This window comes from Enterococcus sp. 12C11_DIV0727 (genome assembly GCF_002148425.2).
Lineage (GTDB): Bacteria > Bacillota > Bacilli > Lactobacillales > Enterococcaceae > Enterococcus_L > Enterococcus_L lemimoniae.
On sequence record NZ_CP147248.1, the window covers coordinates 1,393,254 to 1,623,939 of the forward strand.

The 230,686-nt window shown below is 35.7% G+C and carries 223 protein-coding genes, 3 tRNA genes, 3 rRNA genes, 4 pseudogenes, 1 riboswitch and 1 other annotated feature (2 of these 235 only partly in view); of the genes and pseudogenes, 43 read left to right on the top strand and 190 right to left on the bottom strand.

Annotated features, from left to right (window positions below; all coding sequences use genetic code 11):
• The 3 genes from nrdD to A5866_RS06680 all read left to right on the top strand — a co-directional run.
• Positions 1-1,063: the 3' portion of an anaerobic ribonucleoside-triphosphate reductase gene (gene nrdD, locus A5866_RS06670; protein ID WP_086444017.1), read on the top strand. It extends 1,130 nt beyond the left edge of the window; 1,063 of the gene's 2,193 nt are visible here — the last part of the coding sequence; its start codon lies beyond the left edge, outside the window; the stop codon is at positions 1,061-1,063.
• Between the two features lie 220 nt (positions 1,064-1,283).
• Complete coding sequence (nrdG, locus tag A5866_RS06675) at positions 1,284-1,886, top strand: anaerobic ribonucleoside-triphosphate reductase activating protein (protein WP_086278745.1); 603 nt, start codon at positions 1,284-1,286, stop codon at positions 1,884-1,886.
• Between the two features lie 149 nt (positions 1,887-2,035).
• Positions 2,036-2,821 (top strand): SDR family oxidoreductase, encoded by a 786-nt coding sequence (locus A5866_RS06680; RefSeq protein ID WP_086444016.1) that lies wholly within the window; start codon positions 2,036-2,038, stop codon positions 2,819-2,821.
• Positions 2,822-2,918: 97 nt separating this feature from the next.
• Here the strand turns inward: A5866_RS06680 and A5866_RS06685 are convergent, their stop codons facing one another.
• The 11 genes from A5866_RS06685 to tmk all read right to left on the bottom strand — a co-directional run bounded on the left by A5866_RS06685 (position 2,919) and on the right by tmk (position 12,669).
• Positions 2,919-4,337, bottom strand: a complete 1,419-nt coding sequence (locus tag A5866_RS06685; RefSeq protein ID WP_086444015.1) for a cryptochrome/photolyase family protein — start codon at positions 4,335-4,337, stop codon at positions 2,919-2,921.
• An 83-nt stretch (positions 4,338-4,420) separates the two neighbouring features.
• Positions 4,421-5,566, bottom strand: a complete 1,146-nt coding sequence (gene dinB / locus A5866_RS06690; protein WP_086278742.1) for a DNA polymerase IV — start codon at positions 5,564-5,566, stop codon at positions 4,421-4,423.
• Between the two features lie 45 nt (positions 5,567-5,611).
• On the bottom strand, positions 5,612-6,589 hold the full coding sequence (locus A5866_RS06695; RefSeq protein WP_086444014.1) for an HD domain-containing protein: 978 nt from the start codon (positions 6,587-6,589) through the stop codon (positions 5,612-5,614).
• 128 nt (positions 6,590-6,717) lie between these two features.
• Positions 6,718-7,059 (bottom strand): P-II family nitrogen regulator, encoded by a 342-nt coding sequence (locus A5866_RS06700; RefSeq protein ID WP_086278740.1) that lies wholly within the window; start codon positions 7,057-7,059, stop codon positions 6,718-6,720.
• Between the two features lie 11 nt (positions 7,060-7,070).
• Positions 7,071-8,288, bottom strand: coding sequence for an ammonium transporter (locus A5866_RS06705; RefSeq protein ID WP_086444013.1), 1,218 nt, complete (start codon positions 8,286-8,288; stop codon positions 7,071-7,073).
• 296 nt (positions 8,289-8,584) lie between these two features.
• Positions 8,585-9,451, bottom strand: coding sequence for a 16S rRNA (cytidine(1402)-2'-O)-methyltransferase (rsmI, locus tag A5866_RS06710; protein WP_086444012.1), 867 nt, complete (start codon positions 9,449-9,451; stop codon positions 8,585-8,587).
• Positions 9,452-9,534: 83 nt separating this feature from the next.
• Complete coding sequence (locus A5866_RS06715; RefSeq protein WP_010773302.1) at positions 9,535-9,882, bottom strand: DNA replication initiation control protein YabA; 348 nt, start codon at positions 9,880-9,882, stop codon at positions 9,535-9,537.
• Positions 9,875-10,714, bottom strand: a complete 840-nt coding sequence (locus tag A5866_RS06720) for a PSP1 domain-containing protein (RefSeq protein WP_086278737.1) — start codon at positions 10,712-10,714, stop codon at positions 9,875-9,877. The genes A5866_RS06715 and A5866_RS06720 overlap by 8 nt, the downstream gene beginning before the upstream one ends.
• 14 nt (positions 10,715-10,728) lie before the next feature.
• On the bottom strand, positions 10,729-11,679 hold the full coding sequence (holB, locus tag A5866_RS06725; protein WP_086444011.1) for a DNA polymerase III subunit delta': 951 nt from the start codon (positions 11,677-11,679) through the stop codon (positions 10,729-10,731).
• A 1-nt stretch (position 11,680) separates the two neighbouring features.
• Positions 11,681-12,010 carry a cyclic-di-AMP receptor gene (locus A5866_RS06730; protein ID WP_010760520.1) on the bottom strand — a complete coding sequence of 110 codons (330 nt, stop codon included), beginning with the start codon at positions 12,008-12,010 and terminating at the stop codon, positions 11,681-11,683.
• 14 nt (positions 12,011-12,024) lie between these two features.
• Positions 12,025-12,669, bottom strand: a complete 645-nt coding sequence (tmk, locus tag A5866_RS06735) for a dTMP kinase (RefSeq protein ID WP_086278734.1) — start codon at positions 12,667-12,669, stop codon at positions 12,025-12,027.
• Between the two features lie 509 nt (positions 12,670-13,178).
• Here tmk and A5866_RS06740 point away from each other — a divergent pair.
• Entirely contained in the window at positions 13,179-13,292 is a 114-nt protein-coding gene (locus A5866_RS06740; protein WP_254907528.1) for a hypothetical protein, read from the top strand.
• Positions 13,293-13,377: 85 nt separating this feature from the next.
• Here the strand turns inward: A5866_RS06740 and recR are convergent, their stop codons facing one another.
• The 5 genes and pseudogenes from recR to A5866_RS06765 form a co-directional block, all read right to left on the bottom strand.
• Positions 13,378-13,974 carry a recombination mediator RecR gene (gene recR, locus A5866_RS06745; RefSeq protein ID WP_086278733.1) on the bottom strand — a complete coding sequence of 199 codons (597 nt, stop codon included), beginning with the start codon at positions 13,972-13,974 and terminating at the stop codon, positions 13,378-13,380.
• Between the two features lie 88 nt (positions 13,975-14,062).
• Positions 14,063-15,403, bottom strand: a complete 1,341-nt coding sequence (locus tag A5866_RS06750; protein WP_140335118.1) for a tyrosine-type recombinase/integrase — start codon at positions 15,401-15,403, stop codon at positions 14,063-14,065.
• Between the two features lie 160 nt (positions 15,404-15,563).
• Positions 15,564-16,088: an EF0163 family protein gene (locus A5866_RS06755; RefSeq protein ID WP_086444009.1), complete on the bottom strand. Its 525-nt coding sequence runs from the start codon at positions 16,086-16,088 to the stop codon at positions 15,564-15,566.
• Between the two features lie 12 nt (positions 16,089-16,100).
• Positions 16,101-16,310 carry a hypothetical protein gene (locus A5866_RS06760; RefSeq protein ID WP_086444008.1) on the bottom strand — a complete coding sequence of 70 codons (210 nt, stop codon included), beginning with the start codon at positions 16,308-16,310 and terminating at the stop codon, positions 16,101-16,103.
• 9 nt (positions 16,311-16,319) lie between these two features.
• Positions 16,320-16,904 (bottom strand): annotated as a pseudogene (locus A5866_RS06765) (CHAP domain-containing protein); the annotation flags it as partial.
• Between the two features lie 858 nt (positions 16,905-17,762).
• Here A5866_RS06765 and A5866_RS06770 point away from each other — a divergent pair.
• Positions 17,763-18,080, top strand: a complete 318-nt coding sequence (locus tag A5866_RS06770; protein ID WP_086444007.1) for a helix-turn-helix domain-containing protein — start codon at positions 17,763-17,765, stop codon at positions 18,078-18,080.
• A gap of 31 nt (positions 18,081-18,111) precedes the next feature.
• Positions 18,112-18,675: a hypothetical protein gene (locus A5866_RS06775; protein WP_339099773.1), complete on the top strand. Its 564-nt coding sequence runs from the start codon at positions 18,112-18,114 to the stop codon at positions 18,673-18,675.
• Positions 18,676-18,735: 60 nt separating this feature from the next.
• On the opposite strand, the gene A5866_RS06780 is transcribed toward A5866_RS06775, so the two are convergent.
• The 21 genes from A5866_RS06780 to A5866_RS06880 form a co-directional block, all read right to left on the bottom strand.
• Positions 18,736-19,149 (bottom strand): hypothetical protein, encoded by a 414-nt coding sequence (locus tag A5866_RS06780; RefSeq protein WP_086444005.1) that lies wholly within the window; start codon positions 19,147-19,149, stop codon positions 18,736-18,738.
• On the bottom strand, positions 19,119-20,291 hold the full coding sequence (locus A5866_RS06785; RefSeq protein WP_086444004.1) for a C47 family peptidase: 1,173 nt from the start codon (positions 20,289-20,291) through the stop codon (positions 19,119-19,121). Before A5866_RS06785 ends, A5866_RS06780 begins: the two co-directional genes overlap by 31 nt.
• 201 nt (positions 20,292-20,492) lie before the next feature.
• Positions 20,493-21,362 carry a hypothetical protein gene (locus A5866_RS06790; RefSeq protein WP_339099756.1) on the bottom strand — a complete coding sequence of 290 codons (870 nt, stop codon included), beginning with the start codon at positions 21,360-21,362 and terminating at the stop codon, positions 20,493-20,495.
• A gap of 322 nt (positions 21,363-21,684) precedes the next feature.
• Entirely contained in the window at positions 21,685-23,367 is a 1,683-nt protein-coding gene (locus A5866_RS06795; RefSeq protein ID WP_086444002.1) for a DUF4365 domain-containing protein, read from the bottom strand.
• Between the two features lie 465 nt (positions 23,368-23,832).
• The gene (locus tag A5866_RS06800) at positions 23,833-24,558 is read right to left on the bottom strand and encodes a hypothetical protein (protein WP_339099757.1); all 726 of its coding nucleotides are present in this window, start codon (positions 24,556-24,558) and stop codon (positions 23,833-23,835) included.
• Positions 24,559-24,794: 236 nt separating this feature from the next.
• A complete protein-coding gene (locus tag A5866_RS06805) occupies positions 24,795-25,094 on the bottom strand; it encodes a DUF4176 domain-containing protein (protein ID WP_086444003.1) in 300 nt (99 codons plus the stop codon).
• Positions 25,091-25,747: a DUF443 family protein gene (locus tag A5866_RS06810; protein WP_339099758.1), complete on the bottom strand. Its 657-nt coding sequence runs from the start codon at positions 25,745-25,747 to the stop codon at positions 25,091-25,093. Before A5866_RS06810 ends, A5866_RS06805 begins: the two co-directional genes overlap by 4 nt.
• A 6-nt stretch (positions 25,748-25,753) precedes the next feature.
• Complete coding sequence (locus A5866_RS06815; RefSeq protein ID WP_086444001.1) at positions 25,754-27,154, bottom strand: T7SS effector LXG polymorphic toxin; 1,401 nt, start codon at positions 27,152-27,154, stop codon at positions 25,754-25,756.
• A complete protein-coding gene (locus A5866_RS06820) occupies positions 27,154-27,498 on the bottom strand; it encodes a DUF3958 family protein (protein ID WP_086444000.1) in 345 nt (114 codons plus the stop codon). Before A5866_RS06820 ends, A5866_RS06815 begins: the two co-directional genes overlap by 1 nt.
• A gap of 11 nt (positions 27,499-27,509) precedes the next feature.
• Positions 27,510-27,794, bottom strand: coding sequence for a TIGR04197 family type VII secretion effector (locus A5866_RS06825; protein ID WP_176332535.1), 285 nt, complete (start codon positions 27,792-27,794; stop codon positions 27,510-27,512).
• 67 nt (positions 27,795-27,861) lie between these two features.
• Complete coding sequence (locus A5866_RS06830) at positions 27,862-28,164, bottom strand: WXG100 family type VII secretion target (protein WP_086443998.1); 303 nt, start codon at positions 28,162-28,164, stop codon at positions 27,862-27,864.
• A gap of 414 nt (positions 28,165-28,578) precedes the next feature.
• On the bottom strand, positions 28,579-30,495 hold the full coding sequence (locus A5866_RS06835) for a hypothetical protein (RefSeq protein ID WP_339099759.1): 1,917 nt from the start codon (positions 30,493-30,495) through the stop codon (positions 28,579-28,581).
• A gap of 539 nt (positions 30,496-31,034) precedes the next feature.
• Positions 31,035-31,658: a DNA-processing protein DprA gene (locus A5866_RS06840; RefSeq protein ID WP_086443997.1), complete on the bottom strand. Its 624-nt coding sequence runs from the start codon at positions 31,656-31,658 to the stop codon at positions 31,035-31,037.
• A gap of 12 nt (positions 31,659-31,670) precedes the next feature.
• Complete coding sequence (locus A5866_RS06845; protein WP_086443996.1) at positions 31,671-31,967, bottom strand: hypothetical protein; 297 nt, start codon at positions 31,965-31,967, stop codon at positions 31,671-31,673.
• Positions 31,968-31,983: 16 nt separating this feature from the next.
• A complete protein-coding gene (locus A5866_RS06850) occupies positions 31,984-32,247 on the bottom strand; it encodes an HAD family hydrolase (protein WP_086443995.1) in 264 nt (87 codons plus the stop codon).
• Between the two features lie 38 nt (positions 32,248-32,285).
• Complete coding sequence (locus tag A5866_RS06855; protein WP_086443994.1) at positions 32,286-32,813, bottom strand: hypothetical protein; 528 nt, start codon at positions 32,811-32,813, stop codon at positions 32,286-32,288.
• A gap of 177 nt (positions 32,814-32,990) precedes the next feature.
• A complete protein-coding gene (locus tag A5866_RS06860) occupies positions 32,991-33,209 on the bottom strand; it encodes a hypothetical protein (RefSeq protein ID WP_086443993.1) in 219 nt (72 codons plus the stop codon).
• A gap of 244 nt (positions 33,210-33,453) precedes the next feature.
• Entirely contained in the window at positions 33,454-33,768 is a 315-nt protein-coding gene (locus A5866_RS06865) for a YbaB/EbfC family nucleoid-associated protein (RefSeq protein WP_010760514.1), read from the bottom strand.
• 15 nt (positions 33,769-33,783) lie between these two features.
• Entirely contained in the window at positions 33,784-35,538 is a 1,755-nt protein-coding gene (gene dnaX, locus A5866_RS06870) for a DNA polymerase III subunit gamma/tau (RefSeq protein ID WP_086443992.1), read from the bottom strand.
• 135 nt (positions 35,539-35,673) lie between these two features.
• Positions 35,674-35,952 carry a YiaA/YiaB family inner membrane protein gene (locus A5866_RS06875; protein ID WP_086443991.1) on the bottom strand — a complete coding sequence of 93 codons (279 nt, stop codon included), beginning with the start codon at positions 35,950-35,952 and terminating at the stop codon, positions 35,674-35,676.
• Between the two features lie 121 nt (positions 35,953-36,073).
• A complete protein-coding gene (locus tag A5866_RS06880) occupies positions 36,074-37,567 on the bottom strand; it encodes a helix-turn-helix domain-containing protein (RefSeq protein ID WP_086278720.1) in 1,494 nt (497 codons plus the stop codon).
• Between the two features lie 240 nt (positions 37,568-37,807).
• Here A5866_RS06880 and A5866_RS06885 point away from each other — a divergent pair, with 240 nt between their 5' ends.
• Entirely contained in the window at positions 37,808-38,836 is a 1,029-nt protein-coding gene (locus A5866_RS06885) for an immunoglobulin-like domain-containing protein (protein ID WP_086443990.1), read from the top strand.
• Positions 38,837-38,847: 11 nt separating this feature from the next.
• On the opposite strand, the gene A5866_RS06890 is transcribed toward A5866_RS06885, so the two are convergent.
• From A5866_RS06890 to A5866_RS06905, 4 genes are all read right to left on the bottom strand, one after another.
• The gene (locus A5866_RS06890; protein ID WP_086278718.1) at positions 38,848-39,834 is read right to left on the bottom strand and encodes a LacI family DNA-binding transcriptional regulator; all 987 of its coding nucleotides are present in this window, start codon (positions 39,832-39,834) and stop codon (positions 38,848-38,850) included.
• An 18-nt stretch (positions 39,835-39,852) separates the two neighbouring features.
• The gene (gene galT, locus A5866_RS06895) at positions 39,853-41,334 is read right to left on the bottom strand and encodes a UDP-glucose--hexose-1-phosphate uridylyltransferase (protein ID WP_086443989.1); all 1,482 of its coding nucleotides are present in this window, start codon (positions 41,332-41,334) and stop codon (positions 39,853-39,855) included.
• A 687-nt stretch (positions 41,335-42,021) separates the two neighbouring features.
• Positions 42,022-43,008 (bottom strand): UDP-glucose 4-epimerase GalE, encoded by a 987-nt coding sequence (galE, locus tag A5866_RS06900; RefSeq protein WP_086443988.1) that lies wholly within the window; start codon positions 43,006-43,008, stop codon positions 42,022-42,024.
• A 59-nt stretch (positions 43,009-43,067) separates the two neighbouring features.
• Positions 43,068-44,228: a galactokinase gene (locus A5866_RS06905; RefSeq protein ID WP_254907526.1), complete on the bottom strand. Its 1,161-nt coding sequence runs from the start codon at positions 44,226-44,228 to the stop codon at positions 43,068-43,070.
• 202 nt (positions 44,229-44,430) lie between these two features.
• Here A5866_RS06905 and A5866_RS06910 point away from each other — a divergent pair, with 202 nt between their 5' ends.
• Positions 44,431-44,598 (top strand): DUF3042 family protein, encoded by a 168-nt coding sequence (locus A5866_RS06910; protein ID WP_010760505.1) that lies wholly within the window; start codon positions 44,431-44,433, stop codon positions 44,596-44,598.
• A gap of 323 nt (positions 44,599-44,921) precedes the next feature.
• On the opposite strand, the gene A5866_RS06915 is transcribed toward A5866_RS06910, so the two are convergent.
• The 15 genes and pseudogenes from A5866_RS06915 to A5866_RS06985 all read right to left on the bottom strand — a co-directional run bounded on the left by A5866_RS06915 (position 44,922) and on the right by A5866_RS06985 (position 60,671).
• Positions 44,922-46,775, bottom strand: coding sequence for an FAD/NAD(P)-binding protein (locus tag A5866_RS06915; protein WP_086443986.1), 1,854 nt, complete (start codon positions 46,773-46,775; stop codon positions 44,922-44,924).
• Between the two features lie 40 nt (positions 46,776-46,815).
• A complete protein-coding gene (locus A5866_RS06920) occupies positions 46,816-47,172 on the bottom strand; it encodes a DUF488 domain-containing protein (RefSeq protein ID WP_086443985.1) in 357 nt (118 codons plus the stop codon).
• A gap of 135 nt (positions 47,173-47,307) precedes the next feature.
• Positions 47,308-47,706, bottom strand: coding sequence for a rhodanese-like domain-containing protein (locus tag A5866_RS06925; protein ID WP_086443984.1), 399 nt, complete (start codon positions 47,704-47,706; stop codon positions 47,308-47,310).
• 15 nt (positions 47,707-47,721) lie between these two features.
• Positions 47,722-48,693 carry an ROK family glucokinase gene (locus A5866_RS06930; protein WP_086443983.1) on the bottom strand — a complete coding sequence of 324 codons (972 nt, stop codon included), beginning with the start codon at positions 48,691-48,693 and terminating at the stop codon, positions 47,722-47,724.
• Positions 48,694-48,912 carry a YqgQ family protein gene (locus tag A5866_RS06935; RefSeq protein ID WP_010760500.1) on the bottom strand — a complete coding sequence of 73 codons (219 nt, stop codon included), beginning with the start codon at positions 48,910-48,912 and terminating at the stop codon, positions 48,694-48,696.
• A 15-nt stretch (positions 48,913-48,927) separates the two neighbouring features.
• Positions 48,928-49,638 carry a rhomboid family intramembrane serine protease gene (locus A5866_RS06940; protein WP_086443982.1) on the bottom strand — a complete coding sequence of 237 codons (711 nt, stop codon included), beginning with the start codon at positions 49,636-49,638 and terminating at the stop codon, positions 48,928-48,930.
• Positions 49,639-49,647: 9 nt separating this feature from the next.
• On the bottom strand, positions 49,648-50,187 hold the full coding sequence (locus A5866_RS06945) for a 5-formyltetrahydrofolate cyclo-ligase (RefSeq protein ID WP_086443981.1): 540 nt from the start codon (positions 50,185-50,187) through the stop codon (positions 49,648-49,650).
• A gap of 109 nt (positions 50,188-50,296) precedes the next feature.
• Positions 50,297-51,229, bottom strand: coding sequence for an alpha/beta fold hydrolase (locus tag A5866_RS06950; RefSeq protein ID WP_086443980.1), 933 nt, complete (start codon positions 51,227-51,229; stop codon positions 50,297-50,299).
• Positions 51,230-51,395: 166 nt separating this feature from the next.
• Positions 51,396-51,987: pseudogene (locus tag A5866_RS06955) on the bottom strand (Na/Pi cotransporter family protein); the annotation flags it as partial.
• Positions 51,988-52,407: 420 nt separating this feature from the next.
• Positions 52,408-53,127 (bottom strand): MIP/aquaporin family protein, encoded by a 720-nt coding sequence (locus A5866_RS06960; protein WP_086443979.1) that lies wholly within the window; start codon positions 53,125-53,127, stop codon positions 52,408-52,410.
• A 1-nt stretch (position 53,128) separates the two neighbouring features.
• Positions 53,129-54,964 (bottom strand): type 1 glycerol-3-phosphate oxidase, encoded by a 1,836-nt coding sequence (glpO, locus tag A5866_RS06965; RefSeq protein WP_086443978.1) that lies wholly within the window; start codon positions 54,962-54,964, stop codon positions 53,129-53,131.
• Positions 54,965-54,981: 17 nt separating this feature from the next.
• Positions 54,982-56,490, bottom strand: coding sequence for a glycerol kinase GlpK (gene glpK / locus A5866_RS06970; protein ID WP_086443977.1), 1,509 nt, complete (start codon positions 56,488-56,490; stop codon positions 54,982-54,984).
• Positions 56,491-56,814: 324 nt separating this feature from the next.
• Positions 56,815-58,287 (bottom strand): helix-turn-helix domain-containing protein, encoded by a 1,473-nt coding sequence (locus tag A5866_RS06975; RefSeq protein ID WP_086443976.1) that lies wholly within the window; start codon positions 58,285-58,287, stop codon positions 56,815-56,817.
• Positions 58,277-59,611: an FAD-dependent oxidoreductase gene (locus A5866_RS06980; RefSeq protein WP_086443975.1), complete on the bottom strand. Its 1,335-nt coding sequence runs from the start codon at positions 59,609-59,611 to the stop codon at positions 58,277-58,279. The genes A5866_RS06975 and A5866_RS06980 overlap by 11 nt, the downstream gene beginning before the upstream one ends.
• 145 nt (positions 59,612-59,756) lie before the next feature.
• Positions 59,757-60,671: an LCP family protein gene (locus tag A5866_RS06985; RefSeq protein ID WP_086443974.1), complete on the bottom strand. Its 915-nt coding sequence runs from the start codon at positions 60,669-60,671 to the stop codon at positions 59,757-59,759.
• Between the two features lie 131 nt (positions 60,672-60,802).
• A riboswitch (M-box (ykoK) riboswitch) is annotated at positions 60,803-60,971 on the bottom strand.
• A 243-nt stretch (positions 60,972-61,214) separates the two neighbouring features.
• Between A5866_RS06985 and A5866_RS06990 the strand changes: the two genes are divergently transcribed.
• On the top strand, positions 61,215-61,712 hold the full coding sequence (locus A5866_RS06990) for a hypothetical protein (RefSeq protein WP_086443973.1): 498 nt from the start codon (positions 61,215-61,217) through the stop codon (positions 61,710-61,712).
• Positions 61,713-61,789: 77 nt separating this feature from the next.
• Here the strand turns inward: A5866_RS06990 and A5866_RS06995 are convergent, their stop codons facing one another.
• Positions 61,790-62,185 (bottom strand): DUF4809 family protein, encoded by a 396-nt coding sequence (locus A5866_RS06995; RefSeq protein WP_086278700.1) that lies wholly within the window; start codon positions 62,183-62,185, stop codon positions 61,790-61,792.
• Positions 62,186-62,419: 234 nt separating this feature from the next.
• Between A5866_RS06995 and A5866_RS07000 the strand changes: the two genes are divergently transcribed.
• The 3 genes from A5866_RS07000 to A5866_RS07010 all read left to right on the top strand — a co-directional run bounded on the left by A5866_RS07000 (position 62,420) and on the right by A5866_RS07010 (position 63,955).
• Positions 62,420-62,596, top strand: a complete 177-nt coding sequence (locus A5866_RS07000) for a hypothetical protein (protein ID WP_176271405.1) — start codon at positions 62,420-62,422, stop codon at positions 62,594-62,596.
• 17 nt (positions 62,597-62,613) lie between these two features.
• A complete protein-coding gene (locus A5866_RS07005) occupies positions 62,614-63,018 on the top strand; it encodes a hypothetical protein (protein ID WP_086278699.1) in 405 nt (134 codons plus the stop codon).
• Between the two features lie 397 nt (positions 63,019-63,415).
• On the top strand, positions 63,416-63,955 hold the full coding sequence (locus A5866_RS07010; RefSeq protein ID WP_086278698.1) for a DUF924 family protein: 540 nt from the start codon (positions 63,416-63,418) through the stop codon (positions 63,953-63,955).
• Positions 63,956-64,338: 383 nt separating this feature from the next.
• Here the strand turns inward: A5866_RS07010 and A5866_RS07015 are convergent, their stop codons facing one another.
• The 15 genes from A5866_RS07015 to A5866_RS07085 form a co-directional block, all read right to left on the bottom strand.
• Entirely contained in the window at positions 64,339-65,166 is an 828-nt protein-coding gene (locus A5866_RS07015; protein ID WP_086278697.1) for a carbohydrate ABC transporter permease, read from the bottom strand.
• 15 nt (positions 65,167-65,181) lie between these two features.
• A complete protein-coding gene (locus A5866_RS07020) occupies positions 65,182-66,081 on the bottom strand; it encodes a carbohydrate ABC transporter permease (protein ID WP_086443972.1) in 900 nt (299 codons plus the stop codon).
• 35 nt (positions 66,082-66,116) lie between these two features.
• A complete protein-coding gene (locus A5866_RS07025; RefSeq protein WP_217871535.1) occupies positions 66,117-67,379 on the bottom strand; it encodes an ABC transporter substrate-binding protein in 1,263 nt (420 codons plus the stop codon).
• 24 nt (positions 67,380-67,403) lie between these two features.
• The gene (locus A5866_RS07030) at positions 67,404-68,714 is read right to left on the bottom strand and encodes an alpha-glucosidase/alpha-galactosidase (RefSeq protein WP_086443970.1); all 1,311 of its coding nucleotides are present in this window, start codon (positions 68,712-68,714) and stop codon (positions 67,404-67,406) included.
• 242 nt (positions 68,715-68,956) lie between these two features.
• Entirely contained in the window at positions 68,957-69,799 is an 843-nt protein-coding gene (locus A5866_RS07035) for an AraC family transcriptional regulator (RefSeq protein WP_176332533.1), read from the bottom strand.
• A gap of 205 nt (positions 69,800-70,004) precedes the next feature.
• Positions 70,005-70,790 carry an alpha/beta fold hydrolase gene (locus tag A5866_RS07040; RefSeq protein WP_086443968.1) on the bottom strand — a complete coding sequence of 262 codons (786 nt, stop codon included), beginning with the start codon at positions 70,788-70,790 and terminating at the stop codon, positions 70,005-70,007.
• A 24-nt stretch (positions 70,791-70,814) separates the two neighbouring features.
• Complete coding sequence (locus A5866_RS07045) at positions 70,815-72,077, bottom strand: HdeD family acid-resistance protein (protein ID WP_086443967.1); 1,263 nt, start codon at positions 72,075-72,077, stop codon at positions 70,815-70,817.
• A 151-nt stretch (positions 72,078-72,228) separates the two neighbouring features.
• On the bottom strand, positions 72,229-73,152 hold the full coding sequence (locus tag A5866_RS07050; protein ID WP_086443966.1) for a hypothetical protein: 924 nt from the start codon (positions 73,150-73,152) through the stop codon (positions 72,229-72,231).
• A gap of 266 nt (positions 73,153-73,418) precedes the next feature.
• Positions 73,419-73,568: a 50S ribosomal protein L33 gene (gene rpmG / locus A5866_RS07055; protein WP_002296119.1), complete on the bottom strand. Its 150-nt coding sequence runs from the start codon at positions 73,566-73,568 to the stop codon at positions 73,419-73,421.
• 127 nt (positions 73,569-73,695) lie between these two features.
• Positions 73,696-75,813 (bottom strand): peptidoglycan D,D-transpeptidase FtsI family protein, encoded by a 2,118-nt coding sequence (locus A5866_RS07060; protein ID WP_086443965.1) that lies wholly within the window; start codon positions 75,811-75,813, stop codon positions 73,696-73,698.
• 150 nt (positions 75,814-75,963) lie between these two features.
• Complete coding sequence (gene thrS, locus A5866_RS07065) at positions 75,964-77,904, bottom strand: threonine--tRNA ligase (RefSeq protein WP_086278688.1); 1,941 nt, start codon at positions 77,902-77,904, stop codon at positions 75,964-75,966.
• A 574-nt stretch (positions 77,905-78,478) separates the two neighbouring features.
• Positions 78,479-78,658, bottom strand: coding sequence for a 2-hydroxymuconate tautomerase (locus tag A5866_RS07070; RefSeq protein WP_086278687.1), 180 nt, complete (start codon positions 78,656-78,658; stop codon positions 78,479-78,481).
• 67 nt (positions 78,659-78,725) lie between these two features.
• Positions 78,726-78,992 (bottom strand): hypothetical protein, encoded by a 267-nt coding sequence (locus A5866_RS07075; RefSeq protein ID WP_086443964.1) that lies wholly within the window; start codon positions 78,990-78,992, stop codon positions 78,726-78,728.
• Between the two features lie 406 nt (positions 78,993-79,398).
• On the bottom strand, positions 79,399-80,871 hold the full coding sequence (locus A5866_RS07080; protein ID WP_086443963.1) for a L,D-transpeptidase family protein: 1,473 nt from the start codon (positions 80,869-80,871) through the stop codon (positions 79,399-79,401).
• A gap of 434 nt (positions 80,872-81,305) precedes the next feature.
• On the bottom strand, positions 81,306-82,157 hold the full coding sequence (locus A5866_RS07085; RefSeq protein ID WP_086443962.1) for an aminoglycoside 6-adenylyltransferase: 852 nt from the start codon (positions 82,155-82,157) through the stop codon (positions 81,306-81,308).
• 156 nt (positions 82,158-82,313) lie between these two features.
• On the opposite strand from A5866_RS07085, the gene A5866_RS07090 reads away from it, so the two are divergent.
• Positions 82,314-82,895: a YdcF family protein gene (locus A5866_RS07090; protein ID WP_086443961.1), complete on the top strand. Its 582-nt coding sequence runs from the start codon at positions 82,314-82,316 to the stop codon at positions 82,893-82,895.
• A gap of 368 nt (positions 82,896-83,263) precedes the next feature.
• Here A5866_RS07090 and A5866_RS07095 read toward each other — a convergent pair whose 3' ends face one another.
• The 21 genes and pseudogenes from A5866_RS07095 to A5866_RS07195 form a co-directional block, all read right to left on the bottom strand.
• Entirely contained in the window at positions 83,264-84,070 is an 807-nt protein-coding gene (locus A5866_RS07095; RefSeq protein ID WP_254907524.1) for a DUF916 and DUF3324 domain-containing protein, read from the bottom strand.
• Positions 84,071-84,287: 217 nt separating this feature from the next.
• Positions 84,288-85,025 (bottom strand): annotated as a pseudogene (locus tag A5866_RS07100) (WxL domain-containing protein).
• Between the two features lie 65 nt (positions 85,026-85,090).
• Positions 85,091-85,612: a hypothetical protein gene (locus A5866_RS07105; RefSeq protein WP_254907523.1), complete on the bottom strand. Its 522-nt coding sequence runs from the start codon at positions 85,610-85,612 to the stop codon at positions 85,091-85,093.
• A gap of 81 nt (positions 85,613-85,693) precedes the next feature.
• Positions 85,694-85,837, bottom strand: coding sequence for a hypothetical protein (locus A5866_RS07110; protein WP_254907522.1), 144 nt, complete (start codon positions 85,835-85,837; stop codon positions 85,694-85,696).
• Between the two features lie 41 nt (positions 85,838-85,878).
• Positions 85,879-86,097: a hypothetical protein gene (locus A5866_RS07115; RefSeq protein ID WP_254907521.1), complete on the bottom strand. Its 219-nt coding sequence runs from the start codon at positions 86,095-86,097 to the stop codon at positions 85,879-85,881.
• Positions 86,098-86,149: 52 nt separating this feature from the next.
• Positions 86,150-86,701, bottom strand: coding sequence for a hypothetical protein (locus tag A5866_RS07120; RefSeq protein ID WP_254907520.1), 552 nt, complete (start codon positions 86,699-86,701; stop codon positions 86,150-86,152).
• Positions 86,698-87,300, bottom strand: a complete 603-nt coding sequence (locus A5866_RS07125) for a hypothetical protein (RefSeq protein WP_254907519.1) — start codon at positions 87,298-87,300, stop codon at positions 86,698-86,700. Before A5866_RS07125 ends, A5866_RS07120 begins: the two co-directional genes overlap by 4 nt.
• A 597-nt stretch (positions 87,301-87,897) precedes the next feature.
• A complete protein-coding gene (locus A5866_RS07130; protein ID WP_217871533.1) occupies positions 87,898-89,373 on the bottom strand; it encodes a glycoside hydrolase family 32 protein in 1,476 nt (491 codons plus the stop codon).
• Between the two features lie 10 nt (positions 89,374-89,383).
• Entirely contained in the window at positions 89,384-90,232 is an 849-nt protein-coding gene (locus A5866_RS07135) for a carbohydrate ABC transporter permease (RefSeq protein WP_086443959.1), read from the bottom strand.
• The gene (locus A5866_RS07140) at positions 90,229-91,113 is read right to left on the bottom strand and encodes a carbohydrate ABC transporter permease (RefSeq protein ID WP_086443958.1); all 885 of its coding nucleotides are present in this window, start codon (positions 91,111-91,113) and stop codon (positions 90,229-90,231) included. Before A5866_RS07140 ends, A5866_RS07135 begins: the two co-directional genes overlap by 4 nt.
• Positions 91,114-91,128: 15 nt before the next feature.
• The gene (locus A5866_RS07145; RefSeq protein ID WP_086443957.1) at positions 91,129-92,448 is read right to left on the bottom strand and encodes an ABC transporter substrate-binding protein; all 1,320 of its coding nucleotides are present in this window, start codon (positions 92,446-92,448) and stop codon (positions 91,129-91,131) included.
• Positions 92,449-92,670: 222 nt separating this feature from the next.
• Complete coding sequence (locus tag A5866_RS07150; protein ID WP_086278677.1) at positions 92,671-93,648, bottom strand: LacI family DNA-binding transcriptional regulator; 978 nt, start codon at positions 93,646-93,648, stop codon at positions 92,671-92,673.
• A gap of 168 nt (positions 93,649-93,816) precedes the next feature.
• Entirely contained in the window at positions 93,817-94,533 is a 717-nt protein-coding gene (locus A5866_RS07155; RefSeq protein WP_086278676.1) for a YebC/PmpR family DNA-binding transcriptional regulator, read from the bottom strand.
• Between the two features lie 95 nt (positions 94,534-94,628).
• Positions 94,629-95,798: a nucleotidyltransferase gene (locus A5866_RS07160; RefSeq protein WP_086443956.1), complete on the bottom strand. Its 1,170-nt coding sequence runs from the start codon at positions 95,796-95,798 to the stop codon at positions 94,629-94,631.
• Between the two features lie 126 nt (positions 95,799-95,924).
• Positions 95,925-96,662 (bottom strand): class I SAM-dependent DNA methyltransferase, encoded by a 738-nt coding sequence (locus tag A5866_RS07165; protein WP_086443955.1) that lies wholly within the window; start codon positions 96,660-96,662, stop codon positions 95,925-95,927.
• Between the two features lies 1 nt (position 96,663).
• On the bottom strand, positions 96,664-97,002 hold the full coding sequence (rsfS, locus tag A5866_RS07170; RefSeq protein WP_034701966.1) for a ribosome silencing factor: 339 nt from the start codon (positions 97,000-97,002) through the stop codon (positions 96,664-96,666).
• A 416-nt stretch (positions 97,003-97,418) separates the two neighbouring features.
• Positions 97,419-98,021, bottom strand: a complete 603-nt coding sequence (gene yqeK, locus A5866_RS07175) for a bis(5'-nucleosyl)-tetraphosphatase (symmetrical) YqeK (RefSeq protein ID WP_086443954.1) — start codon at positions 98,019-98,021, stop codon at positions 97,419-97,421.
• A complete protein-coding gene (locus tag A5866_RS07180) occupies positions 98,011-98,655 on the bottom strand; it encodes a nicotinate-nucleotide adenylyltransferase (RefSeq protein ID WP_086278672.1) in 645 nt (214 codons plus the stop codon). The genes yqeK and A5866_RS07180 overlap by 11 nt, the downstream gene beginning before the upstream one ends.
• Before the next feature lie 18 nt (positions 98,656-98,673).
• Positions 98,674-98,985, bottom strand: a complete 312-nt coding sequence (yhbY, locus tag A5866_RS07185; protein ID WP_086278671.1) for a ribosome assembly RNA-binding protein YhbY — start codon at positions 98,983-98,985, stop codon at positions 98,674-98,676.
• 31 nt (positions 98,986-99,016) lie between these two features.
• Entirely contained in the window at positions 99,017-100,132 is a 1,116-nt protein-coding gene (yqeH, locus tag A5866_RS07190) for a ribosome biogenesis GTPase YqeH (protein WP_086443953.1), read from the bottom strand.
• Positions 100,129-100,656 (bottom strand): YqeG family HAD IIIA-type phosphatase, encoded by a 528-nt coding sequence (locus A5866_RS07195; protein WP_086278669.1) that lies wholly within the window; start codon positions 100,654-100,656, stop codon positions 100,129-100,131. Before A5866_RS07195 ends, yqeH begins: the two co-directional genes overlap by 4 nt.
• A 225-nt stretch (positions 100,657-100,881) precedes the next feature.
• Between A5866_RS07195 and A5866_RS07200 the strand changes: the two genes are divergently transcribed.
• Positions 100,882-101,274 carry a VOC family protein gene (locus A5866_RS07200; protein WP_176332532.1) on the top strand — a complete coding sequence of 131 codons (393 nt, stop codon included), beginning with the start codon at positions 100,882-100,884 and terminating at the stop codon, positions 101,272-101,274.
• A 476-nt stretch (positions 101,275-101,750) separates the two neighbouring features.
• On the opposite strand, the gene A5866_RS07205 is transcribed toward A5866_RS07200, so the two are convergent.
• The 24 genes from A5866_RS07205 to A5866_RS07320 all read right to left on the bottom strand — a co-directional run bounded on the left by A5866_RS07205 (position 101,751) and on the right by A5866_RS07320 (position 123,319).
• Positions 101,751-102,536: an acetyl-CoA carboxylase carboxyl transferase subunit alpha gene (locus A5866_RS07205; protein ID WP_086278667.1), complete on the bottom strand. Its 786-nt coding sequence runs from the start codon at positions 102,534-102,536 to the stop codon at positions 101,751-101,753.
• 2 nt (positions 102,537-102,538) lie between these two features.
• Positions 102,539-103,405 (bottom strand): acetyl-CoA carboxylase, carboxyltransferase subunit beta, encoded by an 867-nt coding sequence (gene accD / locus A5866_RS07210; RefSeq protein ID WP_086443951.1) that lies wholly within the window; start codon positions 103,403-103,405, stop codon positions 102,539-102,541.
• Between the two features lie 14 nt (positions 103,406-103,419).
• On the bottom strand, positions 103,420-104,790 hold the full coding sequence (locus A5866_RS07215) for an acetyl-CoA carboxylase biotin carboxylase subunit (RefSeq protein WP_086443950.1): 1,371 nt from the start codon (positions 104,788-104,790) through the stop codon (positions 103,420-103,422).
• Between the two features lie 7 nt (positions 104,791-104,797).
• Positions 104,798-105,217: a 3-hydroxyacyl-ACP dehydratase FabZ gene (fabZ, locus tag A5866_RS07220; protein WP_176271463.1), complete on the bottom strand. Its 420-nt coding sequence runs from the start codon at positions 105,215-105,217 to the stop codon at positions 104,798-104,800.
• Between the two features lie 9 nt (positions 105,218-105,226).
• Positions 105,227-105,721 carry an acetyl-CoA carboxylase biotin carboxyl carrier protein gene (accB, locus tag A5866_RS07225; protein ID WP_086443949.1) on the bottom strand — a complete coding sequence of 165 codons (495 nt, stop codon included), beginning with the start codon at positions 105,719-105,721 and terminating at the stop codon, positions 105,227-105,229.
• Between the two features lies 1 nt (position 105,722).
• The gene (fabF, locus tag A5866_RS07230) at positions 105,723-106,958 is read right to left on the bottom strand and encodes a beta-ketoacyl-ACP synthase II (RefSeq protein ID WP_086443948.1); all 1,236 of its coding nucleotides are present in this window, start codon (positions 106,956-106,958) and stop codon (positions 105,723-105,725) included.
• Between the two features lie 26 nt (positions 106,959-106,984).
• On the bottom strand, positions 106,985-107,722 hold the full coding sequence (fabG, locus tag A5866_RS07235) for a 3-oxoacyl-[acyl-carrier-protein] reductase (RefSeq protein ID WP_086443947.1): 738 nt from the start codon (positions 107,720-107,722) through the stop codon (positions 106,985-106,987).
• Between the two features lie 3 nt (positions 107,723-107,725).
• Positions 107,726-108,655 (bottom strand): ACP S-malonyltransferase, encoded by a 930-nt coding sequence (gene fabD / locus A5866_RS07240; RefSeq protein ID WP_086443946.1) that lies wholly within the window; start codon positions 108,653-108,655, stop codon positions 107,726-107,728.
• 259 nt (positions 108,656-108,914) lie between these two features.
• Complete coding sequence (fabK, locus tag A5866_RS07245) at positions 108,915-109,871, bottom strand: enoyl-[acyl-carrier-protein] reductase FabK (RefSeq protein ID WP_086278659.1); 957 nt, start codon at positions 109,869-109,871, stop codon at positions 108,915-108,917.
• Positions 109,872-110,055: 184 nt separating this feature from the next.
• Positions 110,056-110,280 carry an acyl carrier protein gene (locus tag A5866_RS07250; RefSeq protein WP_010760445.1) on the bottom strand — a complete coding sequence of 75 codons (225 nt, stop codon included), beginning with the start codon at positions 110,278-110,280 and terminating at the stop codon, positions 110,056-110,058.
• Between the two features lie 50 nt (positions 110,281-110,330).
• Positions 110,331-111,290 (bottom strand): beta-ketoacyl-ACP synthase III, encoded by a 960-nt coding sequence (locus A5866_RS07255; RefSeq protein WP_086278658.1) that lies wholly within the window; start codon positions 111,288-111,290, stop codon positions 110,331-110,333.
• A gap of 15 nt (positions 111,291-111,305) precedes the next feature.
• Positions 111,306-111,746, bottom strand: coding sequence for a MarR family winged helix-turn-helix transcriptional regulator (locus A5866_RS07260; protein WP_086278657.1), 441 nt, complete (start codon positions 111,744-111,746; stop codon positions 111,306-111,308).
• 465 nt (positions 111,747-112,211) lie between these two features.
• A complete protein-coding gene (locus A5866_RS07265) occupies positions 112,212-112,442 on the bottom strand; it encodes a YkuJ family protein (RefSeq protein WP_010773374.1) in 231 nt (76 codons plus the stop codon).
• A gap of 100 nt (positions 112,443-112,542) precedes the next feature.
• Entirely contained in the window at positions 112,543-113,433 is an 891-nt protein-coding gene (locus A5866_RS07270; protein WP_086443945.1) for an NAD(P)-dependent oxidoreductase, read from the bottom strand.
• 79 nt (positions 113,434-113,512) lie between these two features.
• On the bottom strand, positions 113,513-114,736 hold the full coding sequence (locus A5866_RS07275; RefSeq protein WP_086278652.1) for a glycosyltransferase family 4 protein: 1,224 nt from the start codon (positions 114,734-114,736) through the stop codon (positions 113,513-113,515).
• Positions 114,737-114,757: 21 nt separating this feature from the next.
• The gene (locus A5866_RS07280) at positions 114,758-115,804 is read right to left on the bottom strand and encodes a glycosyltransferase (RefSeq protein ID WP_086278651.1); all 1,047 of its coding nucleotides are present in this window, start codon (positions 115,802-115,804) and stop codon (positions 114,758-114,760) included.
• A 288-nt stretch (positions 115,805-116,092) separates the two neighbouring features.
• Positions 116,093-116,166: transfer RNA gene (locus A5866_RS07285), tRNA-Asn, on the bottom strand.
• 10 nt (positions 116,167-116,176) lie between these two features.
• Positions 116,177-116,292: ribosomal RNA gene (rrf, locus tag A5866_RS07290) — 5S ribosomal RNA — on the bottom strand.
• A gap of 96 nt (positions 116,293-116,388) precedes the next feature.
• A 23S ribosomal RNA gene (locus A5866_RS07295) occupies positions 116,389-119,300 on the bottom strand.
• Between the two features lie 189 nt (positions 119,301-119,489).
• Positions 119,490-119,562: transfer RNA gene (locus tag A5866_RS07300), tRNA-Ala, on the bottom strand.
• 83 nt (positions 119,563-119,645) lie between these two features.
• A 16S ribosomal RNA gene (locus A5866_RS07305) occupies positions 119,646-121,206 on the bottom strand.
• The 16S, 23S and 5S rRNA genes sit together here with 2 tRNA genes alongside, the layout of an rRNA operon.
• 664 nt (positions 121,207-121,870) lie before the next feature.
• Positions 121,871-122,389, bottom strand: a complete 519-nt coding sequence (locus A5866_RS07310) for a GNAT family N-acetyltransferase (RefSeq protein WP_086278656.1) — start codon at positions 122,387-122,389, stop codon at positions 121,871-121,873.
• A 125-nt stretch (positions 122,390-122,514) separates the two neighbouring features.
• Entirely contained in the window at positions 122,515-122,886 is a 372-nt protein-coding gene (locus A5866_RS07315) for a hypothetical protein (RefSeq protein WP_176271402.1), read from the bottom strand.
• Between the two features lie 64 nt (positions 122,887-122,950).
• Positions 122,951-123,319: a CvfD/Ygs/GSP13 family RNA-binding post-transcriptional regulator gene (locus tag A5866_RS07320; protein WP_086278654.1), complete on the bottom strand. Its 369-nt coding sequence runs from the start codon at positions 123,317-123,319 to the stop codon at positions 122,951-122,953.
• A 196-nt stretch (positions 123,320-123,515) separates the two neighbouring features.
• Between A5866_RS07320 and A5866_RS07325 the strand changes: the two genes are divergently transcribed.
• Positions 123,516-124,682 carry a MalY/PatB family protein gene (locus A5866_RS07325; protein WP_086443943.1) on the top strand — a complete coding sequence of 389 codons (1,167 nt, stop codon included), beginning with the start codon at positions 123,516-123,518 and terminating at the stop codon, positions 124,680-124,682.
• 67 nt (positions 124,683-124,749) lie between these two features.
• On the opposite strand, the gene A5866_RS07330 is transcribed toward A5866_RS07325, so the two are convergent.
• Positions 124,750-125,337 carry a peptidylprolyl isomerase gene (locus A5866_RS07330; RefSeq protein ID WP_086443942.1) on the bottom strand — a complete coding sequence of 196 codons (588 nt, stop codon included), beginning with the start codon at positions 125,335-125,337 and terminating at the stop codon, positions 124,750-124,752.
• A 226-nt stretch (positions 125,338-125,563) separates the two neighbouring features.
• On the opposite strand from A5866_RS07330, the gene A5866_RS07335 reads away from it, so the two are divergent.
• The gene (locus tag A5866_RS07335; RefSeq protein ID WP_086443941.1) at positions 125,564-126,577 is read left to right on the top strand and encodes an NAD(P)/FAD-dependent oxidoreductase; all 1,014 of its coding nucleotides are present in this window, start codon (positions 125,564-125,566) and stop codon (positions 126,575-126,577) included.
• A 42-nt stretch (positions 126,578-126,619) separates the two neighbouring features.
• Here A5866_RS07335 and A5866_RS07340 read toward each other — a convergent pair whose 3' ends face one another.
• Entirely contained in the window at positions 126,620-126,862 is a 243-nt protein-coding gene (locus A5866_RS07340; protein ID WP_086278647.1) for a DUF1450 domain-containing protein, read from the bottom strand.
• An 85-nt stretch (positions 126,863-126,947) separates the two neighbouring features.
• Here A5866_RS07340 and A5866_RS07345 point away from each other — a divergent pair, with 85 nt between their 5' ends.
• Positions 126,948-127,454 carry a phosphatidylglycerophosphatase A family protein gene (locus tag A5866_RS07345; protein WP_086443940.1) on the top strand — a complete coding sequence of 169 codons (507 nt, stop codon included), beginning with the start codon at positions 126,948-126,950 and terminating at the stop codon, positions 127,452-127,454.
• Positions 127,455-127,896: 442 nt separating this feature from the next.
• Here the strand turns inward: A5866_RS07345 and A5866_RS07350 are convergent, their stop codons facing one another.
• The 5 genes from A5866_RS07350 to A5866_RS07370 form a co-directional block, all read right to left on the bottom strand.
• Positions 127,897-128,775 carry a hypothetical protein gene (locus A5866_RS07350; RefSeq protein ID WP_086278645.1) on the bottom strand — a complete coding sequence of 293 codons (879 nt, stop codon included), beginning with the start codon at positions 128,773-128,775 and terminating at the stop codon, positions 127,897-127,899.
• Positions 128,776-128,952: 177 nt separating this feature from the next.
• Positions 128,953-129,025: transfer RNA gene (locus A5866_RS07355), tRNA-Lys, on the bottom strand.
• A gap of 111 nt (positions 129,026-129,136) precedes the next feature.
• Positions 129,137-129,268 carry a FeoB-associated Cys-rich membrane protein gene (locus A5866_RS07360; protein WP_086278644.1) on the bottom strand — a complete coding sequence of 44 codons (132 nt, stop codon included), beginning with the start codon at positions 129,266-129,268 and terminating at the stop codon, positions 129,137-129,139.
• A 4-nt stretch (positions 129,269-129,272) separates the two neighbouring features.
• The gene (gene feoB, locus A5866_RS07365) at positions 129,273-131,426 is read right to left on the bottom strand and encodes a ferrous iron transport protein B (protein WP_086278643.1); all 2,154 of its coding nucleotides are present in this window, start codon (positions 131,424-131,426) and stop codon (positions 129,273-129,275) included.
• A gap of 1 nt (position 131,427) precedes the next feature.
• Positions 131,428-131,898 (bottom strand): FeoA family protein, encoded by a 471-nt coding sequence (locus tag A5866_RS07370; protein WP_086278642.1) that lies wholly within the window; start codon positions 131,896-131,898, stop codon positions 131,428-131,430.
• A 493-nt stretch (positions 131,899-132,391) separates the two neighbouring features.
• Here A5866_RS07370 and nrdH point away from each other — a divergent pair, with 493 nt between their 5' ends.
• From nrdH to nrdF, 4 genes are all read left to right on the top strand, one after another.
• Positions 132,392-132,616 carry a glutaredoxin-like protein NrdH gene (gene nrdH / locus A5866_RS07375; protein ID WP_010760423.1) on the top strand — a complete coding sequence of 75 codons (225 nt, stop codon included), beginning with the start codon at positions 132,392-132,394 and terminating at the stop codon, positions 132,614-132,616.
• A gap of 1 nt (position 132,617) precedes the next feature.
• On the top strand, positions 132,618-132,995 hold the full coding sequence (nrdI, locus tag A5866_RS07380; protein WP_086278641.1) for a class Ib ribonucleoside-diphosphate reductase assembly flavoprotein NrdI: 378 nt from the start codon (positions 132,618-132,620) through the stop codon (positions 132,993-132,995).
• Positions 132,976-135,135: a class 1b ribonucleoside-diphosphate reductase subunit alpha gene (nrdE, locus tag A5866_RS07385; RefSeq protein WP_086445501.1), complete on the top strand. Its 2,160-nt coding sequence runs from the start codon at positions 132,976-132,978 to the stop codon at positions 135,133-135,135. Before nrdI ends, nrdE begins: the two co-directional genes overlap by 20 nt.
• 104 nt (positions 135,136-135,239) lie before the next feature.
• Complete coding sequence (nrdF, locus tag A5866_RS07390) at positions 135,240-136,202, top strand: class 1b ribonucleoside-diphosphate reductase subunit beta (RefSeq protein WP_086278640.1); 963 nt, start codon at positions 135,240-135,242, stop codon at positions 136,200-136,202.
• An 86-nt stretch (positions 136,203-136,288) separates the two neighbouring features.
• Here nrdF and A5866_RS07395 read toward each other — a convergent pair whose 3' ends face one another.
• Positions 136,289-137,407, bottom strand: a complete 1,119-nt coding sequence (locus A5866_RS07395) for an AI-2E family transporter (protein WP_086443939.1) — start codon at positions 137,405-137,407, stop codon at positions 136,289-136,291.
• A gap of 179 nt (positions 137,408-137,586) precedes the next feature.
• Between A5866_RS07395 and A5866_RS07400 the strand changes: the two genes are divergently transcribed.
• Positions 137,587-138,408 (top strand): DUF92 domain-containing protein, encoded by an 822-nt coding sequence (locus A5866_RS07400; RefSeq protein ID WP_086443938.1) that lies wholly within the window; start codon positions 137,587-137,589, stop codon positions 138,406-138,408.
• 73 nt (positions 138,409-138,481) lie between these two features.
• Here A5866_RS07400 and A5866_RS07405 read toward each other — a convergent pair whose 3' ends face one another.
• From A5866_RS07405 to A5866_RS07485, 17 genes are all read right to left on the bottom strand, one after another.
• A complete protein-coding gene (locus tag A5866_RS07405) occupies positions 138,482-139,189 on the bottom strand; it encodes an MgtC/SapB family protein (RefSeq protein WP_086443937.1) in 708 nt (235 codons plus the stop codon).
• Between the two features lie 132 nt (positions 139,190-139,321).
• On the bottom strand, positions 139,322-140,023 hold the full coding sequence (nagB, locus tag A5866_RS07410; RefSeq protein ID WP_086443936.1) for a glucosamine-6-phosphate deaminase: 702 nt from the start codon (positions 140,021-140,023) through the stop codon (positions 139,322-139,324).
• A gap of 130 nt (positions 140,024-140,153) precedes the next feature.
• Positions 140,154-141,284 carry an LCP family protein gene (locus tag A5866_RS07415; RefSeq protein WP_086278635.1) on the bottom strand — a complete coding sequence of 377 codons (1,131 nt, stop codon included), beginning with the start codon at positions 141,282-141,284 and terminating at the stop codon, positions 140,154-140,156.
• Positions 141,285-141,471: 187 nt separating this feature from the next.
• Positions 141,472-142,890, bottom strand: a complete 1,419-nt coding sequence (locus A5866_RS07420; protein ID WP_339099760.1) for a hypothetical protein — start codon at positions 142,888-142,890, stop codon at positions 141,472-141,474.
• Between the two features lie 4 nt (positions 142,891-142,894).
• Complete coding sequence (locus A5866_RS07425) at positions 142,895-144,331, bottom strand: O-antigen polysaccharide polymerase Wzy family protein (protein WP_339099761.1); 1,437 nt, start codon at positions 144,329-144,331, stop codon at positions 142,895-142,897.
• On the bottom strand, positions 144,328-145,596 hold the full coding sequence (locus A5866_RS07430; RefSeq protein ID WP_339099762.1) for a glycosyltransferase: 1,269 nt from the start codon (positions 145,594-145,596) through the stop codon (positions 144,328-144,330). The genes A5866_RS07425 and A5866_RS07430 overlap by 4 nt, the downstream gene beginning before the upstream one ends.
• Entirely contained in the window at positions 145,593-146,192 is a 600-nt protein-coding gene (locus A5866_RS07435) for a sugar transferase (RefSeq protein WP_339099763.1), read from the bottom strand. The genes A5866_RS07430 and A5866_RS07435 overlap by 4 nt, the downstream gene beginning before the upstream one ends.
• Complete coding sequence (locus A5866_RS07440) at positions 146,173-147,069, bottom strand: SDR family oxidoreductase (RefSeq protein ID WP_339099764.1); 897 nt, start codon at positions 147,067-147,069, stop codon at positions 146,173-146,175. The genes A5866_RS07435 and A5866_RS07440 overlap by 20 nt, the downstream gene beginning before the upstream one ends.
• A gap of 23 nt (positions 147,070-147,092) precedes the next feature.
• A complete protein-coding gene (locus A5866_RS07445; RefSeq protein ID WP_339099765.1) occupies positions 147,093-148,202 on the bottom strand; it encodes an ATP-grasp domain-containing protein in 1,110 nt (369 codons plus the stop codon).
• Positions 148,203-148,206: 4 nt separating this feature from the next.
• Entirely contained in the window at positions 148,207-149,412 is a 1,206-nt protein-coding gene (locus tag A5866_RS07450; protein WP_339099766.1) for a DegT/DnrJ/EryC1/StrS family aminotransferase, read from the bottom strand.
• Positions 149,413-149,423: 11 nt separating this feature from the next.
• On the bottom strand, positions 149,424-151,232 hold the full coding sequence (locus A5866_RS07455; RefSeq protein ID WP_086443934.1) for a polysaccharide biosynthesis protein: 1,809 nt from the start codon (positions 151,230-151,232) through the stop codon (positions 149,424-149,426).
• An 18-nt stretch (positions 151,233-151,250) separates the two neighbouring features.
• Positions 151,251-152,015, bottom strand: a complete 765-nt coding sequence (locus A5866_RS07460) for a tyrosine-protein phosphatase (protein WP_086443933.1) — start codon at positions 152,013-152,015, stop codon at positions 151,251-151,253.
• A 26-nt stretch (positions 152,016-152,041) separates the two neighbouring features.
• Complete coding sequence (locus A5866_RS07465; protein WP_086278623.1) at positions 152,042-152,743, bottom strand: CpsD/CapB family tyrosine-protein kinase; 702 nt, start codon at positions 152,741-152,743, stop codon at positions 152,042-152,044.
• A gap of 11 nt (positions 152,744-152,754) precedes the next feature.
• A complete protein-coding gene (locus A5866_RS07470) occupies positions 152,755-153,591 on the bottom strand; it encodes a YveK family protein (protein ID WP_086443932.1) in 837 nt (278 codons plus the stop codon).
• 122 nt (positions 153,592-153,713) lie between these two features.
• Positions 153,714-154,565 (bottom strand): hypothetical protein, encoded by an 852-nt coding sequence (locus A5866_RS07475; RefSeq protein WP_086443931.1) that lies wholly within the window; start codon positions 154,563-154,565, stop codon positions 153,714-153,716.
• Between the two features lie 80 nt (positions 154,566-154,645).
• Positions 154,646-155,620, bottom strand: coding sequence for a diaminopimelate epimerase (gene dapF, locus A5866_RS07480; protein WP_086443930.1), 975 nt, complete (start codon positions 155,618-155,620; stop codon positions 154,646-154,648).
• Between the two features lie 133 nt (positions 155,621-155,753).
• A complete protein-coding gene (locus A5866_RS07485; RefSeq protein WP_086278619.1) occupies positions 155,754-156,362 on the bottom strand; it encodes a superoxide dismutase in 609 nt (202 codons plus the stop codon).
• A gap of 166 nt (positions 156,363-156,528) precedes the next feature.
• On the opposite strand from A5866_RS07485, the gene A5866_RS07490 reads away from it, so the two are divergent.
• The 3 genes from A5866_RS07490 (at position 156,529) to A5866_RS07500 (ending at position 159,638) form a co-directional block, all read left to right on the top strand.
• Entirely contained in the window at positions 156,529-157,341 is an 813-nt protein-coding gene (locus A5866_RS07490; RefSeq protein WP_086278618.1) for a DUF1189 domain-containing protein, read from the top strand.
• 146 nt (positions 157,342-157,487) lie between these two features.
• Positions 157,488-158,579 carry a flavodoxin-dependent (E)-4-hydroxy-3-methylbut-2-enyl-diphosphate synthase gene (gene ispG / locus A5866_RS07495; protein WP_086443929.1) on the top strand — a complete coding sequence of 364 codons (1,092 nt, stop codon included), beginning with the start codon at positions 157,488-157,490 and terminating at the stop codon, positions 158,577-158,579.
• 96 nt (positions 158,580-158,675) lie between these two features.
• A complete protein-coding gene (locus A5866_RS07500) occupies positions 158,676-159,638 on the top strand; it encodes a phosphoglycerate dehydrogenase (protein WP_086443928.1) in 963 nt (320 codons plus the stop codon).
• A 514-nt stretch (positions 159,639-160,152) separates the two neighbouring features.
• Here A5866_RS07500 and A5866_RS07505 read toward each other — a convergent pair.
• On the bottom strand, positions 160,153-161,091 hold the full coding sequence (locus A5866_RS07505) for a glycosyltransferase family 2 protein (RefSeq protein ID WP_086443927.1): 939 nt from the start codon (positions 161,089-161,091) through the stop codon (positions 160,153-160,155).
• Positions 161,092-161,485: 394 nt separating this feature from the next.
• Between A5866_RS07505 and A5866_RS07510 the strand changes: the two genes are divergently transcribed.
• Positions 161,486-161,821, top strand: coding sequence for a hypothetical protein (locus A5866_RS07510; RefSeq protein ID WP_254907518.1), 336 nt, complete (start codon positions 161,486-161,488; stop codon positions 161,819-161,821).
• A gap of 12 nt (positions 161,822-161,833) precedes the next feature.
• On the top strand, positions 161,834-162,973 hold the full coding sequence (locus tag A5866_RS07515) for a helix-turn-helix domain-containing protein (protein ID WP_254907633.1): 1,140 nt from the start codon (positions 161,834-161,836) through the stop codon (positions 162,971-162,973).
• A 181-nt stretch (positions 162,974-163,154) separates the two neighbouring features.
• On the opposite strand, the gene A5866_RS07520 is transcribed toward A5866_RS07515, so the two are convergent.
• From A5866_RS07520 to nox, 8 genes are all read right to left on the bottom strand, one after another.
• On the bottom strand, positions 163,155-163,466 hold the full coding sequence (locus A5866_RS07520) for a HesB/YadR/YfhF family protein (RefSeq protein WP_086278613.1): 312 nt from the start codon (positions 163,464-163,466) through the stop codon (positions 163,155-163,157).
• A 153-nt stretch (positions 163,467-163,619) separates the two neighbouring features.
• Positions 163,620-164,285, bottom strand: coding sequence for a potassium channel family protein (locus A5866_RS07525; RefSeq protein WP_086443926.1), 666 nt, complete (start codon positions 164,283-164,285; stop codon positions 163,620-163,622).
• 169 nt (positions 164,286-164,454) lie between these two features.
• Positions 164,455-165,087, bottom strand: a complete 633-nt coding sequence (locus A5866_RS07530) for a response regulator (protein ID WP_069639069.1) — start codon at positions 165,085-165,087, stop codon at positions 164,455-164,457.
• Positions 165,062-166,165, bottom strand: coding sequence for a sensor histidine kinase (locus A5866_RS07535; RefSeq protein WP_086443925.1), 1,104 nt, complete (start codon positions 166,163-166,165; stop codon positions 165,062-165,064). Before A5866_RS07535 ends, A5866_RS07530 begins: the two co-directional genes overlap by 26 nt.
• The gene (liaF, locus tag A5866_RS07540; RefSeq protein ID WP_086278611.1) at positions 166,162-166,893 is read right to left on the bottom strand and encodes a cell wall-active antibiotics response protein LiaF; all 732 of its coding nucleotides are present in this window, start codon (positions 166,891-166,893) and stop codon (positions 166,162-166,164) included. The genes A5866_RS07535 and liaF overlap by 4 nt, the downstream gene beginning before the upstream one ends.
• 200 nt (positions 166,894-167,093) lie before the next feature.
• Entirely contained in the window at positions 167,094-167,567 is a 474-nt protein-coding gene (gene greA / locus A5866_RS07545; RefSeq protein ID WP_086278610.1) for a transcription elongation factor GreA, read from the bottom strand.
• Positions 167,568-167,824: 257 nt separating this feature from the next.
• Positions 167,825-169,267 (bottom strand): endolytic transglycosylase MltG, encoded by a 1,443-nt coding sequence (gene mltG / locus A5866_RS07550; protein WP_086278609.1) that lies wholly within the window; start codon positions 169,265-169,267, stop codon positions 167,825-167,827.
• Between the two features lie 172 nt (positions 169,268-169,439).
• Positions 169,440-170,777 (bottom strand): H2O-forming NADH oxidase, encoded by a 1,338-nt coding sequence (gene nox / locus A5866_RS07555; protein ID WP_086278608.1) that lies wholly within the window; start codon positions 170,775-170,777, stop codon positions 169,440-169,442.
• A 251-nt stretch (positions 170,778-171,028) separates the two neighbouring features.
• On the opposite strand from nox, the gene A5866_RS07560 reads away from it, so the two are divergent.
• Positions 171,029-171,532, top strand: coding sequence for a cupin domain-containing protein (locus A5866_RS07560; RefSeq protein WP_086278607.1), 504 nt, complete (start codon positions 171,029-171,031; stop codon positions 171,530-171,532).
• Positions 171,533-171,576: 44 nt separating this feature from the next.
• Here A5866_RS07560 and A5866_RS07565 read toward each other — a convergent pair whose 3' ends face one another.
• Together A5866_RS07565 and A5866_RS07570 are read right to left on the bottom strand one after the other, a co-directional pair.
• Entirely contained in the window at positions 171,577-172,227 is a 651-nt protein-coding gene (locus tag A5866_RS07565; protein ID WP_086443924.1) for an HAD family hydrolase, read from the bottom strand.
• A 22-nt stretch (positions 172,228-172,249) separates the two neighbouring features.
• Positions 172,250-173,119 (bottom strand): SPFH domain-containing protein, encoded by an 870-nt coding sequence (locus tag A5866_RS07570; RefSeq protein WP_086443923.1) that lies wholly within the window; start codon positions 173,117-173,119, stop codon positions 172,250-172,252.
• Positions 173,120-173,286: 167 nt separating this feature from the next.
• On the opposite strand from A5866_RS07570, the gene A5866_RS07575 reads away from it, so the two are divergent.
• Both A5866_RS07575 and A5866_RS07580 read left to right on the top strand, forming a co-directional pair.
• Positions 173,287-174,258, top strand: a complete 972-nt coding sequence (locus A5866_RS07575) for a ring-cleaving dioxygenase (protein ID WP_086443922.1) — start codon at positions 173,287-173,289, stop codon at positions 174,256-174,258.
• Positions 174,259-174,282: 24 nt separating this feature from the next.
• Positions 174,283-174,903 carry a flavin reductase family protein gene (locus tag A5866_RS07580; RefSeq protein ID WP_086443921.1) on the top strand — a complete coding sequence of 207 codons (621 nt, stop codon included), beginning with the start codon at positions 174,283-174,285 and terminating at the stop codon, positions 174,901-174,903.
• Between the two features lie 47 nt (positions 174,904-174,950).
• Here A5866_RS07580 and A5866_RS07585 read toward each other — a convergent pair whose 3' ends face one another.
• The 4 genes from A5866_RS07585 to A5866_RS07600 form a co-directional block, all read right to left on the bottom strand.
• Positions 174,951-175,319 (bottom strand): iron-sulfur cluster biosynthesis family protein, encoded by a 369-nt coding sequence (locus tag A5866_RS07585; RefSeq protein ID WP_086443920.1) that lies wholly within the window; start codon positions 175,317-175,319, stop codon positions 174,951-174,953.
• Between the two features lie 260 nt (positions 175,320-175,579).
• A complete protein-coding gene (locus tag A5866_RS07590; protein WP_086443919.1) occupies positions 175,580-176,071 on the bottom strand; it encodes a gamma carbonic anhydrase family protein in 492 nt (163 codons plus the stop codon).
• A 122-nt stretch (positions 176,072-176,193) separates the two neighbouring features.
• A complete protein-coding gene (gene efrB, locus A5866_RS07595; protein ID WP_086443918.1) occupies positions 176,194-177,960 on the bottom strand; it encodes a multidrug efflux ABC transporter subunit EfrB in 1,767 nt (588 codons plus the stop codon).
• On the bottom strand, positions 177,957-179,687 hold the full coding sequence (locus tag A5866_RS07600; protein WP_086278599.1) for an ABC transporter ATP-binding protein: 1,731 nt from the start codon (positions 179,685-179,687) through the stop codon (positions 177,957-177,959). Before A5866_RS07600 ends, efrB begins: the two co-directional genes overlap by 4 nt.
• 194 nt (positions 179,688-179,881) lie before the next feature.
• Between A5866_RS07600 and A5866_RS07605 the strand changes: the two genes are divergently transcribed.
• From A5866_RS07605 to rnjA, 3 genes are all read left to right on the top strand, one after another.
• The gene (locus tag A5866_RS07605) at positions 179,882-180,271 is read left to right on the top strand and encodes a YbaN family protein (protein WP_086278598.1); all 390 of its coding nucleotides are present in this window, start codon (positions 179,882-179,884) and stop codon (positions 180,269-180,271) included.
• Between the two features lie 290 nt (positions 180,272-180,561).
• A complete protein-coding gene (locus A5866_RS07610; RefSeq protein WP_086278597.1) occupies positions 180,562-180,774 on the top strand; it encodes a DNA-directed RNA polymerase subunit epsilon in 213 nt (70 codons plus the stop codon).
• 1 nt (position 180,775) lies between these two features.
• Complete coding sequence (gene rnjA / locus A5866_RS07615) at positions 180,776-182,446, top strand: ribonuclease J1 (protein ID WP_086278596.1); 1,671 nt, start codon at positions 180,776-180,778, stop codon at positions 182,444-182,446.
• 60 nt (positions 182,447-182,506) lie between these two features.
• Here rnjA and A5866_RS07620 read toward each other — a convergent pair whose 3' ends face one another.
• The 5 genes from A5866_RS07620 to A5866_RS07640 all read right to left on the bottom strand — a co-directional run bounded on the left by A5866_RS07620 (position 182,507) and on the right by A5866_RS07640 (position 184,728).
• Positions 182,507-183,169, bottom strand: a complete 663-nt coding sequence (locus tag A5866_RS07620) for a glycosyltransferase (RefSeq protein ID WP_086443917.1) — start codon at positions 183,167-183,169, stop codon at positions 182,507-182,509.
• 21 nt (positions 183,170-183,190) lie between these two features.
• Complete coding sequence (locus A5866_RS07625) at positions 183,191-183,727, bottom strand: hypothetical protein (RefSeq protein WP_086443916.1); 537 nt, start codon at positions 183,725-183,727, stop codon at positions 183,191-183,193.
• Positions 183,724-183,969: a hypothetical protein gene (locus A5866_RS07630; RefSeq protein WP_086443915.1), complete on the bottom strand. Its 246-nt coding sequence runs from the start codon at positions 183,967-183,969 to the stop codon at positions 183,724-183,726. Before A5866_RS07630 ends, A5866_RS07625 begins: the two co-directional genes overlap by 4 nt.
• Positions 183,970-184,161 (bottom strand): MerR family DNA-binding transcriptional regulator, encoded by a 192-nt coding sequence (locus A5866_RS07635; RefSeq protein ID WP_086443914.1) that lies wholly within the window; start codon positions 184,159-184,161, stop codon positions 183,970-183,972.
• Positions 184,162-184,278: 117 nt separating this feature from the next.
• The gene (locus tag A5866_RS07640) at positions 184,279-184,728 is read right to left on the bottom strand and encodes a universal stress protein (RefSeq protein WP_086443913.1); all 450 of its coding nucleotides are present in this window, start codon (positions 184,726-184,728) and stop codon (positions 184,279-184,281) included.
• Positions 184,729-184,906: 178 nt separating this feature from the next.
• On the opposite strand from A5866_RS07640, the gene A5866_RS07645 reads away from it, so the two are divergent.
• Complete coding sequence (locus tag A5866_RS07645) at positions 184,907-185,056, top strand: hypothetical protein (RefSeq protein ID WP_010760373.1); 150 nt, start codon at positions 184,907-184,909, stop codon at positions 185,054-185,056.
• A 133-nt stretch (positions 185,057-185,189) separates the two neighbouring features.
• On the opposite strand, the gene A5866_RS07650 is transcribed toward A5866_RS07645, so the two are convergent.
• The 5 genes from A5866_RS07650 to A5866_RS07670 form a co-directional block, all read right to left on the bottom strand.
• On the bottom strand, positions 185,190-185,378 hold the full coding sequence (locus tag A5866_RS07650) for a hypothetical protein (protein WP_086278591.1): 189 nt from the start codon (positions 185,376-185,378) through the stop codon (positions 185,190-185,192).
• A gap of 157 nt (positions 185,379-185,535) precedes the next feature.
• Positions 185,536-185,736 carry a cold-shock protein gene (locus A5866_RS07655; RefSeq protein ID WP_010760372.1) on the bottom strand — a complete coding sequence of 67 codons (201 nt, stop codon included), beginning with the start codon at positions 185,734-185,736 and terminating at the stop codon, positions 185,536-185,538.
• 148 nt (positions 185,737-185,884) lie between these two features.
• Entirely contained in the window at positions 185,885-186,553 is a 669-nt protein-coding gene (gene radC, locus A5866_RS07660) for a RadC family protein (RefSeq protein WP_176271462.1), read from the bottom strand.
• Positions 186,554-186,640: 87 nt separating this feature from the next.
• Complete coding sequence (locus A5866_RS07665; protein ID WP_086443912.1) at positions 186,641-187,300, bottom strand: HAD family hydrolase; 660 nt, start codon at positions 187,298-187,300, stop codon at positions 186,641-186,643.
• Positions 187,301-187,802: 502 nt separating this feature from the next.
• The gene (locus A5866_RS07670) at positions 187,803-189,122 is read right to left on the bottom strand and encodes a bifunctional folylpolyglutamate synthase/dihydrofolate synthase (protein ID WP_086443911.1); all 1,320 of its coding nucleotides are present in this window, start codon (positions 189,120-189,122) and stop codon (positions 187,803-187,805) included.
• A gap of 385 nt (positions 189,123-189,507) precedes the next feature.
• On the opposite strand from A5866_RS07670, the gene A5866_RS07675 reads away from it, so the two are divergent.
• Positions 189,508-192,075, top strand: a complete 2,568-nt coding sequence (locus tag A5866_RS07675) for a YfhO family protein (RefSeq protein WP_086443910.1) — start codon at positions 189,508-189,510, stop codon at positions 192,073-192,075.
• A gap of 21 nt (positions 192,076-192,096) precedes the next feature.
• A complete protein-coding gene (locus A5866_RS07680; RefSeq protein ID WP_086443909.1) occupies positions 192,097-192,690 on the top strand; it encodes a TVP38/TMEM64 family protein in 594 nt (197 codons plus the stop codon).
• A 94-nt stretch (positions 192,691-192,784) separates the two neighbouring features.
• Here A5866_RS07680 and A5866_RS07685 read toward each other — a convergent pair whose 3' ends face one another.
• The 7 genes from A5866_RS07685 to A5866_RS07715 all read right to left on the bottom strand — a co-directional run bounded on the left by A5866_RS07685 (position 192,785) and on the right by A5866_RS07715 (position 202,442).
• Positions 192,785-195,430, bottom strand: a complete 2,646-nt coding sequence (locus A5866_RS07685; protein WP_086443908.1) for a valine--tRNA ligase — start codon at positions 195,428-195,430, stop codon at positions 192,785-192,787.
• Between the two features lie 151 nt (positions 195,431-195,581).
• Positions 195,582-195,802 (bottom strand) — a binding site (T-box leader).
• Between the two features lie 44 nt (positions 195,803-195,846).
• Positions 195,847-196,338 carry a thiol peroxidase gene (gene tpx / locus A5866_RS07690; protein WP_086278584.1) on the bottom strand — a complete coding sequence of 164 codons (492 nt, stop codon included), beginning with the start codon at positions 196,336-196,338 and terminating at the stop codon, positions 195,847-195,849.
• A 111-nt stretch (positions 196,339-196,449) separates the two neighbouring features.
• On the bottom strand, positions 196,450-197,103 hold the full coding sequence (locus tag A5866_RS07695; RefSeq protein ID WP_086278583.1) for a redox-sensing transcriptional repressor Rex: 654 nt from the start codon (positions 197,101-197,103) through the stop codon (positions 196,450-196,452).
• A 154-nt stretch (positions 197,104-197,257) separates the two neighbouring features.
• Positions 197,258-198,463 carry a tRNA uracil 4-sulfurtransferase ThiI gene (gene thiI / locus A5866_RS07700; protein WP_086443907.1) on the bottom strand — a complete coding sequence of 402 codons (1,206 nt, stop codon included), beginning with the start codon at positions 198,461-198,463 and terminating at the stop codon, positions 197,258-197,260.
• A gap of 105 nt (positions 198,464-198,568) precedes the next feature.
• Positions 198,569-199,717 carry a cysteine desulfurase family protein gene (locus A5866_RS07705; protein ID WP_086443906.1) on the bottom strand — a complete coding sequence of 383 codons (1,149 nt, stop codon included), beginning with the start codon at positions 199,715-199,717 and terminating at the stop codon, positions 198,569-198,571.
• A 108-nt stretch (positions 199,718-199,825) separates the two neighbouring features.
• Complete coding sequence (ezrA, locus tag A5866_RS07710; protein ID WP_086443905.1) at positions 199,826-201,547, bottom strand: septation ring formation regulator EzrA; 1,722 nt, start codon at positions 201,545-201,547, stop codon at positions 199,826-199,828.
• Positions 201,548-201,776: 229 nt separating this feature from the next.
• A complete protein-coding gene (locus A5866_RS07715) occupies positions 201,777-202,442 on the bottom strand; it encodes an HAD family hydrolase (RefSeq protein ID WP_086278579.1) in 666 nt (221 codons plus the stop codon).
• 195 nt (positions 202,443-202,637) lie between these two features.
• On the opposite strand from A5866_RS07715, the gene A5866_RS07720 reads away from it, so the two are divergent.
• The gene (locus A5866_RS07720) at positions 202,638-203,993 is read left to right on the top strand and encodes an aspartate kinase (RefSeq protein ID WP_086443904.1); all 1,356 of its coding nucleotides are present in this window, start codon (positions 202,638-202,640) and stop codon (positions 203,991-203,993) included.
• 72 nt (positions 203,994-204,065) lie between these two features.
• On the opposite strand, the pseudogene A5866_RS07725 reads toward A5866_RS07720, so the two are convergent.
• Positions 204,066-204,505: pseudogene (locus A5866_RS07725) on the bottom strand (GNAT family N-acetyltransferase).
• A gap of 302 nt (positions 204,506-204,807) precedes the next feature.
• Here A5866_RS07725 and A5866_RS07730 point away from each other — a divergent pair.
• Together A5866_RS07730 and A5866_RS07735 are read left to right on the top strand one after the other, a co-directional pair.
• Entirely contained in the window at positions 204,808-205,572 is a 765-nt protein-coding gene (locus tag A5866_RS07730) for an ABC transporter ATP-binding protein (RefSeq protein WP_086278578.1), read from the top strand.
• Positions 205,565-207,148: an ABC transporter gene (locus tag A5866_RS07735; protein WP_086278577.1), complete on the top strand. Its 1,584-nt coding sequence runs from the start codon at positions 205,565-205,567 to the stop codon at positions 207,146-207,148. Before A5866_RS07730 ends, A5866_RS07735 begins: the two co-directional genes overlap by 8 nt.
• Positions 207,149-207,348: 200 nt before the next feature.
• On the opposite strand, the gene A5866_RS07740 is transcribed toward A5866_RS07735, so the two are convergent.
• The 5 genes from A5866_RS07740 to A5866_RS07760 form a co-directional block, all read right to left on the bottom strand.
• Positions 207,349-207,870: an HAD family hydrolase gene (locus tag A5866_RS07740; protein WP_086278576.1), complete on the bottom strand. Its 522-nt coding sequence runs from the start codon at positions 207,868-207,870 to the stop codon at positions 207,349-207,351.
• Between the two features lie 40 nt (positions 207,871-207,910).
• On the bottom strand, positions 207,911-208,750 hold the full coding sequence (locus A5866_RS07745; RefSeq protein WP_086443903.1) for a Cof-type HAD-IIB family hydrolase: 840 nt from the start codon (positions 208,748-208,750) through the stop codon (positions 207,911-207,913).
• Positions 208,751-208,787: 37 nt separating this feature from the next.
• Positions 208,788-209,621, bottom strand: a complete 834-nt coding sequence (locus A5866_RS07750) for a DUF72 domain-containing protein (RefSeq protein WP_086443902.1) — start codon at positions 209,619-209,621, stop codon at positions 208,788-208,790.
• A 141-nt stretch (positions 209,622-209,762) separates the two neighbouring features.
• A complete protein-coding gene (locus A5866_RS07755) occupies positions 209,763-210,503 on the bottom strand; it encodes an acyl-ACP thioesterase domain-containing protein (RefSeq protein ID WP_086278573.1) in 741 nt (246 codons plus the stop codon).
• A 599-nt stretch (positions 210,504-211,102) separates the two neighbouring features.
• Positions 211,103-212,242: a PTS sugar transporter subunit IIC gene (locus tag A5866_RS07760; RefSeq protein WP_086443900.1), complete on the bottom strand. Its 1,140-nt coding sequence runs from the start codon at positions 212,240-212,242 to the stop codon at positions 211,103-211,105.
• Between the two features lie 435 nt (positions 212,243-212,677).
• On the opposite strand from A5866_RS07760, the gene A5866_RS07765 reads away from it, so the two are divergent.
• The 3 genes from A5866_RS07765 (at position 212,678) to A5866_RS07775 (ending at position 215,410) form a co-directional block, all read left to right on the top strand.
• On the top strand, positions 212,678-213,523 hold the full coding sequence (locus A5866_RS07765; RefSeq protein ID WP_086443899.1) for a helix-turn-helix domain-containing protein: 846 nt from the start codon (positions 212,678-212,680) through the stop codon (positions 213,521-213,523).
• Positions 213,524-213,745: 222 nt separating this feature from the next.
• Entirely contained in the window at positions 213,746-214,330 is a 585-nt protein-coding gene (locus A5866_RS07770) for a lytic polysaccharide monooxygenase (RefSeq protein ID WP_086443898.1), read from the top strand.
• 30 nt (positions 214,331-214,360) lie between these two features.
• Positions 214,361-215,410 carry a chitinase gene (locus A5866_RS07775; protein ID WP_086443897.1) on the top strand — a complete coding sequence of 350 codons (1,050 nt, stop codon included), beginning with the start codon at positions 214,361-214,363 and terminating at the stop codon, positions 215,408-215,410.
• Positions 215,411-215,525: 115 nt separating this feature from the next.
• On the opposite strand, the gene A5866_RS07780 is transcribed toward A5866_RS07775, so the two are convergent.
• The 5 genes from A5866_RS07780 to A5866_RS07800 form a co-directional block, all read right to left on the bottom strand.
• Entirely contained in the window at positions 215,526-216,149 is a 624-nt protein-coding gene (locus tag A5866_RS07780; RefSeq protein WP_086278567.1) for a recombinase family protein, read from the bottom strand.
• A gap of 45 nt (positions 216,150-216,194) precedes the next feature.
• The gene (locus A5866_RS07785) at positions 216,195-218,336 is read right to left on the bottom strand and encodes a peptidase domain-containing ABC transporter (RefSeq protein WP_086443896.1); all 2,142 of its coding nucleotides are present in this window, start codon (positions 218,334-218,336) and stop codon (positions 216,195-216,197) included.
• A 15-nt stretch (positions 218,337-218,351) separates the two neighbouring features.
• A complete protein-coding gene (lanM, locus tag A5866_RS07790; protein ID WP_086443895.1) occupies positions 218,352-221,462 on the bottom strand; it encodes a type 2 lanthipeptide synthetase LanM in 3,111 nt (1,036 codons plus the stop codon).
• 109 nt (positions 221,463-221,571) lie between these two features.
• Positions 221,572-221,757: a serine-rich class II lanthipeptide gene (locus tag A5866_RS07795; RefSeq protein WP_139843294.1), complete on the bottom strand. Its 186-nt coding sequence runs from the start codon at positions 221,755-221,757 to the stop codon at positions 221,572-221,574.
• A 123-nt stretch (positions 221,758-221,880) separates the two neighbouring features.
• A complete protein-coding gene (locus tag A5866_RS07800) occupies positions 221,881-224,352 on the bottom strand; it encodes a SpaA isopeptide-forming pilin-related protein (RefSeq protein ID WP_086443894.1) in 2,472 nt (823 codons plus the stop codon).
• A gap of 254 nt (positions 224,353-224,606) precedes the next feature.
• On the opposite strand from A5866_RS07800, the gene A5866_RS07805 reads away from it, so the two are divergent.
• Entirely contained in the window at positions 224,607-225,482 is an 876-nt protein-coding gene (locus A5866_RS07805) for a helix-turn-helix domain-containing protein (protein WP_086443893.1), read from the top strand.
• Positions 225,483-225,502: 20 nt separating this feature from the next.
• Here A5866_RS07805 and A5866_RS07810 read toward each other — a convergent pair whose 3' ends face one another.
• From A5866_RS07810 to A5866_RS07830, 5 genes are all read right to left on the bottom strand, one after another.
• Entirely contained in the window at positions 225,503-227,740 is a 2,238-nt protein-coding gene (locus A5866_RS07810; protein ID WP_086443892.1) for a vWA domain-containing protein, read from the bottom strand.
• A gap of 36 nt (positions 227,741-227,776) precedes the next feature.
• The gene (locus tag A5866_RS07815; RefSeq protein WP_086278561.1) at positions 227,777-228,436 is read right to left on the bottom strand and encodes a hypothetical protein; all 660 of its coding nucleotides are present in this window, start codon (positions 228,434-228,436) and stop codon (positions 227,777-227,779) included.
• A 107-nt stretch (positions 228,437-228,543) separates the two neighbouring features.
• The gene (locus A5866_RS07820; protein WP_086443891.1) at positions 228,544-229,212 is read right to left on the bottom strand and encodes a winged helix-turn-helix domain-containing protein; all 669 of its coding nucleotides are present in this window, start codon (positions 229,210-229,212) and stop codon (positions 228,544-228,546) included.
• Between the two features lie 45 nt (positions 229,213-229,257).
• On the bottom strand, positions 229,258-230,130 hold the full coding sequence (locus A5866_RS07825; RefSeq protein ID WP_086443890.1) for a BsaA family SipW-dependent biofilm matrix protein: 873 nt from the start codon (positions 230,128-230,130) through the stop codon (positions 229,258-229,260).
• Between the two features lie 42 nt (positions 230,131-230,172).
• Positions 230,173-230,686: the 3' portion of a hypothetical protein gene (locus A5866_RS07830; protein ID WP_086443889.1), read on the bottom strand. Its footprint extends 248 nt past the window's final position; the window shows 514 of its 762 coding nt (coding positions 249-762); the start codon falls outside the window, past its right edge; it ends in the stop codon at positions 230,173-230,175.

A 230,686-nucleotide genomic window follows, 5' to 3' on the forward strand; every position in this document is an offset into this window, starting at 1 on the left:
ATTAGAATGTGCTACAAAAAGAATGTATCCTGATATTTTAAATTATGATAAATTAATCGATTTGACAGGTAGTTTCAAAGTCCCGATGGGTTGTCGTTCTTTCTTGCAAGGATGGAAAGATGAAAATGGCGAAGAAATCAATGTCGGCCGTATGAATTTAGGGGTAGTCACTTTAAACCTACCTCGAATTGCAATGGAAGCACAGGGAAATGTTGATAGATTCTGGACACTTTTAGCTGAGCGTTTAAATACAATGAAAGATGCTTTAGTCTATCGTGTTGAACGTTGTAAAGAAGCCACACCAGCCAATGCACCGATTCTTTATATGTATGGTGCATTTGGTAAACGTTTGTCTCGAAAAGAATCTGTCAATGAATTATTTAAAAACAAACGGGCAACTGTTTCACTAGGCTATATTGGTTTATATGAAGTCGCTTCTGCTTTTTACGGCGGAGACTGGGAAACGAATCCTGAGGCGAAAGACTTTACACTTGCGATTTTAAAAGACTTGAAAGCTCATGCAGATGACTGGGGCAATGAATATGGTTATCATTTTAGTGTTTATTCAACACCAAGTGAAAGCTTAACTGACCGTTTCTGCCGCCTAGATACTGAAAAATTTGGAATTGTCGAAAATATCACAGATAAAGACTATTACACAAACAGTTTCCATTATGATGTACGTAAAAATCCAACACCATTTGAAAAACTAGATTTTGAAAAAGATTATCCACAATATTGCTCTGGCGGTTTCATCCACTATTGCGAATACCCAGTCTTACAACAAAATCCGAAAGCTTTGGAATCTGTTTGGGATTATGCCTATGATCGTGTTGGCTATCTAGGAACTAATACACCGATCGACCATTGTTATGAATGTAATTTCGAAGGAGATTTCCACCCAACAGAACGCGGATTCGAATGCCCACAATGCGGCAATCACGATCCAAAATCATGTGATGTTGTGAAACGTACCTGCGGATACCTAGGCAACCCCCAAGCCCGCCCAATGGTACATGGAAGACATAAAGAAATCTCTTCACGAGTGAAACATATGAAATAAAAAGCGGAACGAACTGGTTAGCTCTGACTGAAAAATAGGAAATATTGATTGTGACGCTTTTTGTCACTAGCAATATTTGTCTTTTTTCTGAAGAGTTGTTTCGTGCAGCTAGATTAAATAAAAAACAGAACAATCCGCTGATTCCAAACACAGAATAAAAAAAGCGATGTGTATTGCATTAAGTTGCAGACATCGTTTTTATTTGAAAGGATGACTAAAAATGAGAAATCCTAAACCACAAGAATGGCTAGCAGAAGAACTCAGCCAAAATTATATTGGTGATTATAAGGCATTTAATTTTGTAGATGGCGAAGGTGTACGAAATAGTCTTTATGTCAGTGGCTGTTTGTTTGCTTGTGAAGGTTGCTTCAATCAGGCAGTTCAAAATTTTCGCTATGGCAAACCATTTACAAAAGAATTAGAAGAGAAAATCATTGAAGATTTATCTCATGATTATGTACAAGGCCTGACCTTACTAGGCGGAGAACCTTTTTTAAATACAGAAGTTTGTTTGACTGTCGTTGATCGAGTGCATCAAGAATTTGGGACTAAAAAAGATATTTGGTCTTGGTCTGGTTATACATTTGAGGAACTATTGCTAGAGTCTGATGATAAACTGGAGCTATTGAGTAAAATCGATATTTTAGTAGATGGACGGTTTGAACTGTCCAAAAAGAACCTAAATCTCCAATTCAGAGGTAGTAGTAATCAACGGATTCTTGATGTCAAGAAATCTTTAGCTAGTGGTCAAGCCGTAATTTGGAACAAATGTCATGATGCACAACAAGCATATGAACAAATAAAAAAAGGACTTTTTATCTAGTATTTAACCCAACGTAGTAACAGAAACTTTCTGATTACTATGTTGGGTTTTGTTTCTATCTATTTGTTTAATCAAATCATTAGCTCATCTTTTAGTGGTATATTACAATAAAATAGAACTCATCAAAGTTGATTAGGAGGAAAAAGATTGTGACTACTAGTTCGTTTGCTACTAAAAAGGCGATTATCACAGGAGCTGCTTCAGGAATTGGCTATGCTACTGCAAAATTATTTATTGAGAAAGGCTTTGTTGTTGGCTTGATTGATGCTGATAAAAATCGCTTGGAATCTATTTCTAAAGAATTCAAACAGGATGGTTACGACTGTTATTACCGAAGTGTAGATGTAACTGATGAAATTAATTTGAAAAAGGCAATCGATGAATTAACGGAAAGTTTAGAAGGCTTGGACGTCTTTTTCAGTAATGCTGGAATCAATGGAACTTGGGCGCCGATTGAAACCTTAACGATCAGTGATTGGGATCAAACGATAAACACCAACTTGCGCAGTACATTTTTATGTACAAAATTTGCGATTCCCCATATGAAAGAAAACGGTGGATCGATCATTATAACAAGTTCTATTAACGGAACTCGAATTTTTAATAACTTCGGTGCTTCAGCCTACAGTTCTTCAAAGGCTGGGCAAGTGGCTTTTACAAAAATGGCTGCTTTAGAACTCGCTCGTTATAACATTCGTGTAAATGCTATCTGTCCTGGTGCTATCGATACGGCAATCAATGGAAAAACAAAATACTCAGCTGATCTGGATGAAGTTGAAATCAAGGTAGAATTTCCAGAAGGGAATCGTCCGTTGAAACATGAAACTGGAACCAGTGAGCAAGTTGCTCAATCTGTGCTATTTTTAGCCACCGATGCTTCAGCTAATATTTCAGGTACAGAGCTTTATGTTGATGGAGCAGAATCTTTGCTTTAAGTTAAACAAGAGAGGTTGCTTCTGCTCCCATCGTTTATTCGGATACAAAGAGCCCGAAACAAAACTATTTTAGTTTTGTCTCGGGCTCTTATTTGTTCTAATGAGCGCTTGTTTTGAAAAAGGTAAGAACCTCTTCACGAATCTTACGGTGATCAACAATCGGCTCGGGGTAATCTTTTCCAATAACTACACCACTCTTTTTTTGAAGCTCTTCTGACATCTTACTCGGCTCATGAATAAATTCATTTGATACACCTTTTAACTCGGGAATAAACTGGCGAATAAAATCACCGTATCGATCAAATTTTTCACTTTGTGTCGTAGGATTAAATATCCGAAAATAAGGAACGGCATCTGTTCCGGTAGAAGCTGCCCATTGCCAACCTCCTATATTACTCGCTGCATCATAGTCAATCAGTTTTTGTTGGAAATACTCTTCTCCCAATCTCCAGTCGATCAATAAATCTTTCGTTAGAAACGATGCCACAATCATTCGTAAACGGTTATGCATCCAGCCAGTCTGATTTAGCTGCCTCATTCCAGCATCTACAACTGGAAAACCTGTCTGTCCTTTTTTCCATCTTTCAAAAAAATTTTGATTATAGCTCCATTGCAGTTGTCGATATTGTTCCTTGATTTCTTGTGTTTTTTGTTTGGGATTCTCAGAGTAAATCATATTATAAAAGTCTCGCCAACAAAGTTCAGAAATAAAAGTTTGACGTCCATTGGAATCTGGTTCAGCATTAAGAGCATGCCAAACTTTGCGTATAGATAATTCACCTGTTCTTAGAAAACGTGATAACTTACTCGTTTGATCTGAATAAGGGTAGTCTCGACCATCTTGATATTCATGTAAGTGATTCTTTATAAACTCTTTTAAATAATTCTCCGCTACAACTTCCCCACATTGATATTCAAAAGGTAAATGAATGTCTTTAATGATTTGCTTAAACTTTTTTTCTCCCTCTATAAATAATGGATGTGAACTTTCTTTTAATAAATCTAACGGAGCCACGGTTCTTTGATATGAGCGTTTTGGCATTGTCAGCCATTTTTTAAAGTAAGGTGTGAAAATCTTGTAACTTTCTCCAGTTGGCTTTTTAATTTCCTGCACACCATGTAGATGACTGTCTTGGTAAGAATATACTTGAATCTGGTTATTCTCAAAAAATTCAATCATTTTCTGATCCCGTTCTTTTCCGAAACCACGTTCATCTGAATTAAAATAGATTTTACTCCAATCTGGATAGCCCTTTTTTAAATTGGTAAAATTTTCTTTTAGGTTTCCATATAAGAAATGGATTGAAACACCGTTCGCTTTCGCATGCTCATAAAAACTATTTAAGCTATAGAAAAAAGCAGCATGATTATAGCTATCTTCTATAAATTGCAGTGGATTCAATTGAAAAATACAAATAAGTTCATCTGCAGATTTACTATCTTCTACCATCTTACTAAACGCTGTATTATCCTCTAAACGAAGGTCTTTACGAAACCACATAATCGTTTTGCTCATTGCCTCTTTCCTTTCAGGTTTATGAATACTTAGATAGTAGCATAGATATTAAATTATCACTAAAATTAAGCTTTGATTTGCTGTTACTTCAACGCTTCATTTTCATCCGTTTTTGTTTTTTCCCATAGGGGCAATACCATATTTTCGTAAGCCATTGGATCGAGATTCGTCAAGGTTATCCCTAATAGCCGAATCCCTTGTTCAAGTCCCAGTACTTCTTCCCAAATCAGGTTGGCCTGGTAATACAATTCTTCTTTTTTCGAAATATATTCTGGTAAAGTCTGACGCTTTGTCACTGTCGTATAATCTGTATAACGAACTTTCAACACAACTGTTTTCCCATGCTTTTGGACTCGCTCTAACGATTCTTCCACTCGTTCTGCTAATTGTCTTAATTGAGCAGTTACTTGCGCTTCAGTCGTTAGTGGTGTGCCATATGTATGCTCTTTCCCTACTGATTTACGGTCTCTGGTGATATTTACAGGAGAATCGTGGATCCCGCGAACTTTTCGATAAAGAGAATAGCCCATTTTACCAAAATTACGGATCAGCATCATCTCATCTTGTTTGTACAGATCCTCTCCAGTATAAATACCTAAATCATGCATTTTAGGTACTGTTTTTTTCCCAACTCCATGAAATGCTTCGATTGGCAACGCCTTTAAAAAAGCTTCAGCCTCATCGGGCATGACAACCGTTAGCCCTTTAGGTTTTTGAAAATCCGAGGCTAACTTTGCCAAAAATTTATTATAACTGACACCAGCAGAACAAGTTAAATGTAACTCGTTCCAAATATCATATTGAATCAATTTAGCGATTTTAATCGCTGATTTACTGTTGATCTTATTTTCCGTAACATCTAGATAGGCCTCATCTATTGATACTGGCTCGATAATATCAGTATAACGGCGAAAAATCTCTCTAATTTGCTGAGAAATTTCAGAATACTTCTCATAGTTGCCTGGTTTAAAAATAGCATCTGGACATAATTCATAAGCTTTTTGAGCGCTCATGGCTGAATGGATACCGAATTTACGGGCTTCATAGTTTGCAGTAGTTACTACGCCTTTCCCTCCTGTATCACTAGGATGGCGTGCAATCACTAACGGATGCCCTACTAACTCTGGATGATCCCGTTCTTCAACAGAAGCAAAAAAAGCATCCATATCGATATGAATAATCTTACGGGAAATATCCTTCTTTAAAGGGAAACGCAGTTCGCTGATCATAATCGCCATCCTCCTTTAAAATAGGCTTACTATCACCTTTTATCTTTAACTAAGTTTAAGAAAAATTCCCTTTTCGCTATCTTCTAGCATCTTTTCAATTTTTGTTTGAGCAACCCGTGAGATACTGGACGTTGATACCACTTGGTTAGTTATTTTTACTAGAGGATCCACGAACCTTATCTTCTTCTTTTGATAAATATCATAGTTATCCTCACTAGAGCAAACACTGAATTTTAGTGAGTGATTCATTTTATCCAATAACTGTCGAATTTGAAGACTATTACTTGATTTTAACTTTTTAAGAAACGCCGCATCAGTCATCAGCAAATCATCCCATGTAATTTCTTTATTTTCCAGCCCAAGCTGAATTGCTTTTGCCATCCATTCATAACTGCATATATTACGAGGATCGTAAAAAAAGTCGATCACTACTTTTTGATACTGATCTATAAACCAAGTCGCCCAATCAACCGAATCCAAAACAATCTGACCTTCTATGATAGTTATCGATCCTAAAAATTCCTGAATTTCTTTAAGTGGTACAGAAAAGTAGCGGTGCACTTCTCGTAATGTGTAATCAATTCGGTCACAACATAGCAATGGCGCTTGTTGCTCCAATAATCCCCATTGATCATCATCAAATAAAATTTGTCGATGATCAAATCCATACTGATTTAGTAGCCCGGGAATCGTTGACCGTTCAATCAACGCTGTTTTGATTTGTTCATGGTAATTATCCGCTTTATTAGACAAAGCTAAATCGATCACATGAGAAAAAGCAGTATGTGACACATCATGTAGTAAACCAGCAATTTGCTCTGCTACAGTTCCGCCAAGTTTTCTAATCAACAACATAACACCGATAGAATGTTCGTACCTTGTTTCATTCCAAGCTGGATTGATTAAAAAAGCCGGACCTGCCATATGAACATCTTTTAAACGCTGAATCTCTTCTGACAAGATCAATGCAGCCAGAACGTCTTCTACTTCAAATGAACCATATAGAATATCCTCAACAATCATTTATTTCTCCTTTAAAATTCTTCTGTCTTGTACAAACATTATATACGAACGTTTGTTCATTTACAACTGATTTTATTTAAAAAAAGGAAGTCAAGCTGTTTTAAGCTCAACTCCTTTATAGACAGTATCTATATTGCTTTTACTCCCCTTTCCCCCGTTCTAATTCGGATCGCCTCTTCTACGTTATAAACAAAGATTTTGCCGTCGCCGACCTCGCCTGTTTGACAAATAGCCAAAATCAAAGAAATAATTTTTTCTACATTTTCATCTAAAACAACGAAACTAACTTTAACTTTAGGTAATAGTGTCGTAATGATTTCTTGCCCCCGCACGTATTCTTTCAAGCCTTTTTGGTTACCAAAACCTAGTACTTGACTGACCGTCATCCCTAACGCTTCAAAACGATCGTCCACCATTACTTTTAGCTCTTCTAATTTTTCCTGTTGTATGATTGCTTCTACTTTTTTCATCTATTTTCCTCCTAAGAATCCAATCCCATAAATGTTGGATAAGCTGTTTCATCATGTTCAATGCGATCCAACCCTAATGCTTCTTCTTTTGCAGAAACTCGAATCGGCATAAACAATTGAATTCCTTTGATGATCAAAAAGCTGGCAACTCCAGCAAATACGATGGTAAAAGCAATACTGGCTACTTGTGCCACAAACAATTCAGTACCTCCATAAAGTAAACCAGTTTTCTCACCTACCGCTGGATCAGCAAAAATCCCAGTCATAATTCCTCCAAAAATCCCACCAACACCATGACAACCAAAAGCATCTAGCGCATCATCATAACCAAATTTATGTTTAACAAACGAAATAAAATAATAACAAAATGGGCTAACTAAAGCACCCAGAACAAATGAACTCCACAGAGAAACGAATCCTGCCCCTGGAGTAATAGCTACTAAACCTACCACAGCTCCCGTACAGGCACCTACGACTGTCGGCTTACCGATCGCTAACTTTTCGATCAACATCCAAGAAAGCATCCCACTAGCTGCTGCTGTATTAGTCGTCAGCATAGCATGGATTGCCAAACCATCCGCTGCTAGTGCGGATCCCGCATTAAATCCAAACCAGCCAAACCAGAGCAAGCCCGCACCTAAAACAACAAAAGGAATATTATGTGGGCGATACTCCGTTTGACGATATTCTCGACGTTGTCCTAAAACGATTGCCAATACAAGACCTGAAATCCCTGAGCTAATATGAACGACATTTCCACCCGCAAAATCGATCGATCCTATTTTATCTAAAAATCCTCCGCCCCAAACCATATGGGCCATCGGATAATAGACTAAGATTGACCAGATACCAATAAATGAGAAGATTGCCGAAAAACGCATTCTTCCAACCACAGCACCTGTAATGATTGCAGTGGTGATCAACGCAAACATCATTTGAAAACCTGCAAATAAACCTTCTGGAATCGTTTCACCTTTCGTCATTGAAACATGCTCAAAAAATAGTTTATCCAAGTTACCAACAAATAAATTCTCTCCACTAAACGACATTGAATAACCGATCATGACCCAAAGAACTGAAGCAAGACCCATTACGCAGATCACCATCATCATTGTATTGAGAATGTTTTTCCTACGTTCCAATCCACCGTAAAAAAATGCCAGTGCCGGAGTCATCAAAAAGACCATTGCGGAGCAAATCAGAATAAACGCAATATTTCCTGTTTCCATAAAATCCCTCCAATTACCAAGTTAAGCCAACCTTCACTTTAGCTTTGTCGGTTATTTTAGCATCGTTTTTTTAATTCTCCTAGTAAAAATCTCTCAATCGCGAAAAATAATTTCATTTTTCTGACAATTCACGTTACAAAAAATAACATCTATACCAATGAAGCGTTTTCTTTATACTTATCAGTTTTATTTACACTACCAATTTCAAAAAAATAAGAGCAGGACAAAACTAAACATCCGTTTTGTTTCGCTCTCTAAACCCGAATACATATTTTTGTCCCGGCCTCATTTTCACTTTAATCTACATGATACTCTTTGTACACATCCTGTTTCTTCAATCCACGTAGCTTTGCTACTTCTTTGATGGCTTCTTTTGACGAACTCCCAGCATTCATCACAACTTCAACATGCTCTTTAATGGACAGTTCTAAATCTTCATTATCAGGTAACCCTGAGTCACTAGCCCCTTCAACTAAAAGACAGCACTCACCTTTTAACGTGTGTTCAGCTAAATAATCTCGAAGTTCAGCTAAAGTTCCTCGTAAATACTCTTCATGTAACTTTGTTAATTCACGACAAACTACAGCTTTCCGCTCTTCACCAAAGACTTCTGAAAAATGCTTTACAGTGGTTGCAATTCGATGAGGTGATTCATAAAAAATTTGGGTTGGGATTTCGGATTTTAACTGTTCCAAAATCTCAATCTGCTCTTTTTTCTTTCTTGGTAAAAAACCATAGAATGTAAAAGGTTGTGGAACTAGACCTGAAGCAATCAATGCGGTGATTCCAGCTGTGGGTCCAGGCAAAGCAACTACTTTGATGACCGCTTCGATACACGCTTCAACTAACTCATGACCTGGATCACTAATTGACGGCATCCCCGCATCGCTAACTTGTGCGATTATCTCACCCGCCTCTAATCGTGCTAGAAACTGCGGAATACGCTCTTTATAGTTATGTTCATGAAAACTAATTTGAGGAGTCGTTATTTCAAAATGATTCAACAATTTTTGTGTGTTTCGCGTATCTTCACTAGCAATGATCGTCGCTTCTTTTAAACAATTAATACAACGAAAACTCATATCTTCCAAGTTCCCGATCGGTGTCGGGACTAAATACAGTTGACCCATGCTAGATGAATCAAAACTTTTCTGTTTTTGCATAAGGGCTCCTTTTAACTTCTTATTTGAGTTATTGTAAAAAGGCTGAGACAAAGTTTGTCACAGCCTCTAAATTTGATTCCTACTTATTTGTATCGTTCACCATAAATAACATCTAAACAAAACGCACATTCTTCATCATTTTCACGGCGTGAGCCGTATAAAATATTGCAGACATGAAATCCTTCTTCATATAGCTTTTCCAAATTCATACGAGATTTAGAAAGCTCTTGCTTGGCTGGATCATTTGGATCACTGGCTAATTTAGTAAGTTCCTGTAAATGCTCACGCAAGCGCTGATTTTCAATTTCAAGGGTTGTATTTTTTTCGACTAACTCATGAAGTGCTTCTTTAATCTCTGATAATTGTCCCAAAGTTCCTTGTAGATCCGTCTCTAATGAACTCAGACCATCGTATAAAGAACGTTTATCCATTGTGATCACCTTTTTCGGCTTGAGCTTTTTCTGTTGCTTCTTTGATTTCTTCATAATCATATTCTACTGCGGTTTCACGTCCAACTAAACGGACTTTGATGATACGGCTCAATAAGTTCAATCCGACAACTCGACCTTTACCATCTGGTGTGATCACGTCTTTACCATAATCAGGTAATTCCTTTTTCGCTGCTTCGTATTCATCATTTTCATATTTCAAACAGCACATCAAGCGCCCACACAAACCAGAAATTTTTACAGGATTAAGTGATAGACCTTGATCTTTTGCCATTTTGATTGAAACAGGCATAAAGTCACCTAGAAAAGTTGAACAGCATAATTGTCTACCACAAGGTCCGATCCCACCTAAAATTTTCGCTTCATCTCGTACGCCGATTTGGCGTAATTCAATTCTTGTACGGAAAATGGCTGCCAAATCTTTGACCAATTCACGGAAGTCGATGCGACCATCTGCAGTAAAATAGAAAACCATTTTACTGCGGTCAAATGTATATTCAACACGAATCAATTTCATTTCTAATTCATGTGCTCTAATTTTTTCTTTGGCCACGCTTAATGCAGCTTGAGCATCATCAACGTTCTTTTGTTCTTTCTCTAAATCATTTTCTGATGCTTTATTTAAAATGGGCTTCAATTCTTCAGGTAAGTCTTCCGGATCCACTGTTTTTTTAGGTATCGCAACCGTGGCCAGTTGTTTAGACTGCTGTGATTCCACAAGTACTTTCTCATTATAAAAATACTCTGATTTTCCAGGAGCAAAATAATAGATATGACCTGCTTCGCGGAAGCGAACTCCTACTACTTCTACCATTTTCATCCTCCTATTTATGTTTTAGGGTGGATCATTCTTATCACTAATTGTTCACAAACACTTTGCCAACTGACATTGGCTTCCCATTTTTGGCGAGCTTGTAAAATTAGTTCCACTCGCCCAGCTTGTTGTTCCAGAATTCGTTTCAGCTGCTTTTGAGCCACACTTTCAGTTAGTTGTTTGCGAGAATAAGCAAGTAATAAATCAAAACTCAACGCTTGCTGGTCTTTTTCTTTAAACACTTTGATCATCTTTTTTTGGACATAGACAAAAGCTTGTAGATCATCTTTTATCATGTAGTCAAACCATTGTTGAGTAATTTCCCTAGCTTCATTAAACCATTCATCTTGAGAGATTTCAACTGCTTTGTCAAAACTATTTGTCAGTTCTATCAAAAGACTGGCAGTATTTTTATTGATTCCAGACTCTACTAAAGCATGGATCAATTTTTCCTTTACTAAAGGTTGAAAATGAAGAACTTGGCATCTTGATTGGATTGTTGGTAAAATTTTTGCTAAAGAGGTTGTCTCTAAAATCGCCAGTACTTTGCCTTCGGGTTCTTCTAAGAATTTTAACAAGCTATTTGCGGCGCCAATACTCATTTTATCTGCTTGTTCAATTAGGAAAACTTTTTGCGCAGTCTCTACACCACTTTTGCTAAATTCAGCTTTCAACGCTCTGATTTGATCAACTTTGATCGTTTGACCATCGGGTGTGACCCGCATCACGTCTGGGTGTTCATTATCATTGATCCGTAAACAATTATTGCATTGATTACAGGGATTATTATCCGTCAGATTTGTACAAAAAATATGTTTTGCCATCCACAAGCCAAATTCTTTTTTACCAGTTCCTGTATCGCCTTCAAAAAGATAAGCATGGGCAAGACGACCATGCTCAAAACTTTTTTGAAGTTGCTGGTAAAGCAACGGTTGTTGTTCATTTAAAACAGCTGCTTCATTCATTTTAATATTGATGGAACCCTTCAACTGGAAGAACAAACACTGTTGCTCCACCGACCTCGACCTCGACAGGATAAGGCACTTGTCCATCCATCGTAATATCTAGTGTTACAGGAGTTGACACATATTGTTTACGAGATTGACAGGTTTTTTTGATCAGTTCCAATGCTTCTTCGACACGGTCATCGTCGATCCCAACAATAAAGGTGCTATTTCCAGCTTTTAAAAAGCCACCCGTTGATGAAAGTTTTGTCGCACGGATATTGGCATCAATAAATTCATTGGCTAAACGGTTACTATCTTTATCTTGGACAATTGCTAAAATAATTTTCATATTCGGTCACCTTCCTAATTTCTAAAATATTCTGGATAACGATTTACGATTGCTTGGAAAGTTGCTTCGACAACATTTTCCAAACTCATTCTGGCATCAATTTTTGTGATTCTTTCTGGGTTTTCTTCTACTAATTTTAGATATTCATGGCGAACTCGTTGATGAAACTCAAGTCCTTCTGAATCCAATCGGTCGATTTGTTGTTGACGATGATTTTTGATACGATTCAATCCAGTATCAGAGTCTACATCCAAATAGATCGTAAAATCTGGTACAGTTCCTTCGATCGCAAATTCATTGATCGTAGCGATTGCTTCAACACCGATTCGTCGCCCTGCTCCTTGATATGCTAGCGAACTATCTACAAAACGATCACATAAAACAATCTTTCCTGCCTCCAATGCAGGTAACACCTTCTCCATCAAATGCTGACGTCTAGCCGCTGCATAAAGCAACGCTTCGGTCCGCTCATCCATTTCCTGATTTCTCGGATCTAAAATGATTTGACGAATCTTCTCAGCAATGGGAATCCCGCCAGGTTCTCTTGTCTTAATGATACTTCTTTCTGCTGCCAGATCCAGCCTTGGATATAATTCATTCAATACACTTGTTTTTCCTGCGCCATCTGGTCCTTCGATTGTTATAAAAATACCTTGCACTTTACTAATCCCCTAACTTACTTTGATTCCTTTTATCTATTATACTTTATCTGTCACAATCAGTCTAATTGAATTCCTTATTATTAAAAAATTCCTGATGAAAAAATAAAAATCATTTAAACTCTTTTACGTTGTCTAAAAGAACAACGGCTACAGCACTTAAAATAAGACTATCAACGAAATATGAATAGTTCTTAGAATTTTATCCTGCTTTGGGTAACGTTTTGGCTTTGAGTTGGTTAACTCTATTTTTTGCTAGAAGACTTTCACTACTTATAGAATTCGTTTCAACAAAATCGGTTTGCGAAAGTATTAGATCACGATGGTAAAATAATCTCACTTGAATTTGATAAAAACACGTTGAGGTTGCGAAAGAAAACTTGACTCTCAATGATGTAAACGTTTTAACAATTGTAGCTTCTGATAGCTTAGAGAAAATGGCAGCAAGCTAAGAACCTGCTTTCGATTTAATCTTTATCGATACGGATAAAGAAAACACTTCTGTTTGCTTGAAATACGTACTACAACTCGCTCTTCCTGTCACTATTATTATTGGCGATAAGGTTGTACGTGATGGTGCTGTTATTAATCAAAATAGTGCTGCTGGACGAGTTAATTGTTGAAAAATACAGGCTAAAAAAAGCTGTCAGTTATGTTGCCATTCCAATCTCTTTGGATAGCTCATAACTGATAGCTGCTTTTACTGTTTTAAAGTTCACGACGTCCTTCCACGGCCTTAAGCAACGTCACTTCATCGGCATATTCAATATCACTACCTACTGACAAGCCGTGTGCCAATCTGGTTACTACGATACCTGCTGGTTTAATCAAGCGAGATAAATACATAGCAGTCGCTTCACCTTCTGTCGTCGCGTTTGTTGCAATAATCACTTCTTTAACCTCATCATCATGCAAACGTTGAATTAACGAAGCAATATTGATATCTTCAGGTCCAGTTCCTTCCATTGGGGATAATACGCCATGAAGGACATGATATAAGCCATGGTATTCACGCATCTTTTCCATTGCCATAACATCTTTTGGTTCTTCTACAACCAAAATAATACTGCGATCTCTTGTTGTATCCTGACAAATTTCACAAGGATCTTCTTCTGTAATATTGCCACAAATACTACAAAAATGTAAATCGCGTTTCACACTAATCAATGCCTTAGCAAAAGCATTAACATCCTCTTCTTTCATATCTAGGGTATAAAAAGCTAAACGAACTGCCGTTTTTTGACCGATCCCTGGTAATTTCATATAGCTTTCAACTAATTTGGCGATGGGTTCTGGATAATGCATATTTCTCTAAACTTCCTTTCATATCAAGTGTTTGTAGTGCTTATTAATTCAGGCGGTAACAAAAACGGTAACAAAATTTCCTTTTAAACTAATATGAATCAAGAATATTAGTTTCGTGTTCAGGAAGTTTATCTAGATAATAACTCATTGTAGTTTTTGCACTCTCATGCCTTAGACGTTTTTGAATCGTTTTTAAATCAACCCCCATACTCAACAACCACATTGCGTGACTATCTCTGAAATCATGAATCTTTATTCTTTTAAGTTGATCATTTCTATTTTTTCCTTTATTGTATTTCTCTATAATTTGTTCTTCCCATAAAGTCCAATTTCTTGAAGAATACATTGTACCATCATACATGAAAATGTACTCCATTGCACCCACAGATTCTTGTAATTTTTTCCATTTTCTAAGCCATTCAACATTCTTGGGTGACAACTTCACCCAACCTTTACTACTAAATGTTTTAGCTCCATCTGAAACACTAGCAGTCCAGTTAAATTTATTTCTGTAATTCAATGTACTATTCACATAAATCATATTCTTTTCCCAATCAATATCTGACCACTTACGTGCCATTAATTCTCCTACACGTAGCCCTGAAAAAAAAAGAGTATAGAAGCCAGCTTTCTTCATTACATCTAGATATTTTGTTTCACTAATTAATGAGAAGAAAGTATTGAATTCATCAATAGTCCAATATGAGATTTCTCTCTTAGCTCGTACTTTCATTTTTTTCACTCTTCTAGCATAATTTACTTCAACCAATTCCCTTTCAACAGCCAAGTCAAAAACTTGATATACACCTGATAAAATGTGGTTAATATACCCAGACGATATTGGTTTTTCATACTGAGAATTCAAATTTTGAAGATAATCTTTAAATAGAGCTATATCACGTTGCTTTATATCACATATATTTTTCCCTTGAAAATATTGAAAATATTTACAATACATTTTATACCTGTTTCTAAATGTACTATCTTTTAATGTTCTTTTAAAATGAGGAACTGCAACACTTTCAAAAAATTCATAAAAATCAATACTTTCGCTTTTTTCAAAATTATTAATGTTATACTTAACTTTTTCTAATGCTTCATTTAAAGCATATTTAGCTTCACTTGCAGAATTAAATCCTTCTTCTTTTATCCACAATTTCCCAAGCGAATTTCCTTTTTTTAACCGCTTCTTATAATACCACTTCTTTGTCTTTTTATGTTTATAAACATTTGCAATTTTAGCCATTTTCCAGCTCCATTCCCAACAACCTTTCCACAGCATATATAGGAACTCGTTGTACTTTTCGTCCTGAATAAAAATCACACTTTTTTCCCTAACCATGTAAATTTTTGCATTCTGAAAAATACGTTGTGCTTGAGCTGAATTAAAACCACGACTTTCAATTTCTTTCTTAGTTATAGTTTCCATTTTAACACACTCCCAACATCTAAAAAAAATCATTACTTTATTATTTCGTTATCTGCTTCTCTTAATCATAAGACAAACAAAAACTCCCACCACAAAAAGTGGCAGAAGTTCTATTTTTTCAAAGCTAATAAATCACTCAATAAAATCTCCTAATTATCATTTAATATTCTTGCTTCACTGTATTGTATGTCATTTCTGATATTTTACTTCCAGTTACTTTAACTAGTAACAAAAACCTCACTTCCGAACCATTCTGCTGACAGTTTAATAGAATAGCATATTGATCCTGTTCTCCATCAATCGGCTGATAAATACTAACAACTTCACCTCTTGAAGCCAGCATAACCGCAGAATCAAAGTTAACTCCATTCGTTTTAATACATTTATCTGTCATAACTTTTTTTAATTTACCGTTTCGATCATTGATACTATCAAAGTTCGCATATGCTTCACCAAAATCATTTAGCAACTTTTTAATGTCTACTGATTCTTTTTTACTATTTACACTAGAATCTTTTGTCTCTTTTGGTTCACTACTTAAATGGAAAGCATTTTCTGTTCCCTCAACTTGTTTCATTTCTAAAGTAGCTGTTTCTGTTGTTTTTACTTCTTTTTTTTCTTGCTTACATGCTGTTAAACCAGCTATAAATAGAACTGCCACAAAAGATAGCATAATTTTTTTCATTATCCGTCCCCCTTATTTCTTTGCTACTCGTTGAACTTCTTTTGCATATACAATTTTCGGACTAAAACCTTCTGAGAATTTAACTCGATATTCCTTACTTCTTACCGCTACCAAATAACCATCCTCAAACTTTCTAGCAACAAACTCATTTTTATTACACTTAAATTTTACACATATCTCTTTTACTTGTTTTCTCGTTAACACCTTTGGCTTTCCAAACATAATTTCCTCCTATTTTTTCCTTACAATACTTGTTACGTTGGGGAAATTTACACCCCATGTAAGATCATATTTTGCACGAATTCTTCCTTGACCCGAATTTTGCTCATACGTAGTAAATTTATTCTCACCTGATACACTAGCGATAATTCCCGTGTGACCATAAATACTGGTTGCACCACCGCCTTGCCCCCAATTGATAATATCTCCAGCTTTGATATCAGAATAACTAGGATTGTGTATAACCATCCATCCGTTACTTTCCCAAGCATAACTAGAGCCAATTAACGAAGCACTAACTGTTTCACCTATATTTCCTGAAATACCATTGGGACTTCCAGCGCCTAAATGAATCCCTGTATTAAAACTATCAACATAAAAACTTGTTAGTCCGTAACATTCACCGTTATACACTTGTTGTCCCATTTGTGTTTCCAAAACATCAATTTTGCCACCGCCAACATTTGCCGAACCGCCACCTTGACTGCCCTTAGAAAGGCGATTATACCAATTATTGGCACTTGTCTTTCGTTGTGCTTGTTGCATTGGATTATCTTTAGTCCCAGCTCGTTCCCAATATTTTAATATATCAATTGATTTTAGCAATTCTAAACTAATAAAATCAAAACTTTCTGACCCAGCCTATCTAAGTAAACAAAAAGAACGTTATGAAGATATTAGAAAACTTCTATCATCATTCAACGTTCCTGATACTCCCGAATCAAGGGAAGCATTATTATTTTTTATGTTTGAACTAAAAGAAAAATCTTAATCTTCATTAGAAATAACTAAACAAAAAGCTTCTTCAAGGGTTATATCTAGTTCTTTACTAAACTTTTCTAATAGTAACAGCAATTCTTTGTCTTTTATCTCCAAATCCAACACTCCATTTTTTTGGATTCGAGACTACTCAATAGAAATATGTATACAAAATCTGCACTACAATTAGTTAAATTTTAACAAATTGTCAAATACTAATGAAATATCTTAAATACTTTGATATACTCAATAGTTGTAGCAGTCTGCTACAAAATAAGAGTAGCGCACCAAAGCCCTAAACTTTAGTGCCTGTCTTTAACGTTTGACATAGGCTGGTAACCTATGGATGTTAAAGACAGCTCTTTTTTTATACGCTTTTTACTTACACTTGAATTATGACTTAAATTTTAAATTGTTTATTATCCACCTACTGTAACAACGAAAATTGATATTAAACTTGAAACTGCAACTAATAATTCCATTCCAAAACCTCCTATCTAAATATTCTAAAGATTTGATTCACATGTGATTCTCACCTACAAGACAAGATTACCAGACATTTAGAAAATTGAAAACCACTTTTATTAAGATTTGATTATATGACAAAAAGTAATTACTTATTTTACATAAATAGAAAAAATTATAAAATTACAGACGTTTTATTTGTTATAATGACAAAAGAAAGGAGTTAAACCCATGAATATAGGCGATACTTTAAGATTTATTCGTACAAAAAAAAATATCAAACAAAAAGAAATGCTACCAAATCATCAAGATTCTTCAACATACTCTCGAATTGAAAATAACCAAAGAATAATTAAGTTAAATGATTTAGAAGTTATATTAAACCAACTTGACGTTCAAGCAGAAGAATTTTTTACTTTAACCAGCTTAGACGATCAACAAGAGGTTTTCAATAATCTTTACTACTATTGCGGCAATCATCTAAACAACCAATCCACAAAAAAAGAAACTCTTAGAAATTTACTATCAAATAGAAAACAAAGCACATAAAAGTATTAAAGACTTATCAAACTATTATGCAATTAAATGTTTCTATCACAAAAAGTGGGAAGAAGTTGCACCCGTTAAAACTGATGAAATAAATATGATCTACGACAGACTTGTAGAGACAAATTATTATTTTGGTTTTGAATACAAGCTACTATGTAATATGATTACATTTTTTTCACCTAAACAAGCAAATGTACTTATTTTCAAAGCCTTTCCAATAAAAGATGAAGATAAAAGAGAATACACTACTAAAAAGTTTGCATACAATACGCTAATAAATGCAATCACTGTCACACTCTACAAAAAAGATTACGAATTAACCCGTAAATACATAAAAATTGCGAAAACTTTAGATAAATCAAATAGTAACTATAGTTATCGCATGAATTTAAAATACCTTGAAAATTTAACTGATTGGTTACAAACTGGAGAACTTAAATACATGCAACAAATTAATAATTTTATTACAATTTTAGAGGATATCGGCGACTCTGAACACGCCAAAAATGTTAACAATGAAGTAAAAGAGTTAACGCACAATAAAGATAGTGTTGATAACGTTTCATACTCAGTCGGACTTATCAAAGAAAGTTAAAAATGAACATAAAAAAGCCCTACTGGGAACATTTGTGAGAACAGTAGGGCTTTTTTATATTTATTTTGAAGTAAGTTTAATAGGAACAGATAGTCCACCATTCCCTTCAATATTTGAAGCAAATTGATATATTATTGTAGATTTCCCTTCGATTTCAATACGGCAGGTACTCTTATTATTAGTGAAAATAAAACTATTTCCTTTTGATTTCTCATCATAGCTATACAACATGCTATTTTTTTCTCCATCTTCAATAATCTCCAATTTTTCCATATCTTTACTCTTAAAGACAACATTCGTATTTTGACTTTCATTTTTCCAATGTTTATCTAATAAAAAACGGAAAATGTATTCTTTAGCTGATACTTGTTCTTCTTTAGGCTTAGATACTTTTGGAAAAAAAAGAAGGACTGCCACAACTAGTATAATAAAGAGACAAATAACTATTGGAAATTTCTTATTGATGTTACCCATTTAAATTTCCCTCCTGGAAATGGTAGTGTTGGTGATTTTACACCTCCATCAATACAATTTGTATGTGGATACCAAGGATTCCATATATAATAAACATTTAAGCCTTTTTCTGGACTTACCCATCCATGAAGAACTAATGCATGGTAATCATATTTTGCATTTGCGTCATATTCTACTTTAGAAAACACAAAGACAGGATTTCCCTTATTTAATTCATTTCTGTTTTCTGCTAAAGTTAAAGGACGATTAACATAGTATGGATTCATTCCTAACTTAGCTTTCGAATAATTAATAACTTGTTGACTATTTATTCCGCCATTTTTATAGAAAGCTTGACCTGTTGCCTTCGGAAAAAAATACTTCATAACAGTTTCTGCTTTTAAAGAAAATGCCGATTTTTTAGTGTTCGTTATAGCCCCCAGTGCAAATCCCATACACCAATCATTTTTTCCATTATTGATCTGAGCTTGATTCTCATAAATTTTCAAATCAATCATAGAGTAGTTAGAACCGCTAGAATACCCTCTCAACATTCTATTTGGTTTAACATAATCATTTTCTTCACCCATATCAACTATTTCAGTGTGCTCATTTGAAATCTTATCTACGACTTCTTCTACTGTTATCTCGTTTTGGATATCACTTTGTATAGGAGCTCGATATAAAAGTTCTGTCTTTTCATTCCCATCAGTATAATAAATATCATAACCTTTGTTAAATAATTTAACTGGTACTTCAGAATCTTTTTTTGCTAATTCATTTAATTCTTTAACAAGAGACACTCCCAATGTATCTACATATTGTCCATCATCTTTTTTCAACATATACGTATAAACAATTTGTCCATCATAGTATATAGGATATACAGCAGTTCTTTCCTCAATCTTTTCATAGGTATTCAACATACTAATCCCTGAACCCAGTGTATAATCATTTAATTCTGCATATCCTTTCCCCTCAGGAATTATCATTGAGACTAATTTTTTGGATACATTATTTTTTGCATATGAATCCATTTCTGCACTAATTTCACCACTTTCAACAACCAAATCATTTTCCGCTATTTCTTGTGCCTCTACAATAGCAAAATTGGACATAGTAAAACAACAAACCCCTACTAACATTACGAAAAATTTTTTCATCTTATCCCACCTTTCTTATAACCACAAAGCATCTACTTTATGTAGCTTTTATTATACCGAAAGTTAACATCTATTTCTATGATTTTATTAATATAGATAAAAAATTTATTACATGAAATATTTAAATCTTCTTTTTAAGCATTGGTGAGAATAGTAAAGAAAAAAATATGCTGTTAGTAATCTCAACAAAATAGAACTTCATCACCTATTATTTATGCACATCCTTTTCTGTTTATACTTTATGAGCATTTTTTTTATTGCTACTTTTTGTTTATTAAGCATTCTTATATTTTCAATCAAACTATAAATACTGTAACCTGCACCTAAACCAATAGCTCCAAAAAAAATATGAGCAAATATCGATTTGATAGTATCTGAACCACCTTTTAATAATTTTGAGTCTTTGGGATTTATAAATGTTGAAGAAAATAACAATATTTGTAAAATCAATATAAATACAGGTATTAACAAATTGAAGTAGCTATCACCTAATTGAGAACGTATAATTTTTAATTTTTCTTCATTCAACTTTGTATTTCTTGTTATAGTAAATTCCAAATACACTTCAGGCTGTATCTCTAAAGGGATATTACCATACCTAGAAATATAGGTTTCATAAGTTTCATTAAATTTACTTAATTGAGTATAATAACGAATATCCAGCTTTAATATTTTATTAAAAAAATCGATGTGACTTATACCACTTGAATATTTTTCATAGTCAACTCTTTCGATTTCATAAAACATAACTTCTAATCCAGAAATTGAAACTTCACAACTATTCTTTTCTAATAACTTCTCTAACCAATTCAGAAATATTTTGAATTGATTTAACTCTTGCTCTTCTACCAATTTTTCATGGTAAAGTTTCAATATACTTTCTTTATCTACCTCATTTATTTCAAAGCTCAGGGAATCTTTTCCTTGACGATAATTTATATTCAAAGTATTAAAATACATTTCCCAATATACTGGTATATAGCCATTAGAATATATATATTCATCTTCTCTATTTTCTGTCCCTAGACAGACAATCATTCCTACTTTAATATTATTTTGTGAATTATTCATTTTCCCCTCCCAGTCTGATATTATTAACTTTTCAATAAGATTATATCAAAAAAGTATGTATGAAAGTATATGTATTTATGTACAAAATAATTTATTATTTCTTTACAGTATACACAATATCTATTAATCAAATTACTATCGAAATATGTGGCACTGTTAAAATACAAAAAGACCTACTGGGAACATTCGTGAGAACAGTAGGTCTTTTTTATGTTTATTTGCACAAAACAAGATTGATAGAAACGCTTATTTTACGGTGTTTTTGCCTTATCCGTTACTAGTTCTGAACTCATATGAAATCAATTTGATGCCGCACGCAGTATTAATATTTTAATAATCTTATAATTGGCCAAGATAAAATTTTATCTCTTTCAATCTTTTCTAAACTATCAATTTTCTTTTTTACATTGTTTCTACTCAATAAAATATCAATGCATATTTTTTCTTCATTCATATCGGTTACTTTTTCTAATTCGAATAACTGATTTTTTTCAAAAATTGACAAGTCCCGTTCTCTCGAAATTACTTGTAGATAATTAATTAAATTTATGTTTGAAGAAGAATTACTATATAATAGCTCAGTGATACTTTTTGCTAACTCTAAGAATTCTATTTTCTTACTTCTATCGTATGTTTCTATTATTGCCAATGCATATATTGTGATATAATCCTCATGTCTTTTGTCATTACTATACAGATTTTCAATATTTGAAAGAGTTTTTGCAAAAGAAAAATTTGCAACGTACTCTAAATTTTGAGTAATACTTAGACTAGGTAAAACTCCTTTTACACCATCTGTCCCAATTTGCATAACATATCTATCATCAATTGAATACATATTTTCTAGCTCATCAGGACCAACCAATAAATAATACAATCTATCTTCTAATTTCAACTCTTTTATTCCTATCTCTTTTACCGTATTCTTTCTAGAAATATTTAAAAGAGAATTCAAATCTTTTAAATTTAATTCTGATAATGAAAATAAGTCAAAATCTGTGTATATATCTAGATTTTTCAACAATAGATACAATTCTTTATTCAGGGAAATTTTTTTTAATACTTTTTTTAATTCCTCAGAATGTTCTTTGTTAAATATTTTCGGTAATTCAATCAAGCTTTCGTCTATAAAATATCCATTTGTTAAAATTTCCGACACAATATCTCCACCTCTGACAACCGCATCAAAAGATTTTAATTGTGTTAAATCAAAATTAAAATTGAACTTGCCATTATCAAATGTCATTTTAATAAAATTATCAATATAAATTACAATTTTATTTTCTCTGGAAAACACTTTATATTCCAATTTAAGTCCTTTTAAAGTTCTTACAGATAACTCTCTCATCGTAAATTTAGAATTGGGTATGGTCATACCGACAGGTATGTTTATACCTTCTGTTTTAGTGTAATACAAAGGTATACCTCTGTTTAAAACTTCATCTATACGATTCTTACTTGCAACAATTTTGGTGGTCAATTTATTAAACTTATCAAAAGGAATATCCAAGCTAAGCACATTAGGAGTTTGCATGTCTCTGTGAAGAATAAAATTTTTCACCTCAGCATTCATCTCTTTCGGATCACTAGGAAATTCATAAAAAGTCAATGTTTTTGTTTTTTTAGATAAATCCATTTCTTTTAAATCAAGTGGACTTAATGTCTTAAAGAAAATCTTTTCTTCATTTTTTTTTATGTAAACCACAAAATAGATTCCACCACCTATCTTCTTAAAAGCATTTAAATCATCCACATCAACTGAATATTTTTTAGTTTTAGCAATTCTGTCTAAAGTAGTACCTTTTATTTGTACAAAAACTTGACTAACAAAACTTTTTTTTGATCTATTTTGCCCTTCTTCAATTTGGTACACTCTAATTGAACCATCCACAATTGGCGTTTTGTCATTTGACCGAAAATCAGTTTGCAAAGTAGATGTTTCTTGTAAAGTTGTTTCTAGGAGATTCACAGCTTTCATTTCTATTTGTTCTTGATTTAATGCCAAAATATTTGCCCCCTTATAGTGTGTAAAAAAAGTCTTATTTAAATCGTTAATCCAATATTTCTAGATAAATAAGAAAAAAGCATTAAGTGCTAACCATGCTGCTAACAATCATTGCTCTTTATACTTATTTTATACAACAAAATACAATTAAAAACATTGGTTTCACGCCTTATAAAACTATGTACAATCGTTTAGTAACATATTAGAAGAAGATTCAATATATAATACATTCTTAGCCTTCTCATAAACTAAATATAATGATTATTCTCCAATATGAAAATACTTTTGTAATTCTTTTAAACTTAAACAATATAGTTCCTTAGATACAATATTTGTTCTTACTATACTTACACCCAAATCACCAGATTCTGTTTTCATTCGCATAATGAAATCTTTTACAACGATACTTAATTATCTGGTTCACATAATCACGATTAGAATAACTAACTTTTTTTATTGATACTTTTAAAAATCTGTTTTTTGTTTCTGATAGTTATTAATCTTATTCACTAAAATAGATTTAGATTTTTTTATTATATTATAGTTGTTAAGTACAGAATGGGTTGGACTTGCTACCCCATCTTTTTGAATAAAAGTATATTTATCAACCTGTTCTTGATACTCACTTTTTTTTGAACTAAATTCCTCGTCACTTTCTATACCAGAATAACGAGCATAAAAGTAATCCCTAATATTCTTACAATCATGCTCAAATTCCCAGATATCACTCAATATACTACCTGATAAATACATTGAATTTTCAACTACAACATTAGTAAAATTTTTATGAGAATAATACCACTTATTACTTAACTGTATAAGTTCTTCTCTTGAGTTAGGAAATCCAGTAATCAAATTATCAATTGTACTGTTAAATATAAAAGACGGTTGAGCTCCTGTATAACAAGTTCCAGGATAATTCAAAACTAATTCTTCCGTGCAGTCAAATAATTCGTTAATCGCAACCAAAGTAACTCTAGTGGCATTAGGAATGTGCTCTCTATTATTAATAAGGATGTTATGCTCAAAAGTTTTAATTTCCAAATCTGTTTTAACTTTCAATTTTTCAAATAGTCTCTCACTATTTTTTTCTTCTTGTAATTTAACTTTTTTAATTGTAAAATAATTCGTCACTATAGTTCCAATTAAAGCTATAACAGCTCCTGCTATAATACCATAAAATTCAGACATTAGATTTACTCCTCTCCAAAATAAAAAAATTTAGTTGTTTAATTATCCAGTAGGCATGACCACTAATTAACCAAAGTAGTACAGATACCGACACTGCCTAACTCTAATATTAAATAGTGAAATAAGACCTACTGGGAACATTAGTGAGAACAGTAGATCTTATTTATATTTGTTTTACAGTATTCTCGCTTTCTCCAATTCTAGGTTTGAACTTATTGACAAAGTCAGGCTTATACTTATTTAGCAGCACCAGTCACTTCCGCTTTTTTATAAGTTCCTTCACTAACTTTTTGTTCTACTATTGATAAATACCTCTCATCATCTTCATCATGATATCCTTCATGCACTACCGTATCTATATTTTCTTTATTAAAGTATATGACCTGTTTAGGATCTAATCCTTCTGGATACTTAGACCCTGTATAATCAAAATATACTTTCTCATCTTTTAAATTGACCAAAGGATATCTATTTTCTATCATAATTTTTACTCTACCCTCTTTTAAATAAACAATTGAACCTATTGGTAACATTATTTAACCTCCTTCAAATTATAGCGTATTGTATTTGGTAGTTTAATATTAGTTGAAATAAATAAATTCAAAATCAAACTAAGAGCAAACAATCCATAAGAAAATACACTAGGTGATATTAGTGAAATATAACAAAACAACAACAATAATATATAAAAAATCACTTGAACTGAAATCATTAATAATAAATATGACCTATTTACAGTTTTAAACTCAACTGAGAACTCGAATATTTTTAATGGATACGTATTATTTACAAAAACTGAATCAAATGCTTGCTGTTCTCGCATACCTTTAAATATTTTAAAACTCAGCACACCAATTGTTATAATCGCTAAAAATATTATTGACTCTATCGCTGATAAACTGTAAATAACAAAGTCTTGCATCAAATCACTCAATACTCTAGATACAATAACGGCAGTAGCAAACATCGGTACTAACCACAAATTAGTTAACTTTTTTTTGGTATTAGTATTAATTACATTCAACTGTTCCATATTTATTTCATATGCTTTAAAAGGAATTACCCAACGAAAAACTGGCAAAATATAGATTAGAAAATTACTAAATACATCTACTACAAACCAACTTCCATCTCTTTCAATCAGTTTATAACGCATATACTTTGTATCAACTTTATTAATTATTATCACCTCTATCTAAAATGGGTTTATCCAATCTAATGCACCAGAAATACTATCTCCTAAATCATTAATCTTATCTCCTGCCCAGTCCAGACCATCACTAATTTTATCACCAGTCCAACTAACGGCATCATCAATTTTGCTACCTGCCCAGTCTAATTTGTCTTGTAAACCTAGGAAGTTGTTATCATAAGCCCAATTAAACCCTGCACCGATTGCAATACCCGCAGCAAATCCCCAACCAATCGGGTTAGAGCTAACCAAAGCACCTACTAACATTGAACCTCCAACTGTCAATGCTGTTCCAGTTGCATTATGTGTGATTCCTTGTCCTATTGTTTTTCCGTTATTTTTGACATCATCATATATGCCATATAATGTTGCCACTCCAGCCAATACCAAACTAGCTCTACTTGCATTCTTCGCCAGATTAGAGCCCCATCTACTTGTGTTAGCTAAAGATTCTGACAGTAGAATGAAGCTATTAGGACCAGCAGGACCAGCGATTCCTTGACCAAGTGAATACCTAAATACTGCACCACCGAAGCTTTCAGCAGCAGACAATAAAATATCTGAAAATTTAATTTCACTTGTTATATACGTATAACCCTGACCAATTCCTTCACCAATATTCGAGAAAAATGTTACTATTTTATCTAGAACACTGTCTGGAACATCCATATCTTGATTTTGTGCCATTAATTTTAGAATTTTTTCAATAGCATCTTGTGATAATTCTGGATACCCTACAAGTAAATCTGACAACTGCTTTTCAACTCTATTACTAAATTGATCATTAATAGATTTAGTCCAATCCATGTTTAACTTAGCTGTTGAAAAAGTTCCTGTTTTAGCGTCCCACCCATTTCCGCTAGTAGCTTGAGCCATACCTTGTTGAACCGAAGACAGAGCACTATTTATTTCAGAAAAAATTGTTGCAGAACTTCCATCAAACGCAAGCAACTTATTAAGCTTTTCTTGCAAAACTTGCTTAGCTGACTGATTTACACCAATACTGTGTGCTAACCCTGGTCTAAAGTCTTCAGGATTTTTGGCAATATTAGATAATTCTGTTGTCAAATCATCGATAGTACTCTGCATTGCTCTTATTTGCTCTTCCAAAATATCTGACTGTAAGCTGTTTCCATCAACATCTGACAAATATTGACTTACAAATTTCTCATGAGCAGACTTAATTGATTCACATACTAAAATAATACCATTTGCCAAAGGAAGGTACACTTGTGAAAAGTAGCTTTTAGCTGAACTATATGCTGAACCTTTTAATTCAGTATCTGCTATAAATTCGGCTAACGCTCCCTTAATGGATTCCATATTAGCTATGTAATCTGTACACATACTTTCAACACTTGTTTTTTGTCCTTGCACTTCTGGAATAAAAAAATCAACCCCCATTAACTATCCTCCTCACTTAACCGCATTTGTTCATAATATAGTTCAGATTCTTTATCTTCTAAAGAATATCGATTGTTCTTTATTTCTTCATTCTGATTTTCTATTGCATTAAAAACCTGTTGTCTTCCTCTATTCAATTCAAGTGTCAAATCTGCGGACATATAATTCAACTCTCCGACTGAATACAAACTTTCCATTTCAAAAAACAAGTTTTGGTTTTTTCTGAAAATATTATCTATTCTCTCTTCAAAGTTTTCTAAATCCCTTTGAGCTTTTTCACATTCAAATATTTGATCAGAGATTTCTTGTCTTTCTCTAACTATCCTATCAAATTTATCTGTCATAAAGAAACTCCTCATCTAGTAAAAGAAGGATAAACAACATTGGCAATGTTTTGATTCATCGCTTCAAATTCATTAGCAACACTTTTTAAATTACCTAAATCATTTAATAGTGCTTGTTTAAATGCAGAAACAATTTCATTACCAGATTCTGCACTAGATTTCGCTGAACTGTTACCTTGAACCGTTGTCTGATCAGCCGTAGTTATGGTATGTTGATTTATCTGTTGAATAGCCAGACTGATTCCTGTTGCTAACTGTTGCGCCCTAGCACCATCATTGCTTATAGTATCAGACACTTTTATCACTCCTTTAAACTTATGTACAAAAATAGAAAAAGCTTATAGCTTTCTCTATTTCAATTTTCTATAGTCCACGTCCAATTGCAGAAGAAATATTTTGATCTGTTTCTTCTACAATATTCGCTACTTCGTTTAATTGTTTATTGATTTGATCTAACAACTCTGCAAACTCAGTAACTTTAGGCTTTAAAGCAGTAAATTGATCATTAAAGCTATCAAAACCACTACCTTCCCAATTTCCCTGAATAGTATCTTGTTCGGATTGTAATTTTTGTAGAATATCCTGAACTTGTTGTGAACCATCTGTGTATTTAGTAGCAGACGTGCGTAACTCTTGTGGTGATAATTTAATACGATCTCCAGCCATTTTTCTCTCTCCTCTATAATATAATTAATTGCAATTTTATTTTACCACAATATGAGTTTTATTTTTATCAATATATTATCCATTTCGTAAACAACTTGATAATTTAATTGCTTTTATGTAATATAAACTTCTAGTTTCTTCTTCAAACAGTTATTACTTTGAAAATCGATTCAAAAAATTCTAGACATTAACAATAGAGCTAACATTCTTTCATTCTCTATTTATTTACTTAAATTTATACGACAAAAAAACCTACTGAAAACATTCGTGAGAACAGTAGGTCTTATTTATGTTTATTTGCACAAAACAAGATTGATAGAAACACTTATTTTACGGTATTTTCAACTTATCCGTTACTAGTTCTGAACTCAGATAAAATCATGATTATACTTATTTTAAAGTCAAACAACAAAACTAATTATTTTTCCAAATAGTATAAAATTCTTTATTTGATAGTTTCTTTTTCAAAAGAGTAGCTTCAAATTGCTCTTTCATAAAGTAGCTTGGGAGATCAAATTCTTCATCATTATATATTTTTAATACTTCTGAAAAAAATGATTCTGCATATCCCTCTGCAAACCTTACCAAGTATGGAATTAAATATTTCGCAACATATCCATTATGAACAATTTGATTTCTAGATTTATATATATAATCAATAGTCAATATGACTTCTTCTTCCTTACTTTGAATCCTTCCCAAAGCTACCTTATTATTATTATAAAAGTTAATCGTATCATTAATCTTATCTAGGAAATTATCTTTTGTTGTATAGTTTAGTAAATCACTCATACGTTCATAGAATTTATTTAAAGATACTATTCCCTTGGAGCGAAAACTATTAATTCCCGTGTAATCCATAAACTCATCTGGTATTTTTGTATACTTATCTTTAGAATAAAAACTACGTCCATATCTTTCTGTTATATAAAATAAATCATGTACCAGATTATACTGTTCCGAAAGTAAATACATATTGGACATAGCTTTTTTAATAAACGTAATATTAGTCATTTCAAGTGGTTTACATATATTTGCTAAACTTTCAATGCAAATCCAATAATTTAATAACTTATGTTCCTCGGATTCCCAGATTGACTTAGACATTAACTTAATAACATTAGTAATTGTATTAGCTTCCAAAAACATGTCTCTTTTTTCAAGGGAATCAATTACTTTATAATACTTTCTAATTTCGTTATTTTTCTCCTTAATTAATATGCTAGGGTTACTGCGAGATATATTTCTTCTAAAATTTTTATCATCTTCAATACCAAAGGACACAACACCATATCCACTTTCTTTTTCGCCAATTTCTTTTCCAATATACTGCCCATCCCAATAATACTCTTTATGCTTATCCGCAAAATTAAAATTAAGAAAACTTAAAAAAATTGAATATTTTTCTTCCGCACTTTTCATAGCTGCTTTTTTAGAAACTGAATTTACTTTAATCGCAACATTGCATCTACTAATTGATTTAAAATCATCCGCCTCTTTGCCTTCACTTTTTTTAATTTTAAAAGTCTCGTCAAAATGATCATTATCGGGGAATTTCTTTTCATTAAGTGGATCATATACATTTAATGAAAATATTTGATTATCATTTTCACCAAAATGCGGCGCAATTAATCCCCATACAGGAAAAATAAAAAGATAGTCAGTCTTACTTACTTTAAGCTTACTTCTGAATAATTCCAATCTTTCACTTATACTTAAATCATCAATATATGAGATGCTTTCTTCTTTGGTTAGTCCTTTTGGAACATATTTAAAAGTAATATAAACTTCTTCTTTACTATAAAAATAAGTTTCAAATACCTCTAACAGCATCTTCTTGATGTCTTCTACATCCACACCAAATGTCACTAAATCTATAATCAAATCTTTTGTTATATTATTAATATCTTCTCTTACTGACTTTGAAAAGACCTTACTTTTAAGGATAACTAACAAGTCATCAAATAAAATTTGACCAAAGTTTTCTTCAGAAATTTTATTAGATATTAATTTTGCAAAGACATATGTATTTCTTGAATCTTTTTTCTCCATAGCGTCTTTCAAAATAATTAATTCATCTATATACTTTTTTATATGCGTTTTTTTAATAAGCCTATTGACTAATTCTATATAAATTTTGCGATTTCTATCACTTTTAAACTTATTTAGTTCATACTCATTTATTATATCTAATAATATAACTCTAATATTGACTATTTCAATTCCTAAATTACCAGCTTTTACTTTATCTGAAAAAAACATCCACTCTTCATACCAATACTCCAACGCTTCACTATAGAATGAATCATGCTCAAATTTAGTTAATTTCAAAAAAATCCCTCCAAAATTGTAACCCGTCAATAAGTAATTGTAATTTATTTCTGTAATAATAATTAATCATGTAAACAGTTTAAAATTAGTATAAAAAATGGTTAATAGTATTACTCAAACGTTAAAAGGTTTTCTAATTCTATTTTTACATGGGGCAGTAACAAAAACGGTAACAAAAGTACCTTTTTAAACTTTTTGGATATAACTACAGAAATTGAAAGTCCAGTAATATCAAGCTTTGTAGCACAAACGCATATTAACTATTCTTGATTACTTATAGGTTCTGGATAATACATACTAGAATTATCCTTTCATAATAAGTCTTTATGACTTATTTTATTCATTAAAGCAATACAAAGAGTAACAAACCTAGTATTGAAATTCAATATAGTAATTATTAATTTCAGTACTTAGTATATCACTAATAACTCCTTTAAACGTTACACAACAGAAATAAAATAATTTATAACAACTCAATTTGAATATTTTCAGCTTCGTTTTTATTTCCATTTGTATCTAATTGATTTTGGACTATTTTCTCACGCGATTTCTTTTAATTTGTTCTCAAATTCTCTAATGCTTTTCTCGGTATATAGTGGATAAGCTTTATTTTCAGAAATATATTTTAAATTTCCTTGTGCTTGCTTTATAAATGACAGCTCTCCATTTTTTAATTGTTTGTGATCTATTATACCAACAGGTCTATTTTGTTTGAGTGCATGACCAATTGTAATATTGGTTCCATCCTGGATACCAGTCTCTATAACAATAATTCCATCGCTTAGACTGCTCTGCCATTCGTCTCTTGCTGCTAAAAATTGTGGTATCAACTTTCTACCATTAGGATAGGTAGAAATTAACAGCCCGCCAGAATTCAATATTTCTTTAACCAAGTTTCTGTTTTCTTTCGGATAGACAGGTTTATCTAAACCGTGAGCTAGTACAGCAATTGTTTTACCTGCAACGTCTAAGGCTCCCTTATGTGCGCACGTATCTATTCCTTTAGCTAAACCACTGACTATTGAGCAATTTCTTTTGGCAAGTAGTTTAGATACTCTAATGCCCATTTTCTCACCAAATTCAGATGGGTACCTTGTCCCTTTAATCGCAACGGATTTTTCATAATTTAATAAATCCACATTTCCTTTAGCATACACTAGAATTGGATAATTTTTTTAATTTTTGATTTTTTTTGGATAAAAATCATCACAAAAATTTATTATTTTTATTTTTTTACTAACGCTTTCGTTTATCAAATCATTTGCTTTTTTTAGCGCTTGCTCCCAAGTTAAAGGTGTTAGCACTTTATTATTTATTGCTGTTTTTATTGCTGTAACATTTGTTTTAGAAACTTCTTGGTAAATAATGGTTTCATTATTAATTTTTATTTCACCTAAAAACGTAATGATTGCCTTAGGTCCAATACCTTTGAAATCCAGTAAGGCTATTATTATTTGAGTTAGATTATTCAAAGTTAGTCGCCTCCTATTATTCTTTTTTTAAAAATTTAATAAGCTCCACTACTTCTGCATACACATAGTCTGCATTAAATTGGTTTTGACAGTTTGATCTATTTCCCCAATTTACCAAAACAGATTCAATACCCGATTTATTATAAGCCATGATATCATATTCAGAGTTTCCTATTCCAATAATACGTAACTTATCATTATTATTGGTAAGTTTTTTTAGTTTTTCTATCGCTACCTCTATCAGATAATTTGACGGTTTGCATAGTTTTTTTCCACTCAATATTGCATCATTATACGATAACAGACAATCAATTTCATCTATGTTAATAAAGTATTTAGACGGGGATCCCGGTTTGTTACAAAAATAATTGGTATTTGCATCTCATTGATTACATATGAAATCATTTCTTTTATTCCTTCATATACTTGAAATTTTCCTAGGTTCATTTTTTGCAGCAGGATACTGTTTCCTTGTCCTTCAAATTTATACTCATGAGATTTTATCGAGTCTATCAGTGTTTGATCCACGTCAAAAATAATAGCATCTATTGGCTGATTGATTTGCGTTTTTGGCTTCACTTCTCCTCTTAGACAACTATTATTTTGCGTCCTTCCATATGCAAAATAGATGATTTTCGTGAATCCTAAATCAGTCAAATGTTTATGAGCTGCGTAAAATGAGCTTCCGGTAGTAACAACATCATCGATTACAAGAACTATTTTATTCTTATCTTCATCTGGAATCTTTTGACCTTTTTCCCAAGAATTATAATGTTTTTTATAATTTCTATTTACTGTACCAGAAACTTCATGTGCTGCTTCTTCATCTTCTATTTTCTTAAACAAAGATTTTCCATTTTAAAATTTCTCCTCATACTCCGCTGACAACTGACCGACCACTCGTGATACAATATTCTTTTTTTTAATTTTTGAACTAGGGATGCACGTTACTATGATTGACTCACTATTTTTTTAATTACGGCATTAATATCTTCCACATATCTTTTCAGGCCGCCTACACTTTCAAAATTTTTTTGCCTGATTATATTTTGCTCGATTACTAAAAAAAGACTTACCTGATTTTTTTAATCCATTGATGTATTTATAATCATCATATTCAGATGGTGTATATTCTTTTGTTGGCATTGGATATTCTTTTAAATAAAAAATAGGTTCAAAATTTTCTTCAATGACGTGTAACTTCCGAGTATTTACAACTTGATTATAATTAATATTTTTCATACTAAATCCCCTTTTATTTTTTTAAAAAGATAATAACATATAAAAAAATTACTTATAATGAAATATTAGTTTTTAAATATAAAATAATCATAACATAAAGATCGATAAAAAATTGTTTATACTCATTTATTTAAACGCACTAAGAATGTCAACTTTTATTTCTAACCTCATAAAAAAAGCTAAAGACAGTCACTGAAAAATTCAATGATTATCTCTAGCTCTATTATTTATTAATAGATTTTTTTTAGAATCCTGGCATTCCTTTAGCATATTTTCCCATCGTAGCTTCTGTTTCTTTTTCTACCTTCGTCAATGCATCATTGACCGCCATGATCACTAAATCTTGCAGCATTTCTACATCTTCTGGGTCCACAACATCTTCTTTGATAGAGATGTCTTTCATTTTACGATCACCAGTAAACGTTGCTGTTACTAATTGGTTTGTTGCTTCACCAACAAATTCTCTAACATTTAATTCCGCTTGTGCCTTTTCCATATCTTTTTGCATTTTTTGAACTTGTTTCATCATCCCTTGCATATTTCCCATGCCTCGCATCATAACTACCGTCTCCTCTTAATCGTTTATTACTTCAACAAGCGCTTCGCCAAACATCGCGATTGCTTCGTCTACTACTTGGTTATTGACTTCTTGTGCTGGTTCTTCATCTTCTAATAAATGATTATCTTCATTATTGATGGGTTGTTCAGCAGTTGTTGAATCTCCTTGAGTATCTTTGTTTTGGCTAATAAAGGACTGCCGTAATTTGGGCCAGCTTTCCTTCGTGATACAAACCATATCTGGTGCATAATTATTGACCAAACGGCTTAAATTATTGTGAACAGCCAACTGCATTTCTTCATCTTCCATGGCACGACCACAGACGATTTCATACTCAAAAGCAATTACTATTCCCTTAGGACTAGCGGCCACCGGTTCACTTGCTTTTAACATCGCTCGTTGAGTCACAGACATCATTTGCAATAAATCTTCCCAGACATTTTTGACATTCAGTAAATGATCTTTCGTCGCTTCATTCAGTACTTTGTATACTAACTCTGTCGGGATCCTTAGGGCATTTTTGCTATTAGTTGCTCTTGTTGGTTTAATCGGTTCAGCTTCTTTAGCCGTGACACCATTTTTCTTCAATTCAGTTAATTCTTTTTGTAGCTGTTCGATCTGTTGTTGTAAAGTAGTGATCTCAGCTGTCGCAATTGGTTGTGCCCCATTGGAAATCTCTACCGGTTTTTTAACAGATTTTGCCAACTTAACAGTTGCTACTTCAAGATAAATATTAGCATTATTGGTAAAACGAATATCATTTTGAGTATCACTTAAAATTTGGATCATTTGATAAATTTTTTCAGCAGCAGTCTGTCCCGCTAAGTTTTTGAAATTCTCAGTCAAATTTCCAACTTTTTCCGCTAATAAATTTGGTGCTTGTTGAAACATCAGTAAATCACGGCAATATAACAACAAATCTTCTAAAAAGCGTCTAGCTTCCTTACCCGAACTAAGAATCGATTCTAATATTTCTAAGGCTTGCTCCACATCACCTGTTACACAGCTCGAAATATACTGATCCATCATTTCGTATGTTAGACTACCGGTGACTTGCATTGCGTCTGTCAGGGTAACTTTTTCATCACTAAATGAAATCGTTTGATCCAAGATACTCAAAGCATCCCGCATCCCACCTTCAGCTGCTCGGCCAATCACATATAAAGCCTGTTCTTCAAACTCAATATCAATTTGCTTTAAAATATACCCTAAATGATCAACAATATCTTGTGTGCTGATGCGTTTAAAATCAAACCGTTGCGTTCTTGAAATAATCGTCAATGGAATCTTATGCGGTTCAGTCGTCGCTAAGATAAAAATAACATTTTGCGGCGGCTCTTCTAATGTTTTTAGTAATGCGTTAAACGCACCTGTCGACAACATATGTACTTCATCGATGATATAGACTTTATAGTCAGCTTGTGTGGGTGCATATTTGGCTTTATCGCGAATATCACGAATTTCTTCAACACCATTATTACTGGCTGCATCGATCTCAATGACATCGTTCAAACGTCCTTCAGTGATTGCAATACACGTCTCACATTCATTACATGGTTCCCCATCTACACTATGTTTACAGTTGATTGCTTTAGCAAAAATTTTCGCCGCACTTGTTTTCCCTGTTCCTCTTGGACCGGTAAACAGATAGGCATGCGAGGTTTTCTTTTGTATAATCGCATTTTTTAATGTCTGCGTAATTGCTTTTTGTCCAACAACGTCATCAAAACGCTGTGAACGCCAGACACGATACAAAGCTTGATAAGCCATAATTTACCCCTCCCTCGAAATTTCACTATCTTCTATTATACGTGATTTTTATGGATAAGGCATTAAAAAAAGCAAACTCATTAAAAAATAGTAAAAAAAAAAGCCCTAACTCTCGTCAGAACTTTCTAAAACAAATTAGATATGTGTATCTGTTTCTTCATTTTTAGTGGGTCCGTCCATCACACGGAACATTTGATTATAACGTTCTTCATCTTCTTGATTATCTCTGATCACTTTTGAAAGTGTAAATGACGTAGAAATCAAGCCAACTGATCCCATCAAATAATACCCTTTAACCATCAAAGGTTCTTTTAAGGTGTACAAACCAATCAACATCAATGCCACGAAAAAGGCAAATGATCCCCAACTTAGAAAGACAAATGCAGGTGTGTTTCTGTAAGCTTTCTTTTTCATAATTCTCTCCTTTAAAATTAATAATACTTTTTTAGTATAGCATTACTTTTTATTAAATGACAATCTTTATTTTAATTTTAAAAAAAATAATAGACCAAAACAACAAACAAAAAATAACAGTTTAAGCATTTAAATAGGCAATATCTTTGGGTAAGACCAGTCGTCTTTTATCAATATACTTTCGTAGATCCGTTATATTCTTGAATGAAGGAATATCTTCAACGATCATGTTGATTTTTTCATCTATCGTTTCAAGTGCATAATTTGATACATATAAGTCATATTGTTGATCAACGTTATTCACCAATTGATCATAAAAATGGTTTTCTTGAACCGATAGGTTGACCTTGTTCCGGAAATTTTCTTTTAAAACAGAACTTAAAAACTGTGCATGTTCTTTACCTAGATCGCTTAACACCAAAACAGATAATTGACGTCTCATCTCATCTGTCAATTTACTGAGATCCTGCCAACGAATCGCCATTTCATGAAGAATACCATCTAAGTACATTGATTGCCAAGGAAATTTCATTTTTGCTTCCAATACTCCTAAAGCTTTCGTAACGACAGCTGTAAAAACGATGAAATTTTGTTTGATTGCCCGGCTTGAATATAAGTAACGATCATATACAATAAATTTTTTATAAGGAAACATCTTGTGTTTTGCGTAGAGGTACTCGATCAAACGGATAATGCTTATATTACTTTGTTCTGAGATAGAAATAGACAGTGCCTCTTTAATCGTTTTGACTAGATTCTCTGCTTGATAGATAACATTCACTTTTTCTTGTTCATTGTCCCAACCAAAATCCCACCAAAAAATAGAATAACAGAAATCTTCATACCAATTATCAGGCAATACCACATTTAAAGGTTCTGCGATTTCTTCAACATCCGCTTGATATTTTCTAACATCGATCGTTGTTTTAACAAAACTATTGATTGGATCTTTTCTATCCTGAATCAAAAATCCTTGCCGTTCGCGAATGATCGTGACCGCAATTGAATACGCTAAGTGAACGATTTGGCTATCATTTAGTTCTAGAGCAAATTTCTGATTGATCTTATTAGACAACGTAAAAACTTTTGTACGGTCTAGATGAAATGGCCATTCTCGGATTCCATATACTTCAATAAAATAGCAAGTAAAAAAATAGCGAATCTGACGCTCATCTTTTCCATGAACAAAATAAGGAGATCGGCTCATCTGAATATTGCGATCTTTGAGTGCCGAACTGATTATATTTGAAAGGCGGTATAAACTAGAATTACTTAAAAATAATTTTTTTTCCCAATAAACAGCTGGCCGCATCGGTTCAAAAAAGATCGATTCTAACAAAGAGAATGCATTCGATTCTTGAATAATTTCAATGTAAATATCATAGATCGACCTGTGTGGTGAAGCAATCAGTCGGATTCCATGCTTTCTAGAGGTCTCGATCGTCAGATAATCGGGCCAGCGATCTTCTATGTATTGACAATCCAACATGATTGTTTTTTTTGAACAATCGATACTTTCAGCTAAATAATCGGATGTAATCCAACTATTTGGACCATTTAACAAATTCAACAACAACACTCTACGATGCATAGATGGCGATAATAATCGTTCCATTTTATCTCCTCTTTCTTACTTTCTATTAAATTCTTCAAAAATTTCCAGTAGTTAAGAATTTTTTGAAGAAATCCTTATTTAACAACAATTATAACATCTTTATCATGGTTTTTGAATTAATCTAAAGCGCAACTCAATTGGTTTATTTAATCTTGGGTCTTATTATAAAAATATAAAAACGCGGATTTAAAATTTATCGATAAATGGAAAATCTCACCACATTTTTTGGAGGGATTCTACATGAAAAAAAACACAATTAAACACACGATCATTATTGGTTTCATCAGCATTTTAAGCATTTTTTTACTTATTGGTGGTTTTATTTTCACCGATGCCTACAGTCGTGCAAACAGTTTGAATGCTAAACCGAAAAAAACAAACATTACCTTAGTAAAAAACGTTCCAACTGACAAAGAGTTAAGTAAACAGAATGTCACACCTAAGAAAAAGCAAAACAATGACAAAATAGTTGCTGTAAATACGACCAAAGATCCTATTGCGCCAACTACTTCCGCTCCAGAAGAAACGGTTGAACAAAATAGCCAAATAAACATCTATGAAGAAGTCACAGCAACTGATAATAAAGATGGAGACCTCACTGCTAAATTATCTGCAGATAAAACACTAGATACCTCTGTTTTAGGCACCCAAATAATCCATTATTCAGTAACTGATGCAAGTGGCAATTTTGGTGGGGCTGATAGAACATTTACGATTGTTCCAAAAAGTGAACCTGTTGTGGTTGCGGCTGCATCACAAGCTGAACCTCAGGTGACAGAACAACCAGCAGCACTTGCTGAGCCAGCGCAAATCGAAGTAGCAACCACACCTGTGGCACCTGTAGCGGCAAGCTCTTCCCCAATGACAATCACCATGAACGGCCAAACGACTCCTTATCAAAACGGCGGTCAAGGGAGTGGTCAAAGCGTAATCGATTCAAATCCTGGCGGTGTTGCTTCTACCTGGGGAGGTGCTGCTGTTCAATCAGGGGATGATGGACAAAATACTCATTTTATTGGTCACAATCCTGGGGCTTTTTCAACAGTCTTTTCATTAGGCTCAGGTAGTCAAATCGTTGTGACAGATGCAAACGGTACCCCCACAACGTATACGGTACGAACTTTACTTCAATTGGATGATTCTGGCATTGAAGTTGGAACTGGAACCGACTATTGGGATCTTACTGTAGGTACAGGTGGTGGTGAACGAATCACACTTCAAAGCTGTGTCAATGATAATATCAATTTATTTGTTATTGCCTATAAATAAAATAAAGAGCATCACCTCGTTGATGCTCTTTCGATCAATTCTGTTGCAATCGTGATTTTTCTTGCGATCGGTGCTTGTTCATAAATAATCGACAATATCGTTTCAATCGCCAGCTCACCCATCCATTCTGTATGGATCTTAATTGTAGTCAACGGTGGACTAACATATTTGGCTACGCTGATATCATTGAACCCAATCACCGAAATATCTTCCGGTACTTTTAATCCAACTTCTTGAATCGCTTTTAAGGCACCCACAGCAAGTGCGTCACTAGAAGCAAAAAAAGCAGTTGGAAATGTTTGTGGCTGTCTACTTAAAAACTGTTTCATCACATCATAGCCACTATTAACAGTGAATGGCGCCTTTAGAATATACTCTTCATGTAACAAGTCCTTTTGTTCTAGAATCTCTTTAAAAATTTTCAATCGTTTATCTTCAAGTAATTCATGACTTCCTCGAGTATACTCTTCTCCAGCAAGTATACCGATTTCTTGATGTCCATGTTGAGCTAAGTAAGCCAAAACAGTCGACAGGCTTTGTTGAAAATCGATGACTAGAGAATTATACCCTAAATCAAGCGCATCAAAGTCAACAAACAATAAATTAGGATTTTTGTCAAAAAGAAAATCCGCTTCAGCTTTGTCAAATTTTCCTAAAGCCAAAATCCCATCTGCAGTTTCATGCTCTAATTCTTCCATGGATCGTTTGACTAATTCAATACGCATCTCTTCAGCTTTTTTTTCAATCCCTAAACGAATCGATAGATAGTAAATGTCTTCTAATTCTTCTACTTCGTCATACCACTGAACGAATAGGATCTTTGCTTTAGCCGTCTTTGTACCCTTTTTATGCTTTGTATAGTTTAACTCTTCTGCCGCTTCAAAGACTTTTTGCTTTGTCTCAATGCCAACAGAAAGATCCGGATCATAGTTCAGCACTCTAGAAACTGTTGCAGGTGAAACACCTGCTAATGATGCGATGTCTTTGATTGTTGCCATGTTTTCACCAGCCCTTCTTTATAAACTATCGATAAAACGTTTAAAGGCCGCTTGCCCTTCCATCGTACGTTTATAAACACCAGCATCAGCTAAAACCTGGGCGAAAATTTGCCCCACCTCTTTTTGAATTATTTCTTTGGCATTGGCTTCATTAAAAGAAAAATTTTCCTTCATTTGATCTGCCCAGGCTTTATGATACTCGGCAATATGATGTTCTTTTTCTAAAACATATTTTTCCACTTCTTGAAGTTCATCATTTAAACGAGGCGGTAATACGGCTAAGCCCATCACTTCGATCAACCCAATATTTTCCTTTTTGATATGCTGAACTTCTTGATGGGGATGAAAAATACCATCTGGATGTTCATCAGAAACATTATTATCACGTAGTACCAAGTCCATCTCAAATAACGAACCTTTGCGGCGTGCAATTGGTGTAATCGTATGATGCGGTGTTCCATCCTCTGAAAAAGCTCGAATTGAGACTTCCTCATCAGAATAGTGTTGCCATTTATCTAAAATCAAGGCAGCTGCCTCAACTAAGTCTTCTGAATTAGGACTTTGCAAGCGAATCACAGACATCGGCCATTTGACGATCCCAGCATTCATCAATGGAAAATCGCTTAGCTCAAAATATTGTTCGATCGGAGCTTTCTCCATCGGAAAGATATGTCGTCCTGCTTGATAATGATCATGGGTCAAAATCGAACCACCTACAATTGGTAAATCTGCATTAGAACCAACAAAATAATGTGGCAATACTTCAATAATTCTAGTTAAGCGATAAAATGTTTCCTTTGAGATGACCATAGGGCGATGTTCCTCTGACAGAATAATTGAATGTTCATTATAGTAAGCATATGGTGAATACTGAAATCCCCAACTTTCTCCATCTAAGTTCATTCGAATGATCCGATGATTCGTTCTAGCCGGATAATTTGTCCGACCTTTATACCCTTCATTTTCCATACATAAAACACACTTAGGATAATTTACCTGTGTGGCTTGACGTGCTGCCGCAATTTGCTTTGGGTCTTTTTCGGGTCTGGATAAATTGATGGTAATTTCTAATTGACCATACTCTGTTTCTGCTGGAAAAATGATATTTTTAGCAATAGCCCGTGTCTTAATATAATTATTTTCTTTACTTAACTTATAGAAATAATCAGTTGCATCGACCGGATCTTTTTCATAATGTTGGGCAAAAAGTGCATTCACAACTGAAGGTGGTGGTGTTAAAAAATCCATCAATTGTGCTTCAAAAATCTCTAAATCCGCTGATCCCTCTCGAAAAACCCCGTTTTTTAAAGCTTGTTCGACTAACTCATCTAATAATTCCAAGGATGTTTTAGTCACGACCACTGGAGAAACAGGATCTAATGACTCTTCACCAACCATTGCAAGTACCCGATTTTGTAAATAAAGACGATCCAACTCCATCCAACCACCAGCTTGAATAGCTAACGTGACAAAATCAGTAACAGTTTGACTAATTGACACAACGATTCCTCCTAAATTTAAAAGCTGAAAGAGCTCGTTCAGGCTCGACTGGAAAATAGGAAAAATTGACTGATGCGTTCTTTGCCTCTTTCCATTTTTATCTTTTTCCCGAGAGACTAGCTCTTGAAGCTAGATACTGTTAAAAGCGTAGCAGGCTCGTTCAGCTATGACAGAAAAATAGGAAATTCTAACTGAGGTGTTTTTTACCTCATTTAGATTTTATCTTTTTTCCGAAGAGCTAGCCCGCGTAGCTAGATACTGTTAAAAGCTGAAAGAGCTCGTTCAGTCTCGACTGGAAAATAGGAAAAATTGACTGAGGCGTTCTTTGTCTCATTCAATTTTTATCTTTTCCCGAAAGGCTAGCCTGTAAAGCTAGATACTGTTAAAAGCTGAACAGGCTCGTTTAGGCTCGTAGAAAAATAGGAAAATATGATTATGACGCTTTTTGTCACGAGCAGATTTTATCTTTTTTCATAGAGACTAGCCTGTAAAGCTAGATAACATATGGTAACAACGTTCCGCTTTGCTTCACCTTGTACTTTTCAACATCTGAATAACAGAAGGAAGCAACGTTCCTTTCAGTTACCTTGTACCAAGTCTTTTCGTGCGACGAGTAATCACAGGAGCATTCAACATCAACTCATTTCTTCGTTGTGTTTCTTGGCATGTTTCAAAGCAAAATACTTCTTACTCATACCCTTTAGGATGACTAACATGCCATTCCCAAGCAGTTTTGATGATCTGTTTGATATCTGTAACTTGAGGCTCCCAGCCCAAAACCAACTTAGCTTTTTCACTTGAAGCAACTAGTTTACTTGGGTCACCTAGACGCCGCGGCAAGACTTTTGCTGGTATTTCTTTGCCCGTCACGGCACGTGCTGCTTCCAACATTTCTTTAACTGAATAGCCTGTATTGCTACCTAAGTTAAAAATGTTACTTTCATTTCCTTTTTGTAAATAATCTAAAGCTGCTATATGAGCTGCAATCAGGTCTTCAATATAAACATAATCGCGAATACACGTACCATCCGGGGTATCATAATCCTCACCATAAATACCTAGATATTCTCTTTGTCCTAAAGCTGTTTGTAAAATAATCGGAATCAAATGCGTCTCTGGATCATGATCTTCACCAATCGAAGCATCAGATTTTGCCCCAGCTACATTAAAATAACGAAGAGCTACGTAACGAATTCCATAGGCTTTATCACACCATTTCATCATTTTTTCCATCATTAATTTACTTTCACCATAGGGATTTTCTGGATTTGTCGGCATTGTTTCGACAATTGGCATTTCTTTTGGCTCCCCATACGTTGCAGCAGTTGAAGAAAATACAATATGCTTCACGCCGAACTCTTCCATTACTTCTAACGTAATTTGCGTACCGTGAACATTATTATTAAAATAGACCAATGGCTTTTCTACCGACTCACCAACTAATGAACTTGCAGCAAAATGAATCACACCATCGATTGTTTCTTTTGTAAAGACATCTTGCATAAATTTTTTATCGCGAATATCACCTTGATAGAATTTAGCTTTCTCATGAATTGATTGTCTATGACCTGTTTGTAGATTGTCGATCACAATCACTTCGTATCCTTTATTGATCAGTTGGTCTACTGCGTGTGAGCCAATATAACCTGCCCCACCTAAAACTAAAATTGACATATTATTACCTCCTAATTGAATACAGCAAAGATCAAAATCTTTTTTTCGTATTCCTTATTTTACAGCTTTCTCGCTCCATCATCAACGTTTGCAATATAAAAATCTGCTGAGTAGCCAATTTTCTCATTGTAAACTTTTCCAACTTGTTCAATAAAAAACTCTAATTCAGTTTCCTTGACTAAAGCAATCGCACAACCACCAAAACCAGCCCCAGTCATGCGTGCACCTATGACTCCTTGCTGTTTTTGTGCTGCCATAACTAATGTATCAAGTTCAATACCCGTTACTTCATAATCATCTTTTAAAGATGCATGAGAAGCATTCAATAGTTGTCCAAAATAGGTTAAATCATTATCCGATAAGGCATTCTTCGCTTTGATCGTACGCTGATTTTCAGTCACCGCATGTTTTGCTCGCTTGATCAACACCTTATCTGCAATAATTTCTTTATTTTTTTCAAACAAATCCTCTGTCAGTTCTCCCAAAGCCTTGATGGGTAACACAGTTTGTAGGCGGCTCAAAGCTAATTCACATTCCGCCCGTCGCTCGTTATATTTTGAATCTGCTAATTCTCTGCGTTTATTCGTATTCATGATCACAATCACATATTCACCAAATTCTGCTGGTACTAATTCATAATCAAGCGTGTTTGTATCTAATAAAATTGCTTGGTCTTGTTTCCCCATGCCAATTGCAAATTGATCCATGATTCCAGAGTTGACACCGATGAATTGATTTTCCACTCGTTTTCCTGTCTTCACAAGCTCCAGCATACTAAGCCCTAGATCAAATAGATCATTTAAGATAACACCCATTAACAATTCAATTGAAGCGGATGATGAAAGTCCCGCACCATTTGGAATCGTACCCCAAAAAAGAAGATCCATACCTTGATCGATAGTGTGTCCTGCTTCTATTAAATATCGGATCATTCCTTTTGGATAATTCGTCCAATCATCGGCTTTTTTGTAGGTTAGATCCGTTAATGCTACTTCGATAATCCCTAATTCTGAAAAATTCTCTGAATAAAAACGAATAACTTGATCGGTCCGCTTCCTAACAGCACCATATGTTCCAATCGTAATTGCCGCTGGAAAAACGTGGCCGCCATTATAGTCAGTGTGCTCCCCAATCAAGTTGATTCTTCCAGGAGCAAAAAATAGTTCATTGGTCTCTATTCCAAATGTAGAATAGAATAGTTCTTGTAAATCATTTTCCACAGTGATCACCTCTTGATACATTTTAGTAAATTAATTGTAAAACATTTACTAAACTTTTACAAGCTATTTCATGAAACGATTACATTCATTTAACTAATGTTAAGAATAATACAAGATCACTGCCTTTTTATTCTATCTATTGGATTTTTTTCTTATTTTAGTTCATAATAAAATTGTCTAACTAAGTGAGAGGAGAATGTATATGAAAAAATTTATTTCAGGTATGCTAGTAGGAACAGCTGTAACATGTGCTGCTGTTGTTGGCTTTGCTGCCACAATCAAGAAAACAGTTCTTGATCCAATCGAAGAAAAAGAAGACATGATCGAGGAAAACCGTAAAAAAGCAATGCGCAAACGCATCTCTAGATAATAAGAAAAGCGAAATAAAGCGTTTAGCTTTAGAGAAAATTAGGAATCTGTACATAGAACGCTTCTTGTTCTATGTACAGATTATCTATTTTCCTCAAAGGCTGCTTTATGTAGCTAGATCAAAGAAAAGCGGAACACGTTTGTTCAGATTCTGAGCGATATAAGAGAACTAATTTTAGCAGGGTGCTTTTCCCTGTGAATTAATTCTCGTTATCGCCGAGGAATCTAACGTGTGTAGCTGGATCATAAGAAAAGTGAAACAAAGCGATTAATCTTAGGGAAAAAGAAAAAAACTGTTTTTATCACAAACAGTTTTTTCTTTTTTCATATTTTTTTAGTCAAAAAAGCTGTAAAAATTGTACTGGCAATCACATCAGCTTCTCTTAAATTCCACGGATCTGTTCCCGGTCTGGATGTTGCCGCTGTCAACCAATGAATTCCCTCCGTTGGAATACCATAACAAAAAAGTCCAGGGATTGGTTCTCCTTCTTTTGACTGTAGTTGATTCGTTGTCCGCTTTACTAATAGCGCACCCGTTTTATAAACTTCTCCTGTCGTTAAAGTTAACTCATGTAAACTCGCTATGCCGTCATTTAAAAGTTGTTGGATTAATGGATTTAAACTGAATTGATTAGCAGTTCTCGGTAATCTGGCTTCAATTAGGAAATGAGTTTTATATTTTTCTGTCGGATTACTCTTTGAAAATCCAATAAATCTTCCTGCATCCGTCATAATTTCCAATTTTGGCCCGACCAGTGTCACGATTCCTGCTTTGATCAAAGCCTTAAGTTCGGCTGTTTGCTCTAAAGACGGCCCGATTGATAAAAAAGCATTCAGAGGAGCAAACCAATCCCATAACCATCTCTTAGTCTCATCATTTGAAAAAAGCTCCTGATCTAACATAAAACGAACTTCATCTCGTAAATCCTTTAAACTGTCCAAAGCTGCCGCAAAAGGTCCTGCTATTGTCCCTTTCTTTGCTTGCTCAAAGTCCCAAGTCAAATAATCAATAATAAATGCTTGAAAAGACTCTGGCTCGTTCGTTGTTTGGTCTGGATGTTGAATTACTGACCAATCCCAAAAATCCTTTTGAGCGATACCATATTTTTTTAAAGTCGCTACAGTCCCTCTAGTTCGAATAAACTCCTCACTAAAACGAGTTTGATTCACATGAGGATAGTTAGCTTTAAGCAGTGCTGAATAATATGCAAATTCCATTTCTTTTTTTAAAAGCTCAAAAAATTGCTCAGCAGAAAATCGGCCTTTTCTTTTAAACTTATTTAAACTCTTTTCTTTGAGAAAACGTGGCTGATACTCTATTCCGTAGCCTTTTTGATTGGCGCCTCTGGCGTGATAAGGAATTCCACGACCAGATCCTGCAATGATTTTAGGTTCTTTCCCCGAAGGTAAATAAACTAATTCACCATTTTCCTCTTTAAAAGTTCCACCTCGATCACTCATCAGTAAGGTTAAATAATCATAAAAAACTAACCCTAATCCTCTGATCAAAACTGGTGTATCCTCGGTAATTGCTTCAAGATAGGCATCTGCCGCATTTTTAGGTGGGCAATAAAACAAGCGATGCTCACTAGCATATGCGGCCAAGGCTTGTTCATGACCTATCAACTGATTCTCTTGATGACCTAATGCTAAAATAACTGTATCAACTGTTATTTCTACTGCTTTCGTATAGACGAGAAACTTCTCGTCTTGCTTTTTCACAGCTCGCACCGTATCTTTAAAAAGTTTAACAGAGGTCTGATCCGTCATTCGTGTTTGAATATATTCATAAAACCATTTTTGATATAACCCATAAAAAACGCGTGAACAATGATCATTTGGTCCTAGTTTTTCGCATTCTTCTAGTAGTATCATTCTATTTTCAAGCTGTTGTCTTTTTATAAACTCCACCGCTTCGCCTTGTGCCCATTCATACAAATTTGGCCCTTTCGCGACTGGTCCGTTTGTGCTTAGCGTCTCATCTGTAAATAAAGTGACATGTGCTGCCACTGAATTCATCAACAAAGACATTGGCTGATCTGTTCGCCAAACTTTACCTCCAGGACCACAGGGATCAAACATCGTAATTTGAATGACTTGCTCTTCTCTTGACCATTCAACGATTCGTTCTAAAATTGAAAGTCCTCGAGGTCCACCACCAACAATCGCAATCTTCATCTGTTTACTCCTTTCAGACCTTTTTGATTTGTCTAATAGATCAAGCAGTCTTTTCTATTGCTTCTTTTAAAATAACAGCATTGTTATTTTCTTCATCTTTAGCACTATAAATCAATGTGATGATAGGTTGTTCTTTAGTAAGTTGTACTAGCTCTTGAAAAGCCGCTTGCGCCTTGCCAGACTGTAACTCAAGCAAATACTTTGTTTTAAATTCAGGAAATTTAACTGGATCATGATCAAACCATTTTCTAAGTTCGGTGCTAGGCGCGATTTCTTTTAGCCACAAATCTAACGCTTCTTTCTCTTTCGACATTCCTCTTGGCCACAAACGATCGACCAATATTCGGTAACCATCCGTGGGACTGACTTGTTCATAGGCTCTTTTTAACTGAATCATCATTGTCACCTCGTCTTTATTTTAACGTAATCACACAAAAAAGAAACGACTTACGATTTTGATTTGGAAATAAAAACACAGAGAAGTAAACGTTGTTCAACATTCGAACCCTCGTTTCTCTCTGTGTTTAATGAATCAGGTATTTTTCTTTTTCGTTTTGCCAGTCCAGCCTTCATAGCCGCCTTTTAAAATATAAAGATCTTTATAGCCATTTTTACGTAATTGATTCGCTGTACGAATACTCAATGATTTTTTTTGATCATAAATATAGACAGGTTGATCTTTACGAATGGAGTTCAACGTTGTTTTGATCGTTGTATAAGGCATACTGCGTGCGCCAAGAATATGGCCGGCATCAAATGAGTCTTTTTCACGAACGTCAATGATTTGTGCTTTTCTCATACCTTCTCTAAACTCTTCTTCTGTAATCGTTTTGGCAGAACGTTTTGCCATGATTCGAAGATATAACTCATTGATTCCCATTGCTAATAAAATTGCTAATAAAACTCCGTTGATAATCCATAAAACATTCATTCTAAAATCCCTTTCTTACTCTTTCTCCGTAAATTGTAAGGCAAGTGACGCAGCGCCAATCACACCTGCTTCATTACCAAGCTGTGCTAATTTGACTTGCGTACTGTTACGAACTTCTGGGAAAGTAAATTCTTCAAAATAGGTTTGAACACGGCTGCGTAAAAATTCACCAGCCGCAGAAACACCGCCGCCAATAACCACACTTGATGGATTTAGTGTATTTCCCACATTACCGATTGCAAGACCTAAGAAATAACACACTTTATCAACCACCATTAAAGCAAATGGATCATCTGCTTGAGCATAATCAAAGACATCTTTACTTGAAACATCTTGACCGTCATCGATTGCTTGTTTCAACTCAGAATCGCCTGCATATTCTTCAGACATATGACGAGCAACTCGAACGACACCCGTTGCACTTGAAACAGTTTCTAGACAACCACGTTTACCACAAGTACATTCAAAACCGCCAGGATCCACAGTTACGTGCCCGATTTCCCCTGCACAACCGTTAACGCCATGCAACAAGTTGCCTTCTGCAATAATACCGCCGCCAACACCTGTACCGAGTGTAATGAAAACAACATCTGGATTGTTTTCTCCAGCACCTTTCCAACGTTCACCTAAAGCGGCTACATTGGCATCATTGTCTAATACAAAAGGGATTCCGGTCGCTGTTTCAATTTGCGTTTTTACACTTTGTTTTTTTGTCCAGTTTAGGTTATAGGCACCAATCACTGTACCATTTTTGATATCAACACTACCTGGAGTCCCCATACCAATCCCAATAAAATCCTCATGTTTCATGTCATAAAGAGCGATTCGGTGGTTGATCGACTCAATGATATCCGGCACAATATGACTGCCTTCATCCAGAATATTTGTTTCAATACTCCACTTTTGCTGAACATCTCCATTAGTTGTTAAAATCGCAAACTTAATCGTTGTACCGCCTAAATCAATCCCAATCAATTTCTTGTCCATTTACTCGGTTCCTTTCTCAGTCGCTCTGCTTTCTTCAATTCGATGTTCTCTTTGCAAGACACTTCTCGCATGAAGATACGTGTCTCGATCAATCAAGTGACCTTCATAAATATTTTTCAATTCAATCATCATCAACTCAATATCATAAATTCTGGCACCTACGTAAATATAGATCCCGAATTGTTTGAATAACTGCTGGACATCGTATAACGTTTCCATTTAAGCACTTCCTTATTATACAAGTAAACCGAATTTTTTCAAACCCAAGACTAAACAAACGCCTAATAAAAATACGAAAATAATTCCGGCAATGATCCGTTCATGGATATTAAACTCTTCTGAGCGATCTGGAACAGCTAAAGCTGAGGCAACTAGCAGTCCGCCAAGCAATCCGCCAATATGTCCCATAATATCCACTGAGCTACTAAATAAGTTAAAAATTAAATTGATCCCGATAAACGTCGCATACCGTTGCACCATAAATGAAATTGCAGGGTTGTTCCTAAAATGGCGACCTAAAATAACAAAAGCGCCAAATAATCCAAATAATGCGGTGCTTGCTCCAGCAGAAATACTGTTTGGTGATCCAAAAGTAAAACTAACGACATTTCCAGCAATACCACTTAATAAATAAATCAACAAGTAACGCCAGTGACCATAAATATTTTCCACTTGTGAACCTACATAATAAAGCGTCACCATATTTACTGCAAAGTGTAGCCAACCGATATGTAAAAACATCGGTGTAAAGAAACGCCAATATTCATGTAAATACAGAATCTCTTCTCGAGACATCGCACCCCAGCGAATCAAAACTAAACTATTTTCTGAGCCACCTGTTAATTCCATGCCTAGAAAGACAGTCGTGGTGATTCCAAGTAAAAGGTATGTCACCAACGGTTGTTTTAATAATCTCTTGATTTTCATTTGAGTTTGATAATTCATATGTTCCTCCTAGCTGATAAATAATCGTTTTACAGGTAAATCAAAGGATTCCACCTGCCAATTTTCCTGAATCTGTTCACTGAATACCAAACTGCACGTTTCCCCTTGGTAATGTTGCAGGAAGCGATCATAAAATCCCCCGCCAAAACCAATCCGAAAGCCTTCATGGGTAAACACGATCCCTGGTACAACCACTAAATCGATTATTTCAGCCGGTACCTCTGGTGCAGCTATCGGCTCATCTACACCAAATGCGGATTTTTCAAAACGTGTTTTAGGGTTTACGGAATGAAATGTCAACTGTCGTGCCTTTCCTGCAATTGGCATTAGGATTTTTTTCCCTTCCTGCCAACCTCTATTGAGCAGAATATGGGTATCAAATTCAAAATCAAGTGGTTTCGTAAGAGCAATCGTCTGGGCTTTTTGCCAAGCTGGATCGTTGAATAATGCTTGACTAATTTCTGCCTCTTTTTGCTCTTTCAGCACAGGATGATCATGAAGCCATTTCAAGTTTGCTAAACCTAATTTTCTTAACCGTGCTTTTTCCACATTCACGCCTCCTTAATCAGAAAAAAATGCTACTATTTCTTAACATCTGATCGCTTTTTAACCTTACTTTGTAGTTTATAGAAAAACAGACCAAATAGCAAACAGACTTCTAGTTTTTCATCCCAGGATTTAGTCTTTTTTGCAACCAATTGCTGATTGCTTTATAGACCTCGATTTTTTCATTCTCAAATAAAATTTCATGGCGCAAGTCAGCAAATAAAACGAGTGATACATCCTTGATTCCAGCTTCATCTAATTCTTTTGCAACTTTCCGTGGTCCTATACCAAAATCGCCTACTGGATCTTGTTCACCACTAATCACCAAAACCGGTAAATCCTGATCAATGTTTTGGGCCCAACCATTTTGATTTGCACCATCAACTAAACGAAATAACGTATAAAACCCATTATTTGTAAATGTAAAACCCGTTAACGAATCAGTTTCATAATTTTTGACGTTTTCTTGATTTTTACTTAACCAATTAAAACGACCATTTTCTGGAAACTGTTTGCTAAAACTTCCAAAGGCCAGATAATCCAACCATTTATTTGTTTTTTTCGGTGCGGTAACATTCAATCCTTTCGTTAGCGAAAGAGCAAGCGGTAACATAGAAGCTTTTTTACCAGTTCCCATAAAAATCGCTCCACTGATATCAGCCTTATATAATTGTAAATAATTCCGTAAAGCAAAAGAACCCATGCTATGGCCTAACATAAAATGCGGCAAATCCGGATAATTATTCTCGATCCATTCTTTGATTTGATCAATATCTTCCAATACAAAGGTTATAGGTTCAGTTTCGCCAAAATATCCATGCTTTGATTCAGCCTCTAGTACAGATTGACCATGACCTAGATGATCATGTCCCACCACTACAAAGCCTAATTCATTCAGATACTTAGCAAATTCATGATAGCGTTCAATATATTCTGCCATGCCATGAATGATTTGGACAGTTCCAACTCTCTCACCTTGAGGCTCCCAGCAGATAAAATGGCTTGTTGTTTTGTGATCTGATGACAAAAAAGTATTGTGTTTCATATTTTTCCCTCTTCTCAATTGATACATTTTATTATAAAGTATTCTTAGCAAATGAAATAGTCAAATGTGCATTTTCTTTTATGATTATTTAGAAGGAGAAAAAATGAAAATTCAACTGATTGGAGCATCTGGGACAGGAAAAAGTACCTTAACTATATAACTGCTATAAAATTCCGATCGTAGCGCTAGAACTTTGTAAAACCATCGTCAGCAACGTCCCAATACCCACACTTAAAATAGGGCGGTGAGATACATTAACCATTAAATCAGCAAACTGAGGCAAAGTACTTAACGGCGCCATGCCTTCCCCCATTAATTTCAGTCCATAAAATAAACAACCAAAACCAAAAACGATTTGACCATATTATTGACCCGCTCTCTTTTGGAAAGGAAAAGCAGAATCGATCCTACACCAATGATTGGTAAGGAATAAGAACTTAGATTGAAGCCAATGATAAAAACTGTCACCGTTGTTCCAACATTAGCACCCATAATCACACCGATTGCCTGACGTAATGACATAAAACCAACACTCAGCAAGCCTACAGTCAAGACCGTCGTACCAGAACTAATTTGGAAAATCGCCGTCAAAATCAAACCTGCTGATACCGATCTTACAGGGGTGGATGTAAAGGTATTCAAAATCTCCCGTAACGAATCCCCCGCAGACTTTTGCAGACCATCCCCCATATACTTCATACCAAATAGAAAAATCCCTAATCCTCCGAGAAAAGGAAACAAATTTCTTGATAGGACACACCTGTTCCTCCTTTATTTAAAAGCTGAATGAGCTCGGCCAGCCTTGACAGGAAAATAGGAAAAATAGAATGTGGCGCTTTTTGCACAATCCATTTTTATCTTTTTCCCGAAAGGCTAGCTCATGAAGCTAGATAGATTTAAAAACGTAGCGGGCTCGTTAAGCTCCGACTGAAAAATAGGAAAACATGACTGTGACGCTCTTTGTCACAGTCATGTTTTATCTTTTTTCCGAGATACCGACCCACTAAACTAACTATTTAAATAATAAACTCCTTTTTAAGAGTACAAAAAAAAACAACCATATTGTAAATAAATTATTGTTTTTTTCATCATAAACTTAATTCTGTTTAACACAATATTTTCATAATAGACATAAAAAGAGTTGAGAAACGTACGTTTCTCAACTCTGAATAAAAAACTCAAACCATCATCATATAAACACCCGCAGCTACGGCGGCACCAATTACTGGACCAACGATTGGAACCCATGAATAAGCCCAATCAGAATTTCCTTTAGTTGGAATCGGTAATAATTGATGTGCTAAACGTGGACCAAAATCACGTGCTGGATTAATCGCATATCCTGTCGGTCCACCTAGAGATAAACCAATTGATAAAATCAACGCTCCAACAACTAATGGATTTAAACCATCTGTAAAGTTATGTTGTGAAAATGAAAGTAAGCCTAAAACTAAAACAAATGTTCCAATCACTTCGGTCACCATATTTGCTGGATAATTGCGAATTGCTGGACCGGTGGCAAAGGTTCCTAAAACGGCTCCTTGATCTTCCGTTACTTGCCAATGTGGTAAGTAAGCCAACCAAACCAAGACTGCACCCACGACCGCCCCAAGTACTTGCGCTACAATAAACGGTACAACTAGACTCCATTCAAAACTACCAGTCATCGCCATTGCGATCGTAACTGCTGGATTCAAGTGCGCTGGTCCCATGTATCCCGCGACATAAACCGCGATAGTAACTGCCATTGCCCAACCAAAAGCAATCACGATCCAACCAGATGCTTCAGCCTTACTTTTCTTTAGATTGACTGCCGCACACACACCATCTCCTAAAAGAATCAAAATCATTGTTCCTAAAAACTCACTGAAAATCTGTGTCATATTTGAAGTATCCATTTTACTTCGTCCCTTCTTTCAATGTACTCAAGTCAGATTCTGCGATCAATTGATTTAATTCAGTCGTATAATATTCCTTTTGTTCCTCAGACCAATGATGATAATGACTCATTTCGGAAATCACGCCTTGTTTGACTTCATCTAGCGTGTCTCTCATGAAAAGTAAATGATTGGTTCTACGAACAAGATAGTCTGCAGGTGTTAAAACCATTTCATTTTCTAACGCATAATGCAGTGCTAGTGTTTCAGCTAAACTTAAACCTGTGACTGGTTCAGTTGTCGTAATTTTTTCAAAAAGTTCAGTAACATTTGAACCATAAAGGTGAGCAAGATACTCTGCCTCTTCTTGACTCAAACCTTGTTCCATCCCAATTTTCGCAAGCGCTATCAGTTCTGTTTCTACATTTGCCGCATCAAGATTGCCTCCTGAAACAGGATACGTTTTAGAATCGATCAGCTGGAACTCACTACTAAATTCTGCTTTCAAAATTCGTTGAATTTCTTTTAATGCACCTTCAGCCATTTTACGGTAATCTGTGATTTTCCCACCTGATAGTGTCAGCAAACCATCATCTGAACGTTCCAGTAGGCTACCACGAGAAACTGCCGAAGGATTTTCTTTACTCTCTGCCAGTGAATCTTCTAAATGATTCAAAACATTTTCTACATCAAAACGGCTTGCTTGTTGATTTTTATACTTAGCAATGATATCGATGACTTGATCAAAACTTTCATCAGAAATCTTACCATTATTCCCACCGTTATAATCTGACCCGCCATTTTCGGAAATCAAGGGTCTAAGACCTGCCCAGCTTGCTTCGATATCATCAATCGTCACATGTGCCTTAGGATAATGGCTATTGACAATTTCCAATAAATAATCAACATCTTCTTGCGTAACCGTAGGATGTTCATAATCTCCTGTATAGTCTGTATCTGTTGTACCAAAATAGGTTTTTTTCTCTCTAGGAACTACGAAAACCATCCGGCCATCATGTTTTCCTGTATCAAAATACGTTGGTTGTGGTACGTGTAACTTACTACTATCAACAACAAGGTGAACCCCCTTAGTAGGCCGCATTTGTGGTACTAATTTTTCTTTCATGTCCAGACCACGAACCATATCGGACCAAGGCCCAGTGGTATTAATAACAACTTTAGCCTTGATATCAAATTGTTCCCCTGTCAATAAATCTTCTGCTTTTACACCAATGATTTTCCCTTGATCGTTTTGAATAAAACCAACAGCTTTCACCTTGCTGACTAACAAACCACCATCTGAAGCAGCTCTTTTAATATTTTCAATTACAAGGCGAGCATCATTATTTCTAAAATCTAGATACACACCACCGCCCTGTAACCCTTCACTTTTTAATTGTGGCTCTCTTTCCAGCACTTCTTCTTTCGTCAATGTGTAATTTTCATATTTTGTGCCAATCACATTCGCTAAACGATCATACAAGTCCATCGCTACTTTGACAGAAAACATATTAAAGGTTGCTTTTGGCTCATCGTAGATCGGTAAAAGCATGGGGTCTGGCTTAGGAATATGTGGTGCAATTGCTTGAACCACTGACCGTTCTTGGACAGTGTCTGCAACAACTTCTACATCAAAATTTTTCAAATAACGAATTCCGCCATGAACTAATTTAGTTGAACGTGAAGAAGTCCCTTCAGCAAAATCCTGCATTTCGATTAACCCAGTTTTCATGCCAGCAGCACTTGCTTGTAAGGCAACTCCAGCGCCAGTAATACCACCGCCAATAATCAATAAATCTAATTCTTCAGACTTCATCTGTTCAATAGATACTTGTCTGGTTTTGCTTGAAAATGACATACCACTCACTTCTTCCCTTATTTTGATTTATGTTTGAACATTTGTGTTGCAGCGACTGCTTGTTGCCATCCTTCATATAAATCGTCACGCTCTTCATCAGACATTTTTGATTCAAATATTTGGCCCTCTTCATAAAATTCTTTCAGCTCATCTAAATCTTTCCAAAAACCAACCGCTAACCCAGCTAAAAAGGCTGCACCTAATGCTGTTGTTTCTAAATTTTGAGCTTTTTGAACTGACGTATTTAGAATATCCGCTTGGAATTGCATCAATAAATCATTATTAGCAGCTCCACCATCAACTTTCAAAATAGGAATAGCGATTCCAGTATCTTTTTGCATTGTGTCGATGATGTCACGAACTTGGTAAGCGACTGATTGTAAGGTTGCTTTTACGAAATCTTCTCTTGTTGTTCCTCTTGTTAAGCCAAACACAGCACCTCTTGCATCAGAATCCCAATAAGGTGCGCCCAAACCTGTAAAAGCGGGCACCACATAGACTTCATTTTTATTATGCGATTCATTAGCTACTGCTTCTGATTCTGCAGCTGTTTGAATCATCTTCAAGCCATCACGTAACCATTGGACGGCTGAGCCTGCCACGAAAATGCTCCCTTCTAGAGCATAGTAAACTTTGTCATTAATACCGTAGCCTACAGTAGTCAGCAAGTTATTGTTAGACAGCTGCGGTTTTTCTCCTGTATTCATTACAATAAACGATCCTGTACCATACGTATTTTTGACCATTCCAGGTTCAAAAGCCATTTGTCCAAACAAGGCAGCTTGTTGGTCACCAGCCATTCCGGAGATAGGAATCTCACTACCATAGAAGTGATAGTTTTTTGTTAACCCATAAACTTCAGAATTTGATGTCGCTTTTGGTAACATTATCCGGGGAATGTTTAAAATCTCTAAAATATCTTGATCCCAATCTAGATCATGAATATTGAACAACATTGTACGGCTTGCATTAGAATAGTCTGTTACGTGAGTTTCTCCACCTGTTAATTTCCAAACCAACCAAGAATCGATCGTTCCAAATAATAACTCTCCTTTTTCAGCTCGTTCTTGCGCACCTTCAACATTATCTAAAATCCAACGAATCTTTGTTGCTGAAAAATAAGCATCTACGATCAAGCCCGTTTTCTGATGAATCATGTCCCCATGACTCTCTTTTTTTAGTTGATCAGCAATTAGCGAAGATTGACGTGACTGCCACACAATCGCATTATAGATTGGTAATCCTGTTTGCTTGTCCCATACAACTGTCGTCTCACGTTGATTCGTGATCCCAATTCCTGCTATGTCAGAAGGTTTAACACCAGACTCGATTAAAGCCCCTGCAATGACAGATTGAACTGAGTTCCAAATTTCATTTGCATTATGCTCTACCCAACCTGCTTTAGGAAAAATTTGTGTAAATTCTTTTTGAGAACTGCCAATATTATTCCCTTTCTTATCAAAAATAATTGCTCTTGAACTAGTTGTCCCTTGGTCGATTGCCATGATGTACTTTTGTTCTGTCATTGTTGTTTCCTCCTTATTTTAAAAGCGTAGCAGGCCCGTTTAGCTCTGACAGAAAAATAGAAAATTATGACTGAGGTGCTTTTTGCCTCATTTAGAATTTATCTTTTTTCCTAAAAGCTAGATAATACATAGTAACAAAGTCCCTTTTTGAAAACGCTTTATATTTTATGTATTCATAATAATCGCAAATGACATTCTAAAAACGTCATCTTTTTTTTTATTTCAGAAATAATTGAAAGTTTTTACGCATTCCCTTGTCTCATCAGTAACAAGCCCGAAAATAAAATAGACAACTATTTTTGTTTTTGGGCTTGTTCTTTTAACTCATCTTCTATTATGCAGTTCACGAATCTTCACTCGTATTTGATTGATATCATAGGTCGAGCCTAATTCTGACAATACATAGACCTCTTTTACCGAACGATATACATTAGGCTTCATGACATTTGTGATCAGCAAGTCATAGCTTTTTTTAGCATCATAGGTTTCAATCGTTAAGCCGTTTAAATTTTTTAAACTCAATACCAAAACTTGCGTCATAACTTCTTTATACAAATGATCCATCTTCAAATCAATACCGATAAGCATTTCACCAACGATTTCAAAATCAATGATCGCTAGTACACTAAGGTATTTGACCAATGACCATTCGTGTAAACTATTCCCTTTTTCATAACATTTCCCAAAACATTCCAAACTTCGATCTAAAAGAATATGCGAAAAGTCAGCCAACTTATGACTAGATAGACTCTGTTCTTTTTGCCAAATATTTTCTCGATCAAATAATTCCAGCTCTCCCTTAAAAAAGTATAAGCGACTGTGAATCTGAGAGAAGTAATAGAAGATTTTTTTCTCCAACTCTGGGAAAAATTTTTGAGGACGATAATATAAAATCACATGCTCTAATACAAATGTATCGGCTAACGACGTTGGTGTACGTCGCCCTCGAATCAAACTATACTCCGCAAAATCAGCCTCTGCTAAAACAGACATACTAGTTAAAAAAATAAAATGGAGCAAACTTTCTTCTTCGTCAATTTCAATAGGATAACGGCTAAAGAAACGCAATACAAAAGAACGTAGTGTTTTGAAAAAAGGATCTTGTTCGTACACTTGACTCTTATTGTAGAGCTCTTTAAATTGTTTCGACTGAACAATAATTCTTTTTTTACTGATCGTCAACCATAAACTAATTTTTAGTTTACCGTGTTCCTCAAAGGACAGAGATAACGCTTTTTCCAAAGCTTCGATGATTCGCGAATTTTGAACCGTTAATGTTTTTTCCTGATGAATTTCATATGGTGTTAAAAACCAATAAACTTGAAAATAAAAATAACGAATTTGTAGCTCTTCTCCTTTTAATTGCCCGTTGCGGATTTTAAGATCAAATTCTTTCAATAACGAATTCAGCTCTTTGATTTTGCGGAATAGAGACGATTCACTGATCATAAATTTAGTTGTCAGCTGAGCGATCGTAAACTCCCGATAATGAAATAAATAGTCAATCAGCTGAAACTTAATAGATGCTCGGACATAGTCATCAACAACTTTACTTATGGAAAACGCATCTGACATGTGAATGGCAACCCATTGACCATCATAAAATAGCGAGCAGTCTTTTTCATATGGTTTTAGATAATACCCCAATTCCTTCAAATCACTTTCAAAAGAAGCTTTGGACACACCTAAATAATCCAACAGTTCAGTATCCTCGATCCTGCCACCAGCCAAAATCACCTTTTTTAAAATTCCAACTTCTCTTGCTTCTTTTCTATCTAATAAGGCTTCAATTTTCATCTGCTTCACTCCACAAACCTTCAAATGCTAGCTGGTTCGTGATATCGATCACGTTGGAATAATAGGGATGATACAAAAAATCTTTCTGATAAAACTCTTCGAGCGTTTGTCCCGCTTGAATACCAAGTGCAAGTGTGTTGATTTTTTCTAAGATATCTGCTTTTGAAACCAATTGTGCTCCTAATAATTTATGGCTATCTTTTTCAAATATAATTTTGCTGCTAATCGTTTCACCACCGGAAAATAATGAGCTTTTTTGCTGAACATGAGCAACTGAAATTGGCTGCTCATAAAATAACCCTTCCGCTTCAGTCAATCCTGTACTTGCTAGATAATGGTCAACAAGCTTAGTCCCAATCGTGCGAATCGATCCTATAAATGGTGTTGTAGGTTCGACTAAATTTTGTGCGACCACCAAACCTGACCTAACCGCATTATTTACTAAGGGAATATAAAACGATTCATTCGATAAGCTGTAAGGCACTTGAATGCAGTCACCAATAGCAAAAATATCTACTTGCGAGGTTTCCAAATATTCATTCACAAAAATGGTACCATCTATATGCGTCCGAATCTGTTCGTCTAAATAACGTAAATCGGGTCGAACATTCATCGCAAAAATAGCACTATCACATAATAACTGGGACTTCTTCGTTTCTATCACAAGTCCTTCATCTATGTCAGTCATTTTTTCTACGGTCTCATCAAAATGAAAGACAACTCCGCGTGCCACCATTTCCGCTTGAACTGGCTGGATCATTTCTTCATCAAAATATTTAAATAGCAAATAATCCATACGTTCAAAGAGATGGACTTCTTTATTTTTTTTCAACAAAGTATCGGCTGCTTCAGCTCCAATTTGGCCACCACCGATCAACGCTACTTTGCGGCTATTTTCTAATTGCTCGATTGCTTGTAGCACACCAGGTAAAAATTTATATTTCAATACTTTATCTGAGTCGCTGCCGAGAATATTTTGCGACCATTGACTAGAGCCTGTTGCTAAAATAAGTTTATCAAATGAGATAAACGACTCAAGTGCTTCTTTTTCATAGTTAATAATATGTTGCTTTGCGTCTATTCTAACAACTTCTGCATTTAACAATAACGTTAGTCCCTGATCTACTAACTCTTGTTCTGAAATAAATTGAGCCGTTTCGATTGGATTGATTGTCTCATTAAAATAAAGATTGATGTCGCCAGGTAAATAGCCGATTGTTTGCTGCTTATCCATTAAAATAACTTCAGCCTCTGGATGTTTTTTTCTGATAGCTAAAGCCGCAGAGACTCCAGCAAATGAAGCTCCTATGATCACAACTTTCATAGCAAACCCTTCCTTCTAAGTAAATAAACCGTTTTCTTAAAGAATAGCACAAGCTTGAAGCCAACGCATAGAAATAGCCTTATCTTTAATCGAAAAAAGGATGGAACAAAAGCGACATCACTTTTGTTCCATCCTCAATCCTATTCTAATTATCTTTCATAAAATCCTTGATAGCCTCAGCATTTTTTTGCTCATCGATTTCAATCACACTACCGGATTCTGTATAATCATTGAAATTCCATGATCCTTCTACTGGAACAGATAATGACTTTAATGGTTTTACGTTGCCAGTTAGAAAATCTTTTGCTAAATCGATCAATAAACTTGTCGGCACATTTGTATCGATTTTTCCGACCATTTTCCCTGCAACCTGAGGTAATTCCCAAATTGGGATCAAATCTTTCGACTGTTCCACTAAAGCGTCCATTACTTGTTGCTGACGTCTGATTCGACCAAAATCGCCTTCTTCATCCATTCTAAAACGAGCATACTGTAATAAACTATTTCCGTGCAATGTTTGTTTTCCTTTAAGGATATCTACACCATCGAGATTAATGTCTTTTTCAGAATCGATCGTAACGCCTTTTGGATAAAGTTCATCAATAATATCACTGAATTCTTTAAAGTCAATCACTACATAATAGTTGATTGGCAAATCAAAATTTGTCTTTAAGACATCTTTGGTCATTTGCGCTCCGCCGTATGCATAGGCCGCATTGATTTTATCTTGTCCGCCATCAGGAAATGTTACGTAGCTGTCTCGCATGATCGAGATTAGTTTTGGTTGTTTCGTTTTACCATCATAATGGGCTACCATCAATGTATCTGAACGTCCCTGGTCTTCATCGTCATCTCTAGAATCATTCCCAACGACCATTACAGTCAATTCCTTATCACGCGTTTGTTCATCGCCAGTAAAATTTTGGTTTTTACTAGAAACGTTTGCTTCACTTTTTTCTTTCGCTGTTTGAAATGATACAGCTGCATAACAGCCTGCACTCACCACTACAAGCAAAATGGAGAGTAAGGTAATGATCGTTATTTTTACAGATTTTTTCATGAGTTATTCCTTTCTGCCGCTTAAATGGATTCTGGGATAAAAGAAAAATCCTTCACCAAGAACACTCAGCGAAGGGATTAGATTAGAAGCGGCAAACACATGGACTTATGCCATTTATTTACAACTTACCTTGATCTTCTCTTCGTTGAGTTTTAGCACTATATAACGTAAAAAGCTATGCTTTTAGCTGCTTTGAAAAACGCCTTAATTCGACGAAATTTGTCCTACCCGCACCTGTCTTTCGACATTTCTGAGCAGCAGCCTATGTTTATATAGGAGCCTCACCTAACAAGTATTTAATTCATTTTAAACTATAAGCGTATCGAATCACAAAGTCAAATTAAATTTTATATAATTGCCTTATGCACGATAGTGTTATTAGACTTAAACTACTCTACACTCAGAGCTACCATGTATATGATTTAAACTACCTAAAATTTTACACGATGAAAATCTTTATATTTTCTTAAAAAACAACTTTAGATAGACTTTCTTCTTATTATCTGTTTCAATGTTTAGGAGACGAAACGCTTGGAGGAGCCCATGGAAAACTTTTTAGAGAAACAACAAGAATTCTTTTTTAGCTTTTTAACAGATAGTATTGATAATTATTTATTGGATCATTCTGATGAAACATTTTATGCATTTGCCTTAGACTGTAATATCTATGAAGAAGGGGAAATCAACCTTTGTATCAATACTGTTGACCTTTGGCAAGAAACAACTGAATACTATACAGAAAAAGGGTACGACCGAGAACAACTTGAAACGATGAAATACACTACTGGTGACTGGGATGAAAATCAACGGTTTGCTTCTCTTCATTTATTTGATGATTGGGTCGAAGATGAAGAAGCTATCCAAACTGTACTTGATTGGCTTTGTCAACAAATCATTTTGCTGGTAGAATCGGAAACGTTCAGACATATTCCTAAAACCGAAGACTTTAAATTATTGATTTATGATCATGATGAAACTATTGCTGCATCCCAAGAGCGGTTTGAAAAATTGATGATGTCTGATTATTTTCAAATAGATTAATAAAAACAGAATACTTATAAATAAAAATACCAAGAAGGAGTTCTCACAGCAATTAGCAAGAACTCCTTTTTGATAGTTTAAAAACAAAACTCTAATTCTTCTAGCTTGAATAACGTTTCTAAGATTTCATTCACTTTTTCAACTAATTGTTTTTCATCCACTATTTGATCTTGCGTTTCTACTTTTGCTGTATCACTTGAATAAATCAGGAAATTATACTCTTCCTTAAGTCTAACTTGATGTCCTTCTTTTATATACAAAATATAATCATCAATAACATCCGTCTCATATTTCCGCTTATATCCATTTTTCAAAACAATCGCTGTGATCAATGCGTTGACTGTCAGCTCTTCTAAAGGAATTTCCTGCTCATCAATCGTCAAAATATAATTTTCATTCTCAATAATGCCACAAACATTACAGCCTCCATCCAACAAATCAACTGTTTTAGTAATTGTTGCTTTCTTCATCATTACAAATCCCTTCACACATCATTTTTAGTTCTTATCCTTACATATTATAGCAAAAATAATGATCGAATAAATTAGTAACTTGATTTTCTTATTCAGATACATCTAATAAAAAACAATTATATTTTAAACATTATGATAAACTTATCATATATATTTACTTTATATTTTCTTTGGATAATAATATAGGTATACTACTGTTTATAAAATAGCAGTAAAAAGGATGAGGTATTTTTTTTGAAATTTTTCAAAGGTATGATGGTTGCAGGATTGGCAATCAGTTTATGTTCAGCTAGTTTGGCAGTAGTGTCAAACACTGCGGACGCAGCAACAGTAGTGGAATCAAACTACAATAAGACAATCACTTTATTCAATAAAGCGGATATCTTAGAGTACACAGGTTTTCAAATGTAGCATCTGTTTACAATGAATTGGTTAAAGCAAGCACATGGGAAGCTGCTGGTTATTCTTCTGCAGAAGCTACTGTGATCGCCAGAGATTTTGGCAGAAATTATTACAAATTAGTCAACTTATTACAAAAAATGACGTATCAAAAAGACTTACATCTTAAAGTTATTTTGATCACTAAAGGGTATGTAAAAGCAGAATTTGGCTTACAATCATACTACGTGCCAGACACGCCTGTAACTCCAGAAGAACCTAAAGATTCTGAAGCACCAGTTACACCTGAAGAACCTGAAACGCCAGAAGTTCCTGAACCCCCCGAACAATCTGATCTTAAAAAATTAGAAATCCAAGTAACCTATACAACTGGACAACAAATTCAATTACAGTACCAAGTAAATAGTAACGGTACGATCAAAGTACAATATTAAGATAAATCAAACAAAATCCAATTACAAGGTAATGCTGCTGCAGAAAAAATCGAAGGCATCATCGCTGGTTTAGATTTAAAAGCTGGAAGTGAAAAAACAATCACTTCACACATTTTAAACAAATTAGGTAAAGGTTCAAGCTACAAACAATTCCAATATCAAGGTCAATTTAGCGATAATACACAAGTTAAATTCAAATTAAAATAATCGTCAAAATACTCAATCATCAAAAAAGAACCTCATTTTCTGCAATCCGGAGAATGAGGTTCTCTTACTTATTTACTTTGTTTCTTTTTCTTACATCATTTTATAATAGTTTCTGATCCGAAAGAGCGATGACAAAGCGTATGTTATACTTGATTAGGAAGGAAATTCTAGATTATTGGAGGAGATGCAGATGGACTATCATGAAATAGTGACATTCTGGTTTGAGGAATGTGAGCCAAGTCAGTGGTTTAAGAAAGATTTAGTTTTTGATAAATTAATCAAGGCTCGATTTTCAGCTATCCATGAACAAGTTGCTCAAGGAGAAAAATCAGCTTGGCGGACAAGTATGGTCGGTCGTTTAGCTGAAATTATTGTTTTAGATCAGTTTTCTCGGAATTTATTTCGTGATGATGCACGAGCTTTTGCCTATGATGGAATGGCTTTGATTTTGACACAAGAAGCCATCGCCACGGGTAATTTGAATCAGCTAACAACACAACAACGTGCATTCCTTTATATGCCGCTGATGCATTCTGAGTCGTTAATCATTCATGATGAAGCCTTGAAACGCTTTGCTGAAAAGGGAATGGAGCATAATCTTGAGTTTGAACAAAAACACCGTGACATTTTGATTCGTTTTGGTCGTTATCCTCATCGAAATAAAGTATTAGGTAGGCGTTCAACAGAGGAAGAAATTGCATTCTTAAAAGAACCTGGCTCTTCGTTTTAAACAGCAAAAAAGAGGAGATCAAACTGACAATCGTTTGATTTCCTCTTTTATAGTTGGATTCCATCCGCTAAAAATCACCCCGGCTATTCTTCTAGTACAAATCACTTTTAAAACTTAAACCTCATAGTTATTTTATAACTGTCCTTTATCAGCTGATTAACAGACTATACAATAAATTAGACTAAAAAAATCAACTGTAATCTTATTAATTGATAATCACTCATCTTACATTTTCAAACAAATACATCATATAGTAATCATTATTCTTAAGTATCTACTATCCTGATCATTGATCGCTAAATCTGATGAAATTATCGAGCAGCATAAATAAGCAAAGAAGTTTTTGTCCCAATCTTTTCTATACTCGTCACTTCTAGCAACATTTACAGCTTTCCACCAGAAGTTGCAATTCCTTCAATAAATTTCTTTTGAAATACCACAAATACTAGTAACATTGGCCAAATTGCAAGTAAAGACCCCGCCATCAACTGTGGATAATTGGTTGTATATTGACCTTGTAAATTTGCCAAACCAGATGATAATGTCATCTTATCTAGTGACATATTTACAATCAATGGCCACATTAAGTCCTTAAAAGCAAACAATGCTGTAAAAATCGCAAGAGCAACTAAGCCTGACTTTGCTAAAGGCAGCATAACTTTAAAAAAAGTCTGCCAAACATTACAACCATCTAATTTTGCTGCTTCCTCTAATTCATCTGGTAAACCTAAGAAAAACTGTCGTAACAAAAATGTTCCAAATGCACTAACAATCCCAGGTAACACCAAAGCTGGGATGGAATTTAACAGACCCATTTTTTGAACAAGTAAATACTGAGGAATAATGAATATCTGAGTAGGAATCATCATTTGCATCAAAACTAAACCAAAGAACAAATTTCTTCCTGGAAAATGTAGTCTAGCACAAGCATATGCTGCCATAGCACTAAATAAAACAGATCCAACCACTCGAAATAGGATCATTAAAGCAGTATTGATGTAAAACTGAATAAATGGTAATTTATCCAAGACTACCTTAAAATTATTCCACTGAAATTTTTCTGGTAAAATACTTGGAGGGATTCTAACAGACTCGGCTAATGTTTTTCCTGACGTTAAAATCATCCAAACAAAAGGCAGAACCATTATACAAGCGCCCAAGATTAACAGTAAATTGATCAGTACTTTGCTTTTTAATTTTTGTGATTTCATCTGTTTTACTCCCTTCTAATAATTGACCCATTTTTTCTGTACTTTGACTTGAAGAACGGTAATAAGCATGATAATCACTAATAAAACCATCACAATCGCGGAACCATAGCCTTTATCATTCATGATAAACGACTGCTTATAGAACAAGTAGACCAAGGATTGCGTTTTAGGCAATGCAGCATTGGTTTTATCGATCATCATGAAAATCAAATCAAAGACTTGTAATGAATTGATAATCGTTGTAACCATAACAAAAAACAGCGTTGGTGAAACTAAGGGCAAGGTAATTGAGAAAAATTGTTTAATTGCACCAGCACCATCAATTTCTGCTGATTCATAATAATCCTTGGGGATTTCCTGCAACCCAGATAACAATAACACCATATTATAGCCAACTGTGCTCCAAATTCCTACAATCGCAATCGCTAAAATAGATGTGTGTGGATTCGTCAGCCAACTTGCTCCTTTTAGTCCAACCAATGAAAATAAATAATTGATAATTCCGTAATCAGAATTATACAACCAACGCCAGACCATAGCTACAGCTGCTGGAGTCGCTACTACTGGTAAAAAATACAAGGTCCGATAAAAAGAAATGCCCTTTACTTTTTGGTTCATTAAAACTGCTGCTACTAATGACAATACAATGATAAAGGGTACCGCAATCAACGTATAAACTAGAGTATTAATTACTGCCTGAGTAACTTCAGGATCACCAATCAGCTTTTTATAATTCTTTAGTCCTGCCCAAACTGTTTTACCAAAACCTGATGATTCTTGAAAGCTTAATATTAAGGTTTCGATTGCAGGTTTGATATTTAAAATGATTAGACCCATCAAGGTAGGCGCAATCAAAATCGCTCCCCACAGGATTTCTTCTTGATTGTATTTGCGCCTATTTATTTTCTTTTCCATACTCGTCCCCACCTTTTCAAACAAGTATCAAACACTTATTTTAGAATATCGTCAACCTCTGTTTGGATTGTTTTTGCTACATTTTCAGCTGATTTTTTCCCACTTAATAAATCAGCAATTTTTTCCGTCTCTACAGTTTCTACCTTAATAGTTTCGTTTGAGAATGGTCGAATCACTGCATAGTCAAGCATGTCTACATACGCTTTTACATTATAGTTTTCAGTATTTTTGACCCATTCATCTGCTGTTCCTTCATAGGCTGGAATCGCAGCACCGGTTTTAGCTGAAATTAGATTTGCTTCTTTTGAACCTAGATATTCAATAAATTTTAAAGCCGCTTCCTTATGTTTCGTGGTTGCCGCAACGGCATTCCCCAGCCCATTATAAACAGAAGCTCGTTTTATTCCTTGTGGCAGGACAGCAACATCTGTATTTTCTTTCATATAATCATTCTCTTTAAAATCTGCCAACATCCATGAACCAAAAAATCCCATTGCAGAACGTCCCGATTGGATAAAAGAAACAGGTTTATTTTCAGCTAATTGATCAGCACTTGGTGATACTTTATATTTATTGATCAAGTCTGCATAGAATTGAATCGCTTCAACTGTTTTAGGATCTGTAAACGCTGAAGTTTTGCGGTCAGCTGACATGATTTTCCCTTCATTTTGAAAAATGAAATTCCAATACCCTTCATGACCGTTATTAACAGCAGTAAAGCCGTAAATTCCTTTTTCCTCATCAGTCAACTTTTTAGCGGCTGCTAAAAATATCTCCAAAGTCCATGTTTCATCTGGATAGCTGATACTGGCGTTATCAAAAAGTGTTTTATTATACCAAAGACCGATTGTATCAATGTCTTTAGGCATAGCATATTGTTTCCCATCTAAAGCATACAGCTCAGAAATATTTTTAGGAAAGTTATCTAAACTAGTTTTTTTACTCGTTTTTAAAGTCTCTGTTAGATCCATCAATATTCCATTTGACATGTAACGATATGACTCATTTGAATGCATCCAAAATACATCTGGCAAGCTCTCTCCTGTGGCAGCTGCATCTAACTTTGTCCAATATTGATCCCATGGTGTTACTTCTACATTAACTTTAATATCAGGATTTTCTTTTTCGAAAGAATTGGCCATTTCTTTCATCCCTTTTTCCTGATTCGTATCCCAAATGGCGTAGGTGATTGTTTGTTTCCCCTCATTTCTCCCATCTTCATCGCCTTTATTTTCCCCACAACCAACAATAAACACGCCGCTAATTACTAGTAAAGACAACACAATTATTTTCTTCATGATAGATTCTCCTCTTCTAATTATTTAGTGATATTCTGGTAAATAGTCGCCGTGAGCTTCAATCAATTCATCTACCATTGCCTTAATCTCATCAATCGATAATTCTGAATTTGTATGAGGATCTAATAATGCTGCTTGATAAATTTTCTCTTTTTCCAACGTCATTGCGGCCTCAACAGTTAGTTCTTGGACATTGATATTCGTGCGATTCAAAGCTGCAAGCTGTGTTGGTAGATCGCCAACATAAGTTGGCTGTATGCCGTTTTTATCAACTAAACAGGGAACTTCTACACAAGCATTTTCTGGAAGGTTTGTAATCAAGCCTTTGTTCAAGACATTCCCTGCAATCACAGTTGGATTGCCAGTTGTAATTGCATCCATTATATATGAAGCATATTCTCGGCTTCTCTGATGCTCCAATGAACCATTGTGGACAATATCATCCCGCTGTTTTTTCCAATCTTCAATTTGTTTCACGCAACGCTTTAGATATTCATCAATTGGAATATTCAATGTTTCAATTAATTCTGGATAATTTTTCTTAATAAAATATGGGTGATATTCTGCATTATGTTCGCTAGATTCGGTGACATAATACCCGAAGTGCTTCATCAACTCGAATCGGACAGCGTCATCATGAGGTCCCTTTTTCAACTTCGCCAATCGCTTGATTTCTGGATAAAAGTCTTGCCCTTCTTTTGTGATTTCCAATAACCAAGCCATATGGTTGATACCCGCAATTTTCCATTGGAAAGCATTTAAATCATACTCTTGATCTATTTCTAAATGTTTAAACAACTCTGGTACGCAAACTTGAACGCTATGACATAAACCAACCGTTTTGACTTTCGTTGCCTTCAGCATGCCCATTGTCAAAATACACATTGGATTCGTATAATTCAATAGCCAAGCATTCGGACAAACTGCTTCAATTTCTTTAGCAAATTCAAACATAACTGGTAACGTTCGCAAACCTCGAAAAACCCCGCCAATCCCTGTTGTATCCGCTATCGTTTGCTTTAATCCATATTTTTTTGGAATATCAAAATCAATTACAGTGCTTGGCTCGTAGCCCCCAACTTGGATTGCATTGATTACAAAATCGGAATTACGTAGTGCTTCTTTACGATCTGTAAAGGATTGGATCTTTGCGCGTCCTGCATTCGAATTTTTATTGATCGTTTTTAACATCAATTCCGACTCTTTCAAACGGACTTCATCAATATCATATAACGCAATTTCTGAAGCTTGTAAACTTGGTGTGAGCATGGCATCCCCTAATACATTTTTAGCAAAAATCGTACTGCCTGCGCCAATAAAAGAAATTTTTGTCATTTTTTTTCCTCCCCAATTTTTAGGTAATATCATGTCAATTCGCTTTTGCTTCATTTTTATCAAACAATAAAAAGAGAAGCAGATTTTCTTTTTCAGTTGCTTTGTAGCCACTCTTATCATGTGATAAGTCCTAAATGTTTTGCCGTATTTTTTAACATCTTTCAATGCTGCTCAACAAAACCATTATAATTGAAGCGCTTTCATTTTCACATAACATTATTTTAGAAAAATAATGCAATTTCTTATCTTCTTTGGCCAGAAAAATTGGACGGTGAACAACCAAACTGATTTTTAAACGCTCTCGAAAAAGTTTGACTACTCTTATATCCAACTGCTAGCGCAACTTCTGTAATTGGTAAATTGGTTGTTTCCAATAAGATGGATGCTTTCTGTAAACGAAACTCTTTTAAATATCCCATTGGTGAAAAACCAATTTCACCCTTAATTACTTGGCTCAAATAGGAACTATTCAAGCCCATTGAATGACCGATTTCACTGATTGAAAGTTCTTCACGATAATAATTGTTTTTTACATACAACAAAAATGATTCACTATACTTTTGTTTTCGGCTTTCTAAAATAGAAGAATGAATCGTTTTTTCCTGTAACTTAAATCCAGAAAATAAAGTAAGAAAACGAGCTTGATTGATTAATTTCTCCCGATCATCAAACATATTAGAAGTCATTATCTCTTCAAAGAGTTTTTTTACTCCCTGTGTCTGCTCAACTTTTCCTACATAATCTGAGGAGCCGATCCCATTACTATAAAGAAGCTCTTTGACCATTGTACCAGAAAAACCAAACCAATAATACTCCCAAGGATCCTTAGCATCTGCTTGATAGAATGTCATTTCATTTGGTTTAATAATAAAAAAATTACCAGCTTCTAAACGATACTTAATTCCATTAACCTCATAAGCTCCTTGCCCTGAAACAATATAATGAACAACGTGTTCTTCTCTCATCGTTGGTCCGTGATGATGTCTACTTTCACAAAGTTCATGCCCAATATTAAAAAAATAAAAATCACTAAAAAATTGTTCTTTCACAAAAATATCTCGATAATTTCTCTGTTTACCCACCACAGCGTTCATCTCCAATTAACTTTATCCATGATCTTTCTTTATTATTAATTCCATTATAGCTTACCCTTTAAAAAAGAGAATCATTCTTTGTGAAAAATTAAAGTATTCATGTGTAAAGTAAAAAAGTGTTTGAAACGTAACGCTAAACGTCATGCTTCAAACACATGTGATCAAACACTATAGGAGAAAGTAGCTACTATTTAAGTCAATTTCCTCTGCCAAACTGTTCCTCTTTTTTTAATTCTTTTTCAAAAAACTCAGCCACAACATCCATCATTTCACCTTTGACCAAATGCCCATCGCCAACACCCGTTATAAATTGACTATTTTCAGCATATGGTTGATCTTCAATCATTTGGTAAAAATCGGCCATATCTTCATAGGGAATTTTAGGGTCATCAGTACCATGCCAAAATAAAACAGGTCGTTGAGCCAATCTTTCTGGTACTTTGGAAAGATCATAATTTGCTACCCAGCTAAGCAATAACGGTAAATCTTTTGGTACAAAAAAATCCATTTCTGCTGAGCGTTCCATCACCCGCTCAATATAACGCAATGGTTTAGGTGTCCCCATCATACATGCTGCTGTTTTGATTTCCGGATGTTGGGTCAGTAAAGCACAAGTTGTAATGCCTCCCATAGAAACACCGCCAACACCAATTTTTCCAGATTCGATCAATCTTTGTTTATCAAAATGGCGAACTAATTGTGCAAACTCAATAATATTATATTGGATACTTGCCCAAAATGTTACCGAAGGAATTGGTGAGATCGGTCCAGTTTTTCGCTCACCATGATTCATTGCATCAGGTAAAATCACTCGGATTCCTTTTCTCGCCAATTTTCTTGCTTGGGTTAACGACAATTCTTTGGCAGACTGCCAACCATGATAATAAATCACCAAGGGCAAAACTTGATCTTTACTTTCTTCTGCCACAACTTCTAATACTGGAACTTTCTTGATATAGCGGTGACGGATACTGATTTTCATTTTATTCTCTCCTTAAAAGCTGACCTAATTATAAACCTCAAAGCTGATTACATTACTATCGGCTCGCTTAAACTCATTTCTTAAAAATTCTAGATAGGTTCCTGGCGTTAAAATACCATTAATTGTCAGTAGATCGATTCCAGTGGGTCCTAAAATCGTATCTGCCAGTAACACACAATTCGTTGTCAAAACAAAATAGGTTTTAAATGCTCCATGATGAAATTTATGGAGCTGGCAGTTGGACAAATTGGTTAATAAGCTGGCATAATCTGTATAGCTTCCATGTGGATCACGCTGTAAATGAGATGCCCAATCATAAGAACTTTGGCGGATATCATTTATACTTGCTCGAATCCCCTCACGTTGTTCATCTGTTAATTTAATGCCAAAACAAAACAATGTTTTTTGATCGTGCTTGATACAAAAAGGAATATATTCATCCCGTTTGGCACCCGTTACCAAAACACCATCACCAATTGTTTCAAAAAGATGAATCGAATCCCTATCGTAATTCCCATATGAAATAATTTCCCCTTCAAAAGAAAGATCCATGTGTCCAATCGATCCAAAACTTTTTTCAGTTACATGGATGAAAATTTCCAAATCCGGTTTAATAGCTTCTTTTGTTTCTTGAATTTTAGCAATAGTATCGTTTTTTCCGGCTGAATCAGGTTCTAATAAAGTATTTGTTTCTTTCAAAACAAATCGTGGAATCAACGCTTCAATAAAAACTGGCGGCGTCAAACGAATCTTTCGCTTAAGCTGATCAATAGTTTTTGTTGGGAAAAATAATCTCATACCCAGACAAATATTGATCACACCCAACAAAACAAAATAAACAACTAAACAAGTCAGAATTTGATTTCTAGATAAAAATGCGGAAAAAAGCAACAAGGTTCCAATGATACTTCCTCCAATACCTGAAACCAATAGATTCAATCGACCAGCGAAACTATTCTGTTTATATGTCCAATACTTTGCGAGCAATGCTACACTTTTAATATCGATATAGACTCCGAATAGAATCGTCAAAACATCAAAGGAAAGTGTTGAAATAACAAAAAAGATCGCCAATGTAATTTCTAAAAGACTGCGAATCAGTCTTTCTTTTTTATGTTCTTCACGTTGAAAAAAGTGTGAAACAGCATCGATCACTAAAAGAATTGGAATCAATAAATTAAAAAAAGAAAAGACTAGTCTTGGTTGATTTTGGATAAACGCACCAAGTCCAACTAGGATGGTCCCTGTTACAAGCAGATACAATTGGTTAAAACGAACTGAATTCACAAATATACCTCCTGCTTACAAATAGAGTTAATACAGATCTATGATTTCACAAAAGCACCCCTACGATGTGTGAAAACAATCTTATCTTAACTCTTAGTATAGCTATTCTATATGCGGTTGGCGAATAAAAGCAATTTCAATTAGAACTATTTCACTTCACTCTTTTTCTTCTTTGTCTACGCTTTATAATCACTCGTAAACGTAGTAAAACAAGAATAAACAGAATGACAAGTAACATTCTTGAAACGATAGTAATCACTATCTTGACAACGCTTGTTTCTTTTTTTGTATTTTGCTTATAGCTTGCTTCAATTGCCTTTAAGGCTTCTCGTGGAACCGGATAACCTATCATTCCCGTCTTATCGATATCACAAGCATTGGCATAATTTCCTAAACCATCGCTACTCCTAAGATACATCTTTCCTTCAATCCCCTCTCGATTCAAAGAAAGACTAAACACACCATTCTTATCAGCAGTCGTTTCTTGATAATGGTACTCATCATTATCCGTATAGAATAGTTCTATTTGATATGTATTTTTTGATGCTGGCATTTTAATTTTACCAGAGATCTTTTTATGCTCTTTATTAAAATCTACCTCTGAAAAAAAGATTGTCATTTGGTCGCTACTCACTAAATACGGCACATTTTTGTAATGGTAAATAACTCCTTCATTAGAAGTAAAACATAAATCTGTTGAATAAATCCCAATTTTATCTGTTTTTACTGGATTTTTCTCATAATACATATCTTTGATCTTGATCTTATCACGATAGTAGATTGTTTCAATAAAGCCACTGTAATGATGTGTTGGACCATTCAATAAAAATGTTGAAAAAGCCACATAGGGACTATTATCAAAAGGAAATTCCAAATAAACCTCTGCCTTTTTCTTTTTAACACTTGTCGTTGTACCATCTAATACCTGCTTACGAGCATACCGACTCGTCAAATCATTTAAAGCATTTAAAGCATTAAAACTTGATTCAGTAGCAGGCTCCTCAATGTCTTCTCCATAACAAACAATTGGGAAAACTAACATTAACAACCAAACAACCAACATTTTCTTTCTCATACAAAAACTCCTTTTACAACTCTGTAACACATTTGGCATCTAACAGACATCATTAATAAAATTTTTAAGTTTTCTTAAACTTTATTCACTGTATAACCAACATCCCATTCTCAATAGTATAAATAAAACTCTACATAAAGGAAAGTATATTTTGAATTTACTTGTTTCTTTTTTAAAGCCGCCTAGTCAATTACTATTTTTCAATAAATAGGATAAAAAAAACTAACTCCTTATTTAATAAGAAGTTAGTGTAATGATACAAAACCTTATTTTGTTTCACGGTGTAAAGTAACTTTTCTTTCACGTGGGCAATATTTTTGTTTTTCCAAACGATCAGGATTGTTACGTTTATTTTTGCTTGTTAGATAGTTACGTTCTTTACAAGAAGTACATTCTAAAGTAATGTTTACGCGCATATGCTTTCCCTCCTATATCTAATGTTGTATTTCTAAGATATTTCTTAGCCTCAAATATCATATCATGTTTATTCCAGAATTTCTACCCTTTTAGTAAAATTTGTAAAGGAAAACTACTTTACAAATCTTATTGTGCTTTATACTCAGCATAGGCATTAACAATCGCTGTTACCATTGATTGGTTTGGTCTAGTACTTTCACTCGTTAAGTGGGGTAAAATCACACTTACAGCGATTTCTGGATCATTATACGGGGCATAAGCAACGACATTACTGTTAACAGTTACATGCTCGCCAACATTGGTTTCGGCGGTCCCTGTTTTAGCAGCGATATCAAGTGCTGCTCCTTGCATATATTTACCAGTTGTAAAGATGCCATTACCATGAACAACATCATAAAACCCATTTTGGATGATTTGCATTTGCTCTGAAGAAATATCAACTTTATTCAACTCTTTAGGTTTCAGTTCTTCTTTCAGCTCTCCAAGTGATCCGTCTGCTTTATTTTCATAGATCCCATCAACTACACGCGGTGCAATTCTAGTCCCGCCATTTGCCACAGTTGAAGCGTATTGTGCTAATTGCATTGCTGTATACGTGTCATATTGTCCAAACGACAAATCAAGTAAATGACCTGGCATTGGCGCAAATTCAGAATCAAAGTCCTTATTAGAAAGACCAGTTGATTCGCCTGGTATATCGATTCCTGTCGAAACACCCATACCATATTCGCCAAATGTTTGACGTAATACATTAAATAAGGTTGGATCGCCTGTTTTATACGGTAAGACCATATTATATTGATAATCTGTCTTCATCATTTTTAAAACTAATTTCATCATATAAGCATTTGAGGAATACTCTAAAGCTTGCTCTGCACTAAGTGGTATTTGGTTACCTGGAACCTTATTAAACACAGATGATTTTTGTTCACTTCCATATATTTGCAATGGCTCATCGATCAAAACATCATTTCCAGAAATTACCCCTTGCTCATACCCCGCTGAAATCGTTGCGCCTTTTACCACTGATCCTGGCTCAAAAGCTTTATTAATCGTGGCCAAAGGATTAGAGGTCAGCTCATTTGTCGCTAAATCACGATCTAAGGCCACCATTGCCATCACAGCACCTGTTTTAGGATTCATTACAACAACATAGGCACCGTCTGAATAAGCAGCATTTCCTGTTGCTAGTAATTGTTGATACTGTGCTCTCACAACCTCTTCGATTTTCGCCTGGAAAGCCATATCAATAGTTAGTTTTAAGTTTTCACCTTTTTTTCCTTCTGTAACAGGTGTTTGTGTAATGGTTTTTCCCTTACTATCTAAGGTTACTTCTGAAACCCCTTTTTTACCTTGGAGTACATCTTCATATTGTTTTTCTAAATAACTTGTTCCGACACGGTCATTTAATTCATATCCTTTAGCAATATACTCGTCTGCCTCTTCTGCAGGTAAGCCGGCTTTTTGAGAAGATACCTTGCCTAAAAGGTTCTTAAGGTCTGTGTCATGTGGATAATCTCGATCCCAATCCATTCCAGTCGATACTCCGGCAATTTCTGAGGTATGCTCACCGATTATCGCAATTTCATCCTGAGTAACTCCTTCATTTTTAATGAACGCTGTATTTAGTTCCTGCACAGCATTCATCCGCTTAAAGATCGTAGCAGCTTGCATAGTATGTTCATCGAAATTGACTTCTTCCGGTGTTACTTTTTCGACAGTTTTAACATATAAGGTTCCTTCATCCGTGATCTTGTTGCCTTTTTCATCTGTCTTATCTGCATCAGTCAACCGTTTTTGAGCAGCTTTCAAATTATCCGGATTAGCCAACCAGAAATCTTTTTTATCACGTTCTGTTAATTCATCTGCCGGTACATGAATCAGGTCGTTAACCTTATTTGCAATCGGCACTAAATCTTTTGCTTGAACTTTTTTTCCACGTGTATACGTGATTGCCAAATTAGCTTTATTTCCTACTAAAAGGTTGCCTTTTGCATCGTAAATTTCGCCCCGCGGTGCACTACTTTTGATTTTTAGCGCTGAATTTTCTTCAGCTTTTTGCGCATACTGCTGTCCTTCAGCGATCTGCAAGTAACCTAGGCGAACGATCAATGCCACAAATAAACCAAAAATCACGAAAAACAATAAGTTCAGTCGAAAGGGAATATGTGATTTTTTACTTTTTTGGGTCATTGGTTCTTCATTGTTATTTTTTAATTTATCTAAAAAGCTCATTTTTTTCATTTATCGTTAATCCTCCATATGAGAAAAGTCTCGCTTCTCTATTGTAACGAAAAAATGCAAAAAAAAATAGGGGTAATCCCCTTACTAAGAAAATATTTAATTTTTATAAAAAAAATAGACAAAGCATGATTGCTCTGCCTATTTATTTTATTATCTTCTACTGTAATTCGAAACGTCTGCGACCATGCTATCAACAAAGATATTTAAATCGATCACTTCGGTTTCTTTACTACCATAACGACGAATGTTCACAGTCGCATCATCCATCTCTTTATCACCGACAACGATTTGATAAGGAATTTTTTGTGTTTGAGATGCACGGATTTTATAACCCATTTTTTCATTGCGATCATCGACTTCGATACGTAAACCTTGTTCTTGCAGACGTTTTTTCACTTCATATGCATAATCAGAATGAGCTTCAACGGATACAGGAATGATTGTTGCTTGAATTGGTGCTAACCAGGTTGGGAACGCGCCTTTGTAAACTTCTGTTAGATAAGCCACGAAACGCTCCATTGTTGAAACGATTCCTCTATGGATAACTAATGGACGATGTGTATTTTCACCATCTTCACCAACATAAGTCAAATCAAAACGTTCTGGTAATAATGCATCAATTTGAATTGTTGATAACGTTTCTTCCATTCCTAGCGCAGTTTTTACTTGAACATCTAGTTTAGGACCATAAAAGGCTGCTTCACCTTCTGCCTCAAAATAATCAATTCCTGCTTCATCTGCCGCTTCTTTGATCATCGTTTGCGATCTTTCCCACATGGCATCATCATCAAAGTATTTCTCTTTATTGTTCGGATCTCTCAAGCTCAAACGGAAGCGATAATCTGTTACATCAAAATCAGCGTATACTTCTACCATTAATTTCAATGTACGTAGGAATTCTTCTTTGATTTGATCTGGACGAACAAAAGTATGTCCATCATTCAAGGTCATTTCACGCACACGTTGTAATCCAGATAAAGCACCTGATTTTTCATAACGATGCATCATACCAAGTTCAGCAATTCTAATTGGTAGTTCACGATAACTGTGGATATCATTTTTATATACCATCATATGATGCGGACAGTTCATTGGACGGAGTACTAGCATTTCGCCATCGCCCATATCCATTGGTGGAAACATATCTTCATGATAATGATCCCAATGACCTGATCTCTTATAAAATTCAACATTGGCCATAATTGGTGTATACACATGTTGATAACCTAAGCTGATTTCCTTATCTGTGATGTAACGTTCGATTGTACGGCGAATTGTTGCACCTTTTGGTAACCAGAAGGGTAATCCTGAACCTACATCTGGATTAAGCATAAATAAATCAAGCTCTTTCCCTAGCTTACGGTGATCACGTTCTTTGGCTTCTTCGCGCATTTTGATAAATTCTTTTAAATCTTTTTTATCAAAGAAAGCAGTTCCGTAAATCCGTTGCATCATTTGATTGTTAGAATTTCCTCTCCAGTAAGCTCCAGCTACTGATAATAATTGGAAGACTTGGATACGTCCAGTAGATGGTACATGAACCCCACGGCATAAATCAACGAAATCACCTTGATCATAAACTGTAATGATTTCATCTTCTGGAAGCTCTGAAATCAATTCAACTTTATAAGGATCATCTGCAAATAATTCTAACGCTTCGTTTTTTGAAACAACTTTACGAACGATTGGATTATTTTCTTTGACGATTTTCATCATTTCAGCTTCAATAGCAGGTAAATCTTCAGCTGTGATTGGATTTTCCCCATTATCAGTATCATAATAAAAGCCTGAATCGATTGCTGGTCCTACACCAAATTTAATTTTTGGAAATAAACGGCGTAATGCATTCGCCATTAAATGAGCAGATGAGTGACGTAAAATCCCTAGTGCATCCTCATGATCTGGTGTTACGATTTCAATCGTTCCATCCTCTTCGATTGGACGAACTAAATCTATTAATGTACCATTAAACTTCCCTGCTAAGGCTTTTTTAGCTAAACTGTTACTAATGCTTTTAGCAATATCTAATGTTGATGAGCCAGCCTCAAATTCTTTGACTGCGCCATCTGGAAATGTAATTTTAATTGACATTTTTGTTTCCTCCTTTAGTAAATTATGATTGAAAAGATAACAACTCTAACAGATCATGTACGGTTATAAGCCACTTTGTTCAACGAGTACTGTTCATCATCCACTCTGGCAGAGCCAATCATGGTGATATTCAATAACTTCCTTTTGCAAACAGAATCTTCTCTCTTATTTTCTTAGTACGTGGCTTTGCTTGATTCCCTAGTATGGATACTTCGCTCGACTACGCTCGCCAAGTACTGTTCATCATCCACTCTGGCAAAGCCAATCGTGGTGATTCACAGCAAAAAGTCCCAGCATCTGAATTTGATCAGATACTAGGACGAAAAGTTCGTGGTTCCACCTATTTTTAAACATGACAAACAGTCATGTTCCTCAAGCGTGTTAACGGTACGACCGCCTTTGTTTCAACAAAGGTTGGAAAAAGTGGTCATTCCTTGCGCGGGTCTGGAAAATTTTCAGCCGAGATTTTCCTCTCTAAAAGACTGCTTACAAGTTCAGGTGTCTTTCTCATCAATCATTTATGTGTTAATTTAAACACTTTCTTAAATAAAAAGCAAGTATTTCTTCAAAAGAATCATTTTTTCCAAGTTCCACCTTGAGCATAGCGGTCTTTTTTCATTTCATTTACGATAACATGAATATTTTCTTGCGGTGCTCCCGTGTTTTTAGAGACAACCTCTGTGATCTCTTTGACCATTTTTGTTAATTGTTCTTCGCTGCGTCCTTCGATTAGTTCGACATGAATAAATGGCATAGCGTTTCCTCCCTTCAATTGTTGATCGTCCTTGAATCTATGATAGCACTTTTAACTTAAAAATTATTTATTTTTCAGCACTTAATATAAACATTGAGGCATCTTGATTCATAAATACGTTTTCTCTTTGATAAAACGTTTCACTTGATACTGCCCTAAAGGCCGCTTCTTCAAATTGTTTGCGAAGTTCGGCCTGAATAAAACCATTATGAACTTTGTCATGACTGATTTTTTCATTTTTATCAAAGTCGACTACTAAGATACGACCACCAGGATTCAACGTTTGATATAACGATGTCAACAATCCGATTATATCTGGTACATGTAACAACACTAGTGAGACAACAATGATGGCAGCTGTTAACTCAAAGGTATTTTCTTTAGAGAAACTGCCTACAAGTGTTGTTGCGTTGGTCCGTTTTGTTTGTTCGATTTTTTAATCGACAATCCGAATCATTTCTTCAGACGGATCGACGAATAGTATTTTCTTAAAACCAGCGGCAATTTCTAAGCCAATCAAACCCGTGCCACAGCCGTAGTCTAGTAAGGTTGCTCCAATAAGATTTCCAATTTTTTTTGAATCTCTGTCGTTATGATATTTGCTAACGCTAATTGTTTTGGCGAGTCGTAATGATGGCCGATTTTATCAAAGATATTCATAGGCAATTTTCTCTTTACGCTAATGTTTTAGTCGATTTATTAAAAAAAGAAGCCCGTTTGGACTTCTCTTAACTATTCTTTTAAGCTGGTTCACCATAATCAACAGGTTTATCAAATTCTCCTGGTGCATCATCATAAATGTGACCATAAACGATTACTGGCATTCCAGCATACGCACCATTGAAGATTTGAGCAACAGCTGCTCCTGGTGTATTGATACAACCGTTACTACCAAAATTAGTTTTATAGGCTTCTTTGTTACCAAAATACTCTGCTTTATAATCAGCATCATGAATTCCGATTTGTGTCACAACACCACCAAAACTCTTTAATGGCATCCAATATTTTACTGGTACACTATATTTTGAACCATCAAGCATTTCGCCTTCCAACTTTGTATCAGTATCTTTGTACAAAATTGTATGGAATCCAGGTACTGTCGCAGTTCCTTTGTTATAGCGTCCTGTGATCACATCTGTTTCAACGACTTTGGCACCATTTTTAAAGAAGTACATCTTTTGATCGTTTAAGTCGATTTCAACATAATCTTTATCAACCGTTGAAGATTGTGTTACATCACCATCGATCGGTACTGTGATTGTTTCAGTATCTTTATCACTATTAAGTGCTTGAACAAGTAAATCTCTTGTTTGTGGCATATTGATGTCCCAGCCATAGCTACCATTGTTTTTGTATTTCGTTGTTACGCCATGAACATTTTTAAAAATGATTGGTTTGAAGATTGAGCCATATTTTTGATTTGTTTGTTCTACCCAAGCATAAACTTTATTTGGATCAACATTTCCCGCTGTATCCATAAACGATTGTAGTTCTTCTTTTGTAAGCGTCAATTTTTCGCCATTTATATCAAGCGTGATCGCTTTATTTTCTTTTTTGGATAACGAAGCTAACTTTTCTTGTAGTCCTTTGTCGTCTTTTGTCACTGTTGGTTTTTGATAAAATTCTTTGACATCATAGACGTAGCTACCTTTATTTTCATCAACATCTTTTAGAACTTGGTTCATCAACGCTTCTTTATCAACCGCTGTCCCAATTTGTTCTGGTAAGATTTGGTAGTTACCATCAACTTTTTCGATCCGAGCATCTTGACTTGGTGTTCCTTCTTCGAACGTAAGTTCATTTAGTTTGTTTTTCAATTCATTCTTGTAATCTTCATTGATCGGTAATTTGATTGAACGATCACCCATGTTTTGTTTCAAATATTCTTCTGTTATTTGATATTTTTCAGGCAAAGCGATTTTTTCTTCTTTACCATTTACTTTAATCACAACATCTTCAGCTTTATTCAGTTGTTCTAGTTTTTCTTTTGCAGCTTTTGCATTTAATAAACTGATATCAACACCATTCGCTTTGGCTGTGATAAAAAAATGAGATTGAAAATAAACGAGACCGCCCGTAAATACAAGTGCTAAACAAGTTAATAAACCAACTATTGGAACTAGCCATTTTTTCTTTTTCTTATTTGGCTGCTTCTTATTTTGCGGCGCTCTTGCATTTTTAACTGAGCGACTAACTACTTCTTCATTTTCCATTGAGCTATCTTCCTTTTTTTAAATTTATATGCTTACTTTGAGGCAATGCTTTCTCCTGTTTCAAAAATAGTGTAAAAGGAATACAAGCTTCCTGTGATTATTTTAAATTTTTCCTAACAACAGCTACTTCAGTAACTGCATTTTAAAGATAGTTTAGTTAAAATCCTTGTAATCTTCAATTATTTTGCTTACATATGAGAAAAAATTCATGTTTTTTATGTATAAGTGCTTAATATCATTTTTTTCTAGTAAACAGGATACTGCAACCGTCAAAATTCGATACAGTGTACTTATCATTCTACCACACATAAGGGAGAGGAAAAAAGACTATTTGCTAATATCTTTGATGAAATTCTACTATATTTACAATAAACTTTAAAATCTTCCTTAATCCTCATCCAATTATCTAAAAAAAAGTGCAAGAAAGAACTACCTTAGCAGCTAGCACTAAAATCTTTTGTATAGTTCATAACTTTTATAGCTGTTTTTTGATCATAATCAAAGTGATTTTTTTGTGCAAATTTCTGAGCATAATGATCAAACTGCTTTTGTAGTGAAATCAATGCGGACCAAATAAATGAAATGCTAGAGCTATTCATCGTTGCCAAAATTGCTTCATATTCTTCTTTCATTAGATAGTTAGGTAAGTACTTATAATTTTTGCCAACACTAATTTGATAGCCATGTTCTGATCCTACTTGCCAAGATAACAAACGTAACAATTCTTTTTGGCATATTTCATTTAGATGATCCGCTGCATAGAACAATTCATTACGGCATAAGCCTTTTACAATATAAGTGCTGACCCACCAAAATTCATTGCAGCAATCCAAAAATTCTGCCTGACTTGGACGTTTTACCCAGTAATCTTGATCGGTTGCTGCTGTTAACCTCGGTAATACTTGCTCTTTGTCCAATAAAATCTCAGCTAAGTGATCACCTTCATTCCAATTATCTGCCTGTTCTTTAGGACACAAAGTCAAATCGATCCGATTGCCATCATCAAACAGCATCAAATAAGTAAAGCGGCCATTCCCTGTTGGTGAAAACAAAACCATATCCTCCGGCGTTTGCATAATTAAACGTGGCCCGAATTGGTCAATCCATGACGGATCTATAACAAAAGCCTCAACTGATTCTACAACATACACAATATCATAATCTTGAAACAAATCTTTAGGTGCTTTGTTATTTGTTCGTGAACCATTCAATCCCACGGCCAACACTCTATCATCTCTTTTGGCTGTCTCAGTAATCAATTGAAACATTTCCTTCTCTGTTCTCATATGGTCCTCCTTTTTTTCGCTCTACATAAAGTGTACGTTACGTCACTAGCTATGTTATACTTTCTCTTAAAATCGTTAAAAAATCTTTAAAAAAGAAAGCATAAACACCATTTTCCTTACTTATCTACTACACTGTACAAGAAAGGTTGTGGTGTTATGAAATGGGTAAAGCGAATAATGTTGATAATTATAAGTTTGGGCTTTTTATATACAGGTCTCGTTCTGTTCCTAATTTTTAGCGGAACAAAAGATCAGCCAACTTCAACACCAGATACTGTGCTTATCTTAGGTGCACAAGTCAAAGGATCCTCAAAAGACAACGCCTATCCAAGTACTGTTTTAAAAGAACGCCTAGATGCGGCTATTCCCTATTTAAAAGAACATCCAAATGCAACTGCTATCGTTTGTGGCGGTCAAGGCTCTGATGAACCTGATAGTGAAGCCAATGTCATGGCTGAATATTTAAGAGCAAATGGAATTTCACAAGAACAAATCTTGGCAGAAGATACCTCGACACGAACCAAAGAAAACATTCAAAACGCTCAAAAGAAACAAGCGCTAGGAAATACTGTGATCGTTACAAGTGATTTTCATCTTTATCGTTCAAAACTATTAGCAAAACGTTTAGGGATTTCTGAAATCAGCGGACTTCCTGCCGTTTCTAAATCCTCCGCTAAGTTTAAAACATATGCACGGGAAGTCGTAGCTTTGGGGTATGGATTGCTTTTTGATTACTGATTAGGCTTTTGCTGTTTATAGTGATTCACCCCCATTTCCAAGAGCTGGAATGGGGGTGTAAATGAAAAATTATTTTGTTAAGTAGTTGTTAATATAAAATTACACTACTCAGTAACTGCCAAAAAACATACTTTTTTTCTTTTATTCTATTCTTTCAGATCTATTTATTTTTCTGGTTTATCTAGGCTATTTTTTAGTTTTTCATACTTTTGCTGTTCTTTTTTCATTTTTCGATCAAAGTAGTAAATAATGCCTAATATCACAATTAATATGCCTGCCCCTATACTAATAACCACTATCCAAGGAAATGAATGTCGTTGATCTAGCGGTAAGTTGAATGCTGTCGCATTATATTTTTTGGCCTCTTTTTATTTTATTTCAAATTTTCTTTCCCAACTCCAGTCTTTATACCCATCATTTGCTTTGATCTTAACCGTATAGTTGCCGGCAACAAAAGGTTGCTCCTTTAAATCGATTTTATAATTGAAATTTGTATTTGGTGCCATCGTTAAGGATTCTTGACGGTTTTCATACCTAGGCTTCGTTTCATTTTCATAATAAAGCTTTACATCTAGCTGCAACTTTTTGATCATTGCTGGTTTTTTGTTTTGAATATTCATAATCACTGCATTATTACCAGTCATCTGTGTCGCCTTGACATCATTCAATGCTAATTCTGGTTTGATTTCTTGATCTGTCTCACTCATTAATACACCAACGACATAAGAAAAACGATTGCCTACAGCTAATGCTCCTTGACTTTTTTCTTCCTTATCTTCTTTTTGCTCAAAATAAAGACCACCTAAAACATATCCATCAAAAGACTCTTTAGGAATCTCGACAACATCTTCAACTATTTTCGTTGATTTCTTCGGTAAAATAATTTCTTTAGGCATTTTTGCGATTTCACTAAATGTGAACACTGCAGACGAATCTTTTTTAGCATCATTATAAGAATAATCAACGATTCCATTATCATTTGTAATCGCTAAATTTGCTGATGCATAAACTGTAACGTCTTCTTCTGTATCATTGGTTAGCTCTACACTAAGCGTTTGCGTTTCACCTGGCACTACTCTTAAATCAAAACAACTGATTTCCTTACTGTGTTGATTTTCAGGCAAGATCCCTTTCACATTAAAATTGATCTCACTAGCTTGACTCGTAACGCCCATACTATACTCATAGACAATAATAGAAAAAGAATGGCAAACATTCGTTGAAACAGCCTCTTATCCATGATCAAAACTCCTTTTTTAAATGCTTATGGTGATACTTAAGCTTGAAAAAAAGGTATGTTTCAGGCTCTTCGTATCCGCTTAAATGTTAGACAGACATTTTTAACTCAATCACAATCGCTTTGTAAAATCAGTTCATTTTTCTATTTCACTTTTATAAATGACTATCGTTCAAGGTCCAAGTAAGTGTTGTTTTGTATTGATCATTCGCAAGTTTTGTAGTGGCATTAGGAACAGTCAATTTAACCCCTTGGGCTGCTCCAGCTCCTGAACCAAATGCAAGTGTCCATGTTCCCATACCGGTCGAAAGTGCCGCAGTAGCAACTGGAGAAGATGACGCCCCTGTTGGATCTAATGCTACAGGTACCGTTAAATAAGCTAACGCAATCAATTCAGTAGAATTTGGTGTTGCCGCTACCATACTCATTTGAGCATTCGTTAATACAGCAGGCGTTGTATCTGCTGTTTGAAACTGACCATTTTGTTTTACAGTCAATTTCCAAACAAGATTTAGGCCTCGTTTATCTGTTACTTAAGCATAGTTTGGAACACTGATCAATGTAGAAAGTGAATTTTGAACTTGATCTAGTTGTGCATAGTAAGTCGCATCAGCCGTTTGGATAACTTCCGTACCAAAGTGAAAATTAGACACATAGTCCAAACTTAATGGTCCACCAATTCCGGGTTGATGAGGATCAGTTGGATTAGGTGTCACAGGAGACGTTGGATCTGTCGGATTAATCGGTGGTGTAATCGTTGTATCTTGAGAAAAACTAATATCTGCATTGGATGTTAGAGAACCCACAGCAACCGCTTCACCAACTGTACCACCAACAAAACCAAATGAAATAAGTACAGCAACCGTAGATAAAGAACCTAGAATCTTTTTCATTTTTACTTCCTTCTTTCTTTTTTTATTTATTTTAACTTCTTATTTTTTAAGAAGCCAAACACAAATTATAAAGGAGCATCGGATAAAATCCACTGAAGTTGGGCTGTATATGATTCATTGACATTGATATTTATACTAGGAGTAAGATTCAAAAAGACCCCATTTTGCTGATTCCAAGAAATGACTACATTGTTATTATTAGGAGAAGTGTATGCGTACGCTTCTGAAGCGATTGCCGTTATCGTAGAATCTTGTCCATTTTTCCGATAGACAAAAGCTTGATTGATCGTTTTATTTGTAGTAGTAGATTTCATTGGCTGGTTTTCCCTAACGTATAGGTGCCACTGACTTTTAGCAACACGGCTATCAGCCACAATCAAAGAAGTGTCTACTATACTTGGACTATACGTTGTTGTTTTGCTTGGAACAGGTATACTCTTAAACGAAATTTGATTTGGGGACTGGACAAATCGTAATGTTCCATCCCCTATCGGAACCGAACTCGCATTGTTTTGCGGTGTGATGGCGATGCCTCCACCATCAGCTCCACCAACAACACTAGAAAAAGGCAACGATTGTCCTGTCATATTCTGGGCAACAACACCAGTATACTGTAGCTTAAAGCTAGTATTTGGCTGAGTGAAATTATTGATAGCCAGAGAATTCTGTTAGTACCAATACTGCATATTCAAATTAGAATCCGTTAAAAGTTGTGTACCTAATACTGGTGTTTGAACCCCTGTGCTTGAGATTCGGGTTAAAGAAACTGGACCTAATTGTGTAATCCCATTTGGAATATAGGCCTTTAACATCTGTTGGCTCAAGTTGCCGGTTGATTAGTCAAGGTCGTTGTCTATGTATAGCGAACCGTTTGTCCAGTCACGGCAGATGGTGCCGCTTCCCAGTTCCCTTGCGCATCCAACCTTTCAATCGTTTGAACAACTGAGATAGCTGGTGCTAAATAGGGAACAGTTTGATTATAGCTTGTACTCGTAACTAAAACTAAACCTGTCCGGTTACTTAAGCCTTGGACAGATAGGCTAACTATTTCACCACCATTAAACATCGGCAAATTAGAAAACTGAAAACTGCCATTTGCATTTAATGGTGTTGTATAGGCTGTCCTAGCGTTTATCTGTAAGGCTAATTGATAAGTACCTGCAGTTGTTTGTACCGCATTGCCTGAGAGTTGGATCGTTTCCTGCTGTTGCAGAAACTGCGGTTACTGGTTGGATTGGCCAACTAACGGCTAATGGAGCTGCAGAGGGACTTTGAATATAATTACTGTTTGTTTTTGATTGTGCATTAACGAGCGCTGAAACACTATCCCCAAATTGCAAAGCAGAGGCTAATGTTGTGCTAAAATTTCCCGAAGCATCAACAGGTATATTACTAACAACTATAGGTGCCGAAGTTCCATCAGAGCGGGTGATCGTCAGTTGAACTGTGTAAGTGTAATTACTATTTTGTACTTGTTGAATTTTACCGCCCACAGCTGTCTGTAGATTTAAAAGCGGACTATTTAAAACAGGTGCTGTCACAATCGGTACGCCTGTTACGACCGACATAGAAGGTAAAGCAATCACACCTGACTTTGAGACATTGTTTAAAACCAAATTGATAATATTTAAACCATCTGTTGAGGAGCCAAATGTTCCTTTGATAGGATAATTCACACCATTACTTGCTGGGGAATCGTAATGCCATTTTGATATAATAGTGCGACGTCAAAACTGAAACTAACTGCCCAGCGACTAAGTCCCAATAAACTTACAACATTAGTAGGAAAAGTTACATACACTGAATTATAAGTACTACTATAAGCTAATGTAAAATTACGTGTCGTATCATGAATATTATAAGAAACACTTCCGACTAATGCAGCAGGAAGAGTCACTGTTCCCGTTAACACTGATAAAAAACTTTGCTGTTTTGCCGTACTCCCGTTAATTTGTTTCGCAATTTCTGGTGGTAATTGCATCACGATCATCGGTTGACCACCTAATGATAAATCTAACGTAGGTGTATATGTATAGGTCATCGTAATGATCGTTTGCCCCGTCGCCCCAGTTGAATATGTTCCACTAAGTGCACCTGATCCAACTTCAACCAATCGTTCTTGAATATCTTGCATTATCTCTGGTTGTTCCTCTGGCATTTCATTTCCAGATTCCTCATTTAATATTTCATCTTCCGCAAAACTTTGGTGCACATCAATTTGTAGTACACTAACCATCAATCCCAATAATAGTAGAAATAACCATTTACGTTTCACTCAGATATCCCCCCTTAACTAATGATCATTCAATAGTGCTAAATAATAAAAAAATATAAATTCAAAATTATTATATGTAAAAAAAACAAATAGTTTATATCCTTATGTTGATTTTATACTGCTGCCAAAATAAAGTGAAATATCTGTAATCGCTTACTTGGTATTCTAAATAAAAATTTTGAAAAAACCGTTTATTCATTGATTTAGCTACAAATGATAACTATTTATCATTTTAATGTCCGTTATTCTCAAAAATTTAATTAAAATGCTAAATATTTGAGAATTTAAAACAAAAATGCTACTATAATCTTGTTCTTAGTTTTTTCATATTGTGTTTCCCTTCATATAGTGTGTGTATGAAGGGTTTATTTTGTTTCAAATAAATTGAAATGCGCCATATAAATATATCAAATAATCCTTAAGTCTCAACTCTATAACTGGTAACTCATCTCTTTGTTACTTTTCCAACAAATTAGAAAAAAGTGCAAGAAAATTATTTAAAATCAAGGTTTATTTATCCTGATAATCCAAATAAATCGTCAAACTAGAAGCCTTTACCGTTGCTATCTTCTAGCAATGGTAAAGGCTTCTTTAATATTATACTTTGATTAATCCATAATTTATTTCAACTTGTTCAAGCATTCCAACTACAGATAAAGTCGCGGGTTCACTTTGCCCTTTTTCATAAAAATTCATTGACATTACAGCAACGCCTTTTGCAAATATTTCTATTGATGATGTATCTCTAAATATCTCTAAAACTAGTCTATTGTCTATTAAAGGAACACTAGCCGTTCGCTTTGTTAATTTGTCTGTTTCAGCACCCGTAATAGAGAAACCAAAGCTATCACGACTAATAGATAGATGTTCAGTAACTGGCTCATAGATTAATTCAATAGCAGAATCATTCGATCTAATAATTTTCATTCTAAGTTTTTTAGTTAGTGTCAGGTTTCCACTAAATTCAATATAGAATTGCTTGGTTCCATTATTTTCTATTACAATAGACGAATTATCTAGTTTTTCTTCTATTATACTTTTTTTATCAGTGATGAATGTATAAATTGTGTTAATAGGTTGTTGGATTAATCGTTGCTTTTCCACATGGAGTTCACGTGGTAAGGTCATCGCACCTGCCCAAAAATGCCCCAAATCATTCGTTGGCATATTTCGTCCCCACATCTGCATCCAAGCAACCATAATCCGCCGTCCCTGCTTATCTATACATGTTTGAGGCGCATAAAAATCCAAACCAAAATCAATTTCATGAAAATTTTCTACATTAAACCGACCTGTTAACCAATCCACTTCACCTATAAAAGCTACAGTAGAGTTGATATTTTCATAAGAATTATCTTTCTTTTCCATTTCAATAGGGGAAATCAATAAAACATCTTTTCCGTCTAGATGAAATAAATCAGGACATTCCCACATGACTCCTTGTTCTTTTTTTCCTTTTAGTAGTATAGAAGTAAACCGCCAATTAAATAAATCATCTGACTGAAATAATAAAATTTGTCCTCGTTGTTCAGCTGTCTTTGAGGCAACTACACTGTAATACATCCCCCGATGTTCGATTATTTTAGGATCACGAAAATCTTCAATTTGCGCAATGCCCTTAATATGTTGATCTGAAATTACAGGATTTCCAGGAATTTTTTCAAAATGAACACCATCTTCTGAAACTGCAATACACTGAACTTCTCTTTTGATACCTTCTCGTTCATAATGACCTGTGTACATCAAATATAGTTTTCCGTCTTTTTCAATTGCACTTCCTGAAAAACATCCATCTAAATCATATTCTTCACTAGGTGCTAGCGCTACAGGGAGATCTTCCCAGTGGATTAAATCTTTTGACTTAGCATGTCCCCAGTGCATTGGCCCCCAAACACTATCATATGGATAATATTGGTAAAACAAATGATATTCACCTTTGTAATAGACAAATCCATTTGGATCATTAATCCAACCTACAGGAGCCATCAAATGATAGCTTTGGCGATAAACGTTATTAATCATTCCTTTATTTTCTTTAATAAATTGATTTGCTCGTTCTATTTTTTCTCTCATCATATCTCTCCTATTTGATTCCTGTTCCAGAACCGCCCAATCCTTGAAGGATATATTTTTGAGCGACAATATAAATAATGATTAAAGGAATCGTTGAAATTGTTAAAACTGCCATGACTTGATTAATATAAACAGGTTGTGTCGTGTTAATCGTTGTAATAGCGACTTGCATGGAAAACTTACTTTTATCTGTCAATACCATTAATGGCCAAATATAATCATTCCAGCTCCCAATAAAAGATAAAACCCCAACGGTCGCTACTGCTGGTTTAGACATCGGCAACATGATTGAAAAAAATATTTTAACAATATTTGCACCATCTATTTTAGCTGATTCGATGATTTCTTCTGGTATAGCTATAAAAAAATTTCTAAATAAATAGATATTAAATGCACTAGCCATCGCTGGTAAAATCACTGCAATACGACTATTAACTAATCCTAATGCATTTACAATTGTAAACTGAGGAATCAATACAGTCTCCATTGGAATGATCAAAAGTGCTAACAAGAATCCGAAAATTATTTTTTTTCCTGTAAAATTGATTTTAGCAAAAGCAAAACCTGCTAATGAATTAACAATAATAGATCCTGCTGCAAAAGTGATGCCGTAAAAAATACTATTTAGCAAATACGTCCAAATACTGAATCGTTCAATGACTTCTTGATAGGTTTTAAACCAGTTTGTAGGATTTAGACTAGGTAAAAAAGCTTTAAAAGAAGAAAGGTTTGTATAAACTTCTGCGTTTGATTTCATAGCAGAAACGATCATCCAAAGCATTGGAAAAATAAACATTGCCGCTAAAATAAATAATAGAACATATTCAAAAAACATCAGTGGTCCCATCTTTTTTTTCATTTGTCTTTATCCTCCTTAATTAACCTTCTTTGACCGATCGTAATCAAACCAATCATGGTTGTAAAAATCAACGCTATTGAACTAGAGTAACCTACCATTCGGTCGGTGAAGCCTGTCTGATAAATATAATAGACCATCGTCATGGTAGAATTCATTGGTCCACCTTGGGTCATAACCATTGGTTGAACGATCAGCTTAAAGGCTGAGATAAGCGTTGTTAATAAGACAAAGATAGCTGTTGGCTTTAATAAAGGCAGTGTAATATAACAAAATTGTTGAAATTTTGTGAAGCCATCCATTTCGGCGGCTTCATAGACATCTTGTGGGATATTCTGCATACCGCCTAAAAATAGTAACATTTGATAACCAGCTCCTTGCCAAGCAGAGACAAAAACGATCGTGTACATCGCCTGTTTAGGACTTGTTAAAAAGGGTTGAGCAGAAATTCCTATTTTCATTAATAATGAATTGATTAGCCCTTCATTTGGATTTAATAAATACAGCCATAAGATAGAGATAACTACCAAAGACATGACAACTGGGGCAAAAAATGCTACTTTAAACAATAAATTCCCTTTTCTTTTTTTATTGATGATCAAGGCCATTCCTAATGCTGCTCCCAATTGGACTGGAATGATCCAAACAACAAACTTAGCCGTATTAACCATACTCTTGATAAAAATGGGATCGTTAAATAATTGTTTAAAGTTGTCTACCCCAATGAATTGACGATTGTCTGGCGTCAGTAAATAATAGTCTGTAAACGCATAGTAGACAACCATTCCTACTGGAATCAAAAGAAAAATCGTCAATAAAATAAGAGCTGGTGCTAAAAAACTATACCCTACTAAATTTTCTTTAACTGTCGGTTTCCGATTCATCTTGTTTCCTCCTTTTTACTTCAACATCCTGTCAATGACTTGCTGCATTTCTTCCGCATGCACATCTACTATTTTTTGTACATCAGGATTTTCTTTGTAATAACTCGCATCTTGAATTGATTGCTGAAATGCCCGAGAAACTTGTGGATAGGCTACTACAACGGGTCGCGCATGACCTGATTTTTGGTTTTGTTCCATTAGAAAACGCATTTCCTCAGACACATCGTTTTTGATCAATTCGATCGTTGACTTTCTAATAGGTAAAACGCTATTGCCTAAACTCATAATTTTACTTGACTCTGTATTGGTGACATATTTTATAAATGTAGCTGATGCTTCTTTTTCATTTGTTTTGGAAGACATTGCTACTTGCCAACTACCTGTTGGTGAAACTAATTTTTTCGTTTTATCTGATACAGGATAGGGTAATATGCCATATTCCAGATCTTTGTAATTTTCATTTAAATCAGCAATCGTCCATGAGCCACTTAGAAGCATTGGATATTTTCCTGTTTCAAACCCTTTTTCAATTGGAGTATTCGTTGTATATCCTTTTTTCACTAAATCTTGAATAAATTGAAGTGCTTCTGCACTTTTTGGATCATTAAAATAGCCTAATGCTTTTGTTCCAGCTTGATTTACAACGTCTCCTCCATTTGACCAGATAAACGGTGTGTAAGCATACGTCAGCATTTCGTCTTTAGACGCTAATTGAATATTGATTGCTGGTAACTTATATTCATCCACTAATTTTTGACAAACCACTTTAAACTCATTCCAAGTCCAAGGCTTATCCAATGTTGGTAATGCATCCTCCTTGATACCAGCCTTTTTAAATAATTGTCTGTTGTAATAAATACCAACACTAGATTCAGAAAAACCAAAAGCGTAGAATTTCTTATTATAAGTTCCTTGTTGAATGATACTATCAAGTACATCCTCCATATTTGCATCCTCTAAATAATCATCTAATGGTTCAATTACATCAGCATTGGCATATGCTGCAGTATTTGGGCCATCAAGTGTGAGAACATCAGGCAAACTATTCGTTGTGATTGCAGCATTCACCTTATCTTCATAGCCACCACCACTACCGCTTCTTGGAATATATTCAGTAATCGCTTTATATTTACCTTGATATTCTTTATTAAAATTATCGACAATTTTCTGCCAAGCTTTCCCTTCAGGTGTTTCATCTGAGAATTGAACCCAAATTTTTATGTCCCCTTTATTGTTAATTTGCTTGTTTGATTTTTCGGAAACGTTTCCACATCCAGAAAAAATAAATAAAACGACGCTGACTACTGCTAGTATCTTATAAAAATCTTTCCTCATTCATCTAATCCTCCAAATCTGAAACGTTTCCATTTTAATCGGAAAGCAAATTTTGGAAACGTTTCATTAATTAATAAAAAAAGAATATCATTGAAACCGTTTTCTGTCAACTAGATTTTAACTAGTCATTCGACTTTTAATTCTACGAAAAAAACAACAGTGTCTAGAATGAACAACAAAGTTCCATCCTAAACACCTAAAAATACTTATAAAAAAATTCGATTATCGCAGTTCAATCGTTGTATTATTCGAAACAAAATTCACAGGCAAAATAATTCTCTTTGGAACTTCTATTCCTTTTATTTTATTCAAAATAGCATCAACTGCTGTAGCTGCCATCAATGGAACAGATTGAGCGATTGTTGAAAGTGTATATTTTCTTTCATGAGCCATTCTCACCCCATCAAATCCTATTAACTGAAAATCTTGAGGGGCTGTTTTACCGATTGTTTTTAATGTTTCCAAAACAGTTAATCCCATAAAATCATTTACTGTAAAAATACCGTCAATCGTATCATTTTCCTTGATAAATCGTAAAATTTGATTGTGTAAATCCGTAATTGGTTCTGGCATATCCAGTATTTTAAACGGCACTTTTTTGTCTCTGCAATATGATAAAAAACCTTCCCGCCGATTAACGGTTTCATTTGGAAATGGCGAGAAACCACCTATGTAAGCTACCGTCTTACACCCTCGCATGACTAATTCTTTTGCGGCTAATGTTCCCCCGCCAAAATTGTCTGATGTCACGTAAGTCACGTCTTCTGAAAAATGTCGATCTATACTTACAAACGGCAAATTAGACGAAACATACTTATCGACGTCTGAATACGTAATTCCTATAATGCCATCAACCTTGTTTTGCTTAACCATTTGAATATATTCATACTCTTTCTCTGGATCACCATCTGCATTGCACAAATAAAGTTTGTACCCTTGTTTACTTAGTTCTTCTTCAATATAGTAGGCAAGCTCTGAGAAAAAAGGATGCCAAATTGTTGGAAGAATTAATGCTAACGTATTACTACGATTTGTTTTTAAAGCCCTGGCATATTCATCAGGTTCGTAAGATAATTCATCGATAGCAGCTTCAACTTTTTTTCTAGTTATTTCTTTTACTTTTACTCCATTTATGACTCTAGAAACAGTTCCAACTCCCACTCCAGCTAATGCGGCAACATCTTTCATCGTTGCTTTCATCCTATCCCTGCTTTCTTAATACTGATTAGAATTGTAACATACAATTTCAAAAATAGGGAAACGATTCCAAAAAATATGAGCGAATGTCTCGTTTATACAAAATAAGCTATAACCTTATAGCAATCTCAAAATCAGATTGCTATAAGGTTATAGCTCGAGATTCTCAAACTAATCTAAATCAACATTATGATACACCTTTTGAACATCATCAAGCTCTTCTAAAACATCAATCATATGTTCAAATTTTTCTAAGTCTTCTCCCGCTAATTCTACATCGTTTTGAGCAATCATTTCTAATTCAGCCACTGAAAATTCTTCAACGCCTTTTTCTCTTAATGCTTCTTGAACAGCATGTAGATCTTCTGGTTCTGTATAGACAATGATTTGACCATCTTCTTCAGTCACATCACGAACGTCAATATCTTTTTCCATCAAGTACTCAAGAATTTCATCTGCATCATCACCTGCAAAACCAATCACACCTGTATGATCGAACATATAAGCAACAGCTCCGCTGACACCCATATTTCCGCCGTTTTTCCCAAATGCTGCACGAACATCTGACGCTGTACGATTGACATTGTTGGTCAATGCATCAACGATAACCATTGAGCCATTTGGTCCAAATCCTTCATAACGTAATTCAGAATATTGTTCATCGCCAGATCCTTTTGCTTTTTCGATCGCTCGGTCAATGATATGTTTTGGTACATTATATGTTTTTGCGCGCTCGATAACAAACCGTAACTTTTGATTTGCTTGAGGGTCAGGATCACCCGATTTCGCTGCTACGTAAATTTCAATTCCGAATTTTGCATAAACTCGGCTGTTATTTGCGTCTTTGGCAGCTTTTTTCTCTTTAATATTTGCCCACTTACGACCCATATTCTCACTTCGCTTTCAATTAGTATTATATTTCTGATTATAGTGCCCTTATCATTATACTTGCCAAATGGACTTTTGTTAAGTGTTTTTTGCTTTTAAGTGACACCGATTGGAAAACGACCAAAGCTCTGCTCTAAAATACGATCGTTCCCTAACTGATATAGTTGATTACTGCGAATATCTAAAGCTAATTGAGTAGTCAAATTCTTAGAGATTTTAGTGATAAAAGGCAAACTTAGATTTTTTTTCTTTTCTTTTAAAAAATGTTGCCCTTGCTCTGTAAAACCTAGCACATGTATGTAACTATTTTGTCTGACACTCTCTATTTCACATTGTTTCACATTGACTAAAATATAGGTCGCCAATCGTTGCAAACGTGTCCATGTGTAGCGTTTGGTCTTAGCTCGCTCCATAAACTGCTGAAAAGAATCAGATACTTTTGCAGCTTCTTGCAAACGATACTCGATGCCTTCTTTCATCTGATAAATCTCTCGGAGTTCTAGCAGAGAACTGCTAAGTATTTTATATTTTAATAATGGCCAATACTCTTCCCAGGAAACTGTCGGTGAACTATTTAAATCGATCGCCACTTGTGTTGGTAACACTCGCTTGATCTGATCTAATTCGTCTGAAAAAATAGCTTTTCTAATGGCTGTAGCACTCGCAAAATGTTGATATATTTTAGTATCGTGATAACCAGCTGCCTCCCGTTTTAAAGGGTATAACGTCATTGGCTTTTCATACGTTGCATTCTCTTTGGCATAACTTAAACCTAAAATATGATTGGGAGACGAAAAATCGAATACATCATTTGGATAAAATTTGCGAAAAACCTCTGTCATTTGCTGTGGATAACTCATGCCATTATTTTTGATTTCTTGGTAGGCTTGATTGATTTCCCTTTGATGACTGTGTACAAAATTTCCAAAGAGCTCATAATCCAGCTCTGATTGATTATCCGTACCAAAGCACAAAGCATCACACTGCAAGGCTTGCAATAGCTTTACTCCACCTGCTGCAAAATAATCAGCTGACTGTACAGCATATGCGAATGGTAATTCAATCACTAAATCCACGCCATGATTGAGCGCTTCTTTGGCACGTGTCCATTTATCAATAATTGCCGGTTCGCCTCGCTGTAGAAAATTCCCACTCATCACAGCAATCACAATATCTGCATCACTCAGTTTCCGGGCCATGTCAGCATGATACTGATGTCCATTATGGAAAGGATTATATTCAACAATAATGCCACAACTTCTCATCTTTTTGCTCCTTCTTCCGGCTCTTTTCTAATAGAATTCTATCATAACATGTTTAGTTTATTACGAAAACAAAAGAAAAATGAGCGGCAGCAACTTTTAAAAGTTTTGTACCACTCATCTATTGGATTATTTTTTACAAACGAAAAACCAGCGTCTGCTTTCTTCAGTCGGAGCAACATCCGCGAAATCAGCATAAACCTCAACATTCATAAAACCAGCACTTTCCAGCATCATTAAATAATTTTCCATTGTATAGGTTCTTTCTTGATGCAGTTCATCCTGCCGAATAAACAGTTCATCATTCCCATGCTCTTTTACAAAGAACGTTAGAAAATGTTCGATACTATGTTCTTTTTCACCAGGATAACTATCCCATAAAAAGGCAAATTCTTCTGTTTGATAATGATAACTGTACTCTGGAAAAACTTTATCAACTTGATAAATCGAATGAACATCAAAAATAAAGACACCGTCATTCTCTAAAGCTTGATATACATCATCAAATACTTGTTGGACTTCTTGACGGTTTGCCATATAACATAATGAATCAGAAAAACAAGTGATTGCATGATATTGGCCCATTTCAGATAAATCCATCATATTTCCTTGGACAAACTGAACATGAACGTCTTCTTCTGCAGCTCGTTTACTAGCCATCATCAGCATTTCTTCGGATAAATCCAAAGCCGTGACTGTAAAACCTGCTTTGGCAAAATTTACAGCTAATGCGCCAGTCCCACAGGCCATTTCTAAAACATCCATTTTTCCATCTGGTAAATGACGTTTTGAAAATTCCAGCCATTCATTATAGAGGCTATCATCCATTACCTCGTCATAAACAAAAGCAAATGTTTCATAAGCCATATTATTCGACCCAAGCGTGAAGGTCGACCATTGGTGCGTCTGACCAAAGTTTTTCTAAGTTATAAAACCCGCGTTCTGCTGATTGGAAGACATGAACGATAATATCGCCTAAATCAATCAAGACCCATTTACCGCCATCTTTTCCTTCAATTCGTTTTACTTCAACCTGTGCTTCTTCTTCTTTTTCAATAATTTCTTCCACGATGGCATTGATTTGACGTTCACTTGTTGCTTGGCAAATCATAAAGTAATCTGCTAAAAGTGAAATCTCATGTACATCTAACGCGACAATTTCCTCTGCTCTTTTTGAATCAGCTGCTTTTACAGCGATTTCTAAAATCTGTTGACTATCTATGATGGTTTCCTCCTAATTTTAAAGCGGAACAAATCGGTTAATCCTGTAGAAATTAGGAGATTGGCATTGAAACGTTCTTTGTTTCACTGACAATTTGTCTATTTTCCTAAGGATTGATTTGTGCAGCTAAATAATGTAAAAGCGGAGCGGGCTCGTTTAGCTCTGACAGAAAAATAGGAAAAATTGACTGTGACGTTTTTTGTCACATTCAATTTTTATCTTTTTTCCGAAGGGCTAGCCCGCGCAGCTAGATAATGCATGGTAATAACGTTCCGCTTTGCTGAACGAGTTCAATCAGCTTTTCCTTGATCCAGCTTTACAATGCAGCTCTTGAGGAAATTAGATAATCTTCACATGGAATAAAAACCATTCCACGTTTAGATTCCTAAATTTCTAAAGAGCTAAACGCTTTGCTCAGCTTTTCCTACTACCCAATAATTATATGTTTCAATCGTCTTTGGATAGATTTTTTGTTCTTGTTCGATAAGGTGAAGTAATGTATGTTTTGTTTCATATGCAACAGCTTCATCCAAGTCAACTAAAGCCAATTCACGTGCTTCTTTCACACCGGGAAAGTTACGACCTGGTTCGATATAATCTGCTACATATATAATTTTATCTAACAAACTCATTTTAGCAGCACCAGTGGTATGTAAGCGAATTGCTTCTATAATTTCTTCATCCTTGATGCCTAGTTCTCTTTGGACCATACTTGCACCAACGAGTCCGTGCCAAATGGCATTGCCATAATTTAACAGCTCCTGATCATAACCATCTCGCTGAATAATCATTTCAAATTCTTCATTCGGACGTTCTTTAGCGTAGTCGTGCGTTAAGGCCGCAATACTTGCTTTTTCTTCTGAGGCACCATACTTAGCCGCTAAAGCTACAGCAGTCTCTTCTACACCTAAAACATGTTGAAAACGGCGTTCACTCATATGCATCTGAACTTCTTGCATCAATTCTTCTCGTTTGAACGATGTGTATTTACCGCTAAAATCCATCTACATACAGCTCCTTTTCTTCTATATAGTGTATCACACTATCAGGTAGTAAGTAGCGTATAGAACAACCATTTTTGATTTTTTCCCGAATAAGAGTTGAACTAATATCCATTTGAGGTACATCCACCCACATAATTGGATAAGGTGTGATCGTTCCGTAATGAGGACGGCGGATACCGACAAAATTAGTTAATGTCAATAACTCATCGATCTTATACCACTTTGGTAAATATTCTACCATGTCCCCACCAATGATAAAATAGTAATCTGTATCTGGATTGTTTTGTGTTAAAGCTTTCATCGTGTCGTATGTGTAACTTTTTCCTTTACGGAACAACTCGATCGGCTCAACTGCTAAATTATGATTATCCGCAATTGCAAGCTCGAGCATTGCTAATCGGTGTTGACTATCGATCGTCTTTTTTTCATCTACATGAGGTGGTAAATAAGTAGGCATCAAATAGACTTTATCAAGCCCAAGTTGTTGCTGTACTTGGTCGGCCATCACTAAATGAGCCAAATGAACTGGATTAAAATTTCCACCTAATATTCCTACCTGTTTACGCTTTTGAAAAAGCTCTGCTTCTTCCACAATTACTTCTGCTTTTAATACTGCATTCGTATTTGTCCCCATTTTTCTTACCTCCAAGTTTTAAATTGCTTTAACTTCTTTAGAGATCTTTTGATATTTTTCGTTAGATGATGGTTTGAATAATACTAGTACACGACCAATGATTTGAACGATATCACAATGAATATCCGCTTTTAATGCCACTGCCACATCTTCAGCGATCTCATCAGTATTTTGTAGTAAAGTGACTTTGATCAATTCACGTTTTTCTAACGCTTCATTGATTTGTACCACCATCGCAGAGTTTAAGCCGCCTTTACCAATTTGAAAAATCGGTTGTAAATGGTGAGCTTGGCTGCGTAAAAAACGCTTTTGTTTTCCTCTTAAATCCACTAATTTTCCTTCTCTCTATTCTCGCTTATGATTAAATCAAGGCTTTTCTTCTTAAAACGTCGACGCCTTTTGGTGCCCAACCAGCAACCACACATGGTTCTGTGACCGTAATCCAGCCTAGTCCGGCAAAAACAATATCTGTTTTTTCTTTGATAGAAAATTCAAACCGAACCAACTCAGGAAATTCTGCCACTTCATCAGGGCGTGGCGGTCGTAACAAACCGCCAACATGTTTCTCATAAAAAGCATCAGCTGTCACTAATTTAGTTCGGTGAATTGCTAAATCATTTGATACGTAGGCAATAAATGAACTACGCTCTCCTTGAATAAAATCAAACCGAGCCAACCCACCTAAAAATAATGTTTGCTCAGGATTTAGTTGGTACACCTTAGGTTTGATCTCTTTTTGCGGTGCAATGATTTTTAAGTCTTTTTTGCCAAGATAATGCGCCATTTGATGGCGATGAATGATTCCAGGTGTATCGATCAAGAAATGCCCATCATCTAATGGAATCTCAATTTTATCCAATGTCGTTCCCGGAAATTGCGATGTTGTAATGACATCTTGTACTCCAGCTGTCTGTTTGATGATTTGATTGATCAGCGTTGATTTACCAACATTCGTTACCCCGACCACATAAACATCTTTACCATCACGATATTTTTCGATCGTCTTAAGTAAGTGCTCCATTTCCTGCGTTTTTTTAGCGCTTGTCAATAATACATCAACTGGGCGTAAGCCTTCTTCATGAGCACGTTCTCTCATCCATTGAATCATCTTAGGTTTCTTTAATGATTTAGGTAAAATATCGACTTTATTTCCTACCATCAAAACAGGATTATCGCCAATAAAACGATGTAGTCCTGGAATCAACGATCCGTTAAAATCAAAAATATCCACTACATTGACGATCAATGCATCCTCTTTTCCTAATTCATTTAGCAAACGTAAAAAATCATCGTCTGTTAATTGAACATCTTGAATATCATTGTAATGTCTTAAACGAAAACAACGTTGGCAATAAACTTCCCCTGTTTCCATCCCTTTTTCAAATGCAGCTTTTGGCGTATAGCCTAATTCATTCGGGTGTTCCGTTTGAATGACTGCACCACAGCCGATACAGTGAATTGCTTCCATATCACTCATTCTAGTCCGCCTTTCCATATCATATCTGGATGTTTCTTCGCTAAATGTTTCATGATTTTCCGTTCAAAAAATCGATTAATTTTCGTATTCCAACCATCCGTATCAACAATCGGACGAACTAAAATATTTCTGATCCCAGCAGCATTTGCACCACGAATATCAGTCATGATTTGATCACCGACCATTACTAATTCTTCTGGCTTTAAATTTAGTTTCTTTTCAGCTTCTCTGAAACCTCTAGTTGACGGTTTTAACGCTCTAGATACATATTCTAAATCAAATTTTTCAACTGCTCGTTTAATACGGCTAGATTTATTATTTGATACAACGATAACTGGAATTCCAGCATTTTTCATTTCGAGGATCCATGATAGTAGTTCTTCAGTCCCGTCTGGATTATCCCACGCAATCAAGGTATTGTCTAAATCAGTCAATACTGCCTTGATCCCTAAATTTTTTAATTGGCTCGGTGTGATTTTATAAATCGCATCTACCATCCAAGTTGGTTTAAATTTTGAAAACATAGTAACTCCTCTCATCTCCACCATAAACTATTTCATAGTGAAAGGAGTACTAAGCTAGCACTCCTCCAATTTGTATTATACTGCATTTTTGCGAAAAATTCTATAAATGCTCACCATAAGTTTTCATAAGATTCGATGACAATCGTATGACAGTTCAAACATTGATTTGTTACTTTCTTGATTTCTATGATAAGCTTTTTGTAAATAAATGAAATGAGGAAAAAAATGGCCGTTACAATCAAAAAAGCATCAATCAATCTTTCTGTCCCTGATACAGAAGCAGCAATGACACTTTATGAAAAAATATTCGGTGCAAAGAATATTGAATTGGTGCTTGCGGAAGAAGGGAACTCTGCTCGCTTCAGCATTGGTGAAAGTTTGTTTGCTTTAGCCGATGAACAACCAGAAAACGGTGGGAAATCACCTTTGGCATTGCATGGGGTACCACTTTGTATCCAGTTGATTTGTGATAATGTTGAAGAGCTTGTTGAAAAAACATTGGCTGCTGGCTGTACTTTAGACATGCCAATCACTATTGTGCCAAATAAATTTAAAGTGGCAAATATTAAAGATCCATTTGGTTTTATCTGGTCGATTTCAGAAGTCTATACTCATTGAAAACTGCACAAAAAAGGGCGTGGGACAAAAGTAAAAAACACTTTTGTCTCACACCCTAAATACGGATAAACGGCGGGAGCAAACGGTCCTCCATGCTTCGAGGATCGGAGTGAAACGAGAACCGTAGATGCAGAAGCAATCCCTACACTACACTTCGTTTCAATCTCATTAACTTCTACGCATGGAACATGCTAGAGTTAAAGGACTACACTTCGCTTCGATCACATCAAATTCTAAGTGCTAAAGCACTAAGATTTGAAGGCTTCGGAAATAAGCCGAAATTGCTGTAAAACACAACGAGGAACGAGTTGATGTTGCACAATACCTACCCGGTCACAAAAATTTGGAGAGCACCAAGTAGGTACCAATCATCATCAGTTCGTAAACTCACTGTGATTCTTGGCAATTTTCATGAATTCCTTCTTATTTCTCCGGATTAAACGCTTCTGTCCCAGCCTCTTTTTTATATCTTCAAATCAATATTTACGAAAACGCTGATAGCGATTTTCCAACAGCACATCCGTTTCTAATTGAGAAAGTTCAGTAAACTTACTAATAAGTGCTTTTTGAATCATTCGATTGATTTTGGGTTGTTCTAATACTTCACCGTTCATTTCTTCTGGGATCACTCGATCAATGATCGTTAATTCTTTTAATTCTGTGGCTGTGATCTTCATTAACTCAGCTGCTTCTTTAGCTCGACTTCCATCTTTCCAAAGAATTGAAGCAAATCCTTCTGGAGAGAGCACTGCGTAGATCGTGTGTTCTAACATCCAAACTTCATCAGCCACCGCGAGTGCTAATGCACCGCCACTGCCACCTTCACCGATAATAATTGCAATGATCGGCACACTTAAATCAGACATTTCTATTAGATTTCTAGCAATTGCCTCACCTTCACCACGCTCTTCTGCTTCAATCCCACAATAAGCGCCTGCTGTATTGATAAACGTAACCACTGGTCGGCCGAATTTTTCAGCTTGTTTCATTAAACGTAAGGCTTTACGATATCCCTCAGGATGGGGTGCGCCAAAATTCCGTTCAATATTTTCCGGTAAATTGCGACCTTTTTGAATTCCAACGACCGTCACCGGCTTGTCTTCTAACGTTGCAACACCACCGACAACAGCCAAGTCATCGCCAAAGTAACGATCACCATGGAATTCTATGAAATCATCAAAGACTGCCGCAATATATTCTAATGACGTATAGCGATCTTGCGCTCTAGCTAGGGTGACAATATCATTGGCTGTTTTTTCCATCGCTATTTCCACCCTTTCATCGTATGAACTTTTATTAGTTTACTAAGTGTTTCCTGCAATTGATTTCTAGGAACAATCTTATCAACAAATCCATGATCTAATAAAAACTCGGCTTTTTGAAAATCATCTGGTAATTCTTGACGAATGGTTTGTTCGATCACGCGTCGTCCAGCAAAACCAATCAAACTTTGCGGTTCAGCTAAAATAACATCACCATCCATAGCAAAACTAGCCGTAACACCACCGGTTGTTGGATCAGTCAGTACTGTGATATAAAATAAGCCCAAATTGCTATGACGTTTTAGCGCACCTGAGATTTTTGCCATCTGCATCAGAGAAAAAATCCCCTCTTGCATTCTTGCTCCACCTGATGCGGTAAAAATAATTACAGGTAAGCGTTGTTCAGTTGCACGTTCAAACAAACGGGTAATTTTTTCGCCTACGACTGTCCCCATACTACCCATGATAAAATTAGCATCCATTACCCCAATCCCGATTTCTTGACCATCGATTTTAGCTTTACCAGTTAAAACAGCTTCATGAAGTTCTGTTTTTTCCTGCATTATCGCGATTTTATCTAAATAACCTGGAAAGGTCAACGGATCTTTTGTAATTAAGTCTGTGTCCCATTCTTCAAAACTTTTTTCGTCGACTGTCAAGGCAAGTCGTTCCCACGCACCGATTCTAAAACTATAACCACAATAAGGACAGACTTTTTCTGCCCCCATATCTTTTGTATAGAGCGTACGTTTGCAACAAGGACATTTAGCCCACATATTATCTGGAACTGTAGGTTTGTTTACAGCAGATTGGTCGCCCGCGCGATTCGGATTGATTCGAATGTAGTTTTTCTTTTTAAATAAAGCCATACACCTGCTCCTTTTTAATTATCGCTTTCTGGTTCCCAATTTGGTAAAAATGTTTCTTGTAAAAAGCTTGTATCGTAATCACCAGCTAGTACGTTTTTATGAGTGATCAAATCTAACTGAAATTCTGCATTTGTGATAATTCCATCTGTCACAATCTCATGTAACGCCCGTTGCATCTTCATCAAAGCATCCATGCGATCTTCCCCATGAACGATCACCTTAGCGATCATTGAATCATAAAAAGGCGGAATCGTATAGCCAGAATACATGGCACTGTCTACTCTTAAGCCCATACCGCCACTTGGAAGTAGCAAGTTTTTGATTTTCCCTGGAGAAGGAGCAAAGTTAAATGCTGGGTTTTCCGCATTGATTCGACATTCAATCGCATGCCCCGTAATCGTAATATCTTCTTGGATATAAGGTAACTCTTCCCCAGAAGCAATTTTTAATTGGGCTTTAACAAGATCGATCCCTGTAACCATTTCTGTCACAGGATGCTCAACTTGAATTCGAGTATTCATTTCCATAAAATAAAATTCACCAGATTTATCCATCAAAAATTCGATTGTTCCAGCATTCTCATATTGAACAGCTTTGGCTGCTCGAACAGCTGTTTCACCTAATAATTGACGTTTTTCAGGTGAAATTGCAATTGATGGTGATTCTTCTAACACTTTTTGATTATTTCTTTGTAAAGAACAATCACGTTCGCCCAAATGAATCACATGACCATATTGATCGCCTAAAATCTGCACTTCAATATGTCGTGCTGGGTAAATAATTTTTTCCAGATACATATCGTCATTACCAAAAGCAGCTTTAGCTTCTTGTTGTGCTGAGGTAAAATGCTGTGGTAATTCTTCTTTGCTCAACACTTTACGGATCCCTTTACCGCCGCCGCCAGCGGCAGCCTTTAGCATAACGGGATAACCGATGTCCGCTGCAATCGTCAAAGCTTCTTCAACCGAATTGATTACACCCGTGCTTCCAGGAATAACTGGCACATTCGCTTTTTGCATCAATTCTCGGGCATTGATTTTATTTCCCATCGCATCGATCGTTGCAGCTTTTGGGCCAATAAAAGTAATATTACACTCTTCGCACATTGCTGCGAACTGACTATTTTCTGATAAAAATCCAAAACCTGGATGAATTGCTTCAGCATTTGTTACAATCGCCGCGCTTAATACGCTTTGAACATTTAAATAAGAATCAGCAGCTTTCGCTGGTCCAATACAGATTGCTTCATCTGCAAGCTGTGTGTGCAGTGCTTCTTTATCTGCTTCGGAATAAACTGCTACAGTTTGCACTCCTAATTCACGACATGCTCGAATGATTCGAACAGCAATTTCTCCTCTATTTGCAATTAAAACTTTTGAAAACATAGCTCACCTATCCAATCATAAAGGTCAATTCTGCTTCCGCTACTTTTTTCCCATTCACAGTTGCAGTTCCTTTGCCGATGCCGGCTATTGATTTTACTTTCATAATTTCTACTTCTAACATCAAAGTATCACCTGGAACAACTTTTTGTCTAAATTTGGCTTTATCGATCCCACCAAAGTAGGCTGTCTTGCCTTTAAAATCCGGCATCGCTAATAATGCTACAGCACCTGCTTGGGCTAGTGCTTCCAAAATCAAAACGCCTGGCATCACAGGTTCTCCCGGAAAGTGACCTTGAAAAAAAGGTTCATTAATTGTAACATTTTTCTTTGCAATAACTTTTTCTCCAACAACGATTTCTTCAACTGTATCCAACAATAAGAAAGGATAACGATGTGGAATGACTTCTTTGATTTCTTGAATAGTCATTTTCATAGCTTACACTCCTTTTGATACACGGAACAATGGTTGATTAAATTCAACAACATCTTCATTTTGTATCAATACTTCAGTAATTACACCATCGACCGATGCAGTGATTTCATTCATAAGTTTCATTGCCTCAACGATACAAACAACATCACCTTTTTTCACCGAGTCACCAACTTGCTTGAAATTTTCTTTATCTGGTGCAGGTTTTAAATAGACAACGCCAACGATTGGAGAAATGATTTCTTCTGTGTTTTCTGGTTTCGTTTCTGATGTTATTGTTTCATTTATTGGTTCTTTTACTTCGACAGTTTGGCTAGTAACTTCTACTGTCCCTTGACTGGTTACATTGTTATCCGCAACTTGTTTTACTTCACCAGGTGTTTTTTGTGTTACTTTATTTTTATTCATATAAAGGCCAAAAGAACCTTCTTTAAGATCAAATTCTGTTAGTGTCGATTGGTCAAACTGTGTTAATAATTCTTTGACTTCATTGATATTCATCTTAATCCTCCCAACGTTTTAAACAAAGTACTGCATTATGACCACCAAAGCCAAAAGAATTTGTCAATGCGTAGTCAAAGTCATGTTTTTGACTTTCATTTGTCACAATATTTATTTCGATAGCTTCATCAAGGTTCTCTATATTGATCGTTGGTGGAATAAATTGATGTTGTAATGCATTCAATGTTGCGATAGCTTCGATTCCCCCAGTTGCTCCCAATGCATGTCCAGTCATACTTTTCGTACTGCTGACACGAACATTTTTAGCAGCTTCACCCAATGCAGTTTGGATTGCTTTGGTTTCTGCCACATCATTTGAAGGCGTACTAGTTCCGTGAGCATTAATATAACCTACTTTAGCTGGCTCAATCGCTGCTTCGTCGATTGCCAATTTCATGGCTTTAGCCGCGCCACTACCATCCGGTCTTGGTGAAGTCATATGATACGCATCACAGTTTGTACCATAACCAATGATTTCACCTAAAATTTTAGCCCCTCTATTTTGTGCATGTTCTAAAGATTCAAGAACTAAAATCCCAGCGCCTTCACCCATTACAAACCCACTACGATCTTTATCAAAAGGAATCGATCCTCTATTTGGATTTTCTTCGGATGTCACAGCTGTTAAAGACGCAAAACCAGCGATCCCAATTTCAGTTATCGATGCTTCTGTTCCCCCAGCTAACAAAACATCTGAATAGCCATGTTTGATATTTCTAAACGCTTCACCAATCGAATTATTCGCCGTAGCACATGCAGTGACCGTCGCTGTACAAATCCCTCTAGCTCCTACACGTAAAGCTATATTGCCAGCTGCCATGTTCCCGATTGACATCGGTATAAATAAAGGAGCGACTCTTTTAGGACCTTTTTCACGCATTCGGATCACTTGGTCTTGAATCGTTTGAAGTCCTCCAATTCCAGACCCCACCATAACACCAAAACGATCCACATCGATTTGATCAGTATCTAGCTTACTCATCTCCAACGCTTCTAACGCTGCATAGATACCAAAAAGAGAAAATAAATCCATTCTTTTGGCATCTTTTTTAGCAAAATATTTATCGAATGGAAAATCTTTCACTTCAGCTGCTAACGTAATACCTGTTTCATCGGCATCGAATTTTGTAATCGGTCCAATTCCGTTTTTCCCTGTTTGTAAACTTTCTAAAAAGGTTTCAGCATCATTCCCAATTGGAGATGCTACACCATAACCTGTGATCACTACGCGATTCATTCAATCGCTCCTTTCAAACTTATTCATTAGCCATTCATGACTAAGCCACCGTCTACATTTAAAACTTGTCCTGTTATATAAGGACTTTTCGCTAAAAAGATAGCTGCATTTGCAACATCTTCTACGTGTCCAAATGATTGCAATGGAATTTGTTGACTCATCTGTTCTTTTACTTTATCGGATAAAACTTCTGTCATTTCAGTTTCAATAAAGCCTGGTGCAATAGCATTACAGGTAATACCGCGTGCCGCAACTTCTCTTGCCACCGACTTAGTTAAGCCAATCACTCCTGCCTTACTTGCAGCATAATTGGCTTGACCAATATTCCCCATCAGCCCTACAACACTCGACATATTGATGATACTTCCACTACGTTGTTTCATCATTTTCTTAACCGTATGTTGTGTCATATTAAAGGTTCCCGTTAAATTGATTTGAATGCAACGTGTAAAATCTTCTTCTGACATTCTCAATAGTAATTTATCATTAGTGATTCCTGCATTATTAATTAAAACATCGATTGATCCTAACCCATCAACGACTGTTTGGATCATCGCTCCTGCTGCTTCAAAATCTGCAATATCACCAGAAACACCGATGCATTTAACTCCTAAAGACTCTACCTCTGCAATAAGCTCCGCACTGATTTCGCTACGCCCATTCAAGGCAATATTAGCTCCTTCTTGTGCAAAGGCAAAAGCAACAGCTTTTCCGATTCCACGTGTACTTCCAGTTACAAAAACATTTTTCCCTCTTAAATCCATTCGTTACCTCCTGTCCAACAAAGCTTGAGCATCAGATAACGTTTTTTCATCTTCAACACGAGCCGTTTGGATTTCTTTATCGATCTTCTTAATAAAACCAGTCAACGTTTTTCCTGGTCCCACTTCTATAATGACATCAACATTCATTTTTTTAATCGTTTCAATACTGTCAGCAAAACGAACAGCAGACATAATTTGTTTTTCTAATAATCCTTTGATCTCTGCTTGCTCCATTATTTGTGCTGTAGTATTACTAATTACAGGAATCGTCATTTCTGCAAAATTTATTTTTTCTAATTCCTTAGCTAATTGTTCTGATGCTGATTTCAGCAAGGCAGTGTGAAAAGGACCACTGACTTTTAATGGAACCATGCGTTTAACACCAGCTTCTGTCAATAACTCCACTGCTTTATCAACGGCAGGTATTTCTCCACCGATCACGATTTGTTGTGGTGTATTATAGTTAGCTGGTGATACAATGCCAAGATCACTAGCTTTTTGACAACACTCTTCGATCAATGAACGATCCGCATTCATCACTGCAACCATTTTCCCTGTTCCAGAGGGTGCTGCTTCTGCCATATATTTTCCTCTCTTGGCAACTAATTGAACAGCTTCTTTAAATGAGATCGCGCCACTGGCAACGAGTGCGCTATATTCACCAAGACTAAGTCCAGCTACTACATCTGGCTGATATCCTCTCGCTTGTAACAGGCGATAAAAAGCAATACTTACTGTTAGAATTGCTGGTTGTGTATACATAGTTTCATTTAATCGATCATTTTCAGAAAAGCAAAGCTCTACCATATCGTAACCTAAAGCTTCACTTGCTTCTTTAAATGTTTCTTGAACAATTTCTTCTTGATCAAATAATTCCTGGCCCATTCCAATATATTGAGCCCCTTGTCCACTAAATACAAAAGCTGTTTTCATTACTTTACTCCTTTACATTAAAAGCGTAGCAGGCTCGTTTAGCCTTGAATGAAAAATAGGGAAACATGATTGAGGTGCTTTTTACCTCATTCAAGTTTTATCTTTTTTCCGAAAGGCTAGCCTGCGAAGCTAGATACATTAAAAGCTGAATGGGCTCACTCAGCTCTGACTGAAAATAGGAAAAATTAACTGTGATGTTCTTTGTCACAATTAATTTTTATCTTTTTTGTCAATACTAATAATCCACAAATAGATCCAGTTAGATCCATTGGCCACATCTTGCCGCCATCACTTCTTTTGTTTCAATAATATATGATTCAATAATTTCTTTTGCTGTTTCTTCTTTTTTTATAAGTCCTGCAATTTGACCAGCCATGATTGATCCGTGATGTATATCCCCTTCAACAACAGCTTTACGTAAGGCACCTTGACCTAATTTATCAAATTTTACAAGATCAGGTTCATCTTTTCTTAATTCTATCTTTTCTAAACGATCGTATTCATTAGTCAATTTATTTTTGATTGTCCGCACTGGGTGTCCAAAATGCTGACATGTTACAGTCGTATCGACATCTCTCGCTTTGATGATTCTAGCCTTATAATTTTCGTGTACAGTACATTCTTTTGCAACTAGAAAACGTGTGCCAACTTGGACTGCGTCTGCACCTAACATCAATGCCGCAGCCATACCTCGTCCGTCCCCAATGCCTCCTGCCGCTATCACTGGAATGGTCAGTGCATCTACAACTTGTGGTACCAGACTCATCGTTGTCAATTTACCAATATGTCCTCCAGCTTCCATTCCTTCAACAACCACTGCATCTGCGCCTATTTTTTCCATACGAGCACCAAGCGCAACCGAAGGAATTACTGGAATTACTTTAATATTATGTTCTTTAAAACGAGCCATATACTTGCTTGGATTACCTGCTCCTGTTGTAACGACTGGCACCCGTTCTTCACAAACTAAATCTACAATGTCTTGTGCAAATGGTGAAAGCAGCATAATATTGACCGCAAAAGGCTTATTTGTTATTTCTTTGATTTTTTTGATTTCAGCTTGAACAACTTCTTTTGGTGCGTTACCACCTGCAATAATTCCAAGCCCACCAGCCTCAGAAACGGCTCCAGCTAGAGAAGCATCTGCAATCCAAGCCATTCCTCCTTGGAAAATTGGGTATTGGATTCCAATTAGCTCACATATCTTTGACTGCATATATTACATCCTTTAAATTATAGAATAATTAATCAAAAAAGAGCTGGAACAAAACCCTATAAGTTTAGTACCAGCCTTTTGAATTCCAACGAGCGGTGTGAATAATGCAAGGTCTTTAGCAATTGTTGAGAATCGCACCGAGCCTTGCTCATCCAACTTCTATTTTACCTAATCGCCTTAAATGTTATGCTTTTTGTTTTTCTACGTATGTTACTAAATCTTGAACAGTAGTAATACCATCTTCTGATTCGATCTTGATATCAAAAGCATCTTCGATTTCATTGATGATTTGGAATAAATCTAAACTGTCTGCATCTAATTCTTCTTGAATGTTTGTTGTTAATTTTACTTCCTCAGGTTCTTTACCTAATTCTTCTACAATAATTGCTTGAATTTTTTCGAATACCATGTGTATATTCCTCCAATAATTTTCTTTTTTTAATTTATATAGTTACAGTTTTACAGCGTCATGAGGATTGAACCCCAAGTTAATCCACCGCCATAGCCTGTTAACACAATTTTTTGTTTGGAGCCTAATTGAAGCACTCCACTCTCAACTGATTCGTCTAGTAATAACGGGATACTTGCAGCTGAGGTATTACCATTATGTTCCATATTTGTGAGAAACTTTTCCCTTGGAACATTGAGTTTTTTTGATATCTTTTCGATGATTCGCTTATTTGCTTGATGTAATAGTAAATAATCTACATCCTCTTCCACGATTGCTCGAATATTATTTGTCACATCATTTAGTGAAAAATCATAGATATCCCTACCTGCCATTTGTAAATAGCCGGAGCTTTCAGCAGTTCCTGTATAAAAGGGACTTTGATTTTCTATATAACCTGAAGTTAGCGACTTTCCTCTTTGACCATCAGACTGTAGTTTTTCACTGATAAAATGCTCTTCGTCGCTTGCTTCTAGTAAAACACCCGCCGCGCCATCACCGAATAATACAGCTGTACTACGATCATTCCAATCAAGAACTTTAGAAAGTGTTTCACCACCAATGATCATTCCTAATTTTTTACCTGTACGAATCAACTTTTCGCCCATACTTAATGCATAGACAAATCCACTGCAAGCAGCACTGATATCAAAAGCAAATGCATTTGTCGCTGAGATTTTGCCTTGAACAAGACAAGCAACAGAAGGTGTTCCATAATCTGGTGTCATGGTTGCTACTAGAATGAAATCAATATCTTGTGCTTTTCTCCCAGATTTTTCTAGTAACTTTTCAGCTACTTTAATACATAAATCAGAAGTATTTTCATTGATGACAATATTTCTTGATCGTATACCAGTCCGACTTGAGATCCATTCATCAGATGTATCCATCATCGTCGAAAGCTGATGATTTGATACGGCATTCTCAGGAACATATCGGCTCGTACAAGTTATTTTTGCATGTTGGTTCATCTTGGTCCTCACTTTTTATTTATATTCCTTTAAGAAATCATGAAGATTCTTCAATGCTTTTAATAAAGCTTTTTCTTCTGCTTTATCCATTTCGTTTAAAATTCTCTTGACCATTTCTCTATGGAAGTGCTGATGAACACGAAAAAGTAATTTTCCTTTTTTGGTCAAACCTAACTTGACTACCCGACGATCATCTTCGCTTCTTATACGTTCAACATATCCCTTTTTCACGAGGTTATTGATTGCAACTGTCAAAGTTCCTACAGTGATCGACAATTCTTTGGCAACTTCAGAAGAAGTTTTTTTCTTATACATCCCAATCGCTTCAATTGTGTGCATTTCAGTAATGGATAAGTCCTTAAATTGTGATTTTTTCAGCTCGGATTCTTCGATCGTCAAAATGTCATTAAAGACGCTGACAAGATAATCATTGACTGTTTCTAAATTAGGTTCCATTTGTGTACACCATCCATATACTTTGATTATCAAATCATTTGATGTTCAAACTATATCGCAAATAAAAAAATATTGCAAGTAAAATAGTAGATTTTTAATTTTTCTTAATCAAGAAATCAATTTTATCCACCCATTTTTATTAAAAAATGGATTCTTCAATTTAGTTTACATTGATATTTGGCACTTTTTCATATGCTTTATCATCATTTATTTTTAATTTGAGAATCAAACTATTTTTGATAATTTAATAAACAAACACATTTTTTGATTTTAAAATTTCTTATTATAGTAACTTACTGTAGCTTATAAGCAGTTTTTACCATTATTTCTTCGTAAATCCTACTAAAATTAGATTGTTCTTCCCTGTCAAATAGTTGTAAAAAAATCCTGTGGCGTACAAAAATGTACGCCACAGGATTTTTGATTATTTTATTGATTTTGTTAAATTCAGACTGAAATTTTTAATTATTGAATTAAATCATAAATTTCCATCGCAACAATATCAATATTATCAAATTGATAACTTTGTTGTGAATCAGTTTCTGTTAACTCAAATGTTTCAGTTGATTTATCATAGTTTACGATGCATTTTTCTGCACCTTCACGTTCAAAACGACGAACTTGAATTTCGTTGTCTGTTGCTTCAGTCATCGCTTCAAGTCGCTTGATAATCGCCACAAGTTGTGAATGTTTCATAAATGGGCCTCCCTTTAAAAACTAGTTCTGTATCATTGTATCAAAACATTGTCATTCTTGCATGATTTTTCGTCATTTTTTTTAATTTTTTTGCTGTTCTTTAATTTTTGACGTTTGGTTGTTTTCCATCTGTCCACCAAAGTTTGATCAACGCTTGTGTCCCATCATCCTCAAAGCCTTTAGCAGCAAGCTTTTCGTATAGTTCTGCTGCTAGTTTAGTAGCGGGTAAAGTAAGGCCCATTTTCTCAGCTTCATCTAAGGCAATTTTTAAATCTTTGATAAAATGCTTTACAAAAAAACCAGGAGAATAGTTTTCTTTTAAAATTCTCGGACTATAGTTGCTTAATGACCAGTTTGCTGCGCTACCTCCAGATAGTGTCTCAATCACTTTATTTAAATCCAACCCCGATTTATCCGCATAAACGAGCATTTCAGTCATACCTGTCATTGTGCCTGCAATCATGATCTGATTTGCCATTTTAGTATGTTGTCCCTTACCAGATGTGCCGTGAAGTGTAACTGTTGTCCCAAAGGTTTTAAAAATTGGTAATACTTGATCATAAATTATTTGATCACCACCAACCATGATTGTTAAGGTTCCATTTTTAGCGCCTAAATCTCCTCCCGAAACTGGAGCATCTAATGCTGCACCTCCAAGTTGATTCGCCTTTATAGCAATTTTTTGCGCTAATGTTGGGGTACTAGTAGTTAAGTCAACAATTATCTTACCAGTAATCTTTGTTGAAAAAATCCCCTTCTCTGCAAAGTAGATTGACTCAACATCTTTAGGAAACCCGACCATCGTAAAAATAATATCACTGCTCGCAGTAATTTCAGCAGGAGAATCTTGCCAAACAGCTCCTTCTTTTACTAATTCGTCAGTCTTACTTTTCGTCCTATTATATACATTTACATTTAAACCTTGTTTTATCATATTTCTGATGATTGCCTCACCCATGACACCAGTTCCAATAAATCCTATTTGTGGCATACCTATGTCCCTCCTAATGGTTTTTATAAAGAAAAAACTTCTCTTCTTAGTATAAACCAAGAGGAGAAGTTTTGATATTTTATTTTCTTAATGACGTAAATTTCACTTTAATACGTTCAATAGATGCAGCAGCCTCTTTTTCTATAGTTCGCTGGTCATAATAGTTGATCATATCTTCATAGAATTCAAGCATTACATTGCCAAATCGAGTTGCAGATATTTCATACAGCTTATCCTGTAAAATTGCTTCATCTGGTTCAATTCCAGCCTCAACATATTCAATAAATGTTTGTGCAAAATCCGCATCTGTTTTAAACGTTCGGCCCAAGCTCTCATGATCGAATAAATGATTTAAATAAGCATTTCCTTCAACCACACATGGGACACCAGAAGCCATCGCTTCAGTGTATGTCAATCCTTGTGTCTCTGAAGTTGAAGCACTGACGAAATAGTCAGCAGCTTTGTAATAGATAGCAACCTGATCGTTAGGAACTTCGCCAATAAATTGGATTTTATCTCCAATACCTAGCTCTTCGCCTAGACAACGAAGTTTTTCGACATATGGACCATCGCCCACAATGACAAAACGTGCATTGGGAAAACGTTCAAAAATAGTTGGCAAGCCACAAACAACAGCTTGAATATTTTTCTCGTATGAAATCCGACTTAAAGATAGTAACATAATATTATCATCATTTAGACCTAGTTCTTCACGAAGTTCTTGCTTCATTTTTGTTGTAATATCTGGTCTTTCAAATTTTTTAATATCAATTCCAGTTGGAATAATTCTCATTGGAGATGTTACGCCATATTCTTTTAATTTATCGATCACTCGTTCACTTGGACAAACCACACCAGTAGTATGATTCGCAAAGAAGCGAGAAAAATATTTCACGTGTGTTGGACGTACTACTTTCCCTTTAGCAATATAATGTAGATAGTCTTCATACATTGTATGATATGTATGAATAACAGGTATTTTAAGTTTTTTTCCTACCATCTTACCTAGTAGACCAGCTCCAAATTCCGTATGAGTGTGGATCAAATCCAATTCTAGCTCTTTTGCTATTAAATAAGCATACCACATGCCGCGTACAACAATTCGCCGATCTTTAAATGATACAAATGGAACGCTAGGCATTCGGATAACATCTTCTTCAAACTCTTTAGCATTTGGATCAGTCGTTGTAAAAATATAAACTTCATGACCTTTTTGTTCCAATTCCTCTTTAAGTGTCTTGATAGATGTTGCAACCCCACTAACTTGAGGGAAATATGTATCTGTAAAGAAACCAAATTTCACTTTTTTTCACCTCCACTGATTCTAATTTTTCTGCTGTATTTGTTCTTTATTTTGAATACTTTCATTTTTTAGTACTTTTTCATAAACATCTTTTAGCTCATGTCCAATGTGCTCAATGCTTTTCTCTTTTGCCACATTATAGCCTGCTAGGCTTGTATCTGGTATCTTCTTTTCAACAAGCTCTTCAATCAAACGAGTAAATTCCTTATTATTTTTTCCCATGTAGCAATTCTCTTTATCTACGAGCCATCCTTGGTACACTGGAATATCTCTGACTAAAACTTGTTGTTTACTAGCTAAAGCTTCTAGTATCACAATTCCTTCTGTTTCTTCATAGGAAGGGAAGAAAAACAAATCAGCAGCTGAGTATGCACCCTCAATAATATCTCCTTTAATATAACCCGGAAACTCAACATTTTCAGGATGCTCATCTTTTACTATTGTCCGGATTGCCTTAGGAATCGAATACATAGGTGTATGTCCAAACCAGATAAAACGATATTCAGGAAACTTTTCGGCTAATTCAACAAAATCAATAATTCCTTTTCGTTCAAAGTATAAACCAACACAAATAATTACTTTTTGTTCTGTCTTGATATTAAAATACTCTCGAAACTTTTCTTCTTTATCTACAGAATGTTTAAATCGATCTAAGTCAATACCATTTGAAATAGAAACAATTGGTACAGTTATTCCGTACCCTTCTAATAAATCTTTCGAATATGGCGTAGGTGTAATCAAATAGTCTGCTTTTGAGTATAGACTTACCAGATATTTTTTTACTAGAGGAGAAATTTGATTGGATCCAATAAATGAGTTTCTAAAATCTTCCTCTGTTGAGTGGGCGTGATAAATAACTTTTTTACCCATTTTTTTTGCTTTATTTACCATATTGTGACTGTTGATCCCATAGGTATTAATATGTAAAATATCATAATCAGTGCAATCTGAATCAAGTGTATACTCTATCCCCACTTCAGAGAGAGCTCGTTTCTGATGGTCTAACGCTCGTCCTATTCCTGACTTCGCTAATATTTTTTCACCTTCAAAATATAATAAAACCTTCACGCTGCCCCTCCTAACATCTTTAAATCATTATAACACAGGTTAAAGAGACCTCACTCAAACTAAAGTCCTAGTTCCATCAGCTTACAAGTATTATATCAAAAAACTGCATCAGAAAGCCATTATTCCACAAAATAGATGCTTCACATGACAAAACTGTTAGATGAAGATAATCAATTTTACTAGTTATTATCATTATTTCATCTTTTGATGTTTCTATCAAATAATAAAGTTTATTTTACTAATAAAAAATGAAAAAGAACGAAAACCTATTCAGTTTTCGTTCTTTTACTCCGGCAGTAGGACTCGAACCTACGACATCATGATTAACAGTCATGCGCTACTACCAACTGAGCTATGCCGGAATAACAACTAGCGTGGCAACGTCCTACTCTCACAAAGGGAAACCCTTCACTACAATCGGCGCTAAGAAGCTTAACTTCTGTGTTCGGCATGGGAACAGGTGTATCCTTCTCGCTATCGCCACCACACTGGGTGTTGTTACTATTAAGTTGAGTGATTATTCACTCAAAACTGGATTGAAGTAGTAATCAAACATTCCGAAAATACTTTTTTATTTCGTTTCTTTGGTTAAGTCCTCGACCGATTAGTATTGGTCCGCTCCGTACATCACTGCACTTCCACTTCCAACCTATCTACCTGATCATCTCTCAGGGGTCTTACTTTCTTAAAGAAATGGGAAATCTCATCTTGAGGTGGGCTTCACACTTAGATGCTTTCAGCGTTTATCCCTTCCCTACATAGCTACCCAGCAATGCCCTTGGCAGAACAACTGGTACACCAGCGGTAAGTCCATCCCGGTCCTCTCGTACTAAGGACAGCTCCTCTCAAATTTCCAACGCCCGCGACGGATAGGGACCGAACTGTCTCACGACGTTCTGAACCCAGCTCGCGTGCCGCTTTAATGGGCGAACAGCCCAACCCTTGGGACCGACTACAGCCCCAGGATGCGACGAGCCGACATCGAGGTGCCAAACCTCCCCGTCGATGTGGACTCTTGGGGGAGATAAGCCTGTTATCCCCAGGGTAGCTTTTATCCGTTGAGCGATGGCCCTTCCATGCGGAACCACCGGATCACTAAGCCCGACTTTCGTCCCTGCTCGACTTGTAAGTCTCGCAGTCAAGCTCCCTTCTGCCTTTACACTCTGCGAATGATTTCCAACCATTCTGAGGGAACCTTTGGGCGCCTCCGTTACCTTTTAGGAGGCGACCGCCCCAGTCAAACTGCCCACCTGACACTGTCTCCCACCACGATAAGTGGTGCGGGTTAGAGGGTTCATAACACAAGGGTAGTATCCCACCAGCGCCTCCTCCGAAACTAGCGTTCCGGATTCATCGGCTCCTACCTATCCTGTACATGTGGTACAAACACTCAATATCAAGCTACAGTAAAGCTCCATGGGGTCTTTCCGTCCTGTCGCGGGTAACCTGCATCTTCACAGGTACTAAAATTTCACCGAGTCTCTCGTTGAGACAGTGCCCAAATCGTTACGCCTTTCGTGCGGGTCGGAACTTACCCGACAAGGAATTTCGCTACCTTAGGACCGTTATAGTTACGGCCGCCGTTTACTGGGGCTTCAATTCTGAGCTTCGCCGAAGCTAACCCATCCTCTTAACCTTCCAGCACCGGGCAGGCGTCAGCCCCTATACTTCATCTTTCGATTTTGCAGAGACCTGTGTTTTTGATAAACAGTCGCTTGGGCCTATTCACTGCGGCTGACCGAAGTCAGCACCCCTTCTCCCGAAGTTACGGGGTCATTTTGCCGAGTTCCTTAACGAGAGTTCGCTCGCTCACCTTAGGATACTCTCCTCGACTACCTGTGTCGGTTTACGGTACGGGCAGTTGTTTTCTCACTAGAAGCTTTTCTTGACAGTGTGACATCAGGAACTTCGGTACTATTATTTCCCTCCCCATCACAGCTTGTCCGTAAAGAGTAAAGCATTTGACTCTACTCAAGACTTACTGCTTGGACATGCACTTCCAGTCGCATGCATTCCTTAGCCTCCTGCGTCCCTCCATTGCTCAAACAAAAACAACTGGTACAGGAATATCAACCTGTTGTCCATCGCCTACGCCTATCGGCCTCGGCTTAGGTCCCGACTAACCCTGGGCGGACGAGCCTTCCCCAGGAAACCTTAGTCATACGGTGGACGGGATTCTCACCCGTCTTTCGCTACTCATACCGGCATTCTCACTTCTAAGCGCTCCAGCCGTCCTCACGATCGACCTTCAACGCCCTTAGAACGCTCTCCTACCATTACACCAGAGGTGTAATCCACAGCTTCGGTAAACTATTTAGCCCCGGTACATTTTCGGCGCAGGGTCACTCGACTAGTGAGCTATTACGCACTCTTTAAATGGTGGCTGCTTCTGAGCCAACATCCTAGTTGTCTGTGCAACCCCACATCCTTTTCCACTTAATAGTTATTTTGGGACCTTAGCTGGTGGTCTGGGCTGTTTCCCTTTCGACTACGGATCTTATCACTCGCAGTCTGACTCCCGGATATAAATGAATGGCATTCGGAGTTTATCTGAATTCGGTAACCCGAGATGGGCCCCTAGTCCAAACAGTGCTCTACCTCCATCATTCTTAATTCCGAGGCTAGCCCTAAAGCTATTTCGGAGAGAACCAGCTATCTCCAAGTTCGTTTGGAATTTCTCCGCTACCCACAGCTCATCCCCGCACTTTTCAACGTACGTGGGTTCGGTCCTCCAGTGCGTTTTACCACACCTTCAACCTGGCCATGGGTAGATCACATGGTTTCGGGTCTACGACTACATACTCATTCGCCCTATTCAGACTCGCTTTCGCTGCGGCTCCGGCTCTTCACCTTAACCTCGCATGCAATCGTAACTCGCCGGTTCATTCTACAAAAGGCACGCCATCACCCATTAACGGGCTTTGACTTGTTGTAGGCACACGGTTTCAGGATCTATTTCACTCCCCTTCCGGGGTGCTTTTCACCTTTCCCTCACGGTACTGGTTCACTATCGGTCATTAGGGAGTATTTAGCCTTGCGGGATGGTCCCCGCGGATTCCGACGGAATTTCTCGTGTTCCGCCGTACTCAGGATCCTCCTAGGTGTTGCCAACATTTCGTCTACGGGGCTATTACCCACTTTGGCGAACCTTTCCAGGTTCTTCGACTATCTTGACAGACTACCACAACGGAGTCCTACAACCCCAACAAGCAAGCTTGTTGGTTTGGGCTCTTCCCGTTTCGCTCGCCGCTACTCAGGGAATCGAATTTTCTTTCTCTTCCTGCAGGTACTTAGATGTTTCAGTTCTCTGCGTCTACCTCTATCCAGCTATGTATTCACTGAATAGTAACATCCTATAAAAGATGCTGGGTTTCCCCATTCGGAAATCTCTGGATCATAGCTCACTTACAGCTCCCCAAAGCATATCGGTGTTAGTCCCGTCCTTCATCGGCTCCTAATGCCAAGGCATCCACCGTGCGCCCTTATTCACTTAACCTTACGATCTTACGATCGGTTTTGTTTGGTTCGTTTCTCTAGCGATAGAGGCGTGACCAATAAAATAAGCATTCGAACTATTTTACTTAAAAAACTCATTCAACGCGGTGTTCTCGGTTTATTTTGATTACTTTTTTACTTCAATATCCAGTTTTCAATGAACAATACTTAGTAACCCATTGGTTACTAATGGAGCCTAGCGGGATCGAACCGCTGACCTCCTGCGTGCAAAGCAGGCGCTCTCCCAGCTGAGCTAAGGCCCCTTAATACCTATTTACTTGAGAGTAAACCTCTCAAAACTGAACAAAGTAGCGACGAATGTGTAAGTTTCCGTAATATTCCTTAGAAAGGAGGTGATCCAGCCGCACCTTCCGATACGGCTACCTTGTTACGACTTCACCCCAATCATCTATCCCACCTTAGGCGGCTGGCTCCACAAGGGTTACCTCACCGACTTCGGGTGTTACAAACTTTCGTGGTGTGACGGGCGGTGTGTACAAGGCCCGGGAACGTATTCACCGCGGCGTGCTGATCCGCGATTACTAGCGATTCCGGCTTCATGTAGGCGAGTTGCAGCCTACAATCCGAACTGAGAGAAGCTTTAAGAGATTTGCATGACCTCGCGGCCTAGCGACTCGTTGTACTTCCCATTGTAGCACGTGTGTAGCCCAGGTCATAAGGGGCATGATGATTTGACGTCATCCCCACCTTCCTCCGGTTTGTCACCGGCAGTCTCGCTAGAGTGCCCAACTGAATGATGGCAACTAACAATAAGGGTTGCGCTCGTTGCGGGACTTAACCCAACATCTCACGACACGAGCTGACGACAACCATGCACCACCTGTCACTTTGTCCCCGAAGGGAAGACTTGATCTCTCAAGCGGTCAAAGGATGTCAAGACCTGGTAAGGTTCTTCGCGTTGCTTCGAATTAAACCACATGCTCCACCGCTTGTGCGGGCCCCCGTCAATTCCTTTGAGTTTCAACCTTGCGGTCGTACTCCCCAGGCGGAGTGCTTAATGCGTTAGCTGCAGCACTGAAGGGCGGAAACCCTCCAACACTTAGCACTCATCGTTTACGGCGTGGACTACCAGGGTATCTAATCCTGTTTGCTCCCCACGCTTTCGAGCCTCAGCGTCAGTTACAGACCAGAGAGTCGCCTTCGCCACTGGTGTTCCTCCATATATCTACGCATTTCACCGCTACACATGGAATTCCACTCTCCTCTTCTGCACTCAAGTCTCCCAGTTTCCAATGACCCTCCCCGGTTGAGCCGGGGGCTTTCACATCAGACTTAAGAAACCGCCTGCGCTCGCTTTACGCCCAATAAATCCGGACAACGCTTGCCACCTACGTATTACCGCGGCTGCTGGCACGTAGTTAGCCGTGGCTTTCTGGTTAGATACCGTCAAGGTAAGAGCAGTTACTCTCCTACTTATTCTTCTCTAACAACAGAGTTTTACGATCCGAAAACCTTCTTCACTCACGCGGCGTTGCTCGGTCAGACTTTCGTCCATTGCCGAAGATTCCCTACTGCTGCCTCCCGTAGGAGTCTGGGCCGTGTCTCAGTCCCAGTGTGGCCGATCACCCTCTCAGGTCGGCTATGCATCATGGCCTTGGTGAGCCGTTACCTCACCAACTAGCTAATGCACCGCGGGTCCATCCATCAGTGACACCCGAAAGCGTCTTTCAAATCAACACCATGCGGTGTCGACTGTTATGCGGTATTAGCACCTGTTTCCAAGTGTTATCCCCCTCTGATGGGTAGGTTACCCACGTGTTACTCACCCGTCCGCCACTCCTCTTTTCAAATGAGTGCAAGCACTCGGTAGAAAAGAAGCGTTCGACTTGCATGTATTAGGCACGCCGCCAGCGTTCGTCCTGAGCCAGGATCAAACTCTCATAATAAAAGTTGAACACGATCTTGCGATCGATAAGCTCATTTGGTTGCTAGCATATTGCTTGCTTGTTATAAATTGTTGTTTGTTTTTACCGTTGTAAAAACAACCTACACATTTGGTTCGTCTTACTTTGTTCAGTTTTCAAAGGTCTACCGTGTTACCTCGCAGCAACTTTTATATCATATCAAATCCTCGATTTGATGTCAACACTTTTTCAAAAAAAGTTTCAAAGTTTTTTTTCTGCTTGATGTTATCAACTGTTTCGTGACAACTTCATTAGTTTATCAGGTTACTTGTTATTTGTCAACAACTTTCTCGCTGATTTTTCAAGTTTTTTCAAACTCGAATTGTTATTCTATTTTCGTTCACTTGTCTTTGTTTCTTGCGACAACTTCACTAGTTTATCAGGTACGCAGCTGCTTGTCAACAACTATTTTACTGATTGCAAAAGTTTTTTTCAAACTTAAGCTGTTATATTATCTTCATCGTTTGGCGTGTTTCCTCGGTGCCTTGCGACAAGATATAATATAACAAGTTTTTCTTTATTGGTCAACCTTTTTTTGAAAGAATTATAAAAGGTTTTTTTCGTTTTTTACTATCATTCGTTATATTTTCGGCTTTAGAATAAAAAGACTATTAAAATTTGTCAATCTTACTAAAATTCTGCCTAATTACGATTGATTTGTTAGTTCAAACAGAAATAGTTCGAATAGATTCCCATTTGAATCACTTGAACTTCCACTATTTGTAAAGCCATTTTTCTCATAAAACTGTTTTAGCTTTTGATTACTAGCTAAACAATCCAAGCGCAACTCTGATACTTCACCACTGAATTCCAATTTTAATGCGCTAAGTAACTCTGTCCCATAAGATTTTCCTCTATATGATGGACGAATGATCACACGATGTAAGTAACAAGCTTCCTTATTAAATCCAACAGTTTTCCACAGTAGTCTATCCCACTCTGTAGGATTTTTCCATGCAGCAACCATTCCAACTAAATGATTCTTACTATTATAGAAGAAAAAAACTTCTTCTCTTGCTACTGCATCTGCTAATCCATGCTTATCTTCCCCTTGTAAAACGTCTGACCACTGATTGCTTCTGATTGATTTAAGCCAGTCAGCACTTTCTTTCAATAAAAACATTGCAGTTTCAGTCTCTTCAATCGTTGCTTTTCTTAATTCCATAGTCGTACTCTCCTAATTAATAGTAAAAAAACAGAACAAAACTATAATTTCGTTTTGTTCCGTAACATTTGAATAAAAGGTAACTAGCAGTATAAGCCTCTTATTTTTATGTATTTGCTTTTGTTTTAAAACATCGGTACTCCCTGAATATCATAAGAAGCTAATAAATTTTTTAATTCAGATGGTTTTTCCCACACATATCTATTATCAATAGTAGGAACTACAAGATCTTCATTCATTTCAAATACAAATAAAGGCATATTTTCAGCATCTGTATGTGCATTTGTCAACTCGACCAAATTAATTGAAGTAACATCTAGTTGAACCTCTTCTTTGAAAACTTGCAACATACTCGCTAATCCTGTCATATCTTCAGAAACTTTTGTTGTAACAAACGCCATTGACTCACCTACTGGATGAACAAGAAACTTTTTCGAACCATCATTTAGGTTCAGCATAATAGTACCAGCGACTTTTTTGTTAGACAAAACATCCACCTCAATTAATTTTTGTTTTCAGAAACTAGGAAAATTGTACCATATTTTCTGAAAAAAAACAGAATTATTTCTCAAGTAAAGCATCCATTGCCTCGTCAGTCCAGATAGGAAGCTCTTTCTTTAACGTTTCAAAGCCAATTTTTTTATTTTTATTGGTAAAATATTTTTTGCGGCGATGATTTGGCTGCGGTATTTGCTCCTCCAATGTTCTCAATGATAAACTAATTTTTTTTGAATATTCATCAATGTCAATAACTTGAACTTGAACTTTTTGTCCAACTGTTAATAAACTATGAATATTTTTGGTATAGCCTGCTTGCACTTCTGAGACATGGATCAGCCCTTGAACTGTATCGCTTAATGAAACAAAAGCCCCATAAGGTTGTAACCCTGTAATCGTCCCATCAAGAACCATCCCTATTTTGTATTCCATATTCATATCCTCTTTTCATTGTTCCCATCAAAATGTTGTACTCATCTAAAATGATATCATGTTCCAAGCAAAAGTGCATGAATTTATTTCTACTATTAAATTATTGATTCTTTTTGTTCATATTTTACTGAAAGTCCATTATACTATAGTTAGGTTTTAATAAATGAACATGTTTTCAATAGAAAGGATGAATTGAATGGTAGAATTTGATACAGTTTATGATCGTCGTAATACAAATTGTTCTAAGTGGGACTCCATTAAAGAGACTTATGGAGAAGATGACTTGCTGCCTTTATGGATTGCCGATATGGATTTCAAAGCGAATCCACCTGTGCTAAAAGCATTGAAAGACACGGCCGAACAGGGAATTTTAGGTTACTCCCCTGCTCCTGATTCTTTATATGATGCAATTCAAAGTTGGCAAAAGCGACACCACAATTATTCGATCAGTAAAGACGCAATTCTTTTCAACAGCGGTGTTGTTCCAAGTCTTTCTTTAGCTATACAAGCTTATACTAAACCTGGTGATGCCATCTTGATTCACGATCCTGTGTATCCCCCATTTGCTAAAGTCGTTGAACAAAATGACCGTAAGCTGGTTCGTAGTCAGTTACTAACAGAACAAGGTCACTTTGTCATGGATCTTACAGAAATGGAAAAACAAATCGTTGCTGAAAATATTCGCCTTTTTATTCTTTGCAACCCTCATAATCCAGGTGGACGCGTCTGGACTAAAAGTGAGCTGGAAGCTTTTGGTAAACTATGTGCCAAATATGATGTGCTTGTTATCAGCGATGAGATCCATCAAGACTTGATTTTTGCGCCACACGTGTTTACAACATTTACAAATGTTCATCCGACATTTAAAGATTTCTCAATTACCTTAACTGCTGCAACAAAAACATTTAATTTAGCTGGTATTAAAAACTCAATGATTTTTATTGAAAATCCTGATCTTCGAAAAAAATTCATTGCTGCACAAGAACGGAATTTCCAAAACGAGATCAATATTTTTGGTTATGTAGGGACAGAAGCGGCATATCAAAATGGTGATCGTTGGTTATCAGAGTTGCTAGTTTATCTAAAAGAAAATATCGACACTGTGAACGACTTTTTACAGGCAGAGCTTCCTAAAGTCAAAATGATGCGCCCAGAAGGCACTTACCTAATTTGGCTAGATTTTTCTGCCTACGGTTTGACTGATGCACAGCTGCAAAATCAACTGATTCATACCGGAAAAGTCGTGTTGAATCCAGGTATTTCCTTCGGTCCAAATGGCACTCAGCACATGCGTTTGAACGTTGCGTGTCCTAATGAAACACTTTTTGAAGGTTTACGTAGAATCAAAGCTTCTTTTGAATAGCATAAAAAACCCAAGCCAGGACTAAGAGTTAGTTTTGGCTTGGGTTTTAGTTTTGACTGTTAAATGCTTACTCGCTGATTTCTACTTTATCAATAACGACATCGAATGTTGGACGATCTTGAGAGTCTCTTTGTACTCCGCCGATTTCATCGACAACGTCCATGCCTTCAACAACATGACCGAAAACCGTATGACGGAAATCTAACCAAGGTGTTCCACCATTTTTATACTCTTCGATCACTTCTGTCGGGAATCCAGCACCTTCTAATTGACCAAACATGTTAGCAGGTACATTTTGGTTGTTTACGATAAAAAATTGGCTGCCATTTGTATTTGGTCCAGCATTGGCCATTGATAGTGCACCACGTAAATTGAAGACATCTTTAGAAAACTCATCTTCAAATTTTTCGCCGTAAATACTTTCGCCGCCCATACCTGTTCCAGTAGGATCACCGCCTTGAATCATGAAGTCAGGGATAACGCGGTGGAAAATCACTCCATCGTAGTACCCTTTTTTCGCAAGTTGAACAAAGTTTTCAACTGTTTTTGGTGCGTGCTTCGGGAAAAGTTGCACTGTAATATCTCCGCGGTTGGTTTTTATCACGGCTTTAGGGCCTTTAACATTTGCTAAATCTAATTGTGGAAATTCTGACATTGTTATTTCCTCCTCGTTAATTTTTACTTACTTATAATATCATAAACAACTTCACTTGAAAATTCCATTATCTTTGTTATTCTTTTAAGAGAACCTTTTATTCACAAACTTCTACTTGCTTTTTTCTGTTACAAGTGCTATTTTGTGAAAAACGATATACAACTATTTTTGGGTTCATTTTATATAAATGAAAGCTTTTTTATTATAGAAACGGGAGGAAATTCTGATGTCTGATTCAAAAAACATTTATGATCTAACCATCGTCGGCGCAGGTCCAGTTGGCCTTTTCGCCGCTTTTTATGCAGGGATTCGTAAAGCCAAAACCAAAATAATCGATAGTTTACCCCAACTTGGCGGACAATTATCCACGCTTTACCCTGAAAAATATATTTATGATGTCCCTGGTTTTCCAGCAATTAAAGCCAGTGAGTTGATCGAAAATTTAGAAAAACAAATTGCTCCTTTTGCTCATGAAACTTGTTTAGAAGAAGAAGTGAGAAATCTGGTGCAGGAAGATGGCTACTTACGCATCGAAACATCAAAAGGTGTCCATTACTCCAAGGCTGTTATCTTAGCTATCGGAAATGGTTCATTTCAACCACGACGTTTAACGATTGATGGAGCAGCTGAACTTGAAGGCAATCATGTTCATTATTATGTAACGGATATGAATAAATTTTCAGGTAAAAAAGTCGCAATTGCAGGTGGTGGTGATTCCGCAATTGATTGGGCTTTAATGTTAGAGCCAATCGCAGAAAAAGTTTCCATTATCCATCGTCGTCCAGAATTTCGTGGACATGAACATAGCGTAGATAATTTAAAGAATTCTGAAGTTTTGATCTACACACCTTATGTCATTGATCAACTTTTAGTTGAAGATGACTCGTTTAAAGGAATCCAATTAAAAGAAACGAAAGCAGATAACTTTGAAAAGCTTGATTTAGATTCTTTAATTATTAACTACGGTTTCACTTCATCATTAGGTCATTTAAAAGATTGGGGCTTAAATGTTAGCCGCAATGCAATCGAAGTCAACTCTGATATGTCGACAAATATCCCTGGTGTTTATGCCGTTGGTGATATTTGCAACTATGATGGAAAAGTCAAACTGATTGCAACGGGTTTTGGTGAAGCGCCGACCGCCGTCAATAATGCACTGCACTTTATTAAACCAGATGCTAGAACGCAACCAATGCATAGTACTAGTTTATTTGAAGGAAAAGAAGCGAAAATGCTTTAATAAAAAATGGAACTGGCTGTTAAAAAGTCAGTTCCATTTTTGTTACCCCATTTCTTCTTGCCAAAGTATAATTGCCTTTTTTGTATTGTCAACCAGTTCTTCTGGAGTAGTCCCGGTAATTCGCTCCCCTTCAAATAAAACAAAATATGTTTGGGCACAAAGAACGCATTCGTTCATACAAGAATAAGAGATCACATCCCCATTTTCTTCAATAAAAGGATCACTTAACAACAACTCTGCTCCTTTAGCCAAATTTTGTTCACAACATTCTATTAGTGGATTCATTGATCTTCTCCTTGCAATTTTCTCTGTAGTTAGTATACCATTGATGTATTCTAAGTTTAAAAATGAAGCATTGGAGGTTTTTATTTTGGTCATAAAAGGCGAAACATTAGAAAAAAAAGCACGACAGTTATTAAAAGACCGTGGCGTTGAGATGGAAGATTTAGCTGAATTAGTTTTATTTTTACAAAAACCCTATATTGAAGATCTTGATTTAGCAACTTGTATTGAAAATATCGATAGCGTTTTATCTAAACGTGAAGTCCATAATACCATCATTACAGGTATCCAATTAGATATTTTAGCTGAAGAAAAAAAGTTACTTCATCCGTTACAAGAAATTCTAGAAGAAGATGAAGGTCTCTATGGAATCGATGAGATTTTGGCACTTTCGATCGTGAATGTTTATGGATCGATCGGGTTTACGAATTATGGTTATATCGATAAAGTAAAACCTGGAATCTTAGCTAAATTGAATTCACATGAAGGACCACAAGTTCATACCTTTTTAGATGATATCGTTGGTGCAATTGCAGCTGCCGCTGCTAGTCGCCTTGCTCATTCCCAACCTGACAAAAGTAGTATCACACAATAATTGTTCTTAAATACAAAAGCAAAACTCTACTGTCTCACTATTTATTGGTGACTAAACAAAAGAGTTTTGCTTTTATTTCTATTTTTAGCATCGTATCAATTGCCTATACATTAATTCTTACATTATAATAAGTTCAAAGTATATGATGCTATTTATACTTAAGTTTAAAGTTGCCGCTATAGGCACAAAGAGTTCTTCCGACAGTTGTAAGTAAATTTTTCAGTCGTTGATTTTCTTCCCCAAAAGATAAATCAAAGGCCTATAGCGGTAAACTTTATTCATCTTACTTTTAAGAAAAAATAAAAAGACGATCCTGAGGTATAACTCAAAGAGTTGTATCTCAGGATCTTACTATTCGAATACAAAATGAGAGCAAACGGTCCTCCATACTTCGAGAATCAGAGTGAAACGAGAACCGTAGATGCAGAAGCAACTCATTCAATTATTGATTTGTTGACACAGCCATCTTGAGTGCTTGTAACGGATCAAAATGTTGAATCGTATAAACAACTGCTCCTTCTTGCCATACCACTGAATTCGTTTGATAGCTATCACTCGTACTAGCTGTCAAAGAAATCTGTCCAACTGTTTGTGGTGCCGGCAACATTGCGGTTTCTAAGTACGCAACTGTTTCTTTAGCCACAGGCTCTGCTACTTCACCGTTGATGTTTGACGCTCGAACAACTAAGCTCCAATTTCCTTCCTGCCATGATAAAAAAGTAGAACCTGCCGCTCCTTGCTGATGCCCAGTTATTCCATAACCTAGATCAATCGGATTCCCACCATTATCAATGATTTGATTTACTGCGCTAGCCGCTGCTTCGTTTGAGGCATAAGTTTTTTTTTCAAATGAAGCAATTGGTTGTAAATCATTGACGGCCAGATCATTCACCTCAATTGGACTTGTTTCAGCATAATACAAAATTCTAAAATTAGCTTGATCTGCTGCACTCGTAGTCGCTGCAGTCAAATATTCAGCCGTTCGGCTCGTCAATATAGCCTGCGGTAGATGTGTAGTTGAAAATGCTGTATTTAATTGATTCAAAACTGTATCGGCCTGTTTAGCCGGCGTATTGCTTTCTGTTTTTACGGCAGAATTACTTTCACTGGTCTTTGTTTCTGTTGAAGATGTAGATGTTTTTGTAGTGCTTTCGCTTGTACTTGATTTCGTAGTGCTTGTGCTCGTTGATTTGGATGTTTGGCTCGTTTTTTCAGTATTTTTGGATGAACTAGAACTTTCTGCTGTTTTACCTTTTCCCCCGCAAGCAGCTAGTGATAGTCCTGCGATTAATATGAATGAATAAATCAATTTCTTTTTCATGATTTCCCCTCCTAGATGTTTCTTTCTTTTAGTTTATCATCAAATAGCTGATTACTCACTTTATATGATTATTACGTTAAATAAGTTGGAAATAAACAAAAAAAGAGAACGCATATTCCATCTTCTAAACGTCCAAAGACGCCGACAGAATACCGTTCTCGTGGGTTTGGCACCCAATGGGTCGTAAGGGGCTCGAACCCATGACCCGCTGATTAAGAGTCAGCTGCTCTACCAACTGAGCTAACGACCCAAATAATTAGTACTTAAATATTGTAGCATTTGAAAGTCGTTTGTTCAAGAGGAAACATTGGATACAATGAAATAAATCACGACCATTTTATCTCATTGTATCTTCTCTTTTTTATTCCCCTTGTTCTTTTTTTACAGGACAAGTCGTATGACAATCATCACAACTTTCCCCTTTTTTAATTCGAGAATAGACAACATATCCTGCTCCGCCAAAAATCAATACTGCTAAAATCAACGTTGCCATACTTTTACCCTCTTTCTAATGTTGCCATTGTGACAACTGGTTCTTCCGTTACTTTTGGTTTTCTAACTAGGTAATAGCCCATAATGATTACGAATAGCATTGCCATAATTATTCCTACACCAAATTGGCCATTTTCAAAGATAACATGCCCAAACTGATAGATAATGAAACTGACTACATAAGCTAAGCCACATTGATAACCGATCGCGCCCCAAGTCCATTTCCAATCACCCATTTCTCTACGAATTGCACCAATTGCTGCAAAACATGGTGCACATAATAGGTTAAAGACTAAAAATGAATAGGCTGCAACGGGTGTAAACGCGCCCTGCAATGCAGACCAAACTTCCACGCCATCTTCTGATACTTCACCTAAATGACCAAACAAAATACCAAATGTACCAATCACATTCTCTTTTGCAACTAAGCCTGTGATCGTCGCAACAGCTCCTTGCCAAGTGCCCCAGCCAAGTGGTGCAAATAGTGGTGCGATGACTTTACCCAAATTTGCCAAAATACTTTGGTCTTCAGCCGCTTCTTGTAATGTAAATGTATACGTAGATGTAAACCAAATGATGATACTCATCACAAAAATAATTGTTCCGGCTTTTTTCACAAATGATTTACTACGATCGTAGGCATGACGGAGAACGCCACGCAATTGCGGCATATGATACGCTGGTAATTCCATGATAAATGGTGCTGGATCACCTGAAAATGAACGCGTCTTCTTTAATGCAATCCCTGATAACACAATCGCTGCGATCCCAATAAAATAAGCGGATGGCGATACCCAACTACTTTTTGGAAAAAAGGCCCCAGCAATCAAGGCAATGATCGGTAATTTCGCTGAACAAGGCATAAATGTAGTAACCATAATCGTCATCTTACGATCTTTTTCATTTTCAATCGTTCGACTCGCCATAACTCCTGGTACACCACAGCCTGTTGCAATCAACATCGGAATAAAAGATTTTCCTGATAGACCAAATTTTCTAAATAAACGATCCATCACAAAAGCGATTCTTGACATATAACCACAATCTTCTAAAAAGCCTAAGCATAAGAATAAAACGGCTAACTGCGGTAAGAACCCTAAGACTGCGCCAACTCCAGCGATGATCCCGTCTAAAATCAAACTTTGCATCCACGGGGCTACATGCCAACTTGCTAATAGTCCTTCAACCGTTGTCGGCACAATATTTCCAAATAATTCATCATTGATCCAGTCAGTCCCCATTGTCCCAACAGTTTGAATCGCTAAATAATATACAAACCACATGATCAGTGCAAAAATTGGTAAGGCTAACCAACGATTGGTTACGATTCGGTCGATTTTATCACTTGTACTAAATGTAATTTCATTTTTTTCAATTGCACATAGAGCAGTCAAACGCGTGATAAACTCATAACGTTCATTGATCACGATCGCTTCACTATCATCACCAAAGATTTGTTCAGTGATCTTGATGATTTCTTCTATTTCCTTTTGTTGGTGTTCACTTAACTCAAGTTCTTCATGAACCCTAGCATCTCTTTCAAACAATTTAATACTATACCAACGTGCTTGTTTTGCCAGCACATTATTTCCTAAAACATCCATGATTTCATTTAATGCTGCTTCTAAACGATTATCATACGTTGGATAGTTCAACTCTGGAGGAAAAATTTCAGCAGCTTTTACTGCTTTTTTTACTAATTCATCCAGTCCTCGATTTTTTAAAGCACTAACACCAGATACATCCACACCTAAACCATAAGAAAGTTTTTCAATATTGATTTTCCTACCTGTTTTATCCAGAATATCCATCATATTCAATCCAACCACAACTGGAATACCTGTTTCCATCAATTGTGTTGTTAAATATAAGTTTCGTTCTAAGTTTGTCGCATCAACAATATTGACAATAACATCTGGTCCACCGCCCAGTAAATAGTCTCTGGCAACGACTTCTTCTGGAGTGTAAGGAGAAAGGGAATAAATACCAGGTAAATCTTGGATCGTTACTTGTTTGTTTTTTTTCAGTTTACCTTCTTTTCGTTCAACAGTAACACCTGGCCAATTTCCTACATATTGATTGGCACCTGTCAGTGCATTGAATGCTGTTGTTTTTCCACTATTCGGATTTCCTGTCAGCGCAATATGTTGCTCTTTCATCCTATACTCCCTCTTTCTGTACCAAGACTAGTTCTGCTTCATTTTTTCTTAATGTCAATTCATAACCACGTAAATTGATTTCGATTGGATCTCCTAATGGCGCCATTTTTCTAACAAGTAAATCTACACCTTTTGTCAGTCCCATATCCATCAACCGTCTTTTAACCGCTCCTTGCCCATGAATACCAATTACACGAGCTTTCTCCCCAATTGTTAATTGGTCGAGAGACACCCAATTTTCTTCATCAATACTTTTTTCTACTATAATAATCTGTTTCAATACAGATAGGTTGATCGCAATTCGGCTATTGTGTAACAAAACAATTCCATTCTCACTCGAATAATTTACCAACACGACTTTTCCACCTGGCACAAGACCAAGATTATTCAAATGCTTCTTCGCAAAACCTTCTGCCTGAATCTCTTCAATTGTATAAACCTTGTTTAACTTTGCTTGTGCCAATGTCAACATTGGATTACCCTCCCCATTCTAAATACCACTATATGATAACGACGTTTCACTTTGTACTTTTCAATATAAAAACAACCACGCTAACCATTTGTGAAAAAGTTTCATTTTAATCATCAATGATATTGATAATCGTTCTCATTAAGTATACCTGTTTGTGAGACTTAAATCAATCTTCTTTCTACCTATAGTAAGATAATATTTTCTGCGCTTAAGTAACTAAATTTGATTAGTGTATCTTAGATCAATCGACCACTATATCTTGTGTTTCGCCAATTAGAATTTCCGATGAAAATTTTAATAAATTTCTTTTTTTAACGCTAAAATAGCAAGAATAGCCGCTCAAATCTAGAGAATACGTGCTTTCATATTTCTTTCAAAAACACAAAACATGGTATTCCATCCAAAAATAACCACAATATGTAGTGCCTAAGTGTTGACTTTTTCCCTGAGAGATTTATACTAGTGAAGTAAACTAATTGAGGGGGAATTAAAAATGAACGTAAAAATCTTTTCTAAAAATAATTGTATCCAATGTAAAATGGCAAAACGCTTTTTGAGCGAGAATAATATAGCATTTGAAGAAGTAAATATCGATATCCAACCAGACGCAATCGATTGGTTAAAAGAACAAGGATTCCAAAGTGTTCCGGTTATCACTTCTGATGCTACAACAGTTGTAGGATTCCGTCCTGATCAATTAAAACAATTGGCTAGCTAAAATGAAAATCGTTTATTTTACTGTCACCGGACAAACCAGACGCTTCATTAAAAAATTGGATTTAGCAGCTTATGAGATTGAGCCTGCGGATCCTTTTTTTGAGATAAATGAGCCTTTTGTCCTCGTCGTTCCTACTTATGACCAAGAAATCACTGAAGTAGTGAACGATTTTCTTGATTACAAAAGTAATCAGAAACAGTTAAGAGGCGTGGCCGGCAGCGGCAATCTTAATTTTGCAGAATTATTTGTGTATACTGCCAAAGACATAGCCCGCGAGTATAAAGTTCCTATGGTTTTTGCTTTTGAATTTAGCGGCACGAACGAAGATGTAGAATCCTTTAAGAAAGTAGTGAGTGAACTTGAGTCTAAAAGAAATTAAAGATGTCAGCTATTTTAAGCTGAATAATGAGATCAACCGTCCTATTGATGGACAAATCCCTTTACATAAGGACAAAGAAGCACTAGAAGCATTTTTCAATGAGAATGTTCTTCCTAATACAAGAACTTTCAATACTATAGAAGAAAAAATCAATTATTTAATTGAAAATGATTATTTAGAAACTGCATTTATCGCCAAATATTCTATGGCTTTTATTGAACAACTATATACATTTCTTGATGAACAACGATTTGAATTTAAATCATTTATGGCAGCTTACAAGTTTTATTCACAATACGCGCTTAAAAACAACGAAGGAACTGAATACTTAGAAAGCTATGAAGATCGTGTGGCCTTCAATGCTTTGTACTTTGCTGATGGCAATGAAGAACTAGCGTTGATTTTAGCTGATGAAATGATCCATCAACGCTACCAACCTGCAACCCCTTCTTTTTTGAATGCTGGACGCAAACGTCGTGGTGAGCTTGTTTCTTGTTTCCTGATCCAAGTAACCGATGATATGAACAGCATTGGTCGTTCAATCAACTCAGCCTTACAATTATCACGTATTGGTGGCGGTGTGGGAATCACACTAGCGAACTTGCGTGAAGCAGGCGCTCCAATCAAAGGATACGAAGGTGCTGCCAGTGGCGTGGTTCCTGTTATGAAATTGTTCGAAGATAGCTTTAGCTATTCTAATCAATTAGGTCAACGTCAAGGTGCTGGAGTTGCTTACCTAAACGTTTTCCATCCAGATATCGAAATGTTCCTTTCAACGAAAAAAGAAAACGCGGATGAAAAAGTTCGTGTGAAGACTCTTTCTTTAGGTGTTGTGGTTCCTGATAAATTTTATGAATTAGCTCGTAACAATGATGATATGTATTTATTTAGCCCATATAGTGTTGAACGTGAATGCGGTGTACCGTTCTCTTATGTTGATATTACAAAAGAATACGATAATCTAGTAGCTAATCCTAAGATTCGTAAACGTAAAATCAAAGCCCGTGATCTAGAAAATGAAATTTCTAAATTACAACAAGAATCTGGTTATCCATATATCATCAACATTGATACAGCCAACAGAAGCAATCCAGCTTATGGTAAAATCATCATGAGTAATCTATGTTCAGAGATCTTACAAGTTCAAACACCATCTGTTTTAAATGGTAAACAAGAATATGAAACACTTGGTACAGATATCAGCTGTAATTTAGGTTCAACTAATATCGTTAACTTGATGGACAGCCCAGACTTTGGTAAATCGGTTCGTGCAATGACTCGTGCCTTAACATTTGTAACAGATGCTTCTGATATCGATGTCGTGCCTTCTATTCAAAACGGAAACAAATTAAGTCACACAATTGGACTTGGTGCAATGGGTCTGCATACGTTCTTTGCCAAAAATCATATGGAGTATGGTTCAAAAGACTCACTAGATTTTACTAATGTATACTTTACTCTATTAAATTACTGGACATTAGTTGAAAGTAATAATATCGCTAAACAATACAATGAGACCTTCTATAATTTCGATAAATCTGATTATGCGAATGGTTCATACTTTGATAAATATATCGAAGGAGATTTCACTCCTCAATCAGATAAAGTCAAAGAAATCTTTAAAGATATCTTTATCCCAAGTTCTGATGATTGGGCAAAATTACGTGATGCAGTGAAAACAGATGGTTTATATCATCAAAACCGTTTAGCTGTAGCTCCTAATGGCTCTATCTCTTACATCAATGATACAAGTGCTAGTATCCATCCGATTACTCGTATGATCGAAGAACGTCAAGAAAAGAAAATCGGTAAAATTTACTATCCTGCTCCTTATCTAGCTAATGATACGATTCCATACTATACATCTGCTTATGACATGGACATGCGTAAAGTTATCGATGTTTATGCAACAGCTCAACAACATGTGGATCAAGGAATGAGTTTAACCTTGTTTATGCGTTCTGAAATTCCTGAAGGTTTATATGAATGGAAAGATTCACCAAAACAAACAACGCGTGATCTGAATATTTTACGTCACTATGCTTTCCATAAAGGCGTTAAATCAATTTATTACGTAAGAACATTTACTGACGATGCCGAAGAAATCGGCAGCAACCAATGTGAAAGTTGTGTCATCTAAAAATTAAGAGCAACAAACTCGCAAAAAACAAACAAGGCGCCCTCTGGTCGCCTTGTTCTATGATTTACTGTATTTTAACGTAAAGGTAATGAGGAGGAAAATACATGGCAACCTATTATGAAGCGATTAACTGGAACGCTATCGAAGATGTTATCGACAAATCTACTTGGGAAAAACTAACGGAACAATTCTGGTTAGATACTCGTATTCCTTTGTCTAATGATTTAGATGATTGGAGAACCCTTTCAGACTTAGAAAAAACAACTGTCGGCTACGTTTTTGGTGGTTTAACGCTACTAGATACCGTTCAATCTGAAAGTGGGATGGAACAACTAAGAAATGATGTCCGCACGCCACACGAAGAGGCTGTTTTAAATAATATCCAATTTATGGAATCGGTCCATGCTAAAAGCTATTCTTCTATTTTTAGTACATTAAACACTAAAAAAGAGATCGATGAAATATTCGAATGGACAAATTCAAATGTCTATCTGCAAACAAAAGCAGAAAAAATCAACGAAATTTATAAAAATGGTACGCCGCTAGAAAAGAAAGTTGCGAGTGTCTTTTTAGAAACCTTCTTATTCTATTCAGGTTTTTATACGCCTCTTTATTACCTAGGGAATAACAAACTAGCCAACGTTGCTGAAATCATCAAATTGATCATTCGCGATGAATCTGTTCACGGAACGTATATTGGCTACAAGTTCCAATTAGGTTTCAATGAATTATCTGAAACAGAACAAAACGAAATGAAAGATTGGATGTACAACCTTCTTTATGAATTATACGAAAATGAAGAACGTTATACAGAAGAATTGTATGATGGTTTAGGTTGGACTGAAGAAGTGAAGACCTTCTTGCGTTACAATGCAAACAAAGCCTTGATGAACCTTGGTATGGACCCATTATTTGCGGATACAGCGAATGATGTCAACCCGATCGTTATGAATGGTATCTCTACTGGTACAAGCAATCATGATTTCTTCTCTCAAGTTGGTAATGGTTACTTATTAGGAACTGTTGAAGCAATGAAAGATGATGATTATCTAATTGGTATGGATTAATTCTTTCTAAAAAAGTCTAAGATAAAACCCAACGGTTTTATCTTAGACTTTTTTTATCCATTCAACATTTAAAAGAAAATCAGACTTTAAACAATTTGATCTTCTAGCCCACTCTCTTTAGCCTCTTTTTTAATCTTATAAATCTTACTAATATTAATGCCCAAGGTCTTGATCACGGCATAAACAGGAATACAAATCAGCATCCCAATAATTCCTCCCACACTTCCTGAAGCGATCAAAACTAAAATAATCGTCAGTGGATGGATATTCATTGATTTCCCCATTAAAAGTGGCTTGATCAGATTACCATCCAATTGTTGGATCACTAAAATCGATAAAGCCATGTATAACGCTTGCCAAGGTAAAATGAATAGCCCAACTAAAATAGCTGGAACAGCACCAATAAACGGTCCAACATAAGGAATGATATTCGTTAAACCACAAAAAACAGCTAACAGCAAAGCATACGGCTGTTTAAATATCGTCATCGCAATAAAGCTTAGAATCCCAATAATCAGCGCATCTAACACCGTACTACTGATATAAGCTGACAGCGTTTGATTTAATTCTCTAACCGTTTGACGTAACTCACTGCGAATACTCTTTGGAAAGAAATGGGACATTGCATCCAAAAACTTATGACCATCTTTAAACATGAAAAACAAAATAAATGGCACAGTAAAAAGTAAAATAAAGAATCTCATCAATACCCCAACAATTTTTGAAAGACTGCTCGTTACACCGACAATCGCAAAATTTAAAATATTACTGATTGTAATGTTCGCTTTATCTAATTGTTCTTGAATATTAAACCCCTTAAACGCTTCTAAATCACTTAATTCATTCAACCATTGATTCATTTCTTCTGCATAGCTTGGAAGCGACTGGCTCAATTCTAAAGATTGATTAACCAATTGAGGTACCACGTTCATAATTATCAATGCAATCAAAATAATCAAAACTGCAAACGTAAGCATAAACCCAACAATTCTAGGAAGTCCTCGTTTTTCTAACAAAACAACGATTGGATCGAACATATAATATAAAAATCCGGCAATCAATAATGGCATAAAAACTGCAGATACCATTCCTACTATTGGGCTAAAAACATTTGGCATTTTTAATAAAAAGAAAACACCGATGATTGTTAGTACAATTTCTACTGTCCAAAATAATAATTTTGATTGTTTAAACAAAGAACCCATACAAAACCTCCAATACATAGTAATTTCATTCTATCATTCTTTTCAAGTATAAAAAGATTTTTTTCAATTTAAACTGTTATCCTAGCAAAAAATTTCTCTCTCTAATACTCATAACTTTTTCATGCTATACTTACGTTGTATAACTATTTGACCAAATCAATTACTTCAAGAGGTGTCTCATGACTATTTTAGTTTATAAATTATTGCTAGGATTTATTGCAGGTAGCTTGATTGGTATTTTTTCATATATCACAGAGTTACTGACAAAGTCTGGTGTTATGGCTGTAGTTATTATCGCTATGTTCGTTTGTGGATTTGGCTCATGGCAAACTTGGGGCTTACTGATTTTATTTTTTGGTAGTTCAGGGTGCATTCATCTAGTAAAAAAGATACTCAAAGTATCTGATATTGAATCTATTACTGAAAAAAAACATACAAGAGATGCTTGGCAAGTATTTGCTAACAGTCTTCCAGCAGTTATTTCATTAGTTCTTTTCTATTATACAAAAAATCAATTATTTATGGTTGGTTATGTTAGTGGTGTCGCAGGAGCAACAGCTGATACCTGGGGCTCAGAGATCGGTATGTTAAGCAACAAACTCCCACGCTCGATTGTTTCATTTAAACCAGTTGAAGCTGGTCTTTCTGGTGGTGTTTCTGTTCTTGGTAGCCTTGCTTCTTTCTGTGGTAGTTTGTTGATTTCAATAACCTTTTGGCTTCTTTATGGTTGGTATCAACTGTACCAATATCCCATAAGTTTACTAATCATGGTGCCGCTTATTTGCGGTCTTATTAACTCTCTTGTGGATAGCCTATTAGGCGCAACACTTCAAGCAAAGTATCGTTGTCTTATCTGTGGACAACTGACTGAACAAAAACAACACCATCTTCAACAAACTAAACAGATCAGTGGTATTTCCTGGCTATCAAATGATTGGGTTAATTTTCTTAGCGGTAGCTTAACAGTTTTGTTAAGCTGGAGCATACTTTTTTTCATCTAAATAGTAATCATATAAAAAGAAGGTTCACTTGAACATTTTCAAGGACCTTCTTTTTTATGTTTATCAACGCAACTCAGATACTAACTAAACGCAATTTCGTTATATTTTTATAGATCGACAAATCCTCTATAACCTCTGCATAGGTCATGCCTTTTGGTAAATCGATCGTATAAATATTTGTGTAAATCTGCGTATCATCAACCAATACCACATTAAAGTTAACATCTTCTATTTCGATTTTATGTTCTTCAAAATATTGATTGATAAATTCTTTTGTTTCCTGCTTGTGGATATAACGAATTTCTAATTTTTTGGTTGTCGGAACATGAATTACTTTTCTAACCAATGTCAATGCAATGAAAATACCCACAAAGCTAGTAATTGCAATAGCATAGTAACCCATACCGATCGCAATACCTAATCCTGCTACAGCCCAAAGAGAAGCAGCTGTGGTTAAGCCTGTCACCGACTGTTTGGTAACAATGATCGTTCCAGCGCCTAAGAACCCAATTCCACTCACTACTTGAGCAATTAGACGTGCTTGATCCGAACGAATCACACCAGTCAATTCTGGATGATTGATCGCATCCCGCAAAGCACTTGCTGCAATTTCAACTTGAATCAAGGCAATGATTGTTGCACCCATACAAACTAAAATGTGTGTCCGCATACCCGCCGGTCGATTTTTGTATTGGCGTTCAAATCCAATCACACCACCAATCAGCATGGCCAAACATAGCCGTATAATAATCTCAGAAACTGTTAAACTTATATCCATCATACTCATTCCTCCTACTGCTCTTCTATTTCATTATAGCACTAATTCAGATTAAGAGAATGACGTTCCTCTCAACAAAAAAATGTGCCTAGGAGCTAACTATTTAAGTTAAATCCCGGCACAGCTCTATGAATCTTATAATTTGCTTGCTGCTGCATCATCAATAATGACAACCACATCAGAATGATTTTGTAATGCACTTGCTGGTAGATCAACAGAAACAGGACCATCGATCATGCCTTTGATTGCATCTGCTTTAGCTTCTCCATAAGCCATTAAAATCATTTTCTTCCCTTTCATGATTGAACCAATTCCCATAGAAACAGCTCTAGTTGGTACATCTTCCACTTTTTCAAAATTACGTTTATTCGCATTGATCGTAGATTCTGTTAATTCAACAACATGAGTTAAACTATCTAAAGGTGTTCCTGGTTCATTAAAACCAATATGTCCATTTTGGCCAATACCTAAGATTTGAATATCGATTGGATTACTATCGATAATACTTTCATAGTGCTTGCATTCAGCCGCTAGATCTTCTGCTTTTCCATTAGGTACATATGTGTCTTTAAATGGTTTTTTATTGAATAATTGATCGTTCATGAAATAACGGTAACTTTGATCATCTTCTCCACCTAAACCAACGTATTCATCCAAGTTTACAGAAGTCATATCAGTAAAATCTAAATCACTTGCAGTCATTTCTTTATATAAAGTTTCTGGCGTACTTCCTGTAGCAAGACCCAAAACTTTCGCACCATTGTTCATGCCTTCTTTAATCAGTTCAAATGCTTTTTTCCCGCCTTCTTCAGCGTTCGCTACTTTGATAATTTGCATTAAAAATTGCTCCCTTGTATTCATATTTGGTATAGTCCAATTATAACACCGTATAAAAAAGATTTCTAGTCTAAAGTAGGTGGAAATTAAAAAAAAACTTCTATTCTGATTAAGAATAGAAGTTTTAGCTTTAGTAACCATCTCCTGAATAAGGAGTTTCTTCTGCTACGGCATTTGGATCAGTATATCCAGACCCGCCACCATTAACGTCTGTCGTTGGATCTACATAACTAGTTGTACCGTAAGCATTAGTATCATACCCACTATACGTGCCCGTCTCATCACCAGTAGCATAATTACTATAGTTGGCATTATCAGTTGCCTGCATTTTTTCATTTTTAGCCATACCTAATTGAGCACGTAAATCAGTTTGGACTTCAAACAATTTCGTCGGGTCCAGTAACTGATAGTAAATGCCCCCGATTTCGGTACCTTCCCCCTCTAATTGTAAGGAGTCGATGTCTTTAAAAGCAGGCATATATTTCTTTTGAATATCTACCATGTTATCCCAAGTCAAATCGGTTTTTACATTATCTTTTACCGCGTCCAAAATTTTTCTGTATTTCGCTACACCGTCTAAACTGATTACTTTGTTAACAATTTTTTCAACCACTTCTCGCTGACGACGTTGACGACCAATATCGCCTTCTGGATCTTCTTTACGCATACGAGCGTAAGCTAAGCCAGTTTCTCCGTCCAATTTAACTTTACCAGCAGGAACAACGATGCCATCTAATGTGAACTCACCAATTGTATTATCAACTTCAATACCGCCCACAGCATCAATTAGGTCTTTCATACCTTTCATATTGATCGACACATAATTATCTATTGGAATATCCAATAAATTTTCAACCGTATCAATCGCCATCTTAGCCCCACCAAAAGCATATGCATGATTCAATTTATCTTCGGTCCCATTACCAACAATTTCCGTCAAGATATCTCTATCCAAACTAATCATTGTTGATTTCTTTTCTTTCGGATTAATAGTAACTACCATTGTAGTATCTGAGCGACCTTGTTCCGTACGACCTAGATCTCCAGTATCGATTCCCATCAATAAAACAGAGAATGGCTCTTGAGCATCGATATTTACAGCTACATCTCTTTTTTTAGATGTTCGATCGATAGACTCGAAAACCCCTTTCACTGTATATGTTGCATCGGAGTACATTTTAATCCCATATGCACAAAAGCCAGCAACTGATATAAGAACCACTCCTAAAACAGTCAATATTACTTTTTTCCATAGATTCATAAGACACTTCCTCATTTTTTACAAGAATAATTCATGAAACCTATTTTCTCACAATTTGAATCACGCCGCAACTTTTTTGGGGAATTGGCATGATATCTTAATGTATTTGTAAAATAATGATAGAGAGATTCCAATTAATTTTTGCTTACTCCCATTATTTAAAATATTCATTGTCCCCAACTAAATTCTAATCATCAGAATTTATATTTTCTTTTAAATGTCTCCACGCATCTCTATTTTTAGGGAAATTATAAATATTAAATGTGCTAACTAGAATTAACGTGATAAGAAATACTTGCCCTAAACTAAAAAAGATACTAAGAAAAACAAAAATTAATACAATAATACTATCCCAAGGAATCGAAGATGAATACTTAATTTCTAATTTAGCATTTAATATCCTTCTAAAAAAATAACTTTTCAAAATAGAAACTACTGTTATCATAAATATTACACCATCAAGAGATTCAAATATCCAAATAACTGGATAAATAACAATTATTGTCATTAAAACCATTAAGGTATTTACTTGTAATAGCTTTCTTTCCATTCGCAAAACTTTAAGGTATGTATTATATAACATAGCAATTTTACTTTCAAAAATTGTCATAGGAAATATAAACGCTAAATATTTTATCCCAGAAGAATATGCAGGAAGGAATAGTTGAAGAAAAAGATAAACTGGAAAATATAAAAATAGAATATTCAGCAATACATTAGATAATAGCTTATCAATGTACTTAAAAGCCTCTTTCATTCTATTACTTTCCATTCTTTTTAAAATCGGAAAAAAAACAATAGAAATGGAATTGATAAAAACCATTATCATATTTGTCATACTGATAATTAAAGATATTTTTCCAAAAACTTGAATAGACCATTTCAACTCAATACTCATTCTTATGATCCCCATAACTAATATACTACTAATATTAGATAAAGTAACATTAATTCCCATTTTACAAAAATAAACTGAATCTTTAACTCCCGTACTGACTGACTTGATCTTTCCCAAAATCATAGATCGTGATACATATGCTAATAATATATTTGTAATAAGCTTAGAAAAAAGATCCACGATAATAAAAAAGTCAAACTTTTTCGCTCTTAAAAAAACTAGACTTACTATTCCAATTATTAATAACATTTTTTCTAGAATCATAGCTACTGAAAATATTTTAAGTTCATTAGTTGCCTGTAACTCATATGTTAAAACAGATCTAGGTACTATCAATAGTAAAGCTATTGCCGAAAATATAAGTATCATACTTTTTTGGGGGTCAATTGAATTTCCATAGATTCCAATAGTAATTAGCACTAACATGAAAAATACAGAAATAACAGATAAATTCAAAAATTGATTTCTTAACCTTTTTTTGGGCAATTCATCATAATGACTGCCACCAAATTCTAAATATATACCTTCAGGTATACCTAAAGTAAGATATTGAAGATATGTAGTGTAAAATATATAAAGTTGCCAATAACCATATAGTTCAACACCAATAAATTTAGGAACAAAAATGATTAAGAAAAACGATGTAAACAAATTAACCATATTTGATGTAAATGTATAAGATAAACTTGTTAAAATTCTCTTTCTCATTTTATTAAACCTTCGCTTTACTATTATTACCAATTTTTTTCAATGTATATGCCATTAAAAAAATAACTATTACACTAAAAAGCTTAGGTAAAGACAACGAAGCAACTAAAAAGTTTGTAAAGCTACTTCTTGGTGCAAACATAAGCTGCCTTGCCATCAGAAAAAAAATACCTTTAAAATAAGGATTCAAAAGTGATATAAAACGGTAAAAATTTCTTAGGAAAAAACCATAAAATAAATTTCCTAATATTAAGCCAACATAAGAAAAGTCTTTAAACAATTCGGCTATATAGCTGCTTCCATATCCTATCCCTTTTAAATATAAATCTGGCATTATATAATAGGAAATCGTATGAGAAAAAAGATTTCCCTCCAAAGCTCTACTTACATTCTGCCCAACATAAAAATTTTCAGTATTAGTTAAACTCATAATAATTCTTGTTTTAAAAAATTCAATAATTGGACCGAACGAGTAATTTTTATCTGGCAAAGAATCTCTAAAATTAATTGTGTAACCCAAAACATTTACACTAACTCCTTGTGAGAAGAAAAAATCAAGAATAGATTCAGAAACACGATTTGTCGCTAGAGAATCCCCCCTCCTTAAATTCCCAACTACATTAAGTACTATAAAAAATATTGGAAGAATGCAAATCCCTAATAATATTTGTTTTTTGCTAATCCATTTCTCACGTTTATTTGAAAAATATTCTCTATAGAACAAATATAATACAAGTATAATAATGTTTAGAAGAAAATCTGATCTTCTTCCGGACCACAAACACAACATACCTTCAACTAAATATAGATAAATAAGAGGGAAAGCCTCTTTTTTACAAGGCATACAGCCTAAAAAAATAAAAAAACTGATATCATACATTTCACTGAGAAATACTATCCCACCAGGTAATGAAGAGCGAAAAGAAGAAAACATTTCATAGTATCCTTGTGAATTTGTTCCCTGTATCAATTCAAACAGTACAAATACCCTGAGGATAAATGACAATAAAAATATATATTTGCTTACCAACTTGATTTCCTCATAATTACTTTGAGCCAAATTATGATTTAATCGTATTTTTATAAAGCTTCCTATAAAAAGAAATATCAAACTCACAAAAAGTAATAATAAAACATCTACAATGAGTTGTGTATCATAAAAAGCTGTACCAAATAAACCAACTAGATTCTTTTTATAACCCAAGATTCCTGTGACAACTATTCTCCCGAATAAAAACGTAAAAAATGTTATCAAAAAAAGGGAAAAGGGTATGTTATCTGGATACTTTGTAAAAGAAGCAATGAAGAACGAAACTATTAGAATTAACAAAACTATTGACATAGCCTCATAGTTCATTATTTGATAATAATAAACAAAACATATTATCAAAAGAGGGAAAAATATTATTTGAATTATGTTAAACAATAAATTTTTTCTCATATATCCCCCTCTAATAACTCTTGACAAAATTTTTGATAGTTTTTCTCTTCATTTAACATTGTCTGCCATGTAAGAAAAGCATTTCGTGACATCTCATTATATTTCTCTTCTGAAAAATTATTTAAATCAATAATTTTTTCCAGAAGATCTCGATGAGTTATTTGAAAATCCACTAAAAATCCATTATATCCATCTTTTACAATATCTGAAGTTCCACCCACATCAGATGCAATTACTGGTAAAGACATACTAAAAGCTTCCATTATCGATACAGGAGTTCCTTCCGATTCAGACACATTTATAAATAAGGACACTTCTTTATCTTTATAGATACTCATTACATCCTTATTCTTAACATATCCATAAAACTCATACTTACCTTCTACTAACTTTTTCTTCGCATATTTGCGTATTTTTTTTTCATAAGAAGTTTTTCCAGATCCTAGATGAACCCATTTATAATCTATACCTCTTTTTTCACAAAGGCTTAGTGTGTCAATAATTTTTTCAATTTTTTTTAGTGGTCTTATAGTCGAGCAACTAACTAAATATATTTTTTTATTGTCATGTTGAATAAACATGTCACTAATTGATTTGACCCCCAACTTCCTCACAGCAACTTTTTCTTTAAAATTAGGCACTCTTTGTATCAACATATTTTCCCCATAAGTTGATACTGGATAAACAAAATCCATATTTCGCAACAAATACTCACGACTTGGCAAATAATTCAAAAAATTAGCATTCTCATTTACATCATAGCCATGTGCTCTAGAAATAATTTTTTTTACTTCATAACCTTTATCTACTAAATATTTCTTAAGTTCAATTCCCACCATTGAAGTAAGATAGAACCAATATGAGTATATATAAATAGAGGTATTAATCGACAAATCAATTTCTTTTTCAAATTTCTCCTTAACAATTCCCCATATGGCTAAACTTCTCATTTGAAAATAATATTCAAATAACTTCTTTGAAAAACTTATTGGCATTTTCCTTATTTCGTTCTTGATTTCCCCACTCGACTTGTAGGTCAGCATCCTGATTTTTCCTTTTAATGAATGATCTGTTGATACCTTAAGTATATCAACATTGGATGGTACAGATCTCGTTTGTTTCATACTTTCATTAATCATTACAGGTATAATAATAACTTTTTCAAATGTTTCAGAAAGGTATTTAATCTCAGATTCAAGATATTCTTCACCTTTCCAAAAAGGAAAATAATTTGTCAAAAGTATTAAATTCTGATTTTTTTTCATTTTAATACATCATCCCTAGTGATATTTTTTCTTTTTATAACGGAAAAAAATGTCAAAAAAACAATTCTAAAATCCAAAAAAATCGATATGTTTTTCACATAATAAACATCATTTTCCATTCTTTCATCCATAGATGCTGCATTTCTTAATAAGGCTTGATTCAGTCCAGTAATTCCTGGTTGAACTTCAAATTTCACTTTAAATTCTTCCGAATATCTATGTTCATTTCCTAGCGGGCTAGGACGAGGGCCAACAAGACTCATATCTCCTAGTAAAACATTCACTAATTGAGGCAATTCATCAATACTCGTCTTTCTCAAGATTAAACCTATTTTAGTTACTCTATGATCATCGCTGGAATTAAAAGTACTTCCATCCATATTACGAATATCAGGAGAATTCTCTTTCATTGTTCTAAGCTTGAACATTCTGAACTTCTTCATATTTTTACCCAGTCGCTCTGCATTATAAAAAATTGAACCACCATCTTCTAGCTTAATAGCTACTGCAAATAACAAACAAATCACGCATATAAATGGTAACAGAATGATAGAAATCAATATATCAAATATTCGTTTAATAAAAAATTGGTACATTTTTCTTCACTCCTTCCATCTCTTGTTTTATTTCTTCTAATGCTTTTTCCATACTATAGCTTGCAGAATAACCAATTATACTTTTGGCTAACGAATGCTTCATAAAGGAACTATTAGATGCGTTTTTTGAGATATCACCCAAAACTAACAATTTTTCATTATTAAAAACTTTATTGACTAATTTACCAACTTCTAAATTAGTCAATATATTATCTGACCCTATATTCAACAAGTAATAGACGTAGTCTTTAGTAGAATGAAATATAGCCATCCTTATTGCTTTTACCACATCCTTAACATAAATGAATTCACGTTTATCTCCTGTTAGATCTGTTAAAGATAAAACATGTTTATTTAAGGCTTGTCGCATAAACAGATTTATCATATAGTTATTCTTTTCATTTGATCCAAAAACATGTGCCAAACGTAGGACATACAAAGAAGTTTCAGTAGAACTCAAATGAAGACGACAAATTTCTTCGCCCACCACCTTACTTAATCCATAAAAACTACAGGGAGAAGGCGGCTCAACTTCTCCCCAAGGTAACGAGTTACTATCAGAATATACTGAAATAGAAGAAATATAGATAAATTTATTGATGTTGTTCTTTTTACTTGCCATTACAACTTTTTCAGTCAGAAGAACATTTTCATTATAGTCTTCAAAGGTTATTCCACTACCTCTTTTAGCTGCTAAGTGTACAACTATGTCAGCATTTTCAAACCATTTTTTTAAAGAATTTAATGAATAGTCCGTATAAAAATTTGAGTTTGTATTTCTAGTTAGAGGTATAATTTGAATTGAACTTATACTTTCCAAATCTTTTACTAATTGTTTGCCTATAAAACCTGATGCACCTGTAACAACTACCTTCATTTTTCTCTCCACCACACTTCTAATTAGAATATTCTATAAGCAATTTTTTCAAACCTATTATTGATGGGTCGAATAATATCTCCTTCATTATAATATCTAAAAGAAGTGTTCTTATCCGCAAAATCTTCTGGATATTTTGCTTTAGTATTCGGTTCTTGACAAAGGAACTCCAAGGTCATTTGTTTTTCATATCCCAAATTGTAATTTTCTAATTCACTTAAGTCATTAAATAATAGATGATCAAATGTTAATTTTAACAAATTAAACTTTTTAGTATGATAAATTAAATTCCACATATGACAACCATCTAGTCTAGGAGTAATCTCTATGATGTATGGTTCCCCTTGTTCCACTTTCATCTGAGCATACACTGGACCGTTGATTATTCCCATTTTACTAGCAGATCGTTGAAGTAAATTAGCTGTTTTTTCAAAAATGTCATCTGAGAAATGTGTTGGTAAAATATGTTTATGAATCAATCCTTCAAACTTTTGCCAAGTCACTCTGTCGGATATTTCACAAGCCTTTAAAACCCCATTTACTAAGTAACCATTAACTGAAATTTCTGGTCCATCTACATACTTTTCAATTATCACTAAATTAGACCTAGAATAACTTTTTGTATTTTCAAATTCTTGTAACAACTGTTGATGACTGTTTATCTTAATTACTCCTCTTTGACCTTGTGAGTCAGCTGGTTTCAAAAATATTGGATATTCACCAAATATTTGAAAGTTAAATTCTTCAACATTACTCAAAGCTTGAAAGTTAATATTACCTTTAAACGACTCCCCTAGAAATGACCTCATCAAATCTTTTTTATTACACCTATGAGCGACTTCACTTGAAATAAAATGTGGCAAACCTGTCATTTCACTTACTTTAGAGACAACTGGCATAGCTATATCTGAACCTACTGAATATATAAGATTAATGTTATTCTCCATTACATATTGAACAACCTCATCTATATTGATAATATTAATTTCTGTAAAAATATCAGCAACCATACTACCAATACCGTCATTTTTCATAGCAATAGCATGAACTTCTACATCTTGATAGGTTTCTTTTATAAATTTAATTGCATCATATTGAACAGCCGCAACACCTAATACTAAAATTTTTTTCATTTTTTCATCTCCTTACTGCAATATTAATTAATTTTTCAGCTACATAAACTATATCGTCCTCAGTCATTCTTGTATTCAACGGTAAGGTAATTTCTGATTTATACATGTTATATGCATTGGGATAATTAGTCATTTTAAAGTTCATTTTTTTATATGCGGTTAGCAAAGGTAATGGTTTATAGTGAACATTTGTTGCTATTCCTTTTTCAGCTAGCTCCAAGATGATTTGATTCCTTTTTTGCTCATTTGAACCCCTGACGCCAGTAAGAAATAAATGTCCACTTGATGTATACTTTTTGTTGTAATGTGATAATATATTTATTTTATCTACACCTTTTAAAGATAATTCATATAATTTAATTAACTTTTTTCTTTTAGATAATAACTCAGGATATCTTTCAAGTTGAACTAGTCCCAAAGCCGCTTGTATATCAGTCATGTTACATTTAAAAGCAGGCTCTGTAATATCATATTCCCATGAACCTAACTTATTTTTAGCAAAAGCATCTTTCGTCTGACCATGTAAAGTCAACATATTCAAAGTGTTATATACTTCATTATCGAAATCTTCGCCTAAAGATGTCCAAGTCAAGGCGCCACCTTCAGCAGTTGTTAGATTTTTTACTGCATGGAAAGAGAAGCTAGTAAAATCTGCGACCGCCCCTGACTGTCTTCCTTTATAAGTTGCTCCAAAAGAATGTGCTGCGTCAGCAAGTATAATTATACGATCATAGATAGCTTGAATATCATTATTAGGTGAAAATAATTTTTTCTTATCTTCAACTACTCTAAAAAGCTCATCATAGTCACACATTACTCCAGCAATATCAACTGGGATAATAACTTTTGTTCTAGGCGAAATAGCTTTCTCAAGTGACTCTGTAGATAGATGATAGCTATCCTTTTCAGTATCAACCAAAACTATTTTCGCTCCGATATGAGCAATTACACTTGCCGATGCTGTATATGTGTATGAAGAAGTTATCACTTCATCACCGGGACCAACACCTAACATTCTCAAACACATTTCCATACAAGAGGTAGCAGAATTCATACAAATGGTTTTTTCAGTCCCACAATACTCAGAAATCTCTTTTTCAAATTTCTTCGTTTTAGGCCCTGTAGTAATCCATCCAGATTTAAGAACTTCTACTACACTTTCTATCTCTTTATCAGTAATATCAGGTGGTGAAAATGGTATCTTTCTCATAATATCTCCTTTTATTTACTTGATTCATTCGCAAATTTTATTACTTCTTTTGCTGTAATCTGCTCATCCAGTAACAATCTGTTAACAAATGATACTATTTTTTCAAATTCAAACCCTTTAACATTCCCAAGAAATATCTTATCAAATACCTGCTCAGTATTTTTTTCCTTACTTACTAATAATTCTTCGTATAACTTTTCACCTGGGCGAATGCCAGTTTCTATAATATCAATTTGATCTTCCCTGAAACCACTTAACTTAATCATGTTTTTGGCCAATTCATGAATTTTCACAGGCTCCCCCATATCTAAGATAAACAGTTCACCTCCCTGGGCTAATGCGCCAGCTTGAATCACTAAACGGCTAGCTTCCGGTATCGTCATAAAGTAGCGAGTCATACGAAAATCTGTAACAGTGATTGGACCACCTGCTCTAATTTGTTCTTCAAAAACAGGAATTACGCTCCCACGGCTTCCTAGGACATTGCCAAATCTTACTGCACAAAATTTTGTATCCCCCCCATCATTAAGACCCGTTACAAACATTTCAGCAATTCGTTTAGTTGCTCCCATTACATTGGGTGGGTTTACTGCTTTATCTGTAGAAATCATCACAAAATTTTCCACACTATATTCTTTCGCCGCTTCTGCAATATTTTTAGTCCCAAATACATTATTTTTTACTGCTTCTGCTGGATTTCCCTCCATCAAAGGAACATGTTTATGTGCAGCCGCATGATAAATAATCTCAGGACGATATTTTTTTACGACTTGAAACATTTTTTCTCTATCTTGTATATCAGCAATAATAGAAATAATTTCTGTTTCTTGTGCACAAAAAATCCGCCTTAATTCTCTCTCAATAAGGTAAATAGAATTTTCTCCATGTCCCAAAATCAATAATTGTTTCGGAGAGAATTTCATTATTTGACGGCAAATTTCTGAACCAATAGAACCTCCTGCACCAGTAACTAAGATTATTTTCTCAGTTAGTTGGTCTGTTAGTTGGATCATGTCTAATTTAACTTCTTCACGTCCTAACAAATCAACAACATCGATTTTTTTTAATCTGGATATCGTAATATTGCCAGAAGCAACTTCTTCAAGCGCTGGCATAGAATTGATAGGAAGCCCTATAGGAGTAATTACCTCTAAAATTCTTTGCAATTCTTTTGGCTGAATAGAAGGAATTGCGATCGTTATCATTTCAATTTGATAATCCTTTACAATGTCAGGAATCTCATCTATTTTCCCCAACACACGTACACCTGCAAGATATGTATGATACTTATCTTGCGCATCATCAATAAACCCAACAACGTCAATGTCTCCGTTCGTTGTAGAATTAACTAAACTATTTAATAATATTCGTCCTGCTTCTCCAGCACCAACAATCAACGTTTTTTTTGCAGTAGAGTTCAATGAGGCATTTTTATTTTGATATTCAATTATCAAACGCCAGCTTAAGCGACTTGAAATAATAAAAAACGTAGTAACTAGATACGTTAATAAAATAAACCGGTGCCCATAAAACTTATCTGTCACAGATAAAACAATAAATTCAAGAACGCACGTTATACTAGTTGTTCCAAAAATGGCACTCATCTCACTGAGGTTTGTATAACGATTTATTCGAGTAAAGACTTTTAAAATGAATCCAAAAGTTATATATAAAACAAGTTGTACAATAAACGCTTTAATCAAAAAAGCATATGTAATTTTAACGTACGATATTAAGTAGAAATATGAAAATATGTTCGCTAACAATATAATTAGCGAATCAACCAACAATAGTACCAACACTTTTGTCCTTCTTGTCATTCCGTTAACCCACTCTTTCTAAAACAAACCAAATTTTTTCTTTTTAATCTCCGTAAATTCCGGTCTTTGAACATCATCTCCATTCAAAATATCTTTTGCCATCTGCTGCATCAATTGAACATGTTCCTTTCCCATGTCTTTTTCGATTGCTTTAAAGGCTTTTTCCATAAAAAAACCACGCTTTTCAATATTGTGAGCATCAGAAGCCATCATATAGACCATGTTATGAGCGACCATTTGCTTTGCTGTACGCTCAATCTGTTTGCCAAAAACACCAACATAACTAGGCGCTGTCAATTGTGTCAACACACCCATTTCTAAAAACGGCAACAATCTATTTGGCTCTTCAATAAATCGACTATTCCGTTCCGGATGGACGATTACCGGGATATGGCCTGCTTCTAACAATTTAAAAAATAATGGTTCTGTATAAGCAGGAATATCATGACTAGGAAACTCAATTAAAATGTAGCGATTCGCAAGATCCGCAAATAAAATATCTGCTTTTTGGATTTGCTCTACTATATCGCCACTGATCCGTACCTCTTGACCTTCATACAAGGTAAGAGGTATATTTCGTTGATCTAATTCTCCCTGCAATCCTGCCACTTGGGTAATTACCTGACTAGCAGGATTATCATATTTTCCATTATTATGATGAGGTGTACACAAAATATGTGTAATTCCTTGTTTAACAGCCATCCTTGCCATATCAAGTGAATCGTCCATTGTTTTAGCCCCATCATCAATTCCCGGCAATATGTGGCAATGCAGATCAATCATTAGCTTTTTTCCTCTCTCATCAATTATTATGAACCATAATAGTAGCCTTGATCTTCTATATTTTTTGAGCCATTGTATACTACACCAAGAATATTTGCATCCACTAATTCCAATAGACTTTTGGCTTTTAATAATGAATCTCTCTTTGAGACATTTTCACGAACTACCAAAATCGTCCCATCTGTTTTGGATGCTACAATCTGTGCATCTGTAACAGCTACAACTGGTGGCATATCAAAAATTACCAAATCATATTGCAGTTTCAATTCTTGAATAAGCTCTTTCATTCTTCTCGAATCTAATAATTCTGAAGGATTGGGTGGTTTTGGTCCACTCGTCAATAAAAATAAATTGTCTACTCCAGAATTCTGGATAACTTGATGCAAGACGGTTTCTCGGCTACCTAATAAGGTACTTAGCCCACGCGCATTATCTAGTGAGAATGTTTTCGCTACTGTAGGTTTACGCATATCTGCATCTACTAATAAGACTCGTTTACCTGAATTGGCAAACACAATAGCCAAATTAGCAGAGGTTGTTGATTTCCCTTCACTTGGACCAGACGAAGTAATTACTAAGGTTTTCAAATCTCTATCCACCATAGCATATTGGATATTCGTACGAATCGTTCGATACTGTTCTGAAATTGGTGATGATTTATCAGCTAAAGTAATTAAACTCACTGCCTTTGTTTTCTGTTTTTTTTGAGCTCTCACTATATTTGCCATTCCATACTCCTTTAAACTCTAGGACGACTTCTACGGATTGGTGGTGTAGAAGCATCTGGTTTGCTATTTGTTTTTTCTGTAGTTCTAGGTATTTCTCTATTTATGGTTCTAGACTCACTAGCAAATTTCTCGACTGTTGATGGAGTACGAGTTAATTTTGCGTTCAATTCCTTAGCAGTCATATTAGGGACAACACCTAAGATAATGAATCCGAGATCTTCTTCTACAAAGCGATCATCTTTGATTGTTTTATCAAATAGTTCTAAAATAAAGGCTAATGCTATACCAAACATGACACCAACAGCCAAGCCAATCAGCAGGTTGATTTTATCATTGGGTGAAACTTGATTCATGTTTGCTGTGGCTGCAGATATGATCGTAATCTTATCAACATTTAGCATATCTTTTGCCTGCTCTTGGAAAACTAAAGCCGTTTGATTCGCGATATTTTGGGCTACAAGCGGATCCGTTACTTTAGACACAATTGAAAACATCTGTGAATTTTGCGATTGATTCACTGAGACGCTGGCTTTTAAAGCTTCAACAGACAAATCATTGTCTTGCTCCGTTTTCATTCGCTGCTGTACTTCAGTCATAACGGTATCACTTTTGATCAAATCTTTATATGTGTTGATCATTTGCAAGTTTCCATTAATATCATTGACGTTGGTTGTTTCATTTTGTGGTAATCGGACGATTAATTGCGCCTGAGAGCTATATTTAGGTGTAATCACAAAATAGGTTAATATTCCAGCAACGCCTAACCCTAAGAACATACTAACAATAATCAAACCAATATGTTTTTTTAATACTCCGATTAATTCTTGTAAACTGATTGTCTCTTCCATTTCTTCCTCCAATTAACTCCATATAAATAATTATAAATTCTAAATGAACCAACTACAAGGTCATATGTCAAGAACCGCTATCAATTATTTGCAGAATTCTCCAAATAATTGATAATTACATTTTAACCATTGTTATATTCTTCACTTGGTAGAACTTCCTCTTGACCAGTCGTCGCTATTACACCAAGCGCTTGTTTTTCCAGAAGACCATCAATCATATCGATTTGATCAGATAGCTCTTGCTTCAAGGTTTCATTTTTAATTAGCTCCAGCTGACTAATAGCGAGAAGGAAATTTTCCATCGTCGCACTACTTGTCAATACACCATCCTGGCTCATTGCAGTGATCGATTGTTTTAATTCAGTATATTGCTTTACCTGAGCTTCCATCTCATTTAGACAAGCAACCATTGCTTTATCCCAACCACTTTCACTTTTAGTTATCTCATTGTGAATTTGTAAAATAACTGCATTCGATGCCGTTTCTTTAATCACAATGTCATCAGGACTACTTACTGACCAATCAACAGGGGCTTCCACCATGTGCTCGCCTATTTTTTTTTGTATGGCTCTTTTATGTTCAATGTCTGTCATTTTAGTTGATAGTTCTTTTTCACCTTGAAGCACTTCCATAAACTCATTGGAAAAATCCTTTTCTTTCAACCCAAAGTCTACAGCTTCTGTTTTCAAAGTGCGGATATCTTTTTCAATATTTTTGACTGTCTCCTCATCAATTGATTCCATTAAAAATTCTTCTTGGTCATTTTGATACAATTGCTGGATCTGCTTATCTATCCGTTTGACCTTCGCAGTTTCGTTTTTTATTGTTGACTTTGCATAGTCTACTTTTCGTTGATATTCTTGCTCCATATTAGACCTTATACCTAAAAAACAGATGCTAACAGAACCAATGATCACACTTATGTAAATAATCTTTTTTGCTCTATCTCTACCAAACCCTTCAAATTTTAACACTACTACACTCCTTTTAAGCATACCTAAATAACGAACTTTTTATATTTCGGACATACCAACCCTCTATATTTGTCGATTATTTATTTTATAGATTTTAAAAATACTTCGTAATCTGCTTGTTCAGTTGTTTCTTTTACGTTCACCTTTTCAAAGTGAGCTGTTGTGAGATCAGATAATGTACCCGATAATTGATGTGTGATCGTTGCGTTTCCAATCAATTCCATCCAATAACCATCTGAATTTTCTTCATGTACCACCGTTTTTACCATACCACCGGTATTTTTAACAGTTATAGTCTCTCCAAACTCTCCTTCATACAGTAATACATACATTAAGCTGCTTGCACACATGGCGGTTCCACAAGCACTAGTAAAACCAACACCACGTTCAAAAGTCCGAACAAAAATACTATTTTCTCCTAAAACCTCTACAAAGCTTACGTTGATGCCGTCAGAAAAAATCGGGTTATCGCCATTTACATAAGTTGCTATTCGTTCAAATTCATCTCCCATAAGCGTTTGATGATCTACAAATGCGATTAAATGAGGATTAGGTACTGCTACCACGGAAAATTTTAGATCACTGGATAATTCTGAAATCACTTCATTGATGATCGTATTATTTTTAGTTCTCATGGGAATCGCTTCAGCTTCAAAACGAACAGGTGAAATTTCGACTTGATAGGTTGCTATTTTTTCAGCCAGATTTGCTGCTCTGCGCACTTTAAGATCTGCAAACATTGTTTCCACAGTAAAAGATTCTTGATCATACTTCTCAGCTAAATACCTAGCTACCGTTCGTAGACCGTTACCACACATGCTTGCTTCACTTCCGTCACTATTGATCACACGCATCTTAGCCAGTGACTCACTACCGATTACATCTTCCACAAGTAACAAGCCATCCGCTCCATTAAGCAAGCCCGTTTGTCGATCACATAGACTCAGCCGCAATTCATTGATTTCTTGATCAGTAAAGGGACGTTCTAATTGCGTCTCGTCTATTAAAAAGAAATCATTTTCAGATCCATGAACTTTTTGCATCGATATATTCATACTAAAACTCCTTCACTTTCTTCTATCATAATTTTTATTATTCCTAACTATTAGTATGCCACAAACAAAAAGAGGAAAACAGTGTATTTTACTGTTTTCCTCAAAAAGTTTCTAAAAGTTATATTTTTTAACCTTATTTTGCTGCTGCGTAACGTTTGTTAACTTCATCCCAATTAACAAGATTCCAGAATGCATCGATATAATCTGGACGTACGTTTTTGTAATTTAGATAGTAAGCATGTTCCCAAACATCTAAACCTAAAACAGGTGTTTTACCATCCATTAAAGGTGAATCTTGGTTTGGAGTTGAAGTAACTTCTAATTTACCGTTAGTTAAAACTAACCATGCCCAACCTGAACCGAAGCGGCCAGTTGCAGCTGTTTTAAATTCTTCTTTTAATTTATCGAAACTGCCAAAAGCGGCATCGATTGCATCTTTAATTTCCCCAGTTGGTGCGCCACCAGCGTTTGGCGCCATAATTTCCCAGAAGAATGAATGATTAGCATGTCCGCCGCCGTTATTACGCACTGCTGTACGAATATCTTCAGGGATACTATCCATATCTGCGATCAACTCTTCTACTGATTTAGTTCCTAGTTCAGGGTGTTTGTCGATTGCTGCATTTAAGTTCGTCACATAAGTGTTGTGGTGTTTGTCATGGTGTAAATGCATTGTTTCTACATCAATATGAGGTTCCAATGCATCATAAGCATAAGGTAGATCTGGTAAAGTGTAAGTCATAAAAAAATCCCTCCATAATTAAGTATATATTTTCATACATTTATAGCATAACAGATTTTATGGCAACCTTCAAAGTAATTGCTTACAATAATCGAGTAAACTTGTTTTTCCTCGGTATCTCCTTTAAAATGACGTGTATACTTAATTTGAAGTCAGGAGAAAAATTATGAACTCATTTACTCTATTTAAACGCTCATTATTTCAGATAACAGATCTCAATCAAGCAAAAAAAATGCCTTTTTGGAAAGTGATTTTATATGTTGTTTTCCTAAGTATCATTCTTGCTCTGCCAATAACAAAACAAATTTTCTCTATTATGCAAGACATAAAAAATGATGGACAAAAAATCGCTGCAAAACTACCTGAATTCGAAATTACAAACGGCAAGTTGTACGCAGCAAGTAATGCTGAAGGTTTCATTTACCAAACAAATTCAATCATTTTTACTTTTGATCCAGATGGAAAGCGTACGCTTAGTGACGTTACAGCTGATTCGGTTGGCAATGCAGTGAGTTTAGGGTTTTTACAAGATGAATTTGTCATCGCTTTACCAAACTCAGGTGCTGCTGATTCATTATTAGGTGCTAATCAATTTGAAGTTCCTTACGCTAAAGGAGCATTAGATGGTTTAAATAGTCAAGATTTAAAACAGGGTTTGGATGAAGCTAGTGTCCCTTTTTGGATAAAGCTAATCGTTTTTGTTTTCACTTTATATCCAACTTTCATCAACCTGATCATTAATTTACTTATGATCACTATTGGAGCAAATCTTTATAGCAAGATTCGCCTGTACAAGTTACGCTTTATAGATTGCTTGAAGATCACGACTTATAGTGCAACATTACCTGTAATAATTAGTAGTGTTCTTCATTTTATCAACCAATCCTTTGATGACAGTTTTTTGATCGTTTTCGCTTCTTTATTGATTTTCTTTTTTGCTCTTCGAAACGAAGAGCGACAAACACCTCCTTTAGCTTAGCGCTCAAGCAGATGTATTTAACGTAAACTTAAACATTTCTTACATTTTCACGCTTGGAATTATATGATAAGATAAATCATGAATCATGCTCAAGTTCAAAGTACGACCCCAAATAAATAAAACAGTCATTAAGGAGAGAAGTAATTATGGGAGAATTGACCCATCGTAAAAATACACGTCAAGTGAAGCTTGGCGATTTAACTATTGGTGGCAGTGATGAACTGTTTATTCAAAGCATGTGTACGACCAAAACACATGACGTTGAAGGAACTGTCGCTCAAATCAAACGCTTGGAAGAAGCGGGCTGTCAGATCGTTCGTGTAGCCGTTCCAGATGAAGCTGCCGCTGATGCGTTAGGTACAATCAAACAGCAGATTTCGATTCCTTTGGTTGCTGATATTCATTTTGACTATCGTTTAGCATTAAAAGCAATTGAACAAGGTGTTGATAAAATCCGGATCAACCCAGGAAACATCGGACGCAAGGATCGTGTAGAAAAAGTTGTTACAGCATGTAAAGCCAAAGGTATCCCTATTAGAATCGGTGTCAATGCCGGCTCATTAGAAAAGAAATTTTTGCAACAATATGGCTATCCGACGGCGGAAGCTATGGTTGCCAGTGCTGTGGAACATATTAAAATACTTGAAGATCTAGAATTTTATGATATTATTGTCTCACTAAAAGCTAGTGATGTTAATTTAGCAATCGATGCTTATACTCTGGCTTCTCAAACATTTGATTACCCACTGCACTTAGGGATCACTGAAGCAGGAACAAAGTTCTCTGGTGGAATGAAATCTGCTGCTGGACTTGGCGCACTGCTTTCTCGTGGTATCGGAAACACTTGTCGTGTATCCTTGTCTGCTGACCCTGTAGAAGAAATAAAAGTGGCAAAAGAGGTGCTAAAAGCTTTCGGTTTAGCCAGTAATGCAGCAACCTTAATTTCTTGCCCAACGTGTGGACGAATTGAGATCGATTTAATTCCAATTGCAAATGAGATTGAAGAGTATATCGAAAAAATCAAAGCACCTATCAAAGTGGCCGTTCTAGGCTGTGCTGTTAACGGACCCGGTGAGGCTCGCGAAGCGGATATTGGTATTGCTGGTGGAAATGGAAAAGGCATGCTTTTCAAAAAAGGGAAGATCATTAGAACCGTTCCTGAAGAAATCATGGTAGATGAATTAAAAAAAGAAGTTGATATCCTAGCAGCTGCATATGCTCGGGGAGAAAAAATATAATTAGTCATCATATAAAAAAGATTGAAACGGTTATAGTTCAATCTTTTTTTGTTTGAAGTAATTTTTGTTACAATGGATTAGCGAGGAGGAATCAACATGGGACAACCAATAATCTATCTTTATGAACAACTAAAAGAAGAACACGTGGAAACAATCCGGCAGAATGCTTCTGATTACACCATTATTGATGCCAAAAGAGAATCAACAAAACTGGTTGAAGATGATATTGAAATCATGCTAGGCTGGGATAAAGAACTGGGCTCTCGGCTGTTAGCATCAGAGACGAGTCGTTTAAAATGGGTACAATCAATTTCAGCTGGTGTAGACACTTATGATCTAAATCGTTTTGCCGAAAAAAATATTTTATTATCTAATGCTAGCGGTATCCACAGCGTTTCTATTTCAGAACACGTTTTAGGTGTGTTATTTGCTGAGTTTCGTGGTATCCGTACCAGCATCGGTAATCAATCTAAAAAAAGTTGGACAAGGCAAAACATTTCTTATAAACAACTCTCTACACAAAAAATGCTCATCGTCGGAACTGGACATATTGGCCAACAACTTGCGGCTTTTGCACAAGGTCTGGGGATACAAACTTATGGAATCAATACTTCAGGTCATGTAACAGATGGCTTTATCGAGTGTTACTCCCATAAAAATATGAGCCGAATCATTAACGAGATGGACATCGTTGTGAATATCCTACCTTTAACTGACGAAACTTATCAATTATATAATGAGCAGATGTTTCTTGCAATGAAGCGTGGAACAGTCTTTGTCAATGTTGGGCGTGGTCCTTCCGTTAATACAAACGACTTGATCCATGCATTAGTTACGGAACAGCTTAGTTTTGCCGCGCTAGATGTTTTTGAAGAGGAGCCGTTACCTGAAAACAGCCCATTATGGACTATGGAAAACGTATTGATTACTCCTCACATTTCAGGTTTAACACCTGATTTTAAAGCTAAATTATTAAGCATTTTTGTTCAAAACCTTAAGCACTATCTAAAAGATGGTACTTTAGCCAAAAATGCCATAACATTAAATCAAGGATACTGAACTTAAAATAAAAGATGGGTGTGGGACAAAAGTAGGAAAACACTTTTGTTACACACCCTAAATGCGAATAAACGGTGGGAGCAAACGGTCCTCCATGCTTCGAGGATCGGAGTGAAACGAGAACCGTAGATGCAGAAGCAACCCCTACACTACACTTCGTTTCGATCTCATTAACTTCTACGCATGAAACATGCTAGAGTTAAAGGCCTCCGCTTCGATCACATCAAACTCTAAGTGCTAAAGCACTAAGATTTGAAGGCTTCGGAAATAAGCTGAAATTGCTGTAAAACACAACGAGGAACGAGTTGATGTTGCACAGTACCTACCTGGTCACAAAAATTTAAAGAGCACCGAGTAGGTACCAATCATCATCAGTTCGTAAACTCACTGTGATTCTTGGCAATTTCCGTGAATTCCTTCTTATTGCTGTAAAACACAGAGAGGTACGAGCTGATGTTGCACAGTACCTACTTGGTTCTCAGGGTTAAACACTCCTGTCCCAACCTCATCTTATTTATTGTTGTTGATCTTTTTCCGTTTCCTTTACAAGATAAATCGGACGTTTTTTCGTTTCCAAGAAAATTTTGCCAATATATTTCCCAATAATCCCTAGGCAAAGTAACTGTAATCCACCAACAAACAAAATAATACAAACCATTGACGGCCATCCACTGGTTGGGTCCCCTTCGATAATTGTTCTAAAGAAAATAATAAACATCGCAATGACTGACCCCATACACGAAAAAGCACCTACGTAAGAGGCTAAATTTAACGGCGCCTCTGAAAAATTGACAATCCCATCAATCGAATAACTTAGCAAGCTCCAAAAAGACCACGAGGTTGCTCCAGCTACCCGTTCACGATTCTCATAAGAAAGATATTCCGTATTAAAACCAACCCAACTAAAAATTCCTTTTGAAAACCGATTATACTCAGTCAATTCTAAAATTGCATCTACCATTTGACGCGTCATTAGACGAAAATCTCTAGCCCCGTCAACCATCTCTGTTTCGCCAATCTTATTGACTAATCGATAAAACAGCTTAGCAAAAAAGCTACGAATCGCAGGCTCCCCTTCTCGGTCACCCCGTCTTGTACCAATGCAGTCTAATTCCTTATTTACCTCTAGCATCTGGATCATTTGGGGTAATAATTCTGGAGGATCTTGCAAGTCAACATCCATAACCGTGACTAGGCTACCCTTGGCTTCCTTTAACCCTGCATACAACCCCGCCTCTTTCCCAAAATTTCTGGAAAAAGAAAGATAACGAACTTTTTCAGGATACTCTTTGTATAATTTTCTCAATGTATTTAATGTTTGGTCTTTCGACCCATCGTTAATAAATATGTATTCTATCTCATGTTGAATTTGTGAATTTACTTTTTCCACTTCAGCAAAAAATAATGGAATTGACTCCTCTTCGTTATAACAAGGAACGATAATCGATAGCATGAATTTTCCTCCAAAAAATATTCTTTGTTGATTATAACATACATCTATGACAGATTAATAAAAAAAATGCGCATAAATCGATTCATTCTAATTAACTATCTCTCTTAAAAAGACAGCTAAAAAAACAAATTTTAGGAGTATAAATAACACATATTTTTTAATTATACGAAATAAAAACAAACACAAACCCTATAATATAAAGCACACGAAGATTGATATTAAATATTAATGCAACTTTAAATAATTATTACATTTTTGTTTTTTTTTAATTTCTAATTGTAATTAACAGTTTAAATGGGTATTATATAGAGAGTAAATAATTTTTCACCCAAAATATATCTTTTTTTGTGAATTATATAACTTTTAATAATTTATTACTCAAAGGAGACTACATATGCTAGAAGACATTTTGTTAGATGATGTTGCGCAGCGCAAGATCAGTGTTTTTAATCAATTATTAGTTACTGCAGATGGTACATACAGTGTTCATTATTTTGAACAATTCACAGATTTTTCCTACGCTCGTTTAAATTCTTTATTTGCTGAAATCCATAATGATCTTATGGAAAAGCAAGGGATGGAGTTACTAACCGATCAAGGAAAAGTACATATTGATCTATCAAAATTACGGGATATTCCGTATTCACAGTTTTTATTTCGTAAAAGTTTACCTTACCGATTTTTACTTGCAACTATTTTAGAAAAAAGTTATACAATCGAACACTTTTAAAGAGATCACTTCATTAGTCGTGCTTCTATTATTCGTAGGCTTCAACCATTGATCAATTATTTGAAAGATTTTGACATACAATTAAATTGCTCAAAGGTTCAGATGACTGGAAAAGAAAACTTGATTCAAATTGTTTATTTGAATTTCTTTTGGATCGCATCTTATGGGGAAGATCTCTTTTTAGCACTTGATGAAACCAAAAGAGGCTTTGATTTATTCGACCCTGAAGATCATCAATGGATGACCTACACAGAACCTCGAGAATGGTACTTACTAACGACCATTTCTCAATTACGAATTCAAAAAAAGCATTTCATTATTGAACCTCCATTTAAACAACTAGTCTTCCCAAAAACAAGTAAATCCTTTATAAAAAAACTAGAGAATTTAAACGTTCCTCAACATTTTATCGAACGAGAAACGACATTTCTTTCATTTATGATGTTTTATTGGAATATTTATTTTTATGCGGATGATCCTAGAATCAACTATGTAAAAGAGTATATGAGTAGTGAACAGCAACCTTTAGGTAGTTTGATCGAACGCTTTGAAGTTTTTTATCAACCTTTATTTTCAGAGAGAAGACTTTCTACTCATGAAAAAGAATTGTTGAATATCAATATTTTTACAACGTGTCTCAATCATTCTGTCTTAAAAGACTCACTACCGCTGTCTATCAACTTTATGGAAACATACATCAAAGAGCAGAATCCTTTGTATACTCCTCTTGCAAAAAAAGTTAGAGGGTTTTTAAAAGAAATTATTTTGCTTCCAGAGTTTGCCTGGATAAGCAATTGTATAGAAGATTTAGTCTATATTTGTTCATTTTTATTATTACCTTATTATGAACGAAGCAATCCGAAATATCAGTTGACTGTCGGGATCATTCTGTCACCCAATGCTATTTTTCTACAATCTCTTTATGTTTTTTTAGAACAGATTTCATTTATTTCTGTCTCATTTGTTTCTTCGACTTCAAATGAAAAATACGATTTTTATATAGCAGCGTCGAAGCTTTTATTACCTGATAAAATAAAACAAAATGGTAACTTCCAAATCATCCCATTGTCTCCCGCATTAGATTATCAAGTCGGACTTATTGACACTTTGCATCAAAAATATACAGAAAAAACAACTACTTTAGCTGATTGAGAAGAAGAAGAAGCCATTACACTTCGTTTCGATTTCCTTAACTTCTACGCATGAAACATGTCAGGGTAAAGGCTTCATAAATAAGCCAGCACTCACAAAAGTTGGAAGAACATTTTTTGTGAATGCTGGCTTATTTATCGGAACTAAATGTTTCTATCCTAACCTTTTTACTCTAGATGATCTATTGTTTTAAATCCTCTTTATTTTCAGCAAATTTATATTTGGGTTCGTCTTTCTCTTCATCATAATCCACTAATAAATCATAGCCTTTAAAAAACCAATCATCTGTCTCTTCAATAAAGTAAGTGATCCCATCGATCTCTTCCTTAACTAACGGCTGATCTGGTGCTTCTACCGACATCGCTATCGAAAAACCTTCATGAACATCTGTTTTACCGTAAATTTTACCATAAAAGCGAATACCACTATCTGAAGTAACGCCTACTTCTTCTTTAAACCATTGTTGTGCACGCGGTGTAATCGTTAATTTCATTGTTACTTTCCTCCTAACATAAAAGCATAGCAGGTTCATCTAGTCTCTAAAAAAAGATAAAATCATCGTTTATTTTCCAGTTGCGACTGTCCTGCATACCACACTTGTCATTTTAGCATAGAGTCTGCTATTCAGAGAATAAAGTGCTTGAGCTTACTCATTCATTTTTTCATCCAATAGGTCGACATCATCTGTTTCACCAACAACTAATAAATTATCATTTTCTCTGACCATCTCTTCTGCTGCTGGAGAGGCAATTACTTCAGATTTTGAACGTCTAATCGCTACGACCGTCAAACCAAACCGCTGACGAAAATTCAAATCTCCCAAGGTTTTGCCATAAAATTTTGGATTTGAGACACGAACTTCTGCTAATGATACTTCATTTGATAATTCGATATAATCTAAAATATTTCTGGAAACTAATTTATGCGCAACTCTGATCCCCATATCCCGTTCAGGATGGACTACTAGATCAGCCCCTATTTTTTCTAATACTCTTGCATGGTATTCATTAACAGCTTTCGCTAAAACATTTGGTACACCCATTTCTTTGACCATCAACGTTACCAAAATACTGGCTTGGATGTCCTCACCAATCGCTACAACAACATGATCAAAATTACGAATTCCTAAAGATCGCAAAGTTGCTTCATCTTGTGCATTCGCCACGACTGCATGCGTTGCGATATTCATATATTCATTGACTCGATCTTCACTACTATCAATAGCCAAAACTTCTTGACCTGACTCGATCAACGTTTGACAAATACTGCCACCAAATCTTCCTAGACCAATAATCGCAAAATTTTGCTTCATCTTTACTTCTCCTAGCATTGAATTAAATTTAAGTTAAGTATAACAAACCGATAAACAATTGAACAGAAACAGACTAGTTTTCTATTGAAGTAATGAACCACATGTTCATATAAAAAAAGGTGAACAAGACAAACGTGTACAGTTTATCTCATCCACAAGGTTCATTTTTCTATTTTGCTAATCCATGCTGAAACGCATAAATAGCCGCCTGTGTGCGGTCTTCAACATCTAGTTTTGCTAAAATATTTGACACATGTGTCTTAACTGTTTTTAACGTAATAAACAATTCATCTGCGATTTCTTGATTACTACGCCCTTTAGCAATCAACATCAATATCTCATGTTCACGATTCGTCAAATCTTCATGTAAAACAGGTTCTTGTTTTTTCGTCAACCGTTCCATCATTTTTGTTGTGACTTCGGGTTCTAAAACACGTTCTCCTCTAGCAATAGCTCGAATGGCATTCGCAATCTCATGTGCGGTTGAAGTCTTCAATAAGTAGCCCGCTGCTCCAGCTTCAATTGCCGGATAAACTTTTTCATCGTCAATAAAGCTTGTCACAATTATAATACGAGCTTGTGGCCAGTCTTTTAAAATCGCTTTGGTCGACTCTATTCCATCCATGACATCCATGACGAGATCCATTAAAATCACATCTGGTCGAAGTTCTAACGCTTTTTCATAACCAATTTGACCATTTTCAGCTTCCCCAACTACTTCAATATCTTCTTGAATCGATAAATAAGAGGATACGCCTAATCGTACCATTTCATGGTCATCCACTAACATTACTTTGATCACTTGCTATGTCCTCCTTTATTACAGGTACTTTGATTTCAACACTTGTTCCTTGTCCTTTAAAACTAATGATCTTAACGATACCGCCCATACCAGCTACTCGCTCACGAATATTTTTCAAGCCGTAACTTCCGGCTTTATTATCTTGTTCATTCATATCAAAACCAACACCATCATCAACTAAACGTAGTAGAACATTTTTGTCGACTTGATGAAGGTAGACTTCGAGTTCCTTCGCTTTAGCGTGGCGAAGCGTGTTGGACAACAGCTCTTGAACGATTCTAAATAAGTGATCTTCAATGCTATTATTCAAATGAACATCTTCAACATCCCAAGTTAGTTCGATTTTAATTTTTGTTTGCAATTCTTTCAATAATTGCTCGATCCCTTTACGCAAGCTTTTGCCTTCTAAGCTTACTGGACGTAAATGAAGCAATAATGCGCGCATCTCAGATTGCGAAGCATTGATAATATCTGTAACGGTGACTAATTGCTTGCGGAATAGCTCAGGTGTTTCACTACGCTGCGCTTGCTCATTTAAGGCAGACAACATCATCATCGCAGCAAATAGTTGCTGACTAACAGAATCATGTAGCTCCCTTGCCAAACGATGTCGTTCTGCTTCTAAAATTTCTTCCTTGGTCTCTCCATCCATTATTTGAGGACGGCTATTCAATAATTGCAGTTCCTTGGACATTTCTAATAATTTCGTTCTGATTTTCAAAATATCTTGGTCGACTTCACCAATATACTGATCATTACTAGCATGCGCTACACTTTTGGCAATTGCCGGACTTTCATAGCTACCTCTTGCCAACAATCTAAGTTTTTCTTCAATTCTACCATATTGTGCCTTTTGTACAATAGATACGAGTAAAAAGGTCGATAATCCAACCAAAAGTGAAATCAAAATCATGTGGAAAATCAAAGGAATGTAAAATACTTTCCTTTGAATTAATTCCAATATCCAGTTTTTCTGTTTGATCGAATGAAAATAAGAAAATAGTGTCAGTAAAACCACGATAAACGTACTGCAAGCAGCATACAAAGAGAGCATCTGTCGAGAAATTTTACCCATCATACGCGAATCACCTCAAGGTCTCCGACTAACGTATTTGTAATGATTTTCAGGCGACGGTTATTCGTATCAAAATCATTGCTATAAACCTTTAATGACTCATTTTTCAAATGATATTTTTCTTCTTCAAAATTAACATTTCCATAGAACGTTGAATGTTCTAACATCACTGCAACTCCTAGTGGAACTAAAATCCTTGTACGACCGAAGCCTTTGCGAATAATAATGATGCTGTCATCTTTAGGGAGTAATGTGTTGCCTAAATCAACAATCGTATCGCCAGAAAGGACATCAATATTGATATCATCCCATTCATACACGTTACTGCCAATACGTTCATTCGCGAACCACGAACGTTTGAAACGACGACCGCTTTTAGGTTCAACATTAGTCGTTTCTACCATGATCATTTGCTTCTTTCTCCATGGTGCACGTTGTGTAATGTCAACACCCGCGATTTCTACCCCCTTTAAGCCAATAAATAAAACACCAAAGACTAGCATCAACCAAAATGCAGGACTATTCATGACTCCAATTAAAATCAAGATAATCCCCAATACAAGTTGAAAATTATTAAAATTACTACGATGAACCTTTTTTAGTGCATAAACAGCACTCAAGATACCCAATACTAACAGTACTGCCAGACCTGGGTTATGTATAATTTGCCATAATGCCAATATAAAAAGTAATGATTCTACTACGATAAAAAAACGCCATGGGTTCTTCATATGATAATCCCCCTTCCTATGAAATCAGTATACCTTGATTCCCCTATTAATGTTAGTTGCTAAAGCCCCATTTTACTATAGGACTTTAGCCCTAATTTTTAATAAAGTAAACGGTATATCCCGCTATTTATTAAGGTTTAAAGGGCAAGTCAAAACTAATGGTAGCTTTGTCCTGCCCTTTGTTTTTATCAACTGCTTTGTTAGCCAACTTTTGTAATTCTTACTTGCATATCTCCACCAGGAGTTGCGATTGCAACTTGGTCATTCAAGCGTTTGCCAATCAACGCTTGGGCAATCGGTGAGTCATTTGAAATTTTACCAGAAAAAGGATCTGCTTCCGCACTCCCAACAATCGTATATTCTTCTTCATCTCCATCAGGTAATTCAATAAATGTGACTGTTTTACCGATTGAAACTTCGTCTGAATCAACGCCGCCATTATCAATGATCTGCGCAAAGCGAATCATATTTTCTAATGTTGTGATACGTCCTTCTACAAAAGCTTGTTCATCTTTAGCCGACTCATACTCAGAGTTTTCAGATAGATCACCAAAGCTTCTTGCAATTTTTATACGTTCAACGATTTCTTTTCGTTTAACTGTTTTTAGTTCTTCTAATTCTTGTTCTAATTTTTCTTTTCCTTCAAGTGTCATAGGAAATACTTTTTCTACCATGTTAATTTCTCCTTCTTAACTTACTACAATATTTTATTTCATTTTCATTGAAAAATTCCGCTTTCAATCCAGAAAAGAGTACCACGCTTTAAGCAAATTGTAAATAATATTCCCTTAGTTTTTATAAATCTACTAGAATTTTTTTACAGTCTGTCCTTTGCCTGTATTTTAGTATTCCATCCTGGGTTTCCATAGTAAAGCGAAACGAGCCGCCTAATTTATAGGTTGGCTCGTAATATAATACGCAAAACTAAAGGCTATTCACTTTTTTCTGTTTTATTAACATATTTATCTACAAATTCTTGATGTTGTTCATATGTTTCTGCAAAATATACATCACCTGTTGAAATGTCCGCTACAAAGTATAGATAATCATTGGCAATTGGATTTAAAACAGCATTGATTGCTTGCTCGCTAGGACTGTTAAATGGTCCAGGACCATATCCAGTATTTTTATAGAGATTGTAAGGTGAGTCTACTTCTAAATCTTTATATGTCACTAATTCTTTGTGCTCGCCTAGTGCGTATAAAATAGAGATATCTGATTGCAACGGCATATTTGCTGCAATTCGGTTAAAGAAAACTTGAGCAATTTTTTTGCGGTCTTCTTCTTTCACGCCTTCTTTTTCGACTAAGGAAGCTAATGTTAAAACTTGCTGGATCGTCATCCCTTTAGCATGGATCATCGGGATGTAAGGTTCGATCACGCTACTTGTTTTTGCAATCATTTGATCAACAAAATCTTCTAATTTTGCTTCTTTATAGTAATCATAAGTCGCTGGGAATAAGTAGCCTTCCAAACGGTAACGAACGCCGCTCGCTTCAGCTGCACTTGTTAATAGTTCAGGATACTTTTCCTTCATCTTATCAAAGAAAGCTTGATCCTGCATCAGTTCTATGAATTGAGTTTTCTTGAAATCGGTGTTTTTCTCAATTGCATCGCCGATCTTATCAATATCAAAACCTTCAGGAATCGTAACTTTTCCATCAGCAAGCTGTGTAGGTTCAGCAGTTCCACCTTCTCTTAAAAGTGCCCCAATCTCATCCAACGTCATATCCGGTGCCATTTGGTAATAACCTGCTTGAAAATCAGTTAAGTTTTTAAATTTTGCATAGTAGTTGAATACTAGACCACTTTTAATTACTTTACTGTCTTCTAAAATATTTGCGATTTTTTTATTAGACGAATCTTCTGGAATATGCACTTGAACCAGTTTGGAATTTTTTTTGTCAAGCGGCTGTAAGCCTGCATTAACATATTTATAAAAAGTAAAACCAAAAATCGCAATGACTAATATTAAAACTGAAGCCACTATCAATACGATTCGACTAACGATTCGATCTTCTCTTTTTCTAGTTCGTTTGTTGCCATTATCATTCTCATTGTTTTGAGTACTGTTACTTGATTCTGGTTGTCCGCCTGCCTCTGTCGGTTCCACTCGTTTAGAATGATGATCAGCACTGCGCGAGCCTACTGAATGCATCTCCTCATCTAGTTTTACTGATTCTTCTTGATCATTAGCTTGAGAACGATATGTTCTATTATATTCTGCTTCATTATGCTGTGATAAGTTCTGAGCATTGTGTTCAGAAGAAGCTGAATCATCATTGCCTATTTCTTCTCCTCGCAAAGAACGCAAGACCTGATCTTTGAATGAAGAATTGGAATGATCTTGATTATTTTGGTTATCTTCTGCCAAAACAAATCCTCCTTACTTTCTCTATGTATCTTCTTTAACTTTAACTATTATACATGAAAGCTTTTTAAATTTAAACTTTTTTAGAGAAAAGACACTAACTTGTAAGATTTGTTTTATATTTAATTGAATAAAAAGAGCTGAGATCTTACGTCTCAGCCCATGTTTTCCCTGATTACTCAGCGCTAAGTGCCGCCATTGTAATATAGTTATATGGTTGGTTAAAATGTGGTAAGAAGAAAATATCTAGTAATTTAAGTTTATCGATCGTTACTTTTTCTTCAATTGCAAGTGAGAACATATGGATCCCCATCGAAATATCTTCATATGAAGCCATTTGTGCCCCAACAATGCGACGTGATTCTTCTTCATAAACGATTCTGATTTTTACTTTGTTATTTTCTTTCATGAATCCTGGTTTTTGTAAGTCTTCAAATTCAGTATATTTTGTTTTCAAGCCTAATTTTTTGGATTCTTGCACTGTTAAACCAGTAGAAACCATATGATAGCCAAAAATTGAAATTCCATTTGAGCCTTGGACACCAATCGATTCTAGTGGTGTACCACCAACATTATGCGCTGCAACGATCCCTGAACGAACAGCATTCGTTGCTAAAGCAATATACGTTGTTTCTTGTACTGCATTTGAAAAAATCGTTGAACAATCACCGACTGCGTATACACTAGGATCACTTGTTTGCTGATGAAGATCGACTAGATATGCTCCATTAGCAAATAATTCTAAATGATCTTTGCCTAAGCCATTATTAGGTCTAAAACCAATCGCATTGATGACTAGATCTACAGCATATTCGCCTTTATCTGTCACGATAGATTCAACTTTTTCTGTGCCTTTATATTCTTTTGCTAACTCATTATAGTGTAGCTCGATGCCATTATCAGCTAAAACATTGTCCATGTCATCAGTAAACCATTTGTCATAGTAATTCGGCAAACATCTTTCGGCTGCATCAAATAATAGAACATTCTTCCCCCGACGTTTAGCGGCTTCTGCAATCTCAACACCAATGTAGCCCGCTCCGATGACGGCAACTGTTTTGACTTCTTCTTTTGCCATCGCAGCATCGACTGTTTGGCCGTCCTGAAAAAGTTTTAAGAACTCAACATTTTTCAAATCTCTGCCTGGAATAGTAGGATTGATTGGTGCTGAACCTGTCGCTAAGATCAATTTGTCATAGGTTTCGGTAAATTCTTCGCCATTATGTTTTTTACAATGAACGATTTTTTGATCAAAATCAATGCGTTCAACGGTTGTTTCCATGTAAATTTTAGCGCCTTTTGCTTCAAACGCTTCTTTATTCGTATAAAATAGATTTTCGTATGACTCAATTTGGCGACCTACCCATAGCGCTGTCCCGCATCCTAAGTAACTAAGGTTGGTATTTCGGTCGATCATCACAACTTCTTGATCTGGATACGTATCCAACAATGTGTTTGCTGCAGCGATTCCAGCATGATTTGCTCCTACAATGACTGTTTTTATTTTGCTCATAAGACTCTCCTTCATGTGATTTATTGAACTTAATTATACCTAAAGAAAAGGCTTTCTTTTATCAATTTATGAGGATTTCGTTAAAACATTTGAGAATAGCTCTTTTTTTGCATCAGATTACTAATTAAAAGCTAATAAACTCTATTCGTATAAACGGAACACTAAACGAAACAGTTGCGTTATAATAGAATTGACTAGCGTTCATTTTACTATCTTGAACAAAATAATGACATTTACTTGGAGGAATCGTTATGAAAAAAGATCAGACTTACTGGATTTCACAACTTAAGTTAGACCCCCATCCAGAGGGTGGTTATTTTAAACAAGTTTTACATTCGGAAGACTCACTGCAAGTCTCAGCCGATAAAACGCGCCCTTACTATACAAGTATCTATTTTTTATTGACACAAGAAAATCCTTCTCATTTCCATCGTTTACTTTCTGATGAAGTTTGGTATTATCATTCTGGTTCTGCATTGAGTGTTCATTTGCTCCATCCAGATGGCCAATATGAAATTATTCGTTTAGGGACTGATTTGGAAAACGGAGAAGTATTGCAGGCAGTTGTTCCTAAAAATGTGATCTTCGGCTCCAGTGTTGAGGAGCATAGTGAGTTTGCCCTAGTAAGCTGCATGGTTTCCCCTGGATTTGACTATCAAGACTTTGAATTGTTTACAAAAAAACAGTTATTGCCCCTTTATCCTGCTCACAAAAAAATTATCAATCAACTCGCTTATGACCAACTCCCTGAATAAATAAGTAAAAGAGCTATTTGCCTAAAATAAGCAAACAGCTCTTTTTAATTAATAATTAATTTTCTGATTTCTTCAGGTGTGTTAACAATATAATCTGCCCCAGCCGCCGCTAACTCTGTCCAATCACCAAATCCATACAATACACCAATACAAGCTAAATCATTTTCTTTTGCACCAACTATGTCGTGACTGCGGTCACCGATCATTAGTATTTCTTCATGATGAGTGAGTTTCGCTTCTTTTAGTGCATAACGAATGACATCGCCTTTTTTTGAGCGTTCTCCGTCTAAGCTAGCTCCGTAAATCTTCTCAAAATAATGGTTAAGTTCAAAATGAGTTAAGATTTGTTTTGCATAGATCTCAGGTTTTGACGTTGCGATATACAGTGTACATCCGGCGTTTTTCAGTGCTGTTAACAATTCTGGAATACCAGTATATACATAATTTTCGTACATTCCTGTTGCTTGATAGTAGTCTCGATAATAGTTTACCGCTTGTTCGGTTGCTTGATCATCTAAATGGTATTGCTTTTTAAATGTATCATTTAAAGGTGGGCCAATAAAGGAGTATAGTTCTGTGTGAGGCGGTACCTTTAAATTCATTTTCTTTAATGCGTAAACGACAGAATGAATGATCCCTTCACCAGAATCTGTAATAGTTCCATCTAAATCAAATAAAATTGTTTTATACTGCATAAAAAACTCACTTTCTTTTATTCTATCGTTCGTGAACATCACCAGTATTGATCACAGGCTGTGTCCCTTTATCGGTTATGATCGATACTAAGAGATTATTAATTAATTGAACTTTACGATCATCTGTAAAATTGATCTTTTGACCATCCTCAATTTGCTCTAACGCCATTTGCGTCATAGATACCGCACCTTCAACGATAATCTGACGTGCAGAGAGGATCGCTTTAGCTTGTTGTCTTTGTAGCATCGCACTAGCAATTTCAGTCGCATATGCTAAGTGATTTAATCGTGTTTCGATCACTTCAACACCTGCTGCCGCTAAACGGTCTTGTAATTCTTTTGCCAACTCTTCTGAAACTTCATTGGTATTTCCTCTTAGAGTCAGGTCATCTTCATTGAATGTATCATATGGGTATTGGGTAGCAATATGACGAATCGCGGTCTCGCTTTGAATTTCCACAAAATCTTGATAACGGTCAACATCGAATAATGCTTTCGCTGTATCAACCACTTTAAAAACAACAACAGCAGAAATTTCAACTGGGTTTCCGTCTGAATCATTGACTTTTAACAATGAACTATTAAAATTCCGCACTTTTAATGACACATTGATTTTTTGTGTCAGAGGAGTTGTCACAAACAGTCCATTATCTTTGATTGTCCCTAAATATTGTCCAAAAAATAAAATTGCTTTGGCTTGATTTGGACTAACGATTGTTAATGAGCTTAAAAATAAAGCAGAAATCACCCATAATACAAACCCAATCGTAATCATGCTAAAGCGTTCATCTGTTACCCCGACATAAAAAGAATAGCTACCGATCACAAGTAAAATAATCAACACAAGTAGCGCAATGTAGCCATTGACGTGAAACGTTTTTTTCTCTTCCATCCTTTTCCCCTACCTTCTTTACCTAGTTAATAATCTTATGGTACTCTTCTTTATTCTTTCTAGCAATAGTTAGGAAAGGAGAAAAGAGTTGCTTAATTCTGAGTTTAGATGTAAACTTACTTTTAGTAAGTAAAAATAAATAAAAATCAACTTGGAGGTTTTATATTATGGAAACACAAATTCGCGGTATTCATCACGTTACAGCAATGACATCTAGTGCAGAAAAAATTTATCGGTTCTTTACAGATCTTTTAGGATTGCGATTAATCAAAAAAACAGTCAATCAAGATGACATTGAAACATACCATTTATTTTTTGCAGACGATCTCGGCTCTGCTGGTACAGATATGACCTTTTTCGATTTCCCTGGAATCCCTAAAGGCTCTAAGGGAACAAATGCTATTTCACGCACCTCGTTTCGTGTTAAAAATGATGCGGCTTTAACTTATTGGATCGATCGTTTTAATGAACATAAAATCGATCATGGTGAAATTCAAGAACGTTTCGGTAAAAAATATTTAGAGTTTGAAGATTTCGATCAACAACAATATCAATTGATTTCTGATGAAATGAACCATGGTGTCCCTAGCGGTACTCCCTGGAAGAAAACAGATGTCCCTGCTGAACACGCTTTGACTGGATTAGGTCCAGTGTTTGTAACAGTAGCAGATTTCGATCATATGCAACGCGTTTTGGTTGAGGTACTAGGGTTTAAATTAGTCGATGCTGAAGGGCATTTCCATTTATTTGAAGTGGCTGAGGGCGGCAATGGCGCTGGTATTATTGTAGAACATCGTGATGACCTTCCAGAAGCGCAAGAAGGTTTTGGGAATGTTCATCATTTGGCATTACGTGTAGCAGATCAAGAAGCTTTACGTTTTTGGATTGAGAAAATCAATCGCCTGCAATTTCCTAACTCTGGTTTCGTTGAGCGTTTTTATTTCAAATCTGATTATTTTAGAGCTGCTCCTCATATTTTATTTGAGTTAGCAACAGATGGCCCTGGTTTCTTACAAGATGAAACCTATGAAGCTGCTGGCGAAAAACTTTCTTTACCACCCTTTTTAGAAAGTAAAAGAACAGAAATCGAAGAATTTGTTCGTCCTTTTGATACATCTGATGCGAATAAACCGCGTTAATTCCAACAGAATTGGAGAAAATCTATGTTGCATTATCCGACTAGCCAATTAACTTCAAAACAAACATACAAATTTTTATCTGGCAGTATTATTCCACGACCGATTGCTTGGGTAACGACTCTAAATCAAGAACACGGAACAATCAATGCTGCACCGTTTAGTTTTTTCAATGCTGTAGCTTCTGATATTCCGTTAGTAACTTTAGCCATTCTCAGACGAGCTGGTTCGATCAAAGATACGGCTAGAAATATCTTAGCAACGAATGAACTCGTGATCCATTTAGTCGATGATCATGTGGTTGAATCGATGAATAAAACAGCAGCTTCTTTTGAGCCGGAACAAAGTGAAATCACGATCAATGAGATCGAAACTACTGCAAGTAACTCAGTTACAGTACCTGGAATCACAGCCGCACCAATTCGAATGGAAGCACGTCTCCATCAGTATGTGCCCATTAAGAATCATGAAGAGCAGATCATTACTGATTTATTTATTTTAGAAATCACTGATTTTCATTTTGCTGAAACTGTTTTTGATAAGGAAAATGAGTATATTTTACCAGAAGAATTTAATCCAATCGCACGATTGGCTGGAAATACTTATAGTCATATTGACGGATTGTTTGATTTAAAACGACCAGATTAAAAAAGAGATGAGACAACACTACAAATCACTGCTGTCTCATCTCTTTTTTAGTGTTCTACAGTTTGTTCTGGTCGCAAATCAACAATCGGTACATTGCCATCTAAAACACCACTTGGGCTTTTCAATTTAAATACCTGCAAACGCGGATCGACTTCCAACGTCATTTCTTCATCCAAATATCGTTTAGAATAATCCTTGATGTATACCGATCCGATATCCGAATCTAAAGATAAATTAAAATCTGATTTATCTTGTAGCTGATCCAATAGCAACAAACGGAAACTTGTGTCTAAGGAACAAACACCCATTTTTGAATAGCGACCAACACCATCATCTAGATCTAAAATAATCACAGCTTTACGTTCAATATAAGGAGTCAATTTTATCTGTGCTTCATCGCTGACATGTAAAAACATCTAGTTCGCCCTTCTTTCTTTGCTTAATACACTAATCCTACCATCTAAATATGACTTTTCCGAAAGATATGCACTAGTTTCCTACTCAAAAGATGACGGTAACTCTGTTATTTGTTGAAACTCGTACGCAACCGCTTCTGCCATTCGTTGGTTTGCTTTACCGTTACCATAAAGGTTTTAAGTATGTGCATTTTGAATTGCTTCTGGTCTTGTACCAAAAACTGTCATTACCTTGATTTTTTCATCTGTAGTTCTTCCTCTCACGTTAGTTTCGGGTACTTTTCAGCTACAAAATTTTTTGACAGGTCAACATAGTGCTGAGCATTTTCTTTATTTTTACGGATCTCTTCTCTAGTTAACGGACGAATGACTTTAACCGGTCGACCAAATGCTAAAACGTTTGGCGGAATCTCAGCCCCCTCCGTCACTAAAGAACCTGCACCAATCAAACTATTTTTTCCAATCGTTGCATGATTTAAAATGGTTGAACTCATACCGATCAGAGCTCCATCTTCTATTGTACAGCCATGAAGCATACAGTGATGTCCAATTGTGACGTTTTCACCAATCACGACAGGAGCATCCTGATCAACATGAATCACAGTGCCATCCTGCACATTGCTTCCTGAATGGATTGTAATCGTATTATTATCTCCCCGTAGCACCGATTGAAACCAGATACTCGTATCTTTTCCAAGCACTACATTGCCGTAAACGTCTGCACTTGATGCAATAAAATATTCTTTTGTCATGCTTTCCACCTCTTCTACTATCTTTAGTATAGCAAACTTGAGTAAATTACATGGTCATAAACGCCCTTACGTTATACAAAAAAGAAGGGACACTATTATTCAGTGTCCCTTCTTCATAGCAATTATTCATAGTCGCCATCTTCAGCAAATTGGCTATTATAAAGTTTTTCATAAAAGCCGCCTTGTTCTAACAGCTCGTTATGCGTTCCTTTTTCAATGATTTCACCTTGATTCATCACAAGGATTAAATCCGCCTCACGAATTGTTGATAAACGGTGAGCGATCACAAAACTTGTGCGCCCTTCCATTACTCGTTCCATTGCTTTTTGAATCAATGCTTCTAAGCGAGTATCCACAGAACTTGTTGCTTCATCTAAAATCAAAATTCTTGGATCAGAAATCACTGCTCTAGCAATCGTCAACAATTGCTTTTGCCCAAGAGACACATTGTCTCCTTCAGAATTGATTTCCATCTCATAACCATCTGGCATTGTTCGGATAAAGTGGTCAACATTGGCTGTTTTAGCCGCATCTACTACTTCATAGTCTGTTGCGTCTAATTTACCAAAACGAATATTATCGGCAATCGTTCCTTCATATAACCAAGCATCTTGTAAGACCATACCGAAAACCGAACGAACATCACTACGATCCATTTTTTTCGTATCGATTCCATCGATTTTGATTGCACCATCCGTAACGTCATAAAAACGCATTAGTAAATTGATCAACGTAGTTTTCCCCGCACCCGTTGGTCCAACGATCGCAACCGTTTGACCCGCTTGCACTTCAAAGTTCAAGTTTCTGATCAATGGTTTAGCAGGATCATAACTAAAGCTAACATTATCAAATTGAACTGAGCCTTGAACCTTTTCCGGTAAAGGAATATCGTGCTCGTTTAGTTCTTCTTCTGGCTCATCTAAAATTTCAAATACACGTGTTGTTGCTGCCGAAGCACTTTGTAATGCTGCTGACAATTGCGTGATATTCCCCATTGGCTGACTGATCTGCCAAATATATTGAATGAACGCTTGTAATTGTCCGACTACGATTGCACCAGTAATAACATAGTAACTACCTAAAACAGCCATACCGATATACGTACCATAAGCGGTCATTTGTACGAGAGGTAGCATCAAACCTGAAATAAAAGTTGCTTTAAACCCAAAGCTATTCAAATTATGGTTGGCTTTTTTAAAGCCTTGCAAGGTTTCTGATTCACGACCATAGAGTTTTAACACACTAAAGCCTGTCATATTTTCTTGCACATACCCATTTAAATTTCCAAGTGCATTTTGCATACCTTGGAAGTATTTTTGTGAAACCCCAACGATCGTTTTTGAAATAAATAGTGACAATGGAATCATGATGATTGATATCAGTGCCATTAACCAATTGATGTAAAACATCATCACAACAGCCATCACTATTCCTAGAATAGCTGAAACGATATTAATGAAACTTTGTTGCATTGCATTACTCACTGCATCCACATCATTGGTTACACGAGATAAAATATTTCCTTGTTGGTTTTTATCGAAATAAGAAACGGGTAGACGATTGATTTTTTCATCGATATCCCGACGCAAGTCACGCATAGAATGCTGAACGACTGCTGCCATCAAATATCCTGATAAAAATTGCGCTGCACAATACCCTAAACCGACAATCAAAATCCAAATCAGACATTGAATGATATAAGCGTAATTCAAACCTGTTCCTTGTGCAACATTCTTACTAATCTCAGTGATCGGTAATCCAGAAACGTACGGCATTGCAGCATTAAAAGCCACCGTTAAAACAGTAAAGATGATCACTAAAATGAAAGTTCCTTTATAAGGATTAATATATCTGCCTAACCGTTTAATCGAAGAGAGTGCGTTTTTCATGCTAATTCCTCCTCTGACAATTGAGAAGCAGCAATATCATAATAGATAGGACAATTCTCAAGTAATTCACGATGGGTACCGATGCCAACGACATCCCCTTCATTTAGCACCACGATCTTATCTGCATGCATGATCGTTCCCACACGTTGTGCGACGATCAAAACAGTTGATTCGGTTGTTTCTTTTTTCAAACGAGCTCTTAAATTAGCATCTGTTTGATAATCTAAAGCTGAAAAACTATCATCAAATATATAAACTTCTGGACGACGAATCACAGCTCTGGCAATTGCCAAACGTTGTTTTTGCCCCCCTGAAAAGTTTGTTCCACCTTCTGATAAAAGTTCATCATAACCATCTGGCTTTTGTGAAATAAACTCTGTTGCTTGGGCGATTTCTGCAGCTAATTCCATTTCTTCAATTGTTGCATCTTCTTTACCATAACGCATATTTTCTGCGATTGTTCCGGTAAATAGCAACGCTTTTTGCGGAATATAACCGATTTTATTACGTAAAGCACTCAGTTTATAATCGCGCACATCTACACCATCAAGTAAAACTTCACCTTCAGAAACATCATAGAAACGTGGGATCAATTGGATCAGCGTTGATTTCCCACTACCAGTACTCCCAATAAATGCCACAGTTTCTCCTGGAGAAGCTGTAAAACTAACATTACGTATCACAGGACTTTCTGAATGTCCTGGGTAAGCAAATGTAACATTTTTAAATTCTAAGTAGCCTTTAGTCTTCGTTTCAGTGATTCCAGCTTCATTTTCACGAATCACAGGTTCCATATCAAAGGCTTCTTGAATCCGACGCGCTGAAACAGCCGCACGTGGATACATCATAAAGACACTTGCAAAAAGCATAAATGAGAACAATGCGTGGAAAATATATTCAATAAAGGCAATCAAATCCCCTACTAATAAACTGCCTTGGTCGATCTGAAGGGCACCATTCCAAATAATCAACACCATTACGATATTAAATAGGAAGAAAAATCCTGGTTGAGCTGCCGCCATCAAACGGAAAAGGCTCTTAGAACTTTTTGTATAATCCTCATTGACTTTGCTAAAACGACTTTCTTCAAACTTCTCATTAACAAACGCCCGGATCACGCGCAGACCAGAAAGATTTTCTCTTAATATCCCGTTGATTCTGTCTAAGTTCTTTTGTTGCTTGTTTGATAAAGGTTCAGAAACTTTGGCAATCAGGACAACTGCTGCCAATAGAAACGGTAAAGCACCTAAAACAAACCAACCTAGCGAAGGGCTTGTTCGCATAACCATATATAAACTGACAAAAAACATCATCGGTGTCATAAAACCGATTCGTAAAATATTCCCCATAAACAACATGATTTGATACGCATCATTGGTTGTTCTTGTAATCAGTGATGAAACACCGATCGTTTCATATTCACGATGGGAAAAAGTCTGTACTTTTTCAAATAGATCATCACGAATATCGCGAACAATATTTGTTGTCATGCGTGCCCCAAAATAGCCTAACATGATATTCATCACCACACCGACAACCGTGATCCCGATCATTAACAATCCTTGTTGTTTTACATAATCGTAATCATTGTTTTTGATTCCAACATCGATCATTCGTGCTAAGATCGTCGGTAACCCTAGTTCTATCAATATAAATCCAAAAACACAAATGAAATCTAAAAATAATAGCTTCTTATATCTCATCGTGTAACGCCACATCAATTTCAATCGATCATCTCCTATTCCAATTTTTGACCCAGTACTTCCACTATAGCATAAAACTAATGGCTAGGTAAATTATATTTAAATGAAAATCGCTCCCTTTTCAACTGAATAATAAACTAGACCATTTTTACTATGCTATAATAAAAGTTACTTTACTTTTCGTAACAAAATCAGAGGAAAGCGATGGAATCAAATCAATGAAAAAAATGCTTTATATGTTTTTAGGTTGCCTTACATTCGGACTTGGAACAGTAGGAATTTTCCTACCAATTTTACCCACAGCGATTTTTTATATCTTGACCGCATTTTTCTGGATGCGCAGTTCTGACTATTTATATACTAAATTTATTGAATCGAGCTATTATCAAAAGTATATTCAAGAATCTATCGTTGAAAAGAAAATTACGCCACTAGGTCGTGTAAAACTATTTTCAACTTTGTTTGTGGTTTTTGCAATTCCATGTGTCATTGTCCGTAATCCATTTATGACAACGACTTTAGCCATCGTCTATTTAATGCATCTAATTGGGTTAAATTTGTATTTCAATAAAAAGAAAGGGACTCCTTTAAATCAACCAAATGAATAATAGAGTTTCTTTAAAGTCACAAGTCTGTTTCTATACTTATTTCCTATTTTATGATAAAATACGATTAATTGTTGTACACACAACACAAAGGACGGTTGAAAGAAAGTACAGGTGCCATAAAACAAGTAACGTGAAGCAAAGTCGAGGCTTCATTTCATCATCAACAAAGGTTCTTGATGACAATTGTTTTTAAGGTGGACAGCCACCTCATTTTGTTGTGTTCAAAATTACAGTAAGAAAATAATAAAAATAAATAACTAACTGCTTAAGCAGATAAAGGAGAAAAAACGATGATTTATAAAGTTTATTATCAAGAAACAAAAACAAGAAACCCAAAAAGAGAAGATACAAAATCGATTTATGTAGAAGCGGAAAATGACGTGATCGTACGTCAACAAGTAGAAGAAAATACCCCATACAATATTGAGTATATCCAAGCACTTGATGAAAATCATTTAGCTTATGAAACAGAGCACGCGGAATTCTCTTTAACGGAGTTTTAATATGAAAGTAAATATAAAAAACAATGAAACCGGCGTTTTTGCAATAGGCGGTTTGGGCGAGATTGGAAAAAACACTTATGGGGTTCAATTTCAAGATGAAATCATCATTATTGATGCTGGGATCAAGTTTCCAGAAGATGATTTACTTGGAATCGACTATGTTATTCCAGATTATAGCTACATCGTTCAAAACCTGCATAAAGTCAAAGCGTTAGTTATCACTCATGGTCACGAAGATCATATTGGTGGCGTTCCGTATTTATTACGTCAAGCTAATATCCCGATTTACGCGGGTCCCTTGGCTTTAGCTTTGATCACGAATAAACTGGATGAACATGGACTATTGCGTGATGCTGAGATGCATGAAATCAATGAAGATACTGTGATTCGTTTCCGCAAGACAGCGGTCAGCTTTTTCAGAACAACGCACAGTATTCCTGATGCATTAGGTGTTGTTGTTAAAACACCATCTGGAAATATTGTTGCAACAGGCGATTTCAAGTTTGACTTTACACCAGTTGGTGAACCAGCAAACTTACATCGTATGGCAAAATTAGGTGAAGAAGGCGTTTTGTGTCTATTATCAGATAGTACCAACGCTGAAATCCCAACATTTACTAAATCAGAGAAAACAATCGGATCTTCTATTTTGAAGATTTTTGAAAAAATCGATGGTAGAATCATCTTTGCAAGTTTTGCCTCAAATATTTTCCGTCTGCAACAAGCTGCTGATGCCGCGGTTGCAACGGGACGTAAAATTGCAGTATTTGGCCGTAGTATGGAAAATGCGATCGTCAATGGCGAACAACTAGGTTATATCAATGTACCTAAAGGAACCTTTGTCGATGCCTCTGAGCTTAACCAACTACCGGCTAATGAGACCATGATCTTATGTACGGGTTCTCAAGGTGAACCGATGGCAGCATTAAGTCGGATCGCTAATGGAACACACCGTCAAATCTCCGTACAACCTGGTGATACAGTAATCTTTTCAAGTTCACCGATTCCAGGAAATACAACGAGTGTTAATCGTTTGATCAACTTGCTTTCAGAAGCAGGAGCTGAAGTTATTCATGGTAAAATCAACAATATCCATACTTCAGGTCACGGTGGTCAAGAAGAGCAAAAACTAATGTTGAGCTTAATGAAACCTAAATATTTCGTTCCTGTTCATGGTGAATTTAGAATGTTGAAAATCCATGCATCGTTAGCACAAGATGTCGGTGTTCCTGCTGAAAATTGTTTTATTATGGAGAATGGTGATGTATTGGCTTTAACAGCTGATGACGCTCGTATTGCAGGACATTTCAATGCAAATGATGTGTATGTAGACGGTAATGGTGTCGGTGATATCGGCAATGTTGTTTTACGTGACCGTCGAATTCTTTCAGAAGAGGGCTTAGTTTTAGCTGTAGCAACAGTTGATATTAAAAATAAAGAAATTCTAGCTGGTCCAGATATTTTATCTCGTGGATTCGTTTATATGAGAGAGTCAGGCGAAATGATCCACGAAGGACAGCGTTTATTATTTAACGCAATCCGCGAAGCATTGCGGGATGACAATTGTACAGAAGCAAAATTGTGTGATGCAATCACAGCTGCTCTACAACCGTTCTTGTTTGAAAAAACAGAACGTCACCCAATGATTTTGCCAATGATCATGACTTCATGAGTTTTACCTATTATAAAAGCCAGAACAGGGATAAAAAAACATTCCTGTTCTGGCTTTTTTTTATTTAGTAACAGTCGTTAAAAATTGCATAAGTTCTTGGGCTGCTAACTTACTCCCCTTATGTGGTTTTAATTCTTGCTGTAGCTTTTTAGCTTGCTGCTCATAGACTGAATGATTCAAAAGTGCTTGAAGATTCTGCTTAAACAAATACTGATCCTTTAATTTGCTTTTTTTTATTTGAATTGCATTACCATACTTAGTGCAACAGCTGATATTATACTCTTGTTCTTTCTGTAAACCAATGCCGATAAATGGCTTCCCAGCGAGGCATGCGGTCTGAACCGTTCCTTCTCCACCATGAAGAACACAAGGTGTTACTTTATTTTGCACCTCCATTGCAGGTAACCAATCATAAAGATGTACATTTACAGGAAGTTGCTCTATTTGTTTTTCTGTTAAGTAACTTCTCATTGGGCTGATCACCTCAACATCTAATCCATCAAAATTACGTAATAACTCAAAAATGAGTTGACGATTAGTCGAACTTCCCATACTACAATAAATAAGAGGTTTTGTACTTGTTTCTAGCAACTGTTGTAACTGAGTTGGTATCTCTTCATTTAAATTCGCAAAAATAGGCCCAACATAAATACTGTCACTTGGTAAATTAGGATTATTAGTTAATAATTCAGGTGTAGTGATACAATTTAAATCAGCGGACATAGCGTCGATCGTATAGTTAAATCAATCTTTTACATCATACTCTTCTATCAGCTTTTTAATACTTTTTGGAAGCCATTTTAAATGTAAAATAAAAGATTGTGCTAGTTTTTTTAAATAGGGATTTGAATCTTTCATAAATATTGGTCCTTCTACATGAGCCGGACTATAAGCATAGGGCTTAACATAAATCAATGGAACCTTTTTGACACGTACACTAATCAATAAACTGATCGTAGAACCAATGATTATCCCGTCTGGATTAAGCTTCTTAATCAATTTTAATTCATTTTCGATCCTCATTTTCAACGTATCATAGGTAAAAGGAATTTTGAACGATTTCATTTGATCAAAGTTCATGATCTTAACGATATCTGTTTCTGTTAAATGAGGTGATAAATAGTTAAATTCAAACCCTGATTCTTCAATAAAGTCAGCAAATTTCCGACTATAGCCCATAAAAACACAGTTAGCTTCGGCCTGACATTCTTTGGCGACTTCGATCATTCTAGTTGTTTCAGCTAAATTAAAAGTTTCTGGTGCGAATAATAATGTTTTCATTGAATTATTACCTCAGGTGTTGAAATCATATGATAGATTTGCTCAACATAAGAATCGATTGCACGTTCTTCCTCATCGTTAAAATCTTTTATTTCTGGGACTTTTTCGAATAATGATACCATTTGCTGATAATAGTCGATTTTATCTTGGAATAGCTTTTTCTTAGCCTTTATCAATTTTTCTGTTTTTTCTCTGCAGTCAGTCGTGGTCTTATCTGAGATTAAACCTAATAGTGTTTGCATTTATTCAAGGTTAAATTCACCATATTTCATTACCAAAATGTATTTAATCATTAATAAATCGATCTTTTGATACACTCGATAACCGTTGTCTTCTCTACTCGGTTTTAGTAAGTCAATCTTATCATAATATCGCAAGGTTGATTTTGGGACTCCAAGTATTTTAGCGGCTTCTTTTACTGTTTTTCCTGTCATTTGATTCCTCCGATTACTTTTTTTGTACTATAACATGAAACCTAACTTTAATGTCAATAGTAAAAAAGCAACTGACAGACTCAACGCCTACAGTTGCTTTTTGCTCTTATTTAAACTCTAAACTGTTTTATTCACCACTAAAACATTGACTTTCGTATGATTGACAACATAAGACGTCGTTGATCCGACCATTAATCGCTCAAAACCATTTAGCCCAGTTCTACCAATCACAATCAAATCAATTGGTTGTTCTGACTCTCTAAAATCAGCGATCAATGTTTTAGGATAGCCATACATGACATACGTAAAAACGTTGGTAACGCCCTGTTCAAGCGCTTTGGACTCTCGTTCTTTCATTTCTGCTTCTTCTTTTGTACGAAGATCTTCCATCAAGGTGCCCATCGACATCGTTAGTTCACCAAAGTAATTGCCCATCTCTTCAATAACAGACAATATGTGTAATGCAGCACCATTGCGTTTGGCAATTTTTATCGCTTCTTGAAACGCATTTTCTGACTGGTCAGAACCATCTACAGCAACTAAAATATTCTTATATGACTCTCCCATGATAAAAAACCTCCTTCTTTGGTATCTCCATTATACTACGTGAAAGAGCTTTCTACAAAAAAAACTGTTACATTAAAACTTTCTTCTTTACACGTCAAACAAGCCGTGGTATAGTAATCATGGAATTTCGTTATCAGATATCGTTGCCTTTCATAAGAATCAAGAGAGGAGAATTATTATGACATTTGGTAATAAAGTATTAAAATACCGTGTAGCACTTGATACAAAGAGAAATTTGTTTATGGCTATCGATGCAAATAACCAAGCAAATATTGCTTATGGTATCACGATTACACAAGCAGTAAAAGAATTGAAAAAATCTATTTAAGGAGTTATCAACCTAAATGAGCGATTCAAGTTCTAATACGATTTAAAGGCATCCAGTGAATGGTAAATCACGGATGCCTTTTTTGTTTTGTTCATTTTTGCCTAGTGGTCCGTATCATCGTTCATGCGAAAGATTATTTTGGGTAATTGAGATAAATCATTATTAAACTAACAACGAATAACACAAAGCCAAACATAACTAGCGGGACTACCATACCATTCCAGGCTTTTTTATTGGTAAAGGCTCGCCAACGATAAAGAGCACCTGCTAATCCAAGAAACGCTAATGAGACAAAGAACACCACTAAAGAAAGATTCAACACGTTTATCACCTCTTACAAGTAGTCTACAACTTACCAACAAAAAAGATAGTAACAAAAATGTAAGGAGAAACTACTGAAAACTAAATTATTCTCACTCAACAGACTCTGCATAAAAAAAACATCTAGCAAATTTGCTAGATGTTTTGGAATGGATGAATTAGTTTTTTACAACGTTAACTGCTTGAGGTCCACGATCTGAATCTTCAACGTCGAAGCTTACTGATTGGCCTTCTTCGATTGTTTTGAATCCTTCACCTTGGATAGCTGAGAAATGTACGAATACATCGCTACCATCTTCGCGAGAGATAAATCCAAATCCTTTTTCTGCGTTAAACCATTTTACTGTTCCTTGTTCCATTCTTTTGTTCCTCCTCGTGCTTAAGCACTAAATATTGTAACATTGCCCGTGTACGATAGAGGGTTTTAAAATTAAAACTTCTATATTGTCCCAAACAAGATTACACTAATATTGTACATGCGAACCCTTATTTTTGCAAGAAATCTAGTTATTCTGCAGCAAAAAAGTTTTCTTCTCTCATACTGATGTAAACTTGTGCTCCGATGATAATATGATCTAATACTTCAATCCCCATCATTTTCCCACATTCTTGCATTCTTTGCGTGAAATGAATATCACTTTCTGATGGCGTTGGGTTACCACTTGGGTGATTATGTGCAAGAATCAAACGTGCTGCAGAATATTTTACAGCACTGCGAAAAATCTCTCTTGGGTGAGCGACAGACTGATTTAACGATCCTTTAAATACAGTCTCTTGCTTGATGACTTCATTTTTAGTATTCAAATACAAACAAACTAAATGCTCTTGCTGAAAATCTTGTAATTCATAGATCAAATTTTGCGCAATTTGATAGCTGGACGAAACCTTTCCTAATTTTAACTGAGTGCTTTGTTGGATTCGATAGCCAAATTCGATAGCTGCTCTTAACTCAATCGCTTTGATACGACCGATCCCTTTGATTTCCATCATTTCAGTCAATGTCGCATTCTTCAATTCGTATAGATGATTAAAATAATTCAAAAATTTAGATGCGACTTCCATCACATTGGTGTTCTTGGAACCTGTTCGCAATAAAATTGCCAGTAACTCTTGATTGGATAGGGCTTTTTCACCGACACCTTCCAATCGTTCTCGTGGTAAACAATCTTCTGGCATCTCTCTAATAAATAATTTTTCTTCTTTAATCAAAAAAATCACTCCTTTATACGCTTCTACTAAAAGATACGCAAAGGAGTGATGATCTTATTTTTTAAAATAATCTGGCGCTTGATTCAAGCTTTCAAAAATTTCTAGCGTTTTCCCTTTTATTTCTTCTGTCGGTGCCAATAAATCTGGGACCATGATCACAGGAATTCCTGCTGCATCTGCTGCTGTTACACCATGAAATGAATCTTCAAAAATCAACGTATTATCTGCTTTGGTACCAAGATACGCTAATGCTTTTTGGAAAATTTCTGGATCTGGTTTTGCACGGGTCACATCTTCTGCTGAAACAATTCCAGAAAAACGTTCTTTGATTCCAGCCCCATCTAATAGTAATTCGATTGCTGGACGAACATTGCTTGAAGCGACGATTCGAGGAATTTCTTGTTGGTCTAGAAAATCAAGCAACTCCAAAACTCCATCCTTCAAAGGAACAGCGCCCGATTCAAACACTTGGTAAGTATCTTCATACGACCGTTGAATAAATTCATCTACTTTGGCTTTACCGAAATTTTTATAAATTCGATGATAGTTTTCTTGAACCTCTTCATCTGACACCCCTAGAAACTCTAAATAAAGCTCTTTACTGTAAGGAAAACTCATAGCATCTGCTATTTTTTGTGTTGACTGATAATAAATCAATTCTGTATCAAATAATAAACCATCCATATCAAAAATTACGCCATCAATTGTTTTCATGATTTCCTCCTAAATTTAAAAGCGTAGCGGGCTCGTCCAGTCTCGACTGAAAAATAGGGAAAATTGACTGAGGTGCTTTTTGCCTCATTCCATTTTCATCTTTTTTACGAGAGACTAGCCCGCGTAGCTAGATAACATTAAAAGCTGAAAGAGCTCATTCAGTTTTTATCTTTTTCTTGAGACCTTCAATCCTTAGAGCTTTAGCTCTTAGGAATTGATGAGATCGAAGCAAAGCGTAGTGGCTAGCTCTTGAAGCTAAATAACATTAAAAGCGAAACAAATCGGTTAATCCTGTAGAAAATTAAGAAATTGTCAATGAGACGTTCTTTGTTTCATTGACAATTTATCTATTTTCCTAAGGATTGATTTGTGTAGCTAGATACGGTAGCAACGTTCAGCTTCGCTTCACCTTGTACCAAGTCTTTTCGTGCGACGAGTAACCGCAGGAGCATTCAACATCACTTCATTTCTTCGTTGTGTTTCTTGGCATGTTTCAAAGCAACTAATTCCCAACGTCAGAACCAATATTCATTAATAATTCCCGTACCTGAGAAACAAAATAAAGTGAACCTGTCACCAGCAGCAAGTCATCTGATGACATTTTTTCTAAAATTTCACCTAAACCGAATTGCCACAATGAAACGATTTCTGTTTTATCATTTTCATAATGTTCCATTTTAGTTAGATCGATTGCCCTAGGATAATCAAATGTCGTCAAATATAAATGAACATTTGGAACTCCTCTCAAGAGCGCAATCATCTGATCAATATTTTTTGAAGCTAGTGCTGAAAATAAAATGTGGATTTCCCGATTTGGAAATTCTTTTTTCAAATTTTCTGCTAAGCGGCGCATTGCATGATCATTATGGGCACCATCTAAAATGATCAATGGTTCATCACTGATTTTTTCCATCCGAGCAGGCCAGCGAGCTTGCGCTAATCCGTGGTACACATCTTTATCAGAAAAATTGAATTTCTGTATCTCACAATAAAGATAAAATAATTGGATCGCAACCGCTGCATTTTCAACTTGATGCCGACCTAATAAAGGCACTTTGACCTTAGGTAATTTGCCAGCTTCACTGTAAAAATTAAAAATCTCACCCCAATTTTTATCTGGGTGTAAATAGTCCGTTTTATACTCTTGATTATAGCGATACACTCTACTATGCTTCGTTTGGGCAACTTCATTGATCACTACAAAAGCTTCTTCTTCAATATTCCCAGTGACAACTGGTATCGACTCCTTAATAATCCCTGCCTTTTGGAAAGCAATTTTTTCAAGGGTGTCGCCTAAGATTTCTGTATGATCTTTTCCAATGGTTGTGATTGCCGTCAACATCGGTTTTACAACATTGGTACTATCTAATAAACCACCAAGTCCAACTTCCACAATGGTGATATCTACTTCCTCATCTAAAAAATAATCAAGAGCCATGGCCGTCAAGGTTTCAAATTCTGTGATTCCCGCACTTTCAGGCTGTTGATCCATCTCTTTGATCAACTCTTGATATTTTTCTACATACTGGATGATATGATCATCTGAAATGCCTTGTCCGTTGATGGCAATTCGTTCATTAAACTGCTCGATATACGGAGATGTAAAGGTACCGACTTTTAACCCTAACTCTTCTAGCATACACCGTAAATAAGTGACAGTAGATCCTTTTCCATTTGTACCCGCAATATGAATCGTTGGTACTTTTTCTTCAGGATTGCCGACTCTTTTCAATAATGCTTCTACTCGATCAAGACCAGGTCTAGAGCCAAATGGCAGTCTACTGTGAATCCAATCGATCGCTTCTTCTATCGTTAATGACATCTTATCAACTCCTCACTGTCCATTATATCGAAAGCGAAGATGCTTTTCACTAATTAAAGTCTAAAATCCCACAATTGTTCGATTTACAGTTAAAAAAACGGCATTTTATAAAAAAGAGTAAACAAATGACTCTATGCTTTAAAAAAAGAACAGTTGTGATAAAATAAACAAGACTATATGTAAAAAGTGAGTATTGATTTTTTTGCATCAACACCTAACCCCGTGATAGACTAGATTCTTAGAGTATCACTCAAACCAAATTCATTTTATAAATAACTCGTTAAAAAATAGTATTGTTGCAGGTAGTTCGTTTGATTTTTCAGGATTGATTGGACCTTTATCCTAAAACAGTTATAAATCATTAGAATAGAGGAGCAGTAAAAATATGTTAAAAGTTAAAAAAAATTTATTGATTAGCGGGAGCTTTCTTCTCCCCCTACTATTATTGATCATACTCTGGTCGATTTTAAGATTAGCACCTTTTGGAAATAACAATCTCTTAGTTAGTGATTTGGGCACACAATATATGCCTTTTTTAAGTTTATTTAAGCAATTTTTTCAGGGTGATACTTATTCCCTTTATTCATTTTCCGATGCACTTGGCGGAACGATTTTACCCTTAAGTGCTTATTATTTATTGAGCCCGTTCAATAGTTTAGTGCTGCTTTTTTCTTATGAACAGTTGCCGATTGCAATCCTACTGATCATTACCTTAAAAATTTCACTGATGGGCAGTTCGATGTTTTATTACCTTCACAAAACCTATAAGCAATCTACAATAGCCACATTGCTCTTTTCAACATCGTATAGTTTATGCGGTTTTGTAACGGTTTATTGTTTGAATTTTATGTGGTTGGATGCCCTTATTTTACTGCCTTTACTTATTTTAGGCATTCAGCGCTTGTGGGATCATAAAAAATATGCACTTTATTCTGGCGCTTTATTTTTGTCTATTGTGACTAATTATTATATGGGCTACATGCTTTGTCTATTCGCTGTTTGTTACAGTCTATACTGGTACTATCAAAAAAATGATGCGTCTAAAAAGAAATCGCTCTGGCAATTTATCAAGGAGGGTCGCTTGTTTTTTCTGACTTCCTTTCTTACCGGAATCAGTACCAGTTTTATTTTAATTCCAGCTATCGAAGGAATGTTAGCGACAAAGAAAACAAATTTTGACTGGCAAACCTTTTTACCTACACCTAATTTTGGGCTTAATTTTCTTTCACAATTTGGCCTTGGTAGTATTAATTTTGAATGGCGGTTAGAGCATTTACCCACGATTTTTTCTGGGGTCTTGATGGTTATGCTTTTTATCGCCTATTTCCAGCTATCTAGTATTCCTAAAAAAGCAAAATGGGGCGCCGTTTTTCTGCTTGGGTTTATTTTCTTAAGCTTCTGGTTAGAGTTAGTGAATACAGTTTGGCATATGTTCCAAAGCCCAGCAGGATTTCCGTATAGAAATACCTTTATCTTTAGTTTTTTGATCATAAAATTTGGCTATGAAGCCTTTTTGAAATTAAAAGAGGGCGCAAAATTAACGATCATGATTCCAACTATTTTCTCTGGCCTATTGCTCATTGGCTATATTGCCTTAAAATTTTCTGAAGAAAAGATTTTTCTTTTATCTGATCATTATTTTATCCTCAGTCTTATTAGTATTTGGCTGACCTTTGGTATCATCGTGTTTACTCAAAAAAACAGTGGCGCAAAAAGAGTTAGCGTCTATGCATTATTATTTTTAGTTGTTTGCTCTGAACTGGTTTTTAATTTTTGGATCAGTTTTAAAGATATTCCATTTGGTAATCAAGAAAAATTTGCGCAAACATTTCACATTCAAGATAACCTGATTTCAGATTTGCAAGATAAGCAAGCAAATTTATTCCGCATCAAACAAACCATTGATTCTGATACTGCAGGTTACAGAGAGAAAAATAATGGCTATAATAATCCAATTTTATACGGATACGCTGGCGTCTCAAGCTACACCTCTACGTTAGATGCCAAAACTCAGGATACTCTTCACGCTCTAGGCTTGTATCAAAAAAATGATCGTAGAATCGCTTACGTAGATGAATCAAAAGTAATCAATCTGCTCTTGAACGTCTCCTATCAACTAACACCTGAAGTCAAAACATATCAGGAAAATCTTTCAACGGATTCATCTACAAATGTTTATCAAAATCCTGAAGCAATCGGTATGGGCTTTTTAGTCCCTTCAGGATTTCGTTCACTAAAACTAGTGGAAAATCAGCCTTTAAAAAATCAGGAAATGATTTTGCAGCAGATCCAAGCTAACCCGCAAACTTATTTTCAGGAAACACAAAAAGTCACTTGGGAAACACAAGCTGACAATCACTACACACTTACAACCAAAACATCCGCTAACGGTGAGCTTTACCTTTATGTACCTGAAATCAATTGGAAAAAAATCACCTCATTCAAAGTAAATGGTGAAAAAATCCAACCAGCTGTTTACATCGCAACCAATCAATTGTTTAATTTGGGGTACTTTAAAAAAGATGCTGAGGTTGAATTACAACTTGAATCAGAAATAGCACTAGAAGATCAAATGATCGAATTAAAAACCCTACAACAGGATACTTTTGATTCATTTATTACCAAGCAAAAGTCCCAAGCTATTCAACTTAAGCAACAGGCTTCTGGAACATTGTCAGGCAATATAACGGTTACTGACTCAGAAAATACGCTACTCTACTTAGCTATACCTTATGACAAAAACTGGCAAATCACAGTTGATGGAAAAAAAGTCAAAGCAATGTCAGTTTTAGGCAATTTTACTGGAGTTAACTTATCTCCTGGAAAGCATCAACTCACGATGCAATATCAACAACAAAATTTCATTGTGGGCGTTATGATTAGCATTTCTATTCTTTTGGGCGTATTATTTTATCAACTATTAAAGTATTACAAGAAACGAAAAATAACGTAACAGTGAGAGGAAACTGCAGCCATGGGACGTAACATTTTGAAACGAATCATCTATGTACTACCGATTGTAGGTGTTATCATCTTTACTGGTTTGGTTATTTATGGTTATTCTAAAGGCATTTTTCATTCTGTTCAATCTCTACAGGATTTTATCAAGCAATTTGGTGAATATGCGGTATTTATTTTTATTTTTTTACAAATATTACAGGTCATCGTGCCAATCTTACCTGGTGGGATTTCTACGGTAGTCGGTATGCTGATGTTCGGTAATATTCAAGGGCTACTTTATAGTTATGTCGGTTTGATCATCGGGGAAATCATTGTTTACTGGTTAGCTCGCTATTACGGTAAGTCCTTTGCCCGATTGATTTTAACGAAGAAACGCTATTTAAAATTTGAAAAGATGCTAGATCGCCCCGAAAAAGGAATCAAGAGATTGATGATTATCACCTTGCTCGTTCCATTTGCACCAGATGATTTGGTGTGTTTGGTAGCTGGACTTACTGACCTTCCTTTTAAGGAGTATATGAAGATTTTGCTGATTTTTAAGTTTTGGTCAGTTGCCACTTATGGCTATGCGGTCTTGTTCTTGTTTAATCGGTTTTTGATTGGCTAAATACTTTATGATAGCAAGTATGTAATACGATTATCTTAAAAAAAATAGGGTAATAATCAGAAAAAGACATGATTATTACCCTATTTTTTTATTGTTAATTCACTGTACGCAGTTGTGCAATTCGTTCTTTCACAACGACTTGTTTTTCTAAATAATCTTTCTCTTTGGCCTTTTCAGCCTCCACAACTTCATTCGGCGCATTAGAAACAAATCGTTCATTTGCTAATTTACCTTGAACACGTTTGACTTCTTGTGTCCATTTGTCTAATTCTTTTTCTAATCGAGCAATTTCTTCTTCCACGTTGATCAAACCAGCTAGTGGTAAATAGAGTTCAGCTCCTGTTAAAACAGCTGACATCGCCAATTCTGGAGCTATAATGTCACTTGCAATCTTTAACTCATCTGGATTACAGAAACGCTCAATATAATTGGTATTTTCAATCAAGAATTTATCTACCGCTTCATCACTTGTTTTGATCAATAAAGTGATTGGTTTAGACAATGGTGTATTCACTTCAGCACGAATATTACGTACTGCGCGAATTACTTCTTTTAAGACTTCCATACCACGAGCGGCTGTTTCGTCTGAAAATTCTTCCTGAACAACTGGATAATCAGCAATCACAAGAGATTCACCTTTATGCGGGATATTGTCCCAGATTTCTTCTGTCACAAATGGCATGATTGGGTGCAATAGTCGTAAAATTTGGTCTAGCGTATACACCAAAATACTACGTGTTGTTTGTTTTGCAACTTCGTTTTCACCGTAAAGAATTTCTTTACTCATTTCAATGTACCAGTCACAGAAATCATCCCAGATAAAGTTATATAACTGGCGACCCGCTTCACCAAATTCGAAGCGATCGAATAAGTCAGTAACACGAGCGACTGTTTCATTTAGACGGGTTAAAATCCAACGATCTGCGACAGTTTTCTCACCGCTAAAATCGATATCTTCGTAAGTCATGCCTTCAACATTCATGATCACAAAACGGCTGGCATTCCAGATTTTATTGATAAAGTTCCAAGAAGCATCCATTTTTTCGTAACTGAATCGCATATCTTGACCAGGTGTTGAACCATTCGACATAAACCAACGCAATGCATCGGCTCCGTATTTATCGATCACTTCCATCGGATCGATCCCGTTCCCTAGAGATTTACTCATTTTACGTCCATCTTCTGCTCTGATCAGACCATGCATCAAGACATTTTTAAATGGCGCTTGTCCTGTAAATTCTAAGCTTTGGAACATCATTCGACTAACCCAGAAGAAAATAATATCGTAGCCTGTCACCAGAGTGCTTGTTGGGAAATAACGCTGATAGTCAGCTGCTTCTTCATCCGGCCAGCCCATTGTTGAAAACGGCCATAAGGCTGAACTGAACCAAGTATCTAATACGTCTGAATCTTGAGTCCAATTTTCAGGATCTGCTGGAGCTTCCATGCCGACATACATTTCGCCTGTTTCTTTATGGTACCAAGCAGGGATTTGATGTCCCCACCATAGTTGGCGTGAGATCACCCAATCATGTACGTTTTCCATCCAACGTAAGAATGTTTGATTAAAACGTGGTGGATAAAATTCTACTGCGTCATCTGTATCTTGATTTTCGATGGCTTTTTCAGCAAGTGGCGCCATTTTAACGAACCATTGTGTAGATAAGCGCGGTTCAACGACAACGCCAGTACGTTCTGAATGACCAACACTGTGATTCATGGTTTCAATTTTAATTAAACGACCCATTTCTTTTAAATCAGAAACAATCATTTTACGTGCTGCAAAACGATCCATCCCTGCGTATTTTCCTGCTAAATCGTTCATAGAACCATCTTCATTCATTACATTTACACGTGGTAAATCGTGACGGTTACCTACTTCAAAATCATTTGGATCATGAGCTGGTGTGATTTTCACTACCCCTGTTCCAAATTCCATGTCTACATACTCATCAGCAATGATCGGAATTTCTTTATCTACTAAAGGTAATGTAACAGTTTTACCGATCAAGGCTTGGTAGCGCTCATCTTCAGGATGAACTGCAATCGCAGTATCACCTAACATGGTTTCGGGACGAGTTGTTGCAATTTCCACAACACCTGTTCCGTCAGTCAGTGGATAGCTCATATGATAAAAGGCACCTTCAATATCTTTGTGGATAACCTCGATATCAGATAAGGCCGTTTTCGCTTTTGGATCCCAGTTGATGATGTATTCACCACGATAGATCAAGTCTTTTTCATATAAAGAAACGAACACTTTGCGGACCGCTTGAGATAAGCCATCATCTAAAGTAAAACGTTCACGGCTATAGTCTAAAGATAAGCCCATTTTTGCCCATTGTTCACGAATATGAGAAGCGTATTCTTCTTTCCAATCCCACACTTGTTCTACAAATTTTTCGCGACCTAAATCATAACGAGAGATGTCTTGTTCTGCTAATTTTTCTTCAACTTTGGCTTGCGTTGCGATACCAGCGTGATCCATTCCAGGTAACCATAATGTGTCAAAGCCTTGCATTCTTTTTTGACGAATAATCATATCTTGTAACGTGGTATCCCACGCATGTCCCAAATGTAGCTTACCTGTAACATTAGGCGGTGGAATCACAATTGAATAAGGTTTCGCTTCTTTATTTCCGTTTGGTTTGAATAAATCTTGGTCTAGCCATTTTTGGTAGCGACCTTGTTCTACTTCTGTTGGTTGGTATTTTGTTGGCAGATTTTTTTCTTCTGTCATGTAGATTCCTTCTTTCTGATTTTAATCTAAACGAATGGTAAAGCAGCACACTAAGGTAACAACACTTCTTATCAGTCGCCTTGTACTGTTCAATCTCAGATTGCTTCAAAATATGTGATGAACATATAAAAAGCCCTAAAATACTTTCGTATTTTAGGGCGTAAACTCTGTTACGCGGTACCACCTAAATTGTGCTTGATCATCCCAAACACCGCTTCATTCGTGAGGTAACGATCACTACTCGAATCATTCTACTTCATTCAAATCATTGACTCCCAAGCTACCTTCTTACTGGTTATGTGAAAATCTTCCACCAAGTGATTTTCTCTCTATAACGATGCCAGTAGTACTCCTCTTGATCATGGTCTTTGGTTTATTTTACCATTGAAGTTGAATAGAAGTCAATTTGAAAAAGTTTAACGCACAGATTTTACTTTATCCAATGCAGCTGCATAATCCGGCTCTTCCGCAATCTCAGTCGAAATTGCTTCATAAACCAGCTTACCATCTTTATCAATCACAAAAATTCCACGTGCTAAACGTCCCATTGCAGGGATGAATAAACCATACGCTTCACCAAAGGTTCCTTCTGTATCGTGTAAAAGTTCCATGTCCACACCTTCAGCTGCACACCAATTCTCTTGTTCTTCTTTTGTATTGTTTGATATCGTGATAAATTTAACACCAGCAACATTCGCTGCCTCTTGATTGAAACGCTTTGTTTGTAATGAACAAATTCTAGTATCGATATCCGGTACTACACTGATCAAAACAGGTGTACCTGCAAAATCTGACAGATTGACTACCTCATCTTTCAAATTTTTTAATGAGAAATCTGGTGCTTTACTACCTACCTCAGGTTGTACACCGCTGATTTCTACTACTTCACCTTTTTTTGTTACTTTCATTCTGTTATTCCTCCCCTAAAACAAATAAAGCTTCTATAGCTCAATTAGTTAAATCTTTCTATCTCCATCAAGTATAGATGAAGAAAACACAGATGACAAAGTTCTTGCTTTCTAGCTCTTATTTTTTGAAAAAGTTTCATCGAAATAAATCAACGTCTGTAATTCCGTTGTTAAATCAATATATTGCACATTCACATTCTGAGGGACAATCACACGGTCTGGTGCAAAATTTAAAATCGCAGTAATTCCGACTTCTACGATTTTATCGATTGCCTCTTGAGCATATTGACTCGGGACAGTTGATATCGCAACCGTTACACCCGTTCGCTCAACTTCTTTCGCTAAATTTTCCATAGGCTGGATAACGATATCATCAATCGACAACCCAACCAGCTCTTCTTGTGTATCAAATGCACAAACAATATTTAAATTTTCATTTCTTCGAAAATTATTTTTGACTAACGCTTTTCCTAAGTTACCACAGCCAATCAAGGCAATCCGTTTTTCTTCTTGGGTATTTAAAATATGACTAAATACCTCGATTAAATAAGGTACATCATAGCCATAACCGCTACGTCCTAATTCACCTAAATGGGAGAAATCGCGACGGATCGTAGCTGATGGCACTTGGATCACGTCACTAAACTCTTTAGACTTGATCCGAGTTACGCCGGAATCTCCTAACATTTTTAAATAACGTAAATATAACGGTAATCGTTTAGCCGTTGCTTTTGGCATTGTTTTTTCTTTATGTAATTCTTTCATTTTCCTAGCCCCCTTGTTACTTATTTCACATATATAGTTTAGCATGGTTGAGGTATGTGAGCAACTTGTTTGTGAAAAAAAATGCAGATATTAGAAAAACCTAATAAAAAAAAGAACAGATTCGATAGCGTTACCAAGTCTGTTCTTGCAACTTTTATAGAAAATCAGAAAATTCTTCGTTTTGTTCGTTTTGTTCAGTTATTTCACTAACTTTCAAACCAGCCATTGAACGAGCCATTAATCCTTCGATATCTAAGCGAGCTTCATAAGCTTGGGCTTTTTCTAACTTTGGTCGCGTTTTTGGTTGAGGTGGCGCAAAAATTGTACAGCAATCTTCAAATGGCTGGATCGCTAATTCAAAGGTATCGATTTTTTCAGCGATTTCTATGATTTCACCTTTGTCCATTGAGACAACAGGACGAATAATCGGTGTTGTGGTCACTTCATTGATTGCCACCATACTTTGCAAGGTCTGTGAAGCTACTTGTCCCAATGATTCGCCATTAATGATCACTAAGCCTTTTCTAGCAGCACGTATGGCATCTGTCAAACGCAGCATCATTCGGCGGGTCACAGTCATTAGATACCCTTCTGGAACCACTCGTTTGATTTCTTCTTGTATCTCAGTAAAGGGTACTTCAATAAACTGAATACTACCGCCATAGGGAGCGATTTTTGCTGCTAAATCTTTGGCTTTTTGCAAGGCTTGTTCACTGGTATAAGGCGGGCTGGCAAAATGAACGGCTTCAACTTCTACACCACGTTTCATTGCTAAGTAGCCTGCCACTGGTGAATCGATCCCTCCAGAAAGCATTAGCATACCACGTCCGCTAGTTCCCACTGGTAACCCGCCAGCACCACGAATCGTTTCATAAGAAAGATACGCACCTTCTTTACGAATTTCTACACGAATTTCAATATTCGGTTTTTTCATTTGTACGGCTATTTCAGGAAAAACTTCAAAAACTGCTCCGCCAAGCTCTCGGTTTAATTCATTGGTATCCAATTCAAAACTATGATCTGAACGTTTGGAAGTGATTTTAAATGTTTGTCCCGGCTGATAAGCAGATTTGATGATAGTTTGAACCATTTCACGAATTGTCGGCATTGTTTTTTCCACACGAACGCTAGGTGAAAAATTTTGAATACCAAAGACTTTTTCTAACTTAGGTAAGATTTGTACACTGTCTTCGCCATTTAATAATAAGTGCATTCGATCTCGATCTGCATGGATCTTGACAGCAGGAAAATCGCCTAGTACTCTTTTAACGTTTTGTGCTAGTTGAGAGATAAATAATTTTCTATTTTTCCCTTTCGTTGAAAGTTCGCCATAGCGAACCATGATTTCAGTATATTTCACAATTTTTCAATCCTTTTCTATAATGCTTGATTTTCTAGTATTATTTACTTTAGCTAGTATATCATAGCCGTTAAGCGATTTTAGCTAATTTTTATTCGTTTTTTCTTATCCATTCAATACCAAGAATTTTTTATACAATTGATTAAAGATAATCATAAACTGCTCAGCTTCAGCAATTGTATTACTTTCATCTAAGCTGACTCTAATAGCAGAAGTTGCTAAAGCATCAGGGACTTTCATGGCATGTAGGGTACTGCTAGCCATTTTTTTCCGGCTAGAGCAGGCACTTGTCGTTGATGTATAAATTTGCTTTTCTTCTAAGGCGTGTACCAGTACCTCGCCACGAATCCCTTTTAGCGCAAAACATAAAATATGCGGAGCAAAATCTGACGTTTCTTTTGAAAAGACCGTAACGTTGGCATATTCTTGTAAAGCTTCAACCAAATAACGACGAATAGTTGCCGTATGCATTGGTTTTCCTGCTCTTTTATCTATATATAAACGCAATGCTTTCGCCATTGATACGATCCCTGCAACATTCTCTGTACCACTTCTTTGATCATTTTCTTGGCCGCCACCGTTTAATAAGGGGGCTAGCTTACGTCCATGTTTCCAATAAATAAACCCAACCCCTCTTGGTCCATGAAATTTATGTGCAGAAAATGTAGCAAAATCCACGCGTGGCGTTAGCCATTGTTCCTGAGAAACCTTGCCAATTGCTTGAACGGCATCCACATGGTAATGGATCGTTGGATGATTTTCTAAACAGTCGCTAATTGCTTGAATTGGCTGGATCGAGCCGATTTCATTATTGACTGCCATAACAGACACAAGAATAGTATCCTTACGAATCAATTTGGCTAGTTCAGCCACTTTTACAAACCCACGTTCATCAACTGGAGCAATCGATAGTTCAAAGCCATTTTCAGCCAATTGTCTTGCTGTTTCAGAAACAGCTGGATGCTCAATATTTGAAATAATAATATGGCGACCAAATGATTTCTTCTCCAAAGCGGTTCCTTTTAAGACCCAATTATCACCTTCTGTGCCACCGCTTGTAAAATTAATCTCGTTTGATTTTACTTGGATCAAATCAGCAATTTGTTTCCGTGCTTGCTCTAGCAAGCGGTTTGCTTGATTACCTAGATCATGTAAACTAGACGGATTGCCAATAATTCGTTGACTAACTTTTACATATGTATCTAACGCTTGAGGATAAATCGGTGTTGTCGCACTGTTATCAAAATATATCATCTAAAAACCTTCTTCTCTTGAAATTCTTTCCTATTATATACTTTCTGCTTTCGTAGTTCAACCGAATACAAAATAAAAGGGTGAGACACTTGTCTCACCCTTAACTAGTTAAATTGCATCCAGATTATTGAAATAGAAATCTTCGATTCTTCTAAATGCTCCTGGCTCCACTCTTTCAAGTGCCGTTCCAATTTCATCTAGTGCATCTTGATATCTATACTCTTTTGAAAATAGTTCTAAACTATTTTCCATCGCTACACGAATTGCTTCGTGTGTATGACGGTAACGATTTGCATACTGCATCATTTGTTCTGTTAATGCAGCAGAGTTAACTAAATCATTGGTTTTCTTATCTAGTAATTCTAAATCTTCATTACAAAGATCAGACAGTTTCTTGATTTCTTCCATATTGATTCTAATACGGTTCAAGGCTTTACTTAATTCTTCGATTCTATCTGTTGCAACAAAGAAGAATTCTAGGTAGTCAGCTGGCAAACCAGGTAAACGTTGTTTTTCAACATGACGTTTGATATTGCGTAAGCGGAAATCATATTGGTCCACTTTTTCTTGAGCAGCTTTCTCACCTTTACGTAATTCTTTTAATGAATCATCAATTTCAACTTGTTGATTTTCGATGTCATCTAAAATTTTGTAACAGTCTTTAAAGAATGCTTGAACTTCTGAATATGGAATGGTATGTTCTTTCATTTTTGGTTCGAAATCTTCATAACGACGAATCAGTTCTTCGATCTCAGCTTGGAACCCTCTTGAACGTCCAAGTTCATTATGATTCAATGTATAACTTTGTGATGTGTGATCCAGTTCGATCATTAATTGCCGATTGTTTTTCAATGCGTGAGCAATGTAATCTCCAACGACTTTATGATTTGTGATCACATATTTCTTAGCATTGATCTCACGTTCCATGATTTCATATAGTGCATCGATCGCATTAGCTGTATCACGGTTTGCAACTTCAACCGCATCAACTTCTGTTTTCTCTAAATCAACCGTTGAATTTTTCACACGTTTTTGAACGCGTCTCAATTCTTCTTCGAAATTCTTTTCAGGGAACACATAATGATCTGCAAGCAGACGTTTGTATCCTTCTTCGATTTCTTTTAGTTGATCTGGGAATGTCCGGTTCAATTCATCATAAAGCGGTGGGATACGTTTCATCACATCATCTAATTCATAGGTGTGACGTTCGGCATTTTCCAATACTTCACGTGCTTCGATCGGATCGCCAGAAGTATTCAATGTAACAAATTGAGTAAACTCAATCTCGATATTTTTGATTTGTTTTTGTAATTCCGGATAAGCTGAACCAAATTCTGATTTTTCGTCATGAAGTAATTTACTGATCTCTTCGTAAACATCTAAAGCTTTTTGAACTTCCAATGAATTGCGTTCTTCACTTTCACGTAGTTCTTTCAAACCATTACGAATGATCTCAACTTCTGATTCCATCTCAGTCATTGTCTCGTCAGCTTCGGCAACTGCTTTTTTTGCTTTCATAAAACGGAAGGTTTCATTTAAATTTTCAACTTCAAAAATCTGACTTTCTAACTCTGCAAAAGAACGAGTAGAAATCTCGGTCCAACGTTGATTCCATTCTCTAAATGTGTTCTGACTTTGCCCGACCATGTGCATTTTTTTGACATCATCGACCTCTTCAATCACTGGTAAGTCGAACAGCGCTTCTTTCCTCTTTTCCAGATCATCGAGTTTCATTTGATTTTTCTTTCTCATAAAATAACCAACTAAATACAAAACTGCTGCGATGATTATTATAGCTAAAACTACGATAATGATCAGATTATTCTTCATTCATGGTTCCTCCGTTTATTAGTCCATATATGATATGCAACAGCCAATAGATAACAAAAACACCTCTATCTACTGTCACAATATTCTCTTATCTACTTAAAATTCCTTAAAAACACCTACAGAAAATTATAGCACAAACCACTCAATCAAGCACTAACAATTTGTAAATTTTTAAGAAATGTTTTGACTTTGTATTATTGTCACGCATCTCTGCCGACTATTCGTTAGTTTAACCGATTTTCTCTGTCTTTTGCAACTTTTTACACACATCACTCAATGTATCGATTTTTAGATCTGCCAATTGCTGGTCCATACCAAAACGAGTATCTTTTATAGCCCAAACCGTTATCCCTGCATCACGAGCCGAACGAATCCCTTTTTCAGAATCTTCGATTGCCAAACAGTTTTTAGGCACGAGTCCTAATTCTTCTGCGGTATATTCATAAATTTCTGGAGCTGGTTTGCTTTTTTTGAATTGTGTGCCGCTCACGACTACATCAAAATAGCTCGTTAATTGTCCTTCTTTTAAAACTTCTTGGATCACTTCTAACGTTGATGATGAGGCTAAACCGATTCTATACCCTTTTCTTTTAAAAAACTGCAAGACTCGTTTGGCATCTGGATCGATCAATCGACTGTAATCAATGGGATGCTCTGCTTTATATTGATGGTATTTTTCATTCAAGAAAGCTTCATCATAGATTGTATCATTAACTTCAAGAATCGTCTCCCATAAGCTTCGCATGTCAGCTCCGATAAATAATGGTATCGGAATCTGTTCAATAGATAGGTCATATTCCTTGAGAAAAGCTTTTCTACGTTGATAATAGAACTCCTCACTATCGACTAACACACCATCCATATCGAAAATAATTCCCTTGTATTCTTGCGTCATTTTGGCGCTCCTTTTTTTGACTATTCTTATTCAGCTCTACCAGTCTAACAAAAGTTTGAAAAAAAATGAAGAAATTTGTTGGAAAATAACGGAAAAGAACGAATAATTGTCATTTTTACAGTTGCTTTTCAGTCCATCTTTCGGTATTCTTTTACTATTATAATGAAAAATCTATTAAAATTAGGAGTGAAAAAAGTGAAAGTCACAAAATTTGGAGGTAGCTCACTAGCATCAGCTGCACAATTAGAAAAAGTTTTACAAATCGTAAAAGAAGACGCTTCACGAAAGTTTATCGTTGTTTCAGCTCCTGGTAAGCGTTCTTCAGAGGACATCAAAGTTACCGATTTACTTATTGCTTACTATAATACTTATTTAAATAATGAAAATACGACTGAAATCACTGGCAAAATCGTTGGTCGTTACGAAGCGATTTTAGATGAGTTGGGGCTTGATAAAGAGATACTAAATGATATTCAACAGGGAATCCAAAAATTGGCTACATTACCAAAGCAGGATAACCCACATCTTTTTGATGCCTTTTTGGCAAGCGGTGAAGATAACAATGCAAAATTAGTTGCCTCTTTTTTCCAACAGCGCGGACTAAAGGCTCGGTATAAAAATCCAAGTGATCTTGGGGTCATTGTCTCAGATGAACCTGGTAATGCCCGGATTTTGCCCTCTTCTTTAAGCAAAATCAACCAGTTTAAAACAACTGACGAAATTCTAGTGATTCCTGGCTTTTTTGGTTTTACAGAAGCGGGAGATATTTGTACATTTTCTAGAGGAGGCTCTGATATCACAGGCTCGATCGTTGCAGCTGGAGTCGAAGCTGATATTTACGAAAACTTTACGGATGTTAATGGGATTTTTGTGGCTCACCCTGGAATCATTCATGAACCTAAAACAATTAAAGAACTAACCTATCGGGAAATGCGAGAATTAGCTTATGCAGGCTTTGCAGTATTACATGATGAAGCCTTGATGCCTGCTTACCGTGCTAGTATCCCTGTCGTTATCAAAAATACAAATAATCCTGAACATCCAGGAACCTTGATCACAACATCTAGAACAGTAAAACACGACCCTGTTGTCGGAATTGCCAGCGACCAAGGATTTGCCAGCATTTATATTAGTAAATATTTAATGAATAGAGAATTAGGCTTTGGGCGTCGTTTATTGCAAATTCTAGAAGAGCTCGGTCTTAGTTATGAGCACATGCCTTCTGGAATCGATGATATTTCGATTATTTTGCGAGAAGAGCAATTGACGATTGAGATCGAGGAACAATTAATGGAGCGCTTGGAGCGTGAACTTGAGCCAGATGAATTACGGATCGCACATGGTTTATCGATGTTGATGGTGGTTGGTGAGGGCATGCGCCAACGGATCGGGGTTATGGCAGACAGCACTGCCGCTTTAGCTTTTAATAAAATCAACTTAGAAATGATCAATCAAGGTTCTTCTGAGGTCAGTATTATGTTTGGAATTCGTGAAGATCAAGAGAAAAAAGCGATCCAAGCCTTATATAAAACATTTTTTGAAGTGGAATAAAATAGGCAAATGATGAGATAAAACGATTGATTGGTTTTATCCCATCATTTTGTTTAGTGTTGTGTTGCTAATTTAATACTTAGTTTTTTTCACCAGATGAGTAATTGGATAAGGTTTACCAAAACCATCGACTGCATCCTCTGATTTAATTTCAAAGCCGTGATTTAAATAGAATTTTTTAGCCTGTTCATTTTGAGTATTCACGTCAATTCTGTTTATCCCTTCATTGTCAACTAGCCACGTCAATATTCTACTACCATAGCGTTTTCCAATAAAATTAGGATCAAGGAATAACATGACTAACTCATGATGATCAAGACCACTAAAACCAACTAACTCATCGTTTTCACTCCAGATAGTTAAGTCAACACTATCTAAATTTTCAGGAATTATTTTTTATAAAAATTGAAATCTTCCTCAGATAAAAAATCATGTGTATTTTTTACTGATCTTTCCCATATTTTGATAATTGAACGATAATCCTCTTTGTTTGCTTTTCTTTTAGTTAACATACTTGTTTCCTCCGTTCGTTGTTTGGTTACCCACTCCTTTCCATTTATCCTTTAATTATTTTCTGAGTATAACCCTAGTTAAAATATGTATTCATTTTATATTTACCTCAACTTTTTGATAGCATTTATCTTAAAGAGGTTTTGTAATGATGTCAACAATTTATCGACTTTTACTGGGTTAATCCTTATTTTTTCTACCAAAAACTGTTGACTTTGATGATCTATTTTCAAAGAAAGCATTCTCATCACGACATGACTAGAGTACAATAAAACTAAGCTATTTATGAAAAGGTGGGGTAAGTATGATCGAGTTGTTTAATGTCAGTAAAAATTATGGAACAAAACAAGCGTTGAAGGAATTGAGCTTAACCATTAAGCCGGGAGAAATTTTTGGTTTTCTTGGGCATAATGGGGCAGGTAAATCAACAACCATCAAAAGTCTAGTAAGTATCATTCAGCCTTCTAGTGGTTCAATCAAGGTTGACAGTTTGGAATTATCAGAAAATCGGCAAGCCATCAAGCAAAAAATTGCCTACGTGCCGGACACTCCTGATATCTTTTTACAGTTAACAGCAGGAGAATACTGGGATTTGATCAGTGCCGCTTATGGACTTGAAGAGACACAAAAACAAACACGCTTAAGTGAGTTGGCTTCTTTGTTTGATATGTTGAGTCATCAAGATGAAACGTTGGCAAGTTTTTCTCATGGTATGCGCCAAAAAACGATCATTATTGGGGCCTTATTGCCTGATCCTGATATTTGGATTTTAGACGAGCCTTTACAAGGGTTGGATCCCCAAGCTGCATTTGATTTGAAAGAAATGATGAAGGCTCATGCTGCCAAAGGGAAAACTGTCATTTTCTCAACCCATGCGTTAGATACCGCAGAACAACTGTGTGATCAATTAGCGATTCTAAAGAAAGGTGAACTCATCTACAACGGTTCTGTTGCTGACTTATTAGCGCAATCACCAAATGAATCTTTAGAATCCATCTACTTGAAGATGGCTGGTCGGCAATCGGATATGCAATTATTAGAACGTATTGAAGGTGATCTGGATGAATAAAACACAGCTGCTTGAATTGACTCGAGTGAATTTACGTTATGCCAACCCGCAAGTGACCGATCGCGCTCGAAGAAAAGGCAAAAGTGGAAAAGCGCTGACACGAGCCTTGATCAATCAGTATTTGCTTTCTGGTGTTCTATTTTTGTTCATCTATGGCGCCACAATGTTTCTGATTGATTTTAGTCAAATGCCAGGGTTCTTTACTTATTATGTCGCTTTATTTAGCATTTTAGCTTTCTCGCAAGGAATCTCGGTCATTTACAATGTCTTCTTTGAAAGTCAGGATTTACCAGCTTATCTCCCTTTGCCATTTAAACAAAGTACGATTTTTTCCGCAAAAATTTTGGTAGTTGCTTTAACAGTTACACCATTTGTTTTTCCAATGTTTGTCGTATTCTTGCTGACTGGTTGGCGAGCAGGGATTTTTCTACCAGTAACGATCATTCTAGCTGTTTTGCTTTTTTTATTAGTTTTAGCTACGGTATTTGCAGTTTGTTGTTTGATCGTCTTTGGCTTAACTCGGACTAAATTTTTCAAAGAGCATAAAAAAATCGTAACTAGTTTATTGTTAGGTATCTCAATGACGATTGCAATCGTTGGGATCATTTTTATGAATGGTCAAAGTTCTTACTCCGAAACAGGTCAAATGGATCGAAGTCCGATCACTATTTTATTGCCCTTGTTTCAGATTGTCGCTAATCCATTTTCTACATCAGGGTTGCTTAGTCTTGCAGGTTTACTTGGCATTTTTTTAGTTTTGATGTTTGCTGTTAAGCTGTTGATTTTGCCAAAGCTTTACGAGCAGTTAACAGATGCAACGACAGCCAAAGGTGCCCAACGTCGGAAATATAAAGCAAATCAAAATTTAGGCCAGCTACTAATAAATTATAATAAACAATTATTGAAAGAACCCAACTTAATTATGCAAGTATTGTCAAATTCTTTACTGATGCCAGTTATTTTTATCGTTACATTTGCAATCGGCGGCTCATTGAATTTAAGTCATTTAGATTTCCGTTTTATTGGGGTGGTCTTTTTAGGTGGCATTGCATTAGCTTGGATGACGATCAATCAAACTTCATTTATCAGTAATTTGATTTCTCTGGATCAAGAAAATTTTCATTTTGTACGGTCTTTGCCGATCTCAATGTCCAAGTATATGCAGAAAAAATTTTTGGTGGGATTGGTTATTCAATTTATTTTAACTGGCGGAATCGCATTGATCGGCAGTTGCCTCTTCCGATTACCACTACTTTTTGGCATTAGTTTCGTTGCAGGTGCCTTATTAGGGAGTTATCTGCTTTGTCTACGATTTTTTGCAAGAGACTATCGCTTTATTTTATTGGAATGGACCAGTATCAGCCAATTATTTAATCGTGGTGCAGGAAATACAGGGTTAGTTTTGACGATGTTGGGGTCAATTTTTGGTAGCTTGATTATTTTAGTGATTTATGGTTTTGCCGCTATGTATCTACCATTTTGGCCGCTCACATTAGGGGTTTTAATACTAATTGTGCTTGTAACTATTTTCTGGGTCCGTTACTATCGGAAAAATTTTTGGACAAATTTTGATTAAGTTATAGACAAAAAGAGGTCGAGATAAAAGCGTTTAGCTCCGAGAAATAAGAGGGGATTCACTAAAATTGCTCTTCAAATTTTTGTGAATTTCAGCTTATTTCCGAAGGAGCTGCTTTTTTCTCGCCGTTTATTCGGATTTAGAGAGCGAAACAAAACTGATTTTCAGTTTTTTCCCGCTCGTTTTCTGCTCTCAAGTAATCAGTTCATTTCAGCAGCGTTTTTCTGACGTTCTAATTCAGCTTTGATCTTTGGCTCCGGTGCAAAATCTGCCTCCCAGTTATCTGGCTTCATCACTTTATGGGTGACGGGATGATAATGTGGTTTACCATCTGGGAAAATTTTTCCCATGTTTGCTTCATGAACAATCGAAAAAACGTCAGTTGGATCGACGCCCAGCAATGAAAACGAACCGTATGTAAAATACAATAGATCGATCAATGCGTCAACTTGTTCTACTAAAGGATCAGTTACTTGCTTTTGTTTGCTCAGAACTTTTTCCTCAGCCTGATCGACTGATACTTTTAGCTGCTCTACTAATTCTTTAAAAACTGCTGGATCATTGTTCGCCGATCCATACAAAAACTCAACTAACTCTTCCGTTTTAAAACCCGCTCTATCTGATGCTTGCTTAGCAGAAAACGGCGTTGGAATTTTCGGTTTTCGATTATCAAATTTCTCGTGAAATGCTTCTGCTTTTTCAAATGGATTATCGATTTTCATAAAGTTCCTCCTCATATAACGATCATAAACTAACTTGAGCCTAACGGATCACATCATAATGACTCAACGCTTGGTAAATACCGTCTTCTTCATTACTTTTTGTTACATACTTAGCGGCCTTTTTGATCTCTTCCTCAGCATTTCCCATCGCTACACCATAGCCGACATGACTCAGCATTTCCAGATCGTTCCAGCTATCACCAAATGCCATCACTTCATCTAATGAGAGGTTAAAATGTTCAGCACAGCGCTTTATCCCAACTAATTTTGACCCCCCTGCTGGAATAATATCTACAGTGTATGGGTTAGATCGAGTCAAATGGCAACCTTCCAGTTGTTCTTTTAAAAAGCTTTCCTCTGATTTGGCACTCAAAAGAACGCATTGATAGATTGGTTCTTTTAATATGGCCAAATCAAAATAACGTTGATCTTTTCTGTGGATAGAAAAGCGACTGACTAAATTTTTGGCGATTGTCACAGGAAAACGCTTTGGTAAAAACCGGGACAGCTTTTTGGCCCATTTTTTTTGCCCAAAGCGCATCAGAGAACTGCCTTCCAAACTCTTTCTTGAACCAAACATGATTTGGCGATGATAGTCATCTGAAAATGTTACGATCCTTTTTAATGTCTCCTCAGGAAAATGATCTGCTCGAATCGTTTCGTCCTTTGTATAAACCAACTGGCCATTATACGTAACAAAAACATCCAGATTCAATTCATCTATCTGCTGGCTTAAATGAACGGGTCCTCGACCTGTCGCAACACCGCAAATGATTCCTTGTTCTTGCGCTAATGCAATTGCCTGTTTTGTTGACTCCAAAGCTTTAGCATTTTTATTCACTAGCGTGCCATCGATATCAAAGAAAATAGCTTTTATCATCTTTTCCCTTTCTTTGTTTCATTTTATATTTGGTTGATTAAAATAGGCCCATTTGTTTGGGATTTAAATTGTCATACTCCAGCTTAAGTGCGGCTTTCATTTCAAGTAAATTACCTGCCGCATCTCCACCAGAATTGTTATTGAAGATCACAGCAACTTCTTTAGCTTCGCCCGCCATTTTTTCGACAGCTTCACTTAATTCCGCAATTTCTTCTGCATTATAACGGTACAACGTGCGTTTCTTGCGCCAATCTTTGTCATTTGCCATCCACCCAGCAGCATTACGACCATGGAATCGAAACAAAACAAATTGATCATTTGTGACGTAAGGAAAAAAGGGAACAGGATTTGTCGGAATCTGTGGTTCATCGACTGCAACTAATGAAAATTGATTATTTTTCATAAATGATAGCGTTTGTTTGATGTACTTTGCCGTATACCATGAACCATTTCGCAATTCGATAGCAATTGGAAATCCAGCAAACCACTGACGAATTTTTTCAAGGTATTGAACATTTTCCTTTGTGCAGCTAAATGTTCCAGAAAATTGAATCAGAAAAGCAAACAGCTTTCCGCTTTCAATCATTGGTGCCATACTCGTTAGAAATGCTTCAACCATTTCTTCTTCATCTTGGTAATACTGTGCCCATTCACCTTGACAACTGATACCGCTATATACTTTCATGACAAATCGAAAATTCTCAGGTACTGATTTTGTCCATTCTCTAACCGAATCCTGCTTAGGAATACCATAATAAGCTGTATCCATCTCAACTAATGGTAAATAGCCCGCATATTCATATAAAGTGGAACGCTTTTTTCCGGTTAATTTATCATGTTCATTAAAAGAAGTCAAACCTAATCGTATCATAGAATTATTTCCTTTCTTTACTTGCTAACATTATTATGTATAAATGTTAAAACGGTTACTCTATCTGTTTATTTTATACTAAAAAAGACTAAGACAAAACAAAAAGTTGTCTCAGTCAGAAAATGACCTAGTTTTATAATGTTATTCGTTTTCTTTCCATTTCATATTCGCTTCACAATAGATTTGACCCTCAATTTGGATTTCATGTTTCGTTGTTTTACCTTCGTCTGTATCAAGGACTTCATAATGACTTTCGACAACTTGACCATACTCGACTTCTTTATCAAATTTCACATTGATATAGGTCGGCTCATGAGTGCTCAGAAAATCATAGCCTAATACATCTAGCATCCAATTGAAGTAAATGGCATTGTTTACATGCTGATTCCCATCAATATCAAAATACCGTACGCGATAAGGAGAAAACTCGCCATTTTCTACTTTTTCGATTTTTTCACTGCGGTAAATTTTCTTGATTTTTTCACTTTCGTACGGTTCAATAATTTCAGGTAAGACGCTACTCATTTTGCGATTTACTTTATCCATTAACACAAATGTCGACTTGATCAAGACACATTCCTGACCTTGTTCATCATGAATCCAAAAGTTTCGATAACAAAAATATTTATTATAGGCGATTGCTTGTGTTGTCACAGCAATTTTTTCCCCAACTTTAGGTAAACGCGTGATCTGGATTTCATAATTGGTAATAACCCAGCCTAGCCCAAATGACGAAACAAAGTCACTTCCTCGATCTAAGGCATCACTTTGTTCTTCGGATGTTTTGATCACAACGGCTAGCATTGACGGAATCGTCATTTTTCTCGTAATATCGCCATCGTAATAAGCTACTTCATATGGGGTCGTAAATTTTTTTGCCACTGGATCTCCTCCTTTTTCACTTATAAAACTAGTTAAATTATAACACAAGATCACTAGATGAAAACAAGTAACAAATAATCTACTATCCTCTTCAAAGTAAACCAGCAAGATTGTTCATTCATACTAAGAAATCGTATTCATTGTGCCTTTTGTTTCTGTTATACTTTGACTAATCATATTTACTTGGGAGGAAATCATGGAAAAGACCAGTATTGTTGGGAAACTTCAAGACCTTGTTATTTCCACTACTGAAGGAAGTATCAACACCACGATTGCACGAATTTTGTAAAAAAAAGTTGGACATGACGCACCGGATATCACGATTGAATCATTAGCAGCTGAATGTTTCACTCCACAGCTAGTATTAGTAGGTTGTCTAAAAAAATAGGGTACTCAAAATTTTCTGACATGAAACAGGCTTTTATTGGTTATCAGCTGGATACTAAAAAATTTATCAATAAAAATAATTTTGAATTAACACTGGGCAAGACTGACAAAGATCAAATACTTACTAAATATATCAAAGATATCACTACCTCTCTCCAATCATTAGAAAGCCATCTTGATTTAGAACAGATTGATGCCTTGTGTCAACGAATTCATGATACTGAGAACGTTTCAATCACATGAAACACTTGAAGCAAATGCGGGATCACAAACATTATGATTGGTCCTACTACAAAAGGAATCACGAAAATCGTATTCAACACTATTGGTATTCCGAAGATAACTGGTTCATTGATACCAAAAAACGTTGCTGGCAATGCCATTTTCCCTAACTTTTTATAGCGTTCACTTTTTGCTGTAAAAGCCATCAGCATAGCTAATCCTAATAAAGCACCTGAACCACCTAAGCTTGCATAAGTTCCGTAATGTTGATAAGTGATCACATTTGGTAATTGCTCGCCTGCTTCAAAAGTCGCCAGATTCATCAAACTTAGCGGAATAAAAACGGTTTGTAATATAAGACGAATGATCATATATCCATAAATCCCAAAAAACCATAAAAGCTGCGCTACAATGATTAAAAGGATAAATGACCAAGGGCTGTTTCCCAATGTTTGTAATGGACCACCTAAAATAGCATAAATAAAATTATTGGCATCTCCATATGAAGTCATTTCAAATCCAAAGCGTATACATGAAAATAGTCCTGTAAGAATAAAAGCTGGTGCGATAGAAGCAAACGATTTTGCAATCGTCGGCGGAACACTTTCTGGCATTTTGATGATGATTCCACGTTTAATCACACCACAATAGATGATTGGAATAACAATCCCTAAAATAATGCCCATAAACATCCCTTTTGCCCCTAAATACTCTGTTCCGATAACATTCTCAACAAAAACTATTTCCCCAGTTTCCAATTGATTGTTTACGCCACTAGGTAGCAAAAGAACAAACATAACTAATGAGATCAGAGCAGCAAAGAAAGCATCTTTTTTAAACCCGAACTTAATCGTTAAATTGTAAACAATAGCACAGACAACATACACGGCGATCAAATCTGTCGTGACCTTTGACGGATAGCTTAGAATAGTGGCTAAGCCTGTTGCTTTTAAAAAATTCTGATACCATTCAAATTGCATACTAGACACTAGTGTAAAAATAGCTCCTAGCATTGTGATCGGTAAAATCATTGAGAAACCATCAGAGATTGCGCTCATATATTGACTATTTTGAATTTTAATTGCAATGGGCATCAATCGATCATTAATTAGTGCTTCGATTTTATTCATTTATTTCACCCCAGCATTTTTTGTAATCGATCACAAAAACAGGATATCATAGCATTCACCTCATGATGTAGACAAGATTTGTACCATTTACAGAAGTAGAGCTTTTTACAATTTTTGAAAAAAACTATTTTTTTAAGTTTTCATAAAATAAATAAAATTTTTATATAAAAATAAAAAAACTTTTTAAAATAGATTGAAGTGCACATCCATTTTAAAAAGCTTCTCAGTTCTAACTAATTGTTTCAAAAAAAAATCTAATAACTAATTTTTTCACACTACACGTGACCTGTATTACCGTAACCAGGTACTTCACACAATAGATCTAAAAGTGTTTCCATCCCTATCCCTCCAAAAAAATTAGTTGATTCTAAGGGGATAATACCATACTATTATATAAAACTAGAACTATAACGCTTAAACATAGAGGGGAAAAATATGAGAATCAAAGGAGCCATAATCCGCACAGCAAGAAAACAAAAAAGGTTATCTCAGGTTACATTAGCCGCTGGAATTTGTACTCAAGGGACTGTTAGTAATATCGAAAATAAAAATGTATGCGACAGTCTTGAAATCCTTGATGCCATCTGCAAAAGATTAAACCTCAGTCTCGAAAGTGTACTGGATGATAATGATGAAAAGAAACTAATATCTTTACTAAATCATGTAGAAGAATTGTGTAATACCTTTAGACACAAAGAAGCTCATTCACTTTTAAAAGAAAAATCGATCAATGTTGCTGATTTCCAAAATAAAGAATTAGAAGTTCGCTGGTTTTATTTTATGGGGATCACGAATTTATTAGGCTATAATAATACAACTGACAGCTTATTTTATTTTTATAGAGCCGACGAACTCGGTGATTCAAATTCTGTTTACGCGATTCTTTCTGTCAATAGTTTAGGCATCGTTTATGAAATGGCTAATGAACTAGATAAGGCTCAGGTTTATTATGAGAAATCCATTGATATGCTGCAAAAAATGACAATCAAAATGCCCATTGAAGCAACCAAGATATTTTTCAATACGGCAAAGTTTTACTCGTTGATCAAAGAATACGACACAGCATTTGACTTAGCTACACAAGGCATGACTTTAAACCAATCTTATCAATCTTTGTATATGCTGGACTTGTTAGCATATGAAGCAGCATTCAACGATTATATGCGCTCTACACACTTAACAACACCCGATTTTAGCAGTGCTAAAGTTTTTGCCTCATTTAATCACAATCAAAGTTTATTAGATGTGATCGAAAATGATGAAAAAACTCTTTCTCGTTAAACAAAACTGCCAGTTGGCTGGGGATTCAAGCTCCTCTCAACTGACAGTTTTTTTATTTTTATCTAAAAACAATCAGAAAAACTTTTTTAGATAAAAAACATATAAAACTTCTCACCGTTTTATCATTTTAAAAAATAATTGCATATTATTTGAATAATATAAAACAACATGTTAAATTTAAAATTGTAAGCGCTATAAAAATATTTTTTAGGAGGAATCACAATGAAGAAAACAATGCTCAAAACAGTCCTTACCCTTGGTTTATTAGCAGGAGGTTTATCCGTTTCAACTACTGTTACACACGCTCACGGATACGTTTCATCACCTGGAAGTCGTGCCTATTTTGGTAGTACTCAAGGTGGCAAAATAAATAAAAATGTTGGACGTGCTAAGTGGGAACCTCAAAGTATTGAGGCAACAAAAAATACATTCACTCCAGGAAAATTAGCTAGTGCAGGCGTTAGCGGATTTGAACCATTAGATGTTCAGACAACAGATCGTTGGTACAAATCAGACATCACAACAGGACCACTTGCTATCAATTGGACCTTGACTGCTCGTCACAGAACTTCTACATGGGATTACTATATGACCAAACAAGGCTGGAATCAAAATCAACCGTTGGATATTAAAAACTTTGATTTGATTGGTCGTGTTGATGATAAAGCCACGATTCCTGAAGCTTCTGTTAATCACACAATTACCGTTCCTAGCGATCGCAAAGGCTATCATGTCATTTACGCTGTTTGGAATGTTTATGACACAACAAATGCCTTCTATCAAGCAATTGATGTCAACGTCAAATAATCAACAAAACAATCCAAAGGAGTCGTGTCCATGAAAATCAAACAACTTATTCCAGCCTTTTTACTCATTTCAGGTATTGCCTTCGGTAATTTACTCACTGCGGCTCCAGTAGAAGCTGCTGATTCGGCCAGTGAAATGGTCAGCGTAGCCAATAAAAAGGTCCTTGTTGGTTATTGGCATAACTGGGCTTCTAAAGGTAAAGATGGGTACAAACAAGGAACATCTGCCAATATTTCATTAGCGGACGTAAATAAAGCGTATAATGTCGTTCCAGTATCATTCATGAAAAGTGACGGTGTCAGCCGTATTCCAACGTTTGCACCTTATAACAAAACAGAGGCTGCTTTTCGTCAAGACGTCGCCTTGCTTAATAGTCAAGGACGTGCCGTTTTACTTGCCTTAGGTGGAGCAGATGCTCATATTCAATTAAAAACGGGGGATGAACAAGCTTTTGCAGACGAAATTATTCGTCAAGTTGAAACTTATGGCTTCGATGGGCTTGATATTGATCTAGAACAATCTGCAATTACAGCTGGTGATAATCAAACAGTCATCCCAACAGCTTTGAAGAAAGTCAAAGAGTACTATAAAACACAAGGTAAGAATTTCATCATCACGATGGCACCAGAATTTCCTTACTTAAAACCAGGTGGGGCCTATGAAAAATATATTACTTCTTTAGATGGTTATTATGACTACATTGCACCTCAGTTATATAATCAAGGCGGCGATGGTGTTTGGGTAGACGAAATCATGAAGTGGATTCCACAAAGTAATGATACGTTGAAGTATGAGTTTCTCTATTATATGTCTGATTCAATGATCCACGGTACACGAACATTCTTGAAAATCCCTAATGACAAACTTGTGTTAGGACTTCCTGCAAATGTTGATGGTGCTGGCAGTGGCTATGTAATCGATCCAAATACAGTTTACAGAGCGCTTAATCAATTAGCTAAAGATGGCAATCCAATCAAAGGCTTAATGACTTGGTCTGCAAACTGGGACACTGGAACAAATGTAAATGGAGTATCTTATAATAATGAATTTGCTACAAGATATGCTCGAATTTTACAATAAATAACCAAAGAGTCGTAGACAAAACTAGAAACTAGTTTTTGTCTACGACTCTTTATCAAAATAAACAGCAAGAAAAGAAGCTACTTACAATCAAGTTAGTAGGCATGTCTATCATTCATTTTTTTTCGCCACTACTAACTAATATCTTTTCAACGTTTGACAAATTCGTTTTCTTTTTCGTCCGATAAACGCCTTCTTTTCTTAGATGGTGGTATATCGTTGACGTTGAAATACCACAACGTTTTGAAATTTCTTCTATTGAAATCGTTGTATTATGATAGAGTTCAAGAGCTTCATTCACTTGAGCAACAAGAGGCGGACGACCCAAAATAACCCCGTTTTTTTTAGCAGCACTCAAACCAGCTAATACACGTTCACGAATCAATTCAGCTTCCATTTCAGCAAAAGCACCCATAATCGTAAAAAAGAATCGTCCCATTGGAGTGGAGGTATCAATATTATTTTCGATACTGACAAAATGAATATTTCTTCGATCAAATTCTTCTAGCAAGCCTAACAACTGCTTTGTTCCTCGAGCTAAGCGGTCTAATTTAAAAATAACAAACGTATCACCAGGCTTCAAAATAGTCAAAGCCTTGTTCAATTCATTCCGAAAACTTTTTCGGCCACTTTCATATTCTTTGAAAATTTTATCGACACCATACTCTTCAAGCGCTTGTTGTTGAGAATCAAATTTTTGATAATGTGTGCTGACACGCATATAGCCAATAACTGCCATTTTATTTTCCCCCCTTATTCTACTTGTATCTCAAGCAATGCTCACTTAAGTGACATTCATCGGATCAAAATAGATTGAATGATAATACCCTTCTAACGCCAATAACTCTTGATGTGTTCCTTCTTCCACGATTTCCCCATGATCCATCACTAGAATCCGGTCAAAATGTTTGATTGTATTTAAACGATGCGCCACGATGATACAAGTAAAATCGTACGTCTTCAATCGATTCATAATAAAGTTTTCAGAAATATTATCTAGTGAACTTGTTGGCTCATCCATCAATAGTAAACTGGTTTCTTTTACCAGAGCCCGTGCAATTGAAATTCGTTGCATCTGTCCACCAGATAAATTCATTCCGCCTTCAGAGATTTGTGTTTCCAAGCCTAATGGCAAATTCATAATGATTTCGTCTACTCTAGAATCAAAAATCGCTTGTTCTACTCGTTCATCAGTTGCCTCGTCCTGATTCAAAACGATATTATCATATAAGGATGCATTAAAAATCGTCGGTTTTTGATTAACGATACTAACACAATTTTTTAATGAACGATCATCAATTTGTTTTAAGTCAATGTCGTTGAATTTGATCTGACCTGACGTGGTATCATACAAACCAGCCAACAATTTTAATAAGGTACTTTTACCTGAACCACTTTTCCCAACAATTGCCACTTTATCGCCAGGTTCAATTTTAAAAGAAACTGAATGCAAAATATCTTCCTCAAAGTAACTGTACTTAAATGATACATCTTCAACTGTCACAGAATCGATCGCAGCTATTTTTTCTCCTTCGATTGCTAGACGAGGATTTTCCTTAGCTTCTAAAATTTCGTTTAACTTACCGAAATAAGAACGTAGTAGTAAAAACTCTGTATAAGAATCAAAAACGGTCACGATCGGTGCGATAAAAGCCCCTGATAATGCGTTGAAGCTGATTAGTTCCCCTAATGTTACTTGGCCTTTGGTTACTTGAAATAGCCCCACATAAATCAATATGATTGGCAAAATAAATTGAATCGATGTTTGGATCGTTCTGACCCAAGTTGAAAAGCGATTTTTCTCTGCTCGCAGCATGATTTGATTCTTGAATTCCTGTCGCCATTTTGAATAAAATTGATTTTCGGATCCTGATGATTTAACGGTTTCCATTCCTTCAAATAATTCTACTAAGATCCGTTGAACTTTAGATTGAGCAATCAATTCTTTATTGGTGATGCTTTGAACTCGTTTAGAATTGACAACTGAAATTGCCCCCATCAAAAATGCACCGAAAATAGCAATCAGCGTTAAACTAGCGGATAAATTGACCATTAAAATCAAATAGATGAAAACAAATAAGAAATCTACTGAGATCGTTAACATCCGCTGACTCATGATTTGCTGAATGATCACGCTGAGGTTAGCACGGAAAATCAAGTCCCCTGTTGAACGGTTAACAAAAAAGCGTAGTGGTAAATGAATGATTTTCTTCATAAAAGCTTTCATCAGCGTTAAATCAAATAAGTTTTCTAGAACAATTAAAACTAACCCTCTGGCAACTTGTAATAAGTAATACGCAATAAAAAGAATCGCGATCGTTGAACCTATTTGAAAGATGTTAGAGACAGCTGCTGTTGAATTGTCAATAATCGTTTGGGTTAATCTCGGAATCGCAATTGTTACCATTTGAATCAATAACGTCAACGCAATAAATAGAGCAACTTTTGCTTTTTGATCATTTAAAATATTTTTTAAAATCGTCCACGTTGCATTTTTTTGTTTTTTTCGTTGTGTGATCGTTACATCAACATCCGTTATAATCAAGGCAATATTAGAGAAGCTTTCTTGAAATTCAGCTCGTTTGATTTTTTTTCGTCCACTTGCTGGATCCAGTATCGTGGCTTCTTTAGCTGTTAATTTCTCCAACACAACATAATGACGTTCTTCCCAAAAACAAATTGTTGGTGTTGTCTGTTCCTCTAAAATCTCTAAATCTAACACACGAATAGCCTTTGTTTCAATTCCTCGATCTAGTAAAATCTGATTCAGATTTGTTAGAGTGTTACCACCCTTTGGTACGCCATAGACATCTCGAAGATGACTTAGCGTTACATTGTCATCATAATAATTCAAAACCATCGCTGTACAAGCTAATCCACATTCACTATGCTCGCTTTGTTCAGTAAATGGTATCTTTTTCGTCAATATGCTTTCCTCCTTTTACATCGGTAGTTCTAACGTTAGTATGTCTGCAGCTTGATCAGCATTATGAATTCGTAAAAGTTCATGGCCAATACCAGCTAGACCTGTGAACAGTCCATATTTAGGTATCGTCGGCAAGCCTTCAAAGGTATACTGTTCATCCTGAATTTTTTGATGGGCTTGTTGCACTTTCGCTCTAATTTGTTCTTTTTGTTGTTTTGTCGCCAAGTCTGTTTTGCTATATTCAATCAAAAACTCTAGATCTCCAAAGTTCCCATGGCATAAGCAATCATCTCTTTTTTGCTGGTTGATCAGTCGCCCTGCGGCAATTTGAATTTCTTCCGCTAAACGAGCATCTTCAAATCCGCTATTCCATAAATCTAAATAGGCTAAACCAATCCCTGTTGAACCATAACACCATAAATCATTGATCATAGGCGGTGTAGGACGGAGATCCAACCAGCCTTTTTTGGCAGGATCAAAAGTCGTTCTTTCTTTGACTAAACATGTTTTAATAATCAATGTGATTTCAGGATCGTTCTCGATTTTTAATAGACTATTTGCTGCATGAATTACACCTGAATAACCATGTGCAAAACCACCTTGAGTTATTTGAGCAAGTTCTAGATCTAAAAGTAATTGTTTAGCAAACAAGAAATAAGCTTTTTTATTGGTTTGTTGATACAGATGCACAAAAACTTTAATGATTGAAGCTGTACCACCATTCCAATCATAACTCTCAACGTTTTCATTTTCGTATCTTTCCATATACTTATTGGCAATCGATTCGGCTGTCTCTAATAATTTCGGTGCATGATTATATTGATAGGTATAAAGCAATGGATAGACTGCGGCAAAAGAACCATAAAATGCTGAAATACTATCGACATAATCCTCTTCCAATTTTAAGACTAAGGCTTCTGCCAACTCGTACGGTTTTTGGAATTTTTGGTCTTTAGTAATATGATACAGTTCACTAAAATACAGATACATCCCAGTAATGCCATCATAAAAATTTTCGTTCATAACGTTGACCACATAATTATCTGGAGTCGTTTCTTCAATGTCTTTCCAAGCAATCGATTCTTCTCCTAAAAAAGCTGCTTCAAGTACAGCTTCACCTACAGCTGTTGCGCCATCTAAAAAGTTTATTTGATGGGTTTGCTCATTTAATGGAATTGTTTTTTCTTGTAAGTCCGTCGAATGATATAATCCAAAGGATGTTTTTAGATAATCTAACTGTTCTTTTTCTTCTAGCTCTGAGAAGTTTCTTAAACGTTGTACTTCGAGATCAATCGCTTTTTCTTGATACATATCTTTGATAATTTCACCTTGACTAGCCATTAAATCTTTTGTGCTAGTTGGATTAAAGAAAATTGGTACATCATGTTGTAGCATATCTCTGACTTCGTAAGGTACTGGATTTGAGTTAGAATAGCCATGCATCCACAGATTTTCAAAGAGTTTCTCCCGCTCGATATAGTCGACCATACAAGTAGGATGGGTGGAGTAATCTAACAAATCACCATAGCTTTGGGTGGTTTTGATCACGTTACGAACAAGACAATCGGAAAAAGTCTTTTCCGCTAAAAAGGCTAAGGTTTCTTTATTTTTCATAGCAAATGCTGAGAATTCTTTAAAACCAGCAATGATGGTTTCGATATAAGGAACAAAATCAACTTTCTCACCCTTATATAAAGGGATATTTTCAGCTGCATCCGTAATATGTTCTTGATACTTAAACTGCATATTGACTGAATCAAAATTAACTAATTTTAGGACTTTATAGGGTAATTTTTGCTCTCCGCCACTTAAAGCACTTAATTGAATCCCTTTGGTCGCCCCCTCAACATCTGCTTCCGCCCGTTCTTCAAATAAATAAATAGGTACCAGGCCACTCATGACTACTGATTCACCATTTTCCTGCATTACTTTCACGATTGCATTTTCACTATCTGGCATCGGAAAATGATTTTGAATAATTGTTTCAAGATCGATCAACACAGGATATTGCCCAAAAGCAAGTACATTTTCTAAATGAAAATCGTTTCCGTTCAATAAATAAACTAAAGCAACCGTTTGACCAAATTGGCGATAATAATGAGTCACTTCGTCTTGCGTCAAACATTCAGAATAGATCAAGCATTCTTCAAAGGTATAATTTTCTTTGACTATTTTTGTGGTCAAATAAAAATCAAATGTTGGTTCCATTTTATTCACTTCTTGAACAAAATGATCAAAACGCTCACCGATCATCAAATTTTTAGGTTTGAAAACAACCTTAATTTCATTACTGAACGTTAGAATCGCTACTGATTTCCCTTGATCATGTGAATCGCCTGCCCCCATTTTTAACCCTGTGAGAGAAATAGGTTGTTCTACTTGGAATACTCGCTTCAATTCTGATCCACTCTCAAAGAGAGCTTGCATCAATTCTCGAAAATTAATCAATTGAAAATCAACCGTTTCAGCATAAAGCCTGGTCAAGACTGGATAGTGGTCAAAAAATTCGACCAGCTTTTCTTGTGTATCAAAACGAGCCATTAAATAGTGCTGAAATCCTTCCTTGTCATCTAATGCTTCTGAAAATGACAACTGCTCTTTCTCCACATGTAAATCATAGACAAAAGTTCGTAAGCCGATGTCCATAAAGCGATTGATTACTTCACCAATATAGTCTGTCATGGCACTTTCCTGAACTTGAACTTCTGGAAAGTCTGCTACGATTTGCTCTAGTTGTTTTTCAAAATAATCAATGTGCAGACGTAAGGCATACGTGAAATTCGCTTTGTTTTCGTCTAAAACATCCCCAACTAAACGATCTTCTTGCGCTAAAATCAGTTTAGTTGTTTTCACCCAGCTTTCGTTATAAATAGCCGCTGAAATATAGGCTTTTTCATCTACAGTCAGTTCCTTTATCGCTAAGTCAAAGCCTTCTTCGGTCAATTGTAATGAAGCTAAAATCTCCTGAAAGCGTTCGTCTGTCACCGTTGTAGGTCGCTTACGCCAGTTATGATAATTTTCTAGATTTCCTTCAGAATAAGACGTATGGTTCTCTAAATAATATTCTGTTAACACATCATATCGTTGTCGAATCGATGTTGCTTTCGCCAAATTTTTAAGACTCATGCCAAACTCCTTTTATCCCTTTATTTATGTAAAATTTCTTTAGTTAAAAACAAGTGCTAGACAAGGCACCTATCAAGAGGACCTCGTCTAGCAACTCACTTATTTTAAATTACCATCCGCAACATCTTGAAGAGCAGCAGCTATAGCTACATCTTGTAGAGTAACAGCTTCTTGATGATGATGAAGATGATGATGAAGACCAGCTCCAACCGAAGCTTCCTTGAACTTTATTCATTTCTTCTGGTGTTAATTCTTCAAAAGATTTTCCAACTTTTTTCTCAGCTTGTTTGTTCATAGTGTGTATTCCTCCCAAATAGTTTTTGGATAATAAAATGTGCACTTTTTATTATCATCTATTTAAAATAGATCGTTGTGTAAACAATCTATCTTAAAACAATTGTGTGTGTTTGAATCCTGTTTAAATCGTTAATCTAATAATAGTGAATTTATTCGCTTCAATTTTAAAGCTAGTTGCTTTAGGAGTGGTCGAATATCCTTTTACAACAGGTTCTATTTCATATTCACCTGGTGGCAAGTAAGTGCTGATTTGTCCGAATTTATTGGTAACAACTGTTGTTTCAAACGCTGCACCTTCCGCACAGGTGATGCTATATTCCAGGCCATGTAGGGCTTGTTTCGCATCGTTACTTGAAAGATAAACTAAGGCACGACCTAATTCCTCTTTAGGTGGATTATAAAATGTTACTCCTGTGATTGTCTCTGCAACAACTTTTGCATTTTGAGTGGCTACCTCGATTTTATAGCCATCTGGTGCTTTCGTTTCAGTGATGGTTACTTCTCCAATCGGTAAATCTGGGAAGAAAAGTTCTCCTTGAGTATCGGTCGTTCCTTTATGGATCGTTCCAGCTGAATCCTTTACTTCAAACTCAGCATTTGGTAAGACTATATCTGTTTCAAAACCGAATTTATCTTTGGCATATTTGGTAATTTTCAATCCGCCCAAGTTTTCTTTTTTGATATTCGCATGTCTTATTTCAGCTATTTTTCCAGATTCAACCATCACTTCGTAGAAAGTGGCGTCTTGTTCATAACCTGGTGGTGCTTCAACTTCGATCACATAATACTTACCTGGTTCTAAATCATTTAAGAGGATTTCTCCATTGACATCTGTGGTGTGTGTCCCGATAAGTTGATTATTATTGTCATAGATTTCAAATACTGCACCTTCTAAATAAACCGTTGGATCTGAATCCTTGACATATTTCGTGATTTTTAAAGAACCAGTGATCGGTTCTGTTTTTTTATTGATTACATTAATTGAAACTTTACCGTTTGGATCATCTTTCGAAATTTTAATTGTTTTTGGTGTTGCGTCTAATTCAAAGCCTTCTGGTGCTTTTGTTTCGATTAACTTGTAAGTGCCATACGGTAGGTCATTTAATTGGCCCACGCCATTGGCATCTGTTGTGATTTTACCAACTAGCTCATCTTTTTCGTTATACACATCAAATTCAGCCCCAGCTAAAAGTGTTCCAGCTTCATCTTTTTTAACTACTTCAAGATTTCCAGTTGTTTTAGCCTTTTTATTTTCAATGGTGATACTGATTACCCCATTTGGATCACCTTTGGAAATTGTAATTGTTTTTGGTGTTGCGTCTAACTCATACCCCTCTGGTGCTTTTGTTTCAATTATTTTATATGTGCCAAATGGTAAATCTTTCAATGTCGCAATCCCATTGGCATCTGTTGTAATAGTTCCAACAACTTTATCATTGGCATCACGAACTTCAAACTCTGCTCCAGCTAACAACTTGCCGGCTTCATCTTTTTTGATTACTTCAAGTGCGCCAGTCGTGATTTTCTTCTTATTCACAACAGTAATACTTGCTTTACCGTTCGGACTACTCTCAGACAACGTAACATATTTTAACGTTTGATCTAATTCATAGCCTTCTGGTGCTTCATATTCCAGTAATACGTATGTGTCATAAGGTAGGTTTGCCAACGTTGCAACGCCATTGGCATCTGTTGTGATTTGTCCTACATAGACATTCTTACTGTTTAGAACATAGAATTTTGCTCCAGCTAATAACTTGCCAAACTCATCTTTTTTAATTACTTCAATCGTTCCAGTTTTTACTACTTTTTTATTTGAAATCGTAATACTAGCTACTCTTCCTGGTGAGGAAGCAGAAATCGTAACATACTTCGGTGTTGCATCTAATTCATACCCAGCTGGTGCTTGAACTTCGATTAATTTGTACGTGCCATATGGTAGATTCCCTAATGTGGCTACTCCGTTAGCATTTGTCGTGATTCTTCCCACGTATTGATTATTCGCATTGTACACATCGAAAACGGCTCCAGCTAAGGCTTGGTTATTTTCACCAACTTTATTGACTTTAAGACTGCCAGTTTGAGTCGGTAACGGTTTATTACATTTAGTGATACAGATAAATTGTCCTGCTCTAAGAATACTGAAACTCAAAGCACTTGTTTCTAGTTGATAACCAGTCGGTGCTTTCGTTTCCTTAATAGAATAATATCCAAGTGGTAAGGATCTTGTTTCTGCAATCCCATTGTAATTCGTCTGAATCACTTGAACTGCTCGACCCCAGCGGTCATAAATGGTAAACTGTGCTCCTGACAATCGTGCATTTGTGCGTTCATCATATTTAATTACTTGAATGCCGCCACATGATACTGGAGCAAAAAAGCGTGATGTTGCACTTGATGGTGTCAAAAGATTATTTTGAACATTTGACATGTAATCATTTGTAAAAGCCGTTCCCATTTGGCTATTCACACTTGATCCTGTTGACCATGATGCATTACCCTGAACAGCTTCAGCTTGCTTTCCACCTAAGGCCCCCAAAGTCAATAAGACGAAAACGAATGAAAAAAATAAATAGCTAATCTTCTGTTTCATATAAAAAAGCTCTCCTAACAATTTTGATTTTTCTAACCCTTGTGCAATCTTCTTTAGTATGTAATAAACCAAATAAATAATTTAATCATCTTACTCAACTCCTCTCCAATCCTGAAAGATATTTAAAAAATTATAAAATATAAAAAAATGTTTGATTTTTCGTTGGTTATTTAATGTTTTTGCTATAATAACATAAGCATTGCAACTTTTTTCATCAGGTAAATTATTCTTTACGATTAGAGAGGAGCACTATTTTGAACCATTATGGAACGTTATTAAAAAATATTAGACAGGAAAAAGGGCTCAGCCAAAAAGATATTTATGATGGCATCATTACTCGGCAAGCCTATTATTTGATCGAAACAAATACCAGCATGCCATCTTTTGACAAATTTTTACTGATACTGGAGAGACTTTTCATCTCTGTTGACGAATTCCTGTATGCCCTAGATCCTGAAGTATTTCCAACCGAAAATCACTTATATCACCAATTAAGCCAAGCTGTTTTTAAAAAAGATAAGCAACAACTAACGTCACTTATTGCGCAATCACAAACGCTATATAGTACAACAAAAAATAAAAAATATTACCACCTGAACTTAATTACACAGGCAATGGCACTCTTAAACCTAGAGCAGTCAGAGTCTGACACTATCGACTGTTTGAAAGAGCTAATGGACCCAATCAAACAATATTTAATTGGCATCGATAAATGGTATCTCTATGAATTAAAATTACTCAATAATTCTTTATATTGTTTTGAACTTTCTGAAGCAATTGCCTTGGGAACTTTAGTTGGAAAAAAAATCGACACACTCAGCACTTTGGAACAGTATCAAGATATCAAATTACGGATTTACCTAAATCTTTCTGGCTTATGCTTAAATTGTCAAGATTATGAAAATACACTAATTTTTTCAACCTTAGCCAAAGAAAATGCGCAAACGGATTACCGACTATTTGAAAAGATCATTGCCAGCCTAAACTATGAAATTGCTAAGACAACTAGTCAAAAACTCGCTGTCAACGCTCACATCACTAACTATTTATCTATTTTAGAAACGTTAGACTATCAGGCAACAGTCAAAGAATACAGAAAAGTATTGAAAAACAATAAGATTACTTGCTGATTATTTGTTTTTTATAACACTTAGGATCCAAATTTGTTAACCTTGTAATCCCAACTGTAGGGTCTTGGTGAAATAATGAGTTCTCCATTACTATCTTCCCCCAACTTAGGTGTGATGAATATCGTTAGCCAATATTCATTTTCTTTTTGGTAATCTAAAATAGCTTCATTGTTCTTGATCAAACTAGCTGTATTACTGGAAATATGTGTTTTATTTAAATCTAAATTCGTCGTTGTGGCAATATAACCATAAAACGTATAGTATTCTGGAATTACGTCTACAACTTTGAGTTGCTTTTGTTGTTTTGTTAAGGTAATTTCATATTTTGTAAAGAGATTTTGTACTACTTCAGCGGCAGAATCCTTAGTTGTACTTCCAGAAATTAAGTTCAAGTTTTGCTGTGTCTCATCGATCACAGAGCGATAAAATCCTTTTGATGGTATAACTAACTCTGAATTTGGTTTAAGTACAGCTTGTCGAATATTTAAACTAACTGTTTTCTTTTCTGGAATTTTTTTATTTGTCACAATAATTTGCTGATGTGCGTAAGCATCCACTGTTGTTGCAAATTTAAAGCTACTCTTTAAACCGATCTTGGTTAAGCCATTGATATCAATCGTTGTTTCGTAGTCTTGGTTCGCTTTTAGTATTTCTTCCACACCATAGTCTTGATTGGCTTTCCACGGATGAACAATTTTTTTGACCTCATTTGAATAGAGAGAAAAATGATCATTTATTGTGTATTGATCCTCGCCATATTTAAAATCAAACAATTCTGTTCGATCCTCTATCTCCGTACCTGTTTCATTTTGTAGTTTCTTTTGCAAACTAACGATAATCGGCTTGACTTTAGGCACAATAAAATCGCCTTGTTTCATAACATCATTGTAGTCTTTGTAAACAATCGTTGTTCGCCCATTCGTTTCTGCTAATCCATTTGCACCAATGATATTCGGTTTCAATACTTCATCGTCTGCGTTGATACGGTACTTTATTTCAGCAAACATAACATCTTCATCAGGATCAAGCGAAACTGGCGTTTTTAGTGTTCCGACATTCCAATTGATAGTTGGTCGCCCATTGACATCCTTGATCTCGGTTGTTCCTTGCGTTGCTTGGACTGCTCCATTCATTTCAAATCCTATTCCCATCGGATCAACAACAAAGCCTGATTTGATTGCTCCTACGATTTCTCCAGCAATGCCACTCAGGATATCTTCTAAATTGTCCGCTGTTGCAGCAAAACTTTTATCTTCGGAAGTCGCAATTTCTTTCAAGGTCTTATTTCCGGTAACAATACCATCATCTGAGGAAGTCGAATCCATATCCACACCGATCGTATAAAAATCCGTGACTAAATTCTCCCCATTTGCCATTTTCTCGTTTTTTGCAATCGATGCTTCTGCTATTGCACTATGGGCATGATTTGCCATTAAGCGATTTGTTGAATTTGGCGGCATTTGTTCATAATCTGGTGCAAATGCACCATAACGATATCGTCCTTCTGCACCATTTCCATATATTTTGTTATAATTGAACTTTCCTTTTGGAATCGTTTTAACACTTTCATAGTAGGTATAGCCAGATTGAACGTTGTATTCTTCCATACCGATTAGTTGGTTATATGGCTCAGTTGGTGGATAACTGAACGTTGGCACACCATCTGAAATCAAAACGATATTTCTTTTACTTCCGGATGCTTTAGCAATTACTTCCGTAGCAGACTTTATTGCAGATTGAGTAAATGTTCCACCTTCCGGCTTTAATTCCTTGATTTTATCAATCAATAATCCTTTATGGGTTGGATCGACAAATTGATCACTCCAACCACTTTCATTAAATGTATAATTTGTTACTTCTGAACTATAAGTGATCAGAGCAATTCTATTATCATAATCTTTCCGTAAAACCATATTTACAAACTTTTCAGCTGCCATTTTAGCTTTGACCATTCGATCGTTATCTTTCATACTTCCCGATGTATCAATGATCAGTACAACATCTGTCGGGGGTGGTGGGAATTGGTTGCGGCCTTCGATTCGAAGTGTGATATCCCATTGATTGACCATACCAGCTACAGGTTCAGCTGTTTTACTTAATTTTATTTGTCCGGGCTGCAGGTCAGTTTTTTGAGCTGCCTTAACTGGAGCATTAGTATATGAAAGTGAGGATTGCGCTGCATAAATAGAGCCAATCAAGCAAAAAATAAGCATAAACCATTTAAAAAACGTTACGTGCCTGTTTTCTTTTTTTTTCAAAATAGCACCTCTTCTCTACCTCTTAGAATTTTCTTGCTATTCACTGATCGTTTGATTTTCCAATAAATTATCCACATCTAAAAGTGGCTTGCTTGTAGGTATCTGGCCACTCCACCAAGCATCTCTATAAGCAAATTTTGTCGTACTGATTCCTTCTGCCTTGACTTCAAAGGATAACAAGACACCTTCATATTCTTCAGTAATATTCACTTGATTCATTTTCACTTTAGTGAATAAATTTGTTGTCGTTTCCCCTTTTAACAGCTTCTTCTTATAATAAAAATAACCATCATTTCCATTGGTCCAATCAGTCAAATTATAATCAATACTCAAGACTGGAGTTGGTCCGTCAACCGTTGCAGGTAATAGCGTGAGAGAACCATTCGCTTGTGCTTTAGTAAGTACGGGTAATGCCAAAACTCGAATAAAAATTTCCTGTTCTCCGGTATTTTTTATCGTGACTTTTTTTAAATATTCTTTATCGGGTTCAAAAATTGCGGGTGGATCAAATTCTTCTTCTATCGAAGTTTTAAGGTTCCCAACTCTAAATTCATTCTGCTTTAGATCACTATCTGTCAAGGCTGCGTAGGTTTGATATAAACCAAAGGAAAGACAGATAATCGTTACCAAAAATCCTGTAAATAAGCAAAATTGTTTGATACTTAAATACTTTTTGGTCTTCTGCTTTTTCTTCACGTGCCCATCCACTCCTTTTTGGTTGCTTAATTACTATTTATCAGACATTTAAAGACTTCAAACCACTAAGTTATCACTCTTGATAATTTGTGCAGTTAGCGTTTTATTTACTTATTCATAGATTCATCCGGCAGATTCAGTCTGTAACCTTTTGAACGAACTGTTTTAATAACATCAGCATATTTGATATCGATCGTCTTTATTTTTTGTCGTATGTGAAAAATTAAATTCGCTACACGATATTTTGGTGGTACTGTTTCTTTTTCCCATAGATAATGAGCAATTTCCTCATAGGTCCGAACTTTATCTCCTGATGTATATAGATAATCTAATAACATATATTCCAATTTGGTTAGAACGAGCTTTGTATCGGAAATCAACACAGTAAAGCTCGACGGATCTAAATAAAAGCCGCGCTCTTTTTCTACAGCCATACAAAGTAATCCATTTTTTATCGTCCAAGCGATTTCATCAAACGTGTCTGATTCTAATAAAAAGCCAGTGACGCCTAATTTCAAATAGATGATTTTTTCTTCTCCTAATGGTTCATTTGTCAAAATCCAGATTGGTTTTAACGGACTTTCTCGGACTTTGATTAGCCATTGAAATAATTTTTCGATTTGAATCTGTTCATTTTTTTGAAGAATGATTCCTTGAAGAGAATCTATGTCCACATTTTCTAAATCATAGATTGAAATATCAAAATCAGTAAAAAGCCTTTTTTTTTCGCTTTCTTGTATCGTTTGGTTAGCCGAAAGTACTCCTAGTGCGTACATACTTTTTCACATCCTTTTGATTTTTCCATATTGAGGACTCTTCTTTTAATCATTTAAGCGCCCATGGTACATGTTATATAGATCACCAGAATTGCCAATATTCCAGGAACTTAACAGTCCTTTCGTGGTATCATGAGCATCCATCATCGGATTTAGTTGATATAAAGAACCTTTAAATCGATTTGGCGCACTCGGACTCAAATGTACGCTGTTCATTACCGGCGCACTTATTTCATTTGGTGCCAGTAATTCAGAATAATAAAAGTATCCGTCTTGATAGAACCAATAATTTTTTGTTCCTTTTGCGGGTGCAACATCGTAGACGTTATTTGGAAAGTTTAACTGAAACCAACGCAGATCTGTCTTTTCTCTAGCACTCTCTTTAAATTTATACATTTCGGTTCCTGTAAGTACATTAGGAACGATTGCTTTTTCAGCAATCAACTGTTGGCCGTCATATAAATATGTTCCGCCAACGTTAACTGCTGGTTGCCATGATGCTGTATTTTTTTGATCAACAGTTGGCAGCACCTCTTGTGATGCGATGGCTAGATTACCATTCCCCGTTTGATCTGTAATATCTATTTTGAAAGTCAATAAGTATTCATATAAACTGATTCTTACAAACGCCGGAATATTTCCAGTATTTTTAACTTGAATCACTTTCTTTGTTGCTAAACCTGGTTGCCATTCAAAATTAGGTTCAAATTCTTCTATGATTTCAGCAGATAATCTTGAACCAACAAAATGATTGAGCTCACTATCTTCAGAGACAAACCAAGCATATGTACTTCCTAGAACCATCAAACCAGAAAAGAGAAATGTACTTACAGCGATGATCCATTTTGTGTTTACTTTTGCTCTTTGCTTTTTGCTTGGTTTCTTTCTTTTACCAAGATTGTGCTTATTTTTTTTCATGCTGTACCGCCTCCCATCATTTGATCGTTCTAAAAAATCCAATTACAATTTTTTATTCTGTTTATATGGTTTTTTTTCCTGTTTTTTATGTTTGATGATCAATAATGAAACCAATACTAAAAATAAGCCTATACATGAAAAAAGTAGAGCATTACGCCATTCTTCCCCTGTATTTGGTAGCCTTAACTTACTTACTAGTTTTTCAAGAAAAGGTTTGTCTGGTTGCTCTGGCTCTTTAGTATCTGGTAATGTTGTTTTGACTGCTTTGAACTGCCAAATATTTTCCACTATATTCTTTTTAAAAAAATCTCTATTAGTATACGACTTGCCATCTAGCTCAAATTGGGCTTCCAACATCTTGGTGTCGCCCCCTTTGAATGTCCCTAGATTTAGTGGGGCTGATTTATCTTGTAGATTTAGCGTTTTGCTTACACCTGATAACGGTCCAGTGTAAATTATTTTCCCATCGTAAATCAAGGTCATCTGAATCGCTTCAGATAAATCTAACGAGCCTTCTATAAGCGTCGGTTTACTGACATTCATGGTTAAGTGATAA

Bases quoted from the DNA above. Each gene is read 5' to 3' on its own strand.
- nrdG (WP_086278745.1), top strand. From the start codon at position 1,284: ATGAGAAATCCTAAACCACAAGAATGGCTAGCAGAAGAACTCAGCCAA.
- A5866_RS06685 (WP_086444015.1), bottom strand. From the start codon at position 4,337: ATGAGCAAAACGATTATGTGGTTTCGTAAAGACCTTCGTTTAGAGGAT.
- dinB (WP_086278742.1), bottom strand. From the start codon at position 5,566: ATGATCAGCGAACTGCGTTTCCCTTTAAAGAAGGATATTTCCCGTAAG.
- A5866_RS06695 (WP_086444014.1), bottom strand. From the start codon at position 6,589: ATGATTGTTGAGGATATTCTATATGGTTCATTTGAAGTAGAAGACGTT.
- A5866_RS06700 (WP_086278740.1), bottom strand. From the start codon at position 7,059: ATGAAAAAAGTAGAAGCAATCATACAACAGGAAAAATTAGAAGAGCTA.
- A5866_RS06705 (WP_086444013.1), bottom strand. From the start codon at position 8,288: ATGGAAACAGGAAATATTGCGTTTATTCTGATTTGCTCCGCAATGGTC.
- rsmI (WP_086444012.1), bottom strand. From the start codon at position 9,451: ATGCAAAAACAGAAAAGTTTTGATTCATCTAGCATGGGTCAACTGTAT.
- A5866_RS06715 (WP_010773302.1), bottom strand. From the start codon at position 9,882: ATGGATAAACGTTCTTTATACGATGGTCTGAGTTCATTAGAGACGGAT.
- A5866_RS06720 (WP_086278737.1), bottom strand. From the start codon at position 10,714: ATGGTAGAAGTAGTAGGAGTTCGCTTCCGCGAAGCAGGTCATATCTAT.
- holB (WP_086444011.1), bottom strand. From the start codon at position 11,679: ATGAATGAAGCAGCTGTTTTAAATGAACAACAACCGTTGCTTTACCAG.
- A5866_RS06730 (WP_010760520.1), bottom strand. From the start codon at position 12,010: ATGAAAATTATTTTAGCAATTGTCCAAGATAAAGATAGTAACCGTTTA.
- recR (WP_086278733.1), bottom strand. From the start codon at position 13,974: ATGCATTATCCAGAACCCATCGCCAAATTAGTTGAAAGCTATATGAAA.
- A5866_RS06750 (WP_140335118.1), bottom strand. From the start codon at position 15,403: ATGGAAACTATAACTAAGAAAGAAATTGAAAGTCGTGGTTTTAATTCA.
- A5866_RS06755 (WP_086444009.1), bottom strand. From the start codon at position 16,088: ATGAAAAAAATTATGCTATCTTTTGTGGCAGTTCTATTTATAGCTGGT.
- A5866_RS06760 (WP_086444008.1), bottom strand. From the start codon at position 16,310: ATGTTTGGAAAGCCAAAGGTGTTAACGAGAAAACAAGTAAAAGAGATA.
- A5866_RS06770 (WP_086444007.1), top strand. From the start codon at position 17,763: ATGAATATAGGCGATACTTTAAGATTTATTCGTACAAAAAAAAATATC.
- A5866_RS06780 (WP_086444005.1), bottom strand. From the start codon at position 19,149: ATGGGTAACATCAATAAGAAATTTCCAATAGTTATTTGTCTCTTTATT.
- A5866_RS06785 (WP_086444004.1), bottom strand. From the start codon at position 20,291: ATGAAAAAATTTTTCGTAATGTTAGTAGGGGTTTGTTGTTTTACTATG.
- A5866_RS06790 (WP_339099756.1), bottom strand. From the start codon at position 21,362: ATGAATAATTCACAAAATAATATTAAAGTAGGAATGATTGTCTGTCTA.
- A5866_RS06800 (WP_339099757.1), bottom strand. From the start codon at position 24,558: ATGTCTGAATTTTATGGTATTATAGCAGGAGCTGTTATAGCTTTAATT.
- A5866_RS06815 (WP_086444001.1), bottom strand. From the start codon at position 27,154: ATGGGGGTTGATTTTTTTATTCCAGAAGTGCAAGGACAAAAAACAAGT.
- A5866_RS06820 (WP_086444000.1), bottom strand. From the start codon at position 27,498: ATGACAGATAAATTTGATAGGATAGTTAGAGAAAGACAAGAAATCTCT.
- A5866_RS06830 (WP_086443998.1), bottom strand. From the start codon at position 28,164: ATGGCTGGAGATCGTATTAAATTATCACCACAAGAGTTACGCACGTCT.
- A5866_RS06860 (WP_086443993.1), bottom strand. From the start codon at position 33,209: ATGAAAAATATTAATTATAATCAAGTTGTAAATACTCGGAAGTTACAC.
- A5866_RS06865 (WP_010760514.1), bottom strand. From the start codon at position 33,768: ATGATGCGAGGCATGGGAAATATGCAAGGGATGATGAAACAAGTTCAA.
- dnaX (WP_086443992.1), bottom strand. From the start codon at position 35,538: ATGGCTTATCAAGCTTTGTATCGTGTCTGGCGTTCACAGCGTTTTGAT.
- A5866_RS06875 (WP_086443991.1), bottom strand. From the start codon at position 35,952: ATGAAAAAGAAAGCTTACAGAAACACACCTGCATTTGTCTTTCTAAGT.
- A5866_RS06880 (WP_086278720.1), bottom strand. From the start codon at position 37,567: ATGGAACGATTATTATCGCCATCTATGCATCGTAGAGTGTTGTTGTTG.
- A5866_RS06885 (WP_086443990.1), top strand. From the start codon at position 37,808: ATGAAAAAAAACACAATTAAACACACGATCATTATTGGTTTCATCAGC.
- A5866_RS06890 (WP_086278718.1), bottom strand. From the start codon at position 39,834: ATGGCAACAATCAAAGACATCGCATCATTAGCAGGTGTTTCACCTGCA.
- galE (WP_086443988.1), bottom strand. From the start codon at position 43,008: ATGTCAATTTTAGTTTTAGGTGGGGCAGGTTATATTGGCTCACACGCA.
- A5866_RS06910 (WP_010760505.1), top strand. From the start codon at position 44,431: ATGAAAAAATTTATTTCAGGTATGCTAGTAGGAACAGCTGTAACATGT.
- A5866_RS06915 (WP_086443986.1), bottom strand. From the start codon at position 46,775: ATGAAGATTGCGATTGTTGGTGGTGGACCTCGAGGACTTTCAATTTTA.
- A5866_RS06920 (WP_086443985.1), bottom strand. From the start codon at position 47,172: ATGATTCAGTTAAAAAGAGCCTATGAACAAGTCAGTCCCACGGATGGT.
- A5866_RS06925 (WP_086443984.1), bottom strand. From the start codon at position 47,706: ATGAATGTTTTATGGATTATCAACGGAGTTTTATTAGCAATTTTATTA.
- A5866_RS06930 (WP_086443983.1), bottom strand. From the start codon at position 48,693: ATGGACAAGAAATTGATTGGGATTGATTTAGGCGGTACAACGATTAAG.
- A5866_RS06935 (WP_010760500.1), bottom strand. From the start codon at position 48,912: ATGGAAACGTTATACGATGTCCAGCAGTTATTCAAACAATTCGGGATC.
- A5866_RS06940 (WP_086443982.1), bottom strand. From the start codon at position 49,638: ATGAATTATCAAACTCAAATGAAAATCAAGAGATTATTAAAACAACCG.
- A5866_RS06950 (WP_086443980.1), bottom strand. From the start codon at position 51,229: ATGAAACACAATACTTTTTTGTCATCAGATCACAAAACAACAAGCCAT.
- A5866_RS06960 (WP_086443979.1), bottom strand. From the start codon at position 53,127: ATGGATACTTCAAATATGACACAGATTTTCAGTGAGTTTTTAGGAACA.
- glpO (WP_086443978.1), bottom strand. From the start codon at position 54,964: ATGTCATTTTCAAGCAAAACCAGACAAGTATCTATTGAACAGATGAAG.
- glpK (WP_086443977.1), bottom strand. From the start codon at position 56,490: ATGACAGAACAAAAGTACATCATGGCAATCGACCAAGGGACAACTAGT.
- A5866_RS06975 (WP_086443976.1), bottom strand. From the start codon at position 58,287: ATGAAAATTGAAGCCTTATTAGATAGAAAAGAAGCAAGAGAAGTTGGA.
- A5866_RS06980 (WP_086443975.1), bottom strand. From the start codon at position 59,611: ATGAAAGTTGTGATCATAGGAGCTTCATTTGCTGGAGTCTCTGCGGCT.
- A5866_RS06985 (WP_086443974.1), bottom strand. From the start codon at position 60,671: ATGAAAAAATCTGTAAAAATAACGATCATTACCTTACTCTCCATTTTG.
- A5866_RS06990 (WP_086443973.1), top strand. From the start codon at position 61,215: ATGGAAAACTTTTTAGAGAAACAACAAGAATTCTTTTTTAGCTTTTTA.
- A5866_RS06995 (WP_086278700.1), bottom strand. From the start codon at position 62,185: ATGATGAAGAAAGCAACAATTACTAAAACAGTTGATTTGTTGGATGGA.
- A5866_RS07010 (WP_086278698.1), top strand. From the start codon at position 63,416: ATGGACTATCATGAAATAGTGACATTCTGGTTTGAGGAATGTGAGCCA.
- A5866_RS07015 (WP_086278697.1), bottom strand. From the start codon at position 65,166: ATGAAATCACAAAAATTAAAAAGCAAAGTACTGATCAATTTACTGTTA.
- A5866_RS07020 (WP_086443972.1), bottom strand. From the start codon at position 66,081: ATGGAAAAGAAAATAAATAGGCGCAAATACAATCAAGAAGAAATCCTG.
- A5866_RS07025 (WP_217871535.1), bottom strand. From the start codon at position 67,379: ATGAAGAAAATAATTGTGTTGTCTTTACTAGTAATTAGCGGCGTGTTT.
- A5866_RS07030 (WP_086443970.1), bottom strand. From the start codon at position 68,714: ATGACAAAAATTTCTTTTATTGGCGCAGGCAGTACGATTTTTGCTAAA.
- A5866_RS07040 (WP_086443968.1), bottom strand. From the start codon at position 70,790: ATGAAAATCAGTATCCGTCACCGCTATATCAAGAAAGTTCCAGTATTA.
- A5866_RS07050 (WP_086443966.1), bottom strand. From the start codon at position 73,152: ATGAGAAAGAAAATGTTGGTTGTTTGGTTGTTAATGTTAGTTTTCCCA.
- rpmG (WP_002296119.1), bottom strand. From the start codon at position 73,568: ATGCGCGTAAACATTACTTTAGAATGTACTTCTTGTAAAGAACGTAAC.
- A5866_RS07060 (WP_086443965.1), bottom strand. From the start codon at position 75,813: ATGAAAAAAATGAGCTTTTTAGATAAATTAAAAAATAACAATGAAGAA.
- thrS (WP_086278688.1), bottom strand. From the start codon at position 77,904: ATGTCAATTAAAATTACATTTCCAGATGGCGCAGTCAAAGAATTTGAG.
- A5866_RS07070 (WP_086278687.1), bottom strand. From the start codon at position 78,658: ATGCCATTTATTCATGTCGAACTAATCGAAGGACGCAGCGAAGAACAA.
- A5866_RS07080 (WP_086443963.1), bottom strand. From the start codon at position 80,871: ATGGAAAATGAAGAAGTAGTTAGTCGCTCAGTTAAAAATGCAAGAGCG.
- A5866_RS07085 (WP_086443962.1), bottom strand. From the start codon at position 82,157: ATGAGAACAGAGAAGGAAATGTTTCAATTGATTACTGAGACAGCCAAA.
- A5866_RS07090 (WP_086443961.1), top strand. From the start codon at position 82,314: ATGAAATGGGTAAAGCGAATAATGTTGATAATTATAAGTTTGGGCTTT.
- A5866_RS07095 (WP_254907524.1), bottom strand. From the start codon at position 84,070: ATGGGCGTTACGAGTCAAGCTAGTGAGATCAATTTTAATGTGAAAGGG.
- A5866_RS07105 (WP_254907523.1), bottom strand. From the start codon at position 85,612: ATGACAGGACAATCGTTGCCTTTTTCTAGTGTTGTTGGTGGAGCTGAT.
- A5866_RS07110 (WP_254907522.1), bottom strand. From the start codon at position 85,837: ATGTTAAAGGCCTATATTCCAAATGGGATTACACAATTAGGTCCAGTT.
- A5866_RS07130 (WP_217871533.1), bottom strand. From the start codon at position 89,373: ATGAGAGAAAAAATAGAACGAGCAAATCAATTTATTAAAGAAAATAAA.
- A5866_RS07135 (WP_086443959.1), bottom strand. From the start codon at position 90,232: ATGAAAAAAAAGATGGGACCACTGATGTTTTTTGAATATGTTCTATTA.
- A5866_RS07140 (WP_086443958.1), bottom strand. From the start codon at position 91,113: ATGAATCGGAAACCGACAGTTAAAGAAAATTTAGTAGGGTATAGTTTT.
- A5866_RS07145 (WP_086443957.1), bottom strand. From the start codon at position 92,448: ATGAGGAAAGATTTTTATAAGATACTAGCAGTAGTCAGCGTCGTTTTA.
- A5866_RS07150 (WP_086278677.1), bottom strand. From the start codon at position 93,648: ATGAAAGCAACGATGAAAGATGTTGCCGCATTAGCTGGAGTGGGAGTT.
- A5866_RS07155 (WP_086278676.1), bottom strand. From the start codon at position 94,533: ATGGGTCGTAAGTGGGCAAATATTAAAGAGAAAAAAGCTGCCAAAGAC.
- A5866_RS07160 (WP_086443956.1), bottom strand. From the start codon at position 95,798: ATGAGAAGTTGTGGCATTATTGTTGAATATAATCCTTTCCATAATGGA.
- A5866_RS07165 (WP_086443955.1), bottom strand. From the start codon at position 96,662: ATGGCTTATGAAACATTTGCTTTTGTTTATGACGAGGTAATGGATGAT.
- yqeK (WP_086443954.1), bottom strand. From the start codon at position 98,021: ATGGATTTTAGCGGTAAATACACATCGTTCAAACGAGAAGAATTGATG.
- A5866_RS07180 (WP_086278672.1), bottom strand. From the start codon at position 98,655: ATGGGGACAAATACGAATGCAGTATTAAAAGCAGAAGTAATTGTGGAA.
- yqeH (WP_086443953.1), bottom strand. From the start codon at position 100,132: ATGAGTGATATGGAAGCAATTCACTGTATCGGCTGTGGTGCAGTCATT.
- A5866_RS07195 (WP_086278669.1), bottom strand. From the start codon at position 100,656: ATGTTTTCAAAATTTAAACCAACTTGGATGGTAGATGCGATTTATAAA.
- A5866_RS07200 (WP_176332532.1), top strand. From the start codon at position 100,882: ATGGCCGTTACAATCAAAAAAGCATCAATCAATCTTTCTGTCCCTGAT.
- A5866_RS07205 (WP_086278667.1), bottom strand. From the start codon at position 102,536: ATGGAAAAAACAGCCAATGATATTGTCACCCTAGCTAGAGCGCAAGAT.
- accD (WP_086443951.1), bottom strand. From the start codon at position 103,405: ATGGCTTTATTTAAAAAGAAAAACTACATTCGAATCAATCCGAATCGC.
- A5866_RS07215 (WP_086443950.1), bottom strand. From the start codon at position 104,790: ATGTTTTCAAAAGTTTTAATTGCAAATAGAGGAGAAATTGCTGTTCGA.
- fabZ (WP_176271463.1), bottom strand. From the start codon at position 105,217: ATGACTATTCAAGAAATCAAAGAAGTCATTCCACATCGTTATCCTTTC.
- accB (WP_086443949.1), bottom strand. From the start codon at position 105,721: ATGAATATCAATGAAGTCAAAGAATTATTAACACAGTTTGACCAATCG.
- fabF (WP_086443948.1), bottom strand. From the start codon at position 106,958: ATGAATCGCGTAGTGATCACAGGTTATGGTGTAGCATCTCCAATTGGG.
- fabG (WP_086443947.1), bottom strand. From the start codon at position 107,722: ATGGATTTAAGAGGGAAAAATGTTTTTGTAACTGGAAGTACACGTGGA.
- fabD (WP_086443946.1), bottom strand. From the start codon at position 108,655: ATGAAAACAGCTTTTGTATTTAGTGGACAAGGGGCTCAATATATTGGA.
- fabK (WP_086278659.1), bottom strand. From the start codon at position 109,871: ATGCAGTCAAAGATATGTGAGCTAATTGGAATCCAATACCCAATTTTC.
- A5866_RS07250 (WP_010760445.1), bottom strand. From the start codon at position 110,280: ATGGTATTCGAAAAAATTCAAGCAATTATTGTAGAAGAATTAGGTAAA.
- A5866_RS07255 (WP_086278658.1), bottom strand. From the start codon at position 111,290: ATGAACCAACATGCAAAAATAACTTGTACGAGCCGATATGTTCCTGAG.
- A5866_RS07260 (WP_086278657.1), bottom strand. From the start codon at position 111,746: ATGGAACCTAATTTAGAAACAGTCAATGATTATCTTGTCAGCGTCTTT.
- A5866_RS07265 (WP_010773374.1), bottom strand. From the start codon at position 112,442: ATGAAACATTCACAACTTGTGGCGATTATCAAGCGACTTGAAGCGATG.
- A5866_RS07270 (WP_086443945.1), bottom strand. From the start codon at position 113,433: ATGCCACAAATAGGATTTATTGGAACTGGTGTCATGGGTGAGGCAATC.
- A5866_RS07310 (WP_086278656.1), bottom strand. From the start codon at position 122,389: ATGGAATTAAGAAAAGCAACGATTGAAGAGACTGAAACTGCAATGTTT.
- A5866_RS07320 (WP_086278654.1), bottom strand. From the start codon at position 123,319: ATGGAATACAAAATAGGGATGGTTCTTGATGGGACGATTACAGGGTTA.
- A5866_RS07325 (WP_086443943.1), top strand. From the start codon at position 123,516: ATGGTAGAATTTGATACAGTTTATGATCGTCGTAATACAAATTGTTCT.
- A5866_RS07330 (WP_086443942.1), bottom strand. From the start codon at position 125,337: ATGTCAGAATTTCCACAATTAGATTTAGCAAATGTTAAAGGCCCTAAA.
- A5866_RS07335 (WP_086443941.1), top strand. From the start codon at position 125,564: ATGTCTGATTCAAAAAACATTTATGATCTAACCATCGTCGGCGCAGGT.
- A5866_RS07340 (WP_086278647.1), bottom strand. From the start codon at position 126,862: ATGAATCCACTAATAGAATGTTGTGAACAAAATTTGGCTAAAGGAGCA.
- A5866_RS07350 (WP_086278645.1), bottom strand. From the start codon at position 128,775: ATGAAAAAGAAATTGATTTATTCATTCATATTAATCGCAGGACTATCA.
- A5866_RS07360 (WP_086278644.1), bottom strand. From the start codon at position 129,268: ATGGCAACGTTGATTTTAGCAGTATTGATTTTTGGCGGAGCAGGATAT.
- feoB (WP_086278643.1), bottom strand. From the start codon at position 131,426: ATGAAAGAGCAACATATTGCGCTGACAGGAAATCCGAATAGTGGAAAA.
- A5866_RS07370 (WP_086278642.1), bottom strand. From the start codon at position 131,898: ATGTTGACATTGGCACAAGCAAAGTTAAACAAGGTTTATACAATTGAA.
- nrdH (WP_010760423.1), top strand. From the start codon at position 132,392: ATGAACGTAAAAATCTTTTCTAAAAATAATTGTATCCAATGTAAAATG.
- nrdI (WP_086278641.1), top strand. From the start codon at position 132,618: ATGAAAATCGTTTATTTTACTGTCACCGGACAAACCAGACGCTTCATT.
- nrdF (WP_086278640.1), top strand. From the start codon at position 135,240: ATGGCAACCTATTATGAAGCGATTAACTGGAACGCTATCGAAGATGTT.
- A5866_RS07395 (WP_086443939.1), bottom strand. From the start codon at position 137,407: ATGGGTTCTTTGTTTAAACAATCAAAATTATTATTTTGGACAGTAGAA.
- A5866_RS07400 (WP_086443938.1), top strand. From the start codon at position 137,587: ATGACTATTTTAGTTTATAAATTATTGCTAGGATTTATTGCAGGTAGC.
- A5866_RS07405 (WP_086443937.1), bottom strand. From the start codon at position 139,189: ATGATGGATATAAGTTTAACAGTTTCTGAGATTATTATACGGCTATGT.
- nagB (WP_086443936.1), bottom strand. From the start codon at position 140,023: ATGCAAATTATCAAAGTAGCGAACGCTGAAGAAGGCGGGAAAAAAGCA.
- A5866_RS07415 (WP_086278635.1), bottom strand. From the start codon at position 141,284: ATGAATCTATGGAAAAAAGTAATATTGACTGTTTTAGGAGTGGTTCTT.
- A5866_RS07420 (WP_339099760.1), bottom strand. From the start codon at position 142,890: ATGAGAAAGAGAATTTTAACAAGTTTATCTTATACATTTACATCAAAT.
- A5866_RS07425 (WP_339099761.1), bottom strand. From the start codon at position 144,331: ATGAGAAAAAATTTATTGTTTAACATAATTCAAATAATATTTTTCCCT.
- A5866_RS07430 (WP_339099762.1), bottom strand. From the start codon at position 145,596: ATGAAAAAAAATCAGAATTTAATACTTTTGACAAATTATTTTCCTTTT.
- A5866_RS07435 (WP_339099763.1), bottom strand. From the start codon at position 146,192: ATGTACCAATTTTTTATTAAACGAATATTTGATATATTGATTTCTATC.
- A5866_RS07440 (WP_339099764.1), bottom strand. From the start codon at position 147,069: ATGAAGGTAGTTGTTACAGGTGCATCAGGTTTTATAGGCAAACAATTA.
- A5866_RS07445 (WP_339099765.1), bottom strand. From the start codon at position 148,202: ATGAAAAAAATTTTAGTATTAGGTGTTGCGGCTGTTCAATATGATGCA.
- A5866_RS07450 (WP_339099766.1), bottom strand. From the start codon at position 149,412: ATGAGAAAGATACCATTTTCACCACCTGATATTACTGATAAAGAGATA.
- A5866_RS07455 (WP_086443934.1), bottom strand. From the start codon at position 151,232: ATGACAAGAAGGACAAAAGTGTTGGTACTATTGTTGGTTGATTCGCTA.
- A5866_RS07460 (WP_086443933.1), bottom strand. From the start codon at position 152,015: ATGATTGATCTGCATTGCCACATATTGCCGGGAATTGATGATGGGGCT.
- A5866_RS07465 (WP_086278623.1), bottom strand. From the start codon at position 152,743: ATGGCAAATATAGTGAGAGCTCAAAAAAAACAGAAAACAAAGGCAGTG.
- A5866_RS07470 (WP_086443932.1), bottom strand. From the start codon at position 153,591: ATGGAAGAGACAATCAGTTTACAAGAATTAATCGGAGTATTAAAAAAA.
- dapF (WP_086443930.1), bottom strand. From the start codon at position 155,620: ATGAATATATCGATGCAAAAAGTTCATGGATCTGAAAATGATTTCTTT.
- A5866_RS07485 (WP_086278619.1), bottom strand. From the start codon at position 156,362: ATGACTTACACTTTACCAGATCTACCTTATGCTTATGATGCATTGGAA.
- A5866_RS07490 (WP_086278618.1), top strand. From the start codon at position 156,529: ATGAACTCATTTACTCTATTTAAACGCTCATTATTTCAGATAACAGAT.
- ispG (WP_086443929.1), top strand. From the start codon at position 157,488: ATGGGAGAATTGACCCATCGTAAAAATACACGTCAAGTGAAGCTTGGC.
- A5866_RS07500 (WP_086443928.1), top strand. From the start codon at position 158,676: ATGGGACAACCAATAATCTATCTTTATGAACAACTAAAAGAAGAACAC.
- A5866_RS07505 (WP_086443927.1), bottom strand. From the start codon at position 161,091: ATGCTATCGATTATCGTTCCTTGTTATAACGAAGAGGAGTCAATTCCA.
- A5866_RS07510 (WP_254907518.1), top strand. From the start codon at position 161,486: ATGCTAGAAGACATTTTGTTAGATGATGTTGCGCAGCGCAAGATCAGT.
- A5866_RS07520 (WP_086278613.1), bottom strand. From the start codon at position 163,466: ATGAAATTAACGATTACACCGCGTGCACAACAATGGTTTAAAGAAGAA.
- A5866_RS07525 (WP_086443926.1), bottom strand. From the start codon at position 164,285: ATGAAGCAAAATTTTGCGATTATTGGTCTAGGAAGATTTGGTGGCAGT.
- A5866_RS07535 (WP_086443925.1), bottom strand. From the start codon at position 166,165: ATGATGGGTAAAATTTCTCGACAGATGCTCTCTTTGTATGCTGCTTGC.
- liaF (WP_086278611.1), bottom strand. From the start codon at position 166,893: ATGAAGAACCCATGGCGTTTTTTTATCGTAGTAGAATCATTACTTTTT.
- greA (WP_086278610.1), bottom strand. From the start codon at position 167,567: ATGGTAGAAAAAGTATTTCCTATGACACTTGAAGGAAAAGAAAAATTA.
- nox (WP_086278608.1), bottom strand. From the start codon at position 170,777: ATGAGCAAAATAAAAACAGTCATTGTAGGAGCAAATCATGCTGGAATC.
- A5866_RS07560 (WP_086278607.1), top strand. From the start codon at position 171,029: ATGAAAAAAGATCAGACTTACTGGATTTCACAACTTAAGTTAGACCCC.
- A5866_RS07565 (WP_086443924.1), bottom strand. From the start codon at position 172,227: ATGCAGTATAAAACAATTTTATTTGATTTAGATGGAACTATTACAGAT.
- A5866_RS07570 (WP_086443923.1), bottom strand. From the start codon at position 173,119: ATGGAAGAGAAAAAAACGTTTCACGTCAATGGCTACATTGCGCTACTT.
- A5866_RS07575 (WP_086443922.1), top strand. From the start codon at position 173,287: ATGGAAACACAAATTCGCGGTATTCATCACGTTACAGCAATGACATCT.
- A5866_RS07580 (WP_086443921.1), top strand. From the start codon at position 174,283: ATGTTGCATTATCCGACTAGCCAATTAACTTCAAAACAAACATACAAA.
- A5866_RS07585 (WP_086443920.1), bottom strand. From the start codon at position 175,319: ATGTTTTTACATGTCAGCGATGAAGCACAGATAAAATTGACTCCTTAT.
- A5866_RS07590 (WP_086443919.1), bottom strand. From the start codon at position 176,071: ATGACAAAAGAATATTTTATTGCATCAAGTGCAGACGTTTACGGCAAT.
- efrB (WP_086443918.1), bottom strand. From the start codon at position 177,960: ATGAAAAACGCACTCTCTTCGATTAAACGGTTAGGCAGATATATTAAT.
- A5866_RS07605 (WP_086278598.1), top strand. From the start codon at position 179,882: ATGAAAAAAATGCTTTATATGTTTTTAGGTTGCCTTACATTCGGACTT.
- A5866_RS07610 (WP_086278597.1), top strand. From the start codon at position 180,562: ATGATTTATAAAGTTTATTATCAAGAAACAAAAACAAGAAACCCAAAA.
- rnjA (WP_086278596.1), top strand. From the start codon at position 180,776: ATGAAAGTAAATATAAAAAACAATGAAACCGGCGTTTTTGCAATAGGC.
- A5866_RS07620 (WP_086443917.1), bottom strand. From the start codon at position 183,169: ATGTCCGCTGATTTAAATTGTATCACTACACCTGAATTATTAACTAAT.
- A5866_RS07625 (WP_086443916.1), bottom strand. From the start codon at position 183,727: ATGAAAACATTATTATTCGCACCAGAAACTTTTAATTTAGCTGAAACA.
- A5866_RS07630 (WP_086443915.1), bottom strand. From the start codon at position 183,969: ATGCAAACACTATTAGGTTTAATCTCAGATAAGACCACGACTGACTGC.
- A5866_RS07635 (WP_086443914.1), bottom strand. From the start codon at position 184,161: ATGACAGGAAAAACAGTAAAAGAAGCCGCTAAAATACTTGGAGTCCCA.
- A5866_RS07640 (WP_086443913.1), bottom strand. From the start codon at position 184,728: ATGGGAGAGTCATATAAGAATATTTTAGTTGCTGTAGATGGTTCTGAC.
- A5866_RS07645 (WP_010760373.1), top strand. From the start codon at position 184,907: ATGACATTTGGTAATAAAGTATTAAAATACCGTGTAGCACTTGATACA.
- A5866_RS07655 (WP_010760372.1), bottom strand. From the start codon at position 185,736: ATGGAACAAGGAACAGTAAAATGGTTTAACGCAGAAAAAGGATTTGGA.
- radC (WP_176271462.1), bottom strand. From the start codon at position 186,553: ATGCCAGAAGATTGTTTACCACGAGAACGATTGGAAGGTGTCGGTGAA.
- A5866_RS07665 (WP_086443912.1), bottom strand. From the start codon at position 187,300: ATGAAAACAATTGATGGCGTAATTTTTGATATGGATGGTTTATTATTT.
- A5866_RS07670 (WP_086443911.1), bottom strand. From the start codon at position 189,122: ATGTCATTAACGATAGAAGAAGCGATCGATTGGATTCACAGTAGACTG.
- A5866_RS07675 (WP_086443910.1), top strand. From the start codon at position 189,508: ATGTTAAAAGTTAAAAAAAATTTATTGATTAGCGGGAGCTTTCTTCTC.
- A5866_RS07680 (WP_086443909.1), top strand. From the start codon at position 192,097: ATGGGACGTAACATTTTGAAACGAATCATCTATGTACTACCGATTGTA.
- A5866_RS07685 (WP_086443908.1), bottom strand. From the start codon at position 195,430: ATGACAGAAGAAAAAAATCTGCCAACAAAATACCAACCAACAGAAGTA.
- tpx (WP_086278584.1), bottom strand. From the start codon at position 196,338: ATGAAAGTAACAAAAAAAGGTGAAGTAGTAGAAATCAGCGGTGTACAA.
- A5866_RS07695 (WP_086278583.1), bottom strand. From the start codon at position 197,103: ATGAAAGAATTACATAAAGAAAAAACAATGCCAAAAGCAACGGCTAAA.
- A5866_RS07705 (WP_086443906.1), bottom strand. From the start codon at position 199,717: ATGATATATTTTGATAACAGTGCGACAACACCGATTTATCCTCAAGCG.
- ezrA (WP_086443905.1), bottom strand. From the start codon at position 201,547: ATGAAGAATAATCTGATCATTATCGTAGTTTTAGCTATAATAATCATC.
- A5866_RS07715 (WP_086278579.1), bottom strand. From the start codon at position 202,442: ATGACGCAAGAATACAAGGGAATTATTTTCGATATGGATGGTGTGTTA.
- A5866_RS07730 (WP_086278578.1), top strand. From the start codon at position 204,808: ATGATCGAGTTGTTTAATGTCAGTAAAAATTATGGAACAAAACAAGCG.
- A5866_RS07735 (WP_086278577.1), top strand. From the start codon at position 205,565: ATGAATAAAACACAGCTGCTTGAATTGACTCGAGTGAATTTACGTTAT.
- A5866_RS07740 (WP_086278576.1), bottom strand. From the start codon at position 207,870: ATGAAAATCGATAATCCATTTGAAAAAGCAGAAGCATTTCACGAGAAA.
- A5866_RS07745 (WP_086443903.1), bottom strand. From the start codon at position 208,750: ATGATAAAAGCTATTTTCTTTGATATCGATGGCACGCTAGTGAATAAA.
- A5866_RS07750 (WP_086443902.1), bottom strand. From the start codon at position 209,621: ATGATACGATTAGGTTTGACTTCTTTTAATGAACATGATAAATTAACC.
- A5866_RS07760 (WP_086443900.1), bottom strand. From the start codon at position 212,242: ATGAATAAAATCGAAGCACTAATTAATGATCGATTGATGCCCATTGCA.
- A5866_RS07765 (WP_086443899.1), top strand. From the start codon at position 212,678: ATGAGAATCAAAGGAGCCATAATCCGCACAGCAAGAAAACAAAAAAGG.
- A5866_RS07770 (WP_086443898.1), top strand. From the start codon at position 213,746: ATGAAGAAAACAATGCTCAAAACAGTCCTTACCCTTGGTTTATTAGCA.
- A5866_RS07775 (WP_086443897.1), top strand. From the start codon at position 214,361: ATGAAAATCAAACAACTTATTCCAGCCTTTTTACTCATTTCAGGTATT.
- A5866_RS07780 (WP_086278567.1), bottom strand. From the start codon at position 216,149: ATGGCAGTTATTGGCTATATGCGTGTCAGCACACATTATCAAAAATTT.
- lanM (WP_086443895.1), bottom strand. From the start codon at position 221,462: ATGAGTCTTAAAAATTTGGCGAAAGCAACATCGATTCGACAACGATAT.
- A5866_RS07795 (WP_139843294.1), bottom strand. From the start codon at position 221,757: ATGAACAAACAAGCTGAGAAAAAAGTTGGAAAATCTTTTGAAGAATTA.
- A5866_RS07800 (WP_086443894.1), bottom strand. From the start codon at position 224,352: ATGAAACAGAAGATTAGCTATTTATTTTTTTCATTCGTTTTCGTCTTA.
- A5866_RS07820 (WP_086443891.1), bottom strand. From the start codon at position 229,212: ATGTACGCACTAGGAGTACTTTCGGCTAACCAAACGATACAAGAAAGC.
- A5866_RS07825 (WP_086443890.1), bottom strand. From the start codon at position 230,130: ATGAAAAAAAATAAGCACAATCTTGGTAAAAGAAAGAAACCAAGCAAA.